Below are 230,686 nucleotides of genomic sequence, written 5' to 3' on the forward strand. Positions count from 1 at the left end.
GTTTTCGAGACGTCACTCGAGTGGCAGCCAGCAATCCAGACATCTGGCTGGATATCTGTAGGGACAACAAAGACGCCATCGTTATCGCGTTGGGGGAGGCGGCAAATCGCCTGCTTGCGCTGCGCGACCTGGTGCAAGACGAGGATCTAGAGGGGCTCGGGGATGTCCTGGCCGCCGCGCGCGAGGCTCGCAAGAGCTTGCCCGGGAAGGCGACAGAAGGGGAGGCCTACGAGATTCGTGTTCCCGTTCCGGACCGACCAGGTGTTCTCGCGGAAGTGACGACATCAGTAGGGAATCTTGGCGTGAACATTGAAGGCCTCGACATCACCCACGCAGAAGAGGGCGGACAGGGATTCCTCCGGTTGTCCATTCTCGGGGCCGACAACACCCGTCGAGTGCGCGAGATCCTGCAGCGTCTTGGATACGAACCAACGGATACGGAGTTATGAAGGCACGAAGTGACTTGTCGACGTCGGGACAAGTCACTTCGTGGTCAAAGCGGTTCGTCGACAAATGACTATATCTTCAAACCGGTGAACTACCAGGGCGTGCGACCAGCGAAAGTACGGGACATGACGATATGTCGACAAAGATGTCTATAGCTTCATCTTTAAAAGCACTTCAGGATCAATCTCTTCGCCGCCAAGTACCTGAAGAGATTGATCGCCGAGTAGATTCACATCACGGCGGAATCGCTGACGTCCTGGTTTGCCTGCACACAGAAGGCTGCCCGTGGACATGAACGGCTTTGCAGTGACTCCGTGCAAGCGTGTCGACGGAGACGTCGTTGTCCCCGGGGACAAGTCAATCTCGCACCGTGCACTGTTAGTGGCGGCCATGGGTGAGGGGCGAATGGCGATCCGAGGGATTTCGCCGGCTGGCGATGTCGCGTCTTCTCTTGCCGCCGTCCGGCAACTCGGTGTCGCATTCAACAACCCTACACCTCAACTAGACCCTCTGTGTCAGGGTGCTGGGTCTCAACCTTACCAAATCCTGGCAGATTCGCCTGGTCTGAGTGGCCTTGACGCTGGAGATCTTCCGATTGACGTGGGCAATTCGGGCACGACGATTCGCCTGCTGCTTGGGATTCTCGCCGGGTCGCGGACCTCGTCCGTACTCCTGGGTGATGCGTCGATCCTGACGCGACCGATGCTGCGAGTGGTCGCTCCTTTACGTGAGATGGGCGCCAATATCGAGGGAGAGGACGGCGGTCGTTATGCGCCGTTGCGAGTCCGTGGGACGAGCCTGCGTGGGATGGCACACCGTCTTCCGGTCCCAAGTGCGCAGGTGAAGTCCTGCCTCTTGTTGGCCGGCATTGGAGCATCGGGACAGACGTCGGTGTGGGAACCTGCGCGCTCCAGGGACCACACCGAGCGCATGTTGCGCTACTTGGGAGTTCCTGTCGTCGAGTCGCTAAATGGTTTAGTAGTTAAGTCGACAAGGGTCTTTAACGGCAGCCTGGAGGTCCCCGGGGATCTTTCCTCTGCAGCATTTCTGCTGGTGGCAGCCGCAATCTTGCCGGGTTCGTCTATCCGTGTTCGCGATGTCGGGGTCAACCCGACGCGGACCGGCATCCTGGAGGTGCTGAGGGCGTTCGGCGCTGGAGTGGACGTATCAAACGTCCGCGACGTTTGCGGGGAGCCGGTGGGTGACGTGACTGTGACCCATTCGAGCCGCCGCGCGGTGCAGGTTGCAGGGCCGCTGGTGGTCGAAACGATTGACGAGTTGCCTCTCGTAGCCGTTCTCGGGGCGATGGCAGACGACGGGGTCACCGTCGTCCGGGATGCTGCCGAGTTGCGGGTCAAGGAAAGCGATCGCATTGAGGCTGTCGTCGAGAACCTCCGAAGGATGGGCGTCGACTGCGAGGCATCCTCCGACGGGTTCTCAGTGCGGGGGGGAACGGTGCCGCGCGGGGCCGCGGTCAATCCGCGAGGGGACCATCGGATCGCCATGGCCATGGCCGTTCTGGGCCTCGCGGCAGCGGGGACTACGCTCGTCCATGACTGGGGTTGCGTTGCGGTTTCATACCCCGGATTCGAGCACGCGCTGGACCGGGTAGCGGTGCGTTGATAGAGCCCTCTTGGTTCGCCGAATCGTCCTGCGGCCTGTGCCGTCGTACCCTGTGCTCCCCATGACTGCGGACTCCAGCCCACTTGGCGCCGCGCGCGCCCGCCGCGCGCCGGTCAAGCGCGCCCTAGTGATCGCTATTGACGGTCCGGCCGGTGCAGGCAAGAGCACCGTCGCTCGCGGCACGGCCCGCGCCCTTCGCCTCGCGCATCTGGACACTGGGGCGATGTACCGCGCCCTGACTGCAAAGGCGCTGGAAGCCGGCATCGACCCATCCGACGGACCGGCTCTCGCCCGGCTGGCTCGACAGATGCACGTTGAGTTCAGTCCGGAAGGACTGATCGTGGATGACCGCCCGGCGGGCAGAGAGATCCGAACGCGTCGGGTGAGCAGCACGGTGTCTGCCGTTAGCGCGCACCGCGGGGTCCGGCGCGAACTCGTGCGGATGCAGCGTGCGATCCTGAGCGAGGGCAACATCGTCGCCGAGGGGCGAGACATCGGCACCGTCGTGTTTCCTCGTGCTCCCGTCAAAGTGTTCCTGACCGCATCGATCGACGAACGTGCGCGACGCAGGCGTCGAGAGATGGTCGCGGCCGGCGATGACGTCTCGTTCGAAACCCTGAAGCGGGAGATCGCCCGGCGGGACGCGCTGGATTCGGGCCGCGCGCTCTCGCCGCTTGCACCTGCGGCCGATGCCATCATCGTGGATTCGACGGAGAAGACCCCTCGCCAAGTGATCGCTGAGATTGTGCGCCTAGTTAAGGCGTGGTCGAACTTGCGCGAGCCCCGGCGCGCGCCTGCGACGAAGGGATCGCGATGAGTCGCCTTCCAGTCGTCGCGGTCGTCGGGCGCGCCAACGTCGGCAAGTCCACGCTGATCAACAGGATCCTGGGGCGACGGGAAGCTATCGAGCACCCGGAGCCGGGAGTTACGCGCGACCGCCGAGGATACGCGGCCAACTGGGCCGGCGCTGAATTCACCCTCATCGATACCGGTGGATGGGAGCCGCGAGCTCGCGGCCTGACGGCCAAGGTGCGCGCGCAGGCCGAGCGGGCGGCTCGTGAAGCCGACCTGATCCTGGTTGTAGTCGACGCTCGAACCGGGATCACCGAGGACGACCTGGCGGTAGCTCGCGGTCTTCGAGGAACGATGACTCCGATCATCGTGGTTGCCAACAAGGTCGACACGCGAGAGATCGAGGATGAGGTTCCCGGGTTCGACCGCCTTGCGCTCGGTCCGGCATTCCCCGTCAGCGCCCTTCACGGCCGCGGCTCGGGCGACTTGCTCGATGTCGTTGTGGAGCGGATCTCAGAGGTCGACTCCACGGCACCGGATTCCGAGGGGGACGCTCTCGCGGTTGCCCTCGTAGGTAGGCCGAACGTAGGGAAGTCCTCGCTGTTCAACCAACTTGTCGGAGACGAGAGGTCGATCGTCCACGATCTACCCGGTACGACGCGAGACGCGGTAGACACCGTGGCCGAGATCGGGGGGAAGCGTTACCGCTTCATCGACACGGCAGGCATGCGCCGCCGAGTAAAGGACGCGAAGGGTCCCGAGTACTACGGACTGGTCCGGAGCTTGCGAGCGATCGACGAGGCCGACATCGCCATCCAAGTGGTCGACGTGGACGAGGGAGTGACCGAGCAAGACCAAAAGATTGCCAATGTGATCTCAGAGGCCGGCTGTGGAGCGGTCGTGGTTCTAAACAAGTGGGATCACGTCGCCGGCGAGGATGCCGACAGCGTTGCGGACGACGTTCGCGACGCCCTCAGGTTCTTGTCGTGGGCTCCGATCGTGCGAACATCGGCGCTGACCGGCCGCGGGATCGCCAAGATCGCGCCGGCGGTTGAAATCGTGCGAGCCTCTTGGGAGCAGCGCGTCGCAACGGCAGAACTGAACGCGTGGCTGCGCGAGGGGATCGAGGGATTGGCGCTCGGTACGACCGAACGTGGCAGGCCGGTTCGGATTCGTTACATCACTCAGGCGCGCACCCGGCCCCCGCAGTTCGTCATATTCGCCAGCGGCAGGCTGACTGCCGGTGCGACACGTGCGGTCGAGCGCCGGCTGCGTGGTCGTTTCGGCTTCGAAGGGACTCCGATCCGCATTGCAACGCGGACACCGCAGCCGCGGCTGTAGTCGGCGGCGCGCGAGGCGCTGCGCTCGGGCGTTATACTCACCGACAACGGGACGTGGCGCAGTTTGGTTAGCGCACCAGGCTGGGGGTCTGGGGGTCGTCGGTTCGAATCCGACCGTCCCGACCATCGCTGACGAGTCCGGCATGGCCGGGCGGTCCGCGACTGACGGAGGCTAAGCATGACTGCAGCACCATCGACGCCCGAACCCTCCGATGCGATCCTCACTGTTCCGAACCTACTGACATTCGCTCGCCTTGCGCTCGTACCGGCTTTCGTGTGGCTGGCGCTCGGCCCGAGGCGCATGGATCTCGCATTCACCCTAGCTGCCGTCGGTATGGCGACCGATCTCGTCGACGGGAAGATAGCTCGCCGGTTCGGACAGGTATCGAAGCTCGGCGTGCGCCTCGATCCGCTCTCGGACCGACTGGCGCTTGCGGCCGGCGCGGTGGTGCTCATCGCGCACCACCTGGCTCCGGTCTGGGTGGTGGCGGCCGTCGTTGTTCGCGACGCGGCGCTGCTGTTCGTAGGCGTGACGTTGATCAAGACGGCCGGAGCCGAGATCCCGCCGGTGTCGCGACTGGGCAAGCGCGGCTCGTTCGCGGTTTCCGCTGGTTTCGCGTTGTTTCTCGCCTCGGGCATCTCGAGCATCGCGGATCCGTCGATTGCTCTGCGAAGCGCGGCCTGGGTGTTCATGGCCCCCGGCCTTTTGATGTACTACCTAGCGGCAGTCGGGTATGTGCGCGCTGGCCGGCGCGCGATTGCCGAGAGTACCGGTCGCTGAGGTCGCGGTCGATAGACTACGCGTCTGCCGTTCGAGATCGGATCAAAATATGAAAGCAGTGATCATGGCGGGTGGCGCCGGAAGTCGTCTGCGCCCACTCACGAGCAACCAGCCAAAGCCGATGGTGCCGTTGGCCAACCGGCCGCTCATGGAGCACATCGTTCTTCTGTGCAAGCGACACGGGTTCACCGACATCGTCGTTACTCTTCAGTTCCTGGCCAGCCTCATCCGCAACTACTTCGGAACCGGTGAGGACCTCGGCGTGCAATTGTCTTACGCGACTGAGGAGTCGCCCCTGGGGACCGCGGGAAGCGTGAAGAATGCTCAGGGCGCGCTCGACGAGACGTTTCTTGTCGTCTCGGGTGATGCGCTGACCGACATCGATCTCGAGAAGGTTGTCGCGTTCCACCAGGAACGGCGCGCGCTCGTCACCGTCGTGCTCTCGAGGCAGGCGAACCCACTGGAGTACGGCATCGTCGTCACCGACGAGCACGGTCGTGTGGAGCGCTTCCTTGAGAAGCCGGGTTGGGGAGAAGTCTTCACGGACACTGTGAACACCGGCATCTACGTCATCGAGCCGGAGGTCTTCGCCGACATCCCCGACGGGGTTTCCTATGACTTCTCCAAGGACTTGTTTCCGAAACTCCTCGAGCGCGGGGCGCCGATCTACGGATACGTGGCCGATGGGTACTGGACCGACGTCGGCAACGTCGAGGCCTACCGTAAGGCTCAGCAGGACGCGCTCGAGGGACGTGTGCACGTTGAGATCCCCGGGTTCGAGATCGCAGACCGCGTCTGGGTGGGCGAGGGGGCCATCATCGACCCGGCCGCTAGGATCGACGGTCCGGCGTTGATTGGAGAGCACGCCAAGGTCGAGGCCGGCGCGACGGTACGCGAGTACTCGGTTATCGGAAACAACGCTTCGGTTACTGCCGGAGCCTTCTTGCACAGAGCCATTGTGTACGACAACGCCTACATCGGACCGGGCGCCACGCTGCGCGGCTGCATCATCGGGCGCAACGCCGACGTACGAGCGAACGCGCGGATCGAGGAAGGGGTCGTCGTCGGGGACGACTCCGTTATCGGCAAAGGCGCGGTGCTCCAACCTAACGTGAAGGTGTACCCGTACAAGCGTGTTGACGCAGGGGCCGTCATTACCCACTCGATCATCTGGGAATCGCGCGGCGCCCGCAGCCTGTTCGGCAATTACGGGGTTTCGGGTCTGATCAACGTGGACATTACGCCGGACTTCGCCGTCCGACTTGGGATGGCTTACGCGACGACGCTGAAGCGCGGGGCAAGCGTCGTGATGAGCCGCGACGCCTCGCGCGCGGCGCGCACGATCAAACGCGCTCTGATCGCCGGATTGAACGGATCCGGTGTGCACGTCCAAGACCTCGAGGTCGCTCCCGTTCCGGTGTCGCGCTTCTTGGTCCGCTCGTCGCGCGCGCGCGGAGGTCTCGCGATCGGCAACGTCCCGGGCGATCCGCAGTCTTTGGAGATCCGCTTCATCGGATCCGACGGTGCTGATATCGGAGAGCCGGCGCAGCGCGACATTGAACGCGTGTTCTTCCGCGAAGACGTTCGACGGGCATTCCCGGACGAAATCGGGGAGTTGCGATACCCGCCGCGCGCCCTCGAGTTGTACCAAGAGAGGCTCTTGGGAGCACTCGATTTGGATGCCATCAAAGCCGGCGGGATAAAAAGCGTCGTCGACTGCGGATTCGGCCCGACTGCCATCGTTTTGCCGGGGCTGCTGGGTCGCCTCGGATCCGAGACTCTCATCGTGAACGGGTATGTGGACGAGGCCCGATCCACCATATTGCGAGCCGACCGCGAGAAGCTCCTCGCCAACCTGTCGGCTTTGGTGCGGACATCACGCGCGGACATCGGCGCGTTGCTGGAGACCACGGGGGAGTCACTGGATTTCGTTGCGGCCGGCGGTCGAGTCGTGTCGCGCCGGACGGCGATGCTGCTCCTGGTGGACCTTGCGAGCGAGGTCTTCCCGGAGCGGCCGATTGTCGTACCCGTGAGCGCGCCATCCGCCGTAGAGAAGATCGTCGAAGCTCGCGGGGGGTCGGTTCTGCGGTCGCGGCGCTCACCGGCGGCCATGCTTCGCGCCGCAGTCGACAGCGGCGCAGTGCTGGGAGCTACCGAGCACGGCGCGTACGTCTTCCCGGATGCCGCGGCAGCCTTCGATGCGATCGCATCCTTCTGCGTGCTGCACGAGCTTCTCGCCAAGACCGAGACCAATGTCGTGCAGAGACTCGCGGCGCTCCCGACTGGGCACGTCGTACACCGCGCCCTCCCGACGGCGTGGGATCGGAAGGGGACGGTCATGCGCCAGGTTGCGACGGAACACCGGGCGGACCGTACCGATGAGACCGAGGGGTTGAAGCTCTACCACGGTAGCGCGTGGGCGCTGGTGATTCCCGATCCGGAGGACCCAGTGACTCACGTTTGGGCAGAGGGGACCGATGAGGAGGCGTCCGAGATTCTTGTCGACCGTTACGCTGCCCTGATCGAGGAAGCTCTGGATTGAGAACCCGATCGATCCTGCACTCGGTCGGGCCGGCTGTGCTCGTCGGGGGTTTAGCCTTCGCGTTGACGGTTCAGTGGCGCGCGCAGAGTGCCGCAACGATGGCACTTGAAGGGCGCCGAGCAGGGCTCGTGAGGATTCTCGAGTCGCGACAACATCGCGCGGTCGAGCTCGAGGCTAGGATCGCCGCGTTGCAGACGGAGATAGACCGAGCGGCCGATGCCGCCGGGCTGCGGGGCCTGGCTCCGCTTCAGGATCGCGTGCGACGCCTGGCGGAACTGGCAGGGACGACGGAGGCGAGCGGCCCCGGCATCGTGGTGACTGTGGCGGACGCCGCCCCGCAAGACGCCACCGCCGTCCCGTCGGACTCGCGCATCCAAGACGTCGACATCCAGGCCGTTGCTAACGCGCTATGGCTCGTCGGCGCTGAAGCGATCGCGGTAAACGGCCAGCGACTTGTTGCGACCAGTGCTATCCGCAACGCCGGGGACGCCGTTCTCGTGAACTACCGAGTGCTGTCCTCGCCGTATCGCGTTACTGCAATCGGGCCGGCGGCTATGCGGAAACGTTTCGAGGCTTCCGCGACGGCAGAGCGTTTCCGAGGTTGGGCGGAGATCTACGGCCTCGGCTTCGAAGTCCAGGGGCACAACCGGATCGACGTGCCCGCCTACGGGGGACCCGTCCGGGCTCGATACGCAAAGCAGTTGGACTGACACGGGAGGGGACATGCTTGTGATCGTCTCGCTGTTGGTAGGGATCGGACTCGGTTTGGTGGTGCATCCCGACGTGCCGGCTGAGGTCGCCCCCTATCTGCCGATGGCGGTCATGGCCGCTTTGGACAGCGTTTTTGGAGGGCTAAGAGCCCGATTCGAAGGCACATTCAACGATCGAGTGTTCGTGGTGTCCTTCCTGTCGAATGCGATTCTGGCCGCGCTGCTGGTATGGGCCGGAAATCGGTTGGGCGTCCAAGACATGTCGATCGCGGTGGTGGTCGTGTTCGGGGTTAGGATCTTTCAGAACCTCGCGGCGCTGCGCCGCATCCTCTTCCACGCATGAGCAAGCTTGGGTCGGGTCGCCAGCCGGGGCAACCGTCCGCCGGCGGGGCGACTGCATCGCGCGGGCACGTTGTCATCGCCATCACCGTGGCTATCCTTGGCTTCTTACTGGCTACACAGCTTCGCGCGCAGCAGGACCTTCCAGAGAGGCTCAAGATCGAGCGGGAATCCGACCTCGGGCAGATCCTGGCCCAGCTAACGACTCGCAACGATTTGCTTGAGGAGGAGATTCTGAACCTGCGTGTTCGTCTCGCGGACGTGTCGGGTTCGGCGGAGCAGCGCAGGGCGCTCCTCGACGAGGCGACGGCTCGCATGAACGCCCTACGCGTGATGCTGGGAATCGCTGCAGTCAAGGGGCCGGGAATCGTGATGACGGTCGAGGATCCGCAGGGCACGGTCGGCCCGGAGGTCCTGTTGGATGCAGTGCAGGAGTTGCGCGACGCAGGTGCGGAAGCCATCGAGGTGGGAATGGTGCGAGTTGTGGCAGCGACATCCTTCGCCGGGAATCCGGGCGAAATCACCGTCGGGAGCAGATCGCTCACGCCGCCCTACGTTGTGCGTGCGGTAGGAGCCTCCGCCACCCTGGCGGAGGCGATGCGGATTCCGGGGGGATTCCAGGACTCCCTGACCGCGCGAGCCGGGGCCTCTGTTCGCATCCTGCGATCGAGTTCTGTCAGTATCCTTTCGACCAGCACTACCCCAGCATTCACATATGCGCAGCCACGCGCCCGGAGGTGAGGATGTACCCCGAAGATCTTAGATACACGAGAGAACACGAATGGGCGCGTCGAGACGGCGACTCCGTGCGGGTGGGGATTACCCACTTCGCTCAGGATTCCCTCGGCGACATCGTCTACGTCGATATCCCGGGGCCGGGGACGTCGGTGGGCGCCGGTCAGCCGTTCGGCGAGGTCGAGTCAACCAAGTCGGTCTCGGATCTGTTCTCGCCGGTGACCGGCACCGTCGCGGAGCGAAACACCGACCTGGAGGACGCGCCGGAACTTGTCAACCAAGATCCCTACGGCAGGGGCTGGATTGTGACGATCGAGCTGGCCGACCCCAGCGAGTTGGAGAATCTACTGACGGCGTCTGACTATCAAGCCTTCGTGGAGGCTCAGAGCGCCGAATAGCCGAATCCGCAGGCAGACGGGCCTAGAGCGATCCGTGGGGTTGGTTCAGATCCCTCATCCTGTGGTATAAGCTCATACTGCCGGCGCAGGGGGTCCTATATGTACTGCACGAGATGCGGTCACAGAAATCCAGATGAAGCCGGGTTTTGCGGTGCGTGCGGTGAGGCGCAGCAACGACCCGAAGAGCAGACTCTCGCGATTTCCCTTGACGCAGTGCAGGAAGAGGCACCTCCATCGCTCGACGAACTCGGTCCCGGTCAGGCTTTACTCGTCATCCGAACGGGGCCGACCGCGGGAAGCACGGTACTCCTGGACAAGGACGTGACAAGAGCCGGTCGCGCGCCGGAGTGCGACGTCTTCCTCAACGACATCACCGTCTCCCGCCAACACGCCGAGTTTCTCCGCGAAGGCGACACCTTCACGCTTAAAGACGCAGGGAGCCTGAACGGAACCTACGTCAATCGGGAGCGGGTCGACGTCGCCCAGCTAGCGAGCGGGGACGAATTGCAGATCGGCAAGTTCAAACTCGTTTTCTTCGGAGCTTAATGACGTCTTCCAGTCGCGCGCACGTCAGCATCGGGGAGGTCTTGGCTGCCCTGAAGTCCGACTTCCCCGACGTCAGCGTCTCGAAGATCCGATTCTTGGAGGGGGAGGGGCTGGTTCGGCCCGAGCGAACGCCGTCGGGGTACCGCAAGTTCGGGCCCGCGGATGTCGAGCGCTTGCGCATCATCTTGACGATGCAGCGCGACTCCTTCCTTCCCCTCAAAGTGATCCGCGAAAGGCTCGCCGCCCTCGACGCCGGCCTGATGCCGCCTGAAGATGGCTCCGCCGTGGCCTCAGTGCGGCGTGAGTCGGCGTACGTGCCCGACGACTCCAATCGCCCGCCGCCCGCCGAGGCTGTGGATCTGTTGCGTCCGCCGCCCGCAGTCCACCTCACTCAGAGCGACCTGGCGACCGCCAGCGGACTCGACGTGAAGGACGTACAGTCGCTGCGAGAGTTCGGCGTGCTTTGCGAACACCAGGCGAACGGTGCGACCTATTTCGACGGTGACGATTTGGAGGTTGCTCGCATCGCGCGGGACTTCCTGCGACTGGGCCTGGAGGCTCGGCATTTGCGAACCCTTCGCCGCTTTGCCGAGCAGGAGGCGAACCTGTTCGAACAACTCGTGGTTCCGGCACTGCGGAACCGTCGCCCTGAGGCTCGAGATCAGGCGCGCGGACGCCTGGTTGAGCTGACGAAACTCTCGCGATCGTTGCATCAGGCGTACGTGAGCCAGAGTTTGCGTCCGACCCTGGATGAGGAAGCCTGAGTGTCGGCGGACCCCGTTCACCTGCTGCTTACCGCGGACGAGATCCAAGGGCGTGTGCGCGAGATCGGTGAAGAGATCAGCCATGACTACGCGGGGCGCAGTCCGATCCTGATCGGTGTCCTCAAGGGGGCCCTGGTGTTCGTCGCCGACTTGATTCGGGCGATTGAACTTCCCGCACGCGTCGACTTCATGTCGATTTCGGCCTACGGCGACGGGCAGTCCAAATCGGGCGTCGTTCGCATCCTGAAGGATCTGGACGAGGCAATCGCAGGGCAGGACGTCATCCTCGTTGAGGACATCATCGACACCGGGCTCACGCTGACCTACCTGCTGGCGACACTGCGCGCGCGCGGTCCTGCAAGCCTCGAGGTTTGCGGCCTGCTGGACAAGAGCGCGCGCCGCATCATCGACGTGCCGATCCGATACAAGGGTTTCGACATCCCCGACGAGTTCGTCATTGGGTACGGACTGGACTTCCGAGGCCGGTACCGAAATTTGCGTGAGGTCTTGGGTGTTCGCGACGTCGCGGCGTTGGAGGACTCGAACGCGGTAAGCCGCGCGCGCAACGAAAGATCCGCGTCGGGAAACTGACGTCACCCTCGGCGTTGTTCGGCTCTGATTCCTGGTGTTAGGCTGCGCGCATGGACGAGTCCAACGTCATCGAAATGCAGCTGGTCGGGGTTCGTGTCGAGTTGCCGACGAACCAGCCGATCGTGTTGCTGCGCGAGCGCACCGGAGAGAGATTCCTTCCGATCTGGATCGGACCGGTAGAGGCCACGGCCATTGCTTTCGCCCTGCAGGGAATCGTGACCCAACGCCCGATGACGCACGACTTGCTGAAGTCGATTATCGAGACCACCGGAGTCGTCGTCGATCGAATCGTCATCGTCGAACTCCGCGACACAACTTTCTACGCGAACATCGAGATGACGCGTAACGGTGAAACGTTTTCGATCTCCAGCAGGCCGTCGGACGCGATCGCGCTGGCCGTCCGGGGTTCAATCCCGCTGTTCGCAGCCCCTGAGGTGCTCGACGAGGCCGGAATCCTCATCAAGGACGACGATGAGGAGCAGGAGGTCGCGAAGTTCCGCGAGTTCATTGAATCGGTGACTCCGGAGGACTTCGCTCCCTGATCGACCAAGATCGCCGAAATCGCTGTCGCTCGTTGACATCGGCCCGGTTCCGGGACTAGCGTGACATTCTCGTAATTACCGGTTTGTGATACCGGTCGCCGGAGGCGCGATGAGCAAAGCAGCTTCGAGTGTCGAGCACGGATTTCGAGGGCCGAAGGCCGCGAAATTAGCCGCGATTACCTATCGTCAGCTCGACTACTGGGCGCGACAGGGAATCGTGGTTCCGAGCCTGCAGGACGCCGCCGGCTCGGGGAGCCAGCGCCTGTACAGCTTCTCCGACGTCGTCAGACTCAAGCTCATCAACAAACTGCTGGTGACGGGCGTGAGCCTCCAGCAGATCCGCAAGGCGCTGGATTACGTGCGTGACGAGTTGAGGCGGCCGTTACAGGATGTCTTTTTGATCTCCGACGGCGGCACGATCTATGCGCGCACGTCTCCGGACGAGATCATCGACCTGCTGGCCGGCGGACAAGCTGTGTTTGCCATCGCGGTCGGCAAGGTCTACGAGGAGCTTCAGGGGTCGATTGCCGAGTTCAGAAAGCCGCCCGAGGGCACCGAAGGCGAGCAGTCCGGCGACACCGCGCCGGGAGCGTCCCGCGGCTGACGCCGCGGCATCTCGCTCCGGCGACGACGTCCTTCCGAGCGATCTCGCCGACTTCGCTCACCAGAGCGAACGGCAATATGCGCGACTGCTCGACTTCTACCAGATCGATTGGGATTACGAGCCTCGTTCGTTCGATATCGAGTGGGACGACGAGGGCAACGTCACTCGACGCTTCACGCCGGACTTCTACCTCCCGCAGTTCGACGTCTACATTGAAGTGACGACCATGGCGCAACGCCTGGTCACCAAGAAGAACAGAAAAGTCCGTCGCTTGCGGGAGCTATACCCGGAAGTCAGCGTCAAGATCTTCTACCAACGCGATTACGTCGCGCTGCTCGAGAAGTACGGGCTGAACCGCAAGAAGTAGGATGGCGTCCCGCGCCGGCTTTCCTCGGCGCGCCCGCGAGGGAGGGACCTGTTGGAATTCGCTCCGCATACCGACGACGACCTCGGCGCCATGCTCGGCGTGCTCGGGATCTCGTCCGTCGACGACTTGTTTCGCGTCATTCCCGAGGCGATCCGCCTTGATCGGCCGCTGAACATTTCCTCTGGGAAGTGCGAAATGGAGGTCCTGCGGGACCTTTCGGCGCTGGCCGGTCGGAATCGCTCAGTTGAGGATCTGGTCTGCTTCATGGGGGCAGGCGCCTACGATCACCACATCCCCTCGATCGTGTGGCCGCTGCTGTCGCGAGGGGAGTTCGCAACCTCGTATACGCCATATCAGCCTGAGCTGTCGCAAGGCGTACTGCAGGCATTGTTCGAGTACCAAACCATGGTTTGCGAGTTGACCGGGATGGACGTCTCCAACGCCAGTCTTTACGACGGCGCCGGGGCGCTCACAGAGGCTGTGAACCTCGCGCAGGGAGCGACCGGTCGCCGCGCCGTGGTTGTGGCGGGAGCGATGAATCCCGCTTACGCGCGCGTGCTTGCGACTCAGGGCGCCGGGCTTGAGATTGAGATCCGAAACGTGGCATGGGGTCTTGACGGCACCGCGTCGCCGGACGCCGTGCGCGCGGCCGCAGAGGATGCGGCGGCAGTCGTCGTTCAGCAGCCGAACTTCTTCGGATGCCTGGAGGATGTTGCGATGCTCGCCGAGATCGCACACCAGGCCGGAGCGAAGTTCGTCGTGCACTTCGACCTGACGTCCGCCGGGATCCTGGAAGCGCCGGGGAAACTGGGCGCGGATGTCGTGATTGCCGAGGGGCAGCCTCTTGGAAACCACCTCTCGTTCGGCGGTCCCTACGTTGGGGTGATCGCGTGTCGCCGCGCCGACGTCCGGCGAATGCCGGGGCGGATCGTGGGGGAGACCCTCGATCGTCTCGGACGGCGCGCCTTCGTGCTCACACTGCAAGCGCGCGAGCAACACATTCGTCGCGAGAAGGCAACGAGCAACATCTGCACCAACCAGACGTTAAACGCGCTCGCCGTCGCCGTGACGCTGGCCTGGCTCGGACCTCAGGGCCTTCGCGAGATGGGGGAGCAGTGCCTGGCCCGCGCTTCCTATGCGCGCGCGCGCCTGGTGGAGATTGCCGGCGCGACGCCGGTGTTCTCCGGGCCGATTTTCAAGGAGTTCGCCGTGCGACTTCCCGTAGATCCCGTGGCGGTGTGCGCGCGCGCGGCTGAGGATGGGTTCCTCGCCGGCGTTCCGCTGGCGCAAGTGATGCCGGGCTGCGGCCTCGACGATGCGCTGCTGGTGGCCGTAACCGAGAAGCGTTCGCGCGCCGACATCGACGGGCTCGCCGAGGCGGTTGCCCGGGCCTGCAAGGAGGTGGCCTGAGATGGCTGAAGCCCTGGGCGCTATCGCCGAGAAGCTCGTATTCGAACTGTCCCGTCCCGGGCGCCGGGCAAGCTCGATGCCGGCTCTGGACGTACCGCCGGCTCCGCTGCACGCAATCCCTGAAGGGCTGCGACGCCGGGTCGCCCCCGTGTTGCCGGAAGTCGCTGAAGGTGATCTTGTTCGCCACTACACGCGCCTGTCGCAACGCAACTACGGAATCGATCTTGGGTTCTACCCACTCGGCTCGTGCACGATGAAGCACAACCCCAAAATGGCGGAAGAAGCTGCGGCTTTGGCTGGATTCCGGGCGCTGCACCCGCTTCAGCCTGAGAGCCAAGTCCAAGGCGCGCTTGAACTACTCGTGGATCTCGAACGCACGCTGTGCGAGATCACGGGCATGGCGGCAGTGACGTTTCAGCCTGCAGCCGGCGCGCACGGTGAGCTGGCCGGCTTGCTGATGATGCGGGCGTACCACCAAGCCAACGGTGAGCGACGCACGCGGGTGATCATTCCCGACTCGGCCCACGGCACCAACCCGGCGAGCGTACGCCTTGCCGGCTTCGAGGTTAGCGAAGTGCCCTCCGACGCCCGCGGGCTCGTCGACATCGACGCTCTGGAGAAGCTGATCGGGCCCGACGTAGCGGGGCTCATGATCACCAACCCCAACACCCTTGGACTCTTCGAGGAGAACATCGAGCGGATTGCCGGCCTGATCCACTCCGTCGGCGGGTTGCTGTACTACGACGGAGCGAACTTCAACGCGATCATCGGGCACTGCCGTCCCGGAGACATGGGCTTCGACATCGTGCATATGAACTTGCACAAGACGTTTGCGACCCCGCACGGCGGGGGAGGACCAGGTGCGGGACCCGTGGGCGTCTCGCCGAGGGTCGTTCCGTTCCTGCCGTCTCCGCGCGCAGTTCTCGACCCTGCGACGGGCACGTTCCGCTGGGACGCAGGCGATTCGCGGTCAATCGGTTCACTCGTTTCGTTTTGGGGGAACTTCGGGATTCTGCTGCGGGCGGCGGTCTACGCGCGCGCCCTGGGGGCCGAGGGGCTGCGCCATGTGTCGGAGCGAGCCGTTCTGAACGCCAACTACCTCGCCGCTCGCTTGGGAGACGTATTCGAACATGCGTTCCCCGGACAGCCGATGCACGAGTTTGTCTTGACCGCGCGCCGGCAGAAGGCTCGCGGCGCGCGCGCCATGGACATCGCCAAGCGCCTGATCGACTACGGCTACCACCCGCCGACGGTGTACTTCCCGCTAATCGTGGATGAAGCAATGATGTTGGAACCGACCGAGACGGAGTCGATCGAGACGCTGGACGCCTTCGTCGAGGCCATGCGCGCGGTCGACCGCGAGATCGACGAGCATCCGGGACTCTTGCACGACGCGCCGATCAGCGCTCCGGTGTCGCGCCCCGACGAAGCGCGCGCAGCACGGGACCTTCACGCCAGGTGGTATCCGCCCGCGGAGTAGTGCTCTCGTGCGCTCACAGTAATCTAGTTTACGTAACGTCTATTATGGGCGTTAGCCCGAACTGCGCTAGGGTCTGCCGAGCCGCAGGCTCAGGCCTTTGACGAAACGACGCTGCGCGGGTGTGGCGCCGATGGCGGTCGGCGACACTTCACGCCCCAACGTGCGACCGACCCGACGGCCTCGCCAACGATGCGTCGTGACATCTTCGATGCGCCCACGCGTCGTTCGACGAATACGATCGGAACTTCCATAATCTGGAACCCAAGAAGCCACGTACGCCAGGCCATCTCGATCTGAAAGGCGTACCCGTGTGAGCGGATTTCGTCCAGCGGCACCGCCTCGAGCACCTCGCGACGGAAGCAGCGGAACCCACTGGTCGCATCGGCGACGGGCAGGCGCAGCAGCGCGCGCGCATATGCGTTGCCGGCGCGCGAGAGCCGGACTCGGTTAGGGCTCCAGTTGCGAGTGTCTCCCCCGGGAACGTAGCGCGATCCGAGGACCAAATCGGCTTCGGCCGTGGCAGTGATAAGGCGAGGCAAGTCCGCTGGGTCGTGCGAGAGGTCGGCGTCCATCTCGACGATAGCTGCGTAGTCGCGCGCGAGCGCCCAGCGGAATCCGGCGATATATGCGGGCCCTAAGCCACCCTTTCGTGAACGGTGAAGGACGTGGATGGCCGCGTCTTGCCCGGCGAGCGCATCGGCGATGCGCCCCGTGCCGTCGGGCGAGTTATCGTCAACTATCAGCAGGTCAGCGGTCGGCGCAGATGCCCGAGCCAACGTCACAACTTCGCCGATACCGGCGGCCTCGTTGTAGGTCGGCACCACCACGCACGTCTTCACGTCGCGCCTTCCTTCCGCATGGCACCGAGCGCGACGACGAATGCCAGAGCGGCCAGCGAAAACTCGATCCATGCACCATACCGCGTGTATGGGGTCCGACCGTCGGACAGCGGCAGAGCCGAACGCAACGAGGCCGCGGTAAACAGACCGGCGGACTTAACGATTGTGCCGTCGGGTTCCACGATTGCCGAAATCCCCGAGATTGCCGCCTGAACAAGCGGCACCCCATGCTCGACCGCGCGCATCCGGCTCATCGAGAGGTGCTGGCGTGCCGCGGGACTGGTCCCGAAGGATGCATTGTTGGTGGTGACCACCAGGACTCGGGCCCCGTTGCGGACGAGGGCGCGCGCCAACGACGGATATGTGGACTCGAAGCAGATGAGTGAGCCCAGGCGAGCGTCCCCGACTTGAAACACAAAGGGGCTCTTGCCGGGAGTCCCGTCCAGCGGCAGTTCGCGGTCCAAAGCGGGCACCAGTCGGCGCGCCCACGTCCAAGGCACGTATTCGCCGAACGGGACCATATGGATCTTGTCGTAGCGCTGAGTGATCTCCCCCGAGGGCTCAAGCAGTAGATTCGAGTTCGTCCAGTGCTCCCCCTCATCCAGGATCGCACCGATCAGGAATGGTGCTCCGATGCCTGCGGCCAGGTCGAGTACCGGATCAAAGAGCTGCGGCCATTCCCGCGGGTCGCGATCGAAGGAGTTCTCCGGCCAGAGCACCAGGTCCGGTCGCGGCGCCGAAAGCAGGGCGCGGGTCTCCCGAAGATGGTTCTCCACGATTGTGAAGTCCTCCGGACCGATCCTGCCTTGACGACCGAGCCCCGTGAATCGGTCTCGCGGCACGTTTCCCTGGATTGCCACCACGTCCAATGACCCCGTCCGGGCGCCGCCGGCGCCCAGCGGAAGCGCTGCCGGCGCTATCACGATGATGATCGCTGCAACGGCCAGCGTGAAACGCCGACGCGTCGAAGCGGTCCCGATCATCTCGGCGGCCAGTACATTCACCACCACGATCGCGAGTCCGAGGAGATAGACGCCCCCGAGGCGGGCAAGATGCAACACTGCTCCCCCGCCGTGTTGGGTGTACCCAATGTCGCCCCAAGCGAAGCCGCCGAGGGGAACCCGCGAACGCGCCAGCTCGAGCCCGGACCACAGAACCGGCCAAGCAATCAGGCGCCCGGCCGCCCCGTAGCGCGCGCCCAGGCGAGCCGCCAGCCCACCGAACAGCACCGTTGCTACGGCTTGGAGCAGGACCAGGGCAATCCATGCCGCATACCCGAAGTACGAGATCCAGTAGACGAGGATGCCGAAGAACGTGACGCCGAAAGCAAGACCTGTCAGCGCGCCCGTTCGCCCCGACGCGCCACGCAACGCAAGGACGAACGGGACTAACGCTACAAACGCCACCCACGCGTAGTCGGCGGGCGGGAAAGCAAGACTCAGCAGAACACCCGAAACCGAAGCGCCTAGGACCCGAACTGCGAGGGATCGGGGCTTAGCGCTCACGGCAAGGGGTGAATCAGGCGCAGTCCCGGCAGAGCATCTTCTTCTTGTCTACGAGCTGGCTCTGGTGTTTCAGTAGGTAGCAGGAGCGACACGTGAACTCGTTCGGTTGAGGGGGAATCACTTTCTCAACCAAACTCTCGGACGTTTCGTCGCCGCGCCCGAGATCAAGGAGGACTTCGTCCTCGTCTTCTTCTTCCGCGCCCTCGGCGCGCTTGGCGAGCTCCTCAAAGCTCGTTTCAACTGCTAGATCTTCGTCTTCGTCTGCCACGCTATTCGCCACCTCCGGTTTGCAGCCCGCTGTATACACCACCCCGCACTCGGCTGCAACGGGTCGGTGTCACATTCGGGTGTTATCGTGCGCGCCATGCCGGAACTTAGAGCCGACCCGTGGGATCCCGGGTACGGCATGGGCTTTGAGGCCGACGTCGACGAGGCCTCCGCCGCGGTCGTTGACGAGAAGGTCGAGACCGCCGATTGGTCTCGACCTATCAATGGCACGGCACCTGAAGGGCATTCGGTGACTTTCATCGACGGCGTACTGCGGGTGGACCTGCGCCTGATCGCCGAGGAGGGCATTCGGCGCGCGCCCGGGCTCTTCGGATCCTTCGCCGTGGGTTGCGTCCACTGCGACGACACGGCTTCGTTCGGAGAGCATGTGGTCGGGCGCGTCCTGGTTCTGGGCGGTGGGATGAAGTCGGAGGGGGCGAATGTGGAGATCGGCCGCGCCCGCCTGGACTTCGTCGGGGTGAGTGTCCCGGGCTCCGACCCCGCGTCCCCGTGGGCCAGGCTTCGCCAGGTTATGCGGGACGCTGAGGCTGCCCTCGCGCGCCGGTTGGCGGGGCACCCCGACAGGCTCATTCTTGCCGATGGGCCCCTGATGTTTGCCGATCCTGCAGGCGTGCCGATCGTGGGCGTCGTCAAGCGAATCGAGCGCGTCTACCTCTCGCCGGAGAGCGATCCCCTCATCGGACGACTGGGCCCTGGGGAGCGCACGCCGTTGTTCCTGATCGGAGGCGCGGGATCCGGATTGCAGCGCTACTCCTGGTACGCGCGCCCCGTACCAAGACGGTCACACTGGCACTCGCATGCCGGCATCGTTCGGTGCGAGGTCGAAGCGAGTGCCGGAGCTTCTGCGGCGGCGGCGGTGGCCGATCGCGTCGCGGGACTGCTCCCTCGCTTCGCCGGGCGGCCGTCGGACCCGCGCGCGCCACAGAATCTCGCCCCGATCGGAGCATTGGAAGACCGGCTGCGCCGGCGTATGGGAAACGAGTTGAAGATCCGCCGCGCACTCACGACGCGCCTGGTTCGAGGAGATCGGGAATGGACGAACACCAACTGAGCGAGCCTGTCGGCTACGTGCTCGGGCGAGAGGATGCCACTCCCCTGTCGTTCTGGGTCGCCGTTTCTCCGGGCTCCTATCTGCAGCTCGACGACCCGGTGATCGTGGACACCGAAGTCCCCGGGCGCGGTCCGCTGCGGATATCGGGCATCGTCCAGGAAGTGCGCGCGCGCCACGAGGGCGTCGCGTTTGATTCGGACGTCTTCGCAATCAACGAGGGCGTGCTTCCGGCCGAAATCGCGGTCGCCGCCAACGTGATCGCGACCCGGTTCGAGCCGGAGGTCTTCATCCCTCCGATGCCGGGATTGCAGGCATCGCGCGCGCGCGGAAAGGACCGCGACGAGGTGCTCTCGTTCGACAAGATGGAGCGCCGACTGCCGGCGGGTCTGTCGCGGGACGGTGAGCCTGTGTACATGGACCTCGACTTCCTCGACGGAACCCGCGGCGCTCACGTGAACATCTCAGGGATCTCCGGGATCGCAACCAAGACGACGTACGCACTGTTCTTGTTGTACGGGCTCTTTCATTCCAACGTGCTCGGGGGTCACGCGGCGAACACGAAGGCGATCGTGTTCAACGTCAAGGGCGAAGATCTGCTCTGGCTCGACCGCCCGAATGCCCGACTTCCGCAAGAAGCCCATGCCGAATACGAGCGCCTCGGCTTGCCGGTCGGGCCGTTCGAGAGCGTGGGGTTGTGGGCTCCGCCGCGCGTGGGTGCCGGCGACGAGATCATGCCTCACGTCGAGGGCCGCGCTGACGGGATCCGAGCGTATTTCTGGACGGTGCGGGAGTTCGTCCGTGAGCGTTTCCTGCGCTTCATGTTTGCCGAGGCCGAGGACGATCGATCGCAGATCGCCGACCTAGTGGCGCGCGTCGAGCACCACCTGGATCTCGAGTGCGAAGACGACCCCGCCAACTCCGCGATCTTGCGCTTCTCGGGAGAGCCGATCGACACCTTCGATCGTCTGTGTGCCTTGATCCAGGACACCCTTGACGATGAGAGTTCGCACTGGCGCGGACGTATCGCCGACGGAACGATCGCAGCGTTTCAGAGGCGTCTCGACGCCGGTCGGCGTCGTATCGGGCATCTCATCCGCGGTCGCGAGGCGGCCGATGCGGCTGGGCACACGATCGACTGGGATTCCAGTCAAGTCACCGTCGTCGACATCCACAACCTCCACGACCGGGCGAAACGCTTTGTCACCGGCGTCGTCGTGCGCCGGTTGTTCGAACACAAGGAGCGGATGGGCACGCGCCTGCCGCTGACCTTCCTCGTTCTGGACGAGTTGAATCGTTACGCCCCGCGCGACGGATGGAGCCCAATCAAGGAGGTCCTGCTCGACGTCGCGGAGCGAGGCCGTTCGCTTGGAATCGTTCTCGTAGGCGCGCAGCAGACCGCAAGCGAAGTCGAGCGCCGGGTCGTCTCCAACTCGGCGTTTCGCGTCGTCGGGCGACTGGACACGGCTGAGGCTCAGCGCGGCGAATACGGGTTTCTGCCCGCCGTCACGCGCGCGCGCGCCGGGATCCTCAAGCCCGGTTCTATGATCTTGCAGCAGCCACAGATCCCCATTCCCATTCAACTGCGCTTTCCCTTCCCCAGCTGGGCAACGCGCGCCGACGAAGCGATGGCGCCCGACGGGGACCCCTTCGCGCGCTTCGACGAGGACTAGCGGTGCGATTCCTGCACACCGCCGACTGGCACGTCGGCAAAGCGATTCGCGGGCGCTCACGGCTGGAGGAGTTCGCCGACGCCCTCGCCGAAATCGCCGGAATCGCGCGCGACGAGCGGGTCGATGCCGTATTGCTGGCCGGAGATATCTACGACCAGCGTCTTCCGGTCCCCGGCGCTGATCATCTCGTTTTTGAGTTCTTCGTCCGCATGCACGAGGCGGGCGTTCCGGTTGTCGCGATCCCGGGCAACCACGACTCCGCCGACCGCTTGGGTGCGCTCGCGCAACTGCTGCACCCGATGGGCATCACCGTCGTGCACAAGCCACTCAGGCCGGATGCGGGCGGGATCGTGCGCATTCAGGGGCGGGACGGAACCGAAGCCGAGATCGCGTGCGTGCCCTTCGTTCCCGAGCGCCGCTACGCGGAACCCGCGGCCTTGTTTGGCTCGGCCGGCGAGTGGCACCAATCGTACGCGGACGGGATGGGGCACTTGCTCGGCGCTTACGCGGCGGCGATGAGTCCGGATCGGGTGCGCATCGTGCTGGCACACGTGTTTGCGGCGGGCACCCGCATGGGCGGCGGCGAGCGCGAAGTGACCATAGGACTCAACTACGCGATCGCGCCGGCCCGTCTGCCCGGCACGGTGAACTACCTTGCGCTCGGTCACGTTCACCGCGCACAGGATGTGCCGGGGGCGCCTGCGCACGCGCGCTATCCGGGCTCGATCCTTCAACTCGACTTCGGCGATGTAGGACAGGCCAAGTCCGTCACCATCGTGGACGCGAAGCCGGGAACTCCGGCCCAGGTGCGCGAGGTCGAGCTGTCGGCCGGACGCCGTCTGATCGACATTCGTGGCACGTTTGACGAGGTCGCGGCGCGCGCGCCGGAGGTAGCCGGCGCCTACGTGCGCGCGTTCGTGGCGACCGACGGCCCGGTTCCCGGGATGGCCGAACGTGTTCGAGAGGTGATTCCCGGGGCCGTCGATGTGCGCCTGGCGTACGAGCGCGTCGAGGGCGAGGCCGCACACGCCGGCCTGTCGACGCTCAATCCTCACGAGCAGTTCAACGCCTACTACCGCCAAGCGCACGGAAGCGATCCGCATCCTGCGGTCGCCGAGGCTTTCGACGAGATCCTGGCCGAGATGGCGGGTGAGTCGCTGTGAGACCAGTGCTCCTGGATCTCGCCGGGTTCACCTCGTTCCGCGAACGGCAAGAACTCAACTTCGAGGGTCTCGACCTCTTCGCCATCTCGGGCCCAACCGGATCGGGCAAGTCCTCGATCCTGGATGCGATCACCTACGCCTTGTACGGACGAGTCGAGCGCGTCGGCCGCGAGGTCGGACAACTGGTGAGCCAGGGTCGCGCGAAGATGTCGGTCGGCTTCGTCTTCAGCGTCGGGGACGATCGCTATCGCATCACGCGGGCAACGCCGGCTTCCGGAGGGAGCACCAAGGTGCTCCTGGAACAACTGCGCGACGGCGAGTGGGTCCAGGCCGGAGACGGCGCCGATCGCGTCGGCCTGGTAAACGCGCGCATCCAGGATCTCGTCGGGCTCGACTACGACGGCTTCACCCGCTCGGTCTTGCTCCCGCAAGGCAAGTTCGCCGAGTTCTTGGTCGGTGAAGCATCCAAGCGCCGCGAGATCCTCACAGAGTTGCTCGGACTGCGGCTGTTCCGGGACATGGCACAGCGCGCCGGCACGATTGCGCGTGACGCCGACCAGCAGGCGACCGCACATTCGTCGCTGATCGAGCGCGAGTACGAGGGCGTCGATGACGAGGCCTTGACTGCGGCATGCGAGCGTGCCGACGCAGCGCGTGCGCGCGAGGAGTCGATCGAGAAGGCGTCCGAGCGGGTTGCCGACATTGCGGATCGATGGGAGCACGAGCGCCGCGCGCACGAGAAGGTGCGTGTTTGCGTGGGCGAGCTGGATCGTGTGGCCGAACAGTTGGACACCTCGGCAGTGGTGATCTCGAGAGCCTCAAGTCGTTTGGACGAGGCAGCGCCCGTGCTCGGCAGACTGGCGCGCGCCCACCAGGCCGCGGGCGAGGCCGCCGAAGCCGCGTCGGCCGCTCGCGCGCGCGCGGAAGAGGAGTCGGGCGGAATGCGCGCGCTGGCCGCCGCGCGCGGTGCGGCTGAGACGCTATCGGCATCGCGCGCGCGAATGCAGGGGGCGCAACGAGCGCGCGCCACAGCCGTCGATCGCATTCCCGCACTTGATCGCGCCGTGGCAGCAGCCGCACAGGAAGTCGCTCGCGCAACAGACGCGCGCGCGGTTGCGGAAACCGCGATCGAAGAGGCGCACGCGGTCTTGGATGCGGCGCGACGAGCCGATCTTGCTGCGGCCCTGTGCGACGGCCTGCATCCGGGCGACGCGTGTCCGGTCTGCGGCGGAACGCTCGAGCACCTCCCCTCCCCCGAGGCGGCACTTACGCTTGCAGGCGCGCAGGCTGCCGACAAGAGTGCCGCTGCCAAGCTGAAGTCGGCCGAGGGCGGGGTCGTCGCCGCCGAGCGCGCGCTGCGCGACGCCGAGCGCAATCGCGCCGATCTAGACGCCGAGATCGCTCAAATCGACCGGGAGATGATGTCCCTGGCGGACGTCAATGCCACGGCATCCAGCGCGCTCGCGCCGATCCTCGGTGAGCCCCTGCCCGAAGATCCCGTCGGTGCGGTTGAAGAACGCATCGAAATCCTGGACGCGGCTTCAGCCTTGGAAACCCAGGCCAAAGAGACGCTGGCAACCGCCGCCGGGCGGCTGACGGACGCGGATCGGCGCCACGCAGCCATTGAGGCCGAGGTCCTCGCGGAGCGCGCGGCCATGCTCGCGCGCGATCCCGGGGCGGTACTGGCGCGCGCGGGCGAACTCGGCGCCGCGGTCGCAGACCCGGAACCCGCGCCCATGGGCGCTGCGGATCTTGCAATCTGGGCACGCGACGTGGTCGCCCGAGCGCGCATTGTTCGCGAAGGGCTGGGCGATGTCGCCGCGCAGGCAGAACGAAGTCGCGCCGCTTTGTGCGCTGAAGCTGAGGCCGCCGCGGCGGGTCTGGTGCAGGCGACCGGTTCGGTTGAAGGCATAGCGCGCGCGCTCGCCGCCGAAGTTCGCAAGGCGGCCGGCGACGCTGCGACGGCACAAGCCCATGCCGACTCGGTGCGGCGGCGGTTGGCGACCCGCAACGAGATGGCGCAGGATGTCGAACGCCTCGGCGCGCGCGCGCAGGCGTTCCAAGCGCTCGCGACCGAATTGCGCGCCGACCGCTTGATCGCCTTCCTGCAAAACGAAGCGCTGCAAGTGCTGTGCGGCGCCGGGACGGCGCACTTGGCCGCCCTCTCGGATGGACGCTATCGCCTGGTAAGCGAAGACGACGAGTTCCACGTCGTGGACGTGTGGAACGGAGAGGACCGCCGCAGCGTGAAGACGCTTTCGGGTGGCGAGACGTTCCTCGCGTCACTGGCTCTCGCGCTGGCATTAAGCGAACATGTGCAAGCACTGAGCATGTTGCAAACCGCACGCCTGGACAGCCTGTTCCTTGACGAAGGCTTCGGGACGCTCGACTCCGAATCCCTCGAGCAAGTGGTCCAAGCCATTGAGCAGATCGGCGGGACCGGCCGCACCGTAGGCGTTATCACGCACATCAGCGACCTAGCCGAGCGGCTCCCCAGTCGCATCATCATCGAGAAGTCGCCTCAGGGAAGTCGCGTGATTACCCAGCAGGACCAGTGACGCGTCCCGGGCTTAGCGCGCCAGCGCGCGCCCGATGACCAGCCGCTGGATCTGGTTCGTCCCCTCGACGATCTGGAGCACCTTCGCTTCGCGCATGAAGCGCTCGGCCGGGAATTCCTCCACGTAACCGTACCCGCCGTGCACCTGCACGGCGTCCGTCGTAATTCGCATTGCGGTATCGCTCGCGAAGAGCTTCGCCATCGCCGCCTGCTTCGCGAAAGACATGCCCGCGTCGCGACGTCGTGCAGCTTCGAACGTCAAGCTGCGTGAGGCTTCCAGTGCCGTCGCCATGTCCGCGAGCATGAACGAGATCCCCTCGAACTCGATCACAGGGCGTCCGAACTGTCGCCGTTCCTTAGCAAAGGCCACGGCAGCCGCCAGCGCCGCGCGCGACAATCCGTTCGATGCGGCCGCGATGCCGAGTCGCCCGCCGTCGAGCGCCGCCATCGCAATGCGAAAGCCCTCGTTCTCCACACCGATGAGGTTCGCGACCGGAACCCGGGCATCATCGAACAGCATCTGTCCGGTCGGCGACGAGCGCAGTCCCATCTTGCGTTCGAGCTTTGCCCGGGAGACTCCCGGAGTGTCGGCGGGAACGAACAGCGCCGAGATTCCGCCGGGGCCGGCGTCGCCCGTGCGCACGAAGACAACGTAGTAATCGCTCTCCCCGCCGTGAGTGACCCAAGCCTTCGTTCCGGATACGACGTAGGTATCGCCGTCGCGGCGCGCGCGCGTCGTGAGTGCCGCTGCGTCGGAGCCGCTCTCCGGCTCGGATAGGCAATAAGAACCGAGCCACTCCCCGGCGCACGCCGGCGGCATCCACGCGGCGCGCTGCTCATCGGTGCCGAAGACCGCCGTGGGGAAGATCGTCAGCGTCTGGACGCTTGCGCCAACACCGACGGACAGCAGCGCCGAGGAGAGTTCCTCGATCACCATCAAGTTCACTTCGTACGGCTGCGCGCCGCCGCCGTACTCCTCCGGGTAGGGAAGCCCCAGAAGCCCGGCCGCACCGAGCGCCTTGAAGGCGGCGCGTGGAAACGTCGCAGTCCTTTCCCACTCGCCGGCGTGCGGGGCGATCTCGCGCGCGCAAATCCGGCGTACTACGTCCAGCAGCGCGCGCCGCTCCTCGGTCAATCCCACTGGTTCGCTCACTAAGCCTCCTCGTTCCTCCGGCGGCCGGCCGCCGGGCGTCGCGCCGATCGATGCGCGATGATGTGGAGCATATCGGGCAGAGGCCGCGAACCGTCGGCCTCTGCGGGCATGAGAGAAGGAACTGTGCACCCCGAAGGCGAATGGCATCGTTGAACTGATGATGAGATACCGCCTCGCTCGCACGGCCGCCCTTGCGGGGGCTGCGGTTTTGGCGTGCGTCCTGATCGGGGCGTTCCCATCGATTGCGCGCGCGGACTGCACCTTTGACGGCACTCCGCTGGGTGGCCGGCTTTGCCCCTCCCCAAGCCCGTCGCCCAGCCCTTCTCCGACGCCCACGCATTCGGCGACACCGACTCCCTCACCGTCGCCGACGCGCGCACCGTCTCCGGATCCGGCGCCGCAGCCGACGTTGACCCCGTTTGCCTTCCCGACCGGCTTCCCCTCGTCTTGGCCGGGATTCCCCGGCGCGTCCGCTGCGCAGCCATACCAGCCGCCTCCGGCGTATCCATCGCCGTACGTCCCGGGCCGCACGACATCGCAGGGGACCACGCGCGGGTTGGCGATCAGCCCGGGAGAGGAATCTCCGGCCTTTCCGACGAGATCGACGGTACTGCTCATCGTCGCGGCTTTAGGCGCTCTGTGGCTGCACCGCGGGCGAGTCCGGCGCTGGATGGTGGGTATCTAGCCGCGAGCGGCCCTAGATCTTCAGACGCAGGGCCGCCGGAACAAGATCCACCGTTACGGGCGTGGTTCCAAGCGGCTCGCCGTCGGCCTCCACCGTCATCGGCCGGGGGGCATCCATAGACAGGCTGTTCGCTAGGTACTCCAAGACGTTCGGACTCGGGATGTGCGTGCCCGACGGCATGCGCTGAAGCATCCGGATTCCGTCCCACTTGGTTCCTGATGCGATCAGAACGTCCAGCATTCCGTCGCTGGGAATCGCGCGCGGCACCACCCGAAGGTTGCCGCCGAAGAACTGTCCGTTCGCGATGACGACGAGGGATACCGGTGATTCGTGCACGACGTCGGCGAGCGGCTCCGTCGCCGCGCGCGACGTCGCCGCGCGCGCGTTCATGCGGATCGACGCCCTTTGCGGGCGGAAGCGAGTGATCGCTTTCACTGCCGCCAGCCGGTAAGTCAGACCTCCCAGCCACTTGGGCATCTGCACCGCCTCGACGACGACGTCGCCCCCGATGCCCACCTCGGCGATGTTGGCGAACCACCGCTGTCCCGCGGTGCCGTCGAAGGCGGTGTACGCGATGCGCGCGACGTCGATCCGACCCCACAACGTGTCGCCGGCAAGGTGTTGCGCGGCAATCGCCGGATCTTGCGCCATGCCGTACGTCCGGCCGAAGTCCGATCCACTTCCCGAGGGCACGACGCCCAGTACCGCTTCGGGGTCGAGGGGTCCGTTCTCCCCCATCATTCCGTTCACGACCTCGTGAACGGTCCCGTCTCCGCCCACGGCAACGACGTAGCGAATGCCGCTTTCGATTCCGGCGCGCGCGAGTTCGGTTGCGTGTCCGGGACGCTCGGTCGGCGCAACCTCGTATTCGAGCCCCGCCGCTTCGAGCACCTCGCGGACCTTGGGCCACGCGTGGCGCATTGCGCCGCGGCCGGCGCGCGTGTTGACGACGACGAGCATTCGTCCAAACGGAGACGTGGTCATATGCCCGATATTACCCGACCGACTACAAGGCCCCGCTGTAGGCGACGACACCGCGGTAGACGGAAGTCGCGGCCGCCTTGCATGCGGTCCGAAACTCCCCCGGCGCCTCGATTTCAGCCAGCTGCCGCAACAGATCTACGACCTGTTTCGCCGATCGCACGAAGTCGCCGGCGGTCATTTCACCGAGGTCCAGCACGTCCTCCAGCAACGAACCGGTAGCCCACGCGTGGATCTGCTCGATGAAACCCGGATCGGGCTCGCGGACGATCTCCAAGTGCTCGGTTTCTTCCGCGTCATGAACGCGTCTATAGAGTCGACCAAGCGCGCGCACCGACCGGCGAACGGCGTCGCTGGGGTACGTGGGGCGAGGCACGCCGATTCGAGTCTCGTACACCAGCGTGGAGGCGACGGCGGCAAGCTCGGCTGGTTGCAGCCCGTCGAACACTCCCGCGTCCAGCGCCTCGCAGACCAGCAAGTCGCTCTCGTTGTAGATCCGCGACAGCCGGTGTCCGGATGTTGTCGAGGAGCCCTCGTGGAGATACCCGAATCGATCCAACACTGCGATCACCCGTTCGAACGTGCGGGCGAGAGTCTCCGTGCGGGCGCGCACCTTCTTTCGCAAGATCGCGGTCTCGCGCTCCAACTCTTCGATGCGCTGCATCCATCTCTCGTGCTCGTCGCGATCGGGGCAGGACCACACCGGGTGAGCCCGAAGATCCTCGGCTTGACTGCGCGCGCGCGCGGGTGCCGACGCTCCGCCGTTGTGCTGCTCCTGCCTCAACGACGAAAGGCGACGCGTGACGGCATCGCGAAACGGGCCGGAACGAGGATCTCCTTGCGGCAGGCGCATCGTGCTGACGACATCGGGGGCTTCGCGGAAGTCGCGAATGGCAAGGCGAACGATCTTGCCGTCGGCGGTCATCGCAACCGGATGCGGCTCCCCGCCCTTGCCTCTGCGCACTTCCAGAACGGCGGCGACCCCCGAACGGGGCCCGCGTCGAACACGCACGACGGCACCGGGGCGCAGAGACTCAAAGGCCGCGCGCACGATCCTGGTCCGGTCGCGCCGGAACTCGTCCTGCGAGGCTCGATCGGCTGCTCGGATCGATCGCGCAAGCGCCCAGTACTCAGCGAAGTCCCCCGCATCACACGTGACGTGCGTCCGATACCCTTCGAGAAATCGCTCGTTTCGCCCGATGCGACCCACGTGCTGCGAGACGCTTTGGTCCGCCAGGAACTGCCCAAACGAAAGGTTGAGCAGGCGCGTCGCCTGCGCGACCGTGTTGTAGCGCAGCAAGTTCACAGCCATGTTGTAGGACGGCCTGAAAGACGACACGAGTGGATACGCCGCCGCTTGGGCCAGCGCGGTGATCTTGTCCAGGTGGACGTCGCGCTGAACCAATGTCACCCCGTAACCCACGGGGTCCATACCGCGCCGTCCTGCCCTGCCGGTGAGTTGCGTGTAGTCGGCGGGGGTCAACAACTCGTGTCGTTCCCCCGTGAACTTCATCAGCCGCTCGATGACCACGGTCTTCGCCGGCATGTTGATGCCGAGCGACAACGTCTCGGTTGCGAAGACCACCTTGACCAGCGCGCGCTCGAACAACTCCTCGACTGTTTCCTTGAACAGTGGGATCAACCCGGCGTGGTGGGCCGCGATTCCGCGCTCCAATCCGTCAGCCCATTCTTCGAAACGAAGCACACCATGGTCCTGCTCGGGAAGGAGCGCCGTGCGCATCTGGATGTACTCGCGAATACGTTCACGCTCGTCCGCGTCGGTAAGCGTCAGGCCGGCAGCGCGGCACATGTCCACAGCTTGCTCGCATCCGGCCCGCGAGAAGACGAACGTGATCGCCGGCAGCATTCCCTCCTCGCGAAGGCGCTCGACGACCTCAACTCGATCCGGAATGCGCACCCGCCCGCGCGCAGGAGCACTTCCACCGCGGCGCGCACCGCCTCCGTGCCGCTCCGGCTCCCGGAGGCGACGCAGGGCCGGGTTTGAAACCAAGCGGTTGCCCTCGCGAAGAAACATCGGGTACATCCGCGTGCCTGCCATGTACACATGCTCGATCGGAACGGGACGCCGCTCTTCCACGACGATATCGGTCGGGCCACGCACTGTTCGCAACCATGCTCCGAATTCGGATGCGTTGGAAACCGTGGCCGACAAAGCCACGATTCGAACCTCACGTGGGAGGTGGATCAGTATCTCCTCCCATGTGGCGCCGCGGTACTGGTCCCTCAGGTAGTGCACTTCATCCAGCACGACGACGCCAAGTCCACGCAGCGTCGGTGAATCCTCGTAGATCATGTTGCGCAGCACCTCGGCCGTCATCACGACAACCGGCGCCTCGCCGTTGATCGAGTTGTCGCCTGTAAGCAGTCCGACGCTCGGCCCTCCGTGGCGCGCGATGAAGTCCCCGAACTTCTGGTTGGACAGAGCCTTCAGAGGTGTCGTGTAGAAAGCCTTCTCTTTCCGCCGCAGCGCGAGCCAGATACCGAACTCCCCGACCACGGTCTTCCCGGCCCCCGTCGGAGCGCACACCAGGACGCTGCGGTCACCGGCCAGGGCGTCACCGGCAGCACGCTGGAAGTCGTCCAGAGGAAATGGACACGTGCGCTCAAATGCGGAGAGAAGGTCCATCGGTTACTTCTTCAGGCCGAAACGGATCACTAGTATCGAGGCCTCGTACAACACGTACAGCGGAACCGCCATCACCGTCTGGCTCAGCGGATCCCCCGAGGGAGTCGCCACGGCCGCGACGACGAAGGCAATGAAGAACGCCGCGCGCCGGGCCTTTCGCAACTGGCGCGACGTCAAGATGTCCGCCATCGCGAGAAAGACCAACACGAGCGGGAACTCGAAAGTCGCGCCGAATGCAAGGATCATCAGAAACACGAACGACAGGTACTCCGTCAGGTGAATCAACGGTTGCGCCGGAGAAACAAACCCGAGCAAGAACTTGATGCCCAGCGGCAGGATGAGGAACGCGACGTAGGCGCCAAGCGCGAACAACGCCAGCGCGGACAGGACAAAGGGAACGGCGAACTTGCGCTCACGGGGCTCCAGGCCCGGCGTGATGAAACGCCAGAACTGATAAAGGATGACCGGCAACGCAAAGATCAAGCCGGCAAACGCGCTTGCCTTGATGCGGATGATGAAACCGGTGGCGATACCGGTCACGTACAGATCGAGTTCGCCGCGAACTTCGGACCCGACCGCTCCGTTGCGCACAGCCTCATCGAGAGGGGCCTTGAGAAACTGAAGCACCGGCTTGTAGACCACGTACGCGATGATGGATCCGACGACGAACGCGACGATGCTAATGACCAGTCGATAGCGAAGTTCGTCAAGATGCTCGATGACGGTCATCCGACCGTCCCGAGCCTTTCTGCGCAGCCGCAGCCTCAAGTCGAGTGGGGTCCGGTCGGCCTACGAACCGGGCGAGTTGTTGCCGTCGTCCTGCCTTGCCGGCGGTGGAGTGGTTTGCGACGTCTTCGCATCAGGGGCCGACTTCCCATCGCCTTCCAGCCCGCTCTTGACATCATCCGCGAGTCCCTTGGTGGCATCCCGGAACTCCCTAATGCCCTTGCCCAGGCCCTTCCCGATCTCCGGCAAGCGCTTCGCGCCGAACAGCAGAAGAGCAAGGAGGAGAACGACAATGATCTCCTGCGGGCCAACATCGAGGGCCAAGATGCTTCTCATCCGATCTTCCTTCCGTTCGCGGGACCCTGTGTCGCCAGCAGTTCAGATGTTACACCTTGGGTAGGAGTTGGAGGCCGGCGGTGCCGGCCGCGACGTTCCCTCCCGATTCGCTCGATCTTCGTCTCCGCTTGGTCCATCTCGCGACGAACGACCGCTAGACCGCTGCGGAGGTCGGCGTCGGTACGTGCGGCGTGGGAGGCGAGATCTCTCGCGGCGCGCGCCAGTCCGAGCGCATAGGTCGCCACGACAAGGGCGCCGAAAACAAGCAGGGCCGCGAGGAACGCGATGCCGGCGGTTGCAAGGGCGAAGGTGTGCATGTCGGCGCCAGTCTACTGCGCCGGATGCGCAGGCTACGCGCTGACTTCGAGGAAGTGGTTGAACCAGTTCGGCTCTTGCAGCAGCAGGTGAAAGTCGAGCAGGTCGTCGAGCGTGATCGGCGGTCCCTGGAACCGGGGGTGATCCTCGCCCGGCAAGTCCCACACCGTCGCCGCGACGCCTCCGGAGATCAGCAACTGCACGACGCGATCGTCTGCGGGCTTCTGGACTTCCTCAGAGCACAACGGGCAATCGAACTGGTAGTACGAAGCGGCGGCCTGCGTGCAAACCATGAGAAGTATGTCGTCGGGCGTCAGCTCGACCTCTCCACACGTGGGGCACGTTGCCCTGATAGTTGTCACGTCCGCCTCCATGCCTATCGTCTTGCTTGACCCGAGTATCGGCATCAGCGGGTGCCGCTTTAACTGATTTCCCGCGAACTGCCGCCTTCTCCCGTACAAACGACGACGCCCTTCAGCGGTTCGCCCGTGCAGGGGTCCGACCAGGGGATCAATCGGACGCAGCGGCGCGCTCGGGCACAGTTCGCGGAGGGCCAAGATCGGGACAGGTCCGGCATCACGGGCCTATACCCGCACCCGCCGCGCGCCGATGTTTGTTGAAGGAAGAAGGGAGCTTGGTGCGGATCCAGAGCGAACTCACGCGTGCACGTGGGCATCTCAGACTCGTCACATTCGTCGTCATCGGATTGCTGGGCGGTGCGGTCGCATTCCTAGCCGCCGGCAGCGCGGCCGGGTCGCCGACCACCCCATTGCTGCTGGGCGCAGCTCTCGGCGTCGCGCTGTCCGCGTTCATGTTGTACGTCGCGGCGACCGAGCGCGCGCTTGCCGACGCGAACCAACGCGCGACACGCGAGCAGCTTGAAACCGAGCGACTGATGCTGCGATTCGAGGCAGACCGCGAACGCGAAGCCGCACAGCGGGACTTCGTGTCGATCGCAGCGCATGAACTGCGCGCGCCGGTGACGGCGATCAAGGGCTATGCCCGCACGCTCGCAACGAAGGCCGACCGCATCACGCCCGAGCGCCGGACTGAGTTCTTGGGCATGGTCAACGATCAGTCCGAGCGCCTCGCGCACCTCGTCGACGATCTGCTCAGGGTGTCGCGCATCGACGCGGGTCGAATTTCGCTTTCCCCCAGCGACATCGACCTCGCCGGGCTCGCCGAGGATGTGCGCGACCAATTCGGCGGGAAGTGGGAGGGACGCCGGATCGACATCGTCGGCGATCCGGAAACGCTGGTGCACGCCGATCGGAACAAGACCGAAGAGATCCTCATTAACCTCATCGACAACGCCGTTAAGTACTCGCCCGAGAGCGCGCCTGTTCGGATCTCTGTCCGCCGTGCCGGATCGATGGTGGAAGTCTCCGTGCGTGACGAGGGATGCGGAGTTGGTCCCGACGACTTGAAGAAGCTGTTCCACCGATTCGTCCGCCTGCCCGCAACAGCCTCCTCCACTCAGGGCACCGGTCTTGGGCTGTACATCGTCAAGGCATTCGTGGAAGCGCACGGCGGCAACATTTGCGCGCGGAGCACTCCAGGCGAGGGATCAACATTCACCTTCAGCCTGCCGGCCGCGAACAGCGCCGCCGGCGATTCCGGAACTCAGTCGTCGCGCGCCTCGTAGCGAGCGAGCCCTCGCCGCGCCGCTTCACGCACCTGCTCGGCGAATATAGGCGGCTCGACCGCGCGCGCTGTCGGTCCCGCGGCGAGCAGTAAACGCACCAGCCACGCGAAGTGCGACGTGCGGATGCGCATTCGAGCCCATCCCTCAGAGGGTGCCGGCGCGGCCTCGTGGGGTATCGCCTCCAGTAGCCACCCCGCGTCCGGACCGACGTCGACAATTACAGTGCAATCATGCGGCGACGGCGTGAACAGCGGAGCCGCCGCATACTGCGCGGAGTTGAAGTGCGCGGGCATGGTGAAAGTCGCGTCCGTTCGCGCTGCGTCCCGGATACGGTCGACACGGAACGTCCGCTCTTCTCCGCTGTGATGATCGAAGGCCACCAGATACCAAGCACCGGCGGCAGCCAGCAGCAAGAGAGGGTCGATCTCCCGTTCGGTCATCTCGGAACGCCCGCGCGAGAAGTAGCGAATTCGGAGGCGCCTTCGCTCGTCGATGGCGACACGAAGATCGCCAAGGAGATCGAGGCCGGCCGTCGCCAGGTCAACCTCAATCCGCGAGGCCGCCTCGCGCACATCGTCTACGTCGCCGGGAACGATCGCCCGCTCCAACTTCTTAAGCGCCCCGCGCAGGGATTCCGCCTCCTCGAATCCAGGTAGCGCGGTGATCGCGCGTCCTGCGACCAAAAGCCCGATGGCTTCGGCTCGCGTAAGCCGGGGCGGCGACGACAGGTAGTCGGCCATCTGCACGACAACCTGATCCTCCTGGACGAAGGCCACAATGAGATCTCCGGGGCCGAAAGGAGGTACGCCGCATACGAAGAGCATTTCGAGGTCTGCGACGAGATCGCCCCGCTTCATCCCGAAGCGCTCGCACACCTCATCTACCGTGCACCCGGGGTGCGTCATTACCCACGGCACGAGAACCAGAATCCGCCGCAGGCGCTCAACCGTCCGCTCCGCAGGCATCTCTAGGACCCCGCCAGCGCGCGCAAGCGGCGTATGACGGCCTCACGCAGCTCGACCGGCTCGAGCGCCACCGCATCGTCGGCAAAACCTGCGAGCCATCCGGCGAACGAATCGACGTCTGCCATGGGAATCACCAGCTCGACCCAACCGTCCTCGGTGTCCGCGACTCTGCGCGCGCCGGTTGTGCGCTCGACCCACCAGGCCGAGTTCGGCCCAAACGCGACGCGTGCTTCTGCGACGACCGCACCTTCCCACGGCCCGCGAGGGACACCCAGGCGGGGAGGCTCCGGACGCTCGAAATCTGAGTCCTTCCCCGCAGCAACTTCCACGGCTCCGTCGACCCGGGACAGTTTGAAGTTGCGCGCAGCCTCGCGCTCTCGGTCGTATCCGACGAGGTACCACCCACCTCGGTGATATAGCCCATGAGGTTCAACGACACGTAGTCGCGAATCGACGGCGCCACCGGTGTGGTATCGAAACGTCACACGCTTGCGGCGCGCGACGGCGTCCAGCAGAACGGCAACGTCGGCATCAACCGGAACCCTCGGCATCGTCCAACCGGCCGGCCCCGGACCTTGCACGCCTGCGCCCGCAGAGAGCTTGAGCATGCCCATCGATCCCTCAGCGCCGGTCGTCTCCCACACCTGCGCTGCGAGGGAAAGCGCCGTCATTTCGTCGGGCGTGAGCCCGAGGTCGCCCAGCAGCGATTGATCCTTGCTGATCCCGTAGCGAACGTCGACGCCCCAGACATCATCCTCCTGCTCAAGCACAAACCCGAGTTCGCGGATTTCGTTCTTGTCGCGCTCGAACATCCGGTGGAAGGTGTCGTCGGACTGCGTCTCGTAGCCGGGGATACGATTGCGGATCTCCTCGGCGGTGAGCGCGCGTCGAGAGTCGAGTAAGAGCGCGACGAGATTCAACAAGCGTTCGGTCTTGCTCATGGGGTTCTCATAAACCTGCCGCGAACGGGTAGCCTTGTCGCATGATACGACTACGACGCGGAACGGTGATCGAGGCGCGGCCGACCCGCCGCGATCTCGTCGATCTCGTTGTCGAGATAGACGGCGCCCGTGAACGCGCGGTTGCTTACCCCTCGCTCACGGGCGACGTTCGCGCCGGACAGACCGTGATCTGCAACACCACGGCGGTCGCGCTTGGGCTCGGTACCGGAGGCGTGCACTTCGTTGTAGCCGTCGAAGGCGCCGAAAGTGACCTCAGTAAGCCCTCGGGACACGCTATGAAGCTGCGCTACACGCCGGTACAGACCTCGGTCGACGCGGTCGAGGAAACCCACCGTGAGGCGATCGACGCAGTCGAGTCGCTGGAGGGGTTGCCGGTTGTCGTAGCCGGACTGCACAGTGCACTTGCCCCTGCGGCAATTGCTGCGCACGCCGTCGCGCCCGACGCGCGCCTCACCTACGTCATGACCGACACAGGAGCCCTACATGCAGCCTTCAGCCGCACGCTCGCCGGACTTCGCGATGCCGGACTGATCGACGCGACGATCACCACCGGCCAGGCCACCGGCGGCGACTACGAGGCCGTCACGATCTACGGGGCGCTGGCCGCCGCAAAGGCCGTGGCGCGCGCCGACATCGTGATCGTGGCCATGGGTCCGGGGAACCTGGGGACCGGCAGCCGATGGGGGTTCGCACTCTTGGAGACCGCCGGCATCGCCGACGCCGTGGCTGCGATGGGAGGCCGCCCAATCATCGCGCCGAGGATGTCGTTCGCTGATCCCAGAGAGCGACATCGCGGGGTTTCTCACCACACGCTGACGGCCCTTTCGGTGACCCATGCCGTTGTCGACGTTGCGCTCCCTCACCCGCTCGTCGCAGAACGGTACGAGATCGTCCACTCTCAACTCGCGGAGAGCCACCATCGAATCCTCGACGTGCCGCTCGGTCCTGCCGAGGAAGCGCTGAGTTCGTCCCCCGTTCCGTTGCGTTCGATGGGGCGCGGGTTCGCCGACGATCCCGACTACTTCCGCTCCCCCGCCGCCGCCGCCGTCCTCGCCGTCGAAGCCCCGCGCTGACCGCCCTGCGTCGTCGGCTACATCGATGCGATCAAGCGCTCCACCCGCTCATCGTGCGCCTTGAACGGATCCTTGCACAGCACCGTGCGCTGAGCTTGGTCGTTGAGCTTCAAGTGCACCCAGTCGACGGTGAAGTCACGTCGGCGCTCCTTGGCCTTACGGATGAACTCACCGCGCAGGCGCGCGCGCGTCGTCTGGGGAGGCTCGTCCATTGCCCGCACCGCATCCTGCTCGTCGATGACCCGGACCATCTTGCCGCGGCGCTCCAGCAGGTAATACAGCCCGCGCTGCCGGTTCACATCGTGGTAGGCAAGGTCGATCAAGGCGACCTTCGGGTGCGCGAGCGGCAGGTCGTCCCGCGCGCGGTAGCGCTCAATCAAGGCGTGCTTGGTGACCCAGTCCAGCTTCCCGTCCAGAGGCCCGAGGTCTTGCGCATCGAGCAGATTCAGGGCCTCACCCCACATCCGGATCACCCTGGCCGGCAGTCCATCGAGCCCACGCCGTTCCACGAACTTCTGTGCGCGGTCGAAGTACTCCATCTGGATCTCCAGCGCGCTCATCTCGCGACCGCCGGCCAGGCGCATGCGGCGGCGACATGTGATGTCGTGGGAGATCTCGCGGATCGAGCGGATTGGGTTCTCGAGGGAAAGATCCCGCATCACAACGCCCTCCTCAATCATGCGCAAGACGAGGTCGGTCGTCCCCACCTTCAGCAGGGCCGTGTACTCGCTCATATTGGAATCGCCCACGATGACGTGCAGACGCCTGTAACGCTCCGCGTCGGCGTGAGGCTCGTCACGCGTGTTGATGATGGGGCGTGACCGCGTGGTAGCGCTCGATACGCCTTCCCAAATGTGCTCGGCCCGCTGAGCCAGACAGAACAGCGCGCCGCGCGGCGTCTGAAGCACCTTGCCGGCGCCGGCGTAGATCTGGCGGGTTACCAAGAACGGGATCAAGACATCCGCAAGCTTCTGAAACTCACCGTAGCGAGAAACGAGGTAGTTCTCGTGGCAGCCGTAGGAGTTGCCTGCCGAGTCGGTGTTGTTCTTGAACAGGTAGATCTCACCCGCGATGCCCTCTTCGTGCAGCCGGTGCTCGGCGGCCGCCAGCAAGCCCTCCAGGACGCGCTCTCCGGCCTTGTCGTGCGCGATGAGGTCCAGGATGTTGTCGCACTCGGGCGTTGCGTACTCCGGGTGCGACCCGACGTCCAGGTACAGGCGCGCGCCGTTTTCCAGAAAGACGTTTGAGGACCGTCCCCACGAAACGACCCGACGGAACAGGTACCGCGCAACCTCGTCCGGACTGAGGCGCCGTTGCCCTCGGAAGGTGCATGTGACGCCGTATTCGTTCTCGAGCCCGAAGATGCGCCGGTCCATGCGTTCAGTTTACGTGCGCGCCGGAGAGAAACCCGTCCCCTTCGGTGGTAGCCTGCCGCTCGATGAGCCTTCTTGCGTACCTCGGCTGGCGAGTCTTGGACCGGATCCATCTCGGTCCACTCGCGATCTCCCCGCACGGCATCGGCATTGCTCTGGGTTACGCCGCCGGCGGCAACCTTCTCGCTCGTCGCGCCGAGCGGATGTTCGGGATTGCGCGCGAGCACATCTGGAACATGCTCATGTACGCCGTGCTCGGAGTTGTTGTCGGCGCGCGCGTCTTTTACGTCATCGGACACATCGACTACTACGCCACCGCCCCTCTGGACATCTTCAGGGTCTGGGAAGGCGGGCTCGTTCTGTACGGGGGCATCTTCGGAGGAATCGCAGCCGCCTACCCCTATGCCCGCAAGCACCGCCTGAACTACGTCCACGTGCTGGAGGCAGCCGCCCCGGGCTTCCCGCTCGGCTTGGTTTTCGGGCGGATCGGTGACCTCATCATCGGCGACCATCTGGGGGGGGCGACGACGTTCTTCCTGGGGTGGCAGTACCGCGGCGGGCGTCTCCCCGACCGCGTCCTGCCGGTCGGCGCCGTGGTGCATCAGCCGGCGCTATACGACCTGATGAACGTCACCGTCCTGCTTTGCGTCCTGCTGTACGTGTCCCGGAAACCTCGCCCAAACGGGTTCCTGATCGCGTTCGCAGCCACGTGGTATGCCGTCGCGCGCTTCGCGACCGACTTCATCCGCACCCAGGCTGCCACCTTCCTGTGGCTCCACGGCACGCAGTGGATATCGGTCGCGATCATCCTGGGAGGAACCGTCTTTATGGTTCGCCTTGCTCGAAGCCGCCCCGTCCTAAGCGCGGACAATAGCGAATCGGACGTCGGCCGCATGATCGATGAGGGATCACCGATAGTTGCGTCCGATGACGGGCAGGGCGACCCCGCGGGGACCTCGTAGGTCTCTTAGAATCCGTCGAACGAAGTGCGAGCCCGTTTCACCGCGTCGATCGAGGGCCCGATCAACAAAAGGACGCGATCTCCGTTTCGAAGTACGACCGCGGCGCCGTTCTTGGCGCTCCACCCGCGGCCGTCGCCCCCAACTTCAAACGCCTTGCCTTGGTTGCGGAAACGCATCGGTAACCAGCGCCCGAGGATGCGAGTAGATTCCCGAGCCCGTCCTACAGAATCCCACGCCGTGAGGCTCGCCACCAGAACGCCATCTTCTCCCTCGATTCCCACGTAGCGACCGCCGTCCCACCCAGACGACGCGTCGATTGCGTCGCTGAGAGACAACCCGGCTCCGCCGTAGTCCACAAGCGCGCGCACATCGAATTCCCCCATGCCGCCGTCCTGCAGCGTCCGCCATCCGGCACCCATTGCGCCGCGCACATCCGGCATCCGCACCGACACGGGCGCGTCCCTGGTATCGAGGTACTTCCCAGGGTGCAAGATCTGCTCGCTGGAAACCGGAGGATCCCCGTAGGCTTGATCGACGAGCTCGAACCCCCCGCGGTCGTACATGCCCTTGACGAAGTCAAAGCCTCGAACGTAGGGAAACTCCAGCGCGTACTGCAGGTATTTCGGCGCGGCATCCAGCACGTCCTGCGACAGCCCGCGGGCCTCTTCGGAAAGCCGGCGACGCTCCTCTTCGGTCAGAATCTGCTCCTGATACAAACGCATCGTCAAAGTCGCGTCGCCCTCGGCCAGCGCTAAGTACGCCATGGCCTCGTCGTCCTTCTGCGTGTCCTGCAACTCGTCCAGGCGCCCGAGGTCGAAGTGCTGATCGGTCAGCGCATGCGTCAACTCATGCGCGAGCAGCGCGCGGTCGAGCGGCGACAACGCTCCTGTGCCTGTGGCCGACACCACAAGCTTCTTCGTCTTGTTGTCGTAGAAGCCGACGACTTGCTCGGCCTGCAGTCGTTCAACCATCGCGAACAGATCCGCCTGGGGAGCCAGCAATCCCATCACTTTGAGGACTTTGCCGGTGGCGGCGAACTCCTCGGCATCGGCATCCTTGCGAAACTGCTCCGCGACGCGCTGCTTGAACTTGGCCGGGGTCAGCACCTCGGGTATCACTGAGGTCTTGAATGCAAGGCCCCGGAGCCGGCTGACCGCCGTCGCAATGGCGTCGATCGGATTGTCCGGGCGCGCGCCCGCCCGCAATGCCTTTCGCGCCGCCTCAAGCTCGTCGGCGAGAACACCACTTCGCTTCTGCTCCTTAGTCGCGCTGCTCTCTGCCTCCAGCAAGCGAAACACGAGAATCCCATTTGCCGTCAATGACAAGATGAGTGCGAGCGTCAGCAGCGCCCGCGCCGCCCCGCCCTGTGGCGGAGCCGACGGTGGGGACGAGGTCAAATCCTGCGGTGGGATCTCGTCTTCGACCGTCATCCGATCGCCGCCAATGCCGCCTCGACCTCCTCGGTCGCAATGCGACGGAACGCGCGCCGCGAACGCGTTCGATCGAGCAGCGCAACCTCAAGGCTTCGGGCGACGAGAGGACGCGAGGGGTCGGCATCCCCCAATGCCCGCGCGCCCAAACGCACCGCGTCCGCCAAGTCCATCCCTGTGTGATAGCCCTGGCGCAACGACTGGATCAGCGTCTCGGCATGCCCACCCATTGCGACGACGTCGTGTTCGTCCTGCAAAGACCCGTCGTACAAAACGCGGTACATCTCGTCGGTATCCTGGTTCGCGCCTACCTGTGCCACCAAGATCTCGACTTCGAACGGCTTCATCTGCTCGGTGAAGATCGACCCGAGCGCCTGAGCGTAGGCGTTTGCAACGGATTTCGCAGTCACGTCTTCGCGCCCGTAGGAGTATCCGCGCATGTCCGCCAGACGCACGCCGGCGATGCGCAGATTCTCGAACTCGTTGTACTTGCCGACCGCAGCGAAGCCGATGCGGTCGTAGATCTCGCTGATCTTGTGGAGCGTGGCGCTGGGGTTCTCAGCGACGACCAGAATCCCCGGTTCGCATTCGCATGCGACGATCGACCGGCCGCGCGCGATCCCCTTGCGCGCATAGTCGGCCTTGTCCTTCATGAACTGCTCAGGCGAAACGTAGTACGGCATCGGCGACATCAGAGACGACCCCTTTCGCGCAGCAAGTCCTCAGTGATGCCACGCAACTCCGCATCGTCGATGGTTTCGTATCCGTCGGTCGTGACCAGGGCCACAACGGGGAAGATCCCACGACCAAGATCAGGGCCGCCGGTGGCAGCGTCTTCCTCGCTCGCGTCTATCAGCGCCTCGACGGCTGCGCGTACGGCCTCCGCGCGCGGCATGTCTCCCCGGTGACGCTTCTTCAACGTAGCCCGGGCATGCACTCCCCCGGACCCGGTCGCGTGGTAGTCGATCTCTTCGTACCGGCCTCCGATGGCGTCGTATCGGAAGATCCGCCCTTCGTCACGTCGGCGGTCGAACCCTCCGAACAAAGGTACGACGACGATGCCTTGCATCGCCATCGGAAAGTTCTGCTTGATCATCTGCGCCAGGCGATTCGCCTTGCCCTCAAGCGAGAGCGTTTCACCTTCGATCTTTTCGTAGTGCTCCAACTCGACCTGCAACAGCTTCACCATGTCCGACGCCGGTCCTGCGGCCCCGGCGATCGCCACCGCCGAGAACTCATCCGCAGCGAACACCTTCTCGATCCTGTTGTCGGCGATCGTGTACCCCTCGGTCGCACGACGATCGCCGGCCACCAGCACGCCGTCGGCAAAACGCAGTGCCAGGATCGTGGTAGCGACGGGAATTCGCACCGGGCTTCCCGACGCTAAGTCAGCGCGCGGAAGCAGTCCGGGGTCGATACGACGAACGAGATCCGCAAACGAGGGATTCGCATCGAACGAGAATGCCGCGCGCGACCAGTTCGGGGGGAACTCCGAAGAACCGGTCACCGCCGTCCCTCCTCGCCCAGGGCGATCCCGGCCGCACTCGGGAATGTCAGACTCCGCATGATTTCCACCTCGGCTTGCATCAAACCGTCACCCGACAACGCATCGCGGCGCCGGCGAGAATCACATCTACGCTACTGGCCGCCTTTTTGGATATAGGACCGTACGAACTCCTCGGCGTTCTGCTCCAAGACGCCGTCGATCTCGTCCAGCAGATCGTCGATCTCTTCCTTGATTTCCTCCGCGCGCTCCGCAACTTCGGACGTCGCGTCCGCCTGCGGGGCTTCGGATTCTTGCTTGTCGGTCCTCTTCTGTTGATGCTCGCCGCCCTTTGTCACGGCCCCTCCTTCCGCCAGGCGTCCCTTCATCATACGTGCGGCCCGGCGCCGATCGCCGCGTGGTGGGTACCTCAGATCTGCAGCCGCGCAATCAACTCCTGCGCAGTCGCACACGAGTCCAGCAACGGCTTCACCATCGCCTCGGTGCCTCGCAACGGCTCGTGCATCGGAACACGCTGCAGGCTCTCTCCGCCTATGTCGAAGATCACCGAATCCCACGAGGCTGCCGCAACGTGCGACGCGTACTGCGCCAGGCACCGTCCGCGGAAGTACGCGCGTGTGTCGACCGGAGGCGAGTCCACCGCCCGGAGCACTTCCTCCTCGGTCGAAAGCCGGTCCAGTTTGCCCTTTCGCACAAGCATGTTTGCGATGCCGCGGTCCGCGCGGACATCGTGGTATTGCAGGTCGAGCATCCGTAGGCGAGAGTCATTCCACTCCAGCCCGTGCTTATCCCGGTAGGCCGACATCATGGCGAGTTTCGCGACCCAGTCGATCTGGCGGGAAAGCGACATCGGGTCGCGCTCAAGGCCTCCGAGCACCTCCTCCCAGCGCGACATCACGTCACCCGCCCAGGCAGGCACGTCGTGACGGGCGACGTACTTCGCGGCCATCTCGAAATACCCCCACTGCACGTCAACCGCGCGCACCGACTTCCCGTTGCGCAGGCGCACGGTCTCAGCGCAACTGATGTCGTGAGAGATCGCGTGCAAGGCCTGCACCGAGTTCGACATGGAGTAGTCGTGGGTAACGGCCTCGTCCTCGATCATCATCAGCACGATCGCGGTCACTCCGGCCTTCAAGTACGTAGCGACCTCGCTCATGTTCGCGTCGCCGATGATGACGTGCAGCCGTCGGTACTTCTCCGGGTCGGCGTGTGGCTCATCGCGCGTGTTGACGATCGGGCGCTTCAGGGTGGTCTCGAGGCCTACCTCGACCTCGAAGAAGTCGGCACGCTGCGAGATCTGATACGGGACGGCTCCCTTCACCTTTCCCCCCAGCAGGCCCGCGCCGCAAAAGATCTGGCGCGTGACGAAGAACGGGAGGATCTCGGTCACGATCCTCGAGAACGCCACGGCGCGATCCACCAAGTAGTTCTCATGCGTGCCGTACGAAACGCCCTTGTTGTCCGTGTTGTTCTTGTATGCAAGAACCTGCTGTCCCTGCGGCAGCCCTGCGCCGGCGCGCGCGCACGATCGCTCCAGGATTCGCTCCCCCGCTTTGTCGTGCACGACGAGGTCGCGAGGCGACAAGCACTCCGGAGTTGAGTACTCGGGATGCGCGTGGTCGACGTAGTAGCGCGCACCGTTCGTCAGGATCACGTTGGCAAGCCCCAGATCCTCGTCGGTGAGGGCTTCTGCCGGGAGCACGGCCTCGAATCCTCTGGCGTCCCGAAGCGGGCTCTCCTCCTCGTAGTCCCAGCGAGTGCGGCGCATCTCCTGGTTGACGTACGAGTTGATGAGCAGGCTGGACGCGAGCACCGGATTGAAGCCGTGGGCGTTCTGCACGGTGATCCCGTACTCGGTCTCGATCCCCATCACTTTGGGGATTGCCACGCGACCCTCCTCCCGCCCGGACGGCAGTGCAGCCATCCTACCGGTGGGCAGAGCGGAGAGAAGCCCTTACAGGTACTGGCCGGTCGCCACCGTATCGATCGTGCGGCTGGAGCCCTCGTCGCCGTGGCTCACCAGTGTGCGGACGTACACGATGCGCTCACCCTTCTTGCCGCTGATGCGCGCCCAGTCGTCCGGGTTGGTGGTGTTCGGAAGGTCCTCGTTCTCCTTGAACTCGTCGCGAATCGCATGCATCAAGTCCGTGAGGCGTAGTCCCTTTTCTCCGGTGGCCAGCACGCGCTTGATTGCCTCCTTCTTCGCGCGCGCCACAACGTTTTCGATCATCGCGCCGGAGTTGAAGTCCTTGAAGTACAGCAGTTCCTTGTCGCCGTTGGCGTACGTCACCTCGAGGAAGCGGTTCTCCTCCTCGTCGGCGTACATCCGCTCGACCGTCGCTGCGATCATTCCCGCGACGCACGCCTCTCGGCTTCCCGCAGCCTCGACTTCCGTGGAGTCCAGAGGCAGATCGGAACGCAAGTAGATGGCGAAGATCTCGCCGGCGGCCGCCTTGTCTGGGCGCTCGATCTTGATCTTCACGTCCAGGCGCCCGGGGCGCAGGATTGCCGGGTCGATCATGTCCTCGCGGTTGGAAGCGCCGATCACGATGACGTTCGACAGCGTCTCGACGCCGTCGATCTCAGCAAGCAGCTGCGGGACGATCGTGTTCTCGACGTCGCTTGAAACACCCGACCCCCGCGTGCGGAACAACGAGTCCATCTCGTCAAAGAAGACGATGACGGGGAATCCCTCGTCCGACTTCTCCTTCGCCCGCTGGAATATCTGGCGTATCTGTCGTTCGGTCTCCCCGACGTACTTGTTCAACAACTCAGGTCCCTTGATGTTCAAGAAGTACGCCTTCGAGGTCTCTCCTTGCGCCCTTTCCTTCATCCGGCGCGCCAGGGAGTTGGCGACGGCCTTGGCGATCAGGGTCTTTCCGCAGCCCGGAGGGCCGTACAGCAGCACGCCCTTCGGCGGCTTCAACTGGTGCTCGACAAACAACTCGGTGTGCAAGAACGGAAGCTCCACTGCGTCGCGAATCGCTTCGATCTGGTTTCCGAGTCCGCCGATATCCTCGTAGGAGATATCGGGAACCTCCTCCAGGACCAACTCCTCAACTTCAGGTTTCGGCAAGCGCTCGAAGGCGTAGCCTGAACGCGGGTCCATCATCAGGTGATCGCCGGCGCGCAGGCTTTGCCCCGTGAGCGGATCGGCGAGGAACACGACGCGCTCCTCGTCGCCGCGACCGACCACGATGGCCCGCTCGGCATCGAGAATCTCTTTGAGCGTGACAACCTCGCCTTGGACCTCGAACTGCCGCACCGCGACCACGTTCATAGCCTCATTCAGCATGACCTCCTGTCCGCGGACGAGGCTTTTCGGGTCGATCTCGTTGGCGATGTTCACGCGGAGCTTGCGGCCGCCGGTCATGATGTCAATGCTGCCGTCTTCGTTGGTCGCCATGAAGACTCCGAAGCCGGACGGCGGAGCCGAGAGCTTCTCGACTTCCTCCTTCAATGTCACGATCTGCTCGCGAACTTCCTTCAGAACGGATGCCAAACGCTCATTCTGGGCAATCGCAGACGTAAGGCGCGCGCGAGTCTCGGCGAGTCGATCCTCCAGTAAGGCAACTTGTCCCGAAGGGTCCGCCAAGCGACGCCGAAGGATTCCGGCCTCTTCCTCGATGTGACGCATCTGGAGTCGCAGTTCGGCGACCTCCTTCTGCGCCTCGACAAAACGTGCCTCGTCGAAGGCGTCCCCGCCGCTCGCTCTGTCACGCATTGCGTACCTCCTGCGCCCCGCCGGTCGACGTGACACCGGTCTCCCGGGCAACGATTCGATTATACGGTCGAGTCGCTGCCCACCCGGCACAAGCACACTTTGGTTTGACTCCTCTGCCCCCTGTCTCGACACACGGAAGGCCACGCTAAAGAACTCTGCGTCAGGTGGCGTCGGGCGCCGGGGCGCCCATGTATCGACCCATCGTAAGGAAGCCCGTGTGGGCAACCATGCGATGGTCGGGGCGGACGCTCTGTCCTTCGACGTGCCAAGTGCGAACCAGCGTCTCGGAGGTCACGACCTCGATAAAGCCCGCAGCCCGGAGTTCCTCGGTCACCTGCGCGAACTGCAGGACGGTTGGGACGTACGAGCAGAACACTCCGCCCGGTCGAAGGACACGCGTCGCAAACGGGATGATTCGCCATGGTTCGGGCATGTCGAGCACGATCCGGTCTGCCGGCCCGGTAAGATCGGCATCCGCAAGGTCACCATCGCGCATGTCGAGCGAAGCCGGGATCCGGCCAAAAAAGGACTCGATATTCAAGCGCGCGCGCTCGGCGAACTCCGGCCGCTTCTCGTACGTAACGACTCTGCCCTGCGCGCCTACGGCGCGTAGAAGGCCAATCGTGAGAGCCCCGGAGCCGGTCCCGGCCTCGATGACCGTCGCGCCCGGGTAGATGTCGGCACCGATGATGATCGCTCCGATGTCCTTCGGATACACAACCTGGGCTCCCCGAGGCATCTTCAGCACGAAATCCGTCAGAGAAGGACGCACCGCCACGAAGGTTGCTCCTCCGGAGGACTGCACCGCGACGCCCTCAGCCTCGCCCAGGATCGAGTCGTGGTCAACATAGCCACGGTGGGAATGGAACTGCGCTCCCGTCCGCAACTTCAACAGATAACGGCGGGCCTTGCGATCGAGAAGCAACACGCGATCGCCCGTGACGAATGCGCCTCCCGTCGATACGTTGCGACCCTCGTCTGCGTTCATCGTGGCTCCTCGTTCGGATGTTCCCCGCCCTCGAAACGGCCGGAAGTTTGAGCGGCCTTGTACAGGAACAAGCCCACAAGAGCGATCCAGATCCCACTGCCCATACCGCCGTCCCCGGACAGCGTCGACAAGGTGAACGTGATGGCCCCGACGGCAATGAACAGTACCGCGAAGCCGCGCCCTGCCAACGCGGCCACTTTCGTCGCGCGCGCGCGACTACAGCTCCCCGCCCACAGCAGGCTCCGCAGGATCCGACCTCCGTCCATCGGGAAAGCCGGAAGCAAGTTGAACAGCGCGAGGTACAAATTGACGACCGCGATCGCGCCCCACGGACCCGAAAGATGCCCGTCCGCCGCAATCCCGCGTGCAACTCCCGCCATCAGACCGGCGATCATCACACTTGCCAGCGGCCCGGCGACCGCGATCTGATACTCCGAAACGGCGCTGGGAGCTTCACCGTCCATCTGCGACACGCCTCCGAAGGCAAACAGGGTGATGCCGCGTACCGGCACCCCCCAGGCGCGCGCCACGAGCGAGTGCGCAAGTTCGTGCACGACGATGCACGCCGCGATTGGGAGTGCGAAGACTACGGCGAGCGCCGCGCGCGCGCCGGTCACAGCATGCGGAGCCACGCTGGGAACGATCATTTCGTACGCGAACGCAGACAAGATCAGCAGCGACACCGACCAACTTGGGTCCACGCGAAGATCAATGCCGAACGGCCGCGCGATGCGCAGACCTCTCGACACGGCAGGATGGCGCGCGGCAGCCGGCATGAGAGCACCATGGTACCGGCAGGGGGAAGACCCGCTCAGCGATCCGACTGGGAATCCCGCGCGGCAAGCTGCAAACCTGCGATATCTCCGGGGCCGGGAGTGCGCTTGTTTGTCGTCCGCGGGTAATACCAGCGGTACATCGTCTCGGTGTAGATGGCGGAGTCGCTTAGCGCGCCCGGCCACTCCTGCGTCGGGTTCCCGATGTCCTCGAGCCCCAGCGCATGCCCGAACTCGTGCGCCAGCACGGACTCCACGTCGTACCAGGAGGCCGATCCCGTCGGGTTGAGCGCCGGCGACGGGAACACTCCGCCCGCTTCTCCAATCACGACGTCCTGAGGATTATCGGCGGCCAACTCGCTCCGACCGTCCTGCCCTCCCAGGCTCGCATGCGGATAGCGCCAAGACTTCTGAGCATTCAACACGATGTCGACCTCGATGATTCGCTTCGTCGAACCTTCGTAGTACAGGCAGGCGATCGCGATGGTGTTGGTCGTTCCGCCGGGACATGACGCGGGGGCTCCCCAACTGATCGTGTTCTGCCCGTCTCTGAGAATCTGTGCGCTGGTTTCCCCATCGCCGCAGAGTCCCTCACAGCCGACAGAACCTCTGTTGATCGGCCAGTAGCGGTTCCACTCCGCCGCCGCGGCCGCAATCGCGGGTTGAACCTCATCCCCGAACTTCGGGTCGTCCCGCAAGTTCGCCGGCGCGCTCGCCAGGTTGACCATGAACCTCAACGGAAGAAGGCCCGCCGGTACGTGTTCACCGCAGTATCTGAACGCAGCACCATCGACGCAATCCTGCGCCGGAGCCTCGGCGGCCGCGCCACCGGATCCCAGCATCACGGCGGCCGCTATGCCTGCGGCCACTGCCGTCCGTGCTCTCATTCATCCCCCATCGGCGATCACTGCCGCGCGCCTAGCGGTCGGCAGCCAGCATCGAGCCGACTGCCAGAAGCGCCTTGGATCGCACCCGCTCGATTCGCTCAATCGCTTCACGCATCTTGCGGTCCAGCACATCCTGCTGATCCGTTACATCTAACGAGATGCGGTGGTGGTCTATGGCGGACCCACGCTTCCGAGTTCCTCGTGTCTGCTGCATCCTCCCCATCTCCCCCATGTGACCGGCGCTGCACCATCTGCCCGTCCGGTCCTTCATCTTCCGCTTAGGGCATTCATTGTGTTGTCGGGCCTTCGTGCCTGTTGTCCGTTCCACACCGGAAAACGAGTCTTACGGCGAAACGTTCGGGCCTGAAACGTTGGTGTATCTAGTCATTTCTTCTCATCGGACAATCCGTGTTGCGACATTAGTTCTCGTGCGTACCGCGCAAACGGTCGCACCAAACAACAAAGGCGGCCCACGGGCCGCCTTTGTTGTGGTCGCTTATGCCGGCGCTATTCGCAGAACAGCGGTGCCAACGGAGCTCCAAGGTCACCGAGACCGTCGGCGCTGCCGGGAATCGCGCATCCCGGGACCGGATCGCTGACGGCTTTGCCTGTCCCGTCATCGCCCGTGGGTTCCTCGACGACCGGCGGAGCCTTCGGCGAGACGATCGAGGCCCTCGACGACGTGCGAGCCTCTCCCAAAACCCCGACGCCGACCCCGTCCGAACCTAGACTGATCCCTGTCGCCGACATCTCAACCGCGGGCTCCGGCGCCTGCGCAGCGATCGTCGCCCCGCCGAGTGCTCGCGCCACGGCAGCCTCGATCTCGCGTGTTGCTGCGATTGCGTCGTCGACAGCCGCGCGCGCGCCCATCGGCAGATCCAACGCAGCCATCCCGTTTCCGGTCGCACCGGCGATAACCGCCAACGCGCGCAGGATCGCGGGGTCGACGGTGTTCCCGAGCACCAGATCGTTCGCCTTGCGCAAGTCAACGCCGACCTCCGACGCCGTCGCTGCGATCAAGTTCGCGTCTTCGTCGAGCGCAACCAGTTGCGCGATCTCGTCGGCTCGGCGCTGCGCGAGGCGCGCGTACGCCAATCCATCCTGAACCACGTTTCCGGCAAAGGTGATCTGAACCTGCTCGACGGCTTTCTTGATGCCGTAGAAGGGACTGCCCGGCAGCGAAGATGCCGCCGCCGCCAGCGGGTAAGCCGCAAGCGAAGCTGCCGCCACCGCGGCTGCGATCCCGCGACGCACCACCATGCGACGACGCGGCATGCGCACGATGTCGGCCCGACGGACGATCTCGTCTGCGGGAGTCGGAGGAATCGAGGAAACCAACGTCAGGCGCCGAGGAGCATGCTGTTCCTGCAAGCCCTCGGTCATCAAGCGTGCTTCCAGCGCCGCGGCGAACCCCTCGTCGATCTCGGGCTCCGGCATCGACGCGAGCACGCCGGTCAAGGCGATCAGCGACACGACATCGTCGCGCGCCGGTTCGCGTCCTTCAAGCGCGAGCGCCAAGGCCTGCTCTTCCCCCATTCGTGCACTCATCGGTCACCTTCCGCTACGCCAAAACGAGCGGCCTCCGATTCCGTTCGGCCCTCTCCGCGACCATTTGACGCCATTCGCACCCCGTCGGGGCGAATCGCTGCGTCGGTCAGGTCAACTACGCCGTCTTTGACCAGCAGCTTCTGCAGCGCCTTAAGCCCGCGGAACTGCAAGGTTCGGACGGTCCCTTCTTTCTTCCCAAGCGCCGCAGCAACGGCTCCAACCTCCATGCCCTGAATGAAGCGCATCGTGATGACGTCGCGCTGGTCGGGGCTGAGGCGGCGAATCGCCGAGTAGACCCCCTGATTAGTTAGGTTCGCCATCGCGGCCGACTCGGTCGAATGCTCTTCGTGTGTCGCGCGTTCAGGCATCTCGTCGTTGAGGATCTCGAACCGCGCTCGGCTGGACTTCGCGTTGTCGAGCACCAAGTTCCGAGCAATCCGCAACAGCCAGGACCCGAAGTCCGCTCCCGTCCAGTTGAAGTCGCCGATCTTGCGCAACGCCCGCACAAAAACCTCGGCCGTCATGTCTTCGGCGACTGCCCGATTGGAGTTCATGCGGTAGTAGATGAACTTGTAGACCGTCGGCAAGTAGTTGCGGTACAAGGCCGCAAAGGCTGCGCGATCTCCTGCCTTGGCCGCGGCAACCAGTTCGGGGATCTCCGGGGGGGTTGCGCTGACCTCGACCGCCAGACCGGCGGGCGACGCGACGGCCAGCGGCGGGCCCTGTGGCTCCGGGCTCTGGCCTGTCGGTTCCAGCTCTGGCTTCATCCTCTGTCCCAACGGTCTCGCTGGGAGACCGCCCCTCAGTGTTCCCCGGTCCCTCAACCGGAGGATTCGCCGGCGAACCGGCTTCTCCTTCCCAAACGAAGCCCCGTGCCGGTTTGTTACGCGGCATCCGAGATTTCTCGCGGAAGGGCATCGGGGCGCTCCGGGCGTTTTGCCGTGTTTCGCCGAAGCCGGTACCGGATTCCCGTGATCGCCGGAAGGAAATCACCCCGCGGAACGGCACAGAGGGGCGATGAGGGAGGACCGGGGAAAGGGAACTTATGGAGTGAGCAGACCCAGGATGCTCTCGCGCGCAAGCTCAGCGGCTACGACCGCGGAGAGTCCGCTGGGGTCCAGCGCCGGCGCGAGTTCGAGGAAGTCGATTCCGACGACGCGAAGTCCCGCCAGGCCGAGCAAGGACTCGCGAAGATCCCGGTACGAGGCTCCGGCAGGCTCAGGCGTGCCTGTGCCCGGCAAGATACTCGGGTCGAGCACGTCCAAATCCACGCTTACGAACACCGGGCGCCCGGAGATCGACTCGCGCGCGCCCGGCGGAAGATCGACGCGGTCCGACCATCCGGTCAGCATTCCGTCTGCGTCTGCGTACTCCTCGCGAGTTCCCGAGCGCACCCCCAGCAACCACGTCGAACCCGTCAGGCTGAGGTGCCGCGTGGTGCACGCGTGCGAGAACTCGGTGCCGTCGTAGGACGCGCGCATGTCCATATGAGCGTCGTACACAACATGCACGAGATCTGCGTGCGCGGCGCGCAACCCGCGCGCAGTTCCGATCGACACGGAGTGGTCCCCGCCGAACGTCACCACGAGGCGACCGCGCCGCGTCAGCGCCTCAGTCGTCTGCGCAATGCGATCCATGAGTCGAGCGCCTTCGAGTCCCGTCACGTCCAGATCGCCGGCGTCGGCGAAGTCGATGTCACCAAGGTCCCGGCCGGTACGCGGCGAGTAACTTTCTATCGAGTCCGAAGCGTGGCGAACCTCGATAGGCCCTGCAGCCGCGCCGGACCGATACGACACGCTGCCGTCGTACGGAACGCCGTGGATCAGGACGTCGGCCGGCCGGCCGTCGTCGGGCCTAGATTCGAGGAACAACGCGGCGATTCTCCTCTGGGGATCGCCCCCAGGTGTGCGGTGGCCCGTGCGGAGAAACAACGGCTTCGGCGACTGCGGACAGGTCGAAGGCACCCCGCTGCAAGGCCGGAGTCCAGTAGCGCGTAACCAATCCGCGCGCGGACGCCCGCTCGGCGGCTGCGTCGGCATCGAGATCGAGGCTCTCTCCGGCCATCACGAAACTCCAACACGCCCCGGGGTAGGTCGGGATGGTGCAGGTGTAGGCGCGCACGTCGGGAAACGCAGTGCGCGCGTGACGATGCGCTCGGTGCATCTCGTCCTGTTGGAACATCGGCGAGCCCGACTGCGCCGCCAGCACGCCGCCGGGACGAAGGCGCGCCGCTGCCGTCCCATAGAACTCCGGAGTAAACAGGCCCTCCCCGGGTCCGACCGGGTCCGACGAGTCCACGAGAATTACATCAAACGTTTCGTCGGAGTCGCGCACGAATGCAATTCCATCGGTGAAGCGGACATCGGCGCGCGGATCTTCCAGAGCCTCTCCGGCGATCGATGACATCCACTCGCGGCATAGCTGCGTCACGCGCTCATCGATCTCAACCATCACTGCGCGCTCGACGCTCGGATGCATCAACACATGACGCAGCGTCCCACCGTCTCCGCCGCCGATCACCAAGACCGACCGCGGGGCTTCCACGGACAGCATCGGTACATGCGCAAGCATCTCGTGGTAGATGAACTCATCGCGCTCAGTGGTCTGGACAAGTCCATCGAGCACGAGGATGCGCCCGAAGGTTTCATTACCCCAGATCTCTATGCGCTGAAACCGCGAATGTTCCGACGTAACGAGGTCGCCCTCATAGGTGTAGAAGAACCCCGGAGATACTTCCTCGGCGAACCTCAAACGACCAGACCGCGCTTCACCTCGACGACCTGCATGGTCTTCGGGGAGAAGTACTTCTTGAGCATGTCGAGGCCCGCATCGAAGTCCATGTGGGGACCGCACGTGAACATGTCCACTGCGGCGTACCCGTACTCGGGCCAAGTGTGGATCGTGACGTGCGACTCCGCGATGATGCACACGCCGGAGTACCCGCCGTTCGGGAACGGGATGACGCGCGTATCCAGCAGTGTTCCCCCGGTCGCGTTCACGGTTTGGATCAGCGCTTCCTCGCCGATCTCGGGATTATCCAGATTATCGGCTTCCCACAATTCGATGAGAAAATGCCGCCCTAGCGCGTTCATCTCGTCACCTCCTCCACAACACCGCAGCCGCGATCGCAGATCCGATCCGCTCCACGGTGTGCTCGGCCGTCGCGAAGTAGAGCTCGAACGGTTCCATGCCGCGAACACGCATGCCTTCCTCGACCATCAAGCGCGTGCGGGCTTCGATTTCCTCCGCCGTCTCGATCCCGGATGCCTCCATGAGGACACCGCCGCGCGGGGTCCAGCCCACGCCGATACAAGCGGCGATGGTTTGTCCGGGAACGTTGCTGACCGCCTTCGCGTACGCGGCGGGCGTGAGAGCGCCCATCGGAAGGTCGGGAAGCGGAGACATCGAGGCGCCGGGAGGAACGATGCTGCTCACGCGGATGAGGTTGACGTCCCCAATCCCGGCCTTACGTAGCGCGTTATCAAACGCTGTTAGTTCTGAGTCGCCTTCAGCGGCTCCTGAAGCAAGACACACAAACTTCGGCTGCTCGTACATCCCACCCCTCTCTCGCACCCCGCACACTCGGCGGGCCAGCATGACGGCGCGCGGCCACTCCGGACCGCGCGACGGATCTTTTGTAACCCAGGTTGGGCCCTCGCGCAAATATGTTTGGACGCCAGCGGACATGGTGTCCGTTTGGTGCACCTGATAGGACAGCTCTTGAACCTTCGTGCAGAAGTCGAGCGTCTAGTCGAAATCCCAAAGGGTCTGACGGGGTCCCCTGAGACGGGTCCATGAACCATGAGAGTCCGACTGCCACAATGTGGCGAAGGAGTTCGAGAACCACCACCCCGGGAGGGAACATGGCCGCCCTCGTCTGCGCTCGTAGCCCGGGTGAAGACCCCGGGCTGACGGTCAGTCGGTGGCGATCATCGTCGGTGCGATCTGCTCGCACTCGCCGCGGATCTCGTTGGCGGGACCGACGGCCACGATCAGCAGCCTGTCCGGGTCGAGGTGCGCGCGCGCAGCCTCGTTCGCTTGCTGCCGCGTCACCGCACCGATGCGTTCCGGATAGGCCTGCAGATCCTGGTCCGGCAGCCCGTAGATCGCAAGGTCGGCCACGGCGCCGGCGATCGCGCCGGTGGTCTCGAAGCGCAGCGGGAACGCGCCGCGCAGGGAATCGAGAGAAGCTTCGTGCTCGGTGTCCGTGAGGCCTTCATCGCGGAAGGTCCGAAGAATCTGCAGCGTCTCCCGGATCGCCTCGGGTGCCTTCGGGGCTTGCACCGGCGCGGTCATCCGGAACGGCCCCGCAGCGCGTCGCGGCTCGAAACCTGCGCGCGCACCGTAGGTCAGCCCGAACTCCTCGCGAAGCCGTTGGTTGATCCGGGAGGTGAACGAGCCGCCGAGGATGTAGGAGGCTACGCGGATCGCATCGAGGTCCGGGTGCGTGCGTTCGATGCCGCGATGCCCGATCACGAGGTTCGTCTGCACTGAGCCGGGGCGATCCAAGAGCACGATCCGGGTCGCGTCGATCGCCGAGGTCGTGGTCGGCACCTTGCGACCGGTCTCCGGACGCGTGAACGAGCCGAACGCGAGGCCAGCCTGCTCGAGCACCCAAGCGGGTTCGACGTCTCCTGCGACGACGAGCGTCGCCGAGCCGGGGGAGACCATGTGCTCGTGCGCGGCGACGAGGTCCTCGCGACGAATCGCAGCGACGGTCTCGGCGGTGCCGCGGATCGCACGGGAGTACACCGAGTCCCGCGTATAGGCGTGCTTCGGGAACTCCTGTGTAGCGCGGTTCGCGGGGTTCGCCTTCTCCTGCTCGATCTGCACGAGCCGTTCGCGCTTGATTCGCCCGAAGCCGTCGGCCGGCACCGACGGCGTCCACGCGGCCTCGGCGAGCAACGCGAGCGACTCGCCGAGGCGGGATCGCGGTGCGGTCAGCGACAGCGTGAGGGCATCCCAGCTCGTGCTCGCCGACAGCTGCATGCCGAGCGACTCACACGCGTCGGCGAACGCCGAGGCGTCGCGACGCTGCGTGCCTTCGTTGAAGGCTCGTGCGAGCAGGCTCGAGACGCCCTCGACCTCGTCGAAGGTCGCGCCTGCGTCTAGCACGAGCTCCGCAGCGCATAGCGTCTTGCCCGGCAGCGGGATCGTCGCGATCTGCACGCCGTTGTCGAGGTGCGCGCGATGGATCTGCGGGAAGTCCCAGCGGCGTGCGGGACCGGGAGCGGGAAGCGGGTTCACTTCGCCTCCGGGATGAACGTGAGGGTGATGCGGTTCGAGGGATCGAACCAGGTGCGGGAAGCCTTGGCGATCTGCTCGCCAGTGACCGCCAGCATCGCCGGCAGCCGCTCGTTGAGCGCTCCCGGATCGCCGAACACCTGCGCGTGCTCGCTCAACCCGTCGGCACGCTCCAAGCATCGCTGGAAGACGGTCTCGGTCACCTGCCGTTCGGTGAGCGCGTGGACGCGGTCGAGCTCTTCGTTGCCGGGAGGATCGCTCGCGAGCGACGCGACCTGCTCCTCGAAGGCCGCTTCGGCGTCCTCCAGTGTCGTCCCCGGCTTCGGGGTGACGAAGCCGACAACGACCGAGCTACCCGTGAGCGGCCACGGCTCGAAGGTCGCGTCCTGGCACAGCTGCCGATCGCGAACGAGGTTCTTGTAGAGCCGCGTGGAGCGGCCCGATGCGAGCACGTTCGCGGCTATCGCGATCGTGTCGTACATCGGATCGTCCGCGGCGGGAGCCTTGTACCCGAAGAACACGCGCGGCAACGGCGCGAGCTTGTCTCGGAACGTGTCGCGTCCGCCGAGCCCGCCGGGTGCGCTCGACGCGTCGGGGCTCGCCGGGATCGACGGGTTCGGTTCGATCCAGCCGAAGTGCCTCTCGGCGAGCGCGAAGCCGTCCTCGACCTCGACGTCGCCGACGATCGAGAGCACGCCGTTGTTCGGCGCATAGAAGGTATTGAAGAACCCGATGCAGTCCTCGACCGTGGCCGCAGACAGGTCCTCCATTGAACCGATCATCGAGTGGTGGTATGGATGGCCCTCGGGGAACAGCCGCGCTTGCATCTTCTCGAGCCAGCTCCCGTAGGGCTGATTGTCAGAGCCCTGCCGACGCTCGTTCTTGACGACGTCCCGCTGGTTGTCCACGTTCTCTTGGTTGATCGCCTCGGGAAGCGTCGCGAGCCGGTCGGCTTCGAGCCACAACAGCGTCTCAAGGTGCTCGGCTGGCGCCCACTCGAAGTAGTTCGTGCGATGCCACCACGTTGAGGCGTTCAACTCGCCGCCGAGCTTCTGGATCGTCTCGAAGTGCTGGCCCTTCTTGACGTTGCGGGAGCCTTGGAACATCACGTGCTCGAACAGGTGCGCGAGTCCGGTGCGTCCCGGCTGCTCGTCGCGGCTGCCGACCCCGTACCAGATCGCGATCGCGGTGAGCGGCACGCTGCGATCCGGTGCGACGATCACCCGCATCCCGTTGCCGAGGGTGCACTCCTCGAACGACACCGAAGGGAGCGCGCTTCGATCCATGCGATCCCCCATTAACGAGGTTTTGGTGCGGGTGAGAGGACTTGAACCTCCACGGGGTTACCCCCACATGGCCCTCAACCATGCCTGTCTGCCTATTCCAGCACACCCGCTCAACTGCGAGGATACTCGCCCCTCGCCGGTCGCTCGCCCTCGCAGGCACCACACGACCGGGGCAAAGAATACCAACTCCTCCGCCGCATGCTCGCAGCGCGTCTAGGCGCGCGCGATCCAGATACGCGAGCCGTCGAACACGCCTGAGCCGTCCTGTGAGAATTGTCGGACTCGCGGCGCTACCGCTGTGCGATTCCGGAAGAACACGATCGGAGCGAGCGGCATGAGCGCCAGTGCCCTCGCCTCGGCCCGACGATACAGATCCAGCCGAGCCTGCTCGCGCTTCTCCTTGCGGGCCGCGTCCACGAGCGCGTCGAACCGAGCGTCGGAGAACCCCGTGGAATTGTTCAGCGATCCGGTACGCAGTTGCTGAACCAGAAAACCGTCGGGCGAGGACACCGGGGACAGCCACCCCAGTTCCGCCAGGTCGTGTTTTCCCTGCTCGAGCAGCGCCAGATACTCCCTTGACGAATGCCCGCGCAGTTTCGTCGCGAAGCCGATTCCAGTGAGATCGTTGGCGACGGTCCGCGCCACCTGCCGGCTGGAATCGTCGTTCAAGTGGTCGATGGCGATGGTCGGCCTCTTAGATCCAAACGCCGCGCGAACTGCAGCGCGTGCCGCGTCCCGGTTAAGAGCACAGTACCTGCAAGCTTCCTTCGCGAACCCCCGCACGCCTTCAGGAAGCAGGCCCGTCGCCGCATCTTTGGTGTTTCCGTACACAGTCTCCGCGATCGAGCGGCGATCGATCGCCTGCGATATTGCCCTTCGCACGGCAGGATCCCGGTACTTGGTCAGCCGCAGGTTGAAACCAAACGACAGCGTAGCCCACATGGGGGTGAATCCCCCCTCCCCATAACTTCCGCGCGCGGCAGCCACCGCAGAGGCCGGCACATCCGCGACGTCGACCTCGCCGCCAAGGAACAGTCGCCACCCATCCTCGGCGGTCGACACCACGCGAAACTCGATCCCATCGAGGTATGGAGTCGGAGAGTAAGTGTCGTTTCGAACCAAGGAAACTCGTGTCTTCGAGGCCAATCGGACGCGGAAGGGGCCGTTGGTTACCGGCGCCGTGGCGAGTCCTCGTACGGACTTGCCGTACCGATGCATCGGAATGGGGCCAAGGGCGGGGTGCGACAGGTAGTACGGAAGCTCGGCGAATGGGCGTTCAGTGCGAATCGTCAGCACCTGATCGGTCGGAGCCTTGACTCCCGACAGGCCCGAGGCCGCCCCCTCAACGTGTGCTTCGCTAAACCCGCGAACCGATTCGAGTTGAAACGCCGCCTCGGAAGCGGTCGCGCGGCGCGCGATCCGATCGAACGCGAACTTGAAATCCCTAGCGCGCACGGGCCGGCCATCGGTATACGTAGCCGGGGCAATCCGGAATTTCCAGGTGAGTCCGTCGTCGGAGACCGACCATGATCGAGCCGCGGCCGGCCGGATCTTGTTGGTGGTCGAATCGACCGCGGTCAGGGAATCGTAGATCTGCGCCATCACGCCAAGGGCGCCCTTGCTCGTGGCCCTCGCCGGGTCGAGCGATTCGAGATCTCGAACCGCCACCGCAAGGGTCTCGCCGGGAACAGGTCGTTCGGAAGCAGGGCCGGGTCGTCGGACCGAACAGCTCCCTGCGATCAGCGAGAGGACCGCGAGCAGGACGACGGCCGCGCGTCGGCGCACGGCTACTGGAAACGGAAGTGCAGCAGGACCGTCGTGATGGTGAAGACGAGCGAAGCGATGACCGTGAGCCGGTCGAGGTTCTTCTCAGCCACCGACGACCCTCCGACCCCCATCCCGCCGCCGAACATGTCCGACAGCCCGCCGCCGCGACCAGCATGCAGCAAGACGAACATAATCAGCACCATCGACGCGATGATGTGCACGATCGTGATGGCCAGGGTCACAGCGCCTCCGTTTCGATATTGGCGCGGCATCTTACCATTGCCGGCACCGAGGGTCAGGACGCGGAAGCGGCAGGGGCTTGCGGCCCGACCCACACGTTCGCCGGATCCCCCGCGACCCACATGGGGGCCGGCACGTACCCCGACAGGCGATTGGATAGTCCGACAAGGTCCGCAGGCCAATACAGCGGCACCACGACCGCCGAGCGCAGGACCGCAGTCTCCGCGACTCGCCATGCTTCGGCTGCCGCGGATCCCGCGACGGCGCGGGCACTCCGTATTTCGTTGGATGCCGCATCGTCCCCGGAGTACGCCAAGACGCCCTTCAGCACGCCCGCTCCGGCAAGTCCCGGGAAGTCGGCGCACCACGTCGCGATCCCCATCGGCGCGGCCCCGTCCCGCTCGTAATACCGGCGGTGCAAAGTCCCGGCGCCGACGACCTTGACCCTGACGCGGATACCGGCGCGCGCCAACGACGCACGCACCGCTCCAGCTTCGCGACGGTCTCGGGCCGAATCCCCAACCACGAGCGTCGTCGAGAACCCGTCCGTCAGTCCCGCAGCCTGCAGTGATGCGCGTGCGCCCTGCAAGTCCTCGGGTATCTCCGCCGCACCGCCGTGGCCCGTCACCAGGGCAGGCAAGATCCGAACCGCCGCCGAAGCCTCCGCGGGTGTGATGCGCGCGCGCCGCACCAGTGCCGCGATCCCGCGCCGCACGTGCGTGGAGCCGAACGGCCGCGACGAGACGTTCATGAACAGGTATCGCACGCACCCGGCGCGCGCCCTGGGGAAACACAGGAGCGCCCGCATCGGGCGGTCCTTGGTCGGCGACCAGATCCGCCTCCCCCGCGGCGACCAACTTCCCAGCCTGATCGGCGGCGACGTTCATTCGCGCTTCAATCCGGTCCACGTAGGCCGCGCGAACTGAGTCCGAGATCGCCGACCACGCAGGATTGCGTTCAAGTACGAGCGAACGCTCGGGGGCGTACGAAGCAACGCGATACGGACCGGCACCGGCGATCTTCGCGGGGTTCGAAGTCCCCGACCGCGGCGTCTCGGCGGGGATGATCGAAAGTTGCGGGTGAGCAAGGACGGAGAGCAGATCCGCAGCAGGGCGACTCAACCTGATGCGAACCGCCCCCAGCTTTGATACTGAAAGCCCGACCACATGCTCTGTGTGGCCTGCCGCGAATGCCGGCGCCCCGGCGACCACGTCCAACCCTGAAGCGATGTCCCCGCCTGCCCGCAGCGCGCGCGTGAGGCTGGCAATCACATCCGCTCCGGTCACAGCCCTCGATGCCGGGGCTCCAAAGCGGACATCCTCGCGAAGCCGGAAGACGTACACCAAGCCGTCGTCGGACATGGTCGGCTCCGCAGCGGCCAGATCCGGGACCGGGCGCGCGCCGGAGGGGTACTGGGTGTAGGGGAAGGCCATCAGTCCCCGGTGGAGCGCGCGCGCCACGAACCACGACCCAGGACGGCCCGCCCGGTGAGGATCCAGCGAATCCACGTCCTCTGCGAACAGAACCCGCAGAACCCCACCGCGCACAGGCTCCGGCCCCCTGACAACGGGCGGACGCGGCGGACTCGCAGTGCATGCGACCAGCAGGATGCCGGCGAGCACTGCGCTACCGCGCGTCGGAATCGTCCGGGTCCGCAAGTGGATAGTGGCAGGCGGCAAACTGACCCTGACGGTGCGGGAGCAGTTCAGGCTCCACCTGACGACATCGGGGGAATTGGGCTTTCGGGCAGCGCGGGTGGAAGCGGCATCCCGACGGCGGATCTATCGGCGACGGTACGTCGCCTTCCAAAATGATGCGCTGCTTTCGCGCCGCCAAGCGTGGGTCCGGCACCGGAACCGCCGAGAGCAAGGCTCCCGTGTACGGGTGGCGCGGGTGCGCGTAGAGGGTGTCCCCCGACGCCATTTCGACGATCTTGCCCAGGTACATCACTGCGACTCGGTTGCTCATGTGCTTCACGACCGACAGGTCGTGCGCGATGAACAAGTACGTAAGGTTGAACTCGCGCTGAATATCTTCCAGCAGATTCAGAACCTGCGCCTGCACCGAGACATCGAGCGCAGACACGGGTTCGTCGGCGACGATCAAGCGCGGGCGCAGCGCGAGCGCGCGCGCGACCCCGATTCGCTGTCGCTGTCCACCGGAGAACTCGTGGGGGAACCGGTTGTAGTGCTCGGGGTTGAGTCCGACCAACTCCATCAATTGCTGAACTTCGCCGATGATTCCAGCGCGCGGCACGCTGCGGTGGATGCGCATCGGCTCCGCGATGATCGAGCCCACGGACTTGCGAGGGTTCAAACACGCATAGGGATCCTGAAACACCATCTGCATGTCTTTGCGAAAAGGGCGCATGTCCCTGCGCGACAAGCGGGTGATGTCCTTCCCGTCGAAAATCACACTGCCCGAGGTAGCGTCCATCAGTCGCATGATGAGTCGCGCCGTCGTGGACTTCCCGCACCCGGTCTCGCCGACGAGGCCGACCGTCTCGCCGGGGTAGATGTCGAGATCGACTCCGTCAACGGCGTGGACGTTGCCGATCCGCTTCTGGAAGATGAGTCCCCGCGTCACCGGAAAGTACTTCGTTACACCGACCAAGCGCACCAACGGCGTCCGAATCTCTCCGGCAGCGTCGCTCACGGGTTCGCGAACCTCGACGCTCATGCTCGCCGAGCCACCTCCTCGCGAAACACACGCTTCTTGTCCTCCATCGGCAGGAGGCAAGCCGAGCTGTGTCCGGCTTCTTCCTCGACAAGCGGCGGCATCTCTCGATCGCACCCCTCGAAGCGGTATGGGCAACGCGGGTGAAACGCACACCCCGGCGGCACGAAGATCAGAGAAGGTGGGCTGCCTTCGATCGGACGCAGACGCGCGCGCTTGTCATCAAGGCGGCTGATCGATTGGAGCAGCCCCCACGTGTACGGGTGGTGCGACGCGTAGTAGATGTCGTCGCGTATCCCCGACTCCACGATCTTGCCGGCGTACATGACCTGCACGCGGTCGGCGTGCTCGGCGACCACGCCGAGGTCGTGGGTGATCATGACGATCGCCGTCCCGAACTCCCCTCGCAACCGATCAATCAGGTCGAGAATCTGCGCTTGGACGGTGACGTCAAGTGCCGTCGTCGGCTCATCGGCGATCAGCACTCCTGGGCCGAGCACCAAGCCCATCGCGATCATTGCACGCTGACGCATTCCTCCGGAGAATTCGTGGGGATACTGCCGCGCGCGATCCTCCGGCTCGGAGATCCCGACGTCGCGCAGCATCTCAACGGCGCGCGCGCGCGCCTGCGCCTTCGGAACATCCTCGTGCGCCAGGATTGCCTCAGCGATTTGCCAGCCGACGCGGTAGAACGGATGCAGCGAACTCATCGGGTCCTGAAAGATCATTGCGATTCCCCGTCCGCGGACCTCTCGCATCTCGTCCACCGATACCTCAAGCAGATTGCGCCCGCGGAAGATGATCTCCCCCTCGATGACCGCGTGCTTGCGCGTGATCAGCCCCATCACCGTCAAGAAGGTGACGCTCTTGCCGGACCCCGACTCCCCAACAACCCCGAGTCGCTCGCCGGCCTCGAGCGAAAAGCTCACGCCATCCACCGCCTTCACGATCCCGTCGGGCGTCGGGAAGTGGACGCGAAGGTCACGCACATCCAGCAGCGGGCCCGTCATTCGTATCTCACTCTCGGGTCGACGTATGCGTAGACAACGTCAACAACCAGGGTGAAAAACGTGATGGCGAACGCACCGAACATCGTTACGGCAAGTACCACCGGAAGATCACCGCGGTAGACGGCGTTGATCGTGTACGGGCCGAGTCCGGGAATATTGAACACGGTTTCTGTGATGATTGCGCCCCCCAGCAAACTGCCGAAGTCCAGACCGAACAGCGTCACGATCGGCGTCAACGAGGCCCGAAGGCCGTGCTTAATCACGACCCGGCGCTCACTTAACCCCTTCGCGCGCGCCGTGCGGATGTAGTCCTCGCTCATCACCTCGATCATGTTTCCACGCACAATGCGGGCGTAGAACGCCGCATACAGCAAGGCCAAGACCAGCCACGCGAGCCAGAAGTGGCCGAACCAGGCCGCCGGAGACGTGGCGAAGGGAACGTAGCCGGTACCCAGACTGATGCCGAGTTTGCGCCAGAAGATGAACAGTCCGATCAAGCCGAGCCAGAACACTGGGGCCGAAACTCCGAACAGCGCAAAACCCATCGCAGCGCGATCCGCGAGCGAGCGGCGTTTCAGCGCCGAGATGATGCCGATCGGAATCCCCAGCAAGAGCCACGTCGCGGCGGCGCCCATCGCAAGTTGCGCCGTGACCCAGGCGCGCGGGACGACGCTGGCGCGAATGGCTGTGCGCGTGGCAAACGAGAACCCAAGACCCGGCCACCCATACTGATCGCCGAGGAAGAACCGTTTCACAAACAAGAAATACTGCACGTGCAGCGGCCGGTTTAGACCGAACGTATTCCTGACGGCATCGAGCGTCTCCTGCGTCGGGGCCTTCCCCGCGAACGAAACGGCGGGGTCGGTAGGGGGCATGACGTAGAAGATCGTGAAAGTGATGAGCGTAATGACGAACAGCACGAAGATGAGCCAGAGCACCCGTCGGATGATGTATCGGAGCATCTAGATCACCTTCTCCGTCCCCGCCCTCGCGCCACCTGAGCCGTGTAGGGCGAGGCCGCTGACGCGGCCTCGCCCTACACTCAAACGCCCTGCTGAATCTCTAAAACCCTCGACTACTTTTGCTTCGCTGGGTCGACCCCCATGTGGGCGAAGGACGGGAACGTCGCGAAGGCGTCGAAGGTCCAGTTGGTGACCGCCTCGCTCACGATGTGCGTCGCCCGCGACCAACGCCACGGGATCCACGGGGCGATCTCGTTCATGATCTTCTTATCGAGATTCGCCCAGCAGTCGAGGCGCTCGCTGCCCGACAACGCAGTGCATGCAGTTACGTCCGCATCGACATTCGGAACACCGTCGGCGGGGTAACTGGTCTTCAACTTCGTTGCCTGGTCCTTCCCGAGGCCGACGAGCGAGAGATTGACGTTCCCGGCATCTCCGACGCCCTTAGCCGTAAACAGCGGCTCCACATAGGTGATCGCGTCGGCCCAGTCCTTCCCCCAGCCGGCGCCGGAGGTGAACGGAACCTTCTTGCTCGGAGTCCCTGCTTCTCCATAGAAGCTGGCGACTTCTACGGTCTTCAACTCGATGCCGATCTTCTTCATCGAAGCCTCGATGAACGGCGCCATGTCGGGGAACGGGGGCGTGTTGCGGGTCACGTGCGTCACGTTCTTGCACGCAGCTGCTTCACAAATGCCGTCACCGTTGGCGTCGTACTTCGACTGCTTCATCTCCGCCTTGGCCTTCTCGAGGTCCCCGGCGTGGTTCGGGCTCGCGTACGGGTCGAACTCGCCCACAGCCAGCCGGCCCTGGAGGATGTCGGGCGGGATGATGTGCTCGGCGGGGATGCCCTTCAAACTGCCGCCGATAGCCCGAATCAAGGCCTGCTTGTCCATGATGAAGTTAGCTGCTTTGCGAACGTGCACGTCGTCAAACGGCGGCTCAGTCAGGTTCATCGTCAGATACCAAACCGAGTCGTCCGGTTCTACGTGCAAGAACGGCTTAAGCGCGTCGGTCGTCGAGTACTTCTGCAACACGGCCGGAGGAACCGCCGCGATGCCGTAGTCGACTTCGCCCGCTTCGATCTTCGCGTAGATGTCGTCCGCGTTGGTGTTCAGCGTGATCTCGAAGCGATCAGGCAGCGCCGAGCGCACGTCCTTGCTGTCCGTCGAAGCGTCGTAGCTCGGGTTCCGGACCAGGAACATGTGCTTCTCGAAGTCGAACCCCGAAGGCTTCGCGGCCTTGAGCTTGTCGCAACTCGAGATGTCGAGTTTGTCAGAACCCTCGATCATGTACGGCCCCGAAGAGACGAAGTACTGCCCGTACTCGAGCGCCTGCGTGAAGCAACTCGCGACCTCGCGTGGCACCGGACCCGTCGCGGGCATGGCTACACGGAAATCGAAGTCGCCGGCAGCCTTGGTCAGCTCGAAGACGATGGTGCTGTCGTCGGGCGTCGTGATACCCGAGATCGTGGTCGCCTTCTTGTCGTTGAAGTCCTGCATGCCCTTGATCAGGCCGAGGTAGTAGTTGGAGTACCCTCCGGCAGCCGAGGAAATCGCCGCCGTGCCCAGGCGTTCGAAGGCGTATGCGACATCCTTCGACGTCACATCACGGTTCACCGGTGGGGCGAACTTCACTCCCGACTTCAACTTGTAGGTGTACTTCGTTCCACCTTCCGCGACCGTCGGGGCTCCCGAAGCAAGATCCGGCAGAGGAACGTTTCCTCCCTTGGCGGCAGACAAGTGGTTGTAGTTCATGAGCGGCCGCATCAGCAGGTCCGAGAACATCGAGAACGTCACCTGGTAGTACTCAATGACTGGGTCGAACCCGCCGCCCGAGCCCTGCCAAGGGAGTTCGTCAGCCTGGATTCGGAACGTTCCGCCCTTCTCGGCGCCGGCGGACGGCCCCTCACCCGAACTGCACGCCGCAGCCACGAGTGCCACCGTGACCAGCAGCACACCAAGCGTCAATCGGTTTCTTCGCATCATGCCCCCTTGGGCTCGTGCGCCGTTGTCGGCGGCGCGCCTGCTCCTCACTGTTTCCCCTCTTCTCTCCCTCCCGGACATCCTAAGACCACGAGTCCACTCTCTCCGTCAGGCTCGTTCGGTCCGCGGGTCGAGCGCGTCCCGCAATCCGTCTCCCAGCAAGTTGAAGGCGAGCGTCGTCATGAACAGGAACAGCCCGGGGAAGAACATTAGCCACCAGGCCACTTCGAAGATGCGAGTCGCGTCGGAGATCATCCGTCCCCACGAAGGAATCGACTGCGGTACTCCAAGTCCAAGATACGAGAGCGCAGCCTCGAACAGGATGTTCGAGGGCACGATCAAAGTCGAGTAGATGATGATCGGTGCAAACAGATTCGGCAGCACCTCGCGAAACATGATCCGTATGTTGCCGGCGCCAAGCGAGCGAGACGCCTCGATGAACTCGCGCTCGCGCAGCGAGAACGTCTGCCCGCGAATGATGCGCGCGATGTACGTCCAACTGAACAAAGCGATGATGAAGACCACCAGACTGAGGCCGGGGCGAATTACTCCACCCAGGCACCCTTCCTTCGATACCGAACACGCAGCCGCGATGCCGATCGCGAATAGCAGCAACGGCATCGCCAACACGATGTCGATGATTCGCGACACCAGCGTGTCTACCCAGCCGCGGAAGTACCCGGCGATCACGCCGAGGGTAATGCCGATAGTCATTGCGATTCCGGTCGCGAAGACCGCCACGAGCAAGGATGTACGAAGACCGTAGATCGTGCGCACGAAGACGTCTCGCCCAACGGTATCGGCGCCGAACCAGAACCGACTGTTCGGACCTCTGGGCAATCCGAACTCGTTTGTCATCTCTTGCTGAAACAGATCGTTCGGGCCGTGATGAATGATCTTGTCGGCGACGAAAGGCGCCGCAATCGCCAGACCCACCAGGCACAGCAAGAACACCGCTGCTCCTAGAGCCACCCGGTCGCGACGGAAGCGCAGCCAGAACAACTGCGACGGCGACCGCCCTTCGACCTGGTCCTGCGCGGTCGGCGCCATCAGCGTCGCCCGCGCTCGGGGATCAACGCTTGCCATTCGATCCCTCCGAATGGGGGTCACTCAAACACCACTCAAACCGGCAGATCACGGCCGCAGCCTAATGCTGCCAGGTTTCCCTGGCAAGGGATTCCGGAGCGTTTGGCCTGGTCAGAGGCCTAGGATAGGCCGTATGAGGGACTCATACCGGGCAAATCACCCGCGCGCGAGGCCCATGAGGGCAGGCATGATCTCCACTCCTTGGATCACCCCGATGTCGCCGCGCGCCGCGGCGCGCTCCCCGAAGGTCTGCACCCCGTCGGCCGACACTCCGGGACCAACGATCACCAGCGGGACGGGATCATCGGTGTGCGCCTTCTTTGCGCAGGAGGTCGAATGGTCCGCCGTCACCGCAAGGACGACGTTGCGGGGCAGATCGGGCAGCAGTCGCCCAAAGAACGCCGCGTCGATGGCTCTGATGTTCTCGAGCTTGTCCTCGAAACGACCGTCGTGCGCGGGGACGTCGGGACCCTTGATGTGGATGTACAGCCCGTCGTAGCCCTCGATCGCTTCCAGCGCGGTCTCTGCCCACGCGTTGTACTGGTCTTCGAACGTGCCGGCGCCCTTCATCGGCACCTCGATCTGCCCCATGCCGAGCACCATCGAAATTCCGCGCTCTACCGGCATCTCCACGAAGCACCCCCACTCGGCGCCGTAACGCTCCTTGAAAGATGGAGGCTGGGGCAGATGGTCTCCCCCGTCGCGTGTCAGGATGATGTTGCCGGGCATCTTGCCCACCGCGCGCCGCTTTGCGTTCACCTCACTTGCGTCCAGAACCCGGAAGGCCTGCCGCAGGTATTCGTTGGTCAAGTCCGCCGCCGCGCGCGCCGCTTCGTCGTCCTCGTGACCCGGCAACGGCCTGCACTCTTGCACGACCTCTTCAAAGGTCAGTTTCGCAACCCCGAGCGATCCCTCGCGTCCGTATGCGGGGTCGGTGTTCGTGACCTCGGCCGACAACGGTGCATCCGGCCTGCGAATGAGCAACACACCTCGATGCTCAACGGTCGCGCGCAGCTCCGCATCCGCGCCGGGCAACGTGATGGCCGCGTTTGCCTCGGCGGCCAGTTGCGCGGACTCGTCGCTGGTGAGGTTGCGCCCAACTCGACGATCGATGATCGAGCGTCCGTCGGAGTCCACAGTCGAGAAGTTGATGCGATAGGCGAGATCCCCGTCGCGCACTTCCATGCCGGATCCCAACGCCTCCATCGGGCCCCGGCCGGAGTGGTAAACGCGCGGGTCGTAGCCCAGGATCGCAAACACCGCGATGTCGGACTCCGGAGCGATGTCCTTGCCGACGGTGTAGACGATTCCGTTCCGGCCGCGCGCAGCCAGCGCGTCGAGATTCGGCGTGTATGCCGCCTCCAGCGGAGTCTTGTCCCCAAGTTGCGGAAGCGGGTCATCGCCGAGTCCGTCCAAGACGACGTAAATCACCTTGTTCATGGGTCTCCCTAGTCCTGATAGCGAATGATGAGCGCGAAGTCCTCTGCGTCCAGCGAGGCCCCGCCGACCAACGCGCCGTCTACATTCTCTTGAGCCATGATCTCGCGAATATTTCCGGGCTTGACGCTGCCGCCGTATTGGATCCGAACCACCTCGCCGTCGGCTCCGAGTCCGGAAACTTGACGGCGGATCCATCCGCACACTTGGTCGGCGTCGGACGGCTGCGCGGTCCGTCCGGTCCCGATAGCCCAGATCGGCTCGTAAGCGATTACCAATTCTGAGAGCTGAGCACCGGAGAAGCCCGCAAGCGAACCACGTACTTGCGTCGCGACCACGTCCTCGGTTTGACCCGCCTCGCGCTGCTCGAGGGTCTCGCCCACGCACACAATCGGTGTCATACCGGCGGCCACGATCGCCTTCGCCTTGAGATTGACGATCTCATCGGTCTCGGCGAAGTGCCGGCGGCGCTCGGAGTGGCCTGCGATCACGTAGCGGCACTTTAAGCGCGCGAGCATCCCGGCAGAGATCTCTCCGGTGAATGCGCCTTCGGACTCCCAATGACAGTTCTGCGCGCCGAGCGCGATCGAGGAGTCGTCTCCTTCGATCAGAGTCTGCACCGCACGCAACGCCGTGAAGGGCGGACACACGACGACCTCGACTCGATCGTGATCCTCCCGCCGCAGCATGTAGTTAACCTTCTGCGTAAGCGCGATGGCCTCGAGGTGGTTCTTGTACATCTTCCAGTTGCCGGCGATGATCGGCTTTCGCGCCATCAACGATCCCCTTCCTCGGTCGGCCGAAACGGCCGCGTCATGCTATCCGCAGCGGAACGAGTCCCGGCAACTCTTTGCCTTCCAAGAACTCGAGCATCGCTCCGCCGCCGGTGGACGCGTGGTCCACGGAACCCAGCAATCCAAACTGCTCGAGGGCGGCAATGCTGTCGCCTCCGCCCACCACGGTCTGGGCTGTGGTCGCGGCCACGGCGCGCGCCAGCCCCTTGGTTCCTTCCGCGAACTCCTCGATCTCGAAGACTCCCATCGGGCCGTTCCACAAAACTGTGCGCGCGCCGGCCACTGCGTCGGCGTACGCGGCGATCGACGATGGGCCGATGTCGTATCCCGCGAATCCCGCCGGAATCGCGTCGGCTCCGACCACCCGGGTAGCCTGCCCCGCCTCCATCTTCTCGGCGACGACGACGTCCGTCGGCAGCAAGATCCGGTCTGCGGATTGCTCCAGCAGGCGCGCGCAGTCCTGGATGCGGTCCTCCTCGACCAGGCTCGTGCCTGTCGAATAGCCCATCGCGCGAAAGAACGTGAAACACATCGCGCCGCCGATCACCAAACGATCGGCAACGCGCAGCAGATTCTCGATCACGAGCAACTTGTCGGACACTTTCGCGCCGCCGAGCACCGCCACAAGCGGATGCTCCGGGTTCTCCAACACGCGCCCAAGCACCTCGATCTCACGCTGCAGGAGGCGTCCGGCCGCCGACGGGAGCAACTCCGCAACCGCGGCCACGGAAGCGTGCGCGCGGTGGACGGCACCGAACGCATCATCGACGTAGACGTCGGCGAGCGATGCCAGCGCGCGCGCAAACTCCGGGTCGTTCTTGGTCTCTCCGGGATTGAACCGCACGTTCTCCAAGAGCACGACGGGGACGTTCGGCACTGCGCCCGGCGGCAACGGCGCCAGCGGCACCGTCGTTCCAAGCAGTTCTCCCAGGCGCACGGCGACCGGCGCCAGGGAGTACTTCAGGTTCGGCTCTCCCTTCGGACGGCCCAGATGCGCGGCGATCACGACCTGCAGCGCGCCACGGTCGAGCAGTTCCCGCAACGTGGCAAAGGACGACCGGATACGGAAATCGTCGGAGATCTCGCCGGCGGACATCGGGACGTTCAGGTCGCTGCGAAGCAGCACCCGCTTCCCGGCGACCTCCAGGCCGTCGAGCGTACGCAGGTTCATCGACTTACAGGTTCGAGCCGACCAGATTGATCAGGTCGACGAGGCGGTTGGAATAGCCCCACTCGTTGTCGTACCAGCCGACCACCTTGACCAGCGTGCCGTTGGCCATGGTCAGCTTGCCGTCCACGATGCACGAGTGCGGGTCTCCGACGATGTCGCTGGAGACGATTGGGTCCTCGGTGTAGCGAAGGATTCCCTTCAGCGGGCCGTCGGCGGCGGCCTTCTCGAAGGCCGCGTTGATCTCGTCGGCCGTCGCTTCGCGCTCAAGGATCACCACCAGGTCGGTCACGCTGCCGTCGGGAACCGGTACACGCATAGCGAACCCGTCCAGCTTGCCCTTGAGTTCGGGGATCGCGAGCGACGCAGCCTTGGCGGCTCCGGTCGAGGACGGCACGATGTTGATCGCCGAGGCGCGCGCGCGCCGCAAGTCCTTGTGCGGGAGGTCCAGCAGGTTCTGGTCGTTCGTGTAGGCGTGGATCGTGGTCATCAGGCCCTTGTCGATCCCAAAGTTGTCACGCAGGACCTTGGCCATGGGAACGACGCAGTTGGTCGTGCAACTCGCGTTGGAGATGACCGAGTGCTTCGCCGGGTCGTACTGCCCGTCGTTGACACCCAGCACCACGGTGACATCCTCACCCTTGGCCGGCGCGCTGATAATGACCTTCTTCGCTCCGCCGGTGAGGTGCTTGGCTGCATCGTCGCGGTTGGTGAACATACCGGTGGACTCGACCACGATGTCCACGCCGAGGTCTCCCCACGGCAGCGTCGCCGGATCGCGCTGCGCGAGGACCTTGATGACCTTGCCGTCGACCACGATGTCGTTGCCGTCAACGCGCACGTCGGCGTCGAGGCGCCCGTGCACCGAGTCGTACTTCAAAAGGTGCGCGAGCGTCGCGGCGTCGGTGAGATCGTTGACTGCGACGATTTCGATATCGGCGCCGCGCTTGGCGATCGCCCTGTACAAGTTGCGGCCGATGCGGCCGAAGCCGTTGATGCCAACCCTCGAAGCCATTCCGGGTCTCCCTCCTCGTAGTTCGAAACCGTAGTCAAGCCTATAGCGCCGCGCGCGGTGAAGATGAACCCCCTCGCGGTGGAAACCGGGGAGAGCCTACGATATCGGCCTCAGCGCCGCCCGAAGCCCCTCGGAAATCGCCGAACCCGCGTGCGCGCCGCGAGAAGTCCTGCCACCACTAGTGCCAGTAGGCCAGGGACAACGCCATCGGCGACGCCCGTAGCGGGCAGGGATGTGGAGCGGACGACTCGCAGATGCAGGATGTTGAATCCAGGCTTCCAGACGACCTGCTGACGGGCGGACTCGCCCGCGACGGCGAATGTCACGACGTCCCCTTCACGGCCGCACCCGGACCGCAGTTCGTCGGATAGGACGACGAAGTAGCGGAACGAAGTCGTGTCTCGCCATTTGGCCCACTCCCCGCAGACCTTGCCCCGAATGAACGCCCGCATGGCGTAGTCCGAGTCGGGCGACACGGTGTGGTCGAACGTGTATCCGCCGGAATACGCCGCGAAGTCCTTCCCGGCACGAAGGCGGAGTTCCGGCCTCTCGCCCACCTTCCATATGCCGGTGGGTTTGGCAATCTCCCCACGAACGTAAAAGGTGACCCTCGCCCCATCCGTGCCGCAGCCGGGCTTTTCGTCGGCGGAGAGGACTTCGAGCACGTAGCGCGAAGAGGCCCGGTCCCCCCAGCCCTTAGATGGTCCTGAGAATCCCCCCACCCAAAGTGACTTCCCCGAACAGTCGATGTCGCCGATCTTGGCGGTGACGGGGAGGTTGCTCGCGTACTCCCCATCGACCCACACTTCGCCCGTGAACCTGGACGCATCGGAAGACCACTCCGCAGCGGCGGGGGTTGCGAACGCCCACGTCGCCAGGATCGCGGCCGCAAGGGCCATTGAAACGGATCCGGCCCTTCGACACAGGCTCGCTCTCACGTCCCCCCCCCGGTCATGCGGTGCGATCAGGGTTGATGTGTCGTATGGCTCAGGGCTACCACGCCGCGTCTTCTCGGCCAGGAACGCTACTCCTGCGCTTGGGACATATCAACCATCGGAGCCGCCCACCGCGGCCTCTCGAACGAGACGGCGCAGGCGGTCGGCTGCGGCGGACTTGGTCACTGCCGGATCGCACAGATGCCCGAGTTCCTCAAGGCTGGCCTCGGGATTGGCGCGGCGCAACTCCGCGATCTCTCGCAAAGCAGGCGACAGCGTTTCGAGTCCGGCGCGCTCCTCAAGCACGTGAATCGCGATGAGTTGCGTTACCGCGGCGCGCGCCAGGCGGCCGGCGTTCCCAGCGTCGGCATTGGCCAGCCGTCCGGCCTCGACATGCACCGACTTCCAAACTGCCCCGGCCTCCCACTCCAGATACGCGTCGTGAGCCCCCATTGCCGCAAGCGTGGTGCCGATCCCGGCAACGTCCTTGCAGTAGACCGCCCAGCCGTGATGCTCTCGAACGCGCGCGCGCACCTCGAGCCGCTCAAGCAGTTCCGCCAGATTGTGCGCCGACTCCTGGTCGGTCGAACGGATCTCCAGGTGGGCACCCCCCCGGGGAGAATTCACCGACCCGCGGGCGAGAAAGGCGCCTCGCAAGTACGCACCCGTGCAGCACCGGCGGGAAACCAGGCGACGCGGGATGCGCGCGCCAGGGGCGCCCCGCTCATCCAAGATCCCCGCCTCAACCAGACGCTGCAAGCTCACCCCATCGGCTCGCACTGCGTACCGGGAGTGCGGGTGGCCGCGACCGGGCTCCAGTAGACGCAATTCGGCGCGCGCGCCGAGTGCCTCACCGAGCGCCGCATACAACCGGCGCGCGACACCGGCGTGCTCACTCACTGCCTCAAGGGCGAAGCGTCCGCCCCCAAGGACGTGAAACGTCCCCGCAGAGCGAAGCAACCCGGCCAGTTCCGCGCGCCGGTCACACGGCTTCGACGCGCGCACCCTGACAAGCTCGTCGCGCACGACCGCCGTCCCCGGCGATCGGTTCACCAGAGCAGCCCCTTGAGCATCGCCGCCAGCTTGGCCGGCTCGTGCGTCCCACCGGGACCGGCAAGATCGCCGCGCACCACGGGCGCGCGCACGGCAGCAAGCGCATCGTCGTCCACGCCCACGGGCCGAGGGGCGTCCACCTCCGGGCCTTCATGCACCAGGACCGCGTCCAGCCGCAAACCGGGGAAGTGCGAATGCAGTCCCGCAACGTGGCCGGCCGCATCAAGGTGAAGCGTCTCGCCGTGTTGCTCAGAAACGTTCATCACGAACGCGACACGATCGGCCTTCGTCGCAGCCTCCGCCGCCCCTCGCGGCAACAAGGCGGCCACAACGCTCGTGAACAGACTCCCCGGCCCAAGAACGACCAAATCAGCGGCGGCGAGCGCATCGGCGGCCTCCGAGTAAACGTCGGCCTCGGGCTCCATCCAGATCCGCTCCACCGGTCCTTGCGTCTTGGCAATAGCGGCCTGGCCGCGCACTTCGCAACCTCCGGTGTGCGCGCGCAAAGCCACCGACGCGATCGTGCTCGGAAGCACGACGCCTTCCGCGCCGGCCAGTTGCGCAACTTCGGTCACCGCCGCGGCGAAGTCCCCGCGCAGTTCCGCCAAAGCGGCGATCAGCAAGTTACCCAGAGGGTGGCCGTTCAGGTCACCGTCGGTAGGCGGCCGATATTGCAGCAGCGCTTCGCGCGCCTCGTCCGCAACGAGCGCAGCAATCGCCATGCGCAAGTCCCCCGGCGCCGGGATCCCCAGGTGCGCACGCAACACACCGGAAGATCCACCGTCGTCGGCCACCGTCACGACCGCCGTTACATTCGGCGTCAGCATGCGGGCGGCCCGCAGCGCGGCCGACAGCCCGTGGCCTCCCCCGACGCAGACGATGCGCGGCTGGGCGCGCACGGCGCTCATTCCCGATCCAGGTCGCGATGACGAACGGCGACCGGAAGCCCGCGCGCGCGCAACATCACGGCAAGTTCCTCTGCCAGAACGACCGACCGGTGTCGTCCTCCCGTGCACCCGATGGCCACAGTCAGGTACCGCTTGCCCTCCTCCAGGAAGCCGGGCACCAGCCCCTCGAACAACGTCTGAAGCCGGTCAAGGAGATCGGTGGTCTGGGCCTTACCGAGTACGTACTCGCGGATACGAGGATCGGTGCCTGGGAGAGGACGCAGGTTCTCTACCCAGTGCGGGTTCGGCAGATAGCGACAGTCCAGCACCATGTCGGCATCCATCGGCAAGCCGTGCTTGAAACCGAACGAAAGCACCGTTGTGCGCATCCGCTCTTCGCGGGACTGACTCGAAAAGGTCGTGACGATGCGCTCACGCAAGTTATGAACGCTGAGTTGCGAGGTGTCCACCACCAGGTCGGCAGCCTCGCGCAAGGACTCCAGCATGGCCCGCTCTTTGGTAATCCCGTCGATGACTCGATCTGCCAGCGGGTGTTTGCGCCGCTTGGCGTCGAAGCGACGGATGAGCACCTCATCGGATGCCGTCAAGAACAGAATTCGATAGTCCACTCCACGGCGAGCTAGATCCCGCAAAGCTTCGGCAAGCTGATCGAAGTATGCGCCGCCCCGGACGTCGATGACGAATGCGATGCTGCGAGGACCCTCTCCGGGCACCAGCGACAGTTCCACCATCTTGCCCATCAGCGCCGGCGGCAAGTTGTCAACGACGAAGTACCCAATGTCTTCGAGCGCGTTCGCGGCCTCGGTGCGTCCGGCCCCCGAAAGGCCCGTGACGATCGTAAAAGATGGCGCAGGAGCCTCGGACTCCTCCACGTGCGCCTGGACTTCAGCCACTCGTTTGCTCCTTCCCCGGCTCCAGCCCCTGCATCACCGCGCGCAAGCTGCGTGCGACCGGGGCCGGAACGACCTCTGCGAGTTCATCCTCGCTCGCCTGAAGAATACGGCGCACCGACCCGAATCGGCGCAGCAATCGCTTCTTGCGCTCCGGACCGACACCGGGCACCCTGTCCAGCGCGCTGTCCGTCACCGTCTTGGCGCGCAGCGCTCGGTGGTATGCCACGGCGAAACGGTGCGCCTCGTCGCGAACGTGCTGCAGCAGGTACAGCGCCTCGGTTCCGCGCGGAACGATGATGGAATCCTCCCGTCCGGGCACGAAGACCTCCTCGAACCGCTTGGCCAGCCCTACCACCGACAGGTGCTCCAGCCCGAGTTCCCGAAGGACTCCATGCGCAGCCGCCAACTGGCCCTTGCCGCCGTCAATTACGACAAGGTTCGGTGGGTAGGCGAACCTTGTCGGCTTCTCGCGCGGCTCCTCCCGCTCGCGCAACAGATTGGTGAAACGACGGCGCATGACCTCCGCCATGCTTGCGAAGTCGTCTTGGCCGGCGACATCGCGAATCTGGAAGCGGCGATAATCGCTGCGTTTTGGAAGGCCGTCTTCGAACACGACCATCGACCCGACCTTCTGAGCCGGCCCGAGGTTCGAGATGTCGTAGCACTCGATCCGAAGAGGACTCTCGGCGAGGCCGAGCGCCTGCTGCAGCGAGTTAAGTGCGGCCGCGCGCGCGGCGAAGTCGCTGCGTCGGCGCAGACGGTGCTGAGCGAATGCCTCGTCGGCGTTCTGCGTCACCGTCTCCAGGAGCGCCTTGCGATCACCGCGGTGCGGGACGCGGAAGTGGACCGGCCCTTGCCGCCGCTCGGCAAGCAACTGCGACAACACCTGGACGTCGGCCGGCTCGACCGGAACCAGGATCTCGCGCGGGATCTCTTCCTCACCCATGTACAACTCGCGCACGAAGCCCTCGACCAGTCCGGCTGCGTCGAGTTCTTCCACCTTGTCGACGACGAAACCCTTGCGTCCGACCACGCGGCCGCCGCGCACGAAGAACACCTGCAGCGCGGCTTCAACATCATCCTCGACCAGTCCAACCACATCGAAGTTCTCGGTTCGCTCCCCGACCACCGTCTGCCGTTCGACGGCGGTGCGCACGCTCGCAAGTTGATCGCGCACGCGCGCCGCGCGCTCGAACTCATGAAGTTCAGCCGCCTGGTGCATCTGCTTTTCGAGCCGGTCCAGCACCGGCTCGAAGTCGCCTTCGAGAAACCCGATCATGTCCTGCACGATCTCGCGGTGCCCGGCCGTGTCGACGTGGCCGACGCACGGTGCCGCACACTTGCCGATGTCGTACAGCAAGCAGGGGCGACCACTCCGGCGCGCGCGATCGAACACTCCTTGCGAGCAGGTGCGCATCGGAAACGTTCGCAGCACCAGATCCAGCGTCTCGCGGATCGCGTACGCGTGCGCGTAGGGCCCGAACATGCGCACGCCCGAGCGACGGCGCCCTCGCATAACGAGCGCGCGCGGGAACTCCTCGCCGACGGTGATCGCCAAGTACGGGTAGCTCTTGTCGTCGCGGTAGCGGACGTTGAACCGCGGAGCGTTGGCCTTGATTAGGTTGTACTCCAGGTGCAGCGACTCGACCTCGTTCGCGGTCACGATCCACTCGACGGCCGTCGCCTGCTCCAGCATCGACGCCGTTCGCGGGTGAAGCGCGCGCGGGTCTTGGAAGTAGTTCGACAGGCGGTTTCGCAGCGACTTCGCCTTGCCGACGTACAGCGCGCGCCCGGCCTCTTCCCTAAACAGGTAGCAGCCGGGAGCATCCGGGATCGACGGCGGTCGCTTCAGCACGTGTTCATGGTAGTCCCGCGCACCCTACGAAGAGGCCGCCAGGACCGGCGCCAGGAAGGTTCCCGTGTGCGAGCCGGGCGCGCGCGCCACGTCCTCCGGGGTTCCCTCGGCGACGATTCCGCCACCGCCGGATCCCCCTTCGGGGCCAAGGTCGATCACCCAGTCGGCCGTCTTGATCACGTCCAGGTTGTGTTCGATCACAATCACGGTGTTGCCTTGGTCCACCAACCGATGAAGAACGCCGAGCAACTTATTGATGTCCTCGAAGTGCAACCCGGTCGTCGGCTCGTCCAGGATGTAGAGCGTTCGGCCGGTCGCGCGCTTGGACAGCTCGCTCGCCAACTTCACGCGCTGGGCCTCGCCGCCCGACAGCGTGGTTGCCGGCTGGCCCACCCGCATGTACCCCAGTCCGACGTCGGTGAGGGTGCGCATGTGGCGCGCGATCACCGGAATGGCCGCGAAATGCTCAAGCGCCTGCTCGATCGACATCTCCAGCACCTGGTGGATGTTCTTGCCCTTGAATGTCACCTCGAGCGTGTCGCGGTTGAAGCGGCTCCCCTTGCAGACTTCGCACGGAACATAAACATCGGGCAGGAAGTGCATCTCGATCTTGATGGTGCCGTCGCCCGAACACGCCTCACACCGCCCGCCCTTTACGTTGAACGAGAATCGCCCCGGGAGGTAGCCGCGCACCCGTGCCTCCGGAGTCTGAGCGAACAACTTGCGGATGTGGTCGAACACGCCGATGTAGGTCGCGGGGTTCGACCGAGGCGTGCGCCCGATCGGCGCCTGATCGACGCTGACGACCTTGTCGAAGTGCTGCATGCCGGTGATCGACTTGTGCTTACCCGGCACTTCCTTGGACCGGTACAGCTTGGCCATCAGCGCGGGATGCAACGTGTCCGACAACAGCGAGGACTTGCCCGAACCGCTCACGCCGGTGATGCAAATGAAGCACCCGACGGGGAAGCGCACGTCGATGTTGCGCAAGTTGTTCTGCCGCGCGCCCTTGAGTTGCAGCCACGCGCCGCCCGGCGCGCGCCGCATCCCGGGCACCGCAATCGACCGCCGGCCGCTTAGGTACATCCCCGTCAGCGACGACTCGTGCGCGAGCAGCCCGGCGACGGGCCCGTCGTAGACGATCTCGCCCCCGTGTTCGCCGGCGCCCGGCCCGATGTCAACGATGTAGTCGGCCGTAGCAATGGTCGCCTCGTCGTGCTCGACGACGATCAATGTGTTGCCCATGTCTCGCAAGCGCACCAGCGTTTCGATGAGGCGATGGTTGTCGCGCTGGTGTAGACCGACCGAAGGCTCGTCGAGGATGTACAGGACGCCGACCAGTCCCGATCCGATCTGCGTCGCCAATCGGATGCGCTGCGCTTCGCCCCCGGCCAGCGTCGCCGCCGAGCGAGCCAGTGTGAGATAGTCCAGCCCAACGTCAAGCAAGAACCCCAAGCGCGCCGCGATCTCTTTCACCACTCGGTCTGCGATGTGGTGTTGGCGCTCGGTGAACTCCAACGTCCGCAGGAACTTGTCGGCATCGGCGATCGACAAAGCGCACAACGCAGAAATGCTTAAGTCACCGATCGTCACCGCCAGGCGCTCAGAACGCAGGCGCGCGCCCTTGCACACCGGACACGGGATCTCGCGCATGTACTGTTCGATCTTGGCGATCATGAACTCGGACTCGGCCCGTTCGTGCTGGCGCTCGAGCCAGGAGATCACGCCCTCGTAGGTCGTGTTGTACGCGCGCGTGCGGCCGTAGCGGTTGCGATAGCGCACGAAGATCTGCGCGTCCTCGGTTCCATGCAGCAGCGCGTTCTTCTGGGCGCGCGTCAGCTTGCGCCACGGGGTGTCCATCGACACACCCAGCGTCTCTGCCACGGCCTCAAGGAGCTTGTCGAAGTACTCGGTGCGCCCCGATCGCCACGGGTGCAGCGGCCGCTCCGCGAGCGGCACGTCGGGGTCCGGAACGACGAGTTCGGGATCGACCTCCAGGTGCGTACCCAGCCCGTCGCAGCGCTCGCAGGCGCCGTAGGGAGAGTTGAAGGAGAAGTGCCGCGGCTGCATCTCTTCGAACGACAATCCACAGTGCGTGCACGCCAAGTGCTGCGAGTACAGCTCGACCGTGCCGTCGTCGGTCATTTCTATGGCGACCATGCCGTCGGCAAGGCCGAGAGCCGTCTCGATGGAATCGGTGAGACGCCGCTCGATTCCGTCCTTCATCACCAGCCGGTCGACGATCACCTCGATCGAATGCTTGTAGTAGCGGTCGAGGCGGATCTTTTCGGACAAGTCGCGCACCTCGCCGTCGACGCGCGCGCGCGCAAACCCCTTTCGCGCAAGGTCGGCCAGCAGTTGCTCGTACTCCCCCTTGCGATCGCGCACCACCGGCGCCAGAACCTGGAACCGCGTCCCCGTTTCCAGCGCGCGCACTTGGTCGACGATCTGGTCGGGCGTCTGGCGCGCGATCTCGCGCCCGCACTTCGGACAGTGCGGCGTGCCGACGCGCGCGTACAGCAGTCGCAAGTAGTCGTAGATCTCGGTGACGGTGCCGACGGTAGAACGAGGGTTGTGCCCGGCCGTCTTTTGATCGATAGAGATCGCAGGCGACAGCCCGTCGATGAAATCGACATCGGGCTTGTCCATCTGGCCGAGGAACTGGCGCGCGTACGACGACAGGGACTCCACGTAGCGGCGCTGACCCTCAGCGTAGATCGTGTCGAATGCGAGCGAGGACTTACCGCTCCCCGAGATGCCGGTAAACACGATCATCGCGTCGCGGGGCAGATCCAAGTGGACGTTCTTCAAGTTGTGCTCGCGCGCGCCATGCACGACGAGCGTGCCGGCGGTCTCGGTCCGCGCGTCGCCCGGCTTCGTCACACGATCGCGACCCGAACCATCCCGTCAACGACCTCGACGTCAAAGGTCTCAAGCGGATCGGTTGCGGGACCCTGGATCGCCTCGCCGGTCAGCACATTGAAGGTGGCGGCGTGACCGGGACACTCGATGACCCCCTCGCCGATGACATCGCCCTCGCCGATCGGCTGCCGACGGTGAGTGCACTCGTTCTGCAGTGCGTAGAACCGGCCGCCCGTGTGAACGACGGCGATCTCTCTGCCGTCTACCTCGACGACACATGCCGTCTCCGGATCCACCTCGTCGGCCTTCACGGCATCAACGAACTCCGACATGCGCGCGCTCCTTCTCGTTCTCTACACTGTTTCATGCATGATAGGGAGTCCCAGGGACCCGCGCCGCCCGTCCCTCCACCTGAATCATGAGGAACCGGACTGTGGATCCAGAACTGTTCCGCGGCAGCCTTCGCCGGTTCGCGGTCGGGGTGACCGTTGTCACCTCGACCCGGGAAGACGGAGAGCCCGCCGGGATGACGGCGACGGCCTTCACCTCGGTATCCGCCGAGCCTCCGATGGTCCTTGTTTGTGTGGACGCGACCGCGCGCACCCGGGAGGCCATCGAGGGACGCGCAGCGTACGCGGTGAACATCCTGGCGGCCGACCAACGCGATGTCGCAAGCCGATTCGCATCCAAGACCGGAGCCAAGTTCGAGGGCCTGGCCTGGCGGCCGGGCAATACCGGCGTCCCGCTGATCGAGGGCGCACTGGCGGCACTGGAGTGCCGGGTCACGCGCGCCATCGAGGCGGGATCCCACTTGATCTACATCGGCGAAGTTCTGGCCTCACACTTGGGGGAAGGCGACCCACTGCTGTACTTCGAGGCCGCGTATCGTCGTCTTGCGGCGGAGTAGGCGACGCTGACCGCCCCGTCGGACCCACCAGCCCGAATGGTTCAGCCTCGTGAGCTTTAGCTCACGAGGCTGAACTTCTTCAGGATCTACGGGAACCCTCGGCGTCACCCTATCTTCACGAACTGCACAACTGAATCCAGCGGCGTGTTTCCCGCCTTATCCGTAGCAGTTAGCGTGAGCGTGTAGACACCCGAAGACAAGCCCCCAACCGGGACCGAGAACGCGAACTTCGTTGGATCGATGTCATCCTCCTCCCAAGTCACGAGCAAGGGGTTTCCATCGGTCCCCGCGAGTTCAACCATCAACGTGGAACGGGACAAGTTGTCCGTCACCGTTCCCTCGATCGTGGCCGACGCGCTTGCCGGCGTAAACACCGCCGGGCTATCCGTATCCAAGAGGATTTCAGGTTTCGTCACGTCGACCGACACAGATCGCGAACTCGAGACGGCTGAATCATTCCCGGCTGCGTCGGTCGCCACAGCCACCAGGGTCAAGGCCCCTTCCGGCGCCGCCCCTCTCACGGTCCACTTCCCGTCCACGCCGGCACTACTTGTCGCGGACTCACCGTTCGAAGAAGTCAATGCCGCAATGGTGATTCTGGCGTTAGGTTCGGAAGTTCCCGTCACATCCACAGTCTTCGAAGTCAGCCAACTACCTTGCGCAGGCGAAGAGATCACAGGTGCCTCGGGAGCCTTCGTGTCCACCGTTACCTGGACCGGGCCGCAGGCTTCTCCCGTGTTCCCCGCCGGATCCACTGCGCGAGCAGTGACATCGTATGTCGTTCCGCCGAGCGGACCGGAGCCGTCATCTACGAGAGTCTGGTTGATCGACCACTTGCCGTTGATGGCGGCTTGGCCGGCCTGCCCCTGGCTCAACGTCACGGTTGCCCCCGCCTGAGTTGTTCCCTCAAACAGCACCGACCGATCCTTCGTCAAGGTGCCGTTCGCCGGCCGGGTGATCGCACACGGCGGCGGAGTCACGTCGATCGTGAATGTCCGCAAGATGGGGTTGCCGGGGGTACCACCTTCATCGGTCTGAAGCACCGTGACGGCGTGATCTCCCGCCCCGAGGAGTCGGGAGCAACTCCAATTTCCCGACACCAAGACATGAGCCCCACAAAGCTCCGGCCCGCCATTCTCGCGAACACTAACCGTCGCACCGCGAACGCCGCTCCCGGAGAACCTAACGTCCTTCTCCGGCAGTTGCGCTCCTTCGACGGGGGAAGTAACGATCGGCGCCGGTTTACTGAGATCCACCTTGAAGGCACGTGGGCCGGAAGGGTTGGGATCCGACGCGGACGTCTTTGCGACGATGACGCGGTCACCCGCGCTGAAGGAAATGGTCCTGGACCAGACTCCCGTATTGTCCGCTACGGCTGCATCAAGAGGTTCGCCGAGTTCCCATACCGTGACCGTGGCCCCAGGTTCTGCATGGCCTTGGACGAGCACTTCACCCCTGAAATGCACCGCACCATCGGATGGAAGGTCGATGGTCGTCGACGCAGTCGCGTTGGCGACCGCCATCCCGGCCACCGTCAGCAGCGTCGCCCCCCCCGCCACGACGGCTCGCAGACGCAAGCCGGAAGATCCCCATCTGGACTTGATGCGCATTGCTCCCCCCTTAGGGCTCACCCAACTCGACACCGAACAAGCGCCTTCGGTGCGCGTATACTCCCGTTCGACGGCTTTGTGCCAGTTCCTCCTGCCGCGCTGACGCAGATTGCGACCGTGGCGCGCGCCGGGTGCCACCCACTCGGCGAAGAGGCGGCCTCCGAAAAGCTCCGAATTGTCCGGCAGAGGGTGCGGGAGAAGTCGTGCAGCCTCACCGGCCGCGAGTTGCGACGGAACGACTTGCTCGGGGATGGCGACGTCGGCGCGCGCGGCCGGTTCGATTCACTCCTCACAATGCAGTCGAAACCCGATGCCTCGCAGGGTCTGGATGTAAGGAGTCGCGAGCGGGTCCCGATCCAGCTTGCGGCGCAACCAGCTGATGTGGACGTCAAGGGTGTTCGCCCCTTCGATCGCATCGACTCCCCATACGGCGCGGGTCAGGTCCCCGCGGCGGACCGGGGCACCGCCGCCGATCATTAGAAGTCGAAGGATCTCGAACTCCTTCGGGGTCAAGTCCAGGACCTCGGATTCCCGAGTGACGCGCCGGGTTTGCGGGTCCAGCGTCAGGTCACGCGCTTGCACGACTCCGCCCTGCGGCGGTTCGCCGGAATGGACCCTCACGGCCGCGCGCAGCCGCGCAAGCAGCTCGCGCACGCTAAACGGCTTCACGATGTAGTCGTCCGCGCCGGTGTCCAAACCGAGCACGCGGTCATCCTCACCGGCGCGCGCCGTCACCATCAGGATGGGAACCGCTGACCGCGCACGGATTTCGCGCGCGACGTCGAGACCGTCGCCGTCGGGCAAAGTCAGGTCGAGCAAAATCGCATCGGGCTTCCAAGAGGCCGCAAGGGCCAGGGCCGTCGCCCCATCCCCGGCAACGCACGCGACGTCCCCTTCGCGTTCCAGAGCCCGCTGGACAAGCGCGGCCAGAGTAGAATCGTCATCCACGATGAGTACCCGCATGGCCGCATTATGACCGAGACGGCGCGCTCACGAATCGCGGCACGTCTTCCGGAGGCGCTCGCCGAGATCCGCGCGCGCGGTTTCCGCATGACCCCCCAGCGCCAACTGATCCTCGAAACGATCTACGCCGAAGAGGCGCACCTAACCGCCGAACAGATCCTTTCCTCCGTGCGCGCGCGCTTTCCCGGTGTGAACATGTCCACCGTCTATCGCAACCTCGAGATGCTCGAGCGGATGGAGATTGTCTGCCACGCCCATCTCGGGCACGCCCCCGGCGTCTACCACTCCGTCGAGCGCCGGGACCACCAACACCTGGTCTGCCGCACGTGCAGCGCCGTCGAGGAGATCAACGTCGACCCGATGATTCCGATGCGCGACGAGGTGCGCGCGCGCACCGGATTCGAGGTCGACCTGACGCACTTCGCCCTCTACGGCACCTGCGTCCACTGCCGCCCAGCCGACGCCGCTCCGCACTGACTGTCTGCTACCGTCAGCGTCCGAAACGTCCTGAATGTGATTGACGCGCGAAAAAGGAGTGACCGTGCGCCGCCGCCTTCTGCCAGCCGCCCTCGCAGTCGCGATCCTCTCCGTCAACCCATCCTCGCCCGCAGCCACAGACGGGGACATCGAACCCCCCGCCTCGACGGCGATCGACGCCCCCTGGCCCATGCACGCTCTCGACAGTCGCTATCGAGGTGCCAACGCTCTTGGCGGAGCCGACGTCAACGGCGATGGCTTCACCGACTACGTGACGAACTACGAGTTCGATCAGCGCTACGTCATCTCATTCCACCCCGGCCCGGGGAGCGACCCGCGCGCGCCCTGGCCCACGGTGGACTTAGCTCCGCTAACGGCGGTTCCAGGCAAAGGCGTCGACACTGAGAACGCGATACTTGCCGACGTCGATGGCGACGGGAATCTGGACGTGATCGGAGTACAGGGCGGGCACGAGACCTTTGTCTTCGATGGCTACGAACCAGGTGTCACGATCTACTGGGGGCCGGGATCCGCGCGCACCGCCGACCCCACCGCATGGGTACCCGCCGGAATCATTCCGGCCACACTCAACGAGGGCCACTACCACTGGCTGCTCCCCCACGACGTGAACGGAGACGGCGCCCTCGACATCCTGATCGGCGGCCGCGTGCTCTTCACCAACGGCAATCTCGCCGGTGTCGCGTGGATCGAAGCGCCGACCGAGGCTGCCGCGCGCCGGAACCTGGCCGCCTGGCAGTTGCACGACATCGACCCGCAACAGGCCGGCGGACACGGCTTCGAACTCGACGACGTCGATGCCGACGGGGACTCCGACCTAATCCTGGCGAATGCCGACTTCGACACACCCGAGGGCGATGAGGCGATCCTGTGGTACGAGAACCCCGGAACCGGCGCACCGAAGCAAACTCAGCCTTGGGCTAAACACGAGATCTACCGCGGACCCGAGTTCTTTGGGAAGCCGCAAATCGCGATCGCCGACATCGACGGAGACGGCATGTTGGACTTCGTCACCCAGACGCCCGACGAACTGCTCGTCTTCCGGAAGACCCGAACATCCCCACAGCCGGCATGGTCATTGCTGCGTGTAGCGAAGGACGATCGTGCTTCCTGGGCGGCTCGCACGATCCGCATTGCGGACCTGAACGGCGACGGACGCTTGGACATCGTCGGAATGCTCACTCACGACGACGGCTCCCTCCCCCTCGGCAAAGCTTCGGTCTTCTGGATGGAATACGCCGGTGAATCGCCGGGGCGGGACAACTGGACGACTCACGTAGTCAAGTGGAGCCCCGGCTCGGTCATGCAAATGGCGACCTTCGGAGAAAAGTGGGACCAGGCCCACATCGTCGACGTTGACGACGACGGCGACCTCGACATCGTCGCCAATTGCGAGGAGTGGTGGCAGGAAGACGACGGCGAGTACACGTTCTGGTGGGCGCCGTGGAGGGACGCTGAATCCGTCGCGGTGGTTTGGTTTGAGAACCGCTTGAACGAGGAACTCGCCGAGTGCGTGGAAACGGACGGTCGCTGCGAGATGGATGCGGAGACCCCGACCGTCGCCGACGATGGGAGCTGGGTTGAGCGGAGCCGTCTAGACGGAGCCGGCGACAGCCGATACGTGCAAGCCTTCAACTCGCGCGATCCGGCCAAGGAGTACCACGGATATCCTTTCATCTCGGACCCAAGCAACTCACTGCCCCCCGACTGCACTGTCGCCTCGTGTGATCTCGAGTGGGAGGCCACTCGCGGGTCGCGCTACCGAATGCACCTCGACGGCGGGACCTACACCATCGCGGCTCGCGTGCTCGTCCCCGCGCGCTTCGGTGACGGGTTGGGATCAACCCGTTCGGACTCGATGTGGATCGGACTCGACGCAAACGCGCCCCGAATCGTCGGCACGGAGACCGTCGACGCGTGGACCTGGATCACGATTCCCGGAGTGCATCTCGATCCCGGAGAGCACGTCGTCACCCTGAAGGTGAGAGAGCACGGGGTCGCCGTGGACGCGCTGGAAGTCATCCGGGACATGTGAAGCCCGGCGTGCATTCCTAGTCGATGTGCAGAGCGGGGCCGCCGATGACGTCGAGTTCGCCGCGCTCTTCGGGCTCCAGCACCGACAAGCGTCGGCGCGCAGTCACCGCCGTCACCGCGAACACGATTACGAATAGGGACGATGCGACGAGCACGATCGTTGCGCCACTGGCAACATCGAAGTAGTACGAGACGTACATCCCGACGAACCCGCACAGCGCGCCGATGGCGGATGACAGCGTCAGCATCTTGCCGAACGAGTCCGTTAACAGGCGAGCCACGATGGCCGGAATCACGATGATCGCCGCGATCAGCGTCACGCCGAGGATCTGCATGGTGGATACGACCGTCACCGCCAGGATCACCGCGAACAGAGTGTCGTAGCGACGCGCGCTCACGCCGTAGGAGTCGGCAACCTCGGGATCGAACGTCACGAACAGCAGTTGCCGGTAGCGAAGAAACACGATCCCGGCGATCGCGATCGCGGCCACTGCAAGTACCGCCAGCATCTGCGGCGTCACCGCAAGGATGTTGCCGAACAAAGCGGCTTCGAAGTTCACGGTGAAGCGGTGCGCGCGGCTCACGAGCACAATGCCGATGGCGAACGATGCGGTCGTCACGATGCCGATGGCCGCGTCGGCTCCGATCTTGCGGCGCCGCGCGACTGAATTGATCAGCAAGGCCGCGACAATCCCCCACGCGCCGGCACCGGCATAGAAGTTGATGTTCAGTACGTACGAAGCAACTGCACCGCCGAAGATCGCGTGCGAAAGCCCGTGGCCGATGTAAGACATCCGCCGCAACACGACGTATACCCCCACCAGCCCGCACAACGCACCGGCCATCGCCCCTGCCGCGATCGCGTTGCGAAAGAACTCGTTTCGCCACGGCTCCAGCAGCGCCTCCATCACGCCCCCTCGCCCGGCAAGCGGCGCCCCTGCTCGTCGTGCTTATGAGGCGGCGGCTCACCGAAGTGCCAGTCGGGAACGTCGTCGTCGTGCGTCGCGCGCTCGTGGATCTCGCGAAACGCCGTCGGCACGTCGCCGACCAAGAGCATTCCGTCGCGCTCGAAGACCGCCATCTCGGCACCGTACAAGTCGTGCAGCACGGCGCTGGTCAGCACATCCTGCGGAGTCCCTGCGGCGATGATGCGCTTGTTCAGGCACACCAGGCTCGGCAAGTGTGCGGCGACGGTGTTCAAGTCATGGGTCGTCAGCAGGATCGCGATGCCGTCGTGGTTCAAGTCATGCAGCAAGTGCAAGATATCGTGGCGAGTCCTCACGTCGACACCGGCCGTCGGCTCGTCCAACAAAAGCAAGTCGGGACGCCGCAGCAGCGCGCGCCCAATGAACACCCGTTGCTGCTGCCCGCCCGAGAGGTTACGGATCTGGCGGCGTGCAAGATGGCCGATGCCTAGCTTTTCGAGGATCTCGCGCGCCTCTTCGCGCAGCGACGTCGGCGCCCACGGCAGCAAGCGGCGATCCGACGCGCGCCCGAGCAAGACGACTTCCTCGACCGTGACGGGGAAGTTCCAGTCGATCGCTTCTAATTGGGGAACCACGGCCATGCGACACTCGCCGGAGTGCGCGTCGACGCCAAGCGCAACACGGCCGGCCGTCGGGCGCGCCGCTCCCGAAACCAGCTTCAGGAACGTGCTCTTGCCCGCACCGCTCGGGCCGACGATGCCGACGAAGGACCCTTCCGGGATCGCCAGACTGACGTGCTCCAACACGGCCCCGTCACCGTAGGTGAAGGACACGTCGTGGAACTCCACAATTGGATGATGCATCCGTCACCTAATCGTATTGAGCCTCGGTCGGGAAGTCCGCCAGCGCCTCGGGGTTTCCTCCGAGCGCATTCACCATCGTCGTGACGTTGTAGACCATCATTCCCACGTACGAGTGTTGCGGATCGCCCGGATCGCCGGGCAGATCATCGTCGCGCAGAGACGCCTCGTAGCGCGCGCCCGATTCCCGCGCGATTTGCGCGAGCACCGGACTCGGGTAGACCTCCGATCCGAAGATCGCGGGGACCTTGGTCTTCTTGACCTGTGCGATCAGTGCCGCGACCTCGCGCGCGGAGGGTTGCGCGAAGTCCGCCGGCTGAATCGCGCCGATCACGCGCATGCCGTAGTGGCGCGCGAAGTATGCAAAGGAGTCGTGGTAGGTCAGCAGCACACGGTTCGCGGGTGGAATCGTCTCGACGGCGACGGCGATCGCAGCGTCGAGGCGTGCGAGCACCGCGAGGAATGTGTCTGTGTTGGCGCGATAAGTCGCAGCGTTCGTGGGATCGAGAACAACCAAACGGTCACGGATCGCGCGCGCGTACCGTTCGGCGTTCGCCGGGTCCACCCATAGGTGTGGGTTCGGGTTTCCTTCCGACTTCGGGAAGGAGAAGTCGTAGATGAACTCGTCCTTGGCCACGGTCGCGTCGCCCACGAGGAAGATCTCGGCTCCGTCCTTGAGGTTGGCGCGCGCCAGTGCCAGCGTCGGATCTTCCAAGCGCAGACCATTGATCACGACCAGATCCGCCTTCACGAGGATTCGCGCCGAGGCGGGCGTAGGCTCAAACGTGTGTGAGTCCACACCCTCCGGAATGATCCCGGTGACCTCGGCGGCGTCGCCGGCCACGTTGCGAACGATGTCGGTAACCGGCGATACCGTCGCCACGATCAAGAACTTCCCCGACTTGCCCGCAGGGTCCGAAGCCGCGCACGCGCTCGCCCCCAGCGCCAGGACCGCCAGAGCACAGACCATCCGTTTCATACGCCCTCCAACTCCCGGCACTACTTCATCATGCCCACGAGGCATTCGCAGTTGCACACGGCATGCAATAACTTCCAACAAGAAGCGCAGCTTGCGCAGGAATACCCCCAACTAGGGCGAAGTACGCATATCAGAGCGATCGGGAAGGAGAGGGCATGAGACACGGGATGCGCGCGGCCGCCGCAGCACTGCTGGTGACCGCTGCGTTCGTGCCGGAGATCGGGCACGCCGGAACCGCTGCCGCCCCGGAGTGTTCGGGACAGGTGGTTGGCGAAACCACAGCCTCATGCTCGGTCACATTCCAACTCCCCGACGACGCGGTGTTCGCATCCCTGGTCGATACCCACGCCGGGTTCCACGCCGGCCTCGACGTCACCGGCCGTGTTGCCTTGAAGTGGACCGACCAGACCGGTCGAATCGTCGTGGAGTACTCCTGTCCCGCGGCCGGAAGCTCCCCCGTCGGCGTTACCGAGGTGACGCGCGCCTTGTGCGACGAAACCGTGCCGATGGCCGAGGAATTCACGCCCGGCACCCAGACGCTGGTTGTCACCGTCGTCGAAGTCCAGGGCTGCCCCGCGAACGGATGCACGTTCCACGGCCGGCTCGCTCTTCACGATTCCGGCGACTTGTTCTGAAACCAAAAGAAAATGGCCCCCCTCGTGGGGGGCCGCAAGTGCTGCCTAGAGCGTGATTCCGAGGGACGCCGCGCACTCGCGCAGCGACGGGTTCTTGCGGTCTTTGTCCGACACAATCATCTCGCCGTCGGTGATCGGCCACTCGATCGCGAGGTCGGGATCGTCGAAGGCGACCGCGGGATAGACAAGGCCGGCCTGCCAGTGCGCGTCCACCAAGTAGCTGTAGACCGCCGTGTCGCTCACGGCTTGGAACGAGTTCCCGAAGCCCTTCGGCACGTACAGCGCCACCTCGGGCGTGAGCGTGAATGCCTGGTGCGCCCCGAACGTGGTGCTCTCCGGCCGCAGGTCCACGATCACCGAGAAGGCTTCGCCGTGCTGGACGTGAATGAATTTGTTCCAGGGCTCGGCGTGGATTCCGCGCAGCGCCCCGCGCACATTCGCCGAGACGTTTTGCTGTACCGGCACAAAACCGTCCAGCCCCATCGGCCCCATTCGCTCGGCGTGGTAGACCTCTCGGAAATGCCCGCGCTCGTCCGGGTGAAGCGTCAGTTCGAAAAGCAACACCTCGTCGAGCACGGTCACTGGTGAAACACCACGCCGCGCTGCAGCGCGGCGAGAATCGAGGCCTTGAGTTTCGACGCAGGAGTTCCGGCGTCCGTCCACCATCCGACCAGACTGTCGTAGGTCATCGAGCCTTCGTTGATGTACATGTTGTTGACGTCGGTGATCTCCATTTCGCCGCGCGCCGAGGGCACGCACTGGCGGATGAAGTCGAACACGCGCCCGTCGTACATGTAGCACCCGGTCACCACCAAGTTGCTCTTAGGCTCGGCAGGCTTCTCCTCGATCCCGGTGATCTTGCCGTCCTCGACCGAGGCGACGCCGAAGCGGCGCGCGTCCTCCAACGCGACCTCTTTCAGCAAGATCTTCGCGCCCTTCTCTTGCCCGGCGAACGCGCGCACGTACGGGCCGATGTCGTCTTGGAAGATGTTGTCCCCAAGGATCACGACGACGGGTTCGCCGCGCGCGAAATGCTCGGCTTTGCTCAGCGCGTCGGCGATCCCCCCCTCGCCGCCCTGGTACGCAAAGCTCACGCGGATCCCCAGATCCGACCCGTCGCCCATCAGTTTCTGGAACTGCGCGATCTGGTCGCCGGTGACGACCATGACGTCTTCGATGCCGGCGCGCGCCAGCGTGCGGATTGGGTAGTACACCATCGGCTCGTCGTACACATCGAGCAAGTGCTTGTTGACGACCTTGGTGACCGGATGAAAGCGGGTCCCGAGTCCTCCGGCGAGCACGATCCCCTTCATGACTTCACCTCATCGCGATCGGCGTAGATCGCCTCAGCGTCTGCGACCAGCGGCGCCCACCACCGCTCGTTGGCTCGATACCACTCGAGCGTATCGGCAAAGGCCGACCACACATCGGTGGCCGGACTCCACCCCAGCGCGCGCGCGCGCGTCGCGTCCACCGCGTAGCGCCGGTCGTGGTCGGGCCGGTCGTAGGCGGTGAAGACCAATCGGTCCTCGGGCAACTTCAAGTACTCGAGCATCCAGCGCACAAGATCGACGTTGCGAACCTCAGGTGCGCGCTCAGGGCCAACGTTCAAAACCGCGCCGGGTTCAGCGGCCTGAAGGAACAAATCCAGGGCGGCGCAAAGATCCCCCACCGGCAACCAGTCACGCACGTATCCTCCGTCGCCCCAGACCGGAAGCTGCTGTCCGCGCAGCGCGCGGATCGCCCATCGGGGGAAAGCCTTCTCGGGGTGCTGGTAGGGACCGAAGCAGTTCGTCGGCCGCACCACCACAAGGGGAAGCCGACCGGTGTACGCGCGCGCCAGATCGTCGGCAAGGGCCTTGCTTTGCGCGTACGGACTCGTCGCGCGCCCCTCGGCCGGTTCCTTGTCCTCTTCGCGGTACGGGTCGCCCGGACACGGACCGTAAACCTCGTCGGTCGAGATGTGGATCACGATCTTCGGGTCCACTTTGCAGAGCGCGTCGAGCACCACGCGGGTGCCCTCGACGTTGGTCCGGTGGAACACGTCACCGGCGTTCTCGCTGCGAGTCACGTGTGATTCGGCCGCGAAGTGAACGACCGCATCGGGACGGAACTCCCCCACGATGCGCGCGACCTCATCGGCGTCGGCAATGTCGGCCCGCTCATGCACGTAGCGCGCGGCATCGACCCCTTCCAAGCGCCGCGGGTCGCCGGCGTAGGTCAGCACGTCGATGTTTCGCACTTCGACATCGCGGCTGTCCAGCAAATGCCGGACGAAGTTCGATCCGATGAACCCGCAACCGCCGGTTACCAAGACACGCTGAAGATCTCTCACTACCGTCCTTCCGCCGGATCTGACGATTCTATGCGAACGTTCACATCCATCAGACATGACTGCAGGTGCGGCAAGTCCTCCGTCAAGGTCCGCCACAGGATCTCGTAGTCGATCCGGTGATAGATGTGATCCACGAGAATGCGGATGTCTCGCAGGTCATCCCACGGCACATCGCCCGCCGCGAACATGACGTCCTCCGGCAACCGACCGGCAGCGTCGGCAACCCTGCCGATGATCGCCTCCCCTGCCAGTCGAAGCAACCGGTCCTCATCCCATGCGGGCTTGCCGCGTGCCACCAACTCGGCGGCCGCCGCCACCGCGTCCAGGATGTCCGCAAGAACAGCGTCCACGCGGCGGCGATCCATCCTCGCGGCCGTCAGAGCGCAACCGCCTCATCGCGAATCGCAGAGTCCCGCGAAAGGAGTCCCGCGGAGGACACCACATCGACCTCGACACCGAGCAGATCCTTGAGTGCCCGCCGAAGGCGCACTTGATCAAACAGCGAGCCTGCGGCGTCCATGTCCACAAGCAGATCGACATCCGAGTCGAGGCCGTCCTGCCCACGCGCGACCGAACCGAACACGCGAACGTTCGAGGCGTGATGCTCGGCGGCAATCGCCTCGATTTCCGCCCGATGCTTGCGAAGCAAACGGCCGAGCCGTGTCGCGCTCTGGGTCGAAGATCGCACCTTGGAACTTCCAAGCTGTCGCCCCGCCGCGCGGAGGATTCTGTCCAGCGTGTCAACCGTGGGGGTCTTGGCGCCGGATTCGTAGGCGGCGACGGCGGACTGCGAGGTCCGCGCCCGACGCGCGAGTTCAGCCTGCGTCAGGCGCGCCTCCAGCCTCGCCCGGCGTATGAGTTCAGGCCCGATTCCCACGTTCGGCATTATATCCCCTTGGATATAATGCCTTCTAGGGTGGCTGCAGGCTTAGTAGCGAACCACCAGGTCGAGGTCCCGCAACAAAGGCCCCGAAAACCGCAGGATGCGGCCGTTTTGGCGCAGCAGATCCGTCGCCTCGGTGACGCGCGCGCCCGCCGGCAGCTCGATCACCAGATCCAAGTCGTCGGGCACCAGACTGGGCTGGCGAAACACCCGTAGGCGAAAGACCCCCGGCGAGGTCTGCAGCGTCCCGGTGAACGAGCGCTTCACCGTCCGTCCCGGCTCCACGTCCAGATGCAGGGCTTCCTGCCTGCCGGTCCCCCACACCCGAAGGTCGGTGTGAAACACGCCGTCGGCCGGATACCCGAGCACTCGTGCAGGCAGTTCCGCCGGATCGGCGTCGTTTCGAATCGACAAGGCCAGCGACGTCTGCGCGCGCCCGTCGGCGCCGATCACCACGCCATAGCCGATCGTACGCTTCGTGACCGAGCCCAACTTCTGACCGTACGAACTGTTTCCGACGACCGCGAGCAACCCACTCGGATCGCCGAACGACCCAGAGACCCCGAGGCCTACAAGCGTCCGCTGATCCTGTTCGTAGGGTGACCAGATCAAAACGTGCTTGTCGTGCGCCGCGTCCCCCAAGGCGCGCGCCAGTCGAAGCAACGGCACCTTGCCGTCCGTCAAACGGCTGAACAAAGAATCCACCAACCGCCGGTTGAAGTCCTGGCGATCGAGCAGATCCGGGTGGCGCGCGTAGATGTCGCGCGCCATGTACATCGGCAGCCCCGCTTCGGTCATAGTCTCGCCGCGCACCGTCGTCGGGCCGCCGGCCGCCAGCAGCTTGGCCAGAGCGTTCGCATCCAGCACCGTCACCGAGTCCACCGCAACCCCGTGGGCCTCGCGGTAAAGCCCCCGCATTCCCGCGGCCGCCTCTGGGAAGTCCGGCGACTCGTTCACGACAAACGCAACCTGCCCGAGCCCCCGCGGCAGTTGCGCGTCATCCTCGGAGGACACCAGCTCCAGGTCCCCGCGGTTCGCCGTCATCAACACGAGCGCGTTGACCGCGCCCCCGGTCGCGCGCGGCTCCGCGCCGTTTTGGATCACGAACAAGTGCTTGCGCGCGCCGTCGAACCCGAGCATCGCGCGCGCCAGCGGAATCCCGGCCGCCATCTTGCGCGCGGTCGGCTCCGCGTCGTCCAGCTCCGCAAGGAGCCTGGCTCGCGCATCGGCGATCGGGGGCAAGACGCCGCTGCTCGGCGCGCGCCGCACCACCGTGCGGGCCGCATCGAAGGCATCCAGCGCGCGCTTGGCGGAACGCCCGAGCCCATCCCAATCAATGCCCGCGAGCGTCCGGGAAACATCCCCCTTGGAATCCGAGAACGCCCGCGCGCTCTCCAGCGCATCGCGCGCGCCGACCGCCACGCGCTCGGCCGCCTCCGCCAGCGCGCTCGTCGCGCGCACCGAGCGCCCCAGATACGGGATCAGTCCAACCGCCCGAAGTTGCGCAGAATCGATCGCCCGGCGCGCGCTTCGCAAGGACGCCGCGGCGCGCGCCAGGTCGGTGCGGGCAGCGTCGATGTCCGCGGCGGCCGCGTGTGCGCGCGCCGCCTCCAGCGCGTCGCGACCCGAGAACAGATCGCGCGCGGCGACGAAGGCGGTCGCCGCGAATCCGGCCACAAAGACCAACGCAATGCCGACAGCAAGCGGCGCGATGAGGCGACGGGGCCTTCCCGGCCCGCCGACAGACCAACTCGGGTTCAATTGCGTCCTCTCAACCAAGATGTGCGGAGATAGTAGGCGACAGAAGACCTCGACAGATGTCCCGACCCAGACTGCTCCGACCCGGCCAACTCGTGAGTTGAGGGCGCCTTGGTGGTCGCGCGCGCGCATGCTCGCGACCTTCCCTTCCTTCGCCGACGGTCCGTGGCGGCCTCAGCCTGACGGGACGATCTCGAAGGATGCGACGTGAGACGGACGCAGCATTCGGAAGTGACGCTCATCGAGCGTGGCGATCACCCGCTCCCCTACACGCTCGGCGACGGCCACCGTGAGCGCGTCGGTGTAGTCGAGTCGCGCGTCCAGGTAGCGCCTGCAAAGGTCGCGGGCGCGCGCGCGATCGAGCGGCGTCGAGACTTCGACGACGAGATCGGTGTCCACGGATTCCAGGAATGCAGCCGCGATGCCCCACCCGGCGCGCTTGGCGATCAAGTGGTGCGCCTCGGACAGGATCGCGTCCGTGACGATCTTCTCACCGGGCTGCACGAGCAGCTCGCGCGCGGCAGCGTGCGCCGGCGCCCTCGGGTCCGCCGCGGCGACCAAGACGCTCGCATCGGCTATCAAGATCCCCGCTCCGGCCGGTCCAGGCCCTTCTTGTATTTGCGGTCGAGCGCCTCGTCGAGCGTCCGCTCGTAGGTCTCGTCCTCGGCCGGCCCCCGCACCGCGCGGCCTTTCCCGACCCACAGGTGGAGCTTGGAAGTGTTTCGGGCGACCAGGTACGACTCGAGTGCCTCGCGGACGACCGCCGACTCGGCCTTTCCCTCGGCCCGGGCCGCGCGCTCGAGCGCGCGCGCGACATCGTCCGGCAGGCTGAACGTCTTGCGTATCGTCATACCGTGCAGTATGACTGCACACCCTACGATGGGGCAAGCACCTGGCGCAGTCTGACGACGAACGCGCCTGGGGTCTGGATGCGGATCACTCCGGGGGGCGGCGTGAAGTCGGAGGTGTTGAACGTGATGAGCGCCTGGCAGCCCGCATCGACCGCGGCAACGAGAATCGGGAGATCCTTCGGATCGGCCTGACTGGATCGCTCGACGAGATGATCGTCAAGCGGATCTTCCACCCAGCGGCATGCGGCACGAGCCAAGAGGTTGAACGCAGGCAAGGCCGACGGAAGATTGGCTCGAATATTGCGTTCCGCCTCCGCCTTGGCTTGAGCAGATGACACGAGATCGAGCCCTGAACCCCGGGCGAGAAGAAGGGCGGCCAGGATCGCCGATGGACCTCCGGCGAGATTCGGCGGGAAACCGGATCAGGCGGCGAATCGGAACGGGAGTCGAAGGTCTAGGCCGAACCGATCGCGCAGTTGCGCGAGATCAACCTCGCCGAGTGTCGGATAGAGGATCTCAACGCCGACCAGACCCCCTGCCTCGTCGAGGTCGACGTGGAGCCTGTCGCTGACTTCGACGGTTCGGTGGACTGCAGGCTCCGGATCCGACGCGAGAAGCACGTACAGGGCATCCGCCTCTTCGTCGTATGTGTACATGGCCATGCTTACTCCTCCCGCCAAATCGTGATGACGATTCGTCGCCGTTCGTCGAGCACCACGATGAGGACAGTATCGCCGTTGTCTACTCGGAGTCGAGAGTTCCAGGCGCGCCAGGAGGCAGTTCCCGGAACCCTTACGCGGGCTGGGAGGCGATGAACTCTGCGGTGCGCGGATTGGTGGAGCAAACGTGCGAGCACCTGTCGAAAGCAGTGACCCGGACCCCTCCGCCGCGTGAGCGTCGCTACAGTTCTTCGATGTAGAGGATCTGCAATCTGCCGTTCGGGGCGACCTTCCACACGACCTCAACAGTCGTGCCGGGAACGCGACTGGAATACGCAAGGCGCCCATCGTGCGTTTCGGTGTCGGTGGATTCGATGTCGCTTTCGTCATCGGAGCAAAGTGGCCCCATGATCCAGGCAAGGACTTTGCGAGCAAGCGTCTGGTCTGGATGTTGACCCAACCACTCTTGCGGTTGATCCAGGAACCGAGGAAGCACTTCCACCCGCTACGCGAGGTGAGGGTACTTGCGGACGAGTTCATCTGCGTCGATGCCTGCCTCAGGATCCTCGGCGAGGTCCATCATCCGGACGAAATCGGGGTTGTCCGGGAGTTCGGCGGCAAAGCGCGCCTCGCGGAGGCGCTCTTCGGCCTCGCGCAGACGCGCACCAACGCTCTTTGAACTCATCACTCCGAGCGTGCCAGCGCCTCTCCCACGTGTCAACAGCACCCTCGGCATTTCGCCCGTCACCGGAAGAGGAAAGCGCCGCATTGAGGACCATTCCCCCTCTCCCGCTGCAGCGATCAGAACGCGATCACGATTCCAGACCCCGTGGCGGAAGCGCCACCACGCCCCGCGAATCGAAGAAGTGGACGGTCTGCCGAAACCCGCGAACCCCATCAGTGCCTCCCGTGACCGGAAGGCGCGATCTTAAGCGTCTGTGGATGGCACGCAAGAACGAGAAGAGCGGGAAGGTCCTTGGACCCTTACGCACCGTCTTCGGGCGGGACAAAACAAGGGGCGAGATTCCGCCGCGCGCGACGGGCGGGGTTCGGAAAGCGACCGATGGTACAGTCATGCCCATGACAACCGGCGCTCTTTCCCGGGAGGAGGCGGTTCGACTCCTGGTCGCGTCCGCACCGCAGATCTACGCGCTAGGCGTCGAACGGCTCGCCCTATTCGGCTCGGTCCTGCGCGGAGATGCCCGCCCCGACAGCGACGTGGACCTCCTCGTTCAGTTCTCGCCCGGCGCCAAGACGTTCGATCGGTTCTTGTCGCTTTCGGAGCTTCTCGAGGAACGGCTCGGCCGCCGTGTCGAACTTGTCACGACCGAAGCGCTTTCTCCGTTCATCGGGCCGCGTATCTTGGCAGAGGCGCAGGATGTCCTTCGAGCCGCGTGATTACCTTCACCACCGTTGTGTTCTCGTATCGCGCAAGGTATATTGCGTGATATGAGAACGGCTGCGCCTCCGCTCCTGCCCATCTTCCGGTCGAAGCTCCAGGGGGAACTTCTCGCGGCGCTGCTCCTGAACCCCGAGCGAGAAGAATCCCTGACCGAGTTGGCTGCCCGCCTAGGGGCCGACGTAGCCACGGTGCAGCGGGAGGTGAGCCGCCTGGAGCGGGCGGGAATCCTAAAGACCCGGCGAGTCGGGGCCACACGGTTGGCATCAGCGGATGCGCGCTCCCCGATTAGCGCCCCCCTCACCGAGATTACGCTCAAGACCTTTGGGCCGGGCGCAGTTCTGGCGGCGGCGTTCTCGACCGTTGGGGGAATCGATGAGATCTACATTTTCGGATCTTGGGCCGCGAGGTATCTCGGTGTGAAGGGGCCGCAGCCTCAAGATCTCGACGTCCTGGTGGTCGGCAGCCCGGAGCGCGCGGAGGTCTACGCCGCAGCGCTGCGCGTCGAGCACCGCCTCGGGCTTCCGGTCAATCCCACCATTCGATCGAGCAACGCATGGCGAGTCGCGCGCGACGGGTTTGTCACTCAACTCCGCTCAGCTCCTCTCGTGCGCGTGGCTCACGGTGAAGCGTCATGAGGTGGGAACACGGACGGCCGGTGATCGAGCGTCTTCTCGCTGCCGGCGAGTTGCAGAGGGTCACCCCGGCCAGGAATTCGGCGGAGGCTCTCTTGCGTATGGCGCGCAGCCACCTCTCCTCGGCGAGCGCCGTCAGGGACAGCGACCCGGAGGGCGCCTACGCCGCACTCTACGACGGCGCGCGCAAAGCCTGCGCATCCCTCCTCGAGGTCCAGGGACTGAGGGCCACGAGCCGGGGCGGGCACATCGCGATCCGTGATGCGGTCCTCGCGCAGTTCGCCGAGCTTACCGGCGGAGCGGCACTGCGGACGCTCGACAGATTGCGGCGACGCCGCAACGACATCGAGTACCCACAAGGCGAATCGGGCATCGATGCCGACGAGATCGACGAGGCGTTGGCTCGGGCACACGAGATCGTCGCTTACGCCGAGCAGATCGTCGAGCACCTGCCGGTCTTCTGACCCGTGGGACCACAGCGAAGGCGTGTGTGGATGGCGTGCAAGAACGAGAAAAGCGGGAAGGCAGAGGCAGGGGGCCAAAGCGGTGGGCGAAGAACCGGCGGTCAGTGTCCGCGAGGCCGCGGACGGATCGTCAACTTAGCGCGCGCGGATGACCGAACTCGCCGCAGTTCGCGGCGGATCGTGTTCGGAGGCCGCTGGACGCGCGAGTGCTCCTCGCGGACCTTTCGCATCCCGGCCGGGAAGACGACAAGTGTTCTTTCGCCCGGAAGAGCGGCCGACGGAGCAAGCACCCCTTCGAATCCGATCGACCTCGCTGCGTCGGCGATCTCCTGGCATAGCGAACGGTCGTCGCCAATGAGGTCGACTTCCTCCACGCCGAGGAGAGCACGCACCGTCGGGTCGGTCAGGTCCAGCGCATTCAGGTTTCGGACTGCCGCCTTGCCGACCCGTCGTCGAACTTCGAAGAACGATAGCTCCAGTGAGGCGTGATGCCGAAAGAGCTCCCCCCATGCCGCACGCTCCTTTGATGACGCGTACCAAGCGCCATCATCTCCCTCGCGGTGATAGCGGCCGTCGCCTTGCGCAGGAGATGCGAACGACAAGAACGAGCTTCCGGTCGGCCCTTGATGCCAGAACGCGCCGGTGATCTGCAAGGCCGGCAGCCCGGCAAGTACTCGGGCGAAGGCACGCGTTCGGCGAGAGGCGGACATCTAGTGTCCCCGCCGGGTCACACATGCGTCGTGCCATTGCCCCGCAGACGATGAGCGGCTAGACGTACGCCCCGTCGACGAAGGACGCAGCAGCCGCGCGCACGAGATCCACCTTCCCGTGGGCCAAGAGTTCGATCGGTGTTTGCCCGTCGAGGAGGCGATTGCGGGCCCGCAACCACTGGCCCACGCCACGAGCGGTGAGGGAATCCTGGAGAATGAGCACAACCTCTCGAAGATCACTCAGGCGCCCCTCATGAGTGGGGCGAATCGCCGAGGTCTTGGCCCAGTTGCGGATCGAACGCTCCGAGGCGCCCGTGGCGGAAGCGATATCTTTCTGCGTGAGGCCAAAGCGCCTGAGGCTGCTGACGACATCGCGCACTTCGACCGCCCGATCCAAGGTCGTCGTCATCGCTCGCACCTCCACTCCGACCATCGCCCGCAGGGAGCGGACCCCGACCGCTGGACTCCCCCGGCCGCCGACATCCTCGCGTCCGCCCAAACGCTGGGGCCAGGACGAACTTCCTAATAGCTTTCCGGTGCAGTTGCCTCATATGTTGCCGGTATTACTACCGCCTGTCAAGGGTCATCGAGATGCCCGGCCCTTCTTCAGGACGCGGATGAGATCCTTGCCTTGAGCGCCGGGAGCCTACCGCTCACGACGCGCGAACTGTCACGCGGTCTCGTTCCGTCAACGGTACCGGCCAGCCGTGATCGCGCATGGACTCGAGGTAACCCTCGATGGCCTCTTTGGCCATCGACAACGCTTCTTCACGGGTCTCGCCTTCGGTCACGACGTCCGGCAACTCAGGAACGAATACGGTAAAGCCGCCCTCGGACTGAGGGATCAGCACAACCTCGACTTCCCGCTCCCGCCTCATGGTCGTCACCTCGTCTCGCTCTTCCCGCTTCCTCGACCCTGCCCGGCCTCCGGCCGTTCACCAAATCGAGTGAGCCGGTCAGTCCCACAAGTCTAGATCCCTCTTCCCCCCCCGCCACAGACTTGACGTCCGGTTCGAGGCGAGCACGAAAAGCTTGTAGTCGGTCAGATCGAACCAGGGAGAGCCACGAATTCTTCGATCGTGAGATCGCAACTGCGCAGAATCTTCGTCATGGGCCCAGGGCCAATCGTTTCGCCCGAGTGCACAGGGACCCGCCTCAGGGGACCCCGTCAGATCGCACGCGGCAGTCAATTTCGATCGAAGAAAGTCGTGCGCACCCTCCGCAACAACGCCCTCGCCGGCTCGATGGGTCGCGTCGGTGCGTGCGCCGACAACGCCGCGATGGAATCGTTCTTCGCGCTGCTGCAGAAGAACGTTCTCAGCCGCCAGCAATGGAAGACCAGAGAGGAGCTGCGACTCGCGATCGTCATCTGGATCGAACGCACCTATCATGGCCGCCGCCGCCAACGCGGCCTCGGGCGGCTAACTCCCGTAGAGTTTGAGGCCGTGTACGAAGGAGCCCTTGCAGCGTGAAAGGCTCACAAGCTACGAGTCAACCAGATCGGGGGCAGTCCCCTATCTACTGTCAGCGCAACAAACACATCTCTGCGAAACACTTGGTTATCTAGGACACTTGCAACGTTGCCGGAATCGCAATACGCCGTACCACAGCGAAGAAGCTTCAAGCCTTCGTTGGAATAATAGGCAATTACGGGCATACCATCGGCGCCAAATGCCAGGGACGAATACTGGCCCACCTGACTAGCTACGGTATTTATGGTTACAACAGCGGCGGCTTCGGCCGGAGAGCCAGCCAGAACTGCAGGCACCATGACAAGCATTGTCAAGAGGCGAAGCTTGAACATTTGACTCCCCTTTCGACACCGTCAGCGTGAGGAATTCGAGCCCGGGACAAGTCCTCACTATCCTCTCCGTCGACGCAGCACGCGCTCCTTCGACGCAGCACGCGCAATGTCCTTCTTCTCCACCAATCGCCGGGGATGGTGATGTCCCGACCTCCCCGGTTCGATGCCGCGCGCGCTGCATGCGGCATGCCAAGACCCGCGAAATGCATCAAGCGCCTCCCGTGACCGGAAGGCGCGATCTTAGGCGTGTGTGGATGACGTGCTGGAACGAGAAGTGTGGGAAGGCTCTTGGGGTCCTTACGCAGGTTGGGAGGCGATGAACTCTGAGGTGCGCGCGACGGCTTCGGCGATAGTGACCTTGGGCTCCCAGCCCAGGTCGCGGCGCGCGCGCGAGGCGTCAAGGCAATTGGCCTGCAACTCCCCCGCGCGCGCCGGCGCGAAGTTCGGCTTACCCCGGTACCCGGTCGAGGCAGCGCACAGCTCCCAAAGCTCCAGCACCGAGGTCTGCACTCCGGTCCCGATGTTGTAGACACCCGAGCCCTTGGTGGTCGCGCGCGCAAAGGCCTCGGCAACATCGCCGACGAAGACGAAGTCCCGGGTCTGGGATCCGTCCCCGTAGATGGTGGTCTCGCGGCCCTGCAGCATCGCCTTCAAAAAGATCGCCACCACACCGGCCTCACCGTGGGGGTCTTGGCGCGGCCCGCACACGTTACTCAGCGCCATCACCGCCGAGTCCATCCCGTGGATCGCGCGATAGAAGTTCAGATAGTCGCCCAGGACCTTCTTTGAGATCCCATACGGCGAAGCCGGACGGCCCGGATCGTCCTCGGTGATCGGAAGGCGCTCGGAGTCCCCATAGATGCAGCCCCCCGAAGACGCGACCACCACCTTTCGAACCCCGGCGGCGCGCGCGGCCTGCAGCACGTTCAAAGTTCCAAGGATGTTGATGCTCGCATCCAAGACGGGATCGGTAACCGAAACCCGAACGTCGATCTGCGCCGCCAGGTGCGCCACAACGTGCGCGCCCTGCAAGATCCCCGCGACTTCGTCGGAGCGAATATCGGCCTCGTGGATACGCAAGCGTCCGGTGGCTTGCGCTAACGCAAGGTTCCCAAGCGACCCCGACGAGAAGTTGTCAAGGACGACGAGGTCATGTCCGTCGGCAAGGAGGCGGTCGGTCAAGGTGCTGCCGATGAACCCGGCTCCGCCGGTCACAAGTGCGGTCTCGTTCAAAGCGTGGTCTCCATCGAAGGGATGCTAGCGGGTGCCGCAGACAACCGTGGTCGCCCGCAGCGCGACGCGAAGAGCGATGCCGTCGTCGGTGCAGACGATGATCTTTCAGCCCGTCAGGCCCGTGTCGGCTTGGGGACCGCCGATCTCGAAGCGCCCGGTGGGATTCACGACGAGCTTGTAGCCGTCAAAGTCCAGGCCGATGTCGTGAAGGATCGGCGCATCGTCAGATGCTCAGCGAGGGAGGCGTTCGATGTGTCTGAGCCAGACAACGCGCTCACCCCATGCCACGAACCAGGTGACAACGACCTCTCCGACGAAAACGATCACCTCGTTGAGTTGACTGCCGGGAACAAGTGTTCCCTATACGCCGACGGGGTCCCTCTGCAACAACTCGACGAAGTCGATCATCGCTGCTCGATCCGATCTGCTGTCCTCAGAGGCGAGATAGGCCTCAAGAACCTCATGACCTCGCAAGCCGAACGGGGTGTCAGGGATCTTTGTTGCCGTGGTCGCATTCGCGCTGGGACTGCCGGCCGCCGGTCAGGCTCAGGATCCTCTCTCCAACGTGACCAGCGAGTGCTCTCAAGTCATCGCCAAGGGCGGAACCGCGTCATGTACCTCGCTGCAGTACATCGATGACGGACGCTACATCTCGGCCATCAACACCAGCGCGAACTTCCACGATGCCGGCGCGCGCGGGTGGCTCACCATCGACTGGTACGACGCCGAGAACAAACTCGTCGCAAGCTACGGGTGCATGGGCGTCGGGCTTCCCGGCAACGGCCTTGCCGACGTGTCGCGTGGAAACTGCACCCAATACGGCGGCGCGCGCGCGACGTACGCACCAGGCATGTCGACCATCGTCGTGACTGCGTGGAATGAATGGTGTCCGGCGGATAGCTGCACGTTCCACGGCAAGGTCCGCCTGAGCGCCATCGACGCCGTTCTGTAGAGCGCCTCCGATTCCCCGATGCGCTGTCGCACACATGCTACACTTGTGGCATGAGCGAGGTCGCGTCCCGCGAGCTGCGCAACAACACACGCGCGCTGCTTGAGCGCGTCGAAGGCGGCGAGGCGATCACCCTCACCGTCGACGGCCGCCCGGTCGCGGTTCTGCAGCCCATCGGGCGGCGACCGCGTTGGCTAAGCCGTGACGAGTTCGTACGCCGAATCGTCCCCCACCAGGCAGACCCGGGGTTGAGGCGCGAACTCGCGGAACTGGCGCCCGACACCACGGACGACCTGTGAGCCAAGGACTCGCCGACACCACGGTCTTCATCGCGCGCGAGTCCGGCCGCCCCCTCGCGATCGACTTGCTCCCCCACGAAATCAGCGTGTCGGTCATCACCATCGGAGAACTGCGTGCGGGGGTCCTCGCAGCGACCGATGTCGAAACGCGCGATCGACGTCTGGCGACCCTCACCCAGGCCCTGGCACTGGACCCGACCCCAATCGACGGGATGGTTGCCGAGTCGTGGGCCAAGCTCCGCGTGCAGTTGCGGGAAAGCGGGCAGCGAATGCCCGTCAACGACTCGTGGATTGCCGCGACCGCCCTTGCACTCGGGGTGCCGATCGTCACCCAAGACGACGACTACGTTCGCATTCCCCATCTCGAAGTCATCAAGGTCTAAGCGCGCGCTTGCCGATCCGGGCCTGGCATCTCAGCCGGGCGACGGACTCCTCATGAACGGACCAGACCAAGAAGACAATCGGAATCCCGGCAAGAGATACGTTGGTATATACTTACACCGACTAGAGACCCGGAAAGATGACGCTGTTCGACTGGGATGTACATAACCAGAGGCACGTCCGCGACCACCTCGTGGAACCTGCGGAAGCCGAGCAGGCTCTCGCAGACCCCGGTCGGATCGGTGTGGGCGCCTACTCGGTCGCAGGCGAACGGCGCTGGGCGCACCTGGGAGCCACCGAGGCCGATCGGATCCTCTTCGTTGTGTACACGCGCCGAGGTCGACGTCTCCGCGCCGTCACGGCGCGCGACGCCAGTGACCGCGAGAAGCGGCGCTACCGGAAGCGAGGGAAGTAGGCGTGGCTAAGACCAAGCGGGGCATGAAAACCGTCCACAAGTGGGATGAGGTGCCGGCCTTCACATCCGAGGAAGAGGAGTCTGGGTTCTGGGCCACGCACGAACTGGGCGACGAGTTGCTCGCGGCGATGACCCCTGATGCTGACAAGAGCCTGCCTGCTCCCCGCCCGCGGACACGTCCGATCGCTGTCCGCTTCGACGAGAGCACGCTTCGGCGCATCAGGGCGCTTGCGGCCCGTCGCGGTACCGGATACCAGACGCTGCTTAAGGAATTCGTTTCCGAGCGGTTGTACGAGGAAGAAAAGCGGGACGGAATCGTCGGCGGTTGACGGGGACTCGAGGAGCAGGACATGAGCGAGATCATCTTCCTCGTTGAAGATGCCCCGGAGGGCGGCTTTACAGCCCATGCCTTGGGACATGAGATCTTCATGCAGGCGGACAGCTTGGAAGAGCTGAGAGTTGCGGCGAGGGACGCGGTTCGCTGTCACTTCGACGAAGGTGAAACCCCGGCGCTGATCCGTCTTCACTTCGTGCGCGACGAGGTCATCTCTGCTTGAAGCTCCCGCCGGCGCCCTCGGAATGAGCCGGTGGGGCGCGCGCGGTAGGCTTCAGGCGCCATTTACGAGGAGGCTTTTTTCATGACTGTCTCGAACCAGCCCGACCGACTGCAGACCGCCGGTGGATCCGTCGGTTTTTACCCGCTGACGCGCGCCGCCGACGAAACCCGCCTTGCGCAACTCCCCTACGTCGTGCGGATCTTCCTTGAGAACGTGCTGCGGCACGAGGGGACCGGGGCGGAGTCCCTCGACGTTCTTTTGGGCTGGCCGAAGATCTCTGAGTCTGAGTTCCCCTACCGTCCCTCGCGCGTAGTTTTGCAGGACTTCACCGGGGTGCCGGTCGTGGCCGACCTCGCCGCGATTCGCGCTGCGGTGGCGCGCGCGGGCGGCGACGTAAACAAGGTCAACCCGCAGGTTCCCGTGGACTTGGTCATCGACCACTCGGTGCAGGTGGACGCGTTCGGCACGTCCGACGCCTACGCGCGCAACGTGGACCTGGAGGTCCAGCGCAACGGCGAGCGCTACCAGTTCCTTCGCTGGGCCCAAGGCGCCTTCGACAACTTCGGCGTGGTGCCCCCGGGAACCGGGATCGTTCACCAGGTGAACCTGGAGTTCCTGGCGCGCGTCGTCGCGACTCGTGACGGCGTCGCTTTCCCCGACACGCTGGTCGGCACGGACTCGCACACGACCATGATCGGCGGCGTGGGCGTGCTGGGTTGGGGCGTCGGCGGCATCGAGGCCGAGGCCGCCATGCTCGGCGAAGCCGTGAACATGCTCGCGCCGGACGTCCTGGGCGTGCGTTTGTCGGGTTCGCTGCCCGAGGGCGCGACCGCAACAGACCTCGTGCTGATGCTGACGCAGATCCTGCGCGCGCACGGCGTGGTCGGGCGCTTCGTCGAGTTCGTCGGCCCGGGGCTCGCGGCGCTGTCGGTTCCGGACCGCGCGACCGTCGCGAACATGTCGCCGGAGTACGGCGCGACCGAGGGCTTCTTCCCGATCGACGAGCAGACCTTGGCGTATTTGCGCGGCACCGGACGTCCCGAGGACCTGGTGGACTTGGTCGAGCGCTACTCCAAGGCGCAGGGTCTGTTCCGCGCGGACGGTGATCCCGAGCCCGACTACGCCGACCTGATCGAGTTCAATCTGTCCACGGTGGTGCCGAGCCTGGCGGGTCCGCGCCGCCCGCAAGACCGCGTCATTCTGCCCAAGGTCAAGGACTCGTTCCGCGAGGCCCTGCCGTCCTACAAGGCCGACAAGTCCACCGAGCCCGCCTCGACCACCATCGAAGTCGGCGGCAAGCCGGCGACACTGGGCGACGGGTCGGTCGCGATCGCGGCGATCACCTCGTGCACGAACACGTCCAACCCGTCGGTCTTGCTGGGTGCCGGACTGCTGGCGCGCAACGCGGTCGCGCGCGGCCTGAAGGTCTCGCCCGCGGTGAAGACGTCGCTCGCGCCGGGCTCGCAGATCGTGGTGGACTACCTCACCGCCGCCGGACTTCTGGAACCGCTGGAAGCGCTCGGGTTCAACGTGGTCGGCTTTGGTTGCACGACGTGTATCGGCAACTCCGGGCCTTTGCCCGACGAGGTCGCAGCATCGATCGACGAGAACTCCTTCGCGGTGGCCGCGGTGCTCTCGGGCAACCGCAACTTCGAGGGCCGCATTCACCCGCAGGTGCGCCTGTCCTACCTCGCGTCCCCGCCGCTGTGCGTCGCCTACGCGATCGCCGGCACGGTGGACGTGGACCTGACGACCGAGCCGATCGGCGTCGGATCCGACGGCAAGCCGGTCTTGCTGAGCGAGATCTGGCCTTCCTCGGAAGAGGTCGCGCGCCTGACGGCCGCGGCGATGGATCCCGACAGTTATCGGGCGCGCGCCGGAAAGGTCTTCGAGGGCGACGAGCGTTGGCAGGCAATCCAGGCGCCGACCGGCGACCTTTACGAGTGGGACGCGGCTTCGACCTACATCGCCGAGCCGCCCTTCGTCACCGGCGTCGAGGCGCAGCCCAAGCCGCTTCAGCCGATCACGGGCGCGCGCGTTTTGGCGCTGCTCGGCGACTCGGTCACGACCGACCACATCTCCCCCGCCGGCAACATCGCCAAAACCTCACCCGCGGCCGAATACCTGAAAGCCAACGGCGTGGCGCCGGTGGACTTCAACTCCTACGGGTCGCGTCGAGGCAACCACGAAGTGATGGTGCGCGGAACCTTCGCCAACATCCGCTTGCGCAACAAGTTGATCCCGGGTTCCGAGGGCGGCGTCACGGCGCACCTTCCCGGCGGCGAAGCGATGAGCATCTTCGAGGCGTCCGAGCGCTACAGCGCCGAGGGCGTGCCGCTGCTGGTGATCGCCGGCGTCGAGTACGGGTCCGGGTCCTCGCGCGACTGGGCGGCCAAGGGCACGGCGTTGCTCGGGGTGCGCGCGGTTATCGCGAAGTCCTACGAACGCATCCACCGGTCGAACCTGGTGCAAATGGGCATCATCCCGTTGCAGTTCCGCAGCGGCGAGGACGCCGACACGCTGGGCCTGACCGGGCGCGAGTCCTACGAATTGCTCGGCGTCACCGACCCTTCGCCGCGCATGAGCGTCGAGGTCGTGGCGCGCGCCGAGGACGGCACAGAGACGCGGTTCGAAGCGCTCGCGCGCCTGGACACCGCGACCGACGTGGTCTACGTGAAACAAGGCGGGATCCTTCCGGCGGTTCTGCGCCGGCTCGCCGGGCTGAACGGATGACGATAGAGATCACCTCGCTGTCGGTCGGGGCGTTCGACAACAACGTCTACATCCTGGCCTCGGACGGCGAAGCGTTGATCGTGGACGGGGCCGACGAGGTCGATCGGATTCTGGCGGCGGCCGAAGGCCTGCGCGTGGTCGGGATCGTGCAAACGCACGGCCACTTCGACCACGTGCAGGCCCTGCCGTCGCTGGCGGAGCGCCTGGGGGTTCCGGTGTACGCCCATCCGGCGGAGGGTTTGCCGGTGGATTCCACCCCGGTGTTGGACGGCGCGGTCTTGCAGGTGGGTTCGGCGTCGGTTTCGGTGATGCATACGCCGGGACACACGCCGGGGAGTCTTTGTTTGCTGGTCGGCTCGGACTTGGTGAGCGGCGACACTTTGTTCCCGGGCGGGCCGGGCAACACCGAGGGCGACCCTGAACGGTTCGCGCAGATCATGGCGGCGTTGGACCGGCTGTTCAAACTGCCGGACGACACTCGAGTCCTGCCCGGCCACGGCCCGGCGACCACCATCGGGGTCGAGCGGCCGGACCTGGAAACCTGGCGCGCGCGCGGCTGGTAACGCCCGTTCCGAATTGCCCCGACCCGAGTGCTTGCGCTAGTTACATACTGCGAGTATGTTTCTAGTAACTCTTCGTATGTTCCGCATACCAAGAGTACGGCAACATCGCAGAGACAACGCAATGCGACAACGCAATACGGCGCGCGACCCTCAGGGCGACACCACTCACTACGCCCTTCGGCCACCCCGGTGCGGATCCCCGCCCGAGGCGGCGCCTGAGGGGCGCGCGCCCTCTGCATTGGAGGCTTCCGACCCATGACTCGCAAAATCCTCACCGCCCTGCTCGCCTTCATGATCCTTGTGACCGGCAGCTTCGGCAGCTACGCCTGGTGGTCTCGGCGCACACCGCCGAGCTTCGCGCAGGGCGGCGCGTTTGGAATGGCTCCCTCTCCCGCCTCTTCCTCTCTCGCGCCGTCCCGCTCGCAGCCCGCTTCGACCAAGACCGCTTCGTCGAAGAGAAACGCAGCGCGCGCGTCGGCGTCGCCGTCGGCGCGCGCGCGCACCACGTCGCCCGGCACCAGAACCGGCGCGCGCCGATCGACCCCTGCTCCTCCCCCCTCCGGCACCGCTAACCCTCCGGCAACCGGCAGATACACCTACGCCGGCCACGGCAGCGAACGCATCGAAATGGACGGCGGAAGCTCGCCGTGCTCCTGGGACATCAAGGACGTCTCGGCGGTCGTAAAGAAGGACTCCGGGAAATGGGTCTACGACTGGACCTACTCCGAGGAACACGTCGAGCGCATGATTCTGGACATCCGCACCGACGGCGTCTACTTGCTGTACACCGGCGCGTCGGTCATTTGTGCCGTTCGCAACAACGTTGAGGACAACTACACGCCGCCGACGCGCCGCATCGCCCTGCCGCTGAAGGTCGGTAACTCCTGGACGTCGGTTTCGGAAACTTCGAGCCGCACTTCCAGCCTGAAGGGCAAGGTTCTCGCGAAGGAGACGGTCAAAGTCCCGGCTGGTTCATTCGAGGTCTACAAAGTGCAGGTCGACCTCACCTTGTCCGGCGGGCAGTCGGGCACCTACAGCATCACCGAGTGGTACTCGGCCGCGCTCGGCATGCCGGTGAAGCAGGCCGTAAAGGCCGACATCGCCCAGGACGGCACGCATTTCAGGTCCGACTACGGCTTTGACCTGACCGACCTGCCGTAGGCTATAAGCCCCGCGCGGAGGCCCGGATGGCAAAACGAAACCCTGCAGCACGAGACACCAAGGAACGCATCCTCGATGCCGCGCTGGAAGTCTTCGGCGAGCACGGCTACCGCGCGGCATCGATCGACGAGATCGCGGCGCGCGCCGGCGCGACCAAGGGCGCGATCTACTACTACTTCACCGACAAGGACGACCTGGCGCGGGACTTGCGCAAGCTTTTGTGGAACCGCCTTCGCGATGAAGCCGTTGCAGCGTCGGATCCCGACGGCGACGTGGTCACCAACCTCACTCACACGTTCGGCGCTTACCTGACGGCGCTGCAGCGACTCGGCGCCGCGCGCTTCTTCCTTCGCGACTCGTGGGCGCTGACCGCTTCGGAAGCCAAGCGCGACGAGCTTGAGAGCCAGTTTCCCTTGCTTCGCGCGTTCCTTGAAGAAGGCATCCGCAGGGGCGAGTTGCTGCCGCTGGACGTCGACGCGATGGCGCGCGCGCTGGTCGGCGCTTTCTCCGAAGCGACGCTGCACATCCTGACGACCGGGGAATCGGGCCCGACAACCGAAGTCGTCGAACACATCGTTCGCTCGCTGGCCGCCGCGCCGCGGAAGGCTTCCAAGCGATGATGCGAAGGATCCTCGTCGGCCTGCTCGCGTTTTGCATCTTGCTCGTCGGCAGTTACGCAAGTTACTCGTGGTGGACGCGGCGCAACCCGGTTTCGTTTGGGAAGGGTCCCGCATTCGGAGCCGTGCAGTCTGCATCCGCGTCGCCGACTTCGTCGGGAGCAACCCTTGCGACGAGCGCGACGCCCACCCCGGCGGCCTCGGGCTCAACGCCGACAAATGCCCCCACCAAGGGTCCGACGGCCTCGCAGAAGCCGGTCACGTCCGACGGGGTGACGGTGCGAGGTCCGGCGAACGGCGCCTATACCTTCGACGGTTCGGGAACCGAGCGCGTGCAAATGAGCGGAGCCTCTCCGTGCAGTTGGCAAGTCAAAGACGTTTCGCTCGTCGTCAACGACGACGGGAACACAAAGGTCTTCGACTGGACTATTTCGAGCCAGCACCAGGAACGCCTGATGATCCAATACCGGCCGGCGGGGATGTTCACGGCCTTCGCGGGCGCTGCCGTCACGTGCCTTGGGGTGCGCCAGACCAACGAGGACGACTACAGCCCTCCGATCCGGCGCGTCGCGTTTCCGCTAAAGGTCGGCACGAAGTGGACGTCGACCTCTAAGACAAAGAGCCGGACCGAGAAGATTCGCGGGACGATCCTCGCCCGCGAGACGCTGACCCTGCCTGCCGGGAAGTTCGACACGTTCAAGGTGCAGGTCCGCGGAACGCTCTCGGGCGGACAGGAGGGCACGTACGTCAGCACCATGTGGATCTCGCCGGAATTGGGGCTTCAGGTAAAGCAGACCGCCGACGTGGACGTCCGGCAGGGCAGCACGAGCTTCACCTCCAAGGTGCAATTCCTGTTGCGCTCACACCCATGACCGGCGCCGCCGGGCAGTGGTCGGGCGGGCTGTCCGAGTGGGCGATCCCACCGGCGATCTTGACGGCCGCACCGCAATCCCCTTACGAATTCGCCGTTGAGGACTTCGCCGGATTCGCGCGCGCCGAGGCTTCCGACACGCCGTCTCGCCGGCGCGCGCTGGAGGCGCTGCCTGAGGGCGGCACCGTCGTAGACGTCGGATGCGGCGCTGGTGCCGCGAGCATTTCGCTGGCTCCGCGCGCGGCGCGCGTCGTCGGGATCGACGAGAGCCCGGGAATGCTCGAGGCCTTCGAACGCATCGCCGCGAACGCCGGGCTGCAAAGCGAGGCGATCCTCGGCCGGTGGCCGGACGTCGCGCCTTGGGTGGCGCCGGCCGACGTGGTGGTGTGCCACCACGTGCTGTTCAACGTGGCCGATTTGGAACCCTTCGCGCGCGCGCTCTTCGAGCGCGCGCGGTCCCGCGTGGTGATCGAGATGACCGAGCGGCATCCCCTGGCGTGGACGGCCCCATACTGGCGCGCGCTGCACGGGCTCGACCGCCCGTGGGGACCGACCGCGGACGACGCGATCGCGGTCTTGATAGAGGCTGGATTCACGGTCAACGTCGAGCGTTGGGAAGCCCCCTTCCGCCTTGCCGACGCAGGGCTCGACGCCTTGGTGGCGACCGTGCGGCGACGACTGTGTCTTTCCCCGGCGCGCGACGAAGAGGTGCGCGCAGCGATTCTCGAAACCCCACCGCCCGAAACTCGATCCGTCGCCACGATCTGGTGGGAAAGCGTTTTGCGGTAGGTCCCCCCGCTAACTACTGTTAGCGGACGAAGTCATGACCAAACGAATCCTTATCGCCATGATGGCGTTCACCGAACTCTTCGTCGCGTGCTACGGCGGCTACGCGCTGTGGACGCGCGCCACGGAGCCCTCCTTCGCCCAAGGCGGCGCGTTCGGCGTCGTGGACGCCGCCGTCACCCCGACAAGTTCGGCTATCGCGAGCCGCGCGCCCGGTGCTACCCCGGGTTCGTCCGGATCGAGCGCGCCGCGCGCCTCTGCATCGGCCTCTCCCGCGCGCACTGCCACCCCGACGCGCTCCCCGGTCGCCGGGGGAATGAGCAAACCGCGCTCCGGGCTGTACTTGTTCGACGGGTCGGGCAGCGAACAAGTCCAGATCGGTGGAGCCTCGCCCTGCGGCTGGGATATCAGCGACGTGAAGATCACCTATAACAATCGCCCCGAGGGCGTCGTCAAAGACGTCGACGTCGGCGAGCAGCGCCAGGAGCGGGTCATCTCCCAGTACCGCGCGGACGGCATCTACACGTCGTACCTGGGCGGCGCGGTGACTTGCCTGGGTGTTCGCAAGACCATGGAATCGACCTACGACCCGCCCGCCATGCGCGTGAGACTCCCGCTGAGGGTCGGCATGAAGTGGAAGAACGAGGCCCACACCTCCGGGCGCGACGAACACTTGAGTGGAGAAGTCCGGCGGAAGACGCGGCTGAGCGTACCGGCCGGAACCTTCGACACCTACGAGGTCCGCCTAGAGGCGCAGGTGTCGGGCGACCAAAGCGGCCACCAGATCGTGACGATGTTCATCGTTCCAAACCTCGGCATCGCCGTGAAGCAGATCGAGAACACCGACTTCCGCGAAGGCAATACGCACTTCACTTCGAAGATCTCGATCGAACTCGCTGCGATGCCCTAGCGGCTCAGCCGACCTCGCGCAGTTCCCGGCGCAGTTCTTGGATCTCGTCCCGCAAGCGCGCGGCGTACTCGAAACGAAGTTCGCGCGCGGCCTCGTTCATTTCTTCCTCCAGCGCTTGGATGAGCCGCGGCAACTCCTCCGAAGGCAACCCGGTCAGATCGCGCGCAGCGCCTTTGCGTTTCTTAGTCGGATACGGCGCGCTCGGCTCGGACACGAGCCCCGCCGCCAGCAAGATATCCGAGACCTTCTTGCGAATGCTCGCCGGCTCGATGCCGTGTTCGCGGTTGTACTCGACCTGCCGCATGCGGCGACGCCCGGTCTCGTTGATGGCGCGGCGCATCGAATCGGTGACCTCGTCCGCGTACATCACGACCTGCCCGCTGACGTTGCGAGCCGCGCGCCCGATCGTCTGCACGAGCGACGTCTCTGAACGAAGGAACCCCTCTTTGTCGGCGTCCAGAATCGCCACGAGCGATACCTCGGGCAAGTCCAACCCTTCACGTAACAAGTTGATCCCGATGAGGCAGTCGTACTCCCCAAGCCGAAGATCGCGCAACAACTCGATTCGCTGAATCGTGTCGGTTTCCGAGTGCATGTAGCGCACGCGCAATCCCGACTCGACCAGGTACTCGGTAAGGTCCTCGGCCATCTTCTTAGTCAAAGTCGTCACGAGAGTGCGCTCGCTGCGTTCGGCGCGCGCGCGCACCTCCTCGATAAGGTCGTCCACCTGTCCCTTCGTCGGACGCACGATGACCTCGGGATCGATCAAGCCGGTCGGGCGCACCACTTGTTCAACGATTTGCTTCGATACGCGCAACTCGTAGGCCGCCGGCGTCGCCGATGAGAACACGACCTGTCCGACCTTGCCGAGCCACTCGTCGAAACGCAGCGGGCGGTTGTCCATCGCCGAGGGCAACCGGAAGCCGTGCTCGACGAGCGTTTCCTTGCGACTCTTGTCTCCGGCGTACATCGCGTTGAGTTGTGGCACGCCGACGTGAGACTCGTCTACGACGCACAAGAAGTCCTTCGGGAAATAGTCGATCAGCGTGTATGGGGCCTCGCCGGGCGCGCGCCCGTCGATATGGCGCGAGTAGTTCTCGATACCGGAGCAGAACCCCATCTCGCGCATCATCTCGAGATCGAACGCCGTGCGCATGCGAAGCCGCTGCGCCTCCAGCAGTTTGTTCTGCTTCTCAAACAGAGCCAACTGCCCGGCCAGCTCTTCCTCGATCGAGGCGGTAGCGCGCTGCATCCGCTCGGAACTCGCGGCGTAGTGCGAAGCCGCGTAGATCGTCATGTCGCGCACCTCGCCGACGACCTCGCCCGTCAACGAGTCCAACGTCAGCATCCGCTCAACCGTGTCGCCGAACATCTCTACGCGCAGCACGGTTTCTTCGTAAGCGGGATGGATCTCGACGGTGTCGCCTCGCACCCGGAACGTCCCGCGCGTCAGCGAGAAGTCGTTACGTTGGTACTGCATGTCCACCAACTGCTTCTTGATGAACTCCAACGGCGTCTCTTTTCCTGCTGCCAGGCGCAGGATCTGGCGCTGATACTCTTCCGGCGAGCCGAGTCCGTAAATGCACGAAACGCTGGCGACGATCAGGACGTCGCGGCGCTGCAGCAGAGCAGAGGTTGCGGCGTGGCGCAGCCGATCGATCTCGTCGTTTACCGAGGAGTCCTTCTCGATGAACGTGTCGGTCTGGGGAACGTAGGCCTCGGGCTGGTAGTAGTCGTAGTAGCTGACGAAGTACTCCACCGCGGCGTCGGGGAAGAATTCGCGGAACTCGTTGGCGAGCTGCGCGGCCAGAGACTTGTTCGGCGAGATGACCAGCGTCGGTTTCTGAATGGCTTCGACCAGCCATGCGATGGTGGCGGTCTTGCCCGACCCGGTCACCCCCAGCAGCGTCTGGAAGTCGTCCCCCCGGCGAATCCCCTCGGCCAGCGCCGCGATCGCCGCCGGTTGGTCGCCGGCCGGTTGGAAATCAGAGACGACCTTGAAAGGAGGCATCGAGCCTCATGGTATCGCCCCCGCCGACACTCCTACAGCGGTTGCCGGCTGTCGAAGCCGGTATCAGTGGGATGCCACCATCCGATGCGGTCTTCGCCGAGGCGCCAGCACAGGAAGACTTCTTTGCCGTCGCGAAGCGCCGGGAAATCCGCGAGACCGGATTCCGGATCCCGCACGATCACGCCCATCTGCTCTACGGTCTCGCCGATCTTCGCTGCCTGGCTCGCCGCCGCGAGGAATTCGCGGTGCACCGTTCCGCCCCCGTTGGTCACCACCGACGTCAGCACGTCTTCCTGGCGATCTTCCATGAGCCGCTGCGCGGAACGCAGCGACTCGATCAGCGGAGCGAGGCTCGCCAGCAAGTCATTGGCCTCGTCCACGGTGAAGTGACGGACCGGTTCGGTTTGGCTCACGCCGTGCGCCCCGCATCCGTCACCAGGCGCTCCCACAACGCGTCCACCTGCGTCCGCAGTTCCTCCGGCGTGCCATCGTTGCTCAACACGACGTCGGCGAGCGCGCGCCGTTGCTGTGATGACGCCTGTGCCGCTATGCGCGCGCGCACGTCGCGCGCGCTCATCCCTCGATCGTTCACGACGCGATCGATACGCGCGTCCTCGTCCGCCTCCACCACCACTACGCAATCCAGACCCTCTCCCCCACCGATCTCGAGTAGCAGCGGCACGTCGAGCACGACCACGCTGCCGCCGTCCTTCAGCTCCTCCACCCGCGAGGCGATCACCCGCATCACCTCGGGGTGCACGATCGCGTTCAACTCGTCACGCGCCGCATCGTCCTCGAAGACCCTCGATGCCAGGCGCGCGCGGTCGAGCGTTCCGTCGGGACGAACGACATCGGGACCGAACCGTTCCACGATCCGGCGAAATGCCGGAGTTCCCGGCTCCACCACATCGCGGGCAATGCGGTCGGCATCCACGACGACCGCGCCGTGTGCGGCGAGCATTCCGGAGACCGTGCTCTTCCCGGCCCCGATGCCGCCCGTCAACCCGACGAGCAGCACGCCGGCTACTCCTCTTGCTGCGTCCGGCGCTTCAAGTCGGCAATGATCGACTCGATCGTCTCCGACGCGAGCGGCTGGGCTTCTTCAGCCTCGCCGCCCTCGCCGGACTCCTCCGCGGGAGACTCGGCGACGGGCTCGGCTGCCTCGGCTGCCTCGGCCTTGACCGCAACCGCCGCTTCCAAGGCATCGCCGACCGACGCCGACACGGGAGCCGGTTCGGGCTCGGGAACGAGCGTCATCTCTTCCTCGCCCTCAACGTCCATGCCAAACCCGGGCATCGCCTGGCGAACGGACAGGGAAATCCGGCGCCGCTCCACGTCGATCTCGATGATCTTGACCTGAACCTTCAAGCCGACGGTGACTACTTGTTCGGCCGTTTCCACGTGGCGCTCCGACAACTCGGAGATGTGCGCGAGGCCTTCCACGCCGTCGCCGACTCGCACGAACGCACCGAACGGAACGAGCTTGGTGATCTCGCCGTCGAGGACTTCCTCCGGCTGGTGCTCGCGCGCGAACTGATGCCACGGGTCCTCTTGCGTCTTCTTCAGCGACAGCGAGATGCGCTCGCGATCCAGATCGACGTCGAGTACTTCGACCGTGACTTCCTGGCCGACGGTGACGACTTCGTTCGGATGCTCGACGTGCTTCCAGGACAACTCACTCACGTGAATCAGCCCGTCCACACCGCCGAGATCCACGAAAGCGCCGAAGTTGACGATGCTCGAGATGGTGCCCTTCTTGACGTCGCCGCGCACCAGACGCGTGAGGAATTCCTTGCGACCCTCGGACTGCGCCTCCTCGAGGTACTTGCGGCGCGACAGCACCACGTTGTTGCGGTTGCGGTCCAGCTCGATGATCTTGCACTCGAGCTGCTTGCCGACGAACGGATGCAGATCGCGCACGCGACGAAGGTCCACCAGCGACGCAGGCAAGAAGCCGCGCAAGCCGATGTCGAGAATCAGACCACCCTTGACAACCTCTATCACGGTGCCGGTCACGACGCCCTCTTCCTTCATGACCTTTTCAATCTGACCCCAGGCGCGCTCGTACTTCGCCTTCTTGACCGACAGGATGAGTCGGCCTTCCTTGTCTTCCTTCTGCGTGACGAGCGCCTCGATCTCTTGGCCGACCTGAACGACCTCGCGAGGATCGATGTCGTGCTTGATGGACAGTTCCCTTGCGGGGATCACGCCCTCGGACTTGTATCCGATGTCGAGCAGGACTTCGTCCTTGTCGACGCGGACAACCTTGCCCTGCACGAGGTCTCCGTCGCCGAAGGCCTTGATTGTCGCTTCGTAGGCAGCCTCGAGTTCCGCTCGAGTACCGATGTCGTTCTCGATCACGCCGCTGGTGGGCGCAAGTTCATCCGGCACGTTTGGTTCTTCCTTTCACGGGGGGCTTACGGCAGTCCCCTTAACTTGGATTACCCGTTGCGCAGGGACGCGAAAGCTCCTCGGGGGCCGCGCCGCCGGGGGCGGCGCGGCCGAAACGGCCGCTGACCTGCCCTTCCGGGCCAACGAAGTGTAGACGCCCGCGAAAGAAGGTGTCAACGAGACCACTTGACCAGGTAACATGGACGAATCCGCCGAGAAGGAGCGTGTCGCCATGTGGTGGATCGATGCGACCTTGAGCCTTGTTGCCGCAGCCGCCCTTCTTGTCATCTTCCTGACCGTCGTGATTCCTCTCGCCCGAACCCGGCAAATCCCCAGCAACGCGCTCGGAACGGCCGCCGCCGGGATTCTGATCGCCTCTACGCTGCAATTTCTCGCCGTTGCGTCCCATGCCCTGTCCACCCGCACTGCGCTAGCCGGAGCACCGCGGTGGCTCTCGCTCGCGGCCTCGGCCATCGCCTCGTCGACGGGACTGGCATACCTGTTGTTCCGTGCGCGACGCCATCCACGCTTGGGGAACGCCCTGCTGTACGAAGACGCGGATCAGCAGCACCGCCAGGGACTTGAAATCAACGACCAGATCGTCCAGGGCCTCACCGTTGCGCAAATGGCGCTCGCGCTCGATGAACGCCAGAAGTCCGAGGAGGCCCTCGCCGCCGCCCTGGCAGCGGCTCGGCGAATCGTGGGAGAACTGCTCGCGCAGGCCCAGTCACCGCTGACCGCAGGCGACCTCGTCAGGCGACGCCCGGCCACGCTGTCCGCCGGAGACAACCTCTCGGAGCGCCACCCGGCATGAACGCCCCCCCAATCCGGGTCGTCATCGCCGACGACACCCCTGACATACGCCTCCTCCTTCGAGCCGCGTTGAGCCGCGAGGGCGGATTCGAAGTCGTCGGCGAAGCCGGAGACGGAGCCGAGGCAATCCGCGTGGCAGCCGAGACTGCGCCGGACGCGATGATCCTCGACCTCGCCATGCCGGCCGTAGACGGACTGCAAGCGATCCCGCAAATCCTGCAGGTCTCACCATCGACGCGAATCATGGTGATGTCGGCGTTCACTCGATCCGGGATGCAAGCCGAGGCCCTAGCGGCAGGAGCGCACGCATACATCGAGAAGGGTGAACCTCTCGATGCGATCATTGCCGGTCTGCGCGGGATATGCGGACGCGAGGCGGCACCCGGCGGCATCGCCGCCACCCGGGGAATCGACGAGATCCCGCAGCAAGTGCTCTCGGTTCTCGCCCACGAGTTGAGTTCGCCGGCCGCCGTCATCCGCGGCTTCGCCGAGACGCTTCGGAGCCAGCGCGAGGTGCTCTCCGGCGCCGAGATCGATGACTACGTTGGGGCGATCTTGCGCGGTGCTCAACAACTCACAGCGCTGATCGCGGCATTCATAGATGCCCGTGGCGTTGACTCCGACACCCTAGACCTCGAGCCCGTTGAGACCGACCTCGGCGAGTACGTTGCGTTGGTTGCCGGCGACGTTCGTCCTCAAACAAATCGGCACCGCCTGTGCGTGGATGTGGCGACGAACGTCGTGCTGAAGGTCGATCGCGTCCGATTGCGCCAAGTCCTGGTCAACCTGATCACGAACGCAGTGAAGTTCAGCCCACCGGGAAGCGACGTCGACGTCCGGGTCGAGGTCGTCGACGGATTCGCCGAGCTGTCGGTACGCGACCACGGCGCCGGCGTGCCGACCGACAAGGCCGACAGGCTGTTTCGTAAGTTCTCTCAGTTGCGGCGCGGGACGCCCGGCGTCGGGCTCGGGCTCTACATCTCGCAAGGCATCGCGCGCGCACACAACGGCGACCTACACTACGAACCCGCCCCCGATGGGGGCTCGCGCTTCGTCTTGCGTCTACCTCTGTGAACCCGGCCGGCGCGTCAAATTGCCGGCCCGGCAGCTGCGCGCGTGGTGCGCCCACGCGGGCGCCCGCCACCGCTTCGGCGTGGAGGCTTGCCGCCGGCATCCTCCAGCACGCTGGTGATCTCGTCTCCGATCAGTTCGTCGCGATCCATCAGCGCGTCGCGAAGCGCCAAGACCAGGTGCTGGTTCTCCTCAAGCAACGCCTTCACGGCCGTCTTCTCGCGCTGCAGTAGCGAGTCCACCTGTTTCTTGGCTTCGGTGCTCGCCATCACCCGGCCGACAAGTCCGGGATCAAACAATCCGCCGTCCGACGCGCGATAACTGATCAGACTGCCGCCCATCCCAAGCGACCCGATCATCTCCGCGGCCACCTGAGTGGCGTACGCGAGGTCGCCCGCCGGGCCGGTTCCCGATTCACCTTCAAAGATCTCCTCCGACGCCATGCCTGCCAGAGCGATCTTCAGCAGCGCCTCCATCTCGGTCCGAGTCTTGGTAAAGCGCTCTTCGGTCTCGGAGTGTCCGAGCAGCCCGAGCGCGTCGCGACGCTTGACGATCGACAGGACTTCGAGCTTGCGACCCTCTCCCGCGATGTAGGCTGCAACGGCATGGCCGGCCTCGTGCGTCGCGATCTGGCGGCGTTCGTCTCTGGTGTAGGCGACGGCATGCGGCAGCCCGATCTCGGCAGTCATCTTCGCGCGCGTGACGTCCTCCCACGACATTCCGTCGCGGCCGCCGCGCAACGCCCAAATCAGCGCCTCGTCGAACAAGTGCTCGATCATCACCGGCGTGTACCCGAATGTCATCGCGGCCAGATCGTCGCGCAGCGTATCCGCGTCGAGGTCGGACGCGTGCTTCTTCTTCGCCAGGAAGTAGTCGATGAGGTCGCGGCGTCCCGCGCGCGACGGAAGGTCGAAGTACAGGCGACGGTCGAAGCGTCCGGGGCGCAGCAGCGCCGGGTCCAGCATGTCGCCGCGGTTGGTTGCCGCGATGACGAGCACGTTCGCGTACCCGGCCCCTTGCTTCTTGAGCTGCCGCTTCAAGGGCAGGAAGAGGTTGATGAAGTCCTTGATCCGGTTCCAGAACTGCGCGAGCGCCGGAGGATCGTCGAAAGACTGCATCTGGATCAACAACTCGTTCACCGTGCCGCCGGTTCCTCCCGAGACCGAGAGGTTGCGTGTCATGCGCGAAGGCAAGTTCGCCGGCGTAGAGCCTTCGAGGCCTCCGCGACGGGTGGCGAATGCGTCGATCTCCTCGATGAAGCCGATGGCGCCCCCTTCCCGACGCGCGGTCTTCTTCAGGATCTTGAAGAACTTGCGGATCTTGCGTCCGGTCATGCCGTACCACATCGACTGAAACGCCGGTCCGGACACGAACAGGAACGGCACGCCGGCATGCTTGGCCATCGCCTTCGCAAGGTGCGTCTTACCGGTTCCCGGCGGCCCTTCGAAGAGCAACCCACGGCGTGGGTTTCCGCCGAGTTCACGGCGGAACGTCGCGTAGCCGAGGAAGACGTTCAAGGTTCGGATGACCTCTTCGCGAACCGATTCGAGTCCCTTGACGTCGTCGAGCCCGACATCGATTTGCTCGGGCCGGTACATCAGGTGCGGCGACCGGCCTGCGGCCAAGAACGGCACCACAGAGATCAGCGCCACGAACCCAAGGATGAGGAACAGCGGGAGGTACATGGCGAAGGTCTCGTCGACGTGCGGCAGAGCAAAGGGATTAAACGGCCGGTCGTCGATGATCCGGTACCAAAAGAACGAGGCCGGCAACATCAACAGAAACGTCAGCCTGGTAAGTCTCTTGCGGCGATGATGCTCGCGCACGACGAGCACGTCGGCGTGGGCCATCTGCAGAACCTGCTGCTGTCCTAGGAGCTTCGAGACTTCGCCCACAATCCCTCCGAGCGTCACAGGCTACGACTTCGCGTCCGCCCAGTTCGCCCCGGAAGAGCAGTCGACTTTCAGAGGCACCGTGAGCGGATACGCCTGCTCCATCAACGAGCGTACCTTCTCTTTGGTCTCGTTCATCTCCTTCTTTGGGACCTCAAAGATGAGTTCGTCGTGGACAGTTAGGACCATACGGGCACCATCTCCGTCCGAACGAAGTCCTTTGTCCGTATTGATCATCGCGAGCTTGATGATGTCGGCCGCGCTTCCCTGAATCGGCGCGTTCAACGCTTGCCGTTCACCCAGGGCACGCACGCGCGGACTCGAGTGCTCTAATTCGGGCAAGTAGCGACGACGTCCGAGCAACGTCGTGGTGAACCCGTCGCGATAGGCGTCCTCCACGACCGTGCGCATGAAGTCCCGCACGCCCGGAAAGCCTCGGAAGTACCCGTTGATGAACTCCTCGGCTTCTTCGGGCGTGATGCCGAGGCGTTGCGCAAGCCCAAACTTGTTCATCCCGTAAGCCAGACCGAAGTTGATCGCCTTGGCGCGCGCGCGCAACTCGCGCGGGACTTCGTCGACGGCGAACCCCCACACCTTCGCCGCGGTCGCGGCGTGCACGTCCTCGTCGCGTTCGAACGCCCCGCACAAACCCGGATCGCGCGTGATGTGCGCGAGCACGCGCAGCTCGATTTGCGAGTAGTCCGCGACGAGCAGGCCGTGATCGGGGAATCCCGCGACGAACGCGCGACGGATCTCGCGTCCGGTCTCGGTTCGCACGGGAATGTTCTGCAAGTTGGGGTTCTCGGTCGCGATGCGTCCGGTGGCGACTGCGGTCTGCTTGAACGTCGCATGGACGCGTCCGTCGGCAGGATCTACAAGTCGAGGAAGCGCGTCGACGTAGGTCGAACGCAACTTCGACAGTTCGCGATACTCCAACAGCAAGTCGACGATCTCGTGCTCGCCGCGCAGCGACTCGAGCGTTGCCGCGTCGGTCGAGAACCCGGTCTTGGTTCGTCGCGACGGTTGCAGGCCCAGCCGGTCGTACAGGACCGCGCGCAACTGCGACGGCGAGTTGCAGTTGAACGGCCCGCCGGCTGCCTCGTAGATGCCTCGCTCCAGTTCGCCGATGCGCGCGCCGAGTTCGGCCGAACGTTCGGCGAGAAGCGTGGTGTCCACGGCCACGCCGACGGCCTCCAAGCCGGCCAGTACCGCAACGAGCGGGATCTCCACCTCGTGAAGCAAGTCGCCCATCCCGGTACGCGCGAGTTCTTCCTCCAAGCGCGCGGCGAGGGCGGGCAGCGCCGCCGCGCGTGCGCACGCCGACTCCGCGGCGCCGGTCTCTTCGACCGCAAATGACAACTGCCCGGACTCCTCGGGACCACGCGCGCACGGCAGATCCCGCCCCAGGTACCGCAGGCTGATTTCGGCAAGCTCGTAGCGGCCCGGCGCCGGATCGAGCAAGTACGCCGCGATTTGCGTGTCGAAGTCCAGTCCCCGCAGGGTGATTCCGGCGCGCGCCAGCCGGACGGAAAGTGCCTTGCCGTCGTGAACGACCTTGCGCGCGCTCTCGTCTTCGAGCAGCCCCGCCACCGCGCGCGGATCAGCGAACCACGCACTCTCGGATTCGCCCTCGGCCACAGCGAGCCCTTCGACGTCGTCGCTCCATGCGATCGCCACCCGCCGGGGCTTTCCTTCGACAACGAACCGCGACGCCTCGCCGGCAGTCACAACGACTTCAGGAGCCGCCGGAGCGGCGGCGCGACGGATCTCGAGCACGCGGTCCAGCAGCGAACGGAACTGCAGCGCCGCGAACAGGCGGCGAATCGCGTCCTCGTCCCAGGCGCCCATGCGGATCCGGGCCGGATCCACATCGACGTCCAAATCGTCCACAAGGCGTGCGAGTCGCTTGTTCAACAAGACCTGCTCCCGCGCACCCTCCAGCGCCGGGCGCAACCGCTGGAGCTTGCGCGGCAGGTCGTCCAGGCGCGCGTACATCTCCTCGACGGTACCGAACTGCTGTACCAGCAACGCAGCGGTCTTCTCGCCGACCCCGGGGACTCCGGGAAGGTTGTCTGAGGGATCACCGCGCAACGCCGCGTAGTCGACCAGTCGCTCGGGGAACAGGCCGAAGCGCTCGTGAACGCCCTCGCGGTCGTAGAGCGTGTAGTCGCTGACCCCCTTGCGGTTGAACAGCACGCGCACTCCGTCCCCAACGAGTTGGAGGTAGTCGCGGTCGGCGGTGACGCACACAACATCCAAACCCTCGCGCGCGGCGTGCCTCGCCAGCGTCGCAACCACGTCGTCGGCTTCGTGCTCCGGAACACCGAACACCGGGATCGCAAGGACGCCGAGAACCTCCTTGATCAGGTCCACCTGGCCGTGGAACTCACCGGGAGTCTCGGCGCGCGTCGCCTTGTACTCGGCGTACTCCGCCAAGCGGATCGTCGGTGGGCCGACGTCGAACACGACGGCAATACGGTCGGTCTGCTGTTCGGCCAGCAGCTTCGCCAGCATGCTCGTGAATCCGTATACGGCATTGGTCGCCTGACCCGAGGATGTCGTGATCGTCGTCGGCAGCGCGAAGAAGGCACGGTATGCAAGCGAGTGCCCGTCGACGAGAAGGAGGGTGTCGCTCACGTCGCCGGCGCCGCGCGCACCCAAACGTTGTCTGTGAGCTTCGGACCCAAACTCGACGAGGTGTCCCCCACTCGAAGCGTCATCGATCCGTCGGGGTTCGCGGAATCGATGTGGATGCGCGCGTCCGGAATCAGCCCGTGTTCCTCCAGATAGCGCAGCACGTCGGTGTCGAGTTCGACGTCCTCAAGCAACCTAACAAGCACGACGCGATCCCCCGGAGCGAAGTCGCTCAGCGGGCGCGCATCGCGGTCGACAACGGCTCCGGTTCCAGGGACCGGATTCCCGTGAGGGCAGAACGCCGGAGTGCCGAGCATCTCCAGAATCCGCGCTTCGATCGCCGGAGTGAGGCCGGTCTGGAACCGACCGGCTTCCTCGTGTGCCAGATGCCAAGGCATCTTCAGCACATCGGTGAGGAATCGTTCGGTCATCCGATGCCGCCTGACCTGTTCTTCGGCTACCGCGTAGCCCCGAACCGTCAGAACCAGGTCGCGCCCACCCGGTTCGATCATGCCCATCCCCCGCAGCTTCGAGATCTGCTCAGACACGCTCGCGCGGGTCACTCCCAGGCGCCGAGCAATGCGCGCCTGAACCGCCGGTGCCCCCTCCTCGACCAGTTCGTAGACTGCGCCGAGATAGTCATCAATCCCGTGTGACTCAGCCGCGCTCATCGGTCCCCCGTTCTCCGCTCCGGAGTATAGGCCGGACGCGCTCCTCGGCCCGAGGGACAAACCCCATCCGATCCCAGAACCCCGTGCCCTCGGTGTTACCCGAAAACACCCACGCCGCCAGGAACTCGGCCCCATGTTCTCGCGCCCATTCCTCGGCGCGCGCCACTAGGCGCGCGCCGACTCCCGAGCCACGGGATCCGGGACGAACAACGACACGGCTCAACTCGCCGACCCGCGCGGCGTTGAGGCCGGTTCGATCCTCCACGTGCACTACCGCCATCGCGATTAGATCGTGATGATCCTGCGCAACGAAGACGCGTGCGTGCGGATCGTCGAGCGCCCCCGCGAGCATCGCCGCCGCGACGCTCTCCGCGTCGGCGGCCATCGGATAGATACGGTGATCCCGTTGGGCCTCGTTCAGCACACCCCACAGCGCGACCATCTGCTCCAGATCGCCGGCGTTCGCCATCCGCACCACGTATTCGCTCACCAAACCTCCGGGATCCTGCGCTTTCTCGACGTCAGCCAGGATACCGACCGAGGCTGCGGCCGGCCCGGGTCGCACCGCGCGACCCCCACAGTTTGACGCTCGGTGAAAGACGTTGCTAACGTGCCTGCAACGTTCCGAAAGGGACGTGCAGGGTCCGGGATCAGCTGGAAGGGCCTCGCGTTTGGGGAAGGCGCGAGTTCTGGAAGGTTGGCTCGGACTCTTGCTTTTCCCGGGTTTCCATCCCGAGATTCCGACGCATCCAGCCCGCTTCCTTACAAGATCTTCGACATGAACGCGCGCGTGCGCGACTCGCGGGGATTCCCCAAGACGTCCTTCGGCGGGCCCTGCTCGATGATCGTCCCCCCGTCGATAAACGCCACTCGGTGGGCGACCTGACGCGCAAACCCCATTTCGTGGGTGACCACCACCATCGTCATACCCCCGGAAGCCAGATCTCGCATGACGTCGAGCACGTCTTGGACCAACTCGGGATCCAGCGCACTCGTCACTTCGTCGAACAGCATCGCCTTCGGACGCATTGCGAGCGCGCGCGCGATAGCCACGCGCTGCTGCTGCCCGCCCGACAGTTGGGAAGGATAGGACGCGGCCCGGTCGGCAAGGCCGACCTTGTCAAGTTCCTCAAGCGCGCGCCGCTCGGCTTCTTCGTGATCAACGCCGAGAACCTTCTGCAGCGCAAGCGTGATGTTGCGCCCCGCAGTCATGTGCGGAAACAGATTGAGCGACTGGAACACGATCCCGATGCGCGCGCGCACTTCATTGAGGTTGGTCCGGATGTCGGTGATGTCGGTCCCGTCGAATACCACCCGGCCTTCGGACGGCTCCTCCAGCAAGTTGATGCACCGCAGCAGCGTGGACTTCCCCGACCCCGAGGGGCCGACAACGACGAGCACCTCGCCGGCGTCGATCTCCAGATCGATACCGCGAAGCACGTGTACGTGCCCAAACCACTTGTGCACGCCCTCCAGTCGGATAAGTGCGCTCACGCTCCCGTCACCCCAACGAGTCCACTGCGCAACCGCTTCTCCAGCGCGTTCACCGCACGAATCATCGGAAGACTCACCGCCAGATACCCGACTGCCGTCGCGACAAAGAACGTCGCGTTGAAGCTGTTTGAGTATCCCTGCTGCCCCACCGACATCAGCTCGCGCTGAGCATCGGTGAGACCCAGGAAGATGACGAGCGAAGTGTCCTTGATCAGGATGACGAACTCGTTCATCAGGGGGGGGATTACCCGCCGAACCGCCTGCGGAACGATCGCGTAACGCATCGCTTGCATATACGACATGCCGAGGCCGCGCGCGGCCTCCAGTTGACTACGTTCGATTGATTGAATCCCGGCGCGAAACACCTCGGCCGCGTACGCCGCAGTGTTCAGGCCGAAAGCAACAATTGCAGCCATGTATGTGGAGACGCCCCACTGCAGCCCGAGGGCCAGACCGAAGTAGATGAACGACAGTTGCCACAGCAGAGGCGTCCCGCGAAAGAAGTTGATGTACGCGCGCGCCGGCGCGCGCACGACGGCTCGTTTGGAAATAGCGAAGACCGCCAGCAGAAGCCCCAGCGCAATCCCGATCGCTTCGCCCGTCGCAGCCAGGAGGACTGTGTTCTTCGCTCCGGCCACGAATGCACCGACATGCGGGCGAATTTGGTCGAAGTCGAAGAAGTTGCGCGCGAACGTGTCGATGCGTCCCTGCAGGAACCACAGGGCTCCCAGCCCCAGCACGGCCGCCTGCGCTCCGAGGACCGCGCCCGCCACGGACTCCTCTCTCGCGAGCTTTGTCGGCATCCACCGAACGGTGACCGCACCGGTGGCCAGCGCCAGAAGTCCGAGCCCGGCTCCGACCTGGAGTACCCAGCGAAGTTCCTGCGAATGCAGCCCTCCAAGCAGACGCGTCAACGGAGTCGCTCCGAGCGCCACAACAGTCGCGATACCTCCGATGGTTACCGTCGCCAAGGCCAGACCGCCGACAACCGCCGCAGCGAAACCAAGCGGAGTGCTTTCACGCAGGAACCAGTCAACGCCGCGCGACGGACGGACGAACTGCTGGGTCGCCATGGCTCCTCCTTCAGCACGGGGCCCGCGCATTCGCGCGGGCCCCGTTCACATCCGGGCGTCTACTTCTTTGCGTACGAAGGCAACTGCTGGTCGGGGAAGTACTTCGTGAAGATGGTCGCGTAGGACCCGTCGGCGAACATCTCGTCAAGCGCTGCGTTGACCGCGGCCAGCAGGCCCGGGTTGGATTTCGCGATTGCGATCCCGTACTGCTCGCCGGTCTCGATCTGCTGAGTCACCTTCAGATCGCTTTTGCTCTTGATCGCCTCCAGCGACACCGGCAAGTCATTCACGACGCCGACGAGCTGCCCCGCTTCCAGCGCATCGAACATCGTGGGCGCCTTCACGTAGCCCACGATCTGGATGCCCTTCGGCTTCAGATTCGCGTCGGCCCAGAACTTGCCGGTCGTTCCGTTCTGCACGCCGACTCGGTCGCCGGACTTGAGGCCGTCGGTCGTCGCGAGCGCCGGAGTCCGCTTTGCGTTCACCGTGAGCGACTGCAAAGAGGAATAGTACGCGGTTGCAAACGACACCAACTCCCGCCGCTTCGTCACGACGTCATACGCGGGAGACCCTTGCGGCGCGTACGCAGTCACCGCCGATACGACGGCGTCGAACTTGTCGGCGGCAAGTGAGGTGAAGATGGTGTCGAAGTTACTCGTCACCCACTCCACGGTCAGGCCGAGCTTGGCCGCTATCGCTTCCATCAGATCAACGTCGAAGCCCACGAGCTTGTCCGACTTGTCTTTGTACTCGAAGGGTGGGTACGGGATGTCCGAGCCGACCTTCAGAGTGCCTTGCGCCAACGTCGTAAACGACGGGCTCGGTGACGGGCTCTCCCTCACAGTCGTCCTGGTCTTTGCGCAGGCCGAACCGGCCAGCGCAAGCATCACCAACCCGGCCACAACCACACGCGACGACCGACGTGCCATGTCTGCCTCCCGTTCCCTCCGGAGTCCCCTGCGTGCGATTCTACGCCCGCCAAGGACACAATTTGCCGCGTGAAGGGGTTTATTCCTCGGGTGAGATGTGCCCGTCGAGGACGGCCTGCGCGACATCGGCCATCGGCAGCCGTCTGCGCATTGCCGACTGCCGAATGAAGCGATACGCGGCGGCTTCACGCAGACCGAAGCGGTCCATCAACACGCCCTTGGCTCGCTCGACCGTCTTGCGCGCTTCAAGCTGTTGATTGAGGCCCCCTACTTCGCTCACCAACGCCGTGAGTTGCTGAAAGCGAGCCTTGGCGACTTCGACGGCCGGCAGCAAGTCCCGCCGCTGGAACGGCTTGACGAGGTAGGCCATTGCTCCGGCCTCGGTCGCCCTCTCGACGAGTTCCCGCTGCGAGTACGCCGTGAGGATAAGAACCGGCGCGATCCACTCTTCCGATATCTCGGACGCCGCTTCGATCCCGTCCTTCCCCGGCATCTTTATGTCCAAGATCACCAAGTCGGGAGACGTTGCGCGCGCCAGCGCGACCGCGGTCTCTCCGTCGGCAGCCTCGAAAACCTCGTAGCCCTCTTCGCGCAGCATTTCCGCGAGGTCCAGCCGGATGATCGCATCGTCTTCGGCTACAACAACCCGCGGCCGGACGGAATCGCTCATGTTTGCAGAGTTTACGTTAGCGCCCCGCCGCACCGCCGAGCTTGTCCAGCAATCGATCTTGCTCGGCCCTGAGTTCATCGAGCTTTCGCGCAAGATCCCCACGTGCACGCCGCAGCAGGGCAAGGTCGCCCGATGCCTCGGTGCTCTCGCGAACGGCAAGCGGCGTCTCCGAGACCAGTGCGCGAATGCGCGCGTCCTCGGCGACGTCGGACTGAAACAAGATCTGCTCGTCGAGGATCTGGGATTCGACTTGGACCTCGCGGATCTCCACCGAGATCGCCCGCAGGCGGTCGACGATGCTCACCGTCGCCTCAGCAGCGTGATCAGAATGCCTCGTCCCGCCCGAACGCCAGTGCACCCAACTCGGCGTCATCGACGGGCACGCCGGGGCCCACGAGTGGCTCCGAGGTGAACAGTGCCGCAGCGGTGGCCGCGCGCGCGTCGCCCTTCTTGTCGAGCGCCCAGCCGGCCGCCTCGCACAGCAGCGCCGCCTCATACGTGCGAGCCATGCCCCAAGCGATTCGCCGTGCCGCGCCTTCGTGGGCCTCCAACATCATCTGCCGCAACGAAACGGTGGCATCCCGAACCGCGCGCGCCGGGCCGGCGATCAGAGGGTGGTCGTAGGCGCGCGCCCGTGCCTCGACGTCCTCGCAAAACGCAGCCGCCGCCTGAGGGGACTTCGCCAGCGCGCGCAACACGTCCAGAGCCAGCACCGAAGTCGTTCCCTCCCAAATGCAGTTCACGTGTGCATCCCGCAGCATCCGAGGAATGCCGGTGTCCTCCACGTACCCGGCCCCGCCAAAGGACTCCATCAACTCGCTGGTGACCCACACCGCTTGACGGCTGATAGCCATCTTCGCCAGCGGCATCACGACGCGTACGAGTTCGGCGCCCTCGCCGGTCCGCTCGGCCGCCCCCAGCAGCTCGGCCGCCCGGTAGGCCAACCCCTGCGCCGCCTCGACCTCGGCAGCGACTCGCGCGATCCAGGCACGGTGCAGCGGCAGTTCGCCTATCGGGCGACCAAACGCTTCGCGACGACCCGCATAATCCCGTGCAAGATCCAGCGCTGCGCCCATCGCTCCCACGGAACCAAAGGCGGCGTGCACGCGCGTGATGTTCAACATCGTTGCGATCTTGCGCACTCCGTGTCCCAGGTCGCCCACCTGAACCGCCACGGCGCCATCCAGATCCACTTCGGCAGTAGGCAGCGACTTGGTGCCGAGCTTGTCCTTCAGGCGGCGAATCGTGATCCCGTTCCACGAACCCGAGGCGTCGCGCAACTCCATGAAGAACAACGACAGCCCACGGCTCCCTTGCTCGGCGCCTTCCGGCCGAGCGAGCAGCAACGCAACGTCGGCCGGAACGATTGCCGACGTGAACCACTTCGCGCCGTGCAGCGTCCAAGTGCCATCGACACGCCGGCGCGCGACCGTGCTCGAGCGCGACACGTCCGACCCGCCCTCGATCTCGGTCATCCACTGTCCGGCCGTCACCGCGTCGCGCCGCGCAGTCAAGCCCGGGACCCAGCGTTCCGCGAGTTCCGGCGACTCCGCAATGAGCACGCGCGCGGCGGCATCGCTCATCGACAGTGGACAATCGGCCGTCGCCGAAGATGGGTCGTACAAGTCCAGCAGCGCGAACTGCGCGACACGCGCCCACGCACCGAAACGGTCCTCGTATGCCGCGGCGACGACCCCGGCCTCTCGCCCGATCTCAATAATGCGCAGCCATGCCGGATCAACATCCACGCGGTCGATGCGTCGCCCCCAGGCGTCCCAGGGAACATGACGCGGGGGGTTGCGCTCGGCCTGCTCAACGAGATCGGCCAATTCGCCGGCGGCCAGCGCGCCCATTGCGTCGAGTTCGGGGGCAAGCTCCAGGTAGACATCCTCGGGAAGCAAACGCTCGAGCGTGGCGCGCAGCGCGCGGTCGGTTCGGAAACGGTTCGTGAACCGAGGGGGATCCTGCAGAAACGGCTCCATGACCCGCGACAGTATCCCGAGCCGGCCCGATGGAACAAGCACAAGCCTGTGCATACAGCCCATTGCACATCGAACCCCTCCGGCGTACCTTCGAGCAGAAATGTCTCTTGCACTGCGTTTTTGGGGCAATCCGCGCAGGATTCCCCCCAGGATCGCGAGATGGATTGCGCTCGCGGTCGTCATCGAGTCCACGGTTATCGTCGGTGCTGGTCGTTCCGGATGGCCGCACGCAACGGTCACAGCCCTTCTCGTCGCAACAGCGCTCCTCGCGTCGCTCGCGTGTTTCACCACCGCGCGCAGCACACCCGTCCCCGCAGCGTGGCGCGCCCTTGGAGCGTGCGCCGGCGCCTGGGCTGCCGTCGAGGCGGTGCAGGCCTGGTTCGAGTTCTTCGCGCATCGGACCGAACCGATCCCCTCGCTTGCCGACGTCGCATTCATGGGGGCGGCCGTCGGAGCACTCACGGCTGCAGTGTCGTTCTCCGGGCGGCCTCGATCGCCGGCCCGACTCTGGCTCGATGCGGCCATTGCGGCCGGGGCGCTCGGCTTCGTCGCGTGGAGCGCCGTCGTCGCGCATGCATCCCGGATCGAGTTCGCATCGACGGCCCAGCGCATTACAACGTTCGGGCACCCGCTGATCGACGCAGTCGTCGTGGGCGTCCTTGCGGTGCTCGCCCTATCTCGGCACGCTCCGACTACCGGCGTCGCGCTCGCATGCACCGGACTCGCAGTTCTCGCGGCGGGCGACGCCGCTTCGTGGCGCCTGGATCCACTGGGCCCGGCGCCGGCGATCCTCGATGCCGTTCGGATCACCGGGTACCTCCTGCTCGCATCGGCTGCGCGCGTGATTGGTCCACGCGACGTCTCGCAACGGACCCCAAGCAGCCTGCGGTTCTCGGCAGGACCCTCCGCGGTTACCGTCCTGATGGCAGTCGGCGTCGCCGCGGTGAACCAGGCCCGCGGCATCGGTTTGGACGCCTCGCTGTTTTGGATCGCGCTGGGCGTCATCGTCGCGGCGATCGCACGCAGCGTAGTCTCGGCCTCGGACAACAGCGCGCGCGCGCGTGGATTCGAAGCCAAAGTCGCAGAACGCACGGCGGAGTTGGAGGATGCGCTGGCGCGCGCCGACGAAGCGCGCAAGACCGAGGATGCCTTCGTCGCCACGGTCTCACACGAGTTGAGGACTCCGCTGACCACGATGCTCGGAGCCACGATCACGATGCTTCGCCCCGAGATCCCCATGTGCGAGGACGCCCGCGTCCTTGCCGGCATCGCACACCGCGGAGCAGAGCGCATGTCGAGTCTGGTGGAAGAGATGCTCATCGCTTCGGGCATCGGCGGCGCCGACCGTCCGACGCCCGGGATCTCGTTCGACGCCGGCGCGCGCCTGCTCACAGTCCTGAACGCTCACCACGCGAGCGCCCATCGCACGCACACCTCAATCGATTCCTCGCTGCCCGCAGAGGGGGACCCCGAGCGCTTCGAGATCGCCATCTCTCAACTACTGGAGAACGCGGTGAAGTTCGCCCCTCACGGACCCATCGATGTCTCGGCGCGAAACACGGCGCGTGGAGTCGAAATCCGTGTCCGCGACTACGGTCCGGGCATCCCCGCAGACGCTCGCGAACGCATCTTCGATCGCTTCTACCAGGCCGACGCGGGCATCACCCGTTCGTGCGGCGGTAGCGGCCTCGGGCTCTTCATCGCGCGCAGACTGGTCGAAGCGATGGGGGGGTCTCTGGTCCTCGAGAGCGTCGCACCCGGCGCGGCGTTCTGCCTATCGCTGCCGGCCTCCGGACGGCGTCGACTCTCGCTCAAGCCGCCCGCGTGGCACGAGCCGTCGGGAGTCAATAGCGCGATATGAGCCATTTCGCATTCGCCGACGTCACAAACCGCACGAAACCCCTTCCGGATGCGTTTACCTCAGGTCCCATTCGCCCCGCGCCCTTGTTCCCGCCGCGCAGAGATGTACCTTGAAGGTCATCAATCAAACGGAGTTCGGACGCATGGCCCGAGACGAGGCAAACGACATCAACGCGGTGAACGCACCGGCTGTCCAATGGACCGACGATTTGGTGCGTCGAGTCATCGAGACATCGCTCGACGCAATCGTCGTCGTGGATGGACGCGGCGCGATCGCGTTCGCGAACCAACAGACCGCGAAGATGTTCGGATACAACGACGAGGAGTTGCTGGGAGCGTCCGTGGAGATGCTCGTCCCTGAACGCCTGCGGAGCCGCCACCGGCCGCATCGCGAGGGGTACGGCGAGAAGCCACAGCCACGCCCGATGGGCATCGGGCTGGACTTGTTCGCGCGGCGAAAGGATGGCTCGGAGTTTCCGGTAGAGATCAGTCTTGCGCCTTTCGACTCTCCCGCCGGACCACTCGTCTCGGCAAACATTCGCGACATCAGCCACCAACGCGCGCTTGAGGCGATGAACAGCCGGCTCGCGGCCATTGTCGAGTCCTCCTCGGATGCGATCATCGGAACCAACAGGCAGCGCATCATCACGGCATGGAACGCCGGCGCGGAACGCGTGTACGGCCATCCGGCATCCGACGCTCTCGGTCGATCGATCGCCCTCTTGGTGTCGCCCGAGAAGTCGGATGAGTGCCCTGCGATCTTCGACGCAGCCTTCGACGGAACCACGACCGAAGGCTTCGAGACGCAACGCTTGCGACGCGATGGAAGACAGATCGACGTCTCGCTGACGGTCTCGCCGATCGTTGATCGGCGCACCGGCGTCGTCACAGGCGCGTCCATCATCGCGCGCGACATCACCGAGAAGAAGGCCGCCGAACAGGCACTGTCTGTGTTCATCGCGAATGCGGCCCACGAACTTCGCACGCCGTTGACGACGCTGGCCGGATTCGCCGACGTACTCGCCATCCATCGGCACACGATGAACGAGGAGCAGATGGAGCAGGCCTTCGAAGTCGTGCGGCGCCAGGGCGCGCGCGCAAGAGAGCTGATCGACAACTTGCTGGATCTCTCCCGCATCGACGCCGGCAGTCCGTCGGTAACTCTGCAGTCGGTAGCATTGCGCGCAGCCATCGAACATGCCGTTGATCTCGCCATACCGCCCGACGGAGTGCGCGTGCGCACCGAAGTCCCCGAGGGGATCAACGTCATCGCCGATCCGCTACGGCTTGACCAGATCGTGATCAACCTGCTGACGAACGCCTACCGCTACGGGGGCCCTAACGTGACCCTGACCGCATCCTCGAGTCACGGGACGGCCGTCCTTCGCGTGGCCGACGACGGCCCCGGGGTCCCTGAAGAACTGGTTCCGCGCCTGTTCGATCCCTTCGCGCGCGGCGGTGACGTCGCCGGCACGCCGGGGTCCGGACTCGGACTCGCCATCGTTCGACGCCTGGTGGACGCATTCGGCGGTGAGATCCGGCACGAACACAACTCCCCTACCGGAGCGATCTTTGCGCTTCGGCTGAAGGTCCAGTCGTGAACCGAACCGTCTTGGTCGTCGACGACGAGCCCGACATCCGCTTGATGCTCGGGGCGCTTCTCTCCGTAAACGGATACGACGTCCTGCAGGCTCCAACCGGCCGTGAAGCCCTGGAACTGCTGGAAGAGAACCACACCGACGCCGTCTTGCTCGATATCCGCCTGCCCGACATCGACGGGTGGGAAGTCCTTCGCCACATGCGCGCCGAGGAGCATACCGCCGACATTCCGGTCGTCTTGGTTTCGGCGTATGCCGGCCAGGACGCCCGCACAGCGGCCGCCGACCTCGGCTGCCTGGACGTCTTCGACAAGCCGTTTGCGGCCGAGCGCTTGGTTGAAACGATCGACCGTCTTGTTGCGGTGTAGGACGCGTCCGCCTGCCCACCGGTAAGGTTTGCATCATGCTTCCAACGATCGAGTCTCTTCGCGAACGGCTGCGGCTCGTCATCACCGACAAGCAGGAACAAGGCCACATCACCGAGGGTCTGCCGGAACAGCTCGCGGCAATCCCCGACGCATACGATCCGCTTGCCGAGTTCGCACGACGCTTGGCCGACCTCCCCATGCGCCCGGATTGGCGCTACGACGAACCCGACGACTTCGAGGCCATTTGCGCGCGCTGGGACGACCCCGCCGCCGATCCCGGGTCGGTGGACGTCGACGACGCAGCCGCGCGCGCCGAGGCTGCCTTTCTGGGTCGCGTCTGCGGATGCATTCTGGGCAAGCCTGTTGAGTTTGACCCGACGCTGGACGAGTTGCGCGCCGCCCTGGAGCCGCTCGGCGAATGGCCCCTGCGTGACTACTTTCCCGAAGCCGCTATTCCCCGGCTACGCGCGCCGCAGCTTCAGTGGCCCGACACCGTGCGCGAGCGCATCCGCTTCGTCGCGCAAGACGACGACATCAACTACACGATCATCGGGATGCTCATGCTCGAGTCCTTCGGAACCGGATTCACCAAGGAGAACCTGCGCGACGTCTGGATGATGCAGTTGCCCATCATCGCGACGTTCGGACCCGAGCGCACGATGCTGGCGCGCGCCGCGCTGAACTCCCTCGAAGGAGGCGACCCCTCGGCGCTGGATGAGTGGGTACGCGTGGCTAACCCTCGCGACGAGTGGTGCGGCGCGCTCATTCGGGCGGACGCCTACGGGTACGGCTGCATGGGACGCCCGGCCCTCGCCGCCGAACTCGCTTGGCGCGACGCAAGCTGGACGCACCGGCGCACCGGGACGTACGCAACGATGTTCGTCGCCGCAGCCATCGCGTCGGCACCGGGCGCGCGCGAGCCCCTCGACATGTTCCGCGCCGGACTTCGCTATGTCCCCACCAAGAGCCGGTTCCACGAAATCACCGCGGCGCTGCTGGACGAGGTTTCGCGCGCGCACGACTGGCTCGACGGATACGAGCGCGTCCGCGCGCTGACCCCGGGCATGACACACTGCCGCATCTACCAAGAGGTTGGAACCTTGGCCAACACCTTGCGCTTCGCGTCCGACGTCGGCGACGGAATCTGCAAGCAAGTAAGCCAAGGCAACGACACCGACAGCTTCGGCGCCACCGCGGGGTCGATGCTGGGAGCGTTCTTCGGCCCCGGTCACCTCGAAGCGCGATGGCTTGCGCCGTTCAACGACGAGATCCGCGTCGCGCTCGCGCTATTCCCCGAACGCTCACTGTCGGCGCTGACCGCACGCATCGGCCGACTGCCGGCGCGCATCGCCGGCGACCTTAAAGCCTGATCAAGCCGAATGCTCCGAATGGCCAATGCGCAGAAACGCCGCATGGCCACATAGGGTTATTCGCAATGCACGGCGCGCGCCTGTTAGTGAAGTGCCCCGGCAATCGCTTCCGCAACGTCCTCCCGGCCGATTCGCCGCCGGAAGACCCAGTACGTCCAACCTTGGTACAGCAGGACCACCGGAGTAAAGATCGCCGCAATGATCGACATCAGCTTCAGTGTGTACGGCGCCGAGGACGCGGTTGCGATCGTCAAGCTGAAGTCGGGGTTGGTGCTCGACACCATCACGCGGGGATACAGATTCATAAAGATCGTGGCCGTCAGCAGCACGATGGAGGCACCCGTCGCCACGAAGGCCCAGCCGTCCCACTTCTGGTACACCAGCCAGGACACCACAAGCAGTAACGCGATCGCGGCGATCGGCATCGGATCGGGAACGATGCCGCGCGTGTTCTTCTCCACGGCATTCAAGTAAGTCCACCCCAGGAAGGCGAACACCCCGGCCGCGGCCGCCCACGCCAACTTCGCCGCCATGGAGCGGGCTCGATCCGCAATCGCACCATGCGTCTTCAGCGCGATGAACACCGCTCCGTGCAAGGTGAACAGCAGAACGAATGCGACACCACCGACGAGCGCGTACGGATTCAGCAACCCGAACAGGGACCCGGTGAACTCCTTGCTTGAGTCGATTGGAACACCGCGAAGAATGTTCGCCCATGCGACACCCCACAACAGCGACGGAACCAGGCTCCCCCAGAAGATCGCCCTATCCCACCACGCACGCCATGCCGGACGCACGTCCTTGCTCCGGGACTCGAATGCCACTCCGCGAAAGATCAGTGCGACCAGAACGAGGAACAGCGGAAGGTAGAACCCGCTGAACAACGTCGCATACCAGTCGGGAAACGCGGCAAAGGTTGCCCCTCCGGCGACCACAAGCCACACCTCGTTGCCGTCCCACACCGGGCCGATCGTGTTGATCATCACCCGCCGGTCGACGTCGTCCTTGCCTAGAAACGGCAGCAGGATGCCCACGCCGAAATCGAATCCCTCAAGGAAGAAGTAGCCGACCCACAGGACGGCGATCAGGGTGAACCACAGGATCTGAAGGTTGCTCATCATGTCACCGCCTCAGTACACGAGTTTCGGACGTCCGTCGGATGCCGGCTCGGGCTCCGGCTTGATTCCCGCTTTTGCGAAGCGCACGAGCATCCCGATCTCGACCACCGACAACAGGCCGTACACCAGCGTGAATCCCACAAGCGTCGTTGCGATCGTTCCCCTGCCGACGCTGGGAGACACCGCGTCGGAAGTACGCATCAACCCGAAGACGACCCAAGGCTGACGACCGACCTCGGTGAACACCCACCCCGCGATGTTGGCAATCGTCGGGACCAGGACCGACAAAGCCACGAGCCGCAAGTAACGCCGGCTGGACGTGAATTTCCCGCGCCGCATCTGAACAAGCCCGAAGCCGGTCAGCGCAACCAGCAAGAAGCCGAGGCCCACCATGATTCGGAAGCTCCAGTAGGTCACCCACGGAATCGGCATGTAGTTCCCAGGGCCGTACCGAGTTTCGTAGGCCGCCTGGATGTCGTTCATCCCCTCGACCGTTCCGTTCCAGGAGTTCGTGGCGAGCACGCTCAGAAGATTGGGCACCCGAATCTGAAAGACCGGGCGCGCGCCCGCGGGGTCTCCGATCGTCAGCAGCGAGAAACTCGCACCGCGCTCGGTGCTCCACAGAGCCTCCGCGGCCGCCATCTTCATGGGCTGCTGCTCGGTCATCACCTGCGACTGCGCGTGCCCCGTGAACACCACGCCTGAGGCTCCGATGAAAGCGGCGACGAGTGCGATTCCCGCCGAGCGCACGAAGACGTCGGTGTCATGCTTGCGGAGCAAGTGGTAGGCGCTGACTCCCAGAACGAACATCCCGCCGGTCAGAATCGCCGCCAGAACCGTGTGCACGAAGGCGACGATCAGCGTCGAGTTCGTCATCATCGCCACGAAGTCCGTCATCTCGGCGCGACCGGTCCGCGGGTTCATCGTGTATCCGACGGGATGCTGCATCCAGGAATTCGCAGCGAGGATGAACCACGCCGAGATCTGAGTGCCGATGGCCACTATCCAGATGGTCGCCACGTGGATCCGACCCGGAAGCCGATTCCACCCGAAGATCCACAGCCCCAAGAACGTCGACTCAAGGAAGAACGCCAGCAGGCCCTCGATCGCCAAGGTTGGCCCGAACACGTCGCCCACGAAGCGTGAGTACGCGGACCAGTTCATGCCGAACTGGAATTCCTGCACGATGCCGGTGACGACGCCCATAGCAAACGTAATGAGGAACAACTTCCCCCAGAACTTAGTCATGCGCTTGTATTTCTCATCGCCGGTGCGCTGATACAGCGTGTGCATGACGGCCACGAGCAAGGACAGGCCGATGCTGAGCGGAACGAACAAGAAGTGAAATGCGATCGTGATCGCGAACTGCAGCCGCGCCAGTGTCAGTGCGGTCATTCGGTCTCCCTCCAAGCGATTCGCAATTAAGCCGGCGGACGCGTCGATGCTTCCGGCACCTCGCCGGCCCGCTTCAAGGCGCGCCTGCGCAGATGCTCGGAATAGTCGTTCCACACGTCCGCACCCGGGGCGCGACCGGGGAAGATGTCGAAATGACAGGTCGCCGACCCGGACGGAATCGTCGTCGCGAAGGCGACGTCGAATCCGCGTTCCCCAAACAACTCGCGCCCGGCCTCCAGCATTCCCTCGACCAGATAACGCTGGACCCGGCAGTCGAAGGCTCCGTAAACGTCTTCGTGCGGGCAGTAGTGAATGTCGAAACCGGCCCGGTCTCCGTCGACGTCCGGGCGCTCGATGGACGCGTAACACACTTCGTTGATCCAGGAGGCGAACAGGCTCGCGATCTCTGCCGCGGAGGCGTCCGCGGGAACTTCGACCCCGGCCAGCATTTCACCGGCGATGCGTGCGCCGACATCCCTCAATGCCGCGCGCGCAACGTCGTGGCCCTCGGCGCCGAACCGCTCCTCGATCCCGACGAGCATCCCGATCAGCGACACAGCCATCATCTGGCCCCACACGAAAGTCGAAGCCGGATCGTACTCAGGATTCGCAAGCGCCTTCGCCCGGAAGCCCTCCACGGCATCGGCAAAAGGCCACTCGAGAGGCAGTCGGTCCCGCCGGCCACCCCAAGGCAAGGTCTCCGCTCGGTTGGCACGGGCGTCGGGGTGAGGTTGAACCGGAGTCCCCGTCCAGGCTCGTTCACTCATAGATGTCTCCCTTCGCGAACATCAGGCAGCGTACATCGGGCGCGGGTTCTATGATCGGTGGCGGAGGTGAGGCTGATGATGTGGGGTCCGGGCTGGAACTGGGGGGCAGGCGCCTGGCTGATGGGGGTGTCGATGCTGTTGTTCTGGGCACTCGTCATCACCGTGGTGATCGTTCTACTTCGTCGATTCACAGCCGGTCCGGCATCCGGCGAGGCCCAACGCCGGGAACCGGATCGAGCGATCTCGATCCTCGAAGAGCGGTTTGCGCGCGGCGAGATCGACCGCGAGGAGTTCGAGCAACGCCGGCAAGTCCTGCGCGGCTGACCGGCGCGCGCGCCAACAGAAGTGCCGGGGAAGGGATTCGAACCCCCACTGGGTTGCCCCAAGCGGATTTTGAGTCCGCCGCGTCTGCCATTTCGCCACCCCGGCGCGCGGGTCAGTATAAAGGTCCGGCGGGGATCGGGGCGCGCGCCTCGGGAACCTCGCATCCCGGACATCGTGAATTCCCCGGCGCCTGCATTCAAGGAACGCCCTCCAACTTCCGTATCCTGGTTGTGTGAACAAGATCTCGGACTACGGGCTGATCGGCGACTGCCACTCCGCGGCCCTTGTCGGGCAAGACGGCTCGATCGACTGGGCCTGCTTCCCCCGCTTCGATTCTCCTAGCGTGTTCGCGCGCAACCTCGACGAGTCCCGCGGCGGGCACTTCCGCATCGCGCCGGAGTTCGTCGAAGACGCCCGCCGCGCGTACCTCCAGGACACCAACATCCTCACAACGACGTTCGAATGTTCCGGCGGCGTCCTCGAACTTACCGACTGCATGCCTGTCGAAACTCCCGAAGAGCCCGGCGGGACGCGCGTTCGCGTGCACCACTCGATCCTGCGGCGCGCGCGCTGCACCATCGGAACCGTAAACGTCCGAGTCTCCGTCGCACCGCGATTCGAGTACGGCAGTCTCCTGCCCCGCTTCACGCCGCTGTCGGCGCGCAGCGCCTACGTAGAGGGCGGCGCCAATGCCATCGTGCTGAACTCGACGCGTCCCGTGGAGGTTCTCGACACCGAAGTGGTTGCGGAATGGACGCTGCACGCGGGCGAAGAGGTTTGGATGGAAGCGACCTGGAGCCGGTCGTACGCGCGCCACCCTCGGGCGCCGTCGCTGGCGAAGTTCGAGCAGGAGTGTAGACGCCGCCTCGAGGCCACAACCGCGTACTGGCGCTTGTGGATCGAGCAGTGCTCCTATGAAGGCGTCTATGCGCCGTTCGTGCGACGATCCGCGCTGGCGCTGAAGGCGCTGACCTATGCGCCGAGCGGCGCCATGGTCGCGGCACCGACCACATCGCTGCCCGAGTTGATCGGCGGCGGGCGCAACTGGGACTACCGCTATACCTGGATCCGCGACGCGACCATGGCGCTGTCCTCTCTGGTGGCCCTCGGCTTCAGACACGAAGCGGAGGCCTTCCGTTCGTGGCTCGAACGAGCGACGGCCGGGCGCGCGCAGAACTTGCAGATCATGTACGGCGTCGAAGGCGAGCGACACCTGCCCGAAATGGAGTTGCCGCACTTGACCGGACACCGCAACTCGGCGCCGGTGCGAATCGGAAACGCCGCCGCCGTGCAGACGCAACTCGACGTCTACGGACAGATCCTGGACGCGGCATACCTGTACGGGAAAGCGGGCGGGGACTTCAGCACCAAGAACTGGACTTTCCTAACGCGTCTGGTCGAATCGGCCGCCGCTCGCTGGCACTGGGCCGACCACGGGATTTGGGAGTTGCGCGATGAACCTCGGCACTTCACGCATTCGAAGCTGCACTGCTGGGTCGCGCTCGATCGGGGGATCCGTATCGCGCAAGCGCGCGGGCTGCCGGCACCGATAGAGCGGTGGGAGCGCGCGCGTGACGAGATCCGCGACTTCTTGCTGGAACAAGCGGCACCCGACGGGTGGTTTCAGCAGGCAGCCGGGTACCCCGTCGCCGACGCAGCGACTCTGCTCGCGCCTGCGCTCGGACTTGTGCCGACCGATCATCCCCTTGCGCTGCGAACCATCCAGGAGGTTCGCGCACAGCTCGAGCACAACGGACTCGTCTACCGATACAAGGGAAACGACGGACTTGAGGGCCAGGAAGGCGCGTTCTTGGTGTGCTCGTTCTGGCTCGTGGACTGCCTAGTGCACACCGGCGAAATCGGTGAGGCGCAAGCCCTGCTGGAGCGCCTGCTCACCTTCGGCGGAGATCTTGGCCTGTTCCCCGAGCAGGTCGATCCAGCAACGGGCGAGGGGCTCGGGAACTTCCCACAGGCGTTCAGCCACATGGCGCTGGTGCTGTCGTGCGGCCATCTGGAGGCCGCGAAACACGGCGGAGTTCACAACGGCGGCTCGTACGCCGAACTCGCAGTCGAACGACTGATGGCCCGGCGCGGTTCGAAATCGGCCACCGTGCCGGCCCAGAGCGCACCTTAAGACCCCTTCGACTCGGCCGCGCTGCGGGCCCGAGCGATCAGCGCCCGCACTCCGTCTTCGTCGCCGTCGCGCAACATCGCAACGGGATCGGGATCGCCGTTGACGATCGCCTCAAAGAACTCCTTGCGATCCTGATACGTGGGCAACGCGGCCTTGGCCCAAGGGCGCAGATCGTTCAACATCTCGGCCAGCCGCGAGAAAGGCTCACCGTAGGCGGCCGCGATCTCGCGCTTCATGCGCTTGGCGAGGGCGGGACTCGCCCCGGCCGTAGACACCGCAATCGAGATCGCACCGGTGCGAACGATCGCCGGCAGGATGAAGTTGCACAACGCAGGGACGTCGACGACGTTCACCAACATCCGACGGGCCTCGGCGTCCTCGAACACCCGGACGTTTACCTGGGTGGTACCCGTCGCCGCGATCACAATGAATGCGTCGTCGAGATCACCGGGGCCGTATTCGCGCTGCTCCCACTCGATCGAGCCCTTTGCAGCCAGCGCGCGCAATTCCTCGATCGCTTCCGGCGCAACCACCCGAACGAGGGCCCCACAGGCGAGCAGACGTTCCACCTTGTCGCGCGCGATGGCCCCGGCACCCACGACCAGGGCCCGACGGCCGCTCATGCGCACGCAGGCGACGTACAACGGAGTCTCTGCCAGGTCACGGACGCAACTGTCGTCGCATACGCCCTTGCGCAGGGGACAAATGCAGTCCTTCCCGGCGAGTTCGCTCGACATAGCCTTCATCGTAGCGGTGGGGTACTCCTCAGCGCGTGACGGCCGCGCGCAGTTCCCGAACCAGTTCGCCGACGGCGGCGGCGGGGTCGGTCGCTGCGGCAGCGCGCGCCACAATCGCGCTGCCGACGATAACGCCGTCGGCGTACCCGGCGACCGCACGAGCATGTTCGGCGGTGCTCACACCGATCCCGACCGCAACCGGTAAATCGGTCTGCGCGCGAATCGATTCGACCAACACGCGCGCGCGGTCGGACAACGTTTGGCGCACCCCCGTCACTCCCAGCAGCGACGCCGCATAGACGAAACCGCGCGATGCCTCGCCGATAGAGCGAAGGCGCTCCGGCGGCGAAGTCTGCGCGGCGATGAATACCGTCGCGATCCCGGCGGCGTCGCAAGCCGCACGCCACGGACCCGCGTCCTCGACGGAAAGATCGGGGATGATGGCTCCGGCCGCCCCGGCCGTTGCGAACGCCTGCGCCGCGCGCTCGAGCCCCTGATGAAACACCAAGTTGTAGTACGTCATCGCGACAAGCGGGATCCCCGACTCGGCCGAGGCGCGCGCGATTAGGTCCAGCGCCTCGGACATCCGCAGCCCGCGTTCGAGCACCGCCGTCGTCGCCGACTGGATCACCGGTCCGTCCATGATCGGATCCGAGAACGGAATCCCGATCTCCAACACGTCGGCGCCGGCCTCCGCCGCGGCAACAGCCATACGCACAAAGGCATCGGGGTCCGGATACGCGCACACCAGGAACGGCATCAGCAGCGCGCGCCCTTCGGCGCGGCCGCGCGCGAACGCCGCGTCCAGTCGCTCGGCCGCCGTGTGATCAGTCCGCGCCATGAAGGATCCTTCGCACGGTTTCCACGTCCTTGTCTCCGCGGCCGGAAAGGTTCACCAAAATCACCGCGTCCGGGCCCAGCCCGCGTGCTTCGCGGATCGCCCACGCCAGCGCGTGAGACGACTCCAGCGCCGGAAGGATTCCCTCGGCGCGCGCCAGCGTGCCGAACGCCGCAAGAGCCTCGTCGTCCGTCGCGGAGTCGTAAACGGCGAGCCCTTGCTCCTTGAGGAAAGCGTGCTCCGGCCCGACGCCCGGGTAGTCGAGTCCCGCCGAGATCGAGTGCGTCGGCAACACCTGACCGTCGGGGTCTTGGATCAGCATGGACAGCGCACCGTGCAAAACGCCCGGCTCCCCCGCCGAGATCGTCGCCGAGTGCTCTCCGGTAGATATGCCGCGACCGGCGGCCTCGACTCCGACCAGGCGGACGCCTTCTTCTCCAAGAAACCCGTGGAAAATCCCCATCGCGTTCGAGCCGCCACCGACGCAGGCGACGACAACGTCTGGCAGCCTGCCCTCGTGCTCGAGAATCTGGGCTCGGGCTTCCTCTCCGATGATCTTTTGGAACTCCCGGACCATCAACGGGAAGGGGTGAGGCCCGACGACCGAGCCCATCGCGTAGTGCGTGGTCTCGACGTTGGCGACCCAGTCGCGCAGTCCCTCGTTGATCGCGTCCTTCAGCGTTTGGGAGCCGGAGGTCACGTGCACGACCGATGCACCGAGTTGCTCCATGCGAAAGACATTGAGCGCCTGGCGACGGCAGTCCTCTTCGCCCATGTACACGACGCATTCCTGCCCGAACAATGCCGCAGTCGTAGCCGTCGCAACGCCGTGCTGTCCCGCGCCTGTTTCAGCGATGACGCGCTGCTTACCCATGCGCCGCGCGAGCAAGCATTGCCCGAGCACGTTATTGATCTTGTGCGCACCCGTGTGCGCAAGGTCTTCGCGTTTGAGGTATATGCGAGCACCGCCGCACTGCTTGGTCAGTCGCTCCGCGAACCACAACGGAGTGGGACGCCCGGCGTACTCGCGCCGCAAGTACTCCAACTCGGCGACAAACTCGGCGTCGGCACATGCCTCGGTGAACGCTTGCTCGAGTTCGTCGAGCGCGTGCATCAGCGCTTCAGGGACGTACTTTCCCCCAAAGACACCGAAGTGTCCTCCGGCGTCGGGATCAGTAAGGGCACGAGCCATAGTTCGCCGAGTGTATCAGCGCGGCCGCGCGCCGTTCGTCGGCGGCTCGAACACGCCGCGCGCGCTCAGACCTCGCCCTCGACACTGCGCAGCTCGCGAGGCTCCCCCAGCAACACAATCACGTCCCCGGGCTGAAGTACCTCATCCCCGGTGGGTCGAGGCAGCACGGTCGTGCCGCGCCGCACGACCAGCGGCGTCGCGCCCTCGCACGCCTCCCCAAGGCTCATGCCCACCAGCGCCGATCCCGGCTCGACCTGCAGCTCCTCCAGACGCATCTTCTCGTCGCCACGGCCGGTGATCTCGAGATAGTCCAGGACGCGCGGGCGCAAGGACAGCATCGCCATGTGACGCCCGCTCGACACGTACGGCGAGATCACACGGTCTGCGCCGGCGCGATAGAGCCGGTCTGCCGCGGCCGATTCGCTGGCGCGCGCCACGATGAACAAATTCGCCCGCAGGGAGCGCGCGGTAAGCGTGATGTAGACGTTGTCTGCGTCGGAGTCCACAGCGCTGATCAGACCGCGCGCACGATCGATGCCGACGCTTTGGAGTACCGCCTCCGACGTAGGATCCCCGATCACATACCGCACGCCGTCGCTCTGCATCCGCTCTTCGAGGTCTTCCAAGCGGTCGACGACCACGAACGGAACCCGCTCGCCCTCAAACTCCCGCGCAACCGCGCGCCCCACGCGACCGTACGCGCAGATGATGTAGTGATCCTTCATCTGGTCGATCTGCCGTTGCATCCGTCGCCTCCTGGAAACTTGCCGAATCCGTCCGTCCGCGAGAGCCGCAGTAAAGATCGCCAAACTCGCGAGAAACACGGCAACTCCGAACGCTGCGAGACTCGCACTAAACAACTTCTCGGCACCGCCGGGCACTTCGCCGGCAAGGAATCCCACGGTCGTGACGACCAGGACGGTCTGGTAGACGGCGTCGAGCAGTGAATAGCCGAAAGCCACGTAGCCCACCACGCCGTATGCGAGCAGGCCCCCCAGACCCGCCAGTGGGGCACGCAATTCGTGGAGGATTCCGTCCGCTGCTCGCACGGGACCCATCCTACGATCCGGCCGGGCCACCCGGGCACAAGCGCGTCAACGGCCCAGCAGTTCCCGCACCTTCGCCGCGGGATCCGGCGCGCGAACCAGCGCTTCACCCACCAAGACCGCATCGCATCCGACGCCTTCCAGGCGAACGACGTCGGCGCGTACCGACACCCCGCTCTCCCCCACAACGAGCGCCCCCTGCGGAGCAAAGGGTCGCAGGCGAGCCACGACGGTCGGATCGACTCTAAGCGTGGCAAGATCACGCGTGTTGATGCCCACGACCCGAGCCCCGGCATCGGCCGCGCGCGCCATGTCGGCTTCATCGTGGACTTCGATCAGCGCAGTCATCCCGAGGGCGTCAACCAGCCCCGCCAAAGACACCAACTCGGTCTGATCAAGCACCGCGACAATCAGCAGAACCGCGTCGGCACCGGCGGCACGCGCCTCCCACACCTGCAGCGGATCGCAGATGAAGTCCTTGCGCAGTACCGGAATCCCAACGGATGCGCGCACCGCGCTCAGATCCTCCAGCGATCCGCGGAAGTACTCGGGCTCGGTAAGCACGCTGATCGCCGCCGCGCCGCCGCGCTCGTACGCGGCAACCAACTCCAGGCGGTCCACATCCGGGGCGATGTCGCCCGCCGACGGCGATGCACGCTTCACTTCGGCGATCAACGATATCCCGGGAGTAGCCAGCGCAGCGGTGAAATCCCTCGGCGGTGCGACGTTGCGCGCGGATTCACGCGCAACGTCCAGCGCTCCCGAGGCACGCCGGGCTTCCGCGTCGGCGCGGCGCGCGGCGGTGACACGTTGCAGAAAGGATCGGCTCACTCTGCCACGATTATAGGCAGAGACGACATTCCCGACTCCAACGCTGGTGTACCATCATGATATCATCATGTAATGGTGGAGCATGGCTAAAGTCCGAACACAGATCCAGCTCGAGCGTCGCCAGTACGAGCGGCTCAAGCGTTTAGCCCTTGAGCGCGGCCAATCCCTTTCCGCCGTGCTCCGCGCGCTCGTCGATGACGCCTTGGGGGGCGGTGCCGCCGCAGGCGCCGGGGCCGTTCGCGAGGCTCGGTTGGGGTTCGTTGGGTCGGGTCGCGACCGCGAGGGCAAGCGCGACGTTGCGCGCCTGCACGACCGATACCTCTACGGCGACCATCGGTGAGCGTTTTCGTGGACACCTCGGCATGGTTTGCGCTCGCCTCGGTGACGGACCAGGACCACAAGGCCGCGCGCGCGATCTGGCGCGATCTCGTGGATCACGACGAAGCGCTGGTCACATCCTCCTACACGCTCGCGGAAACGATGGGCCTCATCCAGCACCGCTTGGGATGGAAACCGCTCGAACTCTTCGCGGCCGCGGTGCGCACCGTGGATGTGGTCTGGATCGACGAGACGCGTCATCGCGAGGCCGAAGCGCTCGTCTTCACGCATCGCCGCCGGGGAACGAACATCGTGGACGCAGCCGGGTTCGTCGTGATGCGAGCGCTCGACCTGGACACCGCGTTCGCGTTCGACGATGACTTCGCGCGCGAGGGGTTCCGGCTGCTCGGCTCGCCTAAGCGCTGAGGGTGGGCGATCTCCCCGACCGCGTGCGGCTCGAGAACTCCCCAGTGCGCCGGCGGTGACGTCGCCCGACGCGCGCGCGGTGATCGCGGGTCACGTCGCACACGACCCGGCCGCTCAGATCGCCGCCCCTGCCGCCGCGCCCTTCCCGACAATCGCGAGGCGCCGGGCCGGGGTCACGCCAAGCCTTCCGCGGCCTTCACCGCGGCGAAGAACGCTCGGGCCTTCGCTCGCGTCTCTTGCTCTTCGCGCTCTGGAACGGAATCCGCCACGATCCCTGCTCCGGCCTGCAGGTACGCCTTGCCGTCGCGCATGTATCCGGTACGCAGCGCGATGCAAGTGTCCACGTTGCCCGAGAAGTCGAAGTACCCGACGGCGCCGGCGTAAGGACCGCGCCGCGTCGGCTCCAACTCGTCGATGATCTCCATCGCGCGAATCTTCGGAGCACCCGACACCGTTCCCGCCGGGAAAGAAGCCTTCAACGCGTCGAATGCCGTTCGACCTTCGGCCAACTCACCGCGCACGCTTGACACGATGTGCATCACGTGCGAGTACCGCTCAATCGTCATCAACTCATCGACGCGCACGGTGCCGGGAACGCACACGCGTCCAAGGTCGTTGCGCGCAAGATCGACCAACATCACGTGCTCGGCGCGCTCCTTCTCGTCGTCGATCAAGTCGGCGGCGAGTTTGGCGTCCTCGGCCTCATCCGCGCCGCGCGGGCGCGTCCCGGCAATCGGACGGATCGTCGCTTCGCGACCGAACACACGCAAATGCGGCTCCGGCGACGAACCGACAATCGCCGTGCCGGGGAACTGCAAGTAGAACATGTACGGGCTCGGGTTGATCAATCGAAGCACGCGGTAGACGTCGAACGGATCCGCCGTGGTGTCGCACTCGAACCGCTGCGACGGAACCACTTGGAAGATATCGCCGGTGGCGATGTACTCCTGCGCCCGCTCGACCTTGGCCATGTAGTCCCGCGGAGACTGATTCGAACGCAAGCCGTCCACCGGCGCATCGAAGCGCGGAGCGTCCAGGCGACTCGGTCCGGTCGCCGTCGAGATTCGGGCGACCAGTTCCTCGGCTGCCGCAACCGCCTCGTCGTACTGTGCGGCGGGATCGTCCCCGATTACGACGTTGGAAATCACCGACATCCGCTGGCGCAAATGATCGAACACCAACAGTTGCCCGGTGAACAGCAACCACAACTCCGGCAGCGCAAGATCGTCGGTCGTCGTCTGAGGCAAGCGCTCGATGTAGCGAACGCAGTCATAACCCACGTAGCCGACCGCGCCGCCGTGCAGCGGCGGCAAGCCGGCAAGCCGGGGCGCGCTGTAGGAGTTAAGTGCGCGCTCCAAAGCCGTCAGCGGGTCGGGCGCGCCGGCCGCAGCAGACGGCACCGCCCCTTCGAACGTAACCTCGCCGTCTCGCGAGGTCATCACCGAGAAGGGGCGCACCCCGATGAATGAGTACCGGCCCCAGCGCTCACCGTGCTCTACGGACTCCAGCAGGAACGAGTTCGGCTCGGCGCCGAGTTTGCGATACACCCCCACCGGTGTCTCCAGGTCCCCGAGCACCTCGCGCCAAACCGGCACGAGCGTGTACTCGCGCGAAAGCCGCAGGAACTCATCTCGGGACGGTTGATACTGGGTCATACCGGCGAAGCATACCGCGCGCGCGCCGCCGCGCCGATGCGGATCGGCGGTCCTACGCGAGCGACCGGTAGAAGCAGGTGCGCTCGCCGGTGTGACAGGCGGGACCGGCTGCGTCCACCAGCACGAGCAAGGTGTCGGCGTCGCAGTCGTAGCGCACGTCGATCACGCGCTGGGTGTTCCCCGACGTCGCCCCTTTGTTCCAGAACTCCTGTCGGGAACGGCTCCAGAACCACGTGGTGCGCGTCTGGAGTGTGCGCGCGAGGGACTCCTCGTTCATCCAGGCAACCATCAGCACTTCACCGGTGTCGTGCTGTTGCACGACCGCGGGGATCAAGCCGTTGCCGTCGTACTTCATCTTCGCGTCGTCGCTCATGTTCTCCTCGCCACCCAGATCATCTCTTCAGACTCCGGCCCAAACGGCCGTTCGTCGACCACTCGTCGTAGAAACCAACGAAAGCGCAGTACGGATCAGCCGGCACGGCGATCAACCCCGTATGGGAAGTCCGCGCGCGCGGCAGTGCGCCTTGACGTCGGCAATCCGCATCTCGCCGAAGTGAAAGACGCTCGCGGCAAGCGCCGCTTCGGCGACATCCAGCGCCTCGGCGAAATGCTCGGGAATCCCGGCCCCGCCCGAAGCGATCACCGGAACCGGAACCGCGTCGGATACGGCGCGCGTTAGCGCTAGGTCGTAGCCGTCCTTGGTTCCGTCGCGATCCATGCTCGTAAGCAGGATTTCCCCGGCCCCCAGTTCCGTCGTGCAACGGCGTGCCCAATCGACGGCATCTAAGCCTACCGGCGTCCGGCCGCCCTCGATCACGACTTCCCACCCACCGTCGGGGTGCGCGCGCGCATCGATGGCGATCACGATGCACTGCGATCCGAAAGCGTCCGTCGCCTCGCGAAGCAACTCGGGACTGCGCACCGCGGCGGTGTTGATCGCGACCTTGTCTGCGCCCGCGCGAAGAAGGTGCCGAACGTCGGCGACCGTTCGGACTCCTCCACCCACCGTCAACGGGATGAACACCTGCTCGGCGGTGCGATGCACGACGTCGATCATCGTCTCGCGGCCTTCCCACGACGCCGTGATGTCAAGGAACACCAGCTCGTCGGCACCTTCGCGATCGTAGATCTTGGCCATCTCCACCGGGTCGCCGGCGTCGCGAATATCGACAAAGCGGATCCCCTTGACGACGCGGCCTGCGTCGACGTCCAGACAGGGAATGATCCGGCGCGCAAGCACGGCTAGGACACCGCGTCGAGCGCTTCGGGAAGCGTGAATCGCCCGGCGTACAAAGCCTTGCCGACGATGCAGGCCTCGGCTCCCGACGTCGCAAGCGCGCGCAAGTCCTCGATCGACGACACTCCCCCGCTGGCGACGATCTTTGCCGCAGTTCGCGCCATTACATCGCGCAGCAAATCGACATTCGGTCCCTGGAGCATCCCGTCGCGCGCGACGTCGGTGACCACATACCGCGCGACCCCCGCCGCGTCCAGGCTCTCCAGCGTCGGGTAGAGATCGCCCCCGTCCTCGGTCCAACCGCGCGCCTGCAAACGCTCACCGCGCACGTCCAGTCCTACGGCGACCACATCGCCGTGGCGCGCGACCGCCTCCTCGACGAAGGACGGGTCGCGAAGTGCTTGAGTGCCGAGCACAACACGCGCCGCGCCTGCGCTCACGGCCCACTCGATCGCGTCCAAGGAGCGGATCCCGCCCGAGCACTGCACCGGAATAGACAGCGCGCCGATCACTTGAGCAATGACCTCGCGGTTCTTTGGAACGCCGTCGAGCGCGGCATCAAGGTCGACGATGTGAAGCCAATCCCCGCCCTGGGCTTCGTACCGCTTGGCGACCGCAACGGGGTCGTCGTCGTAGACGGTCTCCTTCGCGAAATCGCCCTGAACAAGGCGCACGCAACGACCGTCGCGGAGATCGACGGCAGGCAACAAGATCATCGGCTACACATCCTCACGAAGTTCTCCAACACCAACCGACCGGCGTCGCCGCTCTTCTCGGGGTGGAACTGCGTCGCAACCATTGCGCCGCGTTCCGCGGCGCAGGTGAACTTCAAACCGTACTCCGTCGTCGCAGCCGACACGGCGGCATCGGCCGGCACCGGATAATAAGAGTGGACGAAATAGAAGTACGTCCCCGGATCGACGCCGGCGAACAAACGACTCGACGCGAGCGGATCCACCTGATTCCAGCCGATGTGAGGGATCTTGACGGCACCGGGAAGACGCACGACTTCCCCCGCGAGCACTCCCGCTCCCGGCAACTCCGACTCTTGGGATCGCTCGAAAAGCAGTTGCAGACCCAGGCAGATTCCGAGGTACGGACGCTCGGCCGCGATCCATTCACGGATCACGTCGATGCGCGAGCCCAGGTTCGCGACGCAGGAGCCGAATGCCCCTTGACCGGGAACCACAAGCGCATCGGTGTTCGCGCTCGGCGTCTCCTCGACCCGCACCCGGGCGCCCGTGCGCTCGAGCGCCTTCGCTACCGACCGCAAGTTGCCCATCCCGAAATCAAGGACGGTGATGCTCGGAGTCACAGGCGTCCCTTGGTGCTCGGCAGGCCGCCACCCACGACACGGCAGGCTTCACCAAGCGCGCGCGCCAACGCCTTGAACTCCGCCTCCACGATGTGGTGTGGGTTCCTGCCCGCCAGCATGCGCACGTGAATCGTCGCACCGGCGGACTGCGCGACCGCCCGAACGAACTCCTCGGTCAGGCGCGTGTCGTACGTCCCGATCAACTTGGCCTTGGCATCCACGTCGTGCACCAGGAACGGACGTGCCGACAAGTCGACCACGACCTGAACCAGCGCCTCGTCCAACGGAACGACGGCGCTGCCGAAACGCGAGATGCCGACCTTGTCTCCCAGCGCCGCCGCAACCGCTTCACCGATCGCGATGCCGGTGTCCTCGACGGTGTGATGCGCGTCGACCTCCAGATCGCCCTTGGCGCGCACCTCGAAGTCGAACCCGGCGTGCTTGCCGAGTTGCTCCAGCATGTGATCGAAGAACGGAATCCCCGTCTTCGCCTTGGACTTGCCGACACCGTCCAGGCTCAGACTCACTTCGACCCGGCTTTCCTTCGTCGCGCGCACAACGCGCACCGAGCGCTCCCCGCGATTGGAGATCTGCGACCCTTTCGCCACCTTCGCGCGCGATGCGCGAGGACGCTTCTCAGTCGGCATCCGAAAGCACACTCCTCAAGTTCTCGACGAAGGTCGCGTTCTGATCCTCCGTCCCCACCGTGACCCGAAGGGCGCGCGGGATCATCCCGGAGAAATCCCGCACGAGCACTCCGGACTCCGCAAGCGCGCGCCAGATCTTGGTCCCGTCCCACTGCGTCCGAAACAGCAAGAAGTTCGCCGCCGACGGGAACACCTCAACCCCGGGAACGCGAGCCATCTCTTGAGCAAGACGATCTCGCTCCGACACAATGTCGGCAACGCCGCGAAGGATCACTTGCTGGTGGTGCAACGCAGCTTCGCCCGCAGCTTGGGTTAGCGCCGACACGTGGTATGGAAGCCGCACGACTTGGATGGCCTCAACCAGCCATGGGTGCGCCAGCATGTATCCGATGCGCGCGCCGGCCAAGCGCCAGGACTTCGAAAAGGACCGAACAACGACCAAGCGCTCGTGCTTGGGCAGCAACGCGGCGGCGCTGTCTCCGGCGAAGTCCCCATACGCCTCGTCGACCACCACCAGACCCGGCCCCGAGTCCAACGCGGCCTCGACGACCGACAGCGGATGCGCGTTGCCCGTCGGGTTGTTCGGCGAGCAGATGAACGTGATTGCGGGCGGGTCAAACGACACCCCCCAGGCCACCGTCTGTGCGTCGAGAACCCACGGCTCGGGCACTTCGCGGGCAACGATGGGCGTGCCTGTGACGATGGCGATATGCGAATGCATCGCGTAGGTCGGTTCGAACAGCAACACCGGGCGCCCGGGTCCGCCGAAGGCAAGCACGAGCGTTTGGATGACCTCGTTTGATCCGTTGGCCACCCACACACCCTCGGCCGGCCATCCGTGACGCTCGCCGAGTCCGGCGCGAAGCGTGCGGACCTCCCGGTCGGGATAGCGATGTAGCGCCAGCGCGACTGCACGTTCACCGAGTTCCTTCGCGAACGCCTCCGGCGGAGGCCACGGAGATTCGTTGGTGTTCAGACGAATCGGCGCATCGATCTGCGGCGCGCGGTACGGCGGAATCCCCCGAAGGTCCTCGCGGATCTCGAAGGGCCGGGTCACGCCCCGTCCTCCAACCGCACACTCAGAGCGCGCGCGTGCGCATCGAGCCCCTCGGCCCGGGCAATCGCAAGCAGCGCCGGCGCGACATCGTCGAGTCCGGCTCGATCGAACAAGACGACCGCGGTTGACTTGACGAAGTTCGACACTCGAAGCGGCGACGCGAAACGCGCGCTTCCGGCGGTGGGCAGCACGTGATTGGTGCCGGCAACGTAGTCCCCGAGCGCGACCGGAGTGTAAGCACCGACGAAGACCGCGCCTGCGTCGCGGACCGAAGGCAGCCACGACTCGGCGTCGCGCACGATCAACTCCAGGTGCTCGGGCGCGAACGCGTTGGCGACCTCCATCGCGCGCGCGATGTCCTCCACGATGAGCGCGCGACCTTGCCCGCGCAATGCGGCTTCGACGTCATCACGCCGCGAGGCCCGCGCGCACTCGCCCTTCAGAGCATCGTCCACCGCGTCGGCCAGCGACTCGCAATCGGTGATGAGAATCGCGGTTGCGAGCGGATCGTGCTCCGCCTGTGCAACCAGGTCGGCCGCAACAAACACGGCCGACGCGGAATCGTCGGCCACGATCGCGACCTCGGTCGGCCCCGCGAAGGAATCCACACCCACATCCATGCACACCTCGTGCTTGGCGAGAGTCACCCACAAGTTCCCCGGACCAACAATGACGTCCGCGCGCGCGATCGACTCGGTGCCGTAAGCCATTGCGGCCACCGCTTGTGCCCCGCCAAGCGCATACACCTCGTCAACCTTCGCCACCGCGCACGCGACAAGCGTCGCCGGGTGAACCTCGCCCCCCGGCGCCGGCGGCACGCACACCGCAATGCTTCGCACCCCCGCGATGCGGGCCGGCAGCGCCGTCATCAGCACCGTCGAGGGATAGGCGGCGCGACCTCCGGGCACGTAGCAACCGGCGCGCTCGACCGGACGTGACTCCTCCCCGACCCAGGCGCCCTCGGCACCGATGCGCCAGAAGGGCGTGCGCTCCTCGGCTGCCTGGCGCTCGTGGTAGGCGCGGATGCGCGCGGCGGCCGACTCGATGGCTTCGCGCAGCTCCGGATCGCATTCCTCCAGCGCGGATTGAATGCGCTCGGCCGGCACACGCACGGACGCCGGCCTGACGCCGAAACGCTCCTGGAACGCCAGCGCAGCCGCATCGCCGCCTGCACGCACGCCGGCCACGATCTCACGGACCACGGCGCGCGCGGCCTCGCGGTCCAACGCGGCGCGCGGAAGATACGCGGACGGGTCGTCCGCGCGCCCTCGAAGATCTACTCGGGTCAGCATGCGGCCACGTATCCTAGCCGAGCGCGCGCGCCCGAACGCTCGGTTTCCGTGGCGCCGACAGGGTCAGGGCTTGCGCTCGAGCGACGAGACATCGGCGCCGCGTGCGCGGATCCGAGTGATTGCCCGGTCGTGCAAATCGACGAGTTCGGCGCCGATCCTGGCGAGTTCCTCCACCTCGCTGCGCGCCTCGTCGATGTCACCCCCACTCATTCTGTCGACGGTCTGAGCCAGTAACTGCCCGCGCAAACCCGCCGACATCCCGACCTCGGCAAGCTCGTCCAGCGTGATCCGCAACAGCCACCGGACGCGGCGATCAGCGGTCTCCTTGGGGACCTCACGCCGCTCCCTCTTTTCCGGGATCTGCACGCCCTCGGCGAAATGCGCACGAACAAACGCCTCGAAACGCTCCCCCTTGGGGATGCCGAGCTTGCGGCGGATCGCCTGTTTGTGGCTCTCCAGCGTCCCAAGGGCGATCCCGAGCGCCTCACACGCCGAGCCAGGAGAGACTCCCTCGATCGAGAGCGCGATAACGCGCCATTCCTGCGGCGTAATGCGGCTTGCCCTTGATGCCAGCGAGTCGTCCATTGCCCCCCGCTCCCTAATACCTAACCCAGACCACGCGGTCCGAGCAGGACCTTCAACTCAGCGTACAACTCATTGCGGCGTTCCACGGCGAACTGCTGCGGCAAGCGCAGAGTCTTTGCCCCCGTCGCCGACTTCAGTCTCAAGTGAACCGGACTCAGCCCGGGGTGCGATTCCAGTACGCCTTTGAGCCGCCCGACGAACGTCTCGGTGCAAGCCTCGCTCGGCATGGTGAGCACCAGCGGCTCCGTTGCGGCGTCCACATTCAGCGGCCGCACGTCGTGCGCGACGATCTTGGCAGTGTCCTCACGCATGTCAATCCTGCCCTTGGCACACACGATCGCGTCCGGCACGAGCGACACCTGGGCCGCAGCGTACGCACTCGGGAAGACCACAACCTCGACCGCCCCTTCGAGATCTTCGAGCCAGAACACTGCCATCGGATCACCCTTGCGAGTGAATCGCTTCTGCAATCGCGTGACCAGCCCGCCGACCGACACCGCATCCTGATCGCTCATCGTCGCCACGTCGCAGACCCTGTGGTCGGTAGCGCCGCGCAGCGCCGCCTCGACGGCCAACAACGGGTGGTCCGACACGTAGACGCCGAGCATCTCCTTCTCGGCGGCCAGCAGGATGTTCTTCGGAATCTCCGGACCCGGCGAGGGATCGACGTCGTCGAAGGCCTCGGGCTTAGAAGCAAAGAGACTGAACTGACCCTGATCTTCGGCTTTGGCCTTGGCGACTGCGTGGTCGGCCACCAGCGTCGCGGCTTCCGACAGCACGACGCCCTTGTCGGGGTCACGCTGAAGCAGGGCTGCACGATCCACGCCCAGCGAGTCGAACGCGCCCGCCTTCGCCAGGGACTCGATGACGCGCCGGTTCAAGCAGACCGGATCTACTTTGCTGCAGAAGTCGGCGTAGCCTGTGAAATCACCCTTCTCGCGCCTTGCGGTCAGGACTCGCGCCACCACGTTCTCTCCGACGTTGCGGACGGCGGACAAGCCGAATCGGATCGTCCCCTCACGGGTCGGAGTGAAGTCGGAGTCGCTCACGTTGACATCCGGAGGTTCAACCGTGATGCCCATCGCCCGACATTCGGCAAGATACGGCGCGCTGCGTTCGACCTTGTCCTTCACGCTCGTCAACAGCGCGGCAAGGTACTCAACCGGGTAGTGCGCCTTGAGGTAGCCGGTCTGATACGAGATCAGCCCGTAGCAGCACGAGTGACTCTTGTTAAAGCCGTAGCCGGAGAAGTGGTCGATCATCTCCCACAACCGGTTGGCGAGTCCGCTCTCGTAGCCGCGCGCCGCGCTCCCCTGCAAGAACTTCTCGCGCTGCGCCTGCATCACGTCGACGATCTTCTTGCCGATCGCCTTTCGGAAACTCTCGGCCTCAGCGGCCGAGAAACCGGCGATATCCGAGGCGATCCGGATCACCTGCTCCTGGTACAGGATGATCCCATAGGTGTCTTTGAGGATCGGTTCCAGGTCGGCGTGCGGATACTCGACCTTGGACAATCCGTGCTTTCGGTTCGCGTACTCCAGGTGCATCTTCGCCCCGAGCGGACCGGGACGGTATAGCGCCACCAGCGCCATGACGTCCTCGAAGCAGTCCGGCTGCAATCGCTTGACCAACTCGCGCATCCCGGGCTCTCCGAGTTGGAAGACACCAACGGTGTCACCCCGAGTCAGCAGCGCGTAGGTCAGGGGATCGTCGAGCGGGATTGCGTCGATGTCCACATCGACGCCGCAGCGTCGCACGTGCTCGAGCGTGTCGGTAATGACCGTCAGATTGCGCAGCCCCAGGAAGTCCATCTTCAACAGTCCGAGGCGCGCCACGGCATTCATCTCGTACTGGGTGACGATGCCGCCGATCTGCTCGTTGCGAGACACCGGCACATACTCGGTCAGCGGCCGATCGCCGATCACCACACCCGCAGCATGCACACCCGCCTGACGCCGCAACCCCTCAAGACCGCGCGCGATGTCCAGCACGCGTTTCGAATCCTCGTCGCTTCCGTATGCCTGACGCAGATCGGTCGCGTTCGGGTACGCCTCGTTGCGACCCGCGCCCTCAGGCCATTCGAACTTCGACTCGAAGCACGCTGCAAGCGGCGGGTCCTTACCAAGGATCGACGGTGGGTACATCCGCGCGAGGCGATCGCCTACCGCATAAGGCATCCCCAACACGCGCGCCGCGTCTCGGATCCCCTGCTTACCCTTGATCGTCGAGAAGGTCACGATCTGAGCGACGCGATCGTCGCCGTACTTATCCGTGACGTAGCGGATGACGTCGCCACGGCGCCGATCGTCGAAGTCCATGTCGATATCGGGCATCTCTTTGCGGCCGGGATTCAAGAACCGCTCGAAGATCAGGCCCCAACGCATCGGATCCACTTCGACGATTCCCAGGCAGTAAGACACAATCGACCCTGCCGCGCTCCCGCGCCCGGGTCCGACGCGAACTCCGTTGGTCTTCGCGAAGTCGATGAGGTCGGCCACGATCAAGAAGTACTCGGCGAAGCCCATCGACTGGATGACGCCGAGTTCATAAGTGACTCGATCGATCACGTCCTGCGAAAGGGGGTCGCCGTACCGACGTGCCGCTCCCTCAAACGTAGATCGCCGCAAGTACTCGACGACGTCCTCGCCGGTCGGTGGGACGAACTGCGGCAACCGGTATACCCCGAACTCCAGCTCCACGTTGCAGCGCTCTGCGATCGCGAGCGTGTTGTCGCAGGCCTCCGGGAAGTCGGAGAACAAACCCCGCATCTCCTCCGGTGTCTTGAGATAGAACTCCTCGCCGTCGAACTTGAAACGGCCGGGCTCGTTGATGGTCGCACCCGTCTGCACGCACAGCAGCACGTCATGCACGACGCTGTCCTCGCGGCGCACATAGTGCAAGTCGTTGGTTGCCAACAGCGGTGCCCCGGTCCTGCGCGCGACATCGATCAAGTCCCGGAAGATCGTGCGCTGGTCGGCGATTCCGTGGTCCTGCAATTCCACAAAGAAGTTGTCCGGTCCGAAGATCTCCCGGTACTCGCCGACCACGTTCGCGGCCTGTTCGACCTGTCCTTGCAGCAGGAGTTGCCCCACTTCGCCCGCGAGACACCCCGACGTCGCGATGATCCCCTCAGCGTGCGCGGCAAGCAACTCCTTGTCGACGCGGGGCTTGTAGTAATAGCCCTCGAGGTGCCCGAGCGACACGAGCTTCATCAGGTTGCGGTACCCCTGCTCGTTTTGGGCCACCGCGGTCATGTGGTGGTTGGAGTCCTTCTCGCGAGACGACTTCTCGTGCCGCGAGCGGGTGGCAACGTACAACTCCGAACCGATGATCGGCTTTACTCCGTACTTGCGCCCAGTGCTGTAGAAGTCCACGGCGCCGTACATCACCCCGTGGTCGGTGACGGCAAGCGCGGGCATACCCATGCGGGCGGCCTCGGCGAATAAGTCGTCGATACGGCTCGCCCCATCGAGCATCGAGTACTCGGTGTGCGTATGGAGATGTACGAAGTTGTCCGTCACGCCGATGGGTGCCCAACCGCCGGCGGGGAAGACGAGCCGGCTCGAATCACAGAGATGTCATTCTAGCCGCCGGCCTCGGACGCGCCAACCCCTCGCTCAGGTCGTCGCTCCGCGGGCGCTTCAACAAGTCCAGGAACCGCGGCATTGGTCCAGGCTACTCGCGCGCGCGCGCAAGTGCCGCCGCAAGCTCTGCCGGCAGTTCGTCTTCCAGGACCAGGCGCGCGCCGGTGACCGGATGATCGAACTCCAGGTGCGCAGCGTGCAGGAACGGCCGGTCCAGCCCGAGGCGCGCGGCCAGGGCCTTCGTGCCGCCATAGGTTGGGTCCCCCACAACCGGGTATCCGGCCGCCGACAAGTGCACGCGGATCTGATGGGTACGTCCGGTCTCGGGCCGCACTTCGAGCAAAGCCGTGCCTGCATGCCTCTCGACGACCCGGAAGCGCGTGACCGCCGGACGCCCTCCGGCCACGACCCCCATCTTGGTGCGCTCGCGCGGGGACCTTCCCACCGGAGCGTCAATAGTCGCGGTCTCGGTGTCCGGGAGGCCCTCGACCAGCGCAAGGTAGACACGGGTCACTTGGCGCGCCGACATCTGCTCGACGAGGCGCGCGTGAGCCCCGGCGTCTTTGGCAACGATCATCAGTCCGCTCGTGCCTGCGTCAAGACGGTGGACGATCCCCGGTCGGTTCGCGTCTCCTCCCATCGGCCGGGCTCCGGCGCGCGCCAGCAGAGCGTTCACCAGCGTCCCCGACGGGTGCCCCGGCGCCGGGTGCACGACCAACCCCGCAGGTTTGGACAAGACGATCAACCACTCATCCTCGAACACGGCGTGGATTGGGATCTCCTCAGGCTGCGGCCCGGCGTCCGGCTCGGGAAGCTCGACCCGCACGTTCGCACCCGCCCACACGCGCGCCGACTTCGCCAGCGGCTCGCCGTCCACGGTCGCCCCGCCGGAGGCGACCAGGCGCGCGGCCACGGTCCTAGAGATCCCGGCCTGTTCGGCGACGACCGCGTCCAGGCGTCGCTCGCCGTCCTGCGGTGACACGACGAACTCAAGCAGCGGCATCGTGCATGCCCCCGCGCTTCCACGTGGTGACGGCCAGAAGCAGCCCCCCGACGACAACCGCGACGTCGGCCAGGTTAAAGACCGGCCAGACGACGAAATCGATGAAGTCCACGACATGGCCTCGAAACAGCCCCGGCGCGCGCACGACGCGATCGGCGAGATTGCCCAGCGCGCCGCCCAAGACCAGGCCGAGTGAAACCGCAGTTCCCCAGTCGCGTACCCGAGGAGTCATCCGCAGGATGACCACCGCTATCCCCGTCGCGATCACTGTGAACGCGACGGGGAAGTGCGTAAACAGGCTGAACGCCGCGCCCGGGTTGCGCTGCAGGGTCCAGTACAGGATTCCGTCGATCGCCGGACGCGGGAGCCCGGGCGTCAATTCCGCGACCGCGACGACCTTGGTGACCTGATCGGCGGCAAGACAAGCCGCCGCGATGCCCAGTAGGGCAACGGGAGCTCGATTCCGGCGGCCCGGCTTTGTGGAGGTTCGCACGTCGCAAGCAGGCTAGCGGCCCCGGAGCGCCGGTGCACCCGGCTACAGCTCACCCCAGCGCAGCGGGGTCACGCCACCCTGCACCGACGGAGCCCCAAACTCCGCCCTGATGACGACCGATCCCGTAACCGAGTTCGCCGACACCGGCGACCCCAGCGTGCTCGAGGTGCCCGCGGCGACGACCGAGCCGATGATCGTTCCGGACCCAGGGATATCCACTTGCTCGCCGGCCAGGATCATCCCTTGCACTTCCCGGGTCGTGCCCCCGGTCAGGCGCACGTCGCGCTCGGCAACGATGGCCACACCCTGCTTCCACGCCCGCAAGACGACGTTGGAACTGATGGCGAGGTCGCCGTTGATTAGGTTGGACCCGGCCTTCAGCCCCTCGACAACGATGGTCGCGCGCCACGGATTCGAGACCGACCCGATGTTGCCCGAGATCGCGACGTCGGACCGGTAGACGTAGAACCCCCCGTCACCAACCTCGTCGCTGGTGACGATCCAGCGCGCGCCGGCATACCTCCACCCGTTCCACCCCCTGGCCAGCCCCGTCCCAGCGACGACCCCGGCGCACGCGACGGCCGCCGTCACCCGCACCGTCGCGTCGGGGCACAGGTCGTAATCGGTCATGCTCCGGAACGCGACAGCCGACACGGCGGGGACCGGGACTGTGGGGAAGCCACCCCCGGTTACCCCGCCGATGGTCGGATTGCCGTTGCGCTGGAAAGAAGCGGAGGCCGTCGCGTCTCGCTCCACGACCGCGTTTCCGCCGACTATCAAGTCACCGTTGGAGTGAACACTTCCCCCGAGCCCGGTCACCGCAGAGGTGCCCGACAGCGAGAGCGCCCCCTGCGTCAGCAGCGCACGCGGCCCCGATGCCCGGACGATCCGGAAGTCGACGCGAACCACCCGCGTCGAACGAGGCGCCGCGCGCGTCGGTACGTACCCGACGCCGAATCCCACGCCGCCACTCGCGGGAACCACCCACGAGAACTCCCCTTCGCGCGCGCGCTCCAGCGGCGCCGACACTGCGGCGGCCAGGACCCAAGGACGGTCCATGGTCTGCCCCGCAGCGATGCCGGTGTTGTAGGTGTTATCGGCCGCGACCAGGCCCAGCGCGCGCGAAGCGCCGGACTCGGCCAGGTGAACGGCCTGTTCCCATCCCCGCCGCTGAGCGCTTTGGCGCAGCGACCCGCTCGCGCTCGTGAGCGCCGTCGCCGCCGCGAGCGACATCACGGCACTGGCCAGCACAACGGTAATCATTGCCACGCCGCGCTCTTCCGAAAGCCTACGCATTGCGCGCAAGCACCTCCGTCTCCACCAAAGTAGCCCCAGGGGCCGAGTGGGGACTCACATCCACCCACAAGGACAGGCGCATCACGACCCCTTGGTTTGCCGCTGTGACTCGCAGCGTCGAGGACGGCTGAACTCCGGTCACGAGCACCCGTGTGGCCGCCTGCCAAGCGCGCGTCAGCACCCACCCCGACCCTCGCCGGACGACAGCGTAAGTGACGATTTCGCTCGACTGCTGCACAGCATCGTGATTCACGTCGTACCAAGCCAGCGCCTCTCCGGCACCGCCGCCTTGCCGGAGCGCGTCGGCGGATCGCACTTCCTTTGCCAAGCCGTCCAGGGCTGAGCGCGCGTCGTCCACCGCGCGCGAGAGGTTCGTCGAAAGCTTCTCGGATCGCTCCGCGGTAGTCATGCTGGAGAGAATGGGCGTCAGCACCACCAGGAAGATCGCGCCGGCCACGACCGCCTCGGCGACGCTCGCCCCGGCCTGGGCACCCAGCAGTTCACGCACCCTACGCACTGAGGAACTCCGCCGGCCACACCCACGCCCACGCCGCGGACACCTCGTCGCCGAGGTCGCCTTCGATGCGGATGTAGGTCACGCTGAGTGAGCCGTCGATCTCTCTGCGCTGATCGTTCAGAACAATGCGCCATCCTGGGATACGGATCTCGGTACCCGGCGACGGATTGACCCGCAACACCCCGTTGACCGTGACCGAACCAACCGCGCTCACGCTCATACCGGCGCGCGACGAATCGGCCTGCACCCGGACCCCGGCAGCCTGAACCGACAGTCCGACGAGGTTCACAGACAGCGAAGACATTGAGGCCTCGGAGTGAGCGACGGGCCCCGCGACCACGCCGGCAGCAGCGCTCCCGGTCGCCCCGGCGAGCCCCTGCGCCGGCTGGAAAGAAGCGAAGCCCGTGGAGCCCGACCCGCCGGAGGACTCCGCCTCAACGTACGCCTCGCGAACCGCCACACCACCAACTCGCCCCAGCAAGACGGCCGCCGCCGCGCCGATGTCCTCGGTCACCGGATGCACCAGCGTGCTCAGTGAACTCACGTGTGGGACCCCGGTCTCGACCCAGGCGACCAAGACGCTCAGGCGCCGGATCGCCCCACCGGCGTCGGTGACGTACGCGTGCACCAAGTAGTCAACCCCGTCATAACGCCGTGTGGTCACAGGCGGCGTCACCGCGCCTTCGGCGTCGTAGACGACCGCCTCCGGTGCGAGTGGGCCGCGCCCATCGGGGTCGTACCTGCCGCCGACGATCAGCGGATCCCCCGCCAAAGACCCCGCCGGATGCGCCAGATTCGCCCAGCCAAGCCCTCGCATCGTCTCGATGGTCCCGCGGGCCGCCGCGTTCGCCTTGACCAGGGAGCGCGCATAGCGGTTCCCCGTCTGCGCCGCTCCCAAGGCATGCGAAATCGCACCGATCAAAAGGGACGCCAGGCCGGCCGCGATAATCAGCTCTACAAGGGTGAATCCATGCTCACCGGGTTGGAGCGGCCGACCCCGGCCTGGGGCTTTGGTCTCCATTGCCCCAAGTCTCGGACGCCCGAAGCGCGGCCTTTAGGAACGATCTGAACTAATTGCCGAGAGTCGGCTGGCTACCGCGTGCGTTCTTCTTGCTGTTTGCAGCGAAGACACAGCGTCGAGTACGGCAGGGCCAGGAGACGAGCCTTGGGAATCGGATCCCCGCATCTCTCGCACAGGCCGTACGTTCCGCGAGCGATCGCGGCGAGCGCGTGAGTGGACTTATCCACGAGGTCACGGATGTTGTAGCCGATCGACAGTTCCTTCTCCCGCTCGAAAGTGAAACTGCCGGCGTCGGCGTACTCCTCGTCGAAGGAAACCTCTCCCGACATCTCCGACTGCGAGATGTTGAAAGCACCTTCGTCGAGATCGGCAGCCTGGCGCGCGAAGTCCTCCCGCTGCAGCTCAAGCGACACCTTGAGGGCGGCGATCTCCTTCGGGGTCAGCTCCGGCTTGCTGGGCTTCTTCGGTGCCGGCGGCGCCACAGGCGCCGGGCTCTTCACAGGCGCGGCCTCGGCGAGTGCGGGCGCGGCAGGTGCAGGAGCCTTAGCAGTCGTCTTCGATGGTGCCGGCGCGGCGGCCGGCTTCTCGGCCTTTGCCAACTTGAGGGCCGGGGCCGCCTTCGGGGCCACCTTTGACTTCGGGGCCACCTTTGACTTCGGGGCTGCCTTCGGGGCCGCCTTTGACTTCGGGGCCACCTTCGGGACCACCTTCTTTGCCTTCGCGATCTTCGCCGCCCGGGGAAGTTTCGACGACGCAGTCTTCTTCGCGACACTCGAACTCGTCGACACCTTGGTCGCGGCGGGCTTGGTGGTCTTCGCGCTCTTGCCGACGCCGGTGGCCTGCTTCTTCGAGGTCACAGCCTTCTTCGAGGCGGTGCGCCCGGGCGCAGTCTTTCTTGTGGCGGCCTTCTTGACCGCCGCAGTGGCGCGCTTCACCACCACCGAAGCACGTGACGCCGGCTTGCTTGCCTTGCCCGGCTTGGCTGCAGGCGCAGTCTTCTTCTTCGCCGACTTCCCCGAGGCACGGGGTGACGGGGCTGTCTTATTGGAGGCGCGAGCCACGGGGCTCCTTTGGCGCGACGGTCACGGTGCCGGACCGGCCGGCAAGGTGCCGTAGGGTAGCATCGGCGGTATAGCCAGTCAACAAACCACCGTCCGGCGCGAAATCCCAGCCGCACGCGTGTTTCCGCAGGTCACAGGCGGCGGCCGAAGCCGAAACACCGCACGCCGATATCGCGATCCACCACCCGCACAAGGGTAGTATGGGGCCTCGCCGTTCGACCTGAGAGGACAATGACAGCATTCCGGTCCGTCGACAAGCAACCCGACCACATCGCGATCGAGCACGACGTTCTGGAGCGCTGGGACCGCGAACGAACGTTCGAAGCCTTGCGCAAACAGAACGCCGAAGGGCCTCCCTGGTCCTTCATCGACGGACCCATCACGGCGAACAACCCGATGGGCGTCCACCACGCCTGGGGTCGGACCCTCAAAGACATCTGGCAGCGGTACCACGCCATGCTCGGGCAGGACCAACGCTATCAAAATGGGTTCGACTGCCAGGGCCTGTGGGTGGAAGTCGAGGTCGAGAAGTCGCTTGGGCTCAACTCCAAGCCCGAGATCGAGGAGTACGGACTCGACCGCTTCGCGCGCGCCTGTCGCGACCGAGTGGCCAAGTTCGCAGGAGTCCAGACCGAGCAGTCGCGGCGACTGGGCCAGTGGATGGACTGGCCGAACTCGTACTTCACCATGACGGACGCCAACGTCAGCTACATCTGGACCTTCTTGAAGGAATGCCAGAGGCGCGGGTGGCTCTACGTGGGTCACAGATCGATGCCCTGGTGCCCTCGCTGCGGCACCTCCTTGTCGCAGCACGAGTTGATCGACTCCTACAACGACATCACCCACCCATCGCTGTTCGTGCGCCTGCCGCTCAAGGACCGCGCGCACGAGTACCTAGTCGTGTGGACGACAACTCCTTGGACGCTGCCCGCGAACGTCGCGGCCGCCGTAAACCCCGATGAGGAGTACGCGCGCGTCGAGACCCTCGCCGGAATCGCGATCGTGGCGGCCAAACGCCTGGGCGAGATTCCGATCCAGGGCAAGGTCCTGGAAACGGTGCGCGGAGCCGACTTGGTGGGCCTGCGTTACCACGGCCCTTTCGAAGGTCTGCCCGCGACCGAAGGCGTCGACTGGCGGGTGGTCGCCTGGACCGACGTTTCGATGGAGGAAGGCACCGGGATCGTGCACATCGCCCCCGGTTGCGGCGCGGAAGACTTCGAACTCGGCAAGCGCGAAGGCCTCGCGACGCTGGTTCCCGTGGACGAGTCCGGGGCCTTCTACCCCGAGTATGGGTGGCTGCACGGTCAACATGCTTCAGACGTCGCGCTGCGAGTGGTCGAGGATCTCGGCGAACGCGCGCGCCTGGTGGACGCCGGAACCCTCACCCACCGCTACCCCGTGTGCTGGCGCTGCGGCACAGAACTGATTTATCGCCTGGTGGACGAGTGGTTCATCTCTTCCGATGAAATCCGCGAGCCGATGATCGAGGCCGCGCGCACCGTTGAGTGGCAACCACCGCAGTACGGCAAACGCATGGAGGACTGGCTGCGCAACATGGGCGACTGGTGCATCAGTCGCAAACGCTACTGGGGGCTCCCCCTGCCTTTCTTCTTCTGCGAAGACGCGCACATGACGATCGTCGAGTCCAAGCAGGACCTGCTCGCGCGCGCCGTTCGCGGGACCGAAGACCTGGAAGAACTCCACCGTCCGTGGATCGACGGCGTCGTCGTGGCTTGCGAGACCTGCGGCAAAGAAGCGACGCGCACAACCGACGTCGGCGACTGCTGGCTGGACGCAGGCATCATCCCGTTCTCCACCATGGGCTGGGGAAACGGCGAGTGGATCGAGCGCGGCTATGCCGAGGGCGCAGGAGAAGGCGTCACGACTGCGCCGCTCCCCGACCACGCGTACTGGGAGAAGTGGTTCCCAACCGAATGGGTCTGCGAGATGCGCGAACAGATCCGCCTGTGGTTCTACTCGATGCTGTTCATGAGCGTGACCCTCGACGGGCGCTCGCCGTACAAGCGCGTACTTACCTACGAAAAGGTCAACGACGAAACCGGCCGACCCATGCACAAGTCCTGGGGCAACGCGATCTGGTTCGACGAAGCAGTCGAGACCATGGGCGCCGACATCATGCGCTGGATCTACGCAGCTCAGATGCCGGCGCAGAACCTGAACTTCGGCTACGGACCGGCGAACGAGGTCAAGCGCAGGCTCCTCACATACTGGAACACCTACGCCTTCTTCATCACCTATGCGCGCATCGACGGCTTCTCTCCACGCGCGGGACTGCTGGACGACGGCCCGGATCTCGCGACGGCGCGCCCGCTCGACCGCTGGATCCTGGCAACCACACAACGACTTGTCGCAGACTGCCGTTCAGCATTGGACGACTTCGACTCGCCGCGCGTTGTGCGACTCGTCGAGAGCTACTTCGAAGACCTTTCCAACTGGTACGTCCGCCTGTCGCGCAGCCGCTTCTGGAAGTCGCGCGACGACATCGACAAGACGGTTGCGTACGAAACTCTGTGGTATTGCCTTGCGCAACTCACGCGCTGCATGGCGCCGATCATGCCGTTTATCACCGACCACGTCTGGAGCAACCTCGTCGCCGAATCCACACCCGGCGCCGCTCAGAGTGTCCACCTGGCCGGCTACCCCACACCGGTCTCAAGGCTCGCCGACGATGCGCTGGCAGCACAGATGGATGTCGTTCGGATAGTGGTCGAGTTGGGTCGAGCCGCACGCTCACAAGCCAACATCAAGATCCGCCAGCCGCTCGGCGCGGTGATCGTGGCGACCGAGGACGCCGGCGCGCGCGCGAGCATCCAAGCCCACATCGATCTGGTGAAGTCCGAACTCAGCGTGAAGGAAGTGCGCATCGCTACGTCGGCAGAGGACTTCGCTCTCGTCGAGGTGATCCCGAACTTCAAGATCCTCGGCCCCAAGTACGGAAGCGACGCAGGACGCATCCAGCAGATGCTTCGCGCCGGCGACTTCCGCCGTGAGGACGTTCGAGTGATCGTCGGCGAGTGGACGCTGGATATGGGCGAGTTCGAGGTGCGTACGCGCGCGCGCGACGGCTTCGCCGTCACCGAGCGCGACGGCTTCGCCGTCGCGCTCGACACCGAGATCACGCCGGAACTGGCGCTCGAAGGGCGCGCGCGGGACTTGATCCGAAGCATCCAAGACCTCCGAAAGGAAACCGGACTGGAACTCACCGATCGCATCACCGTCACGGTCCCGGCGTCGGATGCCGACGTGCTCAACGCACACGGCGAATGGATCCGCTCCGAGACCCTGGCGGTTTCAGTGTCCGAGAGCGACGCACTCACGATCGAGCGCGCATGAAGAACGTCGGAATCGTTGGCCTGCCCGGCGCGGGAAGCTCCACCATCTTCACCGCCCTCACGTCACTGCCCGGCGCGGCTCCCGGCCGCTCGAACCAGGCCGTGGTCCCCGTACCCGACCCACGCGTCGACCGCTTGGTCGAACTGCACAACTCACGCAAGGCCGTCTACACCTCGCTGCGCTTCGTCGAGACGAGCGGGATGGTGCGAAAGGGCTCACGCGGCGCGGGGGGCGCGCTGTCTGCAGAGCTGCTCGGACATCTGCGCGCGGCCGACGCTCTGCTACTGGTCGTGCGCGGATTCGGCCCCGATGCCGATCCGGCCGCCGACCTCGCCGACCTCGGCCTCGAGTTGATCTACGCCGACTTGGAGTCGGTGTCGGCCAAGGTTCAACGCGACGCGAAGGCTGCTCGCGACGCCGACGCCAAACGCGCCGTCGTCGCGCTCGAGCGCGCGCGCGGCCTCCTCGAAGCCGGAACGCCGCTGCGCGACGCGGACTGGGACGAGGCCGAACTGGCGGCGTTCCAGGGGATGTCCCTTCTCACGATGAAGCCCGTCGTAGCAGTCGCCAACGTGGACGACCCAACGGTGGACGTTCCCGCAGGCATGATCGCCGTCGCCGGTGCTCTGGAATCGGAAGTCGCAGGCATGGACGACGCAGAAGCGCGCGAACTCCTTGAGGGCTTCGGACTCACCGAGCGCGGTCTCCCGCGCATCATCCGCGCCGTCTTCGAAGATCTTCGCCTGCTGACCTTCCTGACTGCGGGGGAAACCGAGTCGCGCGCATGGGAAGTGCCGCGAGACGCAACCGCGCCCGAAGCCGCCGGCGCGATCCACTCCGACATCCAGCGCGGATTTATCCGTGCCGAGGTGATCACCTACGACGCATTGGTTGAAGCGGGGTCGTGGCAAGCGGCGCGCGCCAAGGGCCTGGTGCGCCAGGAAGGCAAGCACTACGTCATGCGCGAAGGAGACGTCGTCGAGTTCCGCTTCGCCGTCTAGCTTCGTGGCCCCATGACTCCGCGGTCCAAGAACGGAAACTCGAAACCCTCAGCGAGAAGTTCCGGACCCAGCCGTAAGCCCGCTGGGAGTCTTCCGCTCGCGACTTAGCCGAGGTCGTCGGGAGGCGGCGTCTTCTTCGCCGCGGGCTTGCGCGTCGGAGCCTTCGGCTTAGCCGGTGCCTTGGTCGCCTTCGGCGCCGCGGTCTTCGGGGTCTTCTCCGCTGCGGGCGCAACCGTCTTCGCGGCAGCCTTGGGCGCCGTCTTCGCAGCAGCCTTGGGCTTCGAAGCGGGCTTGGCCGCCACGGCCCGAGGCTTCGCAATCGGCTTGGCCGCCACGGCCTTCGACGACCCTGTCGCACGGGTCGCGGGCGTGCGCGTCGCCTTCGGCTTTGCGGCGGGAATCTTCAGCGCTCCGCCTGCTGCGGACCTCGCACCGGACGACGTACCGATCTCCAAGGGTCGGCCGGCCGACGCCGGGGTGACCAGCCGCTCCAACGAGGTGGCTCCCGTCGGTCGGCCTCCGATCTCCAGCGGCGCGAGCGGCGCGGAGGGGGCATCAGAGCCTCTGACCGGCGACGCCGAACCTCGGAACAACGAGGCTTCACGCATCTGCGGCTCCTCGGGCACCCCGTCGGTCCCCACCGGAATTCCGGCCACGCTCGGGACAACTTTCTTCCGACCCTGCAACAGGCCGACCGTAAGCGCGATGCCCGCGAGAACGCTTGAAACAATAGAAACCGTGATCATCTGCAACCCGTTACCGAAGATGCCGATGACAAGCGTGACTACGGCCACGAGCAGCAGGATTGCGCTGGCGACAATCACGAAAGATGCACTCCTTCCCCCACAAACGGGCGACGGGGGCGGAGTTTACTCGCTCCCCTAGCGGGCTGCATAACCACGCACTCGTTACTCGCCGGCCCAGAACGGCTCACGGGATCCCGGCCGCTCCGGTCCGGACGCGGGAGGAGAGGGATCCGAAGGCGGCGGAGGAACGTCGCGCCGCATGCGCTCGACCGTGGCGCTCACAGGGGGCGGCTCCGCATCCAGCAGACGGATCTGCTCTTCGAAATAGCGGCGTAACCGCCGACGAATCTCCGCCTCGTTTCGCTCCGGGTCCTCGGCAAGTTCCTCCGCAACCGGCCCGCGACCCTCCCGCAAACGAGCCGCCTCCTGCTGCACGGCAGCAAGACGCACCTTCATTTTCTGGTTCTCTTCTGTCAACCGCGAGAACTCCTCGACGATCTCGTCGAGGAACAGGTCCACGTCCGCACGGTTGTAGCCACGCAGCGCTTCGCGAAATTCCTTGTGAACGATGTCTTGATGGGTAAGCGGCACCAGATTCCTCCGCCGGCACTAGCAGATCGCGGTCTGCACCAACTGCAGCACGAAGAACACTACCAAGATTGAAAGATCCAGCGCGACCGCACCGATTCGCACCGGGGGGATTAGCGGGCGCGCGACACGAATCACAGGCTCGGTCACCGCATAGATCAACTCCACCACCGGACGAAGACCGTCGGGTAAATGCGGGAACCACGACAGCAGCACGCGAGCCAGCAACACGTAGCCGTACAGGGCGAGCAAGAGGCAGATCAAGCCTCGCACTGAAGAAACCGCAAGGATCTCGATGACGACTCCTGCTAGAACTCGCCCATGCCGAACAAGCCGTGTTCGGCCAGCCGGCGCTTCTCGTCCGCCGAGACCTCCATGTTGAACGGAGTAAGAAGGTAGACCTGCTCTCCCACCTTCTGCATGCGGCCGTTCAACCCGTAGACCAGTCCTGAGGCGAACTGCAGGATCTTCGGAGCGTGCTTCTGTTCCGTCATGCGCAAGTTGATGATCACCGGTACACCACCCTTGTAGTGATCGGCGAAATCCTGCGCGTCGTCAAAAATTCGAGGCTCGACCACGTGCACCTGGCGCGGCGCACTAGTGGGAATCGAGCGCACAACTCCGCGACCGGCCGGATGCCGGTCGGTATCGACGCGCTCGTCGCGCCGTATGGTGCGCACCATCTGCGCCCCCTCGCGGCGAGGAGGCTCTTCCTCGACGTACTGCTCGTCGAAGTCGCCCTCGTCGTCCATGAGGCCCAGAGATACCAACGTCTTCTTCCAGAGTTCCCGCATCGTTGTCGCCTCCCGCTCGCCGCGGACGAGCACCATAAGGGTATGGCACATCGGCCGCCGACGCCGTGAGGACCGGATGTCCCCGGTCGGCGCGAGCCCGGACTCCCGGGCTCCACCCCTCCATGATGCCGTGCTTCTGCGAATCGTGCCTCCCGGGCAACCGGTACCGTCGAACTCCGGCCGCTCAACCCCACTCTGGTTCGCGTCGCTCGGGAACCACGCGCGCTCCGAAGATCGCCGATCCGACGCGCACGACGGTGGCCCCTTCCTCGACCGCGATCTCGAAGTCCCCGCTCATGCCCATGGACAGCTCCTGCACTCCATCGACCTCGCGTGCGATCAAATCCCGCAATTCGCGCAGCCCCGCGAACGCGCGCCGAGCCATCGCCGGGTCACCGGCCGGAGCCATGGTCATGAGTCCCCTCAGCCGCAGCGAACTCAGGCTCGCGACATCCACAGCCACCCGAAGGGCTTCACTCGGCAATACACCATGCTTGCTCGACTCGCCCGAGACGTTAATCTCGACCAGGACGTCCTGGCGAACGCCGGCCGCCTCTGCCCGGGCCGCGAGCGCCCGGGCAAGCCGCACCGAATCGATGCCGTGCACCAGAACTGTGCGCCCGACGATCGCCCCGACCTTGTTCCGCTGCAAAGTCCCAATGAAGTGCCAGCGGGCTTCGATCCCCACCAGCGCGCGCTGCTTGTCGAGCATCTCCTGAACCCGGTTCTCCCCGACATCGCGAACGCCGAGAGCAACCGCTGCCGCGATGCGCTCACTAGGCACCGTCTTGGTTACGGCGACGAGCGTGACTTCATCAAGAGACCGCCCCGAGCGCAAGCACGCCGCGTCGATACGGGACCGAACCCCGCGCAGCCCCTCGGCCAACACCACGTCTTGAGTCATCACTCACTCCCGATCATCGCAAGCACGCCCTGACGTCCGGTGGCGGCGGCCCGATGGCTGAAGAACCGGTGAGGCTCGCACCTGGTGCACAGCGCAGACGTGAGCACCGCACCAACGCCGGCGGCAGCCAGCGCCGCGCGCGCGCCGCGCCACAGATCGAGCCTCACCCCGTTCGTCGAACCTCGTACGACCTCAGAGCCGAGGGACGCACGGGCTTCCTCGGCGACCTCGGGCCCCACCTCATAGCAGCAAGGTCCGATCGACGGACCGACAAACGCACGGAGGTTCTCCGGCCCCCCCATCGCTGCGACCGTCCGGCCGACCACTCCGGCGACCAGCCCGCGCCATCCGGCATGAACGACACCGACGGCCGGGCGTGTCGGATCCACAATCAAGACGGGCAAGCAGTCCGCGGTTAGGATCACGAGCGCCGGGCCCGGTTCGTCGGTCCACAACGCATCCACGTCGGCGAGCGCCGTCCCGGGATCGAAGGCGCCGCTTCCGCACTCGTCGCTGCCCACGCGCGCCACCCGCGTGCCGTGGATCTGACGCCCGCTCGTCCATGCTTCCGGCGAGGCCCCGACGGCGCCGAGCGCGCGCGCGCGATTGCGGACGACGACCCCGGGATCCGCACCCCCGACCAGCGACAGGTCCAGCGGGCCGGCGACGCCGCCGGCGCGGGCGGTGAAGGCAACACGAATGCCCGCGCCGGAGAGCGCGGGCACCGTGAGATATGCGCCGGGCGAAGCATCGCCTCGCGCGGGAAAGGCGCGCCAGGCGAACACCGGCTTTAGCGACGAAGGAACGACGGGATGTCTTCGAGATCCTCGTTGGCGTCGAACACGACGGTCCTGCGAGGTGTGACCTCCACCGAAGCGAGATCGATCTCGTCGTCATCCTCGAGCGTCAGCGTGCCGACTTCCCGGCTTGCCCACCGCTCGAATCCGGCCGCAATGACCGTGACTCGAACTTCGTCGCCGAGCGAGTCGTCGATCGCCGTACCGAAGATCACGTTCGCCTCCGGGTGAGCGTGGTCGGAGATGATCCGCGCCGACTCGTTCACCTCGTAGAGCGTCAGATCGCTTCCGCCGGTGATGTTCAGCAACACGCCGCGCGCACCGTCGATCGACGTTTCGAGCAGCGGACTGGAAACCGCCGCACGCGCCGCCTCGATGGCACGATCCTCGCCCCGGGCGTAACCAACACCCAGCAACGCGGAGCCGGCCTCCGTCAAGATCGCCTTCACGTCGGCGAAGTCCAAGTTGATCAGACCCGGCGTCGTGATGAGGTCGGTGATTCCCTGCACGCCCTGCAGCAGAACCATGTCCGCCATCTTGAACGCGTCGAGGATCGTCGTGTTCTCGTCGGCGACGTCCAACAGACGGTCGTTCGGGATGATGATGAGCGTGTCGACCTTTTCCTTCAGGTCCTGGATGCCCCGCTCGGCCTGCTCCGCGCGCACCTTGCGCTCGAAGGAGAACGGCCGAGTCACGACACCGATCGTGAGAGCCCCGATGCTCTTGGCGATCTCGGCGACCACGGGTGCGCCCCCGGTCCCGGTGCCGCCGCCTTCACCGGCGGTCACGAACACCATGTCGGCGCCCTTGAGTACTTCTTCGATCGTCTCTCGAGCTTCCTCAACCGCCGCTCGCCCCGTCTCCGGGTTGGCGCCGGCTCCGAGACCGCGGGTGATGTTCCGACCAATGTCGAGCTTCAGGTCGGCGTCCGACATTAAGAGAGCCTGGGCGTCCGTGTTGATGGCGACGAACTCCACGCCCTTGAGACCCTCTTCGATCATGCGGTTGACGGCGTTGACACCACCGCCGCCGATGCCCACGACCTTAATCACCGCGAGGTAGTTCTGCGGCGCAGCTGCCATCGTTGCAACCCCTCCTTCTCGGCCACTTGGGCCGAACCGTTCCCTGCCGTCGAGTCCTGCAACTCCCCGAGAAACCTCGGGAAGTCGGCCTTCCGCGATGCGGTTGGCGCGTTGCTCGCACGGGTCGAGTGATACTTGAGACTTCGGCCGTGCGTGCTGGGGAAAACGCGCTACGCAGACAGATCACGGTATTTGGGCTGCTTGCGAGGCTTGCTAACTCTCAACTTGAGGTTGAGTATTATGTAAACCTCATGTGACGGTCCAGACGGTACAACAGCCCTCGACCTCAAGTCAAGAAGAAGAATGACGCGATTCAGCCCCTTTTTTCGGGGGTCGGGTTGCGTGGAAGCCCGGTGGGCGGCCGGATTCGTCGGGGCCGGGGCTACTTGAAGCGAGCAGTGGGGCGCGCCGGGGCGCGCACATCGACCTGTTCGAGCACAGCTCCGCGCTCCGCTGCACGCGCGACCACCAGATCGATCGCGTTTAGCTTGTCCCCCACCCGGTCGACTCCCCCGAAGACCACTCGGATGCCGTGCATGCGGAAGACCACCATCCCGTCCTCGCGATCCTCGAACGCCCGGATGCGAGAACGAACCGACCGTGGAAGAACAGCCCACGCGCGCATCGCGCTCCGGACTGCCGGGTCCGACCCCGGCGATGCGCCGTCCGGGTCCCGGCGAAGCGTGAGTACCGGGATGCGCCCATGAGGACCGGCAGCCTCCAGGGGTTGTCCGGTTTGGTCGAGCACCCAGCGACCCGAGCGCGCGCGAACCTCAAGCACGGGCGCGCGCTCCAGCACCTCGATGCGGATCTTGAGCGAGCCGTCCCGCTTCACCCGCGCAAGGGCAAGCGCCGGTAGAGCACGTACGCGCAACGCTACCGCGTCTAGGTCGATCTTCATCACGTTGTCGCCCGGCTGGAGCCCGCTTGCCTCCACGATCCGGGCTCGCGCCACAGTACGGTTTCCGACGACTTCGATCTCGCTCAGTCCGAACACGCTGGTCCGCGTCAACGCCCACGCACCCCAACCGGCGCCGATCGTCATCACCACTGCCAGCACCACGCGCCTGCGCTGCCGGCGACGATCGGCGCGGACCGCGCGCCTGCGCTCCAACATCCGCCGCGACCGAACCACTCGTCCCCCAGCGATCATTCGTATACCTCCCGGAACTCTCCGATCAGTTTCAGTTCCGGCTCCAACTCGATGCCGGTCGCGGCATGTACGGCTCGTTGGATTCGCAGGATCAGGGTGTAAACCTCGTCCGCTGTCGCCCCGTCCTCCGCGACGATGAAGTTGGAGTGGACCTCAGAGACGCGCGCGCGCCCAACATGAGTGCCCTTGCCGACGAACTCCTCAATGAGACGCGCGGCGTAGTGACCGGAAGGGTTCTTGAACACGCTTCCGCCGTTTGGAAGATTGGTCGGCTGCGTCTGCTTGCGCCGGTCCTTGGCCTCGTTCATCCGCGCCACGATCTCGGCTGAATCGCCGCCCGCCAGACGCAGCAGAGCCGAAGTGACAATCGAGCGGGGCGGGAACGCCGACGACCGGTAGGCGAAGCCCGCGTCCTGTGCGTCCAGGCGAACCTGGCGCTGCTCGTCCAGCAAGAACACGTCCACAAATTCGACCAGCCCGGCCATCTCGTGACCGTGAGCGCCCGCGTTCATCTTCACGGCACCTCCGAGGCTCGCCGGAATCGCAACCGCGAATTCGAGGCCGGCCAGGTCGTTCTGCATCGCCAGTGACGCCAGCGCGGGCAACGGCATCGCCGCCCCCGCGTGAATTCGCGTCCCGTCCACACGACTCCATCGGAAGCCGCCGCCGAGCCGCACCACGATCCCATCGAATCCGCGATCCGACATGAGCACGTTCGACCCTCGTCCAAGCACGAGCACGGCAACGCTGGTCTCGCTTGCGGCGACCGCCAGCGCTCTCAGGTCGTCCGGATTCTCGGGCTCAAACAACACGCCGGCGGGTCCGCCAATGCGGTACGAGGTCAGCGAGGCAACCGGCCCGCCGGGCGTTACACGTCCATGCCCGCGAGTCCGCAGGATCTCAGCGGCAACGTCGATGGCATCTCTGCTCACCGTGACCGCTCCCCGATCCGGCGCAAAATCTCGCTCCCCAGCATCGTCACATCGCCCGCTCCGATCGTCAGCACGACATCTCCGTCGTGCGCACGGTCCGCGATGTACCCAGCGATGTCCCCGCGCTTGGGAAGATATGCGACGCGCCGGCGCGGAGATGCGGCCAGCACACCATCTACCACGATCTTCCCACTGATCCCCGGACGAGGATCTTCACGCGCGCCGTAGACATCCGTCACAACCACGAGGTCCGCAGCCGACAGAGCCTCGCCGAGCGCGCGCCCGAACATCTCGGTCCTGGAGTACAGGTGCGGCTGGAACACCGCGAGAATGCGACGCCCCCCACCCGCGTGTTCCCTAGCCGCGGCCAACGTCGCGCGAACCTCCGTCGGATGGTGCGCGTAGTCGTCTACAACGGTAACCCCTCCCGCTGCACCGCGTGTCTGAAAGCGTCGCGCGACTCCCTGGTACGCCGCGAGGGCCTCCGCCGCAACGCCGAACTCGACACCGGCCTCCGATGCCGCAGCAAGCGCACCCAAGGCATTCAACGCATTGTGCTCGCCCGGGACGCCCAACTCGACGCGCCCAAGAGCGTGCCCGCCGCGCCGGACGTCGATCCACCGGCGCTCGCCTTCACACGTGCGATCGGCGGTCCACTCCACGTCGGGATCGGTGCCGACTGCGTAAGTGACAAGCCGGCGCCCGGCACGGGGCGCAACCGCGGCAACTCCGGGATCCTGCGCACAAGCCACCACCACACCCGAAGGAGCAACGTTGCCCATAAATGCGAGGAACGTCTCGCGGACCTCCGCCTCGTCGCGGTAGTAGTCGAGATGCTCGGCCTCGATGTTGGTGATCACCGCAACCTCGGGGCCGAGCCACAGCAACGATCCGTCGCTCTCGTCGGCCTCTGCTACCAGCCACTCGCCGGCGCCGTGATGCGCGTTGGTCCCGCCTTCGTTCAGTTCACCCCCGACCAAGAAACTCGGATCAAAGCCGGCGCGCTGCAGAATCAAGGCGATCATTGAAGTCGTCGTCGTCTTCCCATGCGTCCCGGCCACCGCGATTCCCCGCCGCTCGCGCATGAGCAATGCAAGCACCTGCGCCCGGTGCAGCACCGGAACTCCGCGCGCCTGCGCAGCGCGCAACTCGGGGTTCGAGTCGCGAATGGCCGACGACACGACAACGCTCGCGGCCTCTCCCACGTTGGCGGCATCGTGCCCGACCACAATCCTGGCACCAAGCGCGCGCAACGCCGCAAGCCCGGGAGACTCCTTCATGTCGGATCCCGATACCGGAACCCCGCGCATCAGCAGCACCTTGGCGATCGCGCTCATCCCGGCACCACCCACGCCAATCAAGTGCGCCGGCCCGAGGTCGTCTACAACGGAAACACGTTGCTCGGTCACGAAAACCTCCGCGATGTCTTCTTTGCAAGCTCCAGTGCCCACAAGGCCATGTCGTTCGCCGCATCGGGCCGCGCAACCGCCGCAGCCGCCCCGCGCATCGCAGCGGCGCGGACGGCATCAAACAGGATCGAATCGAGCACCTCCGCAAGTGACGACGCATCCAAAGAAGCGTTCTCGATCATCACCGCCGCGCCTGCGTCGGTAAGCGCGCGCGCGTTCGCGTGCTGCTCGCGCCGGCGCGCGACGGCAAGCGGAATCAGAATGGCCGGCACCCCGGTCGCCGCCAATTCGGCCACGGTCGACGCGCCTGCGCGCGCCACGACAACGTCGGCCGCCGCGTACGCGAGTTCCATCCGCTCGACGAACCCGACACATCTGATCAGCAGCCGCCCCGAAGCCAGCGACGCTCGCACGGCTGCAAAGTGCTCCCGTCCGGTCGCCAGCAGTATCTGCACTTCCCCACGGTCGCGCCACGCCTTGGCCAGCCCAACGGCTGCGGCGTTCAGGCGAGCGGCGCCGAGGCTTCCGCCGAACACCACGATCGTGCGCCGCGACGGATCGAGTCCCAGTTCTCGTATCGCCTCTTCACGCAGCGCCTCCCGGTCCAAGCGCGCAATCGACTCCCGTATCGGCACTCCGATCAACCGCGGGCGACGGCCGCGAAAAGAACCCACTGTCGACGGATGCGATACCGCAATCCACGGGGTGAACCAAGCGGCAACTTCGTTCGCCAACCCCGGAACGCCGTTGGCTTCGTGGACGATGGCGGGAACCCCCAACAGCCGGGCGGCGACTATCGCCGGCAAACTCGGGTACCCGCCCATTCCGACGACGACTCCCGCGCGCGCTCGGCGCAGAACACGCAAGGCTTGCACCGTGGCCGGCACCATCGATGCGGGCCCGGTCACCGCTTTCCGACCTCGCCCGAAGGGCCGCACCGAAGTTCGGTACCCGCGATAGCCGGCGGCGGCGAGCAAATCACGCTCGACATCGCGCGCGGTGCCGATGAAGCAGACCGACGCATCGGGGCGCAGGCAGCGCACCGCATCTGCGATGGCCAGTGCGGGAATGAGATGACCGCCGGTTCCTCCAGCGGCGACGACAATTGATTCGGTCATCGGGAAGCTCGAGCGCCTCCTTGCCGGCGCGACACGCGGCCGGCGGCTTCCTCGATCACCTTCGGCGGCCATTGCTCCTGGCGCGCGATGTTCACGAGGATCCCCAGTGCCACCATCGTGAACATCAACGACGACCCCCCGAAGGAGACCAGAGGCAACGGCACACCGGTGATCGGGAGCAGCCCGGTGACTGCGCCCATGTTCACGATGCCCTGGCCCAAGATCCACGCGGTGATACCTCCCGCGACGATGCGGCCGAACGTATCAGGCGCGCGCCGGGCGGTTCGCACGCCTGCATAGCCGAGCAGGACGAACAGCCCCACCACCGCCAATGTTCCAATCAGTCCGACTTCCTCTCCGATGATGGCCAAAATGAAGTCGGTGTGCGCGTTCGGCACGTACATCCACTTCTGCCGGCTGGCACCCAGCCCGACTCCGAACAATCCCCCAGACCCGAGCGCAATCCGCGCCTGCACCGCCTGGTACCCGGTGTCGAGCCGGTCCGCGAACGGATTCAAGAAACCAAACAGCCGCTCTCGCCGATACCCCTCCGACAGCGAAAGTGCCGCCGCCACCCCCATGCCGACCGACCCCATCATCCCCAAGGTCCCAAGCGGGGTCCCCGCCAAGAACAACACGACGAACACAATGCTGCCCAGAATGACGGTGGTCCCAAGATCCGGCTGCAACATCACCAGGCCCCCAACCAACCCGGCCATCACGCCCAGCGGGACCATCGCATCCTTAACCGTGCGAAGTCGCGATCCCTTTCGCACGCACAGGTCGGCCGCGACCAGCACTAGGGCAAGCTTGGCAAGCTCGGACGGCTGAAAGCGCGCCGGCCCAACGGCGAGCCATCGAGTGGATCCGCCCGCGCTCATTCCCATCGACGGATGCAGCACGACTACCGCCAGCCCCGCCACCGAGGCTATGTACAAGCCGTACCCCAAGCGGCGGAAGTGCCGGTAATCGATACGAGAAACAACCAGCATGGCCACAACCCCCGCCACCGCCCACTCGAGCTGGTGTGCGAAGATCACGAAGGACGAGCCGTACCGCTGAAACGCAGTCACCCATGAAGTGCTCAGGATCATCAGCAGGCCGCCGCCCAGCAGGAGTCCGGTGACCGTGATCACCAGAGTCGCGCTCGTCGTCATCGGCCACGGGGAGCGCCGTGCCGTCGCGTGTGCGCGCGCAAGCCATCCGGCCGGCTTGCGAACCAACCGCACAACAGTCACACCCGCTCACCTCCGAGCGCCGCCACTGCGGCGCGAAACGCCTCACCTCGAGCCTCGTAGTCGACGAACATGTCGAACGACGCGCACGCCGGAGATAACAGTACGGTGTCACCGGCGCGAGCCGTGGCATGCGCGCACTCGACCGCCTCTCGCATGCTCGCAGCGCGCTCGGTCGGAACGCCTGCCGAAGCGAAAGCCGCTTCCACTTCCGCGGCCGATTCCCCGATCGCCACCACCGCACGAACTCGCGGTGCCGCGAGCGCAAGCTCGCCAAGATCCAGGGCCTTATTTCGTCCTCCCGCGATCAGGATCACGCGGTCCAACTCGGCAAGCGCCGCAAGCGTCGCGTGCGGATCGGTCGCCTTGGAATCGTTGATGTAGGTGACTCCGTCGAGCACCGCCACCGTTTCCGTGCGGTGCGGCTTCGGCCGGTAGGCAGCCAGCCCTTCCCCCACACGCTCGGGGTCCATTCCTAGAGCGCATGCCGCGGCCGCGGCCGCCGTAGCATCGGCCCGCCCCGGTCGGCCGCGAACTTGGAGCCGGCTCACCTCGACAACGCGACCTTGCGGAACGACGATCCACCCGTCTTGGATGCCTGCACCACCGGCCGGCACGGCATCCTCGTCGAACGGGACCCGCCTGGCCGCAGCATGCGACGCGAATTGCGAGAACGCCGAGTGAAAGACGGCAGTGTCCTCGGGAGTCTGAATCTCGAAGATCCTGGCCTTGTCCGCCGCATACACCTCGAAAGATCCATGCCAGTCCAAGTGATCCGCGGCAACGTTGAGCAACACCGCAACCGGCGCGCGGAACTCGACGATGGAATGCAGTTGAAAACTGGAAACCTCCGCCACGATCGCCGGACCATCTGCCGAAACCAGAGGATGTCCGATGTTGCCTGCGGCCGTCGCCGAGACACCACATGCAAGCAGCGCGGCCACGGTCATCTCGGTCGTCGTCGTCTTACCGTTGGTTCCCGTGATCGCCACCAGCGGACGAACGCCCAGCCGGTACGCGAGTTCCACCTCACTCCAGACCGGAATCGCGTTCGATGCCGCCGCAGTCATCCATGCCGAAGACGGAGCGATGCCGGGGCTCGCGACCACTAGTTCCGCACCATCAAGATCTTCGGGATTCGTTCTGCCTAAGACGCTGCGCGCGTCGAGGCCACGGGCGCGCGCCCGTACGATCTCGGAATCCGACGCGTCGAGCACGGTCACGTCCGCGCCGCGCGCCAGGAGAGCGCGCGCGGCCGCCTCGCCCGAGCGTGCCAGACCCAGCACGACAACGCGCGCACCACGCCAGGAGGAGCGTTCGACTTCAGTCATCACCGAGCGCCGCCCTTGGCGAGGAAGTCGGCATAGAACAAGCCGAGCCCGAGCGCCGCGGCAAGCCCGGCGATGATCCAAAACCGCACGATCACCGTGAATTCGGGCCAGCCTCCAAGTTCGAAATGGTGATGCATCGGAGCCATGCGGAATACTCGGCGTCCGAAGCCTCGGAACGAGATGATCTGCATGATGACCGACGTCGTCTCCAGGACGAACAAGCCGCCCAAGACCACCAGGAGTAGTTGAGTGCTCGTGAGTAACGCAAGAGCGGCAAACCCGCCGCCGAGCGCGAGCGAGCCGGTGTCGCCCATGAAGATCTTGGCGGGCGCGGCATTCCACCAAAGAAACCCCGCGCATGCGCCCAACCCCGCAGCCGCGATGACGGCAAGGTCCAACGGATCGGGAACTCTCGTGTAGCAGCCGAGCAAATCCGACGTGACATTGCAGATGTGCCGGAACTGCCAGAAGCCGATGAAGATGTAAGCGGCGAATACCAGTGCCCCGGAGCCGGCAGCCAGTCCGTCCAGCCCATCGGTCAGATTCACGCCGTTCGCGGTCGCCGACATCATCACAAACACCCACAGCACGAAGAACGGCCCGAAGTCCAGCGCGGTCTGTCGCACGAACGACAGCCCCGTCGGGGTGCTTGTATTCGCCACCACTGCAACGGTGAAACCCACCGCGACGACTGCTTGCCCGATCACCTTCGCCTTCTTGTTCAGACCGAGGCTTCGCTGCTTGCGGATCTTCGTGTAGTCGTCGAGGAATCCGACGATCCCCATTCCCACGATCGCCAACAAGACCAGCAGACCGCTCCATCCGAAACGCCCCGAACGACCCGTGGACGCCAGGTGCGCGACGAGGTAGCCCACCGCGATCGCAGCGATGATGACGACGCCCCCCATCGTCGGAGTGCCGCGCTTTTGCTCGTGATGCCCACCGCGCTCGACCCAGTCCTCACGCAGGAGCTGTCCAAAACCACGCGCACGAAACGAACGAATCGCGAACGGCGTTCCGCCGAGGGCGACGAGCAGTCCAACCATCGCGGCCAGCAAGACGCTCTTCACTCGGCATCCCCCAAGGCAGCGGCCACTCGCTCAAGCCCCGCAGCACGCGAAGCCTTCACCAAAACGACCGCGTCGGCTTCCAGCGAGTCGCGCAGCAACCTGATCGCCGCGTCCGCGTCGGGCACGAAGGTCGCCTCCTCGGGCTGCAATCCCTCCAGACGAGCGGCCTCATGAATCGGCCGGGCGTCGGCGCCGACCGTAACGAGTCTGTGAATGCCGAGCCGGACGACGAGACGCCCGATGAGATCATGTTCGACCGTTGACCTTGCCCCGAGCTCTGCCATGTGCCCGAGTACAGCCCATGTCGGGCGCCCGCGGCCCATCGACACCAGCGTCTTGAGCGCGGCAACCGTCGAATCCGGGTTGGCGTTGTACGCGTCGTTGATGATCCGCCTTCCACCTTTGTCGCTGATCTGCATCCTCCATTGCGCCGACTCAATCCCGCCGATTCCCGCTGCGGCGGAGTGCAGCGTTATACCTACCGCGCGCGCCGCCGCCGCCGCGGCCACCGCATTGATCACCATGTGCTCTCCCGGCACGCGCAAGACGACGTCGGTTTGCTCGGTCCCCGCGACGATCGAAAACGACGCACACGCCCGCTCGTCGAGGGTCACGTTCTGCGCGCGCACATCGGCCGCCGGTGACCGCCCGAACGTCACCACCGCCGCGCCGGTCCCGGCCGCCATCTCAAGGACGTTCGCATCGTCTTGGTTCAGTACCGCCACTCCACCGCCACCGAGTGCGTGCACAAGTTCGGACTTCGCCCTCGCGGTGACCTCGATCGAGCCGAACATTCCGATGTGTGCCGACCCTACGTTCGTAACCACTGCCACGTCCGGCCCCACGACCGGTGCGAGCGACGCAATGTGCCCGAGGCCACGGCTGCCGACCTCGACCACGAGCACCTCGGTGTCCTCATCGGCCGACAGCACCGTGAGCGGCACGCCGATCTCGTTGTTGTACGACGCGCGGCTGGCCACCGTGCGACGCTCGACGCCGCAGGCTGCCGCGATGAAGTCCTTCGTCGTCGTCTTCCCCGAGGACCCAGTGACCGCGATCACCTTCGCGCGCAAGCGCGCGCGCGCCGCAGCCGCAAGCGCAGCCAGAGCAGTCAGCGGATCCGGAACGCGAACGAGCGGACCCGTCCCCGAGTATTCCGAACCGACGAGCACTCCCACCGCCCCCGCGCGCAGCGCATCTTCCGCATACCGGTGCCCGTCCGAGTGCTCCCCGCGCAACGCCACGAACAGCACACCCGCGCATCCCTGCCGCGTGTCGGTCACCACCGACAGCACACGCGCGCCGCCCTCGCCCTCGAGGGACCCGCCGGTCGCTGCGGCGACGTCGATCAGCGTGAACGCGAGCACAGTTCCTCCAGTATCTCGCGAACAACGATGCGATCATCGAACGGCAGAGTCCGGTCGGCGAACTGCTGCCCGGTCTCGTGGCCCTTCCCCGCGACGACGACCACGTCACCTGGGCCGGCAGCACGCAATGCCTCGGCGATCGCGTCGCGACGGTCCAGGATCGACACGAAGACCCGCCCGGATTCACGCGCGCCGACTTCGATATCTCGAATGATCGCCGCCGGATCCTCCGACCGTGGGTTATCGCTGGTGATCAGCGCCCTGTCGGCCAACTCCGCGCCGATCCGGCCCATCTGCGGTCGTTTTCCGCGATCGCGATCGCCGCCGCACCCGAACACCAAGATCAACGAAGATCCTTGCGGCGTGAACTCTCGCGCGGCGCGCAGAACGCCCTCGAGCGATTCCGGTGTGTGCGCGTAGTCGACGAGCACGGTGAAGTCCTGGCCGGCCTCCACTCGCTCCATGCGTCCGGGAACCCCGGAGAACGACTCGATCCCGCCAACGACAGCATCGAGCGGCCACTCCATGGCGTGGGCGGTCGCGAGGACCCCGAGTGCGTTGGTCGCGTTGTAACGCCCGGGGATCGGAACGCGCACATGCAGGCGCGCGCCGGCCACGTCTACCTCGACAAGGGAACCGGCGCGATCCATCGCGATCCGCAAGGCGCGCACGTCGACCCGATCCTCCCAGCCAAAGGTGACCAGCGGTACGGCCGATCGGGCGATCAGGCGCCGTGCGTAGGGATCCTCCGCGTTCACCACCGCACGCCGGCTCATCTCGGGGCGGAACAGCATGGCCTTGGCCTCAAAGTACGCATCCATGGTGCCGTGCGTGTCGAGATGGTCCCGCGACAGGTTGGTGAAGATCGAGCAGGTGAACACGGTGCCCTCCACCCGCAAGGCGAGGAGCCCTTCCGACGAGGCCTCCATCGCCACACCTCGCACCCCGGCGTCGCGCATCTCGGCGAGCAAGCGCTGCAGGTCGGCTGCCTCCGGAGTCGTGCGCACCCCCGGACGAACCTCATCCCCCACATGGGTGGCGACCGTCCCGATCAGCCCCGCCTTCATCCCCATCGCGCCGAACACCGATTCGAGCAAATAGGCAGTGGTGGTCTTGCCGTTGGTACCGGTGATGCCGATCAGGGTCAGGTCCAGCGCCGGGTGACCGAAGAAGGCGGCCGCCATGGGCCCCATCGCTGCTCGCACCGACGAGACCAGAATCTGAGGGACGCTCGCATTCACGTCACGTTCGACCACCAGCGCGACCGCACCGTCACGGACGGCTCGACCTGCGAAGTCGTGTCCGTCGGCACGCGAGCCGGGGACGCAAAAGAAGACCGTCCCGGGACGGACCGCGCGCGAGTCGAAGGTGATGTCGCCGAAGATGATGTCGCCGCTGCCGACGACGCGGGAACCCGCGACGGCGGATACGAGTTTCGAAACATTCATGGGCACGGCCGTGGATCCTTCCGTCCCCACCCGCGCGCGCGGCAGAGGCCGGCGCGCGCGCACTCTATCACGGCTTTCGAGACCATCTCAGCCCGAACTCGGCGCCGTCGTGGATTGCGATCGTCGGCGAAATCCCGAGCTTTCCCAGGGCAAACTGCGTGATCTCCCGGAACACCGGAGCGGCGGTCAACGCCGCGAACCGCGTGCGCGGATTGTCCATGGCTACCAGGACGACGATACGCGGGTCGTCGGCCGGAGCCAGTCCGGCAAACGTCGTAACGATGTTCCTCGAATAGCCGCGGCGGTCCTTCAACGGCACGCGCGCGGTTCCCGTCTTGCCTCCGACCAGGTACCCGGGGATGCGCGCGCGCGAGCCGGTCCCGTGCTCGACCACGCCGACGAGCATGCCGCGCACCTGCGCCGCGGTGTATGGCTGCACCACCCGCACGGCCCGAGCCGCCGGCACCGGGGTAACCGAGCCGTCGCTCTCGACGACGCCACGGACAAGTCGCGGGCGAACCCGGACACCGTCGTTCGCCAGCGTCGCGTACACCGACGCCACCTGCAGCGGCGTCGCGGCGATCCCCTGCCCGATCGGGATAGTCGCGATGCTCGTTCCCGACCAATCCCCTACCGGGAGCAACACGCCCGAGGATTCCCCTGGGAAGCCTACCTGCGCCGAGCTGCCCAACCCGAAGCGGGTGAGGGCGTCGTACAGCCGCTTCGGGCCGAGCTTCAGCGCGACCTTGATCGTTCCAACGTTAGACGACTCAGCGATGGCTTGTGCGTAGGTGATTCGCTCGACCGGGTGCGAGTGCGAATCGTGGAACACCTGGTTGGCTACGCGAATCGTCGACGGTACGGTCAGTTGGTCCTCCGGGGTAACAATTCCAGCCTCGATCGCCGCTGCCGCGGTAACAACCTTGTTCACCGATCCCGGCTCGTAGGCGTCGGTGACGGCTCGGTTGCGTCGTTCGTCCGGAGTCGAATCGGAGAGCCTCTCCGCTTCGAAGGGAGGGTAGTTAGCCATCGCCAGAACGTCACCGCTGCGCGGGTCCATCACGATGGCCACACCGTTGCGCGCGCCGTTCTCCCGCACACCGCGGGCCAGCGCGTCCTCAGCGAAGAACTGCAAGTCCCGGTCTATGGTGAGCGCCAAGCCCTTCCCGGGAGTCGAGGTTCGCACCCTGCTGCGACCCTGAGGGATTGGCCGTCCACGGGGGTCTTGCTCGATGATCTCCTGGCCCGGCGTTCCCCCAAGGGTCCGCTCGTACTTGAACTCAAGCCCCCCGAGCCCCTCGCCGTCCGTACCGACAAACCCGATTAACTGGCTCGCCACAGACCCGGCTGGATACGCCCTCAACGACTCTGGGTGAGATCCCACGTAGGGCAGGTCCAGGGCCGTCACTTTGTCGACGACCGCCGGTGAGACCCTTCGCGCCAGGTAAGTGAAGTTCACGTCCACGCCCAAGCGCTGTACCAGATCCGACTCCGCGATCCCGAGGACCGGCGCCAGCAAGCGGGCAGCCACCACGGGATCGGTTATGGCGCGCGGATGCGCATACACGGCGCGCGTCTCGACGGAGACCGCCAGCGGTGTCATGTTCCGGTCGTAGATCGCGCCCCGACGCGCCGGAAGATCGATCGTGCGAAGCCGCTGCTCCTCCCCGAGCATCTGCAGGGGTTGCGCCTGCACAACCTGCAACTGCACCAATCTCCCGGCAACCAAGCTGAGCGCAAGGGTCAACATGACGAGCATCGAGACCAACCGCGTTGTCGAGCGGCTTCCCGCACGACGCGCCCCGTTCCTGCCCCGCCCGCGTCTTACTGCCGCCAACGGAACCCTCCCCCTACCGGCGGTCACCGGCGGGACGCCCGGTCCGCACACCGTTTCGGTCCAGCACCACCACGTCCGTTGCGGGAACCATCCCAAGCTTGCGCGCGCGCGCCGCGACCGTTCCGGGAGCGCCGAGGCGGGCCACTTCCAGATCAAGTGACTGCATCCGAGCCTGCTTGACCGCCAGTTGGCCGCTCAGCCGCGATTCAGTGATCGAGGCCTGCCCAAGCAGCACCTGGGCGCTGATCAGGGCAAACAACGAGAGACCGGTAGCCGCGAGGGTCAGGACGACGAACCACGAAGGGGGGCGCCGGCCCGGCACCGGGCGGCCACGCACCACTTCGAGGTGACGTGGCCGCTCCGGCGCCGGGACCGGTCGCCTGGGGCTAAGTGCGGACCGCGAAGTAGGAGTCATGCAGCACTCCCTCCCCCGAACGGTCCTGTCGATTCGGGCCGCGCAGCAAGACGCTCTGCAGCGCGCAGGCGTCCCGCAGACGCGCGCGGATTCCGCGCAACCTCTTCGTCCTCGGGACGGACCGGCTTCTTGGTAAGAATCCGCAGGCGGGGCGACTCGGCGCCGGCCTCGGCTCGCAGAGCCCGCTTCACGATGCGGTCCTCCAGCGAGTGGTAGGACAGTGCGACGAGACGCCCGCCTGGTGCAAGCACGTCGACCGCCTGCGGCAGGGAAGTCTCGATTGCCTCAAGTTCTCGATTGACGGCGATGCGCAACGCTTGGAAGGTGCGGCGCGCCGGATGCGGCCCTCCCCGGCGCGCCGCTTGGGGGATGGCTGCCAGAATCGCTTCGACGAGTTGGTCGGTAGTCTCAAGTGGAGCGCGCTGCCGGGCCGCGACGATGAACTTGGCGATCCGAGCCGCCCAGCGGTCCTCTCCGTAAGTCCAAATGATTCGGCTGATCTCGCGCTCGGAGTACTCGTTCACGATCGAGCGAGCGGAAACTTGCTGCGTCGTGTCCATTCGCATGTCAAGCGGCGCATCGTGCTGGTAGGAAAAGCCACGCTCCGGCCGATCGAGGTGCATGGAGGACACGCCGAAGTCGTAGACCACCGCGTCGGTCCTTCCCCACCCGTTCTGCGCCACCAGCTCCCCCAAGTCCTCGAAGTTCCCGTGTACCAGTCGAACCCGATCCCCGAACTCCGCTAAGCGCTCTCCCGCCAAGCGGAGCGCCTCTGGGTCCCTATCGATTCCGAGCAACCGGCCAGCGGGCCCCATGGCCCGGAGGAGGGCTTCCGCATGCCCGCCTGCGCCCAACGTGCAGTCGACACAGACGCGTTCGCCTGGTTCGGGCACCGCATAGGCCACCGCCTGCGCTTGAAGGACCGGGACATGGAATTCACGCACGCATCACGCCTTTCACCTGGACGCGACCAGCCGGACGACGACGGCACCAAGGCCGAGGTAGATCCCAAGGCTCGAAGCAGTAAGCGCGAGCAGATAGATGCTGTCTTTGAGCTCGCGAACCGGAGCCCAACTGTCCTCTGCGACCCTGGCCACCGCGCCGATCTGCTGTGCTGCCTGCATCGTCTCCGCTCCTGTCAGAAGGGCAGGTCCGGGTGCGCGTCCGCGATCTCGGAGAACTCGCGCTCGGCCGGCGCCATGTGCTGCCGCCACCGCTCGGCGTCCCAGACCTCGAGTCGGGAACCCACGCCCGAGACCGTCACATCCCGATCAAGACCCGCATACGCCCGCAACTGCTCCGGAATCAGGACCCGCCCCTGCCGGTCCGGAACTTGTTCGATTGCCCCTGAGAAGATGACTCGCGCGGCATCGCGGGCCTGCTGGCTCGAAAGCGGCAGTTCGCTCAACTTCTTGGCCACCGTCGCCCACTCGCTCGTCGGGAACACCGAAAGACAACCGTTGCGTCCCTTGGTGATGACACAACCGGCCGCAAGCTCGGCGCGAAACCGAGAAGGCAGGATGACCCTGCCTTTTGCGTCAAGCGAGTGCTGGTACTCCCCCAGGAACACTTTTCCCTCTACCTTCCACCACTTGGCGCCACTCTACGCCACCGGCGGGAACGATGTCAACGCACTTGGAAGAGGGATCTTGGTCACTCTAGATCAAGATTGTTGCTTGTTGTTGCATCTGGGGAGAATGGGGCAAAAAAGCACAAGGGAGTCCCGCCGGATGCGGAGTCAGGCGCGCGCGCCGTGAAGCGAGAGTTCGCGCGTGATCGAAGTCAGGTACGGCTCCCATTTCGGGTCGATCCGACCCACCGCGACGATGATCCACACCGTTTCTCGCGGTGCCCCCGGCTTGCATCGCAAACGCATCCCCACCTCGTGGGGCAAGCGATTCTCTTTTCGGGCATTGCAGGACCGGCACGACGCCACCACGTTCTCCCAGGTGTGCGGACCCCCGAGGGATCGAGGGAACACGTGGTCGACGTTCTCCGCCGGTTCACCGCAGTACTGACAGCGGAAGCCGTCTCGCACGAACACAGCGCGACGCGAAAGGGTGGCGCGTGCCCGATAGGGCACCTTGACGAAGTACTTGAGTCGCACGACCGACGGTATGGGGACCGTCATATGCTCGGAGTGAAACGCCCCTCCGTCTTCGTGAACAAGCTCAGCCTTGTGCTTGAGGACGAGCACCAACGCCCGCCTCGCGCTAACGACGCACAGAGGCTCGTAGGTTGCGTTGAGAACAAGTGCTCTCCCCAACGGGGTCCTCCCCACGCTTCCGCATGGTTGTCCCGAGTATAAAGGACCGACCGACGCGGTGGCGCGCGCGCTACGGAAGGACTACGCCCGGCGACGACGGCGACGCGTGGGTTCCATTTCGTCTCGCAAGTCGTTCTCAGCCATGCGCAGCGCACGAATGAACTGGTCCCGGTCGCGCTGGAATTCGCTAACGCTGCCGTTGAGATCCCCGGCGAGACGGTCTATCGCGACGAAGAACGTCATCTGACCATGACGCAGCGCGTCGAGGATCTCCCCGTCGTCCTTGCATATCTTGAAGATGCTGCGACCGTCGGTCACCAGCTTCACTTCGGACAACTGCGCGTCGAAGTGAGCATGGTCGCGCAGGAATTCGAAAGCACGGCGAACACGCTGCAGCGACATACCGCCGTCGAGCAGCGACTTCACAACCTTCAGCGCGACCAGGTCGCGGAAGGAATACGCACGTCGAACTCCGGAGCGGCCACCCGTCGAACGAACCGACGGGCTGACGAGCCCGATCTTGTCCCAGTAGCGCAGTTGGTTCCCGGTGATGCCTGTGAAACGAGCGGTCTGGAAAGAGCTAAAACCATCCTCTGACATAGGTCCTCACGCGTTGGAAGAAGGGTCCGTCCGCCAAGAGGGGAAGGGTCATGTTCTACGGCACACAGGTACATCAGTGCAAGACGCGGATGACGGATTTCTCAAGAAAGTATCGCGATTGTGTCGTTCAGCGCCCATCGCCGCGCTCGAAGCGCTTGCGCCAGTGCTCTTCCGCCTTGCCGAACCACTTCAGCGCGTCGGCTCCGCCGCCGCTCAGTCCCCCGATGTCCTTCGACGCACGCGCAAACGCGACGACCGACGCAAGCATGACCGCGAAACCCAAGAGACCGAATGCCAGCAGCCAGTCAGCACCGCCGAGACCGGCGAGCAGCCCCACAAGCAACAACAAGAGGCCGACGCCGAACCCGTAGGCCGCACGCTTGACGCGCCGCACGGCTACGCCCCGCGGCGTTGCGACCGCGGTAGTTCGTGCGAACTTTGGGTCCTCTGCGACGAGCCTGCGCTCGATCTCGTCGAGAATCCTTTGTTCGTGATCCGAAAGCGGCATCGTCAACGACTCTCCCACCTGCCTCAAGCCTTAATTATAGGTTGGCGTGCGATGGCCGAACAAGAGACGGAATTAGCGCCCATGGAAATCGGGCGCGCGCTTCTGCACGCGAGCCATGACGGCCTCCGCGAAGTCGGCGGAGAACAGGATGGAACGCTGGGCCTGCACCTCACGGTCCAACCCCGTCGACACCGAGACGTCGAACGACTGGTTGGCGAGTCGTTTGATCGCGGCGATGGCCAACGGCGGACCCGCCGCGAGGTCGGCGGCCCAATCAATGGCGACGGACAAGTGCTCGCCGGCGAGAGATGCTCGCTCCGCCAGTCCGATGGCCGCAGCCTCGGCCGCCCCCACGCGTCGCGCGGTCATGGCGAGGTCCTTCGCCCTACCCAGACCGATTAGACGAGGCAAACGAACCGTTCCCCCGAGGTCGGGAATCAAGCCCCATCGGACCTCCATCACGCTGAACTCCGCATCCGCCCCCGCGACCCGGAAGTCGCACGCAATGGCCAGTTGAAGCCCTGCGCCGAACGCCGGCCCGCCCACGGCAGCGATGACGGGCTTCGGAATCTCCTCGAAGACCGAGAAGGATCGCTGCAACGCGGCGATGTCGATTGTCCCTGGGTCGGAATTTCCCCCCTGGGTGAATATCGTCGTGTCGATTCCACTTGAGAAAGCAGGCCCATTGCCGGTCACAACGACGGCGCGCACGTCCTCGTCGGCGCCCGCCCTTCGTCCGGCGTCCAGGAGTCCTTCGAACACTTCGGCGTCCATGGCGTTGCGCACCTCGGGACGGTCGATCGTCACGACCGCAACGCGACCGTTTATCTCATATCGAACTTTCCGACTCACGTTCTCTCCCCTCCTTGCTCTCCCGGCCCTTGAGGGAACCGACGCGGCCGCGGCTCGGATACGGCTGCGCGTTCAACCGCGTCACGACCGTAGCGACCACGAAGTCGATCCATCGCCGCGTCTGCTTCTCGCCACCGGTCCGGACGTTCACCTAATCGGAGCTGCTCGGGTCCGTGACCGGTCACCAGGCCGGTCGCGGCAACTCCGAGCAGTCGGATTCGGGCACGGTGCAGGCGCATCTCCTCGTACAGCTCACGCGCAGCCTCGTACAACCTCGCCGCCACGTCGGTTGGGGCCGGAAGCGTACGCGAGCGAGTCACAGTTCGGAAATCCGAGAAGCGAACTTTGATGGTCACCGTTCGCGCCGAGACTCCCGTGGCGCGCAGACGACCGGAGACCTTGTCGGCCAGCCGGAGCAGCTCTCTTCGCACGTCCTCGGGTGCGTCCAGATCGCGGCCGAAGGTCTGTTCCGCGGAGACCTGTTTGGACGGTTCATGCGGCACGACCGGCCGATCGTCCTCGCCACTCGCCATTCGCAACAGGTGCGCCGCGGGAGAATGGCCGAACGCACGCTCGAGCACACCGTCGGGCAGTGCCAACAGGTCCGAGACGAAGCGCACACCCAACCGGTCGAGCGCAGCGGCAGTCTGCTCTCCGACACCCCACAACTCGGTGACGGGCAAGGGGTCGAGGAACTCACGCACTCGGTCGCAAGGAACGTGGACGATTCCGTCGGGCTTAGCGCGACGGCTTGCAATCTTTGCCAGCAGTTTGTTGGACGCGACCCCGACGGAGCAGGCTAGGCGACGCTCCTTTCGGACGCGCGCGCGCACGCGCGCTGCGACCTGAACGGGCTCACCGAACAATCTCTGGGATCCTGCGACGTCGAGGAAAGCCTCGTCCATGGACGCCGACTCGACCAGTGGCGTGAAGGACAGAAAGATCTCATGAATCGCCTTGGACTCCCGGCGATAGAGCGCGAAGTCGGGCGGGACGATCACTAAGTCCGGGCACAGACGCCGCGCGCGCATCGCCGGCATCGCCGAACGCACTCCGAAGGCGCGCGCCTCGTACGAGGCGCTGGTGATCACACTGCGAGGTCCCCCACCACCGACAGCAACCGGCTTGCCCGTGAGCGAGGGGTCTTCCCGAACGGCGGCAGACGCGTAGAAGGCATCCATGTCCACGTGCAAGATCCGTTCGCTCGGGCGCTCCATATCCCCATCATGCTCCCGCGGAGCCTCCGCTGGCATGCCAGAGCTTGCGCGGCGCCGTCGCCGCAGGGGAATCGGCAGGGGTGCGCGCCGGCATCGGAATCGCGCGCGGGGCAGGCGCGCGCGGCACCGGTTCGGGCCTGCGGCCACGCGCGCGCGCGCTTCTGCGCCGCTCGGCATCGGCCGCCTCGATCTCGGCTACGCCTTCGGTCCACAGCGCTGCAGCGTCGAGCGATCCGTCACGATGCTCGCGCGCGAGCGCGGCTAAATCCCAGGCGCGCTCGCAGGTGATCGAGACCCCGCGCGCGCCGGTGCGGCGAACCCGTCCGCGCACCACCAACAGCCACGAGTGAAAGATCGTCCACGCGCACTGCTCCTGGACGCTTTCGAACACCGCCGTGTCGGTCAGTCCGGTGCCGTCGTCCAGGGTGAGAAAGATGATGCGCTGCCCTGAACGGACCGCCGGGGTCTGGGAAGCCACCTTGACGCCGGCGATCATCACGCGCTCGTCCTGGCGGCAGTCGAGAAGGTCGCGCGCGGCAGTCACCCCGAGGCTCGCGAGCGTCGGACGGTAGAACGAGATCACGTGACGGCTTGAGTCCATGCCGGTCACTTCGAGTTCTGCGCGCACCTTTTCGACGTCGGTGTACGGACGCAACCCCCACGAGGTCACCGGCTCCCGCAAGACAAACTCCTGCTGCGTCGGTTCGGGTCTCGGCCTACTCCCCTCCCACAGCCCCGCCACGTGCAGCAACAGGTCACGGCGTCCACCGAAGGCGTCGAGCGCGCCGGCGTGGATTAGCGCCTCCACCACGGGTCGCGACACCGATGTCCGCCGGCAAAAGTCGACCACGCCGGTGAACTCTCGCTCGCTGCGCGCTTGCAGGATCGACGCGATCTCGGCATCGTTGATTCCTTCGACGTGCATCAGACCTATCCGCACTCCCCACGCACTGCCTGCGCGCTCTACCGTGTATTCGCGTGCGGACGCACCAACGTCCAGAGGCTGGACCTCGACACCGTGGCGGCGCGCGTCGTCCAGGATCACCCTGCGGGGATACATCCCTGGTTCGTGCGTCAGCACTCCGACGGTAAACGCCGCCGGATGATGCGCCTTCAACCACGCCGATTGATAGGTCGGCACCGCGAAAGCTGCCGCGTGCGCCTTGCAGAACCCGAATGCGGCGAACGAAGACACCTGGTGCCACACAGGCTCGATCTCGCCTTCGCGCCATCCGTTGGCGCGCGCGCGCTCGAAGAACCACTCGCGAAGCGCGGGCAGGCGGTCCTCGCGCGCCAGTTCGCGCCGGACTTGGTCGGCCTTTCCGAGATCCTCTCCGGTCGCCGCTGCGATCGCGCGCATCACCTGCTCGTGGTACACCACGACGCCGAAGGTCTCCGCCAAGCACGCGCGCAAGGAGGGATGCGCGTACACCGGACGCGCCCATCCGTGACGGCGCGCGAGATACGGGCCGATCATGTCGCTTTGCACCGGGCCGGGACGAAACAGCGAGATCTCGACGATCAAGTCTCTCCAACGTTCCGGCTGCAGTTTTCCGAGCAACTCACGCTGGCCCGGCGACTCGATCTGAAAACAGCCGACCGTGCGCGAAGAACGAATGAGATCGAACGCTTCGGGATCCTCGCGAGGTATCGCATCGAGGTCGACGTCCTCGTCGCTCGTTCGTTTCACCTCCGCGACCGCCATGGTCATCGAGGACAACATTCGGATGCCGATCACGTCGAGTTTGAGCAACCCGAGCGCTTCGACATCGTCCTTGTCGAACTGAGACATCCGAAACCCGTTCGCGGAACGCTCCATTGGAGTGCGCGTCAGCAAATCGTCGGGCGCGATAAGGATTCCCGAGGGATGCAGCGCCAAATGCCTAGGAAATCCCGCGAGTCGTTCGACCACGTTGAACAACAACTCCATCTGTCCCGCGCGCAGCGACGATCGCTTCAGTTCGGGAAGGCGTTCGAGCGCAGCATGGATGCCCGAGGCGGAGATGTGCGGGAAGGACTTCGCGATGAGACCGACCTCGCTCTCGGGCAGGCCAAGCGCTTTGCCGACTTCGCGGATCCCGCCGCGCGCGCGGTAAGTGTCCACCATCGCAACGCACGCGACTCTTTCGGGCCGGAACGTGCGCAGGATGTCGCGGTAGACCTCCTCGCGGCGCGCGCTCTCTACGTCAAGGTCGATGTCGGGAAGTTCGTTCGAGCGATAGGGATTCATGAATCGCTCGAACACCAAGTTGTGCTCGATCGGATCCACCTCGCTGATCCCGGTGAGGTAGCAAATCAGGCTGCCTGCGGCCGACCCGCGACATGCGCTGCGAATCCCCATCTGCTTGATGCGGCGCACGATGTCGGCGACGGTGAGGAAGTACCCGGCGAAGCCCAGGCGCGCGCACATCCGCAACTCGGCATCCAGCGTCGCGCGCAACCGCGGCGACTCGCGCATTCCGCGGCGCGCGATGCCCTCGAAACAGTTCCTTGCGAGCAGTTCATTCAGCGAACGCTGCGGCAAGCCGCGCGGCATCGGATACGACGGCACCTGCACGCGACCGAGTTCCAGCGTGAAGTCGCACTCCTCGGCCACGCGCGCGGCTTCGGCGAGCAAGCCGGGCCGGTCGCCGAACAACGCCGCCATCTCTCGCGGGCTCTTCAACGTCGCTTCGTAGTTGGAGTTGTCGCGATGATGCTCAGAGAGAGGAACGAGTTTGCGCATCGCGTCGAGCACGTCGCCGAGGAACGCGTCGGCCGGAGTGAGAGCGCGCGCGCCCGTCGTCGCAACCGCGCGCAATCGCAGATCCTCGGCGAAAGCCGCCGCGCGCGCGGCAATCACATCGTCTCCCGGCTCGAGCCGGTTGCGGACTTCCACCAGCAACCGCCGGAACCCAAAGATCTCGAGCCAGTCGCGCACGCAGTCGCGCGCACCGTCGACGGAACGGCGCGCGATCAGACGCCCGGCGTCACTCTCGGGCCCGAGCATGCAGAAGAGCCCGTCGGAGTGCGCGCGCAGATCCTCTACCGTCGCGCACGGATCTGCGCGCTCACCACGATGGTGCGCGGCGGTAAGGATGCGGCAGAGGTTCTCGTACCCTTTGCGATCGCGTGCGAGCATCGTGACGACGAAGCGATCCTCGCGCGCAACCGCTTCGTCGTGCGCGGTCGTCAGACGCGCGCCGTAGATCGGTTTGATGTCGTACGCCGCACACGCTTGCGTGAAGCGCACAGCGCCGGCGAGTGAATCGCGATCGGTCAACGCGACCGCATTCATGCCGAGGTCGCGCGTACGCGCAGCGAGTTCGTCCAAACGAATCGCACCTTCGCGCAGCGAGTACACGGAGCGGACGGAAAGATGAGCAAACGGAGACGTCACGACAGATCAGTCCCAAACGCGAAGCATCGACCAGATCCCGGTGCGCATGTCGCGCGCCAGTTCGTACATGCCGTCGGAACCGCCGGAGCGCACCGCCGTCACCCGCACGACCTCGCGCGCGCGCCCGCCGGCCCAGGGCTTGTCGGTCGCGTCCGGAACCTCCCACCAACCGCCGGCCTCGCGCCATTTGTGCGACACCGCGCGCACCCGGTAATGGGCGCCACGCCATCGAAATGCCGTCGGTGACCCTTCGGATGACTCGACCTCGATGGGATCTGCGTAACGCTTGGACATCGATATGCCCGGCCACCCAGCGGCGTGCCGGCCCCCTTGTAGACTCGAACATATGTTCGAGTCCTGAACGATACGCCGCCGGTCGCGCGCGCGTCAAGCAGTTACAAGGAACCGTCCCATCTTCCTGGAAAACCCCCCGATTTCAGCATGGACCCACCCGAGGCGATTCGATCTACTGGGCCACATGGATACCGCACGAAAGGCGGAGACCCTCACCGAGGAACCGCTGATTGAGGCGATCGCCGACATCACCTCGGCCCTGGACCTCTCAGAAGTGCTCGCGCGCACCTTCGCCGGCGTGCGCAGCATCGCGCGCCCGTCCGGCATCGGGATCCAACTCGTCCAAGACGGAATGCTGGTGAGCACCGCATCCGATCCGCCATCGACCGAAGATGCCCCCATCGTCCACATTCCGATCGGCGAGGGAATGACGGGGATCGTCGCTGCAGACAACGAACCGCTCTACATCCCCGACATCTCCCGTGATCCTCGCGTACACGCGAACGGCGCCAGGAGCGCGCGCACATACCTCGTCCTTCCCCTATCCAGGGCCGGCGAGGTGATCGGCGTGATGCAACTTGACTCGCACCGCGAGGACGCCTTTTCACCCCAGGAGCGCGCGCATCTGCTTTCGCTGGCTCCCGTCGTCGCCGCCGCGATCGGAACCGCGCAAGCCATCGAACGCCAACGAGTAGACCTCGAGCGTCAAGCCGAGCAATTGACCCGCGACTTCTTGTCGGTCGTGCGCCACGAGTTGCGCACGCCCTTGACCTCGATCACCGGCTTCGGATTCACACTCGCCCAGCAGGCCGACCGCCTGGACTCCGCAACCGTCGCCGAGATCGGACGGCGCATCCGCAGAGCCGGCGGGCGTCTGGAGCGCATGATCACCGACATGATCGACGTGACCCAAATCGACCACGGAACCATGACGGTCGCAATCGAGCCCGTCGCCGTCGATCTGATCCTTCGCGAAGCCGCCGACGAACAAGGAGACGAGGAGCATCCGGTATCCGTCACCGTCGAATCCGATCTGCCGCGCGCCATGGCCGATGCCCTTCATCTACACCAGATCGTTGCGAATCTGCTCGGCAACGCTCGCAAGTTCTCACCCACCGGAAGCCCCATCAGTCTGCGCGCTTTCCTCGACGAGGACGCTATCGTCATCCAGGTAACCGACCGCGGCGTGGGCATCCCGCAAGATTTGCAGGAACGCATATTCGAGCGGTTCTTCCGCATCGGGAGTCAATCACGCGGTTTGGGGGTAGGGCTCTACCTCGCCCGGCAACAGTGCGCCGGTATGGGCGCCACCATCGGGGTTCACAGCCGTCCGGGGAACGGGGCAACATTTACGTTGCGACTGCGCCGCGAGCACTGACCCCCGGCCGAACGCTCCCGGGCCCCATGCACGGATTCGGGTGAAGCAACGCTCAGTCGCTAACCGCGCCCTCGGCGGCCAACAGACACCGCTTCGCGCGCGCGCCCCCCATCCCGTACTCCCCCAGCGAACCGTCGGACCGCACGACGCGATGGCACGGGACAAGCAGCGGAACAGGATTGCGCGCAAGCGCCGTTCCTACGGCGCGCGCCGCACGTGGCCGACCGATCGCTTCGGCAATCTCCGCATAGCTGCACACTGAACCACGCGGAATCGCAGATGTAGCTTTCAGGACTGCGCGCGCGAAGGGGCGCATGACCGACCAGTCGACAACGGAGCCATCCCCGTTTTGCATCGCCACGCGCACGCGCCGGATGAACGCCGCTCCCGGGTCATCGCGCTTGGGCCGCGCGCCGAGTGCGCGAGTCGCTGCGCGCAAGAACACCGCCTCCGACCCCGTTTCGACGATGACGACGCCATCGTCGCCGTAGGCGAACCACCCCGGCCCGAGGAGCGTCTCGATCGCCGCGTACCGAAAGGCCTTCGAATCCACCTTGGCAGCCACCCCCGAATGCTAGCGCGCGCCCAGGACCGCGCGCAGGCCGCGAACGGCCGCGGCAGGGTCAACCGCTTCGGTGATCGCGCGCACGACAACAACCCCGCGCGCGCCCGCCGCCAGAACCTCTGGAAGCGACTCCGCATCCATGCCTCCGGTGACGAAGAACGGATATGTCGACTCGGCCGCGGCAACGCGCACAAGCTCGAGCCCGACACCCGGCCGCCCGGGCTTCGTCGGCGTCGCCCGCACCGGTCCGACACCGATGTAGTCGACCGGCTCGACGCTCGCGACACGCACTTCGGACGCGGTGTGAGTCGAGCGTCCGACGAGAAGTTCGGGCCCCACCAGCGACCGCGCGTGCTCCGGCGGCAAATCGTCCTGACCGACGTGAACGCCGTCTGCGCCGGCGACGACGGCCAGATCCGCGCGATCGTTGACGATAAACAGCGCACCATGCCGGTCGCACGCTGCGCGAAACACCTCCGCCGCGCGCAACTGCGCCGCCGCATCGGCGTGCTTGTCACGCAATTGCACGATGTCCACTCCCGCGCCGAGAACTTCGTCGAGGAACACTGCGAGGTCCTCGCGGATCCCGACGCACAGGTACAGCCGGGCATCCCGCAAGCGCGCACGGCGCGCGTCGGCGGTCATGCTCCTCCCGCGACGGCGCGCACGATTTCGAGCCGATCCCCGTCGACCAGGTACACGCTCGCGTAGCGCGCGCGCTCCAACGGCTCGCCGTTGACTTCGACCACGACCCACTCCGACTTCCATCCGAAGGCGGCCAGCAGGTCGGCGACGGTCTCACCCGATTCCACTTCGCGCGGCTTTCCGTTCGCGACGATCCTCACCGGCATCTCACACCACGGCGAGTGGGGCGCGCATCGAGGCGTCCCAGTCCTTCCATACAACTTCGTATCCCATCGCGCGCAAGGTGGCCGCGACCTCGGCGGCCGAACGAGTGTCGTCGACTTCGAACTGTGAACCCGAAGCGTCCGGCGTTGAGTACCCGCCGGGGTCGGTATGCGACCCCGCGCTGGTGTGCGTAATCCCCAGCGGCACCAGATGATCGCGGAACTCCCCGCCCTCGCGCGTGCTCATCACCAAACCCGCATCCGGCAGCAACAGGCGGAATGCACACAAAGTCTGCGCGAACTCCCGGTCGGTGATCGGCTCCTTCGGCGAATACTCACTGGAACTGGGACGGATTCGCGGCATGCTGACGGTGAGTTCGGTGCGCCATGCCACCTTGAGCATGTGCAGCGCGTGCGCGGCGACCGCGACCGCATCCTCGCGCCACGGTTCGTGCAAGCCGAGCAGCGCCCCGATCCCCACGCGGCGCGCGCCCGCGCGCGCCGCGCGCTCGGGAGCCTCCAACCGCCAGTCGTACTTGCGTTTCTTCCCAAGGACGTGGAACGCGCGGTAGGTCTCGCGGTCGTAGGTCTCCTGGTAGATCACGACACCGTTGCATCCGGCGTCCATCAAGCGCGCGTATTGCTCCTCGGACCACACCTGTACCTCAACCGAGATCTGCGGCATGATCTCACGGACGGCAGTGATGTGCTCAACCAAGAAGTCCACGCCCGTGAACTTCTGGTTCTCTCCCGTGAGCAGCAGAATGTGACGAAACCCCTGGGCGTGAAGGAACTGCGCCTCGGCCGTCGCCTCGGCGATGCTGAGCGTGCGTCGGGGAACATCCAACGTTCGCGCGAATCCGCAGTACGTGCACGTGGACAAGCACTCGTTCGACAAATACAGCGGCGCATACATGTGTACGGTCTTTCCGAAGCGCCGCTCGGTCAGGTCATGCGAAGCCCGCGCAATCTCCTCCAGGCGCGCGCCGGCCACCGGCCCTATGAGAGCCGCGAAGTCCCACAGATCTCGATCGCCGGCCCGCTTTGCGAGCGCACGATCGACGTCCGCATCTCTCGCCGTCATCGCGAACGAAGCCAACTCGGTGATCGGCGTCGCTTCCAGGACCTCGAGGAAGCTCACTGCCGCACGCGGTCGAGGAATCCGGTCAGCGGGCTCGATGCCTCCGCCCCCGCGCGCGTCGGTGCAAGACCCGCAAGATACGCTTCTCGACCGGCGATGACGGCACCGCGGAACGCCTGAGCCATCCCGACGGGATCGCGCGCAACGGCGATCGCCGTGTTCACCAGGACCGCGTCCACGCCCATCTCCATCGCCTCGGCGGCGTGCGACGGTGCGCCGAGTCCGGCGTCAACGACGACCGGAACACCGGACTGCTCCACGATTATCCGCACGGCGTCGCGCGACCGCAGCCCCTGGTTCGAACCGATCCACGAGCCGAGCGGCATGACCGTCGCGCAGCCGGCCTCCTCACATCGCTTTGCCAAAACCGGATCCGCATTGATGTACGGCAGCACCGTGAATCCATCGGCGACCAAACGCTCGGCCGCGCGCAAGGTTTCGATCGGGTCGGGCAGCAGGTAGCGCGGATCGGGAGTGACCTCCAACTTCACCCACGCCGGCAGCCCCATTGCGCGCGCCAGCTTCGCCAAGCGGACAGCCTCGTCCGCATCGATGGCCCCCGAAGTGTTGGGGAGAATCAGGTATCGGTCCTGATCTACGAACTCCAGGATGTCGGGACCGCCGGTTGCGTCCAAGTCCACGCGCCGCAGCGCCACGGTCACCATCTCGGTGCCGGTTGCGTCCAAGGCGTCCCGCATGATCTCGCCGCCGGAGAACTTCCCCGTTCCGGTAATCAGACGCGACCCGAACTCACGGCCGGCAATCGTCAGCCGATCCTTCGAGCAGGCACCGTTGCGCATTCGTTCTCCCTCCGCCGGCATTGTCCGGATCAGGTTCTGTGGGTCGCCGCGGTTCTCAGCGGCCTCTCAGCCCGGTTCGCCCGAGCTCCCCGTTCGCGGCCTATTGTATTCCGCGGCCGCGCGCGCGGCGCGGCCGTCCTCTCCGGCTCCCGCGACGGCAGATCTCAGAGCCGCGCGAGCCACCGCAAATCGGTCTCGCGCATTCTGCGGGGCGTGACTCCGAAAGCGCGCGCGGCAGAATCGAGGTCGCAGGTGTTGTCGAGTACAACCATGTCCAGCTGCTGGTTGGTCACCAGCGGCTCACGTCGGAGACCCTGCATGAACGCAAACGGACGAGCTGCAAATAGAGGAATGCTCACCAGCCTGCGCCGTCTGCCCAGAGCCTCCATCACTACTTCCACGATCGCGCGGAAGTCCATGACATCCGGCCCCCCGAGGTCAACCGACTCGCCCATGCACGCCCCGTCCAGCGCGCGCACGACGCACGCCGCAAGGTCCTCGACGGCCAACGGCTGAAACCGCGTCCGGCCGCCCTTGGGGAGCGGGTATACCGGCATCCACCGCAAGGTCCACACAATCGGCCTGAAGAATCCCGCCTCCGGGCCGAACAGCGCACTCGGACGAAGAACCGTCCAGTCCATGCTGCTGCCTCGGACGGCCTCCTCTCCCTGCCACTTCGAGCGCAGATAGGGGAAACGGTCGTCGGGCGCCGCCCCCAACGCCGACAAGTGCACGAACCGGCGGACTCCGGCTTCGGCGCACGCGCTAACAAGGTTCTGGGTTCCAAGCACGTTGACGTTTTCGAACGTCTGCTCTGCGCGCGGCACGATCACGGCGACCAAGTGCACGCACGCGTCCATTCCCTCAGCCACCACACGCACCTGCGCCCGGTCGGCAACGCTGCCCCGGACGACATCCACTTCACCTGGGAGCGTCCCATCGCGCACGCCGCGCGCCAGCGCCCGCACCGAGTGCCCGGCATCCAGCAAGGCCGGGATGATCCCGCGACCAACAAAGCCGGTCGCGCCCGTCACCAGGACCTTCATAGCTGAAGTCTATGCGACGCCTTCCCTCGGGTGCGCCCCCGTGCGCGTCAACCCTCAAAGCGAGACGTACACTTCCTCTTCGTGGACACAACCTCCGACCGCACGGCAAAGACGGTCGTCGGCGGCCGCTACGAGATCAACGGCCTCATCGCATCCGGCGGCATGGGCTCGGTATATCGCGCCCGCGACACGGTGCTCGATCGCGTCGTCGCGCTCAAAGTGCTATCCGCCGGAGGTGCGGATCCGGACTTCGTAGCGCGCTTCCGAACAGAAGCGACGAACGCCGCCCGCCTGTCGCACCCAAACATCGTGCAGGTTTACGACTTCGGCTACGAGGACTCGGCCCCGTACATGGCGATGGAATACGTCGATGGACAGACGCTTCGCGGAGTGCTCGCCGAGCGGCGTATCCTGCGCCCAGACCAAGTTGTTCGCATCGGAGAACAGGTCGCGGCCGCGCTCGAAACCGCCCGTCGCGCCGGAATCGTCCATCGGGACATCAAGCCCGAGAACATCCTCGTGACGACCGACGGACACGTGAAGGTTGCGGATTTCGGCCTCTCCAGAGCCTTGGCGGAATCACGCGCCACGCAGGCCGGCATGCTGATCGGCACAGCGCACTATCTCGCCCCGGAACAAGTCGCCGGGCACGAGTCCGACCACCGGGCGGACATCTACGCGCTGGGCGTTGTGCTGTTCGAAGCGCTCACGGGCCGCACACCCTTCACGGGAGACTCCCCGGTAGTAGTGGCCTACAAGCGTGTAACCGAGGACGTTCCGAGCGCCATGACGATCAACCCGAGCGTTCCGCCCGAACTGGACGCGGTCGTCGCGCGGGCAACCGCGCGCGACCCCGCCGAGCGCACGGCAACTGCGGGAATCCTGGCCGCCGAGTTGCATCACGCGGTCCCAACGGTCGGAGGAGACCTCGGGATCGCAGTCCACCACACCACGGCGATCCCGATCACCGGGCAGGAGACCATCGTCCTTCGCGCTCCGACCACACGCGCGGCGCGCCGGCGGCGCCGGCGCCTGCCGTTGCGCCTGCTGGCGGCCCTTGCCGTCCTGGTAACGCTCGGCGGCGTACTGACGGTGGCGGGTCCACTTGCATCTGTCACGGTTCCCTCGGTCACAGGCTCGAATCAACAACAAGCGGCCGCGACCCTGCGCAAGGCCGGACTGCGCAGCGAAGTAACCCTTAGGAACCACGACGCGGTGGAGTCGGGACTGATTCTGTCGCAAACGCCCGCACCGGGCGCGCGCGCGCGCCGCGGCGAAACGGTTTCCCTGGTCGTGTCCATCGGACCCAAACTGATCGCCGTTCCCGCCATCGTCGGAATGAGCTTCGACAAAGCCGTCACAGCCCTGAGGGATCGCGGCTTTTCTGTATTTCATCGCACCGACATAAACCACGACACCGCCCCGAAGTTGCAGGTCGTCGGACAGGACCCCGAAGCAGGACAAGAGGTGCGGCGAGAAGCCCCCATCACCCTCTCGGTTTCCCAGGGGCCGCGCATGGTGCGCGTGCCGAACGTCACCGGGGACCCCGAGGCGAGCGCCCGCGGCGACCTCGACGCCGCCGGCCTGGAAGTGAAGGTGCGACGGGAAGCCGACATGTCGGTTCCCAAAGGCCGCGTAGTGTCGCAGAATCCCGCGGCCGGTCGCAGTGTTCGAGCGGGAACGACGATAACCATCGTTGTAAGCAGCGGCCCTCCGCTTGTGGCGGTGCCGAATCTCGAGTGCATGACGCGCAAGCAAGCCGAAGAAGCGCTCGCTACAGCGGGGCTCCGCGCTAAGTTCGGCGGGCGCGGCAAACGCGTCGTCGATCAATCACCCGGACCTTCGCAGAAGGCCACGAAGGGCTCCACCGTGACCGTATTGCTGGGCATCGGGTCGTTCTGTACGTCGTAAAGGCCCTTGACTCTCACGAAGGTACTCGGGCGCCATCGCTGGGAGTTCGCGCTCATCGGCATCAGCGCCGTCTGGGGCTCCACGTTCGTGCTCGTCAAGGACGCCGTCGAGCGGATCCCGCCGTTTCAGTACCTGGCCTTGCGATTCGCCTGCGCTACCGCGGCGCTGGCGATCTTCGGTGCTTTTCGCGGCCTGCGTCGGACCGAGGCGACTGCCGGTGTCGCAATCGGGATCGCGCTGTTTGGAGGCTACGCGCTTCAGACGGTCGGACTGCAGTACACGTCGGCATCCAACGCCGGCTTCATCACCGGACTGTTTGTCGTCATCACGCCACTACTCGGCGCAGTGATTCTGCGACGCTTGCCCTCGAAGGCATCCGCGGCAGGCGTCATTCTTGCGACCGCAGGCTTGGTGCTGCTTGCAATGCCGTCGGGGATGCGTCTCGGCGGCGGCGACGCGCTCGAAGTGCTGTGCGCGATCTCCTTCGCCGTCCACATCCTTCTCCTGGCACGCTTGGCCCCCGGACGGTCTGCGCTTCGAATTGCCGGAGTGCAGATCGCAACGACGGCCGCTGCATCCGCGATATGGAGCATCGGCGCGGAGCGCGCGCCCCTTCCCGGCGCCGACGGTACCGTCTGGTTCGCGATCGCTGCCACAGGCTTGCTCGCAAGCGCGCTCGGATTCGTGGTGCAAACGCGCGCCCAGCAGATCATCCCCCCGACACGCACGGCGGTGATTCTGACCGCGGAGCCGGTCTTTGCGGGAATCTTCGGATTCCTGATCGCCGGCGATCGCCTCGGAGTGCGCGGGTACGCGGGCGCCGCGCTCATCGTGCTCGGGATACTGGTCGCGGAGACTCTGGCTCCGCCTACAGAAGAAATCTAGGGAGTGGCGGCGAATCGACGCGCCGCGCGCTTGGTTCGCATGCCTGCGAACATCTGATACAGAACCAGTGCGATTCGCATGTCAATTGCTCCAGGTCGTGAGCGGACCGGCTTCCCAAGCAAACCCAACCTCGTAGAGCGCGGCGGCCACGAGCGGTCGCAAGTTGGCCAGCGGTGCTCCGTCTCCGGGGAGCGGGTACTCGCCGGAGTCCTGCACGGTCGTGTACCGCAGCCCCAGCGTGTCGATGCCGGCATAGGTGCCGGGCGTCGGTGCGTATGCTTTCCCGGTGTAACCGACGCGGCCCCAAAAGGCCTTCTCCCCTAACAGCCGCTCACCGAATCTCATCTCACGCACCTCCGTCGCCCCTTACAACGAGTCTCTCGACCTCGGCGACGCGCGTTATGACCTCAGTCAAGGGTCATTTCCGCAGGTAGTCACACATGACTAGTCATTCGCGCACGCCGGGATGAGGCGGACGAATGTTGACAGCACCTAAACCCGGCCCTACCATCCTCCACGCGATGCGCCGCTATTTTTGGTTCTATGGCACCTCCGGAACCCCGGGGGCCGGAGCCTGTTGAGGCGAAGGCCGTAGAACCAGCCCCGGGTAGGAAACCCGGGGCGTTTTGCTTGTAAGGGCCGGTCGAAATAAGGAGCACCAAATGGTCGTAGTGATGAGTCCGAATGCGAGCGACGAAGATATCGCTCGGGTCGTGGAGATGATCGAGGACGCGAGCGGAGAAGCATTCGTGTCCCGCGGAAAGCACCGCACGATCATCGGTCTCGTCGGCGACAGCGAGCGCTTCATGGCACTCCCGATCCCTGGGATGCCCGGCGTAGAAAGCGTCGTCCGCATCGGCAAGCCTTACAAGCTCGTCGCTCGGGAATCGCGTCCCGAGCCCAGCGAGGTGGTAGTCGGGCCGATCACGATCGGTCGGAACTCATTCGCCGTCATCGCGGGACCGTGCGCGATCGAAACCGAAGACCAAGCCATGTCGGCCGCGCGCGCCGCGAAAGCTGCCGGGGCGCACATTCTCCGCGGCGACGCGTACAAGCACCGGACTTCGCCCTATGCATTCCAGGGCCTAGCGAAACGCGGGCTCGAGATCCTCGCGCACATGCGCGCGGAGACCGGAATGCCGGTAGTCACCGAAGTGCTGAACACCGCGGACGTGGAACTTGTCGCGAGCTACGCCGACATCATGCGCGTCGGCGCCCGCAATATGCAGAACTTCGAGCTACTGAAGGAAGTCGGCAAGATGCACAAGCCCGTGATGCTCAAGCGCGGTCTGGCGTCCACGATCGAAGAGTGGCTGATGGCTGCCGAGTACATCGCGAACGAGGGCAACGAGGAAATCATCTTGTGCGAACGTGGTATCCGCACCTACGAGCCGATGACGCGCAACACGCTCGACCTGTCTGCGGTTCCGCTCGTGCACGCGCTCTCGCACCTGCCCGTGATCGTCGACCCTTCGCATTCAACGGGGAAGCGCTCTCTGGTCGCCCCCATGGCGCGCGCCGCGGTGGCCTGCGGCGCCGACGGGATCATGGTCGACGTGCACCCCAAGCCTGAAACCGCACTCTGCGACGGCCCTCAAGCTCTGACGACCGAAGAGATCGCAGAACTTGTCGCCGATTTGGTGGGAATCGCCCGCGCCGTCGGGCGGCCGATGGCCAACCCACGCCAGACGCTGACCGCCGCCGGCGAGTAGCTAGACCAGATCCCTCCAGGCATCGAGCGCGCGCTCGATGCCTGCGGTGTCCACGTCTTTGTGCGTGACGCAACGAATCCGGCGCGCGCCCATCGCCCCGACCAGGATGCCGCGCGCGCGCAGTTCGTCCGCGACGATCTCCGCGTCGCGCGCGCCGGTATCGACGTAAACGATGTTGGTCTCCACCAACATCGGATCCACCGCACCGGGCCGGATTTCCGCGAGACCCTCGGCGAGGCGGCGCGCGTTCGCGTGATCGTCGGCGAGGCGATCCACCATCGTGTCCACAGCGACGCGCGCGGCTGCACACAGCACTCCGACCTGACGCATGCCCCCGCCGAGCATCTTGCGCGTGCGGCGTGCGCGATCCACGACATCGGCCGCACCGAGCACCATCGATCCGACCGGCGCTCCGAGCCCCTTGGAGAAGCAAAAGGACAACGTATCAACCTCGGCCGCATACACATGGACCGGGACGCCGGAAGCAACGCTCGCGTTGAAGATGCGCGCACCGTCAAGGTGCACAGACACGCCGCTTTCCCGCGCCAGGCGGGCTGTCGCGCGAAACGCCTCGATAGGCACCACCGCGCCTCCCGAAGCCTGATGCGTGTTCTCCAGACACAGCAGCGCAGTGTGCGTGAAGAACCGGCTCGGGGCCCGAATCGCCCCGCGCAACCGCTCCTCGTCGAACACTCCTCGATTCGAAGTCAATGATCGCAGCATGACTTGCGAGATCATGGCCGGGGCGCCGACTTCAGCGTCGAGAACGTGCGCCGCCTCGTCGACGATCACTTCATCGCCGGGGCTCGTCAACGCCTTGACGCACACCTCGTTGCCCATCGATCCGGATGGAACGAACAGCCCTGCTTCCTTGCCGAACATGCGCGCACAGTGCTCTTGAAGGGCGTTCGCCGTCGGGTCCTCTCCCCACACGTCGTCGCCGACCTCAGCCTCAGCCATCGCGCGGCGCATCTGGGGAGTGGGCGTCGTGAACGTGTCGCTGCGAAGCTCAACGATGCGGTCGTTCGTCATGGCCGCGAGCCTACCATCGGCGCGAAACCGTGCTCACCCGGGTCAGTCGACACGCGAACGTCGTAAGCCCGCGAACCCGGCCGACGCAGCCGCCAGCAGAGCCACCGCGATCGAGATCGGGCCGGCGCGAGACTCTCCCGCCGGCAGTTCTGTCGCCACAAGTTCGGCTCGCCCAGACCCGTCGAATACCGCCACCGGACGGAACTTGCCTGCGCGCGCAAGAACGTCGGCGTCGTTGCTGGTCCCGAAGCACAGGCTCGTTGCCAGAGCAGTCCGCTGCAAGCGGGCGAACACCGTGTAGCTGTTGCCCGGCAAGAACTCGACTGCGCACCCGCTCCCCTCTACTTCGGCGACCCGAATCGCCTCCGCGACGCGCCCCTTGTACACGCTCCGCACCGCAAACGTCGCGAGCGAGCGCGTGCCGGAGTCCTCAACCGCCGTCACCGATCCCACAAACACGCTGTCGGCCTCGGCGAACTGCTCGTCGACGGTGGCTTTGACGCACGTACACGCCCACGACGAAGGCGCGCGCGCAACCGGGGCAATCCATGAGATCGCCACCATGGTAAGAAGAACAAGGGCTCGTCGCATCAGCCCCCAAGGTTCTCCATCAATCGGCGAACCTCCTCCCGCCCGTACCCGAGCTCTCGCAGCACCTCATCGTCATGCTGGCCGAGCATCGGCGGCGGACGACGGGTGGAGGCGGGCGTTCGGTCCAAGTCGATCGGTGAACGCACCAGCCGGACCAGACCAGCGGTCGGGTGATCGATTTCCTCCACCATCTCCAGAGCCAGGACCTGCGGATCGGCGAACACCTCCGCAATGGAGTTGATAGGACCGCAGGGAACCTCGGCGGCCGTCAGCGCGCGCATCCAGTCCTCGCGGGAGCGCGCCGCGAACACATCGTCCAGCAGCGCGGTCAACGCCGACCGGTTGACGACCCTTTCAGCGTTGCTTGCAAAACGGGGATCTGCCGCAAGATCCTCACGTTCAATCGCCCGACAGAATCGCAACCAGATGGCCTCGTTCGCAACCGCCAGCACCAGTGGAGCGTCGACGGCGTCAAAAACCTGGTACGGAACGATGTTCGGATGTGCGTTTCCCAGGCGGACCGGCTCGAGCCCGCCGACGAGGTAGTTCGATGCTTGGTTCGCCAACCACGCCACCTGCGAGCCCAGCAGCGAAACATGAACCCGCTGCCCCTCTCCCGTCTGATCCCGATGACGAAGTGCCGCAAGGATGCCGACGGCGCAGTACAGGCCGGCGGTGACGTCGCTGATGGCCACGCCTACCTTTTGTGGATCCCGATCGGGTTCTCCGGTGATGCTCATGACTCCGCCGCGTCCTTGCACGACGAAGTCGTACCCGGGGTCGTCGCGCGCAGGCCCCGAAAGGCCGTACCCCGTGATGGACGCGTACACGACCCCCGGATTGAGGCTACGGCACGCCTGCTCGCCCAAGCCGAGACGGTCCATCGTCCCGGGGCGGAAGTTCTCGATCACGACGTCGGCGCGCGCGACAAGCCGCTCCGCAACACCTCGATGATCGGCGCGACCCAGATCAAGAGCGATGGAACGCTTGTTGCGATTTGTACCCAGAAAATACGCACTCTCGCCACCGGCGAAGGGCGGCCCCCACCCACGCGTCTCGTCCCCGGCCCCAGGCCGCTCGATCTTGACGACGTCGGCGCCAAGATCGCCGAGCGTCATCGTGCACCACGGCCCCGACAGAACGCGCGAGAAGTCGGCGACCCGAACGCCTTCAAGTGGGCCCGCCATCAGGGGCGCGCCTCCTTCCGACCGCGCAGCGGCCAGCGAGGCGATGTCGTAGCCGGTGGAGGAAACGACGTGCGCAACTCGACGAGCGCCGGTCCGTCCTGCGACAGCGCCCATCGGAGGGCGCCGGCGAGATCTCGCCGGCCGCACCGCTTAGCGGGAACGCCGAACGATTCGGCCATCGCAACCAAATCCGGAGTCCGCAGGTCGGTTGCGAACGTGTCGCCGAAGCGCTCCTTCTCGTCAAAGCGAAGCATCCCGTACCCCTCGTCGTTTACTACCAGTACGGCAATCGGGAGCCCCTCCTGGACGGCGGTGGCGAGTTCCCCAACCCCAAATAGCAGTCCGGCGTCACCGCACACAACCAGCGTACGTCGGCCCTTCACGGCCGCGCCGACTGCAGCGGGCAAAGCGAATCCGAGCGTTCCCCAGCCGACCGGATAGGCCAGACAGCGCGGTCCGGCAACCGGCGCGTACCCCGCGTACCAGTATCCGGCTACACACATGTCGGCGAGAACGAATGCGTCGGCAGGGAGCGTGGCCGAGACCGTCATGACGAACCGGTACGCCGGGCTCGTCACCGGATCTGCGCGCAAGGCGGAGTTCGCCTCTTCCCGCGCGCGCTCTGCTCGGCGCGCACCGTTGCGCCTGCGACGAGTGGGCGGAAGCGCTTCGAGTAACACCTCGAGAGCCGGACGCGCGCCGGCATCCACGACGACATCGGCTGCGTAGTTGCGGCGTGCGTCCTCGGCGACGGCGTTGACGGACACGCGCGGTCGCGGAAGCCGCAACCTCCACCCTTGAGTGTCCATCGAGTCCAGATCGCTCCCGACGATCAACATCGCATCCGACGAACCGATGAGCTTGGTGACTGCGGGTTCATGCGGCGGAAACACGACGGACAGCGGATGTCCGGGAGCGAGCACGCCTTTGCCCGAATACGTCGTCACGACCGGCGCATCGAGAGCCTCCGCCACCCGACGCAGCGCATCCTGCGCGTCGCCCGTGTTCGCTCCGCCCCCGGCCCACACGACCGGGTTGCGCGCCGCGCCGAGAACAGCCGCCGCGCGCGCAATTTGATCGGCATCGGGAGGAGAAATCCGGCCGATGACCGGCGGCCGCGCATCCCAACGGACGCTCGCCTCAAGGAAATCGTGCGGGATCTCGAGAAACACCGGACCTCCGCGTCCGGAACCGGCCTCGATCGCCGCGCGCGCCACCATGCTCGGGATCGCCTCGGCGCGCGCCACCGTTGCGGCCCAAACCGACACTGCCTCCATCAGCGCACGCTGGTTCGGGCTCTCGTGCAAAGATCCTCGTCCGCCACGTCCCGCAAGCAAGCGACTCTCGATCTGAGTCGCCAAGTGCAGCAGGCGCGAGCGCGAAGCAAGAGCCTCTCCCATCGCGGCCGCCGTGTTCGCCGCGCCAGGTCCCGTCGTCGTGACCGCCACACCTAGACGCCCGGTCGCCCGGTAGTAGCCATCGGCCGCGTAGACGGCGGTCTGCTCGTGCCGCACGATGAGCGTGCGAATCGCCGATCTGCGCAGCGCTTCGAAGATGGCCAGGTTATGCACGCCCGGGATGCCGAAGACCACATCAACGCCGAGGACCTCCAGTTGGCGGACGAGGGCCTCCGCTCCGGTCGAGGAGTGGGACTCGGTCGAGCGGCCCGCGCCGGAACGGGCGCCCGGGTCTCGCGCGCCGGGTCGGTTGCTCCGCCCTCGGGCCACTCCGATGGCAGGATACCCCAGCGCCCAAGTTCGCCAAACCCCGCGACCCCACGCGCTCGGCATGCCTCCGAAGCGGGGCAAACCGCCCTTAATCCCCTTAGTGGGCCAGGGTGTTTTCTGCGGAGACGCGAATCACGCCGGGCGGCTCACTCGTTCTGCATGGTAACGACACGAGGGAGTGGACCATGAAGAGAATCTCGATCCGCACGCTGGCGATTTCGCTGGCAATGGCGGCCGGCCTCCTTGCAGCCTCCCCGGCATTCAGCGCCTCCACCCCGGGGTCGGTTGCGATTCAGTCACCTGCCTCCGGCGACGCCACAAGCCAAACCGTAACGGTTCGGTGGGCATGGCGCAGCGGGAAGTCGGTAACGTCAACCTCTCGCGTCGACGTTCAAGCAACGATTAACGGGGTCTTCTGGAACACGATCGCGCCAAACGTTCCCATCCGAAACGGCAGCGTGGATTGGGATACTCGCGGCTGGCCGGATTTCCCCTATGGCCTGCGGATAGCCGTTCGGAACACCACAGTGAAGAGCCCGGTCGTGAGCCCGATCATCGTGGATAACACCGCCCCCTCGGTAGCCATCACCCGTCCGAGAGAAGGCGACGTCATCGTCGACGACGAGACCGTTGCGTCGTTCGCGGTCGTAGCCGGCTCGGCAACGCTCGAAGCTCAAGCTCAGGACAGCTTGTCCGGTGTTGAGGTCGTCGAGTGGATGCTTGACGAGAACTCCATCGGCCAGGGGTCGTCTCTGCCCTATGACTTCAGCGTCACGCCGGGGCAGCACACGCTGACTGCCCTCGCAACCGACCGAGCAGGAAACTCAGCTTCGACCTCGATCTCGATTCTTGTGTTGCCCGGACTTGGAGCACTTGATCCGATCACGGGACTGCTCCCGAGCGATCAGCCGTCCCCGAACCCCGGCGAGTTCCCGGCGCCTTTGCCGAGTGACGTTCCGTCACCGGGCGAGGACCCGGTGCCTTTGCCGAGCGACGTTCCGTCACCGGACGAGGACCCAGCGCCTTTGCCGAGCGACGTTCCGTCACCGGACGAGGACCCAGCGCCTTTGCCGAGCGACATTCCGCTACCGCTCTAATCCGAAGCCTGCTCCAAAGAACGCGCCCCAAGTGGGCGCGTTCTTTGTTCCGCGTTTATTGCGTGCGGCCCGACCCTCGGGCAGGCTAGTCCCCATGTCGTTCATCCTGGCAATCGACGCCGGCACCACCGGCGTGACGGCACTGCTGATACGACCCGACGCCGGCGTGGCCGCGCGCGGGTATCGGGAGTTCCCTCAGCACTTCCCTCGCCCCGGCTGGGTCGAGCACGACCCCGAGGAGATCTGGCAAGCCGCACTCACCGCGGTGGCATCCGCAATCGAAGCCGCCAGAGCACGCCCGCAGGACGTCACCGCAATCGGGATCACCAATCAACGCGAAACGACCGTGCTGTGGGAGCGAGCAACCTTGCGCCCGGTAGCCAACGCAATCGTATGGCAAGACCGGCGCACCGCCGGACGTTGCGACGAGTTGCGCGAGGACGAGACCGCATTGCGCGCAAAGACCGGGCTCGTCCTAGACCCCTACTTCAGCGCCACAAAGCTCGAGTGGTTGCTGACGAACATTCCCGGCGCGCGCACGCGCGCCGAGGCAGGGGAACTCGCTTTCGGCACGATCGACTCCTGGCTTGTCGCACGATTGACCGGCGGCGCCGAGCATGTGACCGACCCGACGAACGCCGGCCGGACGCTCCTGTACGACATCTATCGCCGCGAGTGGGACGACGCGCTGCTGTCGATGTTCGATGTCCCGCGCGCGCTCCTGCCCGAGATTCGCCCATCCAGCGGGCACTTCGGACAGGCCGATCTGCTCGGCGCGCGCGTGCCGATCGCCGGAATCGCCGGCGACCAACAGGCGGCGCTGTTCGGACAGGGATGCTTCGAGCCCGGGATGACCAAGAACACCTACGGCACGGGGTCCTTTGTACTGATGAACGCGGGGACGAAAGCACCGTCACCGGCACCCGGATTGCTCGTCACCCCCGCTTGCGGCACCGACGGAGGGATCGCCTACGCGATGGAAGGCTCAATCTTCGTCACCGGCGCAGCCATCCAATGGCTGCGCGACGGATTGGGCATCCTAGAGCACGCAGCCGAAACGGGAGCCCTTGCGGAAAGCGTTGCCGACACCGCAGGGGTGTACTTCGTTCCCGCCCTCACGGGGCTAGGCTCCCCCCACTGGGACCCCTACGCGCGTGGCGCCATCCTCGGGATCACCCGGGGAACCGGCCGCGCGCACATCGTGCGCGCGGCCGTCGAAGCCATGGCTTACCAAACCCGCGACGTCACCGAGGCGATGGCCGGCGGAGCCGGCGTCCGACTTGCGGAGCTGCGCGTGGACGGCGGAGCGAGCGTGATGGACTTCCTGTGCCAGTTCCAGTCCGACCAACTCGGCGTGCCGGTGCGCAGACCCGCGATACAAGAGACGACGGCTCTTGGGGCAGCCTTTCTTGCGGGGCTGTCCGAAGGCGTTTGGTCGTCGACAACCGAAATCTCCGACGCGTGGCGCCTGGACAAGGAGTTCTTGCCGCGCGAACCCGACGACAGGCTGTATGCGGGGTGGCTCCGTGCAGTCTCGCGCGCGCGAGACTGGGCGCGGGACTAACTCGCGCGCCGCTCGGGTTCGCCGGATCCGAGAGAAGACGCCGGGCGCGCGCCGCCCTTCTTGAACTTCGACGCGTACTCGTCGACGTACTCCTGCCCGGCCAGCAGCATCAACTCGTACATCAACTCGTCGGTCACCGACCGCAGCACAAAGCGATCGTCTTCCTTGCCGTCGTAGCGCGAGAAGTCCAGCGGCTTGCCGTAACGCACGCCGACACGCCGGCGCTTGGGAATGTACTTGCCCGTCGGCAATGCGTCGTTGGTCCCGAACACAGCAACCGGGATGATCGGACAGTGCGCGCGCAGCGCCATCCGCGCGGGGCCCGTCTTCCCCCGGTACAGCCGGCCGTCCGGCGATCGCGTGCCTTCCGGATAAACGCCAACCACCATTCCCTTCTTGAGCTGTTCGACCCCGGCCTGCAGGGATGCCTCGCCCGCGCTCCCACCCTCTCGCCGCACCGGAATAACACCGACTCCGGCATAAAACCAACGCGTATACCACTTGTCGAAGTAATCGCTCTTGCCGAGGAACACTACTTTGCGCGGGATCATGACGGGCACCAAGAAGCTGTCAATAAACGACAGGTGGTTAGGGCACAGAACGACCGGCCCGTCCTTTGGGATGTTCTCGACTCCCTCAGCCCACGGGCGAAAGAGCAGCCGAAAGATCGGCCCGATGATTACGTACTTCATCAAGTAGTACAACAACTCACCCAGACTCCCAGTGCCCCGTGGTCCTTGGTGGACCGCTCCCCGCAGGCGTTCCGCAGCAAGCCTACCTTGCCCTCCGATCCCCGCCAAGGGGTTTGGAAGCCTGCGTCCGATCCATTCATGGAGAAACCTCCCGTCGCACGACCCTTGCGTGTTAGCGTACGAACGAGGAACGACCAGCGGGTTTCCGAAACATGAAGCTCGGGTTAAGGAGGCAGCATGAGCACCATCGAGATCATGCGCGGGGCCGAACCTTGGGGCTCGGACGGGGATCGCACGGGTGCGCTCTTCCTGCACGGCTTCACGGGAACCCCACAGAGCGTTCGCGCCTGGGCCGAAGGCGTCGCCCGGGACGGCCACACCGTTCTGGTCCCTCGCCTGCCCGGACACGGCACGACCGTGGCCGACATGCAGACCACCAGCGCCGAGGACTGGGTCGGCGAAGCCGAGATGAGCCTTCGCGGCCTTCGCGAACGGTGCGACCGGATCTTCGTTTGCGGACTGTCGATGGGTGGAACTCTGACGTTGGACATCGCCGCACGCCTCTCGGAATGGATCACCGGCATCATCGTGGTCAACCCCGCCGTCTACACGACCGATCCCCGCCGAGTTCTGGCACCGCTGCTGGGCCGGCTGCCGCTCACGCTCAAGGGGGTAGCCGGCGACATCGCCGACCCCGAGCAGTCCGAACTTGCCTACGACCGCGTTCCAACCAAGGCCGCATCCTCGATGCTCGGATACCAAGATCGGGTCAAGGCCCGCCTGGGCAGCGTCCGCGCTCCGGCCCTCGTTTTCACTTCGCGCCAGGACCACGTCGTGAACCCAGGCAACGGCCCCTTCGTCATCGAACACATTGCATCCAGCGACAAAGAACTCGTGTGGCTCGAGCGCTCATATCACGTCGCGACCCTGGACTTCGATCGCGACTTGATCCTGGAGCGCACCATCCAGTTCATAAAGGAACGCACCGACTAACCGTGAGCCACGTGGAACCGCCTGCCCGCAGCGCATACCTCGGCAGCTTCGATGAACTCGAAGCCCGAGTCGTGATCGAGATACTGAGCGCCCGGGGCGTGCGAGCGTTTCTCAAACACGATCCCGCCCGGGGGGAATCCGCTCCCTACCCGTCCATGAGCGACAGCGGGGTAGTTCTGGTCGACTCCGCCCACTTGCAAGAGGCTCGCCGGATCGTGACGGAGGAGTTGCCTGCGCACCTGGAAGGAATCCGTCAGGCGATGGATCTTCTGGAAAGCGGATCATCCCCGGACGACGCGACCTCGGGCGACGGCCTTCCCGAATGATCTGAGCCGAACGACGCGGCGCGGCTCACGCAACGATCTCGGTGCCGGCCCGTCCCGCGAGTGCGTCCTCAACCTGGGACAACGACGCGATGATCGCTCGTCCACCCGCGGTGACGACCTGAACGGCCGCCGACACCTTCGGACCCATCGAACCTGGGGGGAACTCCCCCGACGCCAGCCCCGCGCGCGCATCCACGATCGTCAGCCTGTCGATCGGCCGGGCGTCCGGCGTGCCGAATCCGCGCACAACGCGCTCGACGTCGGTGAGGACAAGCAGCAAATCGGCCCTCGCCGCGCGCACCAGCACTGCGGCCGACAGGTCCTTGTCGACCACGGCGGATATGCCTCGATAAGCGTTGCCCTCGCGTACCACCGGAATGCCGCCTCCACCAGCGGCGATCGGGATCACGTCGCGCTCCAACAACGCGCGCAACGCGTCCTCCTCGACGATCGCGTACGGCTCAGGAGACGCCACCAATCGCCGCCAACCGCCTCCTGAGACCGCTCCGACCGCGTGACCGCGCGCGCGCAGGTCCCGGGCAGCGCTGTCTGTGAGGTGGGGGCCAACAGGCTTGGAAGGATGGTCCATCGCCGGATCGGCGACATCCACGACCGACTGCGTCACGACCGTCACGACGCAGCGCGGAACCCATGCCCGGCGAAGCGCCGCGACAAGTTCCTGCTGGATGAGGTATCCGAGCTGTCCTTGCGTCTCGGCCACCAGCACATCGAGAGGGAGCGGCGGAAACTGCCCCGGCAAGACCTCGTTTTGCACGAGCAGTCGCCCGACTTGCGGACCGTTGCCGTGGGTGAGAACCAGTTGGTGCCCCGCGACCACTAGGCGCGCTAGATCTTCGCACGCCTCACGAATCACCGCTCGTTGTTCCGAGATCGTTCCGCGCTCGCCTCGGTGCAGGATCGCGTTTCCACCCAGCGCCACGACAATGCGCATGACTACGACGTGATCGGTCCCAGCGCGTCGGAAAGCGTGGGTGCGCCGACCTCTTCCAGTTCGTAGGTCACTCGCACCGCGGGCTTCTTCAAGGACAAGATCCGACGGAGATCGACCGGAGTAGCGATGACGACCACATCCACTGGAGTGCGGTCGATGGTCTCCGCGAGGTCGGCTACCTGTCGGTCCGAATACCCCATCGCCGGCAGCAGCGGGCCGATCCCCGGATACCGATCAAACGTCTCAGCAATCGTGCCGACGGCCCACTGACGCGGGTCCACGATCTCCGCCGCCCCGGCCGCGCGCGCGGCCACAACGCCGGCTCCGAACAACATCCCGCCATGGGTGACCGTCGGTCCGTCCTCGATGACCAGAACGCGACGACCGGCCAGTTCCACATCACCCGACACCGTGATCGGAGAACGCGCGCGTATCACCGTCGCCGCCGGATTGAGGTTGCGCACAGATGCCTCAACCTCCGCCACTTGCTCGGGTGTCGCAGAGTCGATCTTGTTGATCAAGATCGCGTGCGCCATGCGGACGTTCGCCTCACCCGGGTGGTACCGGCTCTCGTGACCGGCCCGCAGCGGGTCGACAACGGTGATGTGCACGTCGGGACGGAAGAACGGTAGGTCGTTGTTCCCGCCATCCCACAGCACAACGTCGGCTTCTTCCTCGGCCCGTCGCAAGACGTCCTCGTAGTCGACGCCCGAGTACACGACGCTGCCGCGCGCGATGTGCGGTTCGTACTCCTCACGCTCCTCGATCGTGACGTGGGCCGCATCCAGATCCGCGAGTGAGGCAAAACGCTGCACGCGACTCGCCTCCAGGTTCCCGTACGGCATGGGGTGCCGCACCACGACGACACGCATCCCCGCGTCCTTCAGAATCTCGGCGACCCTTCGCGTGGTTTGCGATTTCCCGGCGCCTGTGCGGGCGGCGCACACGGCGGCAACCGGTTTGATCGAATGCAGCATCGTCAGATGAGGTCCGAGCAACCGGAAATCCGCACCGGCGGCGATCGCGATCGACGCCGAGTGCATCACCGTCTCGTGAGACACGTCGGAGTAGGAGAACACGACCTCGTCCACGCGCTCGCCCCACACCAGATCCGCGAGATCCTCTTCCGAAACGATGCGAATCCCCTTCGGGTACAAAGGCCCCGCCAGAGCATGCGGATACGCCCGGTCCTCGATGTAGGGGATCTGGGTTGCAGTGAAGGCCACGACCTCGGTGTTCGGGTCGTTGCGAAACACCGTGTTGAAGTTGTGGAAGTCGCGGCCCGCGGCCCCCATGATCACGACGCGACGCCGTCCGTCAACCTGAGTCATAGCGCCATGCTACCCGCACGCGTCCCGAACAGAAGGGTCTCTCGGCCGAATCGGCCCCCGAGCTACAGCAAGTCCTTGCCTTGCGGAACCACCAGGTACCCCGCGTCCTCGATCGCACTCTCGAGCGCGGCTCGCTCGACGGGGCCGCTCGCGCCCACTACCACCAAACCCGTCGAGTGGTCGGCCTTCACGTCCGCAACCCCTGGTATCCGCCCCAGTGCGTTTCGAACGCTCTGCTCGCAACCCCCGCAAGTCATTCCACCGACGGTCAGCTCGATCATGTCCATTGTCATCCTCCAGTCACCGGACTCACCCGTTTCAGCCGCAAAGCGTTGGCCACCACACTCACGCTCGAGAAGGCCATCGCCAGCCCCGCGAGCATCGGGTTGACCTTCCCCGCCGCGGCCAGTGGGATGAGCAGAACGTTGTAGCCGAACGCCCAGAACAGATTCTGAACGATAGTGCGAAACGTGCGGCGCGACAGCCGGATCGCCGTCGGAACGCCCAGCAGATCGTCCCCCACCAGGGTGATGTCGCTGGCCTCAATCGCCACGTCCGTCCCGCTCCCGATGGCGATCCCAAGGTCGGCGGTCGCCAGGGCCGGTGCGTCGTTGATTCCGTCGCCGACCATAGCCACGCGACGACCCGAGGCTTGGATCTCGCGAACGACCTCCGCCTTGCGTCCGGGAAGGACGCCCGCCACAACCTCACTGATTCCGGCCTGGCGCGCGATTGCCTCCGCCGTCGCGCGGTTGTCACCGGTCAGCAAGACCGTCGACAACCCCAGCCGTTCGATCGCGCGCACGGCCCCAGGGCTCGTCGGCTTGATCGTGTCGGCAACGGCGATAAGTCCTCGAACCCGTCGGTCCCACCCCACTGCGAACACGCTCTTTCCCTGCGATTCCATCGACGCGCGCCGCTCATCCAACTCCGTACACGACATCAAGCCCGCTTCACCCAAGAACTCCGGACGTCCGACGAGCACATCGCGACCCTCCACCACGCCGCGCGCGCCCCGACCTCCCGAAGCCGCGAACCCTTCCGCTCCCGAAATCGAGAGACCCTCCAAGTTCGCCTGCGCCACCACAGCCTTCGCGATGGGATGCTCACTCAGCGCCTCAACCGAGGCAGCGAGCCGCAGCAACTCAGACGTGCTTGCCGCTCCGTGGTTCCACGTATCGACGACGACATCGGTCACCGACATCCGGCCAAGCGTGACCGTTCCCGTCTTGTCGAGCAGCACGACGTCCACGGAACGTGAACGTTCGAGAACTTCCCCGCCGCGAATCAGCACGCCGAGCTGTGCGCCGCGCCCGGTTCCAACCATGATCGCTACCGGAGTCGCCAAACCCATCGCGCACGGACATGCCACGATCAGCACCGCGACGGTCGGAACAAGGGCCTCCCCGACGGGCTTCCCCGCAAACATCCACGCGGCGAAGGTCCCCGCCGCAATCAGCAGCACGATTGGAACGAACACGCCGGCGACGCGATCGACTAAGCGCTGAATCGGTGCCTTCGAGTCCTGGGCCTCCTCCACCAATCGAACGATCTGCGAGAGCGCGGTGTCAGCGCCGATCCGCGTGGCGTCGACCATGAGAGCGCCCTCCCGGTTGATCGTTCCACCAATCACCTCGTCGCCGAGAACCTTCTCGCGAGGAACGCTCTCGCCCGTCACCATGGACTCATCCACGGCCGACGCACCCGAGACCACTACTCCGTCTGTGGGAATCTTCTCTCCCGGGCGAATAACAAGTCGGTCACCGACCTGTATCCGGGCGGCCGGAATGACTATCTCGGCGCCGTCGCGCAAGACCCGCGCCTCCTTGGCTCCCAACTCCAAAAGGGCCCGGATCGCCGCCGACGCGCGCCCGCGCGCGCCGGCCTCCAAGTACTTGCCGAGCAAGATGAAAGCGATGACCGCGGCGGCGATCTCGAAGTAGACATCGTCCCTGCCCGACAGGAACGACCACACGCTGTAGGTGTACGCCGATAGCGTGCCGACCGACACCAGAGTATCCATGTTGGACTCGCCCATTCGAGCTTTCTTCACAGCACTCGAGAGGAACGGCCATCCCGCCCAGAACTGCACCGGCGTCACCAGGGCCCACACAATCGCGATCGCCCAACGATGGTGAACGCCGCTCATCCCGATTGCGACTGCCGGAATCGCAAGGCCCGCCGCAACCAGCAACCGCCGGGCGTACATGCGCTCCGGCGACACGATCTCTCGAGCAGTCCCGCGCGGAGTCGCACCGTAACCTGCTCGTTCGACGGCCTCGATCAAGGCCTCTACCCGCACGGCGTCGGACAGCACCACGCGCGCGTGCTCGGTCGCGAAATTAACACTGGCCGATGTAACGCCGGCCTGTCGCCCAAGAACTCTTTCAATCCTGGAAGCGCAAGCCGCGCAAGTCATCCCCTGGATATCAAGCTCGATCGGAAGGTTCTCGCCCGTTGTCACGTGACCCAGTATACCCCCAGGGGGTATCCGGTCAATCCGGCGCGCGCCTGCCGGAGGCCACCTGACGCGCGAGGGCCGCGGCCCCGATAACGCCGGCATCGTCGCCGAGCATCGCGGGAACGACCGGCGGATGACTACGAAACTCGTCCCCCATCACGGCCCCGCGCATTCGGGCGCGCGCCGGTGCGAGCAGCAGTTCCCCGACCCCTGTTGCGACGCCTCCGCCGACGACGACGACGTCGGGATCGAGCAAGTTGACCAGGCTCGCGATACCCACTCCGAGCCACCCCCCGGCTTCGGCAACCACGGAAACCGCAAAAGGGTCTCCTTCGACGGCCGCATCCCCCACCATCTCGCCCGTAATCGCCGCGAGATCACCTGAGGCGCGCGCCAGCACACCGGCGGCCGCCGGGTCATCACCGCGCTCGCGGGCGATGCGGCCGATCGCGGTTCCGCTTGCCATCGCCTCCAAACACCCGCGCGCGCCGCAACCGCACACCGGTCCCCCGGCGTTGACCACCATGTGTCCGACCTCCGCGGCGGCTCCATGCGCGCCCCGGTACAACTCGCCCCCCAGGACGAAACCCCCGCCGACGCCGGTGCCCACCGTCAGCAGAATCTGGTCTCGGGCGCCCGCTCCCGCGCCGTGAAACGCCTCGCCCCACGCGGCCACGTTTGCGTCGTTGTCGACCACAACCGGGACGCCGAGTCGACCCGCCAGCATCGAGCGGAGCGGGACATCACGCCACGAAATGTTGGGAGCGAATAGCACCACTCCGCGGCGGAAATCGACGATTCCGGCAGCACCTACGCCGACGGCCGCGATGCCTGGAGCCGCCGCGTGCAATTCCGCCGCCACTTTGACGATTCCCGCCACTACCGCTTCGGGCCGGCCGGCCTCGGTGAGAACCTTGCGGCGTGCCAGAACCGCCCCGGAATCGTCAACGACGCCCGCAGCAATCTTGGTGCCGCCGACATCGATACCGAGCGTAAGCATCGTCAGAGGATCGGGATGCGCTGCAACCGCTCGGCCTGCTCCCACCGTTCCGCATGCTGGTCAACGACCGCCTTGAACGCCTGAAACAACTCGAAGCCGGCCTTCATCAGATGCTCCATGACTTCCGGTTTGGTCTGACGCAGGGTGGAGAACACGACACCGAACGGGCACAGCACGCAGTCCGGGGATGAACATCCATGCTGAGCGTGCGGGCGCTCGGTTGCGCCGTCTTCGGATGTGACAAAAGACATCTATGAAGCTCCTTCGGTGGCGTTCGCCGGTGCACGATGGGCGAAGCGCACCACCAACCGGTCACCTTCGAACACCGCCCCGGCGATGTCTAAGCGCGTCAGTGCGCTCGGAAGCATGAATGTTCTCTTGTATGGCCCGACCTTGACGTACAGGTCATCGCCTTTACGCATGAGGTCGAGATCGCTCCTGCCGGCGAACGGAAGCCGCAGCGACAGGACGTACCCGCCGTCTTGCTTGTCGATGCGAACCGGGTCGTCGGCGTGGAATACGCCGGCCGGATCCTGGTCCCCGTACAGATCGCCCCCGAGTCGGTCGAGCAACTCGACCCCGATCATCTCGCGGTCGTAGAGGGGGACCCGCAGTACCGGGATCGGAGCGAACGACTCCCCGATCGTCTTCAGGTGCTCGCCCTGGACCTTCTTCCATTCGGCGAAGTAAGGATCCACCACGGTCTCGGGAATCAGCCGGTTACACACGACGGCATCCACGCGGTAGCCGAACAAACTGAGGTAGGTGTAGGTCCGGCGAGCCTCAGCGATCACCATTCGCTCGGCGTTGACCACCAAACGCACTGTCGTCAGCTCTTTGTCAACCAGAAGCTTGTGCACGCTCTCCAGCGAGGAGTGCAATCGGGAAATCGCGCTGAAGATCTTGTCGTCAGCGATCGGCATCGAGGTTACGCGCGTTACCAGCGGACGCACAACCTTCATCACGCGTCGCTCGACCGGGAAGATCCGCTCGATATACCAGTTCATCGCGTCCGGCAGGCTGAGCAACCGGAGCGTCTCTGCCGTCGGAGCACAGTCAACGACGAGCAGGTCGTAGCGGTGCGACTCCGCGGCGCGCTTTACGTCTGTCAGACTGAAGATCTCGTCGAGGCCGGGGATGACCGAAAGCTCTTCGGCGGCAACCGCGTCCACGCCCCCCCAGTCCATCAGGGACAGCACGTACTCCTGGATCTCGCGCCAGCCCTCTTCGAGCCGCTTCTGCGCATCGATCTGTTGACCCCACAGATTGTGCTCGAGGTTGGTCGGCTCACTGCCCAAGTCGCGGTCGAAGGCGTCGGCAAGGGAATGCGCCGGATCCGTCGACATGACCAACGTTCGCAGGCCGGAACGAGCCGCTCGAAGGGCGGTCGCCGCAGCGACCGTCGTCTTTCCGACGCCGCCCTTGCCTGTGAACAGCAGAATGCGCATGGGCCGCCACTCTACCGGCGCCCCGATCCCGCCAACAACAGTCCCGCGGCCTTCCCCCGTTCGCCCGACGCCTAAGACGAGCGTTCTACGCGCTTCTTGAGCCCCTTCAGCGCGGTATCGATGATTCGCTTCTCCCCCTGTCGCTTCAGGAATCCAGGAATCGGGATCCCAAGTTCTGCGCTCGTCCGGTAGGTAACCTTCGTTGCGGCCCCCTCGGCTTCCAAGAGGTACTCACCCTCGATATTGCGGACACCTGTCCCGCCGGCAAAGCTCCACTCGATCCCCGAGTTCCCATCCCGGTAGTTGTAAGACAGCGAATAACGCGCGTTGATCGGGCCGGCGCTCAACTCGAAGTACACCAGGGTGGCGCGACCCCCGTCGTCTCGCTCGCGAACCTCAGTCGCCTGGAAATCCGCCCAGTCCGGGTATGCCTCGAAGTCGGTAATGACCTTCATGATGGCCGACGGATCGGCCTGGATCACGATGCTGCCCTCGGTGCGGTCGGCCACGGCTTTCTCCCCTCTCGTGGATTTCATTCTCGCACGGACCCCCGGTATCCTTGGACCGTATGGCGATCAAAGCGATTCTTTTCGACTTCGGCCACACCCTCATGGATTTCGGCCGCACGGAAGAGGCGCTCCGCGGGGCGTATTCCGTTATCCGCGACCGTCTCGCCGCTTGGGTGGAGGACCGATCGCCGCCCGAGATCGATGAGCTGGTCGAACGCATCGCCGACGAGATCGACCGGATGGTCGAGCGCTCCTACCAGCAACGCAAACTCGAGGAACTGGACATCATCGAGTTGTTCGACGACGCATTCTCGGCGCTGGGCTATCGCCTGCCCGAGGAGCTACTGCGCGAAGTGGCGGAGTTGGATCACGAAGCGCTCGTGAAGTCGGTGCGAATCGAGCCTGAGACCGTCGAAGTCATCCAACAACTGCGGAAGAAGGGCCTTCGCATCGGTCTGGTGTCGAACGTGTCGCAGTTGCCTGAGTTGCTGTACCGCGACCTCGAGAACTTCGGACTTCGGCCTCTGTTCGACGGGATCGGGTTCTCCAGCGAACTCGGCGTGCGCAAGCCGCGACCGAAGATCTTTCACTACGTGCTCGACGCGATCGGAGTCCAACCGGACGAAGCCGTGTTCGTCGGGGACCGCCTGGTGGACGACATAGCCGGCGCGCACGCGGTCGGAATGCGGGCCGTCCTCACTCGTCAGTATCGCAGCGAGGAACCGGACGACGACATCCAGCCCGACGCAGTGATCGAGCGGATATCCGAACTACCCGCGCTGATCGAGTCCTGGGTCTAGAACCGTCACGACGAGAGCGCTCCGGCTCCCGCGCGCGCCCGAAGTTCGAGAAAGTCCTTCAGCCCATTGATCCCCAGCCGGATCGCCCACCGATGACGCCGCACGCGTGAAGACGGACGGCGGAACCGTCCGCGATCGCCCGGCTCGACGTCGAGGTAGTAGTGCACGATCGTCCCGTTCTTGAAGGACTCCATCCACCACTCCCCCCGTCCCCGAAGTTCGCCCCGTTCGAGCGTCCACGTAAGCCCTTCGCGAGGACGGATGTTGGAGATCGCTGCGGCGAACTTCACTCGAGCGAAGCGACGCCCTGCCGGAGCGTCCAGACTCAGGCGGCCGCCGTTGGTCTGCACGCGCGCGCGCGGCCACCAAGGATCCCCTGCGCCGAGTTGCAGCAGCGCGCGCTGCACGTCTTCCAACGGCGCGGTGATGAATACTTCGTCGGTACTGCTCATTCGCACGGCGCGAGTATAGATGAGGCATCAGCCCGAAGTACCCTCTGCCTGGTGACGCCCCGTGGCGGTAGGATCGACCCGACATGGTCGGCGCCGGCGAACGAGACCGTGACCGCACAGGCCGGGCGCAAAGTGCTCGGCCGAGAGATCGCCTCGGCCGTCCGCTCCCTCGCGGCTCCCCGAACGAGCACGACGCTCGACCTCTGCCCGACGATCCCTTGGAACTTCTGCGGATCGGCGTGGAGCACTTCGATGCGCAGCAGTTCTTCGACGCACACGAAGCTTGGGAGACCGCCTGGCACCCGTCTCCCGCCACCGAACGGGAATTCTGGCAGGGAATCACGCAGATCGCCGTCGGATTCACGCACTTCCAGCGGAACAATCTCGTCGGCGCAGTGACGCTTCTGCGGCGTGGAGCGGCAAGACTCCAGGGCTATCCACCCGAGTTCCTGAGATTCCCGGTCGCACGACTCGCAGCCGACGCACACAACGCGGCCGACACTATCGAGCGCGATGGGCCCCACGCGCAGATCACCTTTCCCACGATTGCCGCCGATCGCCAAGAAGCCGCCTCAGCGGGCAGCGATGAGCGCGAGCGTTAAGACGACACCGACCAGAAAGCTGGTTCCCAACGTGGCTCCCAGCAGGTTCAAAGATCGCTGAAGCGTCGGGTCCCGGAACGCGCGAGACCACGAGCCGCCCAACGGGAGCGCGGTCACCAGCGCGAGGAGTCCGTACATCGGGAAGATCCCGAAGGCAACCTCGAGCGTCAGCGCAACATAAACCGCGACAATCGCACCGGCAGAAATCAGCAACGCCTTCTCCGGTCCAAGCACTGCCACCGGGGTCATCTTCCTAACAGCCTTGTCGGCACGCCAATGCAGGAAGTTGTGATGGAACACGACCAGTGTCGTCAGCATGCCGGGAACGATGCCCGCCCATACGGCCACCGCGTCAATGCGCCCCGTCTGGACGTAGTACGAACCCACCACGGGCAGCACCCCAAACCCTACGAAGATGCCCAGTTCCCCGAGCCCCTTACCTCGATAGCCGTACCGCAAGGGAGGCGCGAAGTACTGCCAGGCCAGAACAGCTCCCGTCGAACCGATCGCCAGCACGGCTACGCCGCGCGCGACGGCGATCACGGCGCCGGTGGCCAACGCCGCGGCGGCGAGCAACGCGGCAAGTCCCAGCATCCCACGCGCGCTCACTTGCCCGCTCTCAATCAGGCCGGAACCGGTCGCAATCGCGGTGCGGTCGATGCGCGCCAGCTTGTCCACGCCCGACCGTGCGTCGAAGTAGTCGTTGACGACGTTGGCTGCCAGGTGAAACGCAGCAGCCCCGGCAAGGGTCACGCCGAACCACCCCCACGCGTACGCGGCGCCTCGCTGCCACGCCAGGGCCGCCCCCACGACCACCGGGGACAGCATCACCGGCAGAGTCTTCGCGCGAGTCGCGCGACCGAGCACCGCGAGATCAACCAAAGGTGAACTCGGTGACCGGCGGAGTTGCCGTAAGGTCGGTGACGCGCAGCCGATCGACGCGGATGCGCACCGGAGTCGAGTCGAACCGTTCGAGGAACTCCCCCGCGGCACCCGTCTTCCGGCGGAGGCAATCCAGGATCTCCACGGCGTCCTCAGCGTCCGCAATCCTCACGGTGCCGGCACCTTGAATCCAGCGATCCGGCACGTCGCCGGCGACGATGAAGGATGCGCGCGGGGACCGACGGGTCATCTCGAGCTTGCGCGCGTCCAACACGAGGGCGCAACAGATATCAAGCGCGCCTGCGGTCGGCTCGTCCTCGACGAAGAACGCCTTCCCGACCCACGGCTCACCGTCACGATTCATCGCGATGGACATCGTCGTGTGCGAGTCGAAGATCCCCTTCGCAGCCTCGACGCGCTCCGACGCCTCAACTTCACTTGGGGTTAGATCGTCTGCCATGCCAGCAGGCTAACGGCAGGTCGCGGCCGCGGCAACGCCTGATGTCCAAAGCTAGGATGCGCGGCAGTGAAACGCGCCGAACCTAATCACGCGCGCCGTGGTGAGTTCACGGCCCTTTTGCGCCGTAATCCGGCCTTCGCCCGCGCGTACGGCGCTCAATTGGTTTCGTTCGGCGGCGACTGGTTCGCAACCGTGGCTCTGCAAGGCCTTGTTCTGGAGTTGACTCATCAGCCCTCGATCGCGGCACTGCTGCTCACGACGCAGATGCTGCCGACGGCGCTGGCCAGCCCGTTTGCCGGCGTAGTCGCCGACCACTTCGATCGCCGGGCGGTGATGATCATCGCCGACGTCGCGCGCGCGCTGCTCGCGCTGGGACTGCTGTTCGTTAACTCGACGAACACTTTGTGGATTGCCTTCGTCTGCATGGGATCGATGTCCCTGCTGGCCGCATTCTTCGATCCGGCCTCGTCCGCGGCACTCCCCAATCTCGTTCGCGAAGAAGACCTCCCCGCGGCCAACGTGCTCATGGGATCCGCGTGGGGAACGATGCTCGCCGTGGGCGCCGCGATCGGCGGCGCAGTCACCGCAACGCTCGGGCGCGACGCGGCGTTCATCGGCGATGCGCTGTCCTTTCTGATTTCAGCCTCACTTCTCGCCTCGATCACCGTGCGCTTCCAGTCGCGGGCATCCAGACCCGAGGGCCGGCCGCAATTCCTGAGCGGCTTCGCCGAAATGCTGCAATTCGCGCGCCGAGAGCGGCACGTCGGATCGTTGCTGATCGTCAAGGCCGGCTTCGGACTGGCCGGCGGCGTTCTGGCGCTGATCGCAGTTATGGCGACGGAAGTATTTAGTTCGGGCGACCGAGGAATCGGACTGCTGATGAGCGCGCGAGGAGCCGGCGCACTGATCGGCCCGTTCTTGTTCCGTCGGTTGTTCGGCACGCACGGTCGGAACTTGTTCCGCAGCATCGCTATCGCGTTCAGCGTCTTCGGTGGCGGATATGTCTTGTTCGGCCTCGCTCCGACGCTGTGGGTCGCTGCCGCCGGAGCCTTCGTTGCGCACCTGGGCGGCGGCGCCCAGTGGACTCTGTCCACGCTCGGATTGCAGAGATACTCGCCGGACGCAATCCGCGGCCGGGTGTTCGCGGCCGATTACAGCCTGATTTCGCTCACCATCGGCGCGTCGATGGTTGGCGCGGGTTTCCTCGCGGGACGCTACGGAACGCGTCCCGTGGTGCTCGGGCTGGCTTCTCTGGGCGTAGTGTGGACGGCAGCGTGGACCGCGCTCACGCGCGGGACTTGGCCTGAGTAACTCACCCGGAGTCCGACTGAATGGCGACAACACCCAACCAGCTCATCGATGAGACGAGCCCGTACTTGCTGCAGCACGCACTCAACCCCGTGGACTGGCATCCCTGGGGAGACGAGGCGTTGGCGCTCGCCGCCGCGCAGGACAAACCATTGCTCGTGTCGATTGGGTACGCCGCTTGTCACTGGTGTCACGTGATGGAGCGCGAGTCCTTCCAGGACGCCGAAATCGCGCGCGTGATGAACGAGTGGTTCGTGTGCGTCAAGGTGGATCGAGAGGAACGGCCCGACATCGATGCCGTGTACATGGCCGCGGTCCAAGCCCTCACAGGACGCGGCGGGTGGCCGATGACCGTGTTCTGCACGCCGCAGGCTAGACCGTTTTTCGCCGGAACGTACTTCCCTCCCGACGATCGCCACGGCATTCCATCTTTCCGTCGCGTCATGGAGGCCATCCGGGATTCCTGGGTCAACCGTCGACAGGATCTGGAGTCCCGCAGCGAGGAGTTAACCGCGCACCTGGCGCAGGCGCTGCCGGCGCGCGACGACGAACCCGATCCCCAGATCACCCAAGATGCCGCGCGAACGATGCTGGAGTCCCACGATTCCGAGTGGGGCGGATTCGGAACCGGGATGAAGTTTCCGCAGGCCTCGGCGCTGGAGTTCCTGCTGCGCATGCGCGATCGGATTCCGGGCGCGCGCGAAGCGCTTAGGCTGACGCTCGACCGGATGGCCCGTGGGGGAATATTCGACCAGCTCGGCGGCGGATTCCATCGCTATTCGGTCGATCGCGTCTGGCTCGTGCCGCACTTCGAGAAAATGCTGTACGACAACGCCCTGCTGCTGCGTCTCTACGCGCGCGCCTGGCAGGCCTTCGAATCGGAGGAGTTTCGCCGGACCGCGGCATCCACCGGCACATTCCTGCTTCGGGAGATGCGGCAGTCCGAGGGCGGCTTCTCCTCAAGTCTGGACGCCGATTCCGAGGGAGTGGAAGGCCGGTACTACGTTTGGCCGTACGAGGAACTGATTGCATCGGCAGGCGACGATATGCCGCTTGCGATCGCGGCGTTTGCTGCGGCCGGGAACGGAAATTGGGAGAAGACCAACGTCTTGTGGCGACCCCATACCGACGAAGAAATCGCTGCGCAGACGTCTACCACCGTTGAGGAGGTACGCGCAGCGATTGCCCGTGCCTCACATCGGCTATTCGAGGCACGAAGAGACCGGGCGCGACCCGCCACCGACGACAAAGTGCTCGCGGGATGGAACGGCCTGGCGATCGCAGGGCTTGCCGAAGCCGGACGCACCTTGGCGCGCGCCGACTTCATCCAGGCCGCAGCGGGGGCGGCGGACTTTGTCCTGACGCGGATGCGGACCCCGGACGGCCGGCTATGCCGATCCTGGAGAGGCGGACGCACCAGCGGTCCCGCCTATCTGGAGGACTACGCCATGATGGCCGACGGCTGCCTGACGCTCTACGAGACGACCTTCGACCCCCGATGGTGGGATGAAGCCCTCGGGCTCGCGCGCGACCTCTTAGCGTTGTTCGCAGACCACGAGGGGGCTGGGTTCTACGACACCGGATCCGACGTGCCGACGCTGTTGGTGCGGCCCAAGGATCTCGTCGACGGAGCCGTGGCCTGCGGAAACTCGGCGGCCGCCGGCGTGCTGCTTCGAATCACCGCGCTCTCGGGCGACAGAACCTTTGAGGAGGCGGCCGCGCCTTATCTGCGTGCGGTCGCGGAGCACGCACGGCGATCACCGCTTGGATTCGGCAGCGCCTTGTGCGCCCTGGACCGGTACGCGCGTGGATCGATCGAGATCGCCATCGTCGGCGACCTCGCCGCATCCGGGACTCGCGAACTGATCAAGACCGCATGGAGCGCCTGCGGCCCCGACGACGCGCTCGCTGCTGGACCCCAAGGATCTACCGAGCCGGCGCTCCTGCGGGGCCGGACAGAGCACGACGGACGAGCCGCCGCGTACGTCTGCCGCGACTTCGCATGCAACGCCCCTGCGACCGAATCGGCCGCGCTGCGAAAGGAACTCGTGGGGCAAACCGGCAGGTCCGAGGGTCGAAGGTAACCCTTCAGGTCGCCTTCTGAGCCTCCGGCCTTTAGTATCGTTGCCGCGCAGGGAATAGCCGGGCCCCAAAAACGTTAAGGAATCTAGCGGGGCAGAAAGGTGTGACACGCAACTAGTGGCACAAAGCGACGACGGACCGCCGTCCGACCGGGATGAGGATCTCGATCTCGACGACGCAGAATTGCTGGCGGAAGCCGCCGAGCAACTCGCGCAGGCTGAAGACGAAACCCCTCTGAGGCCGGAAGAAGCCGAGCGACTCGGCGATCTCGACGCGCTCGGAACCTACCTGCGCGAGATCGGCCGCTACCCCCTGCTGACTGCGGCGCAGGAGGTCGAACTCGCCAAACGCATCGAGGCTGGGATGAAATCCGATAAGCGCCTCGAAAAAGGCGAGAGCCTCACGCCGACCAAGCGCCGCCAGCTTGAGATGCTGGCGCGAGACGGAGCCTCCGCAAAGCACGACATGGTCCAGGCCAACCTGCGACTGGTCGTTTCGATCGCGCGCCGCTATCGCGCAACAGGCATCCCCCTGCTCGACCTTGTGCAAGAGGGCAACATCGGCCTGATGCGCGCGGTGGACAAGTTTGAGTGGCGAAAGGGCTTCAAGTTCTCGACGTACGCCACCTGGTGGATCCGCCAGGCGATCCAGCGCGGCATCGCCGACCGCGGCCGAGCCATCCGTCTTCCCGTGCACGTGCATGAGTTGCTGGTTCGGGTTCGGCGCGCGCGAAGCGAACTCGAAGCCCAACTCGGCCGTGAAGCCACGGACGAAGAGGTCGCCAAGGCCGCGCGCCTTCCCCTGGCGCGCGTGCGTGAACTACGCGGCCTTGCTGCGAACTTGCTGTCTCTGGAGACCCCGGTCGGCGAGGCCGGCGAGGCGACCCTTGGGGAATTCGTCCCCGACGAGGCCGCGAACACACAGTTCGACGACGTCCTATCGGGAATCGGTCGCGAGGAACTCGACCGCGTCATGTCGACGCTGACCGAGCGCGAACAGATGATCTTGCGACTTCGCTTCGGCCTCACCGGTGAAGAACCACTGACCCTGGAAGAAGTCGGCCGTCGGTTCGGTCTGACCCGTGAGCGCATCCGCCAACTGGAAGCCAAAGCGCTGGCCAAGTTGCGCCACCCGTCACGTTCGGCGGCGCTGCGAACCGAAACCTGATTCCGAACCGCCCTTACGCCCGAGCGACTTCTGGAACCAGCACTACAGTCGGCTCGCCGGGATACTCCACCGTAGGCACCCACCCCCGCCGCTCGATCGCCCGCTCCAGCGCCCGAACGACGTCCGGATCGAACTGAGTTCCCTCGCAGCGACGCAGTTCAATCAATGCCTCTTCCGGGCCGCGAGCAAGCCTGTAACTGCGCGTCGATGTCATTGAATCGAACGCGTCGGCGGCAGCCACGATACGGGCCGCGAGCGGGATCGCACTGCCCGCAATCCCATCGGGATACCCTCGGCCGTCGATTCTCTCGTGGTGGTGACGCACGGCAAAAACGGCTTCGCTCTCCCGAAGGAAGTCAATATCGTCGACGATCTCGCGCCCGTATACCGGGTGCGCCTTCATATGCTCGTACTCCTCATCGGTCAGCTTTCCCGGCTTGGTCAGGATCCGGGTCGAAACGACGAGCTTCCCCACGTCGTGCATCAAGGCAGCGATACGCAGTGCATGAACCTCGGTCCGCGACATCCGCATCTCCGTCGCGATCATCGTGGTGACCGCACTCACGCGTTCGGCATGTCCACGCGTGTACGCATCCTTGGCCTCGATCGCCGCGACGAGACTGCGCAGTGTCGCCTCGTACGCCTCCCCCATGCTCGCAGCCGCCTGGAACGCGCTACGCGCCACCAAAAGGGGAACCAGAATGAACACGACCGCCGCAAGCCCCATCTGCACGTACAGCACCGCGAGGAGCACGCCCAGGACCGCGAAGGCGAAGGTGCTGGCGACGATAGACAAGAAGTTCTCGCGCCAGACTTCGCGCATGGGCAGACGCCGTACAAGCGCGACCATCCCTGCGACAAGTCCGGTGTTGACAAGAAAGTAAGCAGCGGAAACTACGCACAGGGGAATCAAGATGCCCGGGAAAGCCGCGGCATTGAGATCAGCTCCGGGCCCTCGCATTGTCCGGTACGCGATCCCGGCGACCGCCGTCGACAGCGTCAGTTGGGCTCCGTTGAAGAACATGCGCCCAAGCCAGTCGGGACGGCTCCGAACACTCAAATCGAACGCCCCAAACGAGGCTGCGATTGCCGCCTCCGCGGGCCCGACGCCGGTAAGCGCCGCGACGGCGACCACGAAGCTGACCGAGTACGTGACCTGGGGGAAGTTGATCGGCGCCAATTCGGCGAGAAGGAACAGCAACCCAAAGCCGACCGCGGAGCCGAAGCGCACCGAGTCGCGAGCGAGAAACACCACCAGAACTCCTGCGGCAACAGCCACAGCGGTGGAGTACAACCACGCACGAATCGGGAAATCCCGCATGTTCGACCTCGGCAAGCCCTAGACGGCAGGAGGGCCTGGACCGAGGGCCCAAGCCTCCCCACTGCGTAACTTGTCGGCTTTGCCGAGCCGAACGTTTAGTACTTCGCCGATGCTCCTGCGATCAGGAACAAGGACGCGAGTGCGGACAGCACTCCCAGGATGCGCGCCATAGTGGTTACACCTCCCCCGCCAGCGGTTTTCCCCCAGAAACGGTCTTCGATGCGGCGACCGGCGCTTTCTGCCGGTTCGGTGTCGACAACTCGCCGGATGGCCCGAATGGAGACACACGGGTAGGCGGCATCCTCCCACCAGGGGGCGGGAAGAATGGCTGGCCCCCATTCGGGCCAACGCAGCGAGGGCCCCTGCTGGGGCCGAGCCGGACGTGCCGAGGAGTCCGAGGGGCCGGGCGCAACCGGCGAGAGCCCTTCCAGGCCATCCCAGTGATCCTTGCGCTCCATGCCGTCCCCTTTGGCGATTTACTTGGGCAAAGGGTATGGGGCGGACCGACCGGGAAAAACCGTGCAAAGTACGGATTTGAATACGGAAATCGGACACAAGGTAGATGTCCGGGTCGTTGCGCAACCCAGGACGTATGCAAGCAGTGTCTCCCACGTTCCGGTTCTTGTGCGACCCGCAGTCACCCCAGGATCACATGCAGATCACATGTCCAAGGTGGACAGGGCC

Annotated in this window: 234 protein-coding genes, 3 tRNA genes, 3 pseudogenes and 1 riboswitch (1 of these 241 cut by a window edge); of the genes and pseudogenes, 74 read left to right on the forward strand and 166 right to left on the reverse strand. The window is 65.4% G+C overall.

Going from position 1 to position 230,686, the window contains the following annotated elements:
* The 19 genes from WDA27_00605 to gcvPB form a co-directional block, all read left to right on the forward strand.
* On the forward strand, positions 1-449 hold the final stretch of the coding sequence (locus WDA27_00605) for a prephenate dehydrogenase/arogenate dehydrogenase family protein (protein MFA5889447.1). It extends 646 nt beyond the left edge of the window; the window shows 449 of its 1,095 coding nt (coding positions 647-1,095); its start codon lies beyond the left edge, outside the window; it ends in the stop codon at positions 447-449.
* A gap of 289 nt (positions 450-738) precedes the next feature.
* Positions 739-2,070: a 3-phosphoshikimate 1-carboxyvinyltransferase gene (gene aroA / locus WDA27_00610; GenBank protein ID MFA5889448.1), complete on the forward strand. Its 1,332-nt coding sequence runs from the start codon at positions 739-741 to the stop codon at positions 2,068-2,070.
* A 61-nt stretch (positions 2,071-2,131) separates the two neighbouring features.
* Complete coding sequence (gene cmk / locus WDA27_00615) at positions 2,132-2,887, forward strand: (d)CMP kinase (GenBank protein ID MFA5889449.1); 756 nt, start codon at positions 2,132-2,134, stop codon at positions 2,885-2,887.
* On the forward strand, positions 2,884-4,203 hold the full coding sequence (der, locus tag WDA27_00620) for a ribosome biogenesis GTPase Der (GenBank protein MFA5889450.1): 1,320 nt from the start codon (positions 2,884-2,886) through the stop codon (positions 4,201-4,203). The genes cmk and der overlap by 4 nt, the downstream gene beginning before the upstream one ends.
* Positions 4,204-4,250: 47 nt before the next feature.
* Positions 4,251-4,328: transfer RNA gene (locus WDA27_00625), tRNA-Pro, on the forward strand.
* A gap of 52 nt (positions 4,329-4,380) precedes the next feature.
* The gene (locus WDA27_00630) at positions 4,381-4,983 is read left to right on the forward strand and encodes a CDP-alcohol phosphatidyltransferase family protein (GenBank protein ID MFA5889451.1); all 603 of its coding nucleotides are present in this window, start codon (positions 4,381-4,383) and stop codon (positions 4,981-4,983) included.
* A gap of 49 nt (positions 4,984-5,032) precedes the next feature.
* A complete protein-coding gene (locus tag WDA27_00635) occupies positions 5,033-7,525 on the forward strand; it encodes a sugar phosphate nucleotidyltransferase (protein ID MFA5889452.1) in 2,493 nt (830 codons plus the stop codon).
* On the forward strand, positions 7,522-8,235 hold the full coding sequence (locus WDA27_00640; GenBank protein ID MFA5889453.1) for a DUF881 domain-containing protein: 714 nt from the start codon (positions 7,522-7,524) through the stop codon (positions 8,233-8,235). The genes WDA27_00635 and WDA27_00640 overlap by 4 nt, the downstream gene beginning before the upstream one ends.
* Positions 8,236-8,248: 13 nt before the next feature.
* Entirely contained in the window at positions 8,249-8,578 is a 330-nt protein-coding gene (locus WDA27_00645) for a small basic family protein (protein ID MFA5889454.1), read from the forward strand.
* A complete protein-coding gene (locus WDA27_00650; protein ID MFA5889455.1) occupies positions 8,575-9,315 on the forward strand; it encodes a DUF881 domain-containing protein in 741 nt (246 codons plus the stop codon). Before WDA27_00645 ends, WDA27_00650 begins: the two co-directional genes overlap by 4 nt.
* A gap of 2 nt (positions 9,316-9,317) precedes the next feature.
* A complete protein-coding gene (gene gcvH, locus WDA27_00655; protein ID MFA5889456.1) occupies positions 9,318-9,707 on the forward strand; it encodes a glycine cleavage system protein GcvH in 390 nt (129 codons plus the stop codon).
* A gap of 99 nt (positions 9,708-9,806) precedes the next feature.
* Positions 9,807-10,253 (forward strand): FHA domain-containing protein, encoded by a 447-nt coding sequence (locus tag WDA27_00660; protein MFA5889457.1) that lies wholly within the window; start codon positions 9,807-9,809, stop codon positions 10,251-10,253.
* A complete protein-coding gene (locus WDA27_00665; protein ID MFA5889458.1) occupies positions 10,253-11,017 on the forward strand; it encodes a MerR family transcriptional regulator in 765 nt (254 codons plus the stop codon). Before WDA27_00660 ends, WDA27_00665 begins: the two co-directional genes overlap by 1 nt.
* Positions 11,018-11,608 carry a hypoxanthine phosphoribosyltransferase gene (gene hpt / locus WDA27_00670; protein ID MFA5889459.1) on the forward strand — a complete coding sequence of 197 codons (591 nt, stop codon included), beginning with the start codon at positions 11,018-11,020 and terminating at the stop codon, positions 11,606-11,608. It begins immediately after the preceding gene.
* 50 nt (positions 11,609-11,658) lie between these two features.
* Positions 11,659-12,150 carry a bifunctional nuclease family protein gene (locus WDA27_00675; protein MFA5889460.1) on the forward strand — a complete coding sequence of 164 codons (492 nt, stop codon included), beginning with the start codon at positions 11,659-11,661 and terminating at the stop codon, positions 12,148-12,150.
* A 109-nt stretch (positions 12,151-12,259) separates the two neighbouring features.
* Complete coding sequence (locus tag WDA27_00680; GenBank protein MFA5889461.1) at positions 12,260-12,754, forward strand: MerR family transcriptional regulator; 495 nt, start codon at positions 12,260-12,262, stop codon at positions 12,752-12,754.
* Positions 12,675-13,121 carry a hypothetical protein gene (locus WDA27_00685; GenBank protein MFA5889462.1) on the forward strand — a complete coding sequence of 149 codons (447 nt, stop codon included), beginning with the start codon at positions 12,675-12,677 and terminating at the stop codon, positions 13,119-13,121. The genes WDA27_00680 and WDA27_00685 overlap by 80 nt, the downstream gene beginning before the upstream one ends.
* A 51-nt stretch (positions 13,122-13,172) precedes the next feature.
* Positions 13,173-14,531 carry an aminomethyl-transferring glycine dehydrogenase subunit GcvPA gene (gene gcvPA / locus WDA27_00690; protein MFA5889463.1) on the forward strand — a complete coding sequence of 453 codons (1,359 nt, stop codon included), beginning with the start codon at positions 13,173-13,175 and terminating at the stop codon, positions 14,529-14,531.
* Between the two features lies 1 nt (position 14,532).
* Complete coding sequence (gcvPB, locus tag WDA27_00695) at positions 14,533-16,011, forward strand: aminomethyl-transferring glycine dehydrogenase subunit GcvPB (protein ID MFA5889464.1); 1,479 nt, start codon at positions 14,533-14,535, stop codon at positions 16,009-16,011.
* Positions 16,012-16,100: 89 nt separating this feature from the next.
* On the opposite strand, the gene WDA27_00700 is transcribed toward gcvPB, so the two are convergent.
* From WDA27_00700 to WDA27_00710, 3 genes are read right to left on the reverse strand one after another with little or no spacing between them, the layout of a single operon-like run.
* Entirely contained in the window at positions 16,101-16,850 is a 750-nt protein-coding gene (locus WDA27_00700) for a polyprenol monophosphomannose synthase (protein MFA5889465.1), read from the reverse strand.
* On the reverse strand, positions 16,847-18,355 hold the full coding sequence (gene lnt, locus WDA27_00705; protein MFA5889466.1) for an apolipoprotein N-acyltransferase: 1,509 nt from the start codon (positions 18,353-18,355) through the stop codon (positions 16,847-16,849). Before lnt ends, WDA27_00700 begins: the two co-directional genes overlap by 4 nt.
* Positions 18,356-18,368: 13 nt before the next feature.
* On the reverse strand, positions 18,369-18,623 hold the full coding sequence (locus tag WDA27_00710; GenBank protein MFA5889467.1) for a DUF4193 family protein: 255 nt from the start codon (positions 18,621-18,623) through the stop codon (positions 18,369-18,371).
* A gap of 96 nt (positions 18,624-18,719) precedes the next feature.
* Between WDA27_00710 and WDA27_00715 the strand changes: the two genes are divergently transcribed.
* The 4 genes from WDA27_00715 to WDA27_00730 are packed head-to-tail and all read left to right on the forward strand — an operon-like array spanning position 18,720 to position 25,085.
* Positions 18,720-19,694, forward strand: a complete 975-nt coding sequence (locus tag WDA27_00715) for a DNA double-strand break repair nuclease NurA (protein MFA5889468.1) — start codon at positions 18,720-18,722, stop codon at positions 19,692-19,694.
* Positions 19,676-21,364, forward strand: coding sequence for an ATP-binding protein (locus tag WDA27_00720; protein ID MFA5889469.1), 1,689 nt, complete (start codon positions 19,676-19,678; stop codon positions 21,362-21,364). The genes WDA27_00715 and WDA27_00720 overlap by 19 nt, the downstream gene beginning before the upstream one ends.
* A 2-nt stretch (positions 21,365-21,366) precedes the next feature.
* A complete protein-coding gene (locus tag WDA27_00725; GenBank protein ID MFA5889470.1) occupies positions 21,367-22,527 on the forward strand; it encodes an exonuclease SbcCD subunit D in 1,161 nt (386 codons plus the stop codon).
* Entirely contained in the window at positions 22,524-25,085 is a 2,562-nt protein-coding gene (locus WDA27_00730; GenBank protein ID MFA5889471.1) for an SMC family ATPase, read from the forward strand. The genes WDA27_00725 and WDA27_00730 overlap by 4 nt, the downstream gene beginning before the upstream one ends.
* Before the next feature lie 12 nt (positions 25,086-25,097).
* Here the strand turns inward: WDA27_00730 and WDA27_00735 are convergent, their stop codons facing one another.
* Entirely contained in the window at positions 25,098-26,237 is a 1,140-nt protein-coding gene (locus WDA27_00735; protein MFA5889472.1) for an acyl-CoA dehydrogenase family protein, read from the reverse strand.
* Between the two features lie 157 nt (positions 26,238-26,394).
* On the opposite strand from WDA27_00735, the gene WDA27_00740 reads away from it, so the two are divergent.
* Entirely contained in the window at positions 26,395-26,922 is a 528-nt protein-coding gene (locus WDA27_00740) for a hypothetical protein (GenBank protein ID MFA5889473.1), read from the forward strand.
* A 12-nt stretch (positions 26,923-26,934) separates the two neighbouring features.
* On the opposite strand, the gene WDA27_00745 is transcribed toward WDA27_00740, so the two are convergent.
* The 6 genes from WDA27_00745 to WDA27_00770 are packed head-to-tail and all read right to left on the reverse strand — an operon-like array spanning position 26,935 to position 32,289.
* A complete protein-coding gene (locus WDA27_00745; GenBank protein MFA5889474.1) occupies positions 26,935-27,906 on the reverse strand; it encodes a diacylglycerol kinase family protein in 972 nt (323 codons plus the stop codon).
* A 22-nt stretch (positions 27,907-27,928) separates the two neighbouring features.
* A complete protein-coding gene (locus WDA27_00750) occupies positions 27,929-30,550 on the reverse strand; it encodes a DEAD/DEAH box helicase (GenBank protein ID MFA5889475.1) in 2,622 nt (873 codons plus the stop codon).
* A 3-nt stretch (positions 30,551-30,553) separates the two neighbouring features.
* Positions 30,554-31,279 carry a twin-arginine translocase subunit TatC gene (gene tatC, locus WDA27_00755; GenBank protein MFA5889476.1) on the reverse strand — a complete coding sequence of 242 codons (726 nt, stop codon included), beginning with the start codon at positions 31,277-31,279 and terminating at the stop codon, positions 30,554-30,556.
* Positions 31,280-31,339: 60 nt separating this feature from the next.
* Positions 31,340-31,612: a twin-arginine translocase TatA/TatE family subunit gene (locus WDA27_00760; GenBank protein MFA5889477.1), complete on the reverse strand. Its 273-nt coding sequence runs from the start codon at positions 31,610-31,612 to the stop codon at positions 31,340-31,342.
* On the reverse strand, positions 31,609-31,929 hold the full coding sequence (locus tag WDA27_00765) for a hypothetical protein (GenBank protein MFA5889478.1): 321 nt from the start codon (positions 31,927-31,929) through the stop codon (positions 31,609-31,611). The genes WDA27_00760 and WDA27_00765 overlap by 4 nt, the downstream gene beginning before the upstream one ends.
* 33 nt (positions 31,930-31,962) lie before the next feature.
* The gene (locus WDA27_00770; GenBank protein MFA5889479.1) at positions 31,963-32,289 is read right to left on the reverse strand and encodes a hypothetical protein; all 327 of its coding nucleotides are present in this window, start codon (positions 32,287-32,289) and stop codon (positions 31,963-31,965) included.
* A 275-nt stretch (positions 32,290-32,564) separates the two neighbouring features.
* On the opposite strand from WDA27_00770, the gene WDA27_00775 reads away from it, so the two are divergent.
* Positions 32,565-33,572, forward strand: coding sequence for a HAMP domain-containing sensor histidine kinase (locus WDA27_00775; GenBank protein ID MFA5889480.1), 1,008 nt, complete (start codon positions 32,565-32,567; stop codon positions 33,570-33,572).
* Here WDA27_00775 and WDA27_00780 read toward each other — a convergent pair.
* A complete protein-coding gene (locus WDA27_00780; protein ID MFA5889481.1) occupies positions 33,551-34,537 on the reverse strand; it encodes a WYL domain-containing protein in 987 nt (328 codons plus the stop codon). The two genes, WDA27_00775 and WDA27_00780, sit on opposite strands and share 22 nt — an antisense overlap.
* 2 nt (positions 34,538-34,539) lie before the next feature.
* The gene (locus WDA27_00785; protein MFA5889482.1) at positions 34,540-35,478 is read right to left on the reverse strand and encodes a WYL domain-containing protein; all 939 of its coding nucleotides are present in this window, start codon (positions 35,476-35,478) and stop codon (positions 34,540-34,542) included.
* Positions 35,479-35,519: 41 nt separating this feature from the next.
* Here WDA27_00785 and WDA27_00790 point away from each other — a divergent pair, with 41 nt between their 5' ends.
* On the forward strand, positions 35,520-36,572 hold the full coding sequence (locus WDA27_00790; GenBank protein MFA5889483.1) for a DUF3866 family protein: 1,053 nt from the start codon (positions 35,520-35,522) through the stop codon (positions 36,570-36,572).
* A gap of 17 nt (positions 36,573-36,589) precedes the next feature.
* Here the strand turns inward: WDA27_00790 and pafA are convergent, their stop codons facing one another.
* On the reverse strand, positions 36,590-37,948 hold the full coding sequence (pafA, locus tag WDA27_00795) for a Pup--protein ligase (GenBank protein ID MFA5889484.1): 1,359 nt from the start codon (positions 37,946-37,948) through the stop codon (positions 36,590-36,592).
* Positions 37,949-38,010: 62 nt separating this feature from the next.
* Here pafA and WDA27_00800 point away from each other — a divergent pair, with 62 nt between their 5' ends.
* Entirely contained in the window at positions 38,011-38,907 is an 897-nt protein-coding gene (locus WDA27_00800) for a prolipoprotein diacylglyceryl transferase family protein (protein MFA5889485.1), read from the forward strand.
* Between the two features lie 5 nt (positions 38,908-38,912).
* On the opposite strand, the gene WDA27_00805 is transcribed toward WDA27_00800, so the two are convergent.
* From WDA27_00805 to WDA27_00990, 38 genes are all read right to left on the reverse strand, one after another.
* The gene (locus WDA27_00805; GenBank protein MFA5889486.1) at positions 38,913-40,337 is read right to left on the reverse strand and encodes a hypothetical protein; all 1,425 of its coding nucleotides are present in this window, start codon (positions 40,335-40,337) and stop codon (positions 38,913-38,915) included.
* On the reverse strand, positions 40,334-41,029 hold the full coding sequence (gene prcA / locus WDA27_00810) for a proteasome subunit alpha (GenBank protein ID MFA5889487.1): 696 nt from the start codon (positions 41,027-41,029) through the stop codon (positions 40,334-40,336). The genes WDA27_00805 and prcA overlap by 4 nt, the downstream gene beginning before the upstream one ends.
* Positions 41,029-41,754, reverse strand: a complete 726-nt coding sequence (gene prcB / locus WDA27_00815; GenBank protein ID MFA5889488.1) for a proteasome subunit beta — start codon at positions 41,752-41,754, stop codon at positions 41,029-41,031. Before prcB ends, prcA begins: the two co-directional genes overlap by 1 nt.
* 221 nt (positions 41,755-41,975) lie before the next feature.
* On the reverse strand, positions 41,976-42,179 hold the full coding sequence (locus tag WDA27_00820) for a ubiquitin-like protein Pup (protein ID MFA5889489.1): 204 nt from the start codon (positions 42,177-42,179) through the stop codon (positions 41,976-41,978).
* 71 nt (positions 42,180-42,250) lie between these two features.
* Positions 42,251-43,732: a depupylase/deamidase Dop gene (gene dop / locus WDA27_00825; GenBank protein ID MFA5889490.1), complete on the reverse strand. Its 1,482-nt coding sequence runs from the start codon at positions 43,730-43,732 to the stop codon at positions 42,251-42,253.
* A 66-nt stretch (positions 43,733-43,798) separates the two neighbouring features.
* Entirely contained in the window at positions 43,799-45,568 is a 1,770-nt protein-coding gene (arc, locus tag WDA27_00830) for a proteasome ATPase (GenBank protein ID MFA5889491.1), read from the reverse strand.
* 160 nt (positions 45,569-45,728) lie between these two features.
* Positions 45,729-46,556 carry a tRNA (adenine-N1)-methyltransferase gene (locus WDA27_00835; GenBank protein ID MFA5889492.1) on the reverse strand — a complete coding sequence of 276 codons (828 nt, stop codon included), beginning with the start codon at positions 46,554-46,556 and terminating at the stop codon, positions 45,729-45,731.
* Complete coding sequence (locus tag WDA27_00840) at positions 46,553-47,332, reverse strand: site-2 protease family protein (protein MFA5889493.1); 780 nt, start codon at positions 47,330-47,332, stop codon at positions 46,553-46,555. The genes WDA27_00835 and WDA27_00840 overlap by 4 nt, the downstream gene beginning before the upstream one ends.
* A gap of 35 nt (positions 47,333-47,367) precedes the next feature.
* Positions 47,368-48,216: a hypothetical protein gene (locus WDA27_00845; protein MFA5889494.1), complete on the reverse strand. Its 849-nt coding sequence runs from the start codon at positions 48,214-48,216 to the stop codon at positions 47,368-47,370.
* A 31-nt stretch (positions 48,217-48,247) separates the two neighbouring features.
* Positions 48,248-48,430 (reverse strand): hypothetical protein, encoded by a 183-nt coding sequence (locus WDA27_00850; protein MFA5889495.1) that lies wholly within the window; start codon positions 48,428-48,430, stop codon positions 48,248-48,250.
* Positions 48,431-48,723: 293 nt separating this feature from the next.
* Positions 48,724-49,764 (reverse strand): DUF5667 domain-containing protein, encoded by a 1,041-nt coding sequence (locus WDA27_00855; GenBank protein ID MFA5889496.1) that lies wholly within the window; start codon positions 49,762-49,764, stop codon positions 48,724-48,726.
* Entirely contained in the window at positions 49,761-50,531 is a 771-nt protein-coding gene (locus WDA27_00860) for a sigma-70 family RNA polymerase sigma factor (GenBank protein MFA5889497.1), read from the reverse strand. Before WDA27_00860 ends, WDA27_00855 begins: the two co-directional genes overlap by 4 nt.
* Before the next feature lie 276 nt (positions 50,532-50,807).
* On the reverse strand, positions 50,808-51,635 hold the full coding sequence (gene speB, locus WDA27_00865; GenBank protein ID MFA5889498.1) for an agmatinase: 828 nt from the start codon (positions 51,633-51,635) through the stop codon (positions 50,808-50,810).
* A complete protein-coding gene (speE, locus tag WDA27_00870; GenBank protein ID MFA5889499.1) occupies positions 51,619-52,515 on the reverse strand; it encodes a polyamine aminopropyltransferase in 897 nt (298 codons plus the stop codon). Before speE ends, speB begins: the two co-directional genes overlap by 17 nt.
* Positions 52,512-52,856 carry an adenosylmethionine decarboxylase gene (speD, locus tag WDA27_00875; GenBank protein ID MFA5889500.1) on the reverse strand — a complete coding sequence of 115 codons (345 nt, stop codon included), beginning with the start codon at positions 52,854-52,856 and terminating at the stop codon, positions 52,512-52,514. Before speD ends, speE begins: the two co-directional genes overlap by 4 nt.
* Positions 52,857-52,860: 4 nt before the next feature.
* Positions 52,861-53,319, reverse strand: coding sequence for an arginine decarboxylase, pyruvoyl-dependent (locus tag WDA27_00880; GenBank protein ID MFA5889501.1), 459 nt, complete (start codon positions 53,317-53,319; stop codon positions 52,861-52,863).
* A 360-nt stretch (positions 53,320-53,679) separates the two neighbouring features.
* Entirely contained in the window at positions 53,680-55,011 is a 1,332-nt protein-coding gene (locus tag WDA27_00885) for a pitrilysin family protein (protein MFA5889502.1), read from the reverse strand.
* Positions 55,008-56,294 (reverse strand): pitrilysin family protein, encoded by a 1,287-nt coding sequence (locus WDA27_00890; GenBank protein MFA5889503.1) that lies wholly within the window; start codon positions 56,292-56,294, stop codon positions 55,008-55,010. The genes WDA27_00885 and WDA27_00890 overlap by 4 nt, the downstream gene beginning before the upstream one ends.
* Positions 56,295-56,317: 23 nt before the next feature.
* A tRNA-Leu gene (locus WDA27_00895) sits at positions 56,318-56,404 on the reverse strand.
* Between the two features lie 103 nt (positions 56,405-56,507).
* A complete protein-coding gene (locus WDA27_00900; GenBank protein MFA5889504.1) occupies positions 56,508-58,079 on the reverse strand; it encodes a peptide ABC transporter substrate-binding protein in 1,572 nt (523 codons plus the stop codon).
* 2 nt (positions 58,080-58,081) lie between these two features.
* Positions 58,082-58,333, reverse strand: a complete 252-nt coding sequence (gene secG, locus WDA27_00905) for a preprotein translocase subunit SecG (protein ID MFA5889505.1) — start codon at positions 58,331-58,333, stop codon at positions 58,082-58,084.
* 23 nt (positions 58,334-58,356) lie between these two features.
* Entirely contained in the window at positions 58,357-59,109 is a 753-nt protein-coding gene (locus tag WDA27_00910) for an ABC transporter substrate-binding protein (GenBank protein MFA5889506.1), read from the reverse strand.
* Between the two features lie 818 nt (positions 59,110-59,927).
* A complete protein-coding gene (locus WDA27_00915) occupies positions 59,928-60,980 on the reverse strand; it encodes an oligopeptide/dipeptide ABC transporter ATP-binding protein (protein MFA5889507.1) in 1,053 nt (350 codons plus the stop codon).
* Positions 60,977-61,987 (reverse strand): ABC transporter ATP-binding protein, encoded by a 1,011-nt coding sequence (locus tag WDA27_00920; GenBank protein MFA5889508.1) that lies wholly within the window; start codon positions 61,985-61,987, stop codon positions 60,977-60,979. The genes WDA27_00915 and WDA27_00920 overlap by 4 nt, the downstream gene beginning before the upstream one ends.
* Positions 61,984-62,949 (reverse strand): ABC transporter permease, encoded by a 966-nt coding sequence (locus WDA27_00925; protein MFA5889509.1) that lies wholly within the window; start codon positions 62,947-62,949, stop codon positions 61,984-61,986. The genes WDA27_00920 and WDA27_00925 overlap by 4 nt, the downstream gene beginning before the upstream one ends.
* Before the next feature lie 113 nt (positions 62,950-63,062).
* On the reverse strand, positions 63,063-64,934 hold the full coding sequence (locus tag WDA27_00930) for an ABC transporter substrate-binding protein (protein ID MFA5889510.1): 1,872 nt from the start codon (positions 64,932-64,934) through the stop codon (positions 63,063-63,065).
* 105 nt (positions 64,935-65,039) lie between these two features.
* Complete coding sequence (locus WDA27_00935; GenBank protein ID MFA5889511.1) at positions 65,040-66,017, reverse strand: ABC transporter permease; 978 nt, start codon at positions 66,015-66,017, stop codon at positions 65,040-65,042.
* 156 nt (positions 66,018-66,173) lie between these two features.
* Positions 66,174-67,457, reverse strand: a complete 1,284-nt coding sequence (locus WDA27_00940) for an alkaline phosphatase family protein (GenBank protein MFA5889512.1) — start codon at positions 67,455-67,457, stop codon at positions 66,174-66,176.
* Positions 67,458-67,465: 8 nt separating this feature from the next.
* The gene (gene tpiA, locus WDA27_00945) at positions 67,466-68,230 is read right to left on the reverse strand and encodes a triose-phosphate isomerase (GenBank protein ID MFA5889513.1); all 765 of its coding nucleotides are present in this window, start codon (positions 68,228-68,230) and stop codon (positions 67,466-67,468) included.
* Between the two features lie 37 nt (positions 68,231-68,267).
* A complete protein-coding gene (locus tag WDA27_00950; protein MFA5889514.1) occupies positions 68,268-69,419 on the reverse strand; it encodes a phosphoglycerate kinase in 1,152 nt (383 codons plus the stop codon).
* A gap of 4 nt (positions 69,420-69,423) precedes the next feature.
* Positions 69,424-70,431 (reverse strand): type I glyceraldehyde-3-phosphate dehydrogenase, encoded by a 1,008-nt coding sequence (gap, locus tag WDA27_00955; protein ID MFA5889515.1) that lies wholly within the window; start codon positions 70,429-70,431, stop codon positions 69,424-69,426.
* A gap of 110 nt (positions 70,432-70,541) precedes the next feature.
* Positions 70,542-71,330, reverse strand: coding sequence for a hypothetical protein (locus WDA27_00960; GenBank protein MFA5889516.1), 789 nt, complete (start codon positions 71,328-71,330; stop codon positions 70,542-70,544).
* A gap of 147 nt (positions 71,331-71,477) precedes the next feature.
* On the reverse strand, positions 71,478-72,419 hold the full coding sequence (gene whiA, locus WDA27_00965) for a DNA-binding protein WhiA (GenBank protein ID MFA5889517.1): 942 nt from the start codon (positions 72,417-72,419) through the stop codon (positions 71,478-71,480).
* A complete protein-coding gene (gene yvcK / locus WDA27_00970; protein MFA5889518.1) occupies positions 72,416-73,327 on the reverse strand; it encodes a uridine diphosphate-N-acetylglucosamine-binding protein YvcK in 912 nt (303 codons plus the stop codon). Before yvcK ends, whiA begins: the two co-directional genes overlap by 4 nt.
* Complete coding sequence (gene rapZ, locus WDA27_00975; protein ID MFA5889519.1) at positions 73,324-74,220, reverse strand: RNase adapter RapZ; 897 nt, start codon at positions 74,218-74,220, stop codon at positions 73,324-73,326. Before rapZ ends, yvcK begins: the two co-directional genes overlap by 4 nt.
* Positions 74,213-76,075, reverse strand: coding sequence for an excinuclease ABC subunit UvrC (uvrC, locus tag WDA27_00980; protein MFA5889520.1), 1,863 nt, complete (start codon positions 76,073-76,075; stop codon positions 74,213-74,215). Before uvrC ends, rapZ begins: the two co-directional genes overlap by 8 nt.
* A gap of 24 nt (positions 76,076-76,099) precedes the next feature.
* A complete protein-coding gene (gene uvrA / locus WDA27_00985) occupies positions 76,100-78,958 on the reverse strand; it encodes an excinuclease ABC subunit UvrA (protein MFA5889521.1) in 2,859 nt (952 codons plus the stop codon).
* Positions 78,955-79,269 carry a Rieske 2Fe-2S domain-containing protein gene (locus WDA27_00990; protein ID MFA5889522.1) on the reverse strand — a complete coding sequence of 105 codons (315 nt, stop codon included), beginning with the start codon at positions 79,267-79,269 and terminating at the stop codon, positions 78,955-78,957. The genes uvrA and WDA27_00990 overlap by 4 nt, the downstream gene beginning before the upstream one ends.
* 101 nt (positions 79,270-79,370) lie before the next feature.
* Here WDA27_00990 and WDA27_00995 point away from each other — a divergent pair, with 101 nt between their 5' ends.
* Positions 79,371-79,844: a flavin reductase family protein gene (locus tag WDA27_00995; protein MFA5889523.1), complete on the forward strand. Its 474-nt coding sequence runs from the start codon at positions 79,371-79,373 to the stop codon at positions 79,842-79,844.
* A 104-nt stretch (positions 79,845-79,948) separates the two neighbouring features.
* Here WDA27_00995 and WDA27_01000 read toward each other — a convergent pair whose 3' ends face one another.
* Complete coding sequence (locus WDA27_01000) at positions 79,949-81,454, reverse strand: Ig-like domain-containing protein (GenBank protein MFA5889524.1); 1,506 nt, start codon at positions 81,452-81,454, stop codon at positions 79,949-79,951.
* Between the two features lie 282 nt (positions 81,455-81,736).
* Entirely contained in the window at positions 81,737-82,417 is a 681-nt protein-coding gene (locus WDA27_01005; protein MFA5889525.1) for a response regulator transcription factor, read from the reverse strand.
* Positions 82,418-82,426: 9 nt separating this feature from the next.
* Between WDA27_01005 and WDA27_01010 the strand changes: the two genes are divergently transcribed.
* Both WDA27_01010 and WDA27_01015 read left to right on the forward strand, forming a co-directional pair.
* Positions 82,427-82,894, forward strand: coding sequence for a transcriptional repressor (locus tag WDA27_01010; protein ID MFA5889526.1), 468 nt, complete (start codon positions 82,427-82,429; stop codon positions 82,892-82,894).
* A 64-nt stretch (positions 82,895-82,958) separates the two neighbouring features.
* Complete coding sequence (locus WDA27_01015; GenBank protein MFA5889527.1) at positions 82,959-84,947, forward strand: VCBS repeat-containing protein; 1,989 nt, start codon at positions 82,959-82,961, stop codon at positions 84,945-84,947.
* A 16-nt stretch (positions 84,948-84,963) separates the two neighbouring features.
* Here the strand turns inward: WDA27_01015 and WDA27_01020 are convergent, their stop codons facing one another.
* Genes WDA27_01020 through WDA27_01030 form a run of 3 tightly spaced genes read right to left on the reverse strand, consistent with a single transcriptional unit; the run spans position 84,964 to position 87,711 of the window.
* On the reverse strand, positions 84,964-85,854 hold the full coding sequence (locus tag WDA27_01020; protein ID MFA5889528.1) for a metal ABC transporter permease: 891 nt from the start codon (positions 85,852-85,854) through the stop codon (positions 84,964-84,966).
* Complete coding sequence (locus WDA27_01025) at positions 85,854-86,735, reverse strand: metal ABC transporter ATP-binding protein (protein ID MFA5889529.1); 882 nt, start codon at positions 86,733-86,735, stop codon at positions 85,854-85,856. Before WDA27_01025 ends, WDA27_01020 begins: the two co-directional genes overlap by 1 nt.
* Positions 86,736-86,742: 7 nt before the next feature.
* Positions 86,743-87,711: a metal ABC transporter substrate-binding protein gene (locus tag WDA27_01030; protein MFA5889530.1), complete on the reverse strand. Its 969-nt coding sequence runs from the start codon at positions 87,709-87,711 to the stop codon at positions 86,743-86,745.
* A gap of 155 nt (positions 87,712-87,866) precedes the next feature.
* Here WDA27_01030 and WDA27_01035 point away from each other — a divergent pair, with 155 nt between their 5' ends.
* Entirely contained in the window at positions 87,867-88,346 is a 480-nt protein-coding gene (locus WDA27_01035) for a hypothetical protein (GenBank protein MFA5889531.1), read from the forward strand.
* Between the two features lie 45 nt (positions 88,347-88,391).
* On the opposite strand, the gene rfbC is transcribed toward WDA27_01035, so the two are convergent.
* The 12 genes from rfbC to WDA27_01095 all read right to left on the reverse strand — a co-directional run bounded on the left by rfbC (position 88,392) and on the right by WDA27_01095 (position 95,517).
* On the reverse strand, positions 88,392-88,928 hold the full coding sequence (gene rfbC / locus WDA27_01040) for a dTDP-4-dehydrorhamnose 3,5-epimerase (GenBank protein MFA5889532.1): 537 nt from the start codon (positions 88,926-88,928) through the stop codon (positions 88,392-88,394).
* Entirely contained in the window at positions 88,925-89,659 is a 735-nt protein-coding gene (locus WDA27_01045; GenBank protein MFA5889533.1) for a sugar phosphate nucleotidyltransferase, read from the reverse strand. The genes rfbC and WDA27_01045 overlap by 4 nt, the downstream gene beginning before the upstream one ends.
* Positions 89,656-90,681 carry an NAD-dependent epimerase/dehydratase family protein gene (locus tag WDA27_01050; protein MFA5889534.1) on the reverse strand — a complete coding sequence of 342 codons (1,026 nt, stop codon included), beginning with the start codon at positions 90,679-90,681 and terminating at the stop codon, positions 89,656-89,658. The genes WDA27_01045 and WDA27_01050 overlap by 4 nt, the downstream gene beginning before the upstream one ends.
* Complete coding sequence (locus tag WDA27_01055; protein ID MFA5889535.1) at positions 90,681-91,031, reverse strand: HepT-like ribonuclease domain-containing protein; 351 nt, start codon at positions 91,029-91,031, stop codon at positions 90,681-90,683. Before WDA27_01055 ends, WDA27_01050 begins: the two co-directional genes overlap by 1 nt.
* A gap of 26 nt (positions 91,032-91,057) precedes the next feature.
* Complete coding sequence (locus tag WDA27_01060) at positions 91,058-91,558, reverse strand: helix-turn-helix domain-containing protein (protein ID MFA5889536.1); 501 nt, start codon at positions 91,556-91,558, stop codon at positions 91,058-91,060.
* A gap of 51 nt (positions 91,559-91,609) precedes the next feature.
* Entirely contained in the window at positions 91,610-93,325 is a 1,716-nt protein-coding gene (locus tag WDA27_01065) for a DUF4012 domain-containing protein (GenBank protein ID MFA5889537.1), read from the reverse strand.
* A 171-nt stretch (positions 93,326-93,496) separates the two neighbouring features.
* Entirely contained in the window at positions 93,497-93,904 is a 408-nt protein-coding gene (locus WDA27_01070; protein MFA5889538.1) for a PIN domain-containing protein, read from the reverse strand.
* Entirely contained in the window at positions 93,901-94,173 is a 273-nt protein-coding gene (locus tag WDA27_01075; GenBank protein MFA5889539.1) for a ribbon-helix-helix protein, CopG family, read from the reverse strand. The genes WDA27_01070 and WDA27_01075 overlap by 4 nt, the downstream gene beginning before the upstream one ends.
* Positions 94,174-94,196: 23 nt before the next feature.
* Positions 94,197-94,511 (reverse strand): hypothetical protein, encoded by a 315-nt coding sequence (locus tag WDA27_01080; protein MFA5889540.1) that lies wholly within the window; start codon positions 94,509-94,511, stop codon positions 94,197-94,199.
* An 84-nt stretch (positions 94,512-94,595) separates the two neighbouring features.
* Complete coding sequence (locus WDA27_01085) at positions 94,596-94,835, reverse strand: DUF2283 domain-containing protein (protein MFA5889541.1); 240 nt, start codon at positions 94,833-94,835, stop codon at positions 94,596-94,598.
* 238 nt (positions 94,836-95,073) lie between these two features.
* Positions 95,074-95,328 (reverse strand): hypothetical protein, encoded by a 255-nt coding sequence (locus tag WDA27_01090; protein MFA5889542.1) that lies wholly within the window; start codon positions 95,326-95,328, stop codon positions 95,074-95,076.
* A 9-nt stretch (positions 95,329-95,337) separates the two neighbouring features.
* Positions 95,338-95,517 carry a hypothetical protein gene (locus WDA27_01095; GenBank protein ID MFA5889543.1) on the reverse strand — a complete coding sequence of 60 codons (180 nt, stop codon included), beginning with the start codon at positions 95,515-95,517 and terminating at the stop codon, positions 95,338-95,340.
* Positions 95,518-95,912: 395 nt separating this feature from the next.
* On the opposite strand from WDA27_01095, the gene WDA27_01100 reads away from it, so the two are divergent.
* Genes WDA27_01100 through WDA27_01110 form a run of 3 tightly spaced genes read left to right on the forward strand, consistent with a single transcriptional unit; the run spans position 95,913 to position 97,330 of the window.
* On the forward strand, positions 95,913-96,230 hold the full coding sequence (locus WDA27_01100; GenBank protein MFA5889544.1) for a nucleotidyltransferase family protein: 318 nt from the start codon (positions 95,913-95,915) through the stop codon (positions 96,228-96,230).
* 51 nt (positions 96,231-96,281) lie between these two features.
* A complete protein-coding gene (locus tag WDA27_01105) occupies positions 96,282-96,869 on the forward strand; it encodes a helix-turn-helix domain-containing protein (protein MFA5889545.1) in 588 nt (195 codons plus the stop codon).
* 20 nt (positions 96,870-96,889) lie between these two features.
* On the forward strand, positions 96,890-97,330 hold the full coding sequence (locus WDA27_01110) for a hypothetical protein (GenBank protein MFA5889546.1): 441 nt from the start codon (positions 96,890-96,892) through the stop codon (positions 97,328-97,330).
* A gap of 101 nt (positions 97,331-97,431) precedes the next feature.
* Here the strand turns inward: WDA27_01110 and WDA27_01115 are convergent, their stop codons facing one another.
* From WDA27_01115 to WDA27_01125, 3 genes are all read right to left on the reverse strand, one after another.
* Positions 97,432-98,040: an RES family NAD+ phosphorylase gene (locus WDA27_01115; protein MFA5889547.1), complete on the reverse strand. Its 609-nt coding sequence runs from the start codon at positions 98,038-98,040 to the stop codon at positions 97,432-97,434.
* Positions 98,041-98,098: 58 nt separating this feature from the next.
* Positions 98,099-98,449, reverse strand: a complete 351-nt coding sequence (locus WDA27_01120; protein MFA5889548.1) for a DUF2384 domain-containing protein — start codon at positions 98,447-98,449, stop codon at positions 98,099-98,101.
* Positions 98,450-98,693: 244 nt separating this feature from the next.
* The gene (locus WDA27_01125) at positions 98,694-98,918 is read right to left on the reverse strand and encodes a type II toxin-antitoxin system HicB family antitoxin (GenBank protein ID MFA5889549.1); all 225 of its coding nucleotides are present in this window, start codon (positions 98,916-98,918) and stop codon (positions 98,694-98,696) included.
* 300 nt (positions 98,919-99,218) lie between these two features.
* On the opposite strand from WDA27_01125, the pseudogene WDA27_01130 reads away from it, so the two are divergent.
* Positions 99,219-99,512: pseudogene (locus WDA27_01130) on the forward strand (integrase core domain-containing protein).
* Positions 99,513-99,517: 5 nt separating this feature from the next.
* Here the strand turns inward: WDA27_01130 and WDA27_01135 are convergent.
* Complete coding sequence (locus WDA27_01135) at positions 99,518-99,844, reverse strand: hypothetical protein (protein MFA5889550.1); 327 nt, start codon at positions 99,842-99,844, stop codon at positions 99,518-99,520.
* Between the two features lie 297 nt (positions 99,845-100,141).
* On the reverse strand, positions 100,142-101,077 hold the full coding sequence (locus WDA27_01140; protein ID MFA5889551.1) for a GDP-mannose 4,6-dehydratase: 936 nt from the start codon (positions 101,075-101,077) through the stop codon (positions 100,142-100,144).
* Between the two features lie 484 nt (positions 101,078-101,561).
* On the opposite strand from WDA27_01140, the gene WDA27_01145 reads away from it, so the two are divergent.
* From WDA27_01145 to WDA27_01180, 8 genes are all read left to right on the forward strand, one after another.
* Positions 101,562-102,029: a hypothetical protein gene (locus WDA27_01145; protein ID MFA5889552.1), complete on the forward strand. Its 468-nt coding sequence runs from the start codon at positions 101,562-101,564 to the stop codon at positions 102,027-102,029.
* A gap of 50 nt (positions 102,030-102,079) precedes the next feature.
* Complete coding sequence (locus WDA27_01150; protein ID MFA5889553.1) at positions 102,080-102,325, forward strand: type II toxin-antitoxin system prevent-host-death family antitoxin; 246 nt, start codon at positions 102,080-102,082, stop codon at positions 102,323-102,325.
* Positions 102,322-102,708: a type II toxin-antitoxin system VapC family toxin gene (locus WDA27_01155; GenBank protein ID MFA5889554.1), complete on the forward strand. Its 387-nt coding sequence runs from the start codon at positions 102,322-102,324 to the stop codon at positions 102,706-102,708. The genes WDA27_01150 and WDA27_01155 overlap by 4 nt, the downstream gene beginning before the upstream one ends.
* A gap of 137 nt (positions 102,709-102,845) precedes the next feature.
* Positions 102,846-103,121, forward strand: coding sequence for a BrnT family toxin (locus WDA27_01160; GenBank protein MFA5889555.1), 276 nt, complete (start codon positions 102,846-102,848; stop codon positions 103,119-103,121).
* A 2-nt stretch (positions 103,122-103,123) separates the two neighbouring features.
* A complete protein-coding gene (locus tag WDA27_01165; protein ID MFA5889556.1) occupies positions 103,124-103,450 on the forward strand; it encodes a CopG family antitoxin in 327 nt (108 codons plus the stop codon).
* A 21-nt stretch (positions 103,451-103,471) separates the two neighbouring features.
* Positions 103,472-103,678 (forward strand): 2-oxoisovalerate dehydrogenase, encoded by a 207-nt coding sequence (locus tag WDA27_01170; protein ID MFA5889557.1) that lies wholly within the window; start codon positions 103,472-103,474, stop codon positions 103,676-103,678.
* Positions 103,679-103,759: 81 nt separating this feature from the next.
* Positions 103,760-106,411 (forward strand): aconitate hydratase AcnA, encoded by a 2,652-nt coding sequence (acnA, locus tag WDA27_01175; protein ID MFA5889558.1) that lies wholly within the window; start codon positions 103,760-103,762, stop codon positions 106,409-106,411.
* A complete protein-coding gene (locus tag WDA27_01180; GenBank protein ID MFA5889559.1) occupies positions 106,408-106,974 on the forward strand; it encodes an MBL fold metallo-hydrolase in 567 nt (188 codons plus the stop codon). The genes acnA and WDA27_01180 overlap by 4 nt, the downstream gene beginning before the upstream one ends.
* A gap of 320 nt (positions 106,975-107,294) precedes the next feature.
* Here WDA27_01180 and WDA27_01185 read toward each other — a convergent pair whose 3' ends face one another.
* Positions 107,295-107,540 carry a hypothetical protein gene (locus tag WDA27_01185; GenBank protein MFA5889560.1) on the reverse strand — a complete coding sequence of 82 codons (246 nt, stop codon included), beginning with the start codon at positions 107,538-107,540 and terminating at the stop codon, positions 107,295-107,297.
* A 61-nt stretch (positions 107,541-107,601) separates the two neighbouring features.
* On the opposite strand from WDA27_01185, the gene WDA27_01190 reads away from it, so the two are divergent.
* The 5 genes from WDA27_01190 to WDA27_01210 are packed head-to-tail and all read left to right on the forward strand — an operon-like array spanning position 107,602 to position 111,319.
* Positions 107,602-108,135, forward strand: a complete 534-nt coding sequence (locus WDA27_01190) for a hypothetical protein (protein ID MFA5889561.1) — start codon at positions 107,602-107,604, stop codon at positions 108,133-108,135.
* A 26-nt stretch (positions 108,136-108,161) separates the two neighbouring features.
* Positions 108,162-108,755: a TetR/AcrR family transcriptional regulator gene (locus tag WDA27_01195; GenBank protein MFA5889562.1), complete on the forward strand. Its 594-nt coding sequence runs from the start codon at positions 108,162-108,164 to the stop codon at positions 108,753-108,755.
* Positions 108,752-109,624, forward strand: a complete 873-nt coding sequence (locus tag WDA27_01200; GenBank protein ID MFA5889563.1) for a hypothetical protein — start codon at positions 108,752-108,754, stop codon at positions 109,622-109,624. Before WDA27_01195 ends, WDA27_01200 begins: the two co-directional genes overlap by 4 nt.
* Complete coding sequence (locus tag WDA27_01205) at positions 109,621-110,412, forward strand: methyltransferase domain-containing protein (GenBank protein MFA5889564.1); 792 nt, start codon at positions 109,621-109,623, stop codon at positions 110,410-110,412. The genes WDA27_01200 and WDA27_01205 overlap by 4 nt, the downstream gene beginning before the upstream one ends.
* Before the next feature lie 34 nt (positions 110,413-110,446).
* Positions 110,447-111,319 carry a hypothetical protein gene (locus WDA27_01210; protein ID MFA5889565.1) on the forward strand — a complete coding sequence of 291 codons (873 nt, stop codon included), beginning with the start codon at positions 110,447-110,449 and terminating at the stop codon, positions 111,317-111,319.
* 4 nt (positions 111,320-111,323) lie between these two features.
* Here the strand turns inward: WDA27_01210 and uvrB are convergent, their stop codons facing one another.
* From uvrB to rpsA, 4 genes and pseudogenes are all read right to left on the reverse strand, one after another.
* Positions 111,324-113,330, reverse strand: coding sequence for an excinuclease ABC subunit UvrB (gene uvrB, locus WDA27_01215; protein ID MFA5889566.1), 2,007 nt, complete (start codon positions 113,328-113,330; stop codon positions 111,324-111,326).
* A 32-nt stretch (positions 113,331-113,362) separates the two neighbouring features.
* Positions 113,363-113,743, reverse strand: coding sequence for a DUF2203 domain-containing protein (locus WDA27_01220; protein ID MFA5889567.1), 381 nt, complete (start codon positions 113,741-113,743; stop codon positions 113,363-113,365).
* Positions 113,740-114,348, reverse strand: coding sequence for a dephospho-CoA kinase (gene coaE / locus WDA27_01225; protein MFA5889568.1), 609 nt, complete (start codon positions 114,346-114,348; stop codon positions 113,740-113,742). Before coaE ends, WDA27_01220 begins: the two co-directional genes overlap by 4 nt.
* Before the next feature lie 251 nt (positions 114,349-114,599).
* A pseudogene (rpsA, locus tag WDA27_01230) lies at positions 114,600-115,652 on the reverse strand (30S ribosomal protein S1).
* A 268-nt stretch (positions 115,653-115,920) separates the two neighbouring features.
* Here rpsA and WDA27_01235 point away from each other — a divergent pair.
* On the forward strand, positions 115,921-116,535 hold the full coding sequence (locus WDA27_01235; GenBank protein MFA5889569.1) for a hypothetical protein: 615 nt from the start codon (positions 115,921-115,923) through the stop codon (positions 116,533-116,535).
* On the forward strand, positions 116,532-117,608 hold the full coding sequence (locus WDA27_01240) for an ATP-binding protein (protein ID MFA5889570.1): 1,077 nt from the start codon (positions 116,532-116,534) through the stop codon (positions 117,606-117,608). The genes WDA27_01235 and WDA27_01240 overlap by 4 nt, the downstream gene beginning before the upstream one ends.
* A gap of 14 nt (positions 117,609-117,622) precedes the next feature.
* Here the strand turns inward: WDA27_01240 and WDA27_01245 are convergent, their stop codons facing one another.
* The 10 genes from WDA27_01245 to WDA27_01290 all read right to left on the reverse strand — a co-directional run bounded on the left by WDA27_01245 (position 117,623) and on the right by WDA27_01290 (position 129,004).
* Complete coding sequence (locus WDA27_01245) at positions 117,623-119,500, reverse strand: AAA family ATPase (GenBank protein MFA5889571.1); 1,878 nt, start codon at positions 119,498-119,500, stop codon at positions 117,623-117,625.
* 21 nt (positions 119,501-119,521) lie between these two features.
* Entirely contained in the window at positions 119,522-122,134 is a 2,613-nt protein-coding gene (polA, locus tag WDA27_01250; protein ID MFA5889572.1) for a DNA polymerase I, read from the reverse strand.
* Complete coding sequence (locus WDA27_01255) at positions 122,131-122,802, reverse strand: metal-dependent transcriptional regulator (protein MFA5889573.1); 672 nt, start codon at positions 122,800-122,802, stop codon at positions 122,131-122,133. The genes polA and WDA27_01255 overlap by 4 nt, the downstream gene beginning before the upstream one ends.
* Positions 122,789-123,367: a GNAT family N-acetyltransferase gene (locus WDA27_01260; protein ID MFA5889574.1), complete on the reverse strand. Its 579-nt coding sequence runs from the start codon at positions 123,365-123,367 to the stop codon at positions 122,789-122,791. Before WDA27_01260 ends, WDA27_01255 begins: the two co-directional genes overlap by 14 nt.
* Before the next feature lie 197 nt (positions 123,368-123,564).
* Complete coding sequence (locus WDA27_01265) at positions 123,565-124,296, reverse strand: amino acid ABC transporter ATP-binding protein (GenBank protein ID MFA5889575.1); 732 nt, start codon at positions 124,294-124,296, stop codon at positions 123,565-123,567.
* On the reverse strand, positions 124,293-125,369 hold the full coding sequence (locus WDA27_01270) for an amino acid ABC transporter permease (GenBank protein MFA5889576.1): 1,077 nt from the start codon (positions 125,367-125,369) through the stop codon (positions 124,293-124,295). The genes WDA27_01265 and WDA27_01270 overlap by 4 nt, the downstream gene beginning before the upstream one ends.
* Before the next feature lie 59 nt (positions 125,370-125,428).
* Complete coding sequence (locus WDA27_01275) at positions 125,429-126,298, reverse strand: transporter substrate-binding domain-containing protein (GenBank protein ID MFA5889577.1); 870 nt, start codon at positions 126,296-126,298, stop codon at positions 125,429-125,431.
* Between the two features lie 79 nt (positions 126,299-126,377).
* Positions 126,378-126,968 (reverse strand): response regulator, encoded by a 591-nt coding sequence (locus WDA27_01280; GenBank protein ID MFA5889578.1) that lies wholly within the window; start codon positions 126,966-126,968, stop codon positions 126,378-126,380.
* Positions 126,969-126,984: 16 nt separating this feature from the next.
* On the reverse strand, positions 126,985-127,272 hold the full coding sequence (locus WDA27_01285) for a hypothetical protein (protein ID MFA5889579.1): 288 nt from the start codon (positions 127,270-127,272) through the stop codon (positions 126,985-126,987).
* 19 nt (positions 127,273-127,291) lie between these two features.
* Positions 127,292-129,004, reverse strand: coding sequence for an acyl-CoA dehydrogenase family protein (locus WDA27_01290; GenBank protein ID MFA5889580.1), 1,713 nt, complete (start codon positions 129,002-129,004; stop codon positions 127,292-127,294).
* A gap of 46 nt (positions 129,005-129,050) precedes the next feature.
* Between WDA27_01290 and WDA27_01295 the strand changes: the two genes are divergently transcribed.
* The 4 genes from WDA27_01295 to WDA27_01310 all read left to right on the forward strand — a co-directional run bounded on the left by WDA27_01295 (position 129,051) and on the right by WDA27_01310 (position 134,146).
* On the forward strand, positions 129,051-130,811 hold the full coding sequence (locus tag WDA27_01295; GenBank protein ID MFA5889581.1) for a HAMP domain-containing sensor histidine kinase: 1,761 nt from the start codon (positions 129,051-129,053) through the stop codon (positions 130,809-130,811).
* A gap of 142 nt (positions 130,812-130,953) precedes the next feature.
* A complete protein-coding gene (locus WDA27_01300; GenBank protein ID MFA5889582.1) occupies positions 130,954-132,411 on the forward strand; it encodes a PAS domain S-box protein in 1,458 nt (485 codons plus the stop codon).
* The gene (locus tag WDA27_01305; GenBank protein ID MFA5889583.1) at positions 132,408-132,776 is read left to right on the forward strand and encodes a response regulator; all 369 of its coding nucleotides are present in this window, start codon (positions 132,408-132,410) and stop codon (positions 132,774-132,776) included. Before WDA27_01300 ends, WDA27_01305 begins: the two co-directional genes overlap by 4 nt.
* A 35-nt stretch (positions 132,777-132,811) precedes the next feature.
* Positions 132,812-134,146 carry an ADP-ribosylglycohydrolase family protein gene (locus WDA27_01310; protein ID MFA5889584.1) on the forward strand — a complete coding sequence of 445 codons (1,335 nt, stop codon included), beginning with the start codon at positions 132,812-132,814 and terminating at the stop codon, positions 134,144-134,146.
* Between the two features lie 83 nt (positions 134,147-134,229).
* On the opposite strand, the gene cydB is transcribed toward WDA27_01310, so the two are convergent.
* Genes cydB through WDA27_01325 form a run of 3 tightly spaced genes read right to left on the reverse strand, consistent with a single transcriptional unit; the run spans position 134,230 to position 137,426 of the window.
* A complete protein-coding gene (gene cydB, locus WDA27_01315) occupies positions 134,230-135,267 on the reverse strand; it encodes a cytochrome d ubiquinol oxidase subunit II (protein MFA5889585.1) in 1,038 nt (345 codons plus the stop codon).
* A gap of 9 nt (positions 135,268-135,276) precedes the next feature.
* Positions 135,277-136,659, reverse strand: a complete 1,383-nt coding sequence (locus tag WDA27_01320) for a cytochrome ubiquinol oxidase subunit I (protein MFA5889586.1) — start codon at positions 136,657-136,659, stop codon at positions 135,277-135,279.
* 26 nt (positions 136,660-136,685) lie between these two features.
* Positions 136,686-137,426, reverse strand: a complete 741-nt coding sequence (locus WDA27_01325; protein ID MFA5889587.1) for a hypothetical protein — start codon at positions 137,424-137,426, stop codon at positions 136,686-136,688.
* A gap of 57 nt (positions 137,427-137,483) precedes the next feature.
* Between WDA27_01325 and WDA27_01330 the strand changes: the two genes are divergently transcribed.
* A complete protein-coding gene (locus tag WDA27_01330) occupies positions 137,484-137,750 on the forward strand; it encodes an SHOCT domain-containing protein (GenBank protein MFA5889588.1) in 267 nt (88 codons plus the stop codon).
* 22 nt (positions 137,751-137,772) lie between these two features.
* Here WDA27_01330 and WDA27_01335 read toward each other — a convergent pair.
* Positions 137,773-137,855 (reverse strand) — tRNA-Leu (locus WDA27_01335).
* A gap of 127 nt (positions 137,856-137,982) precedes the next feature.
* Between WDA27_01335 and WDA27_01340 the strand changes: the two genes are divergently transcribed.
* Positions 137,983-139,884: a glycoside hydrolase family 15 protein gene (locus tag WDA27_01340; protein MFA5889589.1), complete on the forward strand. Its 1,902-nt coding sequence runs from the start codon at positions 137,983-137,985 to the stop codon at positions 139,882-139,884.
* Here WDA27_01340 and WDA27_01345 read toward each other — a convergent pair.
* The 5 genes from WDA27_01345 to trpC form a co-directional block, all read right to left on the reverse strand.
* Positions 139,881-140,621, reverse strand: a complete 741-nt coding sequence (locus WDA27_01345; GenBank protein MFA5889590.1) for a bifunctional precorrin-2 dehydrogenase/sirohydrochlorin ferrochelatase — start codon at positions 140,619-140,621, stop codon at positions 139,881-139,883. The two genes, WDA27_01340 and WDA27_01345, sit on opposite strands and share 4 nt — an antisense overlap.
* Positions 140,622-140,649: 28 nt before the next feature.
* A complete protein-coding gene (gene trpA, locus WDA27_01350; protein ID MFA5889591.1) occupies positions 140,650-141,462 on the reverse strand; it encodes a tryptophan synthase subunit alpha in 813 nt (270 codons plus the stop codon).
* Positions 141,449-142,651, reverse strand: coding sequence for a tryptophan synthase subunit beta (gene trpB, locus WDA27_01355; GenBank protein MFA5889592.1), 1,203 nt, complete (start codon positions 142,649-142,651; stop codon positions 141,449-141,451). The genes trpA and trpB overlap by 14 nt, the downstream gene beginning before the upstream one ends.
* A 65-nt stretch (positions 142,652-142,716) precedes the next feature.
* The gene (locus WDA27_01360) at positions 142,717-143,700 is read right to left on the reverse strand and encodes a potassium channel protein (protein ID MFA5889593.1); all 984 of its coding nucleotides are present in this window, start codon (positions 143,698-143,700) and stop codon (positions 142,717-142,719) included.
* Between the two features lie 45 nt (positions 143,701-143,745).
* The gene (gene trpC, locus WDA27_01365; protein MFA5889594.1) at positions 143,746-144,528 is read right to left on the reverse strand and encodes an indole-3-glycerol phosphate synthase TrpC; all 783 of its coding nucleotides are present in this window, start codon (positions 144,526-144,528) and stop codon (positions 143,746-143,748) included.
* A gap of 82 nt (positions 144,529-144,610) precedes the next feature.
* On the opposite strand from trpC, the gene WDA27_01370 reads away from it, so the two are divergent.
* Positions 144,611-144,868 (forward strand): ribbon-helix-helix protein, CopG family, encoded by a 258-nt coding sequence (locus WDA27_01370; GenBank protein ID MFA5889595.1) that lies wholly within the window; start codon positions 144,611-144,613, stop codon positions 144,866-144,868.
* Positions 144,865-145,272: a PIN domain-containing protein gene (locus WDA27_01375; GenBank protein MFA5889596.1), complete on the forward strand. Its 408-nt coding sequence runs from the start codon at positions 144,865-144,867 to the stop codon at positions 145,270-145,272. Before WDA27_01370 ends, WDA27_01375 begins: the two co-directional genes overlap by 4 nt.
* 173 nt (positions 145,273-145,445) lie before the next feature.
* Here WDA27_01375 and trpE read toward each other — a convergent pair whose 3' ends face one another.
* From trpE to WDA27_01455, 16 genes are all read right to left on the reverse strand, one after another.
* On the reverse strand, positions 145,446-146,927 hold the full coding sequence (gene trpE, locus WDA27_01380) for an anthranilate synthase component I (protein MFA5889597.1): 1,482 nt from the start codon (positions 146,925-146,927) through the stop codon (positions 145,446-145,448).
* Positions 146,928-146,979: 52 nt separating this feature from the next.
* Positions 146,980-147,300 (reverse strand): phosphoribosyl-AMP cyclohydrolase, encoded by a 321-nt coding sequence (hisI, locus tag WDA27_01385; GenBank protein MFA5889598.1) that lies wholly within the window; start codon positions 147,298-147,300, stop codon positions 146,980-146,982.
* 111 nt (positions 147,301-147,411) lie between these two features.
* On the reverse strand, positions 147,412-148,167 hold the full coding sequence (gene hisF / locus WDA27_01390; protein MFA5889599.1) for an imidazole glycerol phosphate synthase subunit HisF: 756 nt from the start codon (positions 148,165-148,167) through the stop codon (positions 147,412-147,414).
* 2 nt (positions 148,168-148,169) lie between these two features.
* Positions 148,170-148,880, reverse strand: a complete 711-nt coding sequence (gene hisA, locus WDA27_01395) for a 1-(5-phosphoribosyl)-5-[(5-phosphoribosylamino)methylideneamino]imidazole-4-carboxamide isomerase (GenBank protein ID MFA5889600.1) — start codon at positions 148,878-148,880, stop codon at positions 148,170-148,172.
* Entirely contained in the window at positions 148,877-149,479 is a 603-nt protein-coding gene (gene hisH / locus WDA27_01400) for an imidazole glycerol phosphate synthase subunit HisH (protein MFA5889601.1), read from the reverse strand. The genes hisA and hisH overlap by 4 nt, the downstream gene beginning before the upstream one ends.
* Positions 149,476-150,126: an imidazoleglycerol-phosphate dehydratase HisB gene (hisB, locus tag WDA27_01405; GenBank protein ID MFA5889602.1), complete on the reverse strand. Its 651-nt coding sequence runs from the start codon at positions 150,124-150,126 to the stop codon at positions 149,476-149,478. Before hisB ends, hisH begins: the two co-directional genes overlap by 4 nt.
* Entirely contained in the window at positions 150,116-151,183 is a 1,068-nt protein-coding gene (hisC, locus tag WDA27_01410; GenBank protein ID MFA5889603.1) for a histidinol-phosphate transaminase, read from the reverse strand. The genes hisB and hisC overlap by 11 nt, the downstream gene beginning before the upstream one ends.
* Positions 151,180-152,475, reverse strand: a complete 1,296-nt coding sequence (gene hisD / locus WDA27_01415) for a histidinol dehydrogenase (GenBank protein ID MFA5889604.1) — start codon at positions 152,473-152,475, stop codon at positions 151,180-151,182. Before hisD ends, hisC begins: the two co-directional genes overlap by 4 nt.
* 63 nt (positions 152,476-152,538) lie before the next feature.
* The gene (locus WDA27_01420; protein ID MFA5889605.1) at positions 152,539-153,060 is read right to left on the reverse strand and encodes a hypothetical protein; all 522 of its coding nucleotides are present in this window, start codon (positions 153,058-153,060) and stop codon (positions 152,539-152,541) included.
* A gap of 20 nt (positions 153,061-153,080) precedes the next feature.
* Complete coding sequence (gene dnaE / locus WDA27_01425; GenBank protein ID MFA5889606.1) at positions 153,081-156,581, reverse strand: DNA polymerase III subunit alpha; 3,501 nt, start codon at positions 156,579-156,581, stop codon at positions 153,081-153,083.
* Positions 156,582-156,735: 154 nt separating this feature from the next.
* On the reverse strand, positions 156,736-157,647 hold the full coding sequence (locus WDA27_01430; protein ID MFA5889607.1) for an RluA family pseudouridine synthase: 912 nt from the start codon (positions 157,645-157,647) through the stop codon (positions 156,736-156,738).
* Positions 157,634-158,140: a signal peptidase II gene (lspA, locus tag WDA27_01435; protein MFA5889608.1), complete on the reverse strand. Its 507-nt coding sequence runs from the start codon at positions 158,138-158,140 to the stop codon at positions 157,634-157,636. The genes WDA27_01430 and lspA overlap by 14 nt, the downstream gene beginning before the upstream one ends.
* Before the next feature lie 42 nt (positions 158,141-158,182).
* Positions 158,183-159,436 carry a hypothetical protein gene (locus WDA27_01440; GenBank protein MFA5889609.1) on the reverse strand — a complete coding sequence of 418 codons (1,254 nt, stop codon included), beginning with the start codon at positions 159,434-159,436 and terminating at the stop codon, positions 158,183-158,185.
* Positions 159,429-159,953 carry a hypothetical protein gene (locus tag WDA27_01445; protein ID MFA5889610.1) on the reverse strand — a complete coding sequence of 175 codons (525 nt, stop codon included), beginning with the start codon at positions 159,951-159,953 and terminating at the stop codon, positions 159,429-159,431. Before WDA27_01445 ends, WDA27_01440 begins: the two co-directional genes overlap by 8 nt.
* On the reverse strand, positions 159,946-160,974 hold the full coding sequence (locus tag WDA27_01450; GenBank protein ID MFA5889611.1) for a type II secretion system protein: 1,029 nt from the start codon (positions 160,972-160,974) through the stop codon (positions 159,946-159,948). The genes WDA27_01445 and WDA27_01450 overlap by 8 nt, the downstream gene beginning before the upstream one ends.
* A gap of 71 nt (positions 160,975-161,045) precedes the next feature.
* Positions 161,046-161,387, reverse strand: a complete 342-nt coding sequence (locus tag WDA27_01455) for a TraR/DksA C4-type zinc finger protein (protein MFA5889612.1) — start codon at positions 161,385-161,387, stop codon at positions 161,046-161,048.
* Between the two features lies 1 nt (position 161,388).
* Here WDA27_01455 and WDA27_01460 point away from each other — a divergent pair, with 1 nt between their 5' ends.
* From WDA27_01460 to WDA27_01470, 3 genes are all read left to right on the forward strand, one after another.
* Positions 161,389-162,090 carry a hypothetical protein gene (locus WDA27_01460; protein MFA5889613.1) on the forward strand — a complete coding sequence of 234 codons (702 nt, stop codon included), beginning with the start codon at positions 161,389-161,391 and terminating at the stop codon, positions 162,088-162,090.
* Positions 162,091-162,266: 176 nt separating this feature from the next.
* Positions 162,267-165,389: an isoleucine--tRNA ligase gene (gene ileS, locus WDA27_01465; protein MFA5889614.1), complete on the forward strand. Its 3,123-nt coding sequence runs from the start codon at positions 162,267-162,269 to the stop codon at positions 165,387-165,389.
* Complete coding sequence (locus WDA27_01470; GenBank protein MFA5889615.1) at positions 165,386-166,390, forward strand: DUF933 domain-containing protein; 1,005 nt, start codon at positions 165,386-165,388, stop codon at positions 166,388-166,390. The genes ileS and WDA27_01470 overlap by 4 nt, the downstream gene beginning before the upstream one ends.
* Positions 166,391-166,494: 104 nt before the next feature.
* On the opposite strand, the gene WDA27_01475 is transcribed toward WDA27_01470, so the two are convergent.
* The 28 genes and pseudogenes from WDA27_01475 to WDA27_01610 all read right to left on the reverse strand — a co-directional run bounded on the left by WDA27_01475 (position 166,495) and on the right by WDA27_01610 (position 193,732).
* Positions 166,495-167,214, reverse strand: coding sequence for a hypothetical protein (locus WDA27_01475; protein MFA5889616.1), 720 nt, complete (start codon positions 167,212-167,214; stop codon positions 166,495-166,497).
* A gap of 84 nt (positions 167,215-167,298) precedes the next feature.
* Positions 167,299-167,727: a DivIVA domain-containing protein gene (locus WDA27_01480; protein MFA5889617.1), complete on the reverse strand. Its 429-nt coding sequence runs from the start codon at positions 167,725-167,727 to the stop codon at positions 167,299-167,301.
* A gap of 18 nt (positions 167,728-167,745) precedes the next feature.
* Positions 167,746-167,997 (reverse strand): YggT family protein, encoded by a 252-nt coding sequence (locus WDA27_01485; protein ID MFA5889618.1) that lies wholly within the window; start codon positions 167,995-167,997, stop codon positions 167,746-167,748.
* A 35-nt stretch (positions 167,998-168,032) separates the two neighbouring features.
* Positions 168,033-168,518, reverse strand: coding sequence for a cell division protein SepF (gene sepF / locus WDA27_01490; GenBank protein ID MFA5889619.1), 486 nt, complete (start codon positions 168,516-168,518; stop codon positions 168,033-168,035).
* Between the two features lie 184 nt (positions 168,519-168,702).
* Positions 168,703-169,422, reverse strand: a complete 720-nt coding sequence (locus tag WDA27_01495; GenBank protein ID MFA5889620.1) for a YggS family pyridoxal phosphate-dependent enzyme — start codon at positions 169,420-169,422, stop codon at positions 168,703-168,705.
* Positions 169,422-170,147 carry a peptidoglycan editing factor PgeF gene (gene pgeF / locus WDA27_01500; protein MFA5889621.1) on the reverse strand — a complete coding sequence of 242 codons (726 nt, stop codon included), beginning with the start codon at positions 170,145-170,147 and terminating at the stop codon, positions 169,422-169,424. The genes WDA27_01495 and pgeF overlap by 1 nt, the downstream gene beginning before the upstream one ends.
* Positions 170,148-170,311: 164 nt before the next feature.
* Positions 170,312-171,301: pseudogene (ftsZ, locus tag WDA27_01505) on the reverse strand (cell division protein FtsZ).
* 382 nt (positions 171,302-171,683) lie between these two features.
* The gene (locus WDA27_01510; protein ID MFA5889622.1) at positions 171,684-172,454 is read right to left on the reverse strand and encodes an FtsQ-type POTRA domain-containing protein; all 771 of its coding nucleotides are present in this window, start codon (positions 172,452-172,454) and stop codon (positions 171,684-171,686) included.
* Positions 172,451-173,386 (reverse strand): UDP-N-acetylmuramate dehydrogenase, encoded by a 936-nt coding sequence (murB, locus tag WDA27_01515; protein ID MFA5889623.1) that lies wholly within the window; start codon positions 173,384-173,386, stop codon positions 172,451-172,453. Before murB ends, WDA27_01510 begins: the two co-directional genes overlap by 4 nt.
* Positions 173,383-174,795: a UDP-N-acetylmuramate--L-alanine ligase gene (murC, locus tag WDA27_01520; protein ID MFA5889624.1), complete on the reverse strand. Its 1,413-nt coding sequence runs from the start codon at positions 174,793-174,795 to the stop codon at positions 173,383-173,385. Before murC ends, murB begins: the two co-directional genes overlap by 4 nt.
* Positions 174,792-175,913 carry an undecaprenyldiphospho-muramoylpentapeptide beta-N-acetylglucosaminyltransferase gene (murG, locus tag WDA27_01525; GenBank protein ID MFA5889625.1) on the reverse strand — a complete coding sequence of 374 codons (1,122 nt, stop codon included), beginning with the start codon at positions 175,911-175,913 and terminating at the stop codon, positions 174,792-174,794. Before murG ends, murC begins: the two co-directional genes overlap by 4 nt.
* Positions 175,910-177,151 (reverse strand): putative lipid II flippase FtsW, encoded by a 1,242-nt coding sequence (gene ftsW, locus WDA27_01530; GenBank protein ID MFA5889626.1) that lies wholly within the window; start codon positions 177,149-177,151, stop codon positions 175,910-175,912. The genes murG and ftsW overlap by 4 nt, the downstream gene beginning before the upstream one ends.
* Positions 177,148-178,479, reverse strand: a complete 1,332-nt coding sequence (murD, locus tag WDA27_01535; GenBank protein ID MFA5889627.1) for a UDP-N-acetylmuramoyl-L-alanine--D-glutamate ligase — start codon at positions 178,477-178,479, stop codon at positions 177,148-177,150. Before murD ends, ftsW begins: the two co-directional genes overlap by 4 nt.
* On the reverse strand, positions 178,479-179,549 hold the full coding sequence (gene mraY, locus WDA27_01540) for a phospho-N-acetylmuramoyl-pentapeptide-transferase (GenBank protein ID MFA5889628.1): 1,071 nt from the start codon (positions 179,547-179,549) through the stop codon (positions 178,479-178,481). The genes murD and mraY overlap by 1 nt, the downstream gene beginning before the upstream one ends.
* Positions 179,546-180,916, reverse strand: coding sequence for a UDP-N-acetylmuramoyl-tripeptide--D-alanyl-D-alanine ligase (gene murF, locus WDA27_01545; GenBank protein ID MFA5889629.1), 1,371 nt, complete (start codon positions 180,914-180,916; stop codon positions 179,546-179,548). Before murF ends, mraY begins: the two co-directional genes overlap by 4 nt.
* Positions 180,898-182,364 (reverse strand): UDP-N-acetylmuramoyl-L-alanyl-D-glutamate--2,6-diaminopimelate ligase, encoded by a 1,467-nt coding sequence (locus tag WDA27_01550; protein ID MFA5889630.1) that lies wholly within the window; start codon positions 182,362-182,364, stop codon positions 180,898-180,900. The genes murF and WDA27_01550 overlap by 19 nt, the downstream gene beginning before the upstream one ends.
* A gap of 67 nt (positions 182,365-182,431) precedes the next feature.
* Complete coding sequence (locus WDA27_01555) at positions 182,432-184,123, reverse strand: penicillin-binding protein 2 (GenBank protein ID MFA5889631.1); 1,692 nt, start codon at positions 184,121-184,123, stop codon at positions 182,432-182,434.
* A gap of 91 nt (positions 184,124-184,214) precedes the next feature.
* On the reverse strand, positions 184,215-184,616 hold the full coding sequence (locus WDA27_01560) for a hypothetical protein (protein ID MFA5889632.1): 402 nt from the start codon (positions 184,614-184,616) through the stop codon (positions 184,215-184,217).
* The gene (gene rsmH, locus WDA27_01565; GenBank protein ID MFA5889633.1) at positions 184,613-185,560 is read right to left on the reverse strand and encodes a 16S rRNA (cytosine(1402)-N(4))-methyltransferase RsmH; all 948 of its coding nucleotides are present in this window, start codon (positions 185,558-185,560) and stop codon (positions 184,613-184,615) included. Before rsmH ends, WDA27_01560 begins: the two co-directional genes overlap by 4 nt.
* A 12-nt stretch (positions 185,561-185,572) precedes the next feature.
* Entirely contained in the window at positions 185,573-185,740 is a 168-nt protein-coding gene (locus tag WDA27_01570; protein ID MFA5889634.1) for a hypothetical protein, read from the reverse strand.
* A gap of 14 nt (positions 185,741-185,754) precedes the next feature.
* The gene (gene mraZ, locus WDA27_01575) at positions 185,755-186,186 is read right to left on the reverse strand and encodes a division/cell wall cluster transcriptional repressor MraZ (protein ID MFA5889635.1); all 432 of its coding nucleotides are present in this window, start codon (positions 186,184-186,186) and stop codon (positions 185,755-185,757) included.
* A gap of 168 nt (positions 186,187-186,354) precedes the next feature.
* Positions 186,355-186,882 carry an HNH endonuclease gene (locus WDA27_01580; protein ID MFA5889636.1) on the reverse strand — a complete coding sequence of 176 codons (528 nt, stop codon included), beginning with the start codon at positions 186,880-186,882 and terminating at the stop codon, positions 186,355-186,357.
* Between the two features lie 81 nt (positions 186,883-186,963).
* Positions 186,964-187,482, reverse strand: coding sequence for a MerR family transcriptional regulator (locus WDA27_01585; protein ID MFA5889637.1), 519 nt, complete (start codon positions 187,480-187,482; stop codon positions 186,964-186,966).
* Between the two features lie 127 nt (positions 187,483-187,609).
* Positions 187,610-188,008, reverse strand: coding sequence for a DUF3040 domain-containing protein (locus WDA27_01590; protein MFA5889638.1), 399 nt, complete (start codon positions 188,006-188,008; stop codon positions 187,610-187,612).
* A gap of 54 nt (positions 188,009-188,062) precedes the next feature.
* Positions 188,063-188,842, reverse strand: coding sequence for an enoyl-CoA hydratase-related protein (locus WDA27_01595; protein MFA5889639.1), 780 nt, complete (start codon positions 188,840-188,842; stop codon positions 188,063-188,065).
* A complete protein-coding gene (gene dinB / locus WDA27_01600; protein ID MFA5889640.1) occupies positions 188,839-190,059 on the reverse strand; it encodes a DNA polymerase IV in 1,221 nt (406 codons plus the stop codon). The genes WDA27_01595 and dinB overlap by 4 nt, the downstream gene beginning before the upstream one ends.
* 7 nt (positions 190,060-190,066) lie before the next feature.
* On the reverse strand, positions 190,067-193,438 hold the full coding sequence (locus tag WDA27_01605) for a DNA polymerase III subunit alpha (GenBank protein ID MFA5889641.1): 3,372 nt from the start codon (positions 193,436-193,438) through the stop codon (positions 190,067-190,069).
* Positions 193,439-193,444: 6 nt separating this feature from the next.
* Positions 193,445-193,732 carry a DUF6504 family protein gene (locus WDA27_01610; protein MFA5889642.1) on the reverse strand — a complete coding sequence of 96 codons (288 nt, stop codon included), beginning with the start codon at positions 193,730-193,732 and terminating at the stop codon, positions 193,445-193,447.
* 184 nt (positions 193,733-193,916) lie between these two features.
* Between WDA27_01610 and WDA27_01615 the strand changes: the two genes are divergently transcribed.
* Complete coding sequence (locus WDA27_01615) at positions 193,917-195,110, forward strand: ATP-binding protein (GenBank protein MFA5889643.1); 1,194 nt, start codon at positions 193,917-193,919, stop codon at positions 195,108-195,110.
* Positions 195,111-195,162: 52 nt separating this feature from the next.
* Here the strand turns inward: WDA27_01615 and WDA27_01620 are convergent, their stop codons facing one another.
* From WDA27_01620 to WDA27_01645, 6 genes are all read right to left on the reverse strand, one after another.
* Entirely contained in the window at positions 195,163-195,675 is a 513-nt protein-coding gene (locus tag WDA27_01620) for an MGMT family protein (protein ID MFA5889644.1), read from the reverse strand.
* A gap of 9 nt (positions 195,676-195,684) precedes the next feature.
* Entirely contained in the window at positions 195,685-196,320 is a 636-nt protein-coding gene (gene thiE, locus WDA27_01625) for a thiamine phosphate synthase (protein MFA5889645.1), read from the reverse strand.
* Positions 196,317-196,526, reverse strand: coding sequence for a sulfur carrier protein ThiS (gene thiS, locus WDA27_01630; protein ID MFA5889646.1), 210 nt, complete (start codon positions 196,524-196,526; stop codon positions 196,317-196,319). Before thiS ends, thiE begins: the two co-directional genes overlap by 4 nt.
* Before the next feature lies 1 nt (position 196,527).
* Positions 196,528-197,664, reverse strand: a complete 1,137-nt coding sequence (gene thiH, locus WDA27_01635) for a 2-iminoacetate synthase ThiH (protein ID MFA5889647.1) — start codon at positions 197,662-197,664, stop codon at positions 196,528-196,530.
* Entirely contained in the window at positions 197,661-198,464 is an 804-nt protein-coding gene (locus WDA27_01640) for a thiazole synthase (protein ID MFA5889648.1), read from the reverse strand. Before WDA27_01640 ends, thiH begins: the two co-directional genes overlap by 4 nt.
* A riboswitch (TPP riboswitch) is annotated at positions 198,453-198,566 on the reverse strand. (Overlaps the previous gene by 12 nt.)
* A gap of 62 nt (positions 198,567-198,628) precedes the next feature.
* Positions 198,629-199,510: a complex I NDUFA9 subunit family protein gene (locus WDA27_01645; GenBank protein MFA5889649.1), complete on the reverse strand. Its 882-nt coding sequence runs from the start codon at positions 199,508-199,510 to the stop codon at positions 198,629-198,631.
* 81 nt (positions 199,511-199,591) lie between these two features.
* On the opposite strand from WDA27_01645, the gene pknB reads away from it, so the two are divergent.
* Together pknB and WDA27_01655 are read left to right on the forward strand one after the other, a co-directional pair.
* Entirely contained in the window at positions 199,592-201,421 is a 1,830-nt protein-coding gene (pknB, locus tag WDA27_01650) for a Stk1 family PASTA domain-containing Ser/Thr kinase (GenBank protein ID MFA5889650.1), read from the forward strand.
* Positions 201,422-201,427: 6 nt separating this feature from the next.
* On the forward strand, positions 201,428-202,306 hold the full coding sequence (locus WDA27_01655; protein ID MFA5889651.1) for a DMT family transporter: 879 nt from the start codon (positions 201,428-201,430) through the stop codon (positions 202,304-202,306).
* Between the two features lie 81 nt (positions 202,307-202,387).
* Here the strand turns inward: WDA27_01655 and WDA27_01660 are convergent, their stop codons facing one another.
* Positions 202,388-202,660 (reverse strand): hypothetical protein, encoded by a 273-nt coding sequence (locus WDA27_01660; protein ID MFA5889652.1) that lies wholly within the window; start codon positions 202,658-202,660, stop codon positions 202,388-202,390.
* 308 nt (positions 202,661-202,968) lie between these two features.
* On the opposite strand from WDA27_01660, the gene aroF reads away from it, so the two are divergent.
* Positions 202,969-204,018, forward strand: coding sequence for a 3-deoxy-7-phosphoheptulonate synthase (aroF, locus tag WDA27_01665; protein ID MFA5889653.1), 1,050 nt, complete (start codon positions 202,969-202,971; stop codon positions 204,016-204,018).
* Here aroF and WDA27_01670 read toward each other — a convergent pair whose 3' ends face one another.
* From WDA27_01670 to WDA27_01685, 4 genes are read right to left on the reverse strand one after another with little or no spacing between them, the layout of a single operon-like run.
* Positions 204,019-205,050: a GntG family PLP-dependent aldolase gene (locus WDA27_01670; GenBank protein ID MFA5889654.1), complete on the reverse strand. Its 1,032-nt coding sequence runs from the start codon at positions 205,048-205,050 to the stop codon at positions 204,019-204,021.
* A 42-nt stretch (positions 205,051-205,092) separates the two neighbouring features.
* Positions 205,093-205,641 (reverse strand): hypothetical protein, encoded by a 549-nt coding sequence (locus tag WDA27_01675; protein MFA5889655.1) that lies wholly within the window; start codon positions 205,639-205,641, stop codon positions 205,093-205,095.
* Entirely contained in the window at positions 205,641-206,828 is a 1,188-nt protein-coding gene (locus WDA27_01680; GenBank protein MFA5889656.1) for a CoA transferase, read from the reverse strand. Before WDA27_01680 ends, WDA27_01675 begins: the two co-directional genes overlap by 1 nt.
* Positions 206,828-208,555, reverse strand: coding sequence for a thiamine pyrophosphate-binding protein (locus WDA27_01685; protein MFA5889657.1), 1,728 nt, complete (start codon positions 208,553-208,555; stop codon positions 206,828-206,830). The genes WDA27_01680 and WDA27_01685 overlap by 1 nt, the downstream gene beginning before the upstream one ends.
* A 185-nt stretch (positions 208,556-208,740) precedes the next feature.
* Between WDA27_01685 and WDA27_01690 the strand changes: the two genes are divergently transcribed.
* Both WDA27_01690 and glpK read left to right on the forward strand, forming a co-directional pair.
* Positions 208,741-209,652 carry an Ig-like domain-containing protein gene (locus tag WDA27_01690; protein MFA5889658.1) on the forward strand — a complete coding sequence of 304 codons (912 nt, stop codon included), beginning with the start codon at positions 208,741-208,743 and terminating at the stop codon, positions 209,650-209,652.
* A gap of 94 nt (positions 209,653-209,746) precedes the next feature.
* Positions 209,747-211,216 carry a glycerol kinase GlpK gene (gene glpK / locus WDA27_01695; protein MFA5889659.1) on the forward strand — a complete coding sequence of 490 codons (1,470 nt, stop codon included), beginning with the start codon at positions 209,747-209,749 and terminating at the stop codon, positions 211,214-211,216.
* On the opposite strand, the gene WDA27_01700 is transcribed toward glpK, so the two are convergent.
* Complete coding sequence (locus WDA27_01700; protein ID MFA5889660.1) at positions 211,213-211,908, reverse strand: lysophospholipid acyltransferase family protein; 696 nt, start codon at positions 211,906-211,908, stop codon at positions 211,213-211,215. The two genes, glpK and WDA27_01700, sit on opposite strands and share 4 nt — an antisense overlap.
* Positions 211,909-212,145: 237 nt before the next feature.
* Here WDA27_01700 and WDA27_01705 point away from each other — a divergent pair, with 237 nt between their 5' ends.
* Together WDA27_01705 and WDA27_01710 are read left to right on the forward strand one after the other, a co-directional pair.
* A complete protein-coding gene (locus WDA27_01705) occupies positions 212,146-212,901 on the forward strand; it encodes an alpha/beta fold hydrolase (protein MFA5889661.1) in 756 nt (251 codons plus the stop codon).
* A 2-nt stretch (positions 212,902-212,903) separates the two neighbouring features.
* Positions 212,904-213,227, forward strand: coding sequence for a hypothetical protein (locus tag WDA27_01710; GenBank protein ID MFA5889662.1), 324 nt, complete (start codon positions 212,904-212,906; stop codon positions 213,225-213,227).
* Positions 213,228-213,252: 25 nt separating this feature from the next.
* Here the strand turns inward: WDA27_01710 and WDA27_01715 are convergent, their stop codons facing one another.
* The 8 genes from WDA27_01715 to WDA27_01750 all read right to left on the reverse strand — a co-directional run bounded on the left by WDA27_01715 (position 213,253) and on the right by WDA27_01750 (position 220,955).
* A complete protein-coding gene (locus WDA27_01715; GenBank protein MFA5889663.1) occupies positions 213,253-214,179 on the reverse strand; it encodes a carbamate kinase in 927 nt (308 codons plus the stop codon).
* 2 nt (positions 214,180-214,181) lie between these two features.
* Positions 214,182-215,510: a GTP-binding protein gene (locus WDA27_01720; GenBank protein ID MFA5889664.1), complete on the reverse strand. Its 1,329-nt coding sequence runs from the start codon at positions 215,508-215,510 to the stop codon at positions 214,182-214,184.
* 62 nt (positions 215,511-215,572) lie between these two features.
* Positions 215,573-215,791, reverse strand: coding sequence for a heavy metal-associated domain-containing protein (locus WDA27_01725; GenBank protein ID MFA5889665.1), 219 nt, complete (start codon positions 215,789-215,791; stop codon positions 215,573-215,575).
* Positions 215,792-215,799: 8 nt separating this feature from the next.
* On the reverse strand, positions 215,800-217,974 hold the full coding sequence (locus WDA27_01730) for a heavy metal translocating P-type ATPase (GenBank protein MFA5889666.1): 2,175 nt from the start codon (positions 217,972-217,974) through the stop codon (positions 215,800-215,802).
* 31 nt (positions 217,975-218,005) lie between these two features.
* Positions 218,006-218,971, reverse strand: coding sequence for an ROK family glucokinase (locus tag WDA27_01735; protein ID MFA5889667.1), 966 nt, complete (start codon positions 218,969-218,971; stop codon positions 218,006-218,008).
* 2 nt (positions 218,972-218,973) lie between these two features.
* Positions 218,974-219,222, reverse strand: a complete 249-nt coding sequence (locus WDA27_01740; protein ID MFA5889668.1) for a DUF5304 family protein — start codon at positions 219,220-219,222, stop codon at positions 218,974-218,976.
* Positions 219,223-220,419, reverse strand: a complete 1,197-nt coding sequence (locus WDA27_01745; protein MFA5889669.1) for a TRC40/GET3/ArsA family transport-energizing ATPase — start codon at positions 220,417-220,419, stop codon at positions 219,223-219,225.
* Positions 220,420-220,490: 71 nt separating this feature from the next.
* On the reverse strand, positions 220,491-220,955 hold the full coding sequence (locus WDA27_01750) for an SRPBCC family protein (protein MFA5889670.1): 465 nt from the start codon (positions 220,953-220,955) through the stop codon (positions 220,491-220,493).
* Between the two features lie 32 nt (positions 220,956-220,987).
* On the opposite strand from WDA27_01750, the gene WDA27_01755 reads away from it, so the two are divergent.
* Entirely contained in the window at positions 220,988-221,728 is a 741-nt protein-coding gene (locus WDA27_01755; GenBank protein ID MFA5889671.1) for an HAD family hydrolase, read from the forward strand.
* Positions 221,729-221,733: 5 nt separating this feature from the next.
* Here the strand turns inward: WDA27_01755 and WDA27_01760 are convergent, their stop codons facing one another.
* The gene (locus WDA27_01760; protein ID MFA5889672.1) at positions 221,734-222,186 is read right to left on the reverse strand and encodes a hypothetical protein; all 453 of its coding nucleotides are present in this window, start codon (positions 222,184-222,186) and stop codon (positions 221,734-221,736) included.
* Between the two features lie 212 nt (positions 222,187-222,398).
* On the opposite strand from WDA27_01760, the gene WDA27_01765 reads away from it, so the two are divergent.
* Entirely contained in the window at positions 222,399-222,782 is a 384-nt protein-coding gene (locus tag WDA27_01765) for a DUF309 domain-containing protein (protein ID MFA5889673.1), read from the forward strand.
* On the opposite strand, the gene WDA27_01770 is transcribed toward WDA27_01765, so the two are convergent.
* Together WDA27_01770 and WDA27_01775 are read right to left on the reverse strand one after the other, a co-directional pair.
* Complete coding sequence (locus WDA27_01770) at positions 222,753-223,664, reverse strand: prenyltransferase (protein ID MFA5889674.1); 912 nt, start codon at positions 223,662-223,664, stop codon at positions 222,753-222,755. The genes WDA27_01765 and WDA27_01770 overlap by 30 nt on opposite strands.
* Positions 223,657-224,124 carry a hypothetical protein gene (locus WDA27_01775; protein ID MFA5889675.1) on the reverse strand — a complete coding sequence of 156 codons (468 nt, stop codon included), beginning with the start codon at positions 224,122-224,124 and terminating at the stop codon, positions 223,657-223,659. Before WDA27_01775 ends, WDA27_01770 begins: the two co-directional genes overlap by 8 nt.
* A 66-nt stretch (positions 224,125-224,190) precedes the next feature.
* Between WDA27_01775 and WDA27_01780 the strand changes: the two genes are divergently transcribed.
* From WDA27_01780 to WDA27_01790, 3 genes are all read left to right on the forward strand, one after another.
* Positions 224,191-225,435, forward strand: a complete 1,245-nt coding sequence (locus tag WDA27_01780) for an MFS transporter (protein MFA5889676.1) — start codon at positions 224,191-224,193, stop codon at positions 225,433-225,435.
* A gap of 20 nt (positions 225,436-225,455) precedes the next feature.
* Positions 225,456-227,516 carry a thioredoxin domain-containing protein gene (locus WDA27_01785; GenBank protein MFA5889677.1) on the forward strand — a complete coding sequence of 687 codons (2,061 nt, stop codon included), beginning with the start codon at positions 225,456-225,458 and terminating at the stop codon, positions 227,514-227,516.
* Positions 227,517-227,631: 115 nt separating this feature from the next.
* On the forward strand, positions 227,632-228,681 hold the full coding sequence (locus WDA27_01790; GenBank protein MFA5889678.1) for a sigma-70 family RNA polymerase sigma factor: 1,050 nt from the start codon (positions 227,632-227,634) through the stop codon (positions 228,679-228,681).
* A 13-nt stretch (positions 228,682-228,694) separates the two neighbouring features.
* Here WDA27_01790 and WDA27_01795 read toward each other — a convergent pair whose 3' ends face one another.
* Positions 228,695-230,002 carry an HD-GYP domain-containing protein gene (locus WDA27_01795; GenBank protein ID MFA5889679.1) on the reverse strand — a complete coding sequence of 436 codons (1,308 nt, stop codon included), beginning with the start codon at positions 230,000-230,002 and terminating at the stop codon, positions 228,695-228,697.
* A 95-nt stretch (positions 230,003-230,097) separates the two neighbouring features.
* The gene (locus tag WDA27_01800; protein ID MFA5889680.1) at positions 230,098-230,460 is read right to left on the reverse strand and encodes a hypothetical protein; all 363 of its coding nucleotides are present in this window, start codon (positions 230,458-230,460) and stop codon (positions 230,098-230,100) included.
* Positions 230,461-230,686 lie beyond the last annotated feature (226 nt).

The organism is Actinomycetota bacterium (genome assembly GCA_041658565.1).
Classification (GTDB): Bacteria; Actinomycetota; AC-67; order AC-67; family AC-67; genus JBAZZY01.

Coding starts and splice junctions, on each gene's coding strand:
- WDA27_01020 (MFA5889528.1), bottom strand. CDS start 85,854: ATGGAGGCGCTGCTGGAGCCGTGGCGAAACGAGTTCTTTCGCAACGCG.
- gap (MFA5889515.1), bottom strand. CDS start 70,431: ATGGCTTCGAGGGTTGGCATCAACGGCTTCGGCCGCATCGGCCGCAAC.
- WDA27_01135 (MFA5889550.1), bottom strand. CDS start 99,844: ATGTTCAAGCTTCGCCTCTTGACAATGCTTGTCATGGTGCCTGCAGTT.
- WDA27_00935 (MFA5889511.1), bottom strand. CDS start 66,017: ATGGCAAGCGTTGATCCCCGAGCGCGGGCGACGCTGATGGCGCCGACC.
- WDA27_00920 (MFA5889508.1), bottom strand. CDS start 61,987: ATGACGGGCCCGCTGCTGGATGTGCGTGACCTTCGCGTCCACTTCCCG.
- WDA27_01750 (MFA5889670.1), bottom strand. CDS start 220,955: ATGAAATCCACGAGAGGGGAGAAAGCCGTGGCCGACCGCACCGAGGGC.
- WDA27_01005 (MFA5889525.1), bottom strand. CDS start 82,417: ATGCGGGTACTCATCGTGGATGACGATTCTACTCTGGCCGCGCTTGTC.
- hisA (MFA5889600.1), bottom strand. CDS start 148,880: ATGATCTTGTTGCCTGCCGTCGATCTCCGCGACGGTCGTTGCGTGCGC.
- ileS (MFA5889614.1), top strand. CDS start 162,267: ATGACAGCATTCCGGTCCGTCGACAAGCAACCCGACCACATCGCGATC.
- WDA27_01275 (MFA5889577.1), bottom strand. CDS start 126,298: ATGGCACGTCGGTCGTCGCGTGTGGTTGTGGCCGGGTTGGTGATGCTT.
- WDA27_00760 (MFA5889477.1), bottom strand. CDS start 31,612: ATGAGAAGCATCTTGGCCCTCGATGTTGGCCCGCAGGAGATCATTGTC.
- WDA27_00925 (MFA5889509.1), bottom strand. CDS start 62,949: ATGCTCCGATACATCATCCGACGGGTGCTCTGGCTCATCTTCGTGCTG.
- WDA27_01100 (MFA5889544.1), top strand. CDS start 95,913: ATGACAACCGGCGCTCTTTCCCGGGAGGAGGCGGTTCGACTCCTGGTC.
- WDA27_00880 (MFA5889501.1), bottom strand. CDS start 53,319: ATGTACGAGCAGCCGAAGTTTGTGTGTCTTGCTTCAGGAGCCGCTGAA.
- tatC (MFA5889476.1), bottom strand. CDS start 31,279: ATGACCGTCATCGAGCATCTTGACGAACTTCGCTATCGACTGGTCATT.
- WDA27_00785 (MFA5889482.1), bottom strand. CDS start 35,478: ATGAGCAAGACCGAACGCTTGTTGAATCTCGTCGCGCTCTTACTCGAC.
- WDA27_01295 (MFA5889581.1), top strand. CDS start 129,051: ATGTCTCTTGCACTGCGTTTTTGGGGCAATCCGCGCAGGATTCCCCCC.
- WDA27_01270 (MFA5889576.1), bottom strand. CDS start 125,369: ATGGCGACCCAGCAGTTCGTCCGTCCGTCGCGCGGCGTTGACTGGTTC.
- WDA27_00765 (MFA5889478.1), bottom strand. CDS start 31,929: ATGCACACCTTCGCCCTTGCAACCGCCGGCATCGCGTTCCTCGCGGCC.
- WDA27_01640 (MFA5889648.1), bottom strand. CDS start 198,464: ATGCGCAACGGTGCCTGCTCGAAGGATCGGCTGACGATTGCCGGCCGT.
- WDA27_01210 (MFA5889565.1), top strand. CDS start 110,447: ATGACCAAACGAATCCTTATCGCCATGATGGCGTTCACCGAACTCTTC.
- WDA27_00960 (MFA5889516.1), bottom strand. CDS start 71,330: ATGGCCCTTGCGGCCGCGATCCTGGCGACGTGGGCGTTCGCAACCCCC.
- WDA27_01075 (MFA5889539.1), bottom strand. CDS start 94,173: ATGACGATACGCAAGACGTTCAGCCTGCCGGACGATGTCGCGCGCGCG.
- WDA27_00835 (MFA5889492.1), bottom strand. CDS start 46,556: ATGAACGCAGACGAGGGTCGCAACGTATCGACGGGAGGCGCATTCGTC.
- WDA27_01205 (MFA5889564.1), top strand. CDS start 109,621: ATGACCGGCGCCGCCGGGCAGTGGTCGGGCGGGCTGTCCGAGTGGGCG.
- WDA27_01150 (MFA5889553.1), top strand. CDS start 102,080: ATGAGCGAGGTCGCGTCCCGCGAGCTGCGCAACAACACACGCGCGCTG.
- WDA27_01095 (MFA5889543.1), bottom strand. CDS start 95,517: ATGAGTTCAAAGAGCGTTGGTGCGCGTCTGCGCGAGGCCGAAGAGCGC.
- WDA27_01325 (MFA5889587.1), bottom strand. CDS start 137,426: ATGAGTGAACGAGCCTGGACGGGGACTCCGGTTCAACCTCACCCCGAC.
- WDA27_00715 (MFA5889468.1), top strand. CDS start 18,720: ATGCCGGAACTTAGAGCCGACCCGTGGGATCCCGGGTACGGCATGGGC.
- WDA27_01420 (MFA5889605.1), bottom strand. CDS start 153,060: ATGGACGACTCGCTGGCATCAAGGGCAAGCCGCATTACGCCGCAGGAA.
- WDA27_00950 (MFA5889514.1), bottom strand. CDS start 69,419: ATGAACCTGCGTACGCTCGACGGCCTGGAGGTCGCCGGGAAGCGGGTG.
- WDA27_01085 (MFA5889541.1), bottom strand. CDS start 94,835: ATGGCCATGTACACATACGACGAAGAGGCGGATGCCCTGTACGTGCTT.
- WDA27_00805 (MFA5889486.1), bottom strand. CDS start 40,337: ATGACGGTCGAAGACGAGATCCCACCGCAGGATTTGACCTCGTCCCCA.
- WDA27_01200 (MFA5889563.1), top strand. CDS start 108,752: ATGATGCGAAGGATCCTCGTCGGCCTGCTCGCGTTTTGCATCTTGCTC.
- gcvH (MFA5889456.1), top strand. CDS start 9,318: ATGTACCCCGAAGATCTTAGATACACGAGAGAACACGAATGGGCGCGT.
- WDA27_00780 (MFA5889481.1), bottom strand. CDS start 34,537: ATGCCTGCGGAGCGGACGGTTGAGCGCCTGCGGCGGATTCTGGTTCTC.
- WDA27_01105 (MFA5889545.1), top strand. CDS start 96,282: ATGAGAACGGCTGCGCCTCCGCTCCTGCCCATCTTCCGGTCGAAGCTC.
- aroF (MFA5889653.1), top strand. CDS start 202,969: ATGGTCGTAGTGATGAGTCCGAATGCGAGCGACGAAGATATCGCTCGG.
- WDA27_00720 (MFA5889469.1), top strand. CDS start 19,676: ATGGACGAACACCAACTGAGCGAGCCTGTCGGCTACGTGCTCGGGCGA.
- WDA27_01000 (MFA5889524.1), bottom strand. CDS start 81,454: ATGCGCATCAAGTCCAGATGGGGATCTTCCGGCTTGCGTCTGCGAGCC.
- WDA27_01160 (MFA5889555.1), top strand. CDS start 102,846: ATGACGCTGTTCGACTGGGATGTACATAACCAGAGGCACGTCCGCGAC.
- WDA27_01610 (MFA5889642.1), bottom strand. CDS start 193,732: ATGTCCAAGCGTTACGCAGATCCCATCGAGGTCGAGTCATCCGAAGGG.
- WDA27_00740 (MFA5889473.1), top strand. CDS start 26,395: ATGATGAGATACCGCCTCGCTCGCACGGCCGCCCTTGCGGGGGCTGCG.
- WDA27_01495 (MFA5889620.1), bottom strand. CDS start 169,422: ATGACTCAAGACGTGGTGTTGGCCGAGGGGCTGCGCGGGGTTCGGTCC.
- WDA27_01290 (MFA5889580.1), bottom strand. CDS start 129,004: ATGCACAGGCTTGTGCTTGTTCCATCGGGCCGGCTCGGGATACTGTCG.
- WDA27_01720 (MFA5889664.1), bottom strand. CDS start 215,510: ATGACTCAGGTTGACGGACGGCGTCGCGTCGTGATCATGGGGGCCGCG.
- WDA27_01430 (MFA5889607.1), bottom strand. CDS start 157,647: ATGCCGCTGCTTGAGTTCGTCGTGTCACCGCAGGACGGCGAGCGACGC.
- WDA27_00675 (MFA5889460.1), top strand. CDS start 11,659: ATGGACGAGTCCAACGTCATCGAAATGCAGCTGGTCGGGGTTCGTGTC.
- WDA27_01045 (MFA5889533.1), bottom strand. CDS start 89,659: ATGAAGGGGATCGTGCTCGCCGGAGGACTCGGGACCCGCTTTCATCCG.
- WDA27_00750 (MFA5889475.1), bottom strand. CDS start 30,550: ATGGACCTTCTCTCCGCATTTGAGCGCACGTGTCCATTTCCTCTGGAC.
- WDA27_01010 (MFA5889526.1), top strand. CDS start 82,427: ATGACCGAGACGGCGCGCTCACGAATCGCGGCACGTCTTCCGGAGGCG.
- WDA27_01510 (MFA5889622.1), bottom strand. CDS start 172,454: ATGATCGCTGGGGGACGAGTGGTTCGGTCGCGGCGGATGTTGGAGCGC.
- WDA27_00645 (MFA5889454.1), top strand. CDS start 8,249: ATGCTTGTGATCGTCTCGCTGTTGGTAGGGATCGGACTCGGTTTGGTG.
- WDA27_01800 (MFA5889680.1), bottom strand. CDS start 230,460: ATGGAGCGCAAGGATCACTGGGATGGCCTGGAAGGGCTCTCGCCGGTT.
- aroA (MFA5889448.1), top strand. CDS start 739: ATGAACGGCTTTGCAGTGACTCCGTGCAAGCGTGTCGACGGAGACGTC.
- WDA27_01115 (MFA5889547.1), bottom strand. CDS start 98,040: ATGTCCGCCTCTCGCCGAACGCGTGCCTTCGCCCGAGTACTTGCCGGG.
- WDA27_01030 (MFA5889530.1), bottom strand. CDS start 87,711: ATGAAACGGATGGTCTGTGCTCTGGCGGTCCTGGCGCTGGGGGCGAGC.
- secG (MFA5889505.1), bottom strand. CDS start 58,333: ATGCCGCGCCAATATCGAAACGGAGGCGCTGTGACCCTGGCCATCACG.
- WDA27_01740 (MFA5889668.1), bottom strand. CDS start 219,222: ATGTCTTTTGTCACATCCGAAGACGGCGCAACCGAGCGCCCGCACGCT.
- WDA27_00665 (MFA5889458.1), top strand. CDS start 10,253: ATGACGTCTTCCAGTCGCGCGCACGTCAGCATCGGGGAGGTCTTGGCT.
- WDA27_00800 (MFA5889485.1), top strand. CDS start 38,011: ATGAGCCTTCTTGCGTACCTCGGCTGGCGAGTCTTGGACCGGATCCAT.
- cydB (MFA5889585.1), bottom strand. CDS start 135,267: ATGATGAGCAACCTTCAGATCCTGTGGTTCACCCTGATCGCCGTCCTG.
- gcvPB (MFA5889464.1), top strand. CDS start 14,533: ATGGCTGAAGCCCTGGGCGCTATCGCCGAGAAGCTCGTATTCGAACTG.
- WDA27_01180 (MFA5889559.1), top strand. CDS start 106,408: ATGACGATAGAGATCACCTCGCTGTCGGTCGGGGCGTTCGACAACAAC.
- WDA27_01745 (MFA5889669.1), bottom strand. CDS start 220,419: ATGCGCATTCTGCTGTTCACAGGCAAGGGCGGCGTCGGAAAGACGACG.
- WDA27_01615 (MFA5889643.1), top strand. CDS start 193,917: ATGGATACCGCACGAAAGGCGGAGACCCTCACCGAGGAACCGCTGATT.
- WDA27_00635 (MFA5889452.1), top strand. CDS start 5,033: ATGAAAGCAGTGATCATGGCGGGTGGCGCCGGAAGTCGTCTGCGCCCA.
- WDA27_01555 (MFA5889631.1), bottom strand. CDS start 184,123: ATGCTCGTCATGTTGACCCTTGCGCTCAGCTTGGTTGCCGGGAGATTG.
- WDA27_01235 (MFA5889569.1), top strand. CDS start 115,921: ATGGACGAATCCGCCGAGAAGGAGCGTGTCGCCATGTGGTGGATCGAT.
- WDA27_01690 (MFA5889658.1), top strand. CDS start 208,741: ATGAAGAGAATCTCGATCCGCACGCTGGCGATTTCGCTGGCAATGGCG.
- WDA27_01705 (MFA5889661.1), top strand. CDS start 212,146: ATGAGCACCATCGAGATCATGCGCGGGGCCGAACCTTGGGGCTCGGAC.
- WDA27_01320 (MFA5889586.1), bottom strand. CDS start 136,659: ATGACCGCACTGACACTGGCGCGGCTGCAGTTCGCGATCACGATCGCA.
- WDA27_01190 (MFA5889561.1), top strand. CDS start 107,602: ATGGACGGCGGAAGCTCGCCGTGCTCCTGGGACATCAAGGACGTCTCG.
- speD (MFA5889500.1), bottom strand. CDS start 52,856: ATGAACGCGCTAGGGCGGCATTTTCTCATCGAATTGTGGGAAGCCGAT.
- WDA27_00855 (MFA5889496.1), bottom strand. CDS start 49,764: ATGAGTGCACGAATGGGGGAAGAGCAGGCCTTGGCGCTCGCGCTTGAA.
- uvrB (MFA5889566.1), bottom strand. CDS start 113,330: ATGCCTCCTTTCAAGGTCGTCTCTGATTTCCAACCGGCCGGCGACCAA.
- WDA27_00745 (MFA5889474.1), bottom strand. CDS start 27,906: ATGACCACGTCTCCGTTTGGACGAATGCTCGTCGTCGTCAACACGCGC.
- WDA27_01560 (MFA5889632.1), bottom strand. CDS start 184,616: ATGACTCCTACTTCGCGGTCCGCACTTAGCCCCAGGCGACCGGTCCCG.
- WDA27_01700 (MFA5889660.1), bottom strand. CDS start 211,908: ATGAAGTACGTAATCATCGGGCCGATCTTTCGGCTGCTCTTTCGCCCG.
- WDA27_01345 (MFA5889590.1), bottom strand. CDS start 140,621: ATGTCGAGCGAACTCGCCGGGAAGGACTGCATTTGTCCCCTGCGCAAG.
- WDA27_01440 (MFA5889609.1), bottom strand. CDS start 159,436: ATGCGTAGGCTTTCGGAAGAGCGCGGCGTGGCAATGATTACCGTTGTG.
- thiE (MFA5889645.1), bottom strand. CDS start 196,320: ATGACCGCCGACGCGCGCCGTGCGCGCTTGCGGGATGCCCGGCTGTAC.
- WDA27_00680 (MFA5889461.1), top strand. CDS start 12,260: ATGAGCAAAGCAGCTTCGAGTGTCGAGCACGGATTTCGAGGGCCGAAG.
- WDA27_01795 (MFA5889679.1), bottom strand. CDS start 230,002: ATGCGGGATTTCCCGATTCGTGCGTGGTTGTACTCCACCGCTGTGGCT.
- WDA27_00910 (MFA5889506.1), bottom strand. CDS start 59,109: ATGCGGGCGCTCCTGTGTTTCCCCAGGGCGCGCGCCGGGTGCGTGCGA.
- WDA27_00890 (MFA5889503.1), bottom strand. CDS start 56,294: ATGGATCGAAGCGCGCTCCCTTCGGTGTCGTTCGAGGAGTGCACCCTC.
- hisB (MFA5889602.1), bottom strand. CDS start 150,126: ATGCCGACTGAGAAGCGTCCTCGCGCATCGCGCGCGAAGGTGGCGAAA.
- thiS (MFA5889646.1), bottom strand. CDS start 196,526: ATGCCGGTGAGGATCGTCGCGAACGGAAAGCCGCGCGAAGTGGAATCG.
- arc (MFA5889491.1), bottom strand. CDS start 45,568: ATGCGTGACAGAGCGAGCGGCGGGGACGCCTTCGACGAGGCACGTTTT.
- prcA (MFA5889487.1), bottom strand. CDS start 41,029: ATGTCGCCGATGCCGTACTACGTTTCGCCTGAGCAGTTCATGAAGGAC.
- WDA27_01755 (MFA5889671.1), top strand. CDS start 220,988: ATGGCGATCAAAGCGATTCTTTTCGACTTCGGCCACACCCTCATGGAT.
- glpK (MFA5889659.1), top strand. CDS start 209,747: ATGTCGTTCATCCTGGCAATCGACGCCGGCACCACCGGCGTGACGGCA.
- WDA27_01255 (MFA5889573.1), bottom strand. CDS start 122,802: ATGAGCGCGGCTGAGTCACACGGGATTGATGACTATCTCGGCGCAGTC.
- WDA27_01280 (MFA5889578.1), bottom strand. CDS start 126,968: ATGAGCGATTCCGTCCGGCCGCGGGTTGTTGTAGCCGAAGACGATGCG.
- WDA27_00650 (MFA5889455.1), top strand. CDS start 8,575: ATGAGCAAGCTTGGGTCGGGTCGCCAGCCGGGGCAACCGTCCGCCGGC.
- WDA27_01120 (MFA5889548.1), bottom strand. CDS start 98,449: ATGACGACGACCTTGGATCGGGCGGTCGAAGTGCGCGATGTCGTCAGC.
- WDA27_01300 (MFA5889582.1), top strand. CDS start 130,954: ATGGCCCGAGACGAGGCAAACGACATCAACGCGGTGAACGCACCGGCT.
- WDA27_01645 (MFA5889649.1), bottom strand. CDS start 199,510: ATGAAGGTCCTGGTGACGGGCGCGACCGGCTTTGTTGGTCGCGGGATC.
- cmk (MFA5889449.1), top strand. CDS start 2,132: ATGACTGCGGACTCCAGCCCACTTGGCGCCGCGCGCGCCCGCCGCGCG.
- WDA27_01195 (MFA5889562.1), top strand. CDS start 108,162: ATGGCAAAACGAAACCCTGCAGCACGAGACACCAAGGAACGCATCCTC.
- WDA27_00845 (MFA5889494.1), bottom strand. CDS start 48,216: ATGAGAGCACGGACGGCAGTGGCCGCAGGCATAGCGGCCGCCGTGATG.
- acnA (MFA5889558.1), top strand. CDS start 103,760: ATGACTGTCTCGAACCAGCCCGACCGACTGCAGACCGCCGGTGGATCC.
- hisI (MFA5889598.1), bottom strand. CDS start 147,300: ATGAGCGACGACGCGAAGATGAAGTACGACGGCAACGGCTTGATCCCC.
- WDA27_01025 (MFA5889529.1), bottom strand. CDS start 86,735: ATGCATCATCCAATTGTGGAGTTCCACGACGTGTCCTTCACCTACGGT.
- dinB (MFA5889640.1), bottom strand. CDS start 190,059: ATGGAGCGCCCGAGCGAACGGATCTTGCACGTGGACATGGATGCCTTC.
- murD (MFA5889627.1), bottom strand. CDS start 178,479: ATGACTGAAGTCGAACGCTCCTCCTGGCGTGGTGCGCGCGTTGTCGTG.
- WDA27_01715 (MFA5889663.1), bottom strand. CDS start 214,179: ATGCGCATTGTCGTGGCGCTGGGTGGAAACGCGATCCTGCACCGAGGC.
- trpA (MFA5889591.1), bottom strand. CDS start 141,462: ATGGCGCGGACTGATCACACGGCGGCCGAGCGACTGGACGCGGCGTTC.
- WDA27_01775 (MFA5889675.1), bottom strand. CDS start 224,124: ATGGCAGACGATCTAACCCCAAGTGAAGTTGAGGCGTCGGAGCGCGTC.
- WDA27_00630 (MFA5889451.1), top strand. CDS start 4,381: ATGACTGCAGCACCATCGACGCCCGAACCCTCCGATGCGATCCTCACT.
- trpE (MFA5889597.1), bottom strand. CDS start 146,927: ATGACCCAGTATCAACCGTCCCGAGATGAGTTCCTGCGGCTTTCGCGC.
- WDA27_01035 (MFA5889531.1), top strand. CDS start 87,867: ATGAGACACGGGATGCGCGCGGCCGCCGCAGCACTGCTGGTGACCGCT.
- WDA27_01170 (MFA5889557.1), top strand. CDS start 103,472: ATGAGCGAGATCATCTTCCTCGTTGAAGATGCCCCGGAGGGCGGCTTT.
- murG (MFA5889625.1), bottom strand. CDS start 175,913: ATGACCGAATCAATTGTCGTCGCCGCTGGAGGAACCGGCGGTCATCTC.
- WDA27_01470 (MFA5889615.1), top strand. CDS start 165,386: ATGAAGAACGTCGGAATCGTTGGCCTGCCCGGCGCGGGAAGCTCCACC.
- yvcK (MFA5889518.1), bottom strand. CDS start 73,327: ATGAGCGCCGTGCGCGCCCAGCCGCGCATCGTCTGCGTCGGGGGAGGC.
- pafA (MFA5889484.1), bottom strand. CDS start 37,948: ATGGACCGGCGCATCTTCGGGCTCGAGAACGAATACGGCGTCACATGC.
- WDA27_00915 (MFA5889507.1), bottom strand. CDS start 60,980: ATGAGCGTCGAGGTTCGCGAACCCGTGAGCGACGCTGCCGGAGAGATT.
- sepF (MFA5889619.1), bottom strand. CDS start 168,518: ATGCGGGAACTCTGGAAGAAGACGTTGGTATCTCTGGGCCTCATGGAC.
- WDA27_01585 (MFA5889637.1), bottom strand. CDS start 187,482: ATGTCAGAGGATGGTTTTAGCTCTTTCCAGACCGCTCGTTTCACAGGC.
- WDA27_01125 (MFA5889549.1), bottom strand. CDS start 98,918: ATGAGGCGGGAGCGGGAAGTCGAGGTTGTGCTGATCCCTCAGTCCGAG.
- WDA27_00860 (MFA5889497.1), bottom strand. CDS start 50,531: ATGAAGCCAGAGCTGGAACCGACAGGCCAGAGCCCGGAGCCACAGGGC.
- WDA27_01725 (MFA5889665.1), bottom strand. CDS start 215,791: ATGATCGAGCTGACCGTCGGTGGAATGACTTGCGGGGGTTGCGAGCAG.
- WDA27_01310 (MFA5889584.1), top strand. CDS start 132,812: ATGCTTCCAACGATCGAGTCTCTTCGCGAACGGCTGCGGCTCGTCATC.
- WDA27_01680 (MFA5889656.1), bottom strand. CDS start 206,828: ATGGCGGGCCCACTTGAAGGCGTTCGGGTCGCCGACTTCTCGCGCGTT.
- WDA27_01370 (MFA5889595.1), top strand. CDS start 144,611: ATGGCTAAAGTCCGAACACAGATCCAGCTCGAGCGTCGCCAGTACGAG.
- WDA27_01240 (MFA5889570.1), top strand. CDS start 116,532: ATGAACGCCCCCCCAATCCGGGTCGTCATCGCCGACGACACCCCTGAC.
- WDA27_00840 (MFA5889493.1), bottom strand. CDS start 47,332: ATGCCGGCTGCCGCGCGCCATCCTGCCGTGTCGAGAGGTCTGCGCATC.
- WDA27_01550 (MFA5889630.1), bottom strand. CDS start 182,364: ATGAATGTTTCGAAACTCGTATCCGCCGTCGCGGGTTCCCGCGTCGTC.
- WDA27_00930 (MFA5889510.1), bottom strand. CDS start 64,934: ATGATGCGAAGAAACCGATTGACGCTTGGTGTGCTGCTGGTCACGGTG.
- WDA27_00990 (MFA5889522.1), bottom strand. CDS start 79,269: ATGTCGGAGTTCGTTGATGCCGTGAAGGCCGACGAGGTGGATCCGGAG.
- WDA27_01735 (MFA5889667.1), bottom strand. CDS start 218,971: ATGCTTACGCTCGGTATCGATGTCGGCGGCACCAAGATTGCTGCGGGC.
- trpB (MFA5889592.1), bottom strand. CDS start 142,651: ATGGCTCGTGCCCTTACTGATCCCGACGCCGGAGGACACTTCGGTGTC.
- der (MFA5889450.1), top strand. CDS start 2,884: ATGAGTCGCCTTCCAGTCGTCGCGGTCGTCGGGCGCGCCAACGTCGGC.
- WDA27_01675 (MFA5889655.1), bottom strand. CDS start 205,641: ATGCGACGAGCCCTTGTTCTTCTTACCATGGTGGCGATCTCATGGATT.
- WDA27_01570 (MFA5889634.1), bottom strand. CDS start 185,740: ATGCAGGCAGCACAGCAGATCGGCGCGGTGGCCAGGGTCGCAGAGGAC.
- WDA27_01670 (MFA5889654.1), bottom strand. CDS start 205,050: ATGACGAACGACCGCATCGTTGAGCTTCGCAGCGACACGTTCACGACG.
- hisD (MFA5889604.1), bottom strand. CDS start 152,475: ATGCTGACCCGAGTAGATCTTCGAGGGCGCGCGGACGACCCGTCCGCG.
- WDA27_00660 (MFA5889457.1), top strand. CDS start 9,807: ATGTACTGCACGAGATGCGGTCACAGAAATCCAGATGAAGCCGGGTTT.
- WDA27_01785 (MFA5889677.1), top strand. CDS start 225,456: ATGGCGACAACACCCAACCAGCTCATCGATGAGACGAGCCCGTACTTG.
- WDA27_00850 (MFA5889495.1), bottom strand. CDS start 48,430: ATGCAGCAGACACGAGGAACTCGGAAGCGTGGGTCCGCCATAGACCAC.
- WDA27_00940 (MFA5889512.1), bottom strand. CDS start 67,457: ATGAACAAGGTGATTTACGTCGTCTTGGACGGACTCGGCGATGACCCG.
- tpiA (MFA5889513.1), bottom strand. CDS start 68,230: ATGGCGCGAAAGCCGATCATCGCCGGCAACTGGAAGATGTACAAGAAC.
- WDA27_00790 (MFA5889483.1), top strand. CDS start 35,520: ATGATACGACTACGACGCGGAACGGTGATCGAGGCGCGGCCGACCCGC.
- WDA27_01450 (MFA5889611.1), bottom strand. CDS start 160,974: ATGGAGACCAAAGCCCCAGGCCGGGGTCGGCCGCTCCAACCCGGTGAG.